Origin of the sequence: Methylobacterium sp. NPDC097929 (genome assembly GCF_049543375.1) — a bacterium.
Classification (GTDB): domain Bacteria; phylum Pseudomonadota; class Alphaproteobacteria; order Rhizobiales; family Beijerinckiaceae; genus Methylobacterium.
In genome coordinates, this window is sequence record NZ_JBMVEP010000009.1 from 1 (window position 1) to 180,474 (window position 180,474).

170 protein-coding genes, 1 tRNA gene, 2 pseudogenes and 1 riboswitch are annotated in these 180,474 nt (G+C 71.7%); of the genes and pseudogenes, 68 read left to right on the forward strand and 105 right to left on the reverse strand.

Going from position 1 to position 180,474, the window contains the following annotated elements; translation table 11 throughout:
• Window positions 1–695 precede the first annotated feature (695 nt).
• A tRNA-Arg gene (locus ACPCJR_RS18915) sits at window positions 696–772 on the reverse strand.
• 447 nt (window positions 773–1,219) lie between these two features.
• Here ACPCJR_RS18915 and ACPCJR_RS18920 point away from each other — a divergent pair.
• Window positions 1,220–1,972 (forward strand): Crp/Fnr family transcriptional regulator, encoded by a 753-nt coding sequence (locus tag ACPCJR_RS18920; RefSeq protein WP_391514345.1) that lies wholly within the window; start codon window positions 1,220–1,222, stop codon window positions 1,970–1,972.
• A 72-nt stretch (window positions 1,973–2,044) separates the two neighbouring features.
• Here ACPCJR_RS18920 and ACPCJR_RS18925 read toward each other — a convergent pair whose 3' ends face one another.
• From ACPCJR_RS18925 to ACPCJR_RS18945, 5 genes are all read right to left on the reverse strand, one after another.
• Window positions 2,045–2,374, reverse strand: a complete 330-nt coding sequence (locus ACPCJR_RS18925) for a c-type cytochrome (RefSeq protein ID WP_391514344.1) — start codon at window positions 2,372–2,374, stop codon at window positions 2,045–2,047.
• Window positions 2,374–3,186, reverse strand: a complete 813-nt coding sequence (locus ACPCJR_RS18930) for a universal stress protein (protein ID WP_391514342.1) — start codon at window positions 3,184–3,186, stop codon at window positions 2,374–2,376. The genes ACPCJR_RS18925 and ACPCJR_RS18930 overlap by 1 nt, the downstream gene beginning before the upstream one ends.
• A gap of 133 nt (window positions 3,187–3,319) precedes the next feature.
• Window positions 3,320–4,660 carry an oxygen-independent coproporphyrinogen III oxidase gene (gene hemN / locus ACPCJR_RS18935; protein ID WP_391514341.1) on the reverse strand — a complete coding sequence of 447 codons (1,341 nt, stop codon included), beginning with the start codon at window positions 4,658–4,660 and terminating at the stop codon, window positions 3,320–3,322.
• A complete protein-coding gene (locus tag ACPCJR_RS18940; RefSeq protein ID WP_391514339.1) occupies window positions 4,657–6,336 on the reverse strand; it encodes an ATP-binding cassette domain-containing protein in 1,680 nt (559 codons plus the stop codon). Before ACPCJR_RS18940 ends, hemN begins: the two co-directional genes overlap by 4 nt.
• Window positions 6,333–7,985 (reverse strand): ATP-binding cassette domain-containing protein, encoded by a 1,653-nt coding sequence (locus ACPCJR_RS18945; RefSeq protein WP_391514337.1) that lies wholly within the window; start codon window positions 7,983–7,985, stop codon window positions 6,333–6,335. Before ACPCJR_RS18945 ends, ACPCJR_RS18940 begins: the two co-directional genes overlap by 4 nt.
• 103 nt (window positions 7,986–8,088) lie before the next feature.
• On the opposite strand from ACPCJR_RS18945, the gene ACPCJR_RS18950 reads away from it, so the two are divergent.
• The 3 genes from ACPCJR_RS18950 (at window position 8,089) to cydX (ending at window position 11,062) form a co-directional block, all read left to right on the forward strand.
• The gene (locus ACPCJR_RS18950; RefSeq protein ID WP_391514335.1) at window positions 8,089–9,678 is read left to right on the forward strand and encodes a cytochrome ubiquinol oxidase subunit I; all 1,590 of its coding nucleotides are present in this window, start codon (window positions 8,089–8,091) and stop codon (window positions 9,676–9,678) included.
• A gap of 66 nt (window positions 9,679–9,744) precedes the next feature.
• A complete protein-coding gene (gene cydB, locus ACPCJR_RS18955) occupies window positions 9,745–10,899 on the forward strand; it encodes a cytochrome d ubiquinol oxidase subunit II (RefSeq protein ID WP_391514333.1) in 1,155 nt (384 codons plus the stop codon).
• A gap of 31 nt (window positions 10,900–10,930) precedes the next feature.
• Window positions 10,931–11,062, forward strand: a complete 132-nt coding sequence (gene cydX / locus ACPCJR_RS18960) for a cytochrome bd-I oxidase subunit CydX (RefSeq protein WP_110350613.1) — start codon at window positions 10,931–10,933, stop codon at window positions 11,060–11,062.
• Between the two features lie 49 nt (window positions 11,063–11,111).
• On the opposite strand, the gene ACPCJR_RS18965 is transcribed toward cydX, so the two are convergent.
• Window positions 11,112–14,750 (reverse strand): glycosyltransferase, encoded by a 3,639-nt coding sequence (locus tag ACPCJR_RS18965; protein ID WP_423451915.1) that lies wholly within the window; start codon window positions 14,748–14,750, stop codon window positions 11,112–11,114.
• A gap of 757 nt (window positions 14,751–15,507) precedes the next feature.
• On the opposite strand from ACPCJR_RS18965, the gene ACPCJR_RS18970 reads away from it, so the two are divergent.
• Window positions 15,508–16,413: a hypothetical protein gene (locus ACPCJR_RS18970; protein WP_391514329.1), complete on the forward strand. Its 906-nt coding sequence runs from the start codon at window positions 15,508–15,510 to the stop codon at window positions 16,411–16,413.
• Between the two features lie 101 nt (window positions 16,414–16,514).
• Here the strand turns inward: ACPCJR_RS18970 and ACPCJR_RS18975 are convergent, their stop codons facing one another.
• From ACPCJR_RS18975 to ACPCJR_RS18985, 3 genes are all read right to left on the reverse strand, one after another.
• Entirely contained in the window at window positions 16,515–17,285 is a 771-nt protein-coding gene (locus ACPCJR_RS18975) for an anti-sigma factor family protein (protein ID WP_391514328.1), read from the reverse strand.
• 80 nt (window positions 17,286–17,365) lie between these two features.
• Window positions 17,366–17,926, reverse strand: coding sequence for a sigma-70 family RNA polymerase sigma factor (locus ACPCJR_RS18980; protein WP_391514326.1), 561 nt, complete (start codon window positions 17,924–17,926; stop codon window positions 17,366–17,368).
• A gap of 267 nt (window positions 17,927–18,193) precedes the next feature.
• On the reverse strand, window positions 18,194–19,504 hold the full coding sequence (locus ACPCJR_RS18985) for a L,D-transpeptidase family protein (protein WP_391514325.1): 1,311 nt from the start codon (window positions 19,502–19,504) through the stop codon (window positions 18,194–18,196).
• A gap of 260 nt (window positions 19,505–19,764) precedes the next feature.
• Between ACPCJR_RS18985 and ACPCJR_RS18990 the strand changes: the two genes are divergently transcribed.
• The 6 genes from ACPCJR_RS18990 (at window position 19,765) to ACPCJR_RS19015 (ending at window position 25,372) form a co-directional block, all read left to right on the forward strand.
• On the forward strand, window positions 19,765–20,178 hold the full coding sequence (locus tag ACPCJR_RS18990) for a hypothetical protein (RefSeq protein ID WP_391514323.1): 414 nt from the start codon (window positions 19,765–19,767) through the stop codon (window positions 20,176–20,178).
• A 50-nt stretch (window positions 20,179–20,228) separates the two neighbouring features.
• Window positions 20,229–21,251, forward strand: coding sequence for a DUF1775 domain-containing protein (locus ACPCJR_RS18995; RefSeq protein WP_391514321.1), 1,023 nt, complete (start codon window positions 20,229–20,231; stop codon window positions 21,249–21,251).
• Window positions 21,252–21,379: 128 nt separating this feature from the next.
• Window positions 21,380–21,898, forward strand: coding sequence for a copper chaperone PCu(A)C (locus ACPCJR_RS19000; protein ID WP_391514319.1), 519 nt, complete (start codon window positions 21,380–21,382; stop codon window positions 21,896–21,898).
• Window positions 21,888–22,523 carry an SCO family protein gene (locus ACPCJR_RS19005; protein WP_391514317.1) on the forward strand — a complete coding sequence of 212 codons (636 nt, stop codon included), beginning with the start codon at window positions 21,888–21,890 and terminating at the stop codon, window positions 22,521–22,523. The genes ACPCJR_RS19000 and ACPCJR_RS19005 overlap by 11 nt, the downstream gene beginning before the upstream one ends.
• Window positions 22,524–22,813: 290 nt before the next feature.
• On the forward strand, window positions 22,814–23,194 hold the full coding sequence (locus ACPCJR_RS19010) for a hypothetical protein (RefSeq protein ID WP_391514316.1): 381 nt from the start codon (window positions 22,814–22,816) through the stop codon (window positions 23,192–23,194).
• Between the two features lie 42 nt (window positions 23,195–23,236).
• Entirely contained in the window at window positions 23,237–25,372 is a 2,136-nt protein-coding gene (locus tag ACPCJR_RS19015; protein ID WP_391514314.1) for a TonB-dependent receptor family protein, read from the forward strand.
• 9 nt (window positions 25,373–25,381) lie between these two features.
• On the opposite strand, the gene ACPCJR_RS19020 is transcribed toward ACPCJR_RS19015, so the two are convergent.
• A complete protein-coding gene (locus ACPCJR_RS19020) occupies window positions 25,382–27,700 on the reverse strand; it encodes a hybrid sensor histidine kinase/response regulator (RefSeq protein WP_391514312.1) in 2,319 nt (772 codons plus the stop codon).
• A gap of 328 nt (window positions 27,701–28,028) precedes the next feature.
• Between ACPCJR_RS19020 and ACPCJR_RS19025 the strand changes: the two genes are divergently transcribed.
• The 4 genes from ACPCJR_RS19025 to ACPCJR_RS19040 all read left to right on the forward strand — a co-directional run bounded on the left by ACPCJR_RS19025 (window position 28,029) and on the right by ACPCJR_RS19040 (window position 30,360).
• Window positions 28,029–28,205: a hypothetical protein gene (locus ACPCJR_RS19025; RefSeq protein ID WP_181425435.1), complete on the forward strand. Its 177-nt coding sequence runs from the start codon at window positions 28,029–28,031 to the stop codon at window positions 28,203–28,205.
• Between the two features lie 536 nt (window positions 28,206–28,741).
• Window positions 28,742–28,975 (forward strand): hypothetical protein, encoded by a 234-nt coding sequence (locus tag ACPCJR_RS19030; RefSeq protein ID WP_391514310.1) that lies wholly within the window; start codon window positions 28,742–28,744, stop codon window positions 28,973–28,975.
• Between the two features lie 69 nt (window positions 28,976–29,044).
• Window positions 29,045–30,091 carry a cysteine synthase A gene (locus ACPCJR_RS19035; RefSeq protein WP_391514309.1) on the forward strand — a complete coding sequence of 349 codons (1,047 nt, stop codon included), beginning with the start codon at window positions 29,045–29,047 and terminating at the stop codon, window positions 30,089–30,091.
• Window positions 30,092–30,204: 113 nt separating this feature from the next.
• A complete protein-coding gene (locus ACPCJR_RS19040) occupies window positions 30,205–30,360 on the forward strand; it encodes a DUF3309 family protein (protein ID WP_110350601.1) in 156 nt (51 codons plus the stop codon).
• A gap of 24 nt (window positions 30,361–30,384) precedes the next feature.
• Here the strand turns inward: ACPCJR_RS19040 and ACPCJR_RS19045 are convergent, their stop codons facing one another.
• Window positions 30,385–31,917 (reverse strand): serine protease, encoded by a 1,533-nt coding sequence (locus tag ACPCJR_RS19045; RefSeq protein WP_391514307.1) that lies wholly within the window; start codon window positions 31,915–31,917, stop codon window positions 30,385–30,387.
• A gap of 188 nt (window positions 31,918–32,105) precedes the next feature.
• Here ACPCJR_RS19045 and ACPCJR_RS19050 point away from each other — a divergent pair, with 188 nt between their 5' ends.
• The 4 genes from ACPCJR_RS19050 (at window position 32,106) to sugE (ending at window position 40,738) form a co-directional block, all read left to right on the forward strand.
• Window positions 32,106–32,552: a DMT family transporter gene (locus tag ACPCJR_RS19050; RefSeq protein ID WP_391514305.1), complete on the forward strand. Its 447-nt coding sequence runs from the start codon at window positions 32,106–32,108 to the stop codon at window positions 32,550–32,552.
• A gap of 112 nt (window positions 32,553–32,664) precedes the next feature.
• A complete protein-coding gene (locus tag ACPCJR_RS19055; RefSeq protein ID WP_391514303.1) occupies window positions 32,665–37,983 on the forward strand; it encodes an alpha-2-macroglobulin family protein in 5,319 nt (1,772 codons plus the stop codon).
• Between the two features lie 4 nt (window positions 37,984–37,987).
• Complete coding sequence (gene pbpC / locus ACPCJR_RS19060) at window positions 37,988–40,270, forward strand: penicillin-binding protein 1C (protein ID WP_391514301.1); 2,283 nt, start codon at window positions 37,988–37,990, stop codon at window positions 40,268–40,270.
• Window positions 40,271–40,417: 147 nt separating this feature from the next.
• Window positions 40,418–40,738, forward strand: coding sequence for a quaternary ammonium compound efflux SMR transporter SugE (gene sugE, locus ACPCJR_RS19065; RefSeq protein ID WP_391514299.1), 321 nt, complete (start codon window positions 40,418–40,420; stop codon window positions 40,736–40,738).
• A gap of 4 nt (window positions 40,739–40,742) precedes the next feature.
• On the opposite strand, the gene ACPCJR_RS19070 is transcribed toward sugE, so the two are convergent.
• Genes ACPCJR_RS19070 through ACPCJR_RS19080 form a run of 3 tightly spaced genes read right to left on the reverse strand, consistent with a single transcriptional unit; the run spans window position 40,743 to window position 44,410 of the window.
• On the reverse strand, window positions 40,743–41,543 hold the full coding sequence (locus ACPCJR_RS19070) for a helix-turn-helix domain-containing protein (protein WP_391514297.1): 801 nt from the start codon (window positions 41,541–41,543) through the stop codon (window positions 40,743–40,745).
• Between the two features lie 51 nt (window positions 41,544–41,594).
• Window positions 41,595–42,242, reverse strand: coding sequence for a class GN sortase (locus ACPCJR_RS19075; RefSeq protein WP_391514295.1), 648 nt, complete (start codon window positions 42,240–42,242; stop codon window positions 41,595–41,597).
• Window positions 42,239–44,410 carry a marine proteobacterial sortase target protein gene (locus tag ACPCJR_RS19080; protein WP_391514293.1) on the reverse strand — a complete coding sequence of 724 codons (2,172 nt, stop codon included), beginning with the start codon at window positions 44,408–44,410 and terminating at the stop codon, window positions 42,239–42,241. Before ACPCJR_RS19080 ends, ACPCJR_RS19075 begins: the two co-directional genes overlap by 4 nt.
• A 286-nt stretch (window positions 44,411–44,696) precedes the next feature.
• Here ACPCJR_RS19080 and ACPCJR_RS19085 point away from each other — a divergent pair, with 286 nt between their 5' ends.
• Window positions 44,697–45,320, forward strand: a complete 624-nt coding sequence (locus tag ACPCJR_RS19085; RefSeq protein ID WP_391514292.1) for a histidine phosphatase family protein — start codon at window positions 44,697–44,699, stop codon at window positions 45,318–45,320.
• Here ACPCJR_RS19085 and ACPCJR_RS19090 read toward each other — a convergent pair.
• The 3 genes from ACPCJR_RS19090 to ACPCJR_RS19100 form a co-directional block, all read right to left on the reverse strand.
• On the reverse strand, window positions 45,311–46,042 hold the full coding sequence (locus ACPCJR_RS19090; protein ID WP_391514290.1) for a hypothetical protein: 732 nt from the start codon (window positions 46,040–46,042) through the stop codon (window positions 45,311–45,313). The two genes, ACPCJR_RS19085 and ACPCJR_RS19090, sit on opposite strands and share 10 nt — an antisense overlap.
• A 102-nt stretch (window positions 46,043–46,144) precedes the next feature.
• Window positions 46,145–47,185, reverse strand: a complete 1,041-nt coding sequence (locus tag ACPCJR_RS19095; RefSeq protein WP_391514289.1) for a nickel/cobalt transporter — start codon at window positions 47,183–47,185, stop codon at window positions 46,145–46,147.
• The gene (locus ACPCJR_RS19100) at window positions 47,176–47,838 is read right to left on the reverse strand and encodes a DUF1007 family protein (protein WP_391514287.1); all 663 of its coding nucleotides are present in this window, start codon (window positions 47,836–47,838) and stop codon (window positions 47,176–47,178) included. The genes ACPCJR_RS19095 and ACPCJR_RS19100 overlap by 10 nt, the downstream gene beginning before the upstream one ends.
• 108 nt (window positions 47,839–47,946) lie before the next feature.
• On the opposite strand from ACPCJR_RS19100, the gene ACPCJR_RS19105 reads away from it, so the two are divergent.
• The gene (locus tag ACPCJR_RS19105) at window positions 47,947–48,633 is read left to right on the forward strand and encodes a DUF7002 family protein (protein WP_391514285.1); all 687 of its coding nucleotides are present in this window, start codon (window positions 47,947–47,949) and stop codon (window positions 48,631–48,633) included.
• On the opposite strand, the gene ACPCJR_RS19110 is transcribed toward ACPCJR_RS19105, so the two are convergent.
• The 5 genes from ACPCJR_RS19110 to ACPCJR_RS19130 all read right to left on the reverse strand — a co-directional run bounded on the left by ACPCJR_RS19110 (window position 48,620) and on the right by ACPCJR_RS19130 (window position 54,953).
• Complete coding sequence (locus ACPCJR_RS19110; RefSeq protein ID WP_391514284.1) at window positions 48,620–49,090, reverse strand: cytochrome c-type biogenesis protein; 471 nt, start codon at window positions 49,088–49,090, stop codon at window positions 48,620–48,622. The two genes, ACPCJR_RS19105 and ACPCJR_RS19110, sit on opposite strands and share 14 nt — an antisense overlap.
• The gene (locus ACPCJR_RS19115) at window positions 49,087–51,087 is read right to left on the reverse strand and encodes a heme lyase CcmF/NrfE family subunit (RefSeq protein WP_391514282.1); all 2,001 of its coding nucleotides are present in this window, start codon (window positions 51,085–51,087) and stop codon (window positions 49,087–49,089) included. The genes ACPCJR_RS19110 and ACPCJR_RS19115 overlap by 4 nt, the downstream gene beginning before the upstream one ends.
• A 46-nt stretch (window positions 51,088–51,133) precedes the next feature.
• Complete coding sequence (ccmE, locus tag ACPCJR_RS19120; RefSeq protein ID WP_391514280.1) at window positions 51,134–51,676, reverse strand: cytochrome c maturation protein CcmE; 543 nt, start codon at window positions 51,674–51,676, stop codon at window positions 51,134–51,136.
• Window positions 51,677–51,839: 163 nt separating this feature from the next.
• On the reverse strand, window positions 51,840–53,390 hold the full coding sequence (gene ccmI / locus ACPCJR_RS19125; RefSeq protein ID WP_391514278.1) for a c-type cytochrome biogenesis protein CcmI: 1,551 nt from the start codon (window positions 53,388–53,390) through the stop codon (window positions 51,840–51,842).
• 147 nt (window positions 53,391–53,537) lie between these two features.
• Window positions 53,538–54,953: an ATP-binding protein gene (locus ACPCJR_RS19130; RefSeq protein WP_110350586.1), complete on the reverse strand. Its 1,416-nt coding sequence runs from the start codon at window positions 54,951–54,953 to the stop codon at window positions 53,538–53,540.
• 92 nt (window positions 54,954–55,045) lie between these two features.
• Here ACPCJR_RS19130 and ACPCJR_RS19135 point away from each other — a divergent pair, with 92 nt between their 5' ends.
• Together ACPCJR_RS19135 and ACPCJR_RS19140 are read left to right on the forward strand one after the other, a co-directional pair.
• Window positions 55,046–55,282 carry a type II toxin-antitoxin system VapB family antitoxin gene (locus tag ACPCJR_RS19135; RefSeq protein ID WP_391514276.1) on the forward strand — a complete coding sequence of 79 codons (237 nt, stop codon included), beginning with the start codon at window positions 55,046–55,048 and terminating at the stop codon, window positions 55,280–55,282.
• Entirely contained in the window at window positions 55,282–55,680 is a 399-nt protein-coding gene (locus ACPCJR_RS19140) for a type II toxin-antitoxin system VapC family toxin (RefSeq protein ID WP_391514274.1), read from the forward strand. Before ACPCJR_RS19135 ends, ACPCJR_RS19140 begins: the two co-directional genes overlap by 1 nt.
• A gap of 4 nt (window positions 55,681–55,684) precedes the next feature.
• Here the strand turns inward: ACPCJR_RS19140 and ACPCJR_RS19145 are convergent, their stop codons facing one another.
• The 18 genes from ACPCJR_RS19145 to ACPCJR_RS19230 all read right to left on the reverse strand — a co-directional run bounded on the left by ACPCJR_RS19145 (window position 55,685) and on the right by ACPCJR_RS19230 (window position 69,208).
• Complete coding sequence (locus tag ACPCJR_RS19145; protein WP_110350584.1) at window positions 55,685–56,362, reverse strand: response regulator transcription factor; 678 nt, start codon at window positions 56,360–56,362, stop codon at window positions 55,685–55,687.
• Between the two features lie 185 nt (window positions 56,363–56,547).
• Complete coding sequence (locus ACPCJR_RS19150) at window positions 56,548–56,919, reverse strand: PepSY domain-containing protein (protein ID WP_181425434.1); 372 nt, start codon at window positions 56,917–56,919, stop codon at window positions 56,548–56,550.
• A gap of 188 nt (window positions 56,920–57,107) precedes the next feature.
• Window positions 57,108–57,344 (reverse strand): hypothetical protein, encoded by a 237-nt coding sequence (locus tag ACPCJR_RS19155; RefSeq protein WP_391514271.1) that lies wholly within the window; start codon window positions 57,342–57,344, stop codon window positions 57,108–57,110.
• Between the two features lie 29 nt (window positions 57,345–57,373).
• Complete coding sequence (locus ACPCJR_RS19160) at window positions 57,374–57,727, reverse strand: hypothetical protein (RefSeq protein WP_391514270.1); 354 nt, start codon at window positions 57,725–57,727, stop codon at window positions 57,374–57,376.
• A gap of 58 nt (window positions 57,728–57,785) precedes the next feature.
• Complete coding sequence (locus tag ACPCJR_RS19165) at window positions 57,786–58,307, reverse strand: hypothetical protein (RefSeq protein ID WP_391514268.1); 522 nt, start codon at window positions 58,305–58,307, stop codon at window positions 57,786–57,788.
• Between the two features lie 38 nt (window positions 58,308–58,345).
• Window positions 58,346–58,927, reverse strand: a complete 582-nt coding sequence (locus tag ACPCJR_RS19170) for a lysozyme (RefSeq protein WP_391514267.1) — start codon at window positions 58,925–58,927, stop codon at window positions 58,346–58,348.
• 178 nt (window positions 58,928–59,105) lie between these two features.
• The gene (locus ACPCJR_RS19175; protein ID WP_391514265.1) at window positions 59,106–60,185 is read right to left on the reverse strand and encodes a DUF2793 domain-containing protein; all 1,080 of its coding nucleotides are present in this window, start codon (window positions 60,183–60,185) and stop codon (window positions 59,106–59,108) included.
• A 48-nt stretch (window positions 60,186–60,233) separates the two neighbouring features.
• Complete coding sequence (locus ACPCJR_RS19180; protein WP_391514263.1) at window positions 60,234–64,142, reverse strand: baseplate multidomain protein megatron; 3,909 nt, start codon at window positions 64,140–64,142, stop codon at window positions 60,234–60,236.
• Between the two features lie 24 nt (window positions 64,143–64,166).
• Window positions 64,167–64,628, reverse strand: coding sequence for an NlpC/P60 family protein (locus ACPCJR_RS19185; protein WP_391514261.1), 462 nt, complete (start codon window positions 64,626–64,628; stop codon window positions 64,167–64,169).
• 7 nt (window positions 64,629–64,635) lie between these two features.
• Entirely contained in the window at window positions 64,636–65,529 is an 894-nt protein-coding gene (locus ACPCJR_RS19190; RefSeq protein ID WP_391514260.1) for a DUF2163 domain-containing protein, read from the reverse strand.
• A 10-nt stretch (window positions 65,530–65,539) separates the two neighbouring features.
• Window positions 65,540–66,181: a phage distal tail protein, Rcc01695 family gene (locus tag ACPCJR_RS19195; RefSeq protein WP_391514258.1), complete on the reverse strand. Its 642-nt coding sequence runs from the start codon at window positions 66,179–66,181 to the stop codon at window positions 65,540–65,542.
• Window positions 66,182–66,193: 12 nt separating this feature from the next.
• Window positions 66,194–66,838, reverse strand: coding sequence for a phage tail tape measure protein (locus ACPCJR_RS19200; RefSeq protein WP_391514256.1), 645 nt, complete (start codon window positions 66,836–66,838; stop codon window positions 66,194–66,196).
• Window positions 66,835–67,068, reverse strand: coding sequence for a phage tail assembly chaperone (locus ACPCJR_RS19205; RefSeq protein WP_391514255.1), 234 nt, complete (start codon window positions 67,066–67,068; stop codon window positions 66,835–66,837). Before ACPCJR_RS19205 ends, ACPCJR_RS19200 begins: the two co-directional genes overlap by 4 nt.
• A complete protein-coding gene (locus ACPCJR_RS19210; RefSeq protein WP_391514254.1) occupies window positions 67,065–67,391 on the reverse strand; it encodes a gene transfer agent family protein in 327 nt (108 codons plus the stop codon). Before ACPCJR_RS19210 ends, ACPCJR_RS19205 begins: the two co-directional genes overlap by 4 nt.
• A 13-nt stretch (window positions 67,392–67,404) precedes the next feature.
• On the reverse strand, window positions 67,405–67,815 hold the full coding sequence (locus tag ACPCJR_RS19215; protein ID WP_391514252.1) for a phage major tail protein, TP901-1 family: 411 nt from the start codon (window positions 67,813–67,815) through the stop codon (window positions 67,405–67,407).
• 33 nt (window positions 67,816–67,848) lie between these two features.
• Window positions 67,849–68,271, reverse strand: a complete 423-nt coding sequence (locus ACPCJR_RS19220) for a DUF3168 domain-containing protein (protein WP_391514250.1) — start codon at window positions 68,269–68,271, stop codon at window positions 67,849–67,851.
• Window positions 68,268–68,609 (reverse strand): head-tail adaptor protein, encoded by a 342-nt coding sequence (locus tag ACPCJR_RS19225; RefSeq protein WP_391514249.1) that lies wholly within the window; start codon window positions 68,607–68,609, stop codon window positions 68,268–68,270. The genes ACPCJR_RS19220 and ACPCJR_RS19225 overlap by 4 nt, the downstream gene beginning before the upstream one ends.
• A 23-nt stretch (window positions 68,610–68,632) precedes the next feature.
• The gene (locus ACPCJR_RS19230) at window positions 68,633–69,208 is read right to left on the reverse strand and encodes a head-tail connector protein (protein ID WP_391514247.1); all 576 of its coding nucleotides are present in this window, start codon (window positions 69,206–69,208) and stop codon (window positions 68,633–68,635) included.
• Window positions 69,209–69,235: 27 nt separating this feature from the next.
• Between ACPCJR_RS19230 and ACPCJR_RS19235 the strand changes: the two genes are divergently transcribed.
• On the forward strand, window positions 69,236–69,988 hold the full coding sequence (locus tag ACPCJR_RS19235; RefSeq protein ID WP_391514245.1) for a trypsin-like serine protease: 753 nt from the start codon (window positions 69,236–69,238) through the stop codon (window positions 69,986–69,988).
• 143 nt (window positions 69,989–70,131) lie between these two features.
• Entirely contained in the window at window positions 70,132–70,980 is an 849-nt protein-coding gene (locus ACPCJR_RS19240) for a S1 family peptidase (protein WP_391514243.1), read from the forward strand.
• Window positions 70,981–70,986: 6 nt separating this feature from the next.
• On the opposite strand, the gene ACPCJR_RS19245 is transcribed toward ACPCJR_RS19240, so the two are convergent.
• The 17 genes from ACPCJR_RS19245 to ACPCJR_RS19325 all read right to left on the reverse strand — a co-directional run bounded on the left by ACPCJR_RS19245 (window position 70,987) and on the right by ACPCJR_RS19325 (window position 87,639).
• Complete coding sequence (locus tag ACPCJR_RS19245) at window positions 70,987–72,255, reverse strand: phage major capsid protein (RefSeq protein ID WP_391514241.1); 1,269 nt, start codon at window positions 72,253–72,255, stop codon at window positions 70,987–70,989.
• A gap of 32 nt (window positions 72,256–72,287) precedes the next feature.
• On the reverse strand, window positions 72,288–72,764 hold the full coding sequence (locus ACPCJR_RS19250; protein ID WP_391514239.1) for an HK97 family phage prohead protease: 477 nt from the start codon (window positions 72,762–72,764) through the stop codon (window positions 72,288–72,290).
• A gap of 55 nt (window positions 72,765–72,819) precedes the next feature.
• The gene (locus tag ACPCJR_RS19255; protein WP_391514237.1) at window positions 72,820–73,980 is read right to left on the reverse strand and encodes a phage portal protein; all 1,161 of its coding nucleotides are present in this window, start codon (window positions 73,978–73,980) and stop codon (window positions 72,820–72,822) included.
• A gap of 50 nt (window positions 73,981–74,030) precedes the next feature.
• Window positions 74,031–75,335: a DNA-packaging protein gene (locus tag ACPCJR_RS19260; protein ID WP_391514235.1), complete on the reverse strand. Its 1,305-nt coding sequence runs from the start codon at window positions 75,333–75,335 to the stop codon at window positions 74,031–74,033.
• On the reverse strand, window positions 75,259–75,681 hold the full coding sequence (locus ACPCJR_RS19265) for a hypothetical protein (protein WP_391514233.1): 423 nt from the start codon (window positions 75,679–75,681) through the stop codon (window positions 75,259–75,261). Before ACPCJR_RS19265 ends, ACPCJR_RS19260 begins: the two co-directional genes overlap by 77 nt.
• 416 nt (window positions 75,682–76,097) lie before the next feature.
• Window positions 76,098–76,853, reverse strand: coding sequence for a precorrin-3B C(17)-methyltransferase (gene cobJ, locus ACPCJR_RS19270; protein WP_391514232.1), 756 nt, complete (start codon window positions 76,851–76,853; stop codon window positions 76,098–76,100).
• The gene (locus ACPCJR_RS19275) at window positions 76,850–77,647 is read right to left on the reverse strand and encodes a precorrin-2 C(20)-methyltransferase (protein WP_391514231.1); all 798 of its coding nucleotides are present in this window, start codon (window positions 77,645–77,647) and stop codon (window positions 76,850–76,852) included. Before ACPCJR_RS19275 ends, cobJ begins: the two co-directional genes overlap by 4 nt.
• Entirely contained in the window at window positions 77,647–78,279 is a 633-nt protein-coding gene (locus tag ACPCJR_RS19280) for a precorrin-8X methylmutase (RefSeq protein ID WP_391514229.1), read from the reverse strand. The genes ACPCJR_RS19275 and ACPCJR_RS19280 overlap by 1 nt, the downstream gene beginning before the upstream one ends.
• Window positions 78,276–79,583 (reverse strand): precorrin-3B synthase, encoded by a 1,308-nt coding sequence (cobG, locus tag ACPCJR_RS19285; protein ID WP_391514227.1) that lies wholly within the window; start codon window positions 79,581–79,583, stop codon window positions 78,276–78,278. The genes ACPCJR_RS19280 and cobG overlap by 4 nt, the downstream gene beginning before the upstream one ends.
• Window positions 79,580–83,098 carry a cobaltochelatase subunit CobN gene (gene cobN / locus ACPCJR_RS19290; protein WP_391514225.1) on the reverse strand — a complete coding sequence of 1,173 codons (3,519 nt, stop codon included), beginning with the start codon at window positions 83,096–83,098 and terminating at the stop codon, window positions 79,580–79,582. Before cobN ends, cobG begins: the two co-directional genes overlap by 4 nt.
• Before the next feature lie 13 nt (window positions 83,099–83,111).
• Entirely contained in the window at window positions 83,112–84,020 is a 909-nt protein-coding gene (locus ACPCJR_RS19295) for a DUF4349 domain-containing protein (RefSeq protein ID WP_391514223.1), read from the reverse strand.
• The gene (gene cobW / locus ACPCJR_RS19300; protein WP_391514222.1) at window positions 84,017–85,051 is read right to left on the reverse strand and encodes a cobalamin biosynthesis protein CobW; all 1,035 of its coding nucleotides are present in this window, start codon (window positions 85,049–85,051) and stop codon (window positions 84,017–84,019) included. The genes ACPCJR_RS19295 and cobW overlap by 4 nt, the downstream gene beginning before the upstream one ends.
• Window positions 85,048–85,467: a DUF1636 family protein gene (locus ACPCJR_RS19305; protein WP_391514220.1), complete on the reverse strand. Its 420-nt coding sequence runs from the start codon at window positions 85,465–85,467 to the stop codon at window positions 85,048–85,050. The genes cobW and ACPCJR_RS19305 overlap by 4 nt, the downstream gene beginning before the upstream one ends.
• On the reverse strand, window positions 85,460–86,233 hold the full coding sequence (locus tag ACPCJR_RS19310) for a CbtA family protein (RefSeq protein WP_391514219.1): 774 nt from the start codon (window positions 86,231–86,233) through the stop codon (window positions 85,460–85,462). Before ACPCJR_RS19310 ends, ACPCJR_RS19305 begins: the two co-directional genes overlap by 8 nt.
• Before the next feature lie 25 nt (window positions 86,234–86,258).
• Window positions 86,259–86,441, reverse strand: a complete 183-nt coding sequence (locus tag ACPCJR_RS19315) for a CbtB domain-containing protein (protein WP_110350539.1) — start codon at window positions 86,439–86,441, stop codon at window positions 86,259–86,261.
• Between the two features lie 42 nt (window positions 86,442–86,483).
• A riboswitch (cobalamin riboswitch) is annotated at window positions 86,484–86,683 on the reverse strand.
• Window positions 86,684–86,738: 55 nt separating this feature from the next.
• Window positions 86,739–87,161 carry a DUF1772 domain-containing protein gene (locus tag ACPCJR_RS19320; RefSeq protein WP_391514217.1) on the reverse strand — a complete coding sequence of 141 codons (423 nt, stop codon included), beginning with the start codon at window positions 87,159–87,161 and terminating at the stop codon, window positions 86,739–86,741.
• Entirely contained in the window at window positions 87,148–87,639 is a 492-nt protein-coding gene (locus ACPCJR_RS19325) for a MarR family winged helix-turn-helix transcriptional regulator (protein ID WP_391514216.1), read from the reverse strand. Before ACPCJR_RS19325 ends, ACPCJR_RS19320 begins: the two co-directional genes overlap by 14 nt.
• An 81-nt stretch (window positions 87,640–87,720) precedes the next feature.
• Here ACPCJR_RS19325 and cobU point away from each other — a divergent pair, with 81 nt between their 5' ends.
• From cobU to fumC, 3 genes are all read left to right on the forward strand, one after another.
• Window positions 87,721–88,251 (forward strand): bifunctional adenosylcobinamide kinase/adenosylcobinamide-phosphate guanylyltransferase, encoded by a 531-nt coding sequence (gene cobU / locus ACPCJR_RS19330; protein WP_391514215.1) that lies wholly within the window; start codon window positions 87,721–87,723, stop codon window positions 88,249–88,251.
• Window positions 88,251–88,853, forward strand: coding sequence for a cob(I)yrinic acid a,c-diamide adenosyltransferase (gene cobO / locus ACPCJR_RS19335; protein WP_391514213.1), 603 nt, complete (start codon window positions 88,251–88,253; stop codon window positions 88,851–88,853). Before cobU ends, cobO begins: the two co-directional genes overlap by 1 nt.
• A gap of 644 nt (window positions 88,854–89,497) precedes the next feature.
• Complete coding sequence (gene fumC, locus ACPCJR_RS19340; protein WP_391514211.1) at window positions 89,498–91,030, forward strand: class II fumarate hydratase; 1,533 nt, start codon at window positions 89,498–89,500, stop codon at window positions 91,028–91,030.
• Window positions 91,031–91,245: 215 nt separating this feature from the next.
• On the opposite strand, the gene fae is transcribed toward fumC, so the two are convergent.
• Complete coding sequence (gene fae / locus ACPCJR_RS19345; RefSeq protein WP_110350532.1) at window positions 91,246–91,785, reverse strand: formaldehyde-activating enzyme; 540 nt, start codon at window positions 91,783–91,785, stop codon at window positions 91,246–91,248.
• A 186-nt stretch (window positions 91,786–91,971) separates the two neighbouring features.
• Here fae and ACPCJR_RS19350 point away from each other — a divergent pair, with 186 nt between their 5' ends.
• Entirely contained in the window at window positions 91,972–92,205 is a 234-nt protein-coding gene (locus tag ACPCJR_RS19350; protein ID WP_391514209.1) for a hypothetical protein, read from the forward strand.
• On the opposite strand, the gene ACPCJR_RS19355 is transcribed toward ACPCJR_RS19350, so the two are convergent.
• Window positions 92,206–92,652: a hypothetical protein gene (locus tag ACPCJR_RS19355; protein ID WP_110350530.1), complete on the reverse strand. Its 447-nt coding sequence runs from the start codon at window positions 92,650–92,652 to the stop codon at window positions 92,206–92,208. It lies immediately after the preceding gene.
• A 206-nt stretch (window positions 92,653–92,858) separates the two neighbouring features.
• On the opposite strand from ACPCJR_RS19355, the pseudogene ACPCJR_RS19360 reads away from it, so the two are divergent.
• From ACPCJR_RS19360 to ACPCJR_RS19375, 4 genes and pseudogenes are all read left to right on the forward strand, one after another.
• Window positions 92,859–93,743: pseudogene (locus ACPCJR_RS19360) on the forward strand (alpha/beta fold hydrolase).
• Window positions 93,744–94,209: 466 nt separating this feature from the next.
• Window positions 94,210–95,190 (forward strand): sulfurtransferase, encoded by a 981-nt coding sequence (locus ACPCJR_RS19365; protein ID WP_391514207.1) that lies wholly within the window; start codon window positions 94,210–94,212, stop codon window positions 95,188–95,190.
• Window positions 95,191–95,251: 61 nt separating this feature from the next.
• The gene (locus ACPCJR_RS19370; RefSeq protein ID WP_391514205.1) at window positions 95,252–96,436 is read left to right on the forward strand and encodes a YeeE/YedE family protein; all 1,185 of its coding nucleotides are present in this window, start codon (window positions 95,252–95,254) and stop codon (window positions 96,434–96,436) included.
• A 154-nt stretch (window positions 96,437–96,590) separates the two neighbouring features.
• A complete protein-coding gene (locus ACPCJR_RS19375) occupies window positions 96,591–98,015 on the forward strand; it encodes a carbohydrate porin (protein WP_391514358.1) in 1,425 nt (474 codons plus the stop codon).
• Between the two features lie 26 nt (window positions 98,016–98,041).
• Here the strand turns inward: ACPCJR_RS19375 and ACPCJR_RS19380 are convergent, their stop codons facing one another.
• From ACPCJR_RS19380 to ACPCJR_RS19405, 6 genes are all read right to left on the reverse strand, one after another.
• Window positions 98,042–100,942 (reverse strand): PAS domain S-box protein, encoded by a 2,901-nt coding sequence (locus ACPCJR_RS19380; RefSeq protein ID WP_391514203.1) that lies wholly within the window; start codon window positions 100,940–100,942, stop codon window positions 98,042–98,044.
• A 91-nt stretch (window positions 100,943–101,033) separates the two neighbouring features.
• A complete protein-coding gene (locus ACPCJR_RS19385; RefSeq protein ID WP_391514201.1) occupies window positions 101,034–102,395 on the reverse strand; it encodes an amidohydrolase in 1,362 nt (453 codons plus the stop codon).
• Window positions 102,396–102,540: 145 nt separating this feature from the next.
• Entirely contained in the window at window positions 102,541–104,631 is a 2,091-nt protein-coding gene (locus tag ACPCJR_RS19390; RefSeq protein WP_391514199.1) for a hypothetical protein, read from the reverse strand.
• 193 nt (window positions 104,632–104,824) lie between these two features.
• The gene (locus ACPCJR_RS19395; RefSeq protein ID WP_391514198.1) at window positions 104,825–107,662 is read right to left on the reverse strand and encodes a DUF4159 domain-containing protein; all 2,838 of its coding nucleotides are present in this window, start codon (window positions 107,660–107,662) and stop codon (window positions 104,825–104,827) included.
• A 13-nt stretch (window positions 107,663–107,675) separates the two neighbouring features.
• On the reverse strand, window positions 107,676–108,590 hold the full coding sequence (locus tag ACPCJR_RS19400) for a DUF58 domain-containing protein (RefSeq protein ID WP_391514196.1): 915 nt from the start codon (window positions 108,588–108,590) through the stop codon (window positions 107,676–107,678).
• A gap of 11 nt (window positions 108,591–108,601) precedes the next feature.
• On the reverse strand, window positions 108,602–109,612 hold the full coding sequence (locus ACPCJR_RS19405) for an AAA family ATPase (protein ID WP_391514194.1): 1,011 nt from the start codon (window positions 109,610–109,612) through the stop codon (window positions 108,602–108,604).
• 200 nt (window positions 109,613–109,812) lie between these two features.
• Here ACPCJR_RS19405 and ACPCJR_RS19410 point away from each other — a divergent pair, with 200 nt between their 5' ends.
• The 5 genes from ACPCJR_RS19410 to ACPCJR_RS19430 are packed head-to-tail and all read left to right on the forward strand — an operon-like array spanning window position 109,813 to window position 113,071.
• Window positions 109,813–110,247: a PaaI family thioesterase gene (locus ACPCJR_RS19410; RefSeq protein ID WP_391514193.1), complete on the forward strand. Its 435-nt coding sequence runs from the start codon at window positions 109,813–109,815 to the stop codon at window positions 110,245–110,247.
• Window positions 110,244–110,840, forward strand: coding sequence for a DUF1285 domain-containing protein (locus tag ACPCJR_RS19415; protein WP_391514191.1), 597 nt, complete (start codon window positions 110,244–110,246; stop codon window positions 110,838–110,840). Before ACPCJR_RS19410 ends, ACPCJR_RS19415 begins: the two co-directional genes overlap by 4 nt.
• Complete coding sequence (locus ACPCJR_RS19420; RefSeq protein ID WP_391514189.1) at window positions 110,837–111,505, forward strand: CoA pyrophosphatase; 669 nt, start codon at window positions 110,837–110,839, stop codon at window positions 111,503–111,505. Before ACPCJR_RS19415 ends, ACPCJR_RS19420 begins: the two co-directional genes overlap by 4 nt.
• 52 nt (window positions 111,506–111,557) lie before the next feature.
• Entirely contained in the window at window positions 111,558–111,815 is a 258-nt protein-coding gene (locus tag ACPCJR_RS19425) for a DUF6111 family protein (protein ID WP_391514187.1), read from the forward strand.
• A gap of 53 nt (window positions 111,816–111,868) precedes the next feature.
• Window positions 111,869–113,071 carry a CCA tRNA nucleotidyltransferase gene (locus tag ACPCJR_RS19430; RefSeq protein ID WP_391514356.1) on the forward strand — a complete coding sequence of 401 codons (1,203 nt, stop codon included), beginning with the start codon at window positions 111,869–111,871 and terminating at the stop codon, window positions 113,069–113,071.
• A gap of 88 nt (window positions 113,072–113,159) precedes the next feature.
• On the opposite strand, the gene ACPCJR_RS19435 is transcribed toward ACPCJR_RS19430, so the two are convergent.
• From ACPCJR_RS19435 to ACPCJR_RS19455, 5 genes are all read right to left on the reverse strand, one after another.
• The gene (locus ACPCJR_RS19435; RefSeq protein ID WP_110350517.1) at window positions 113,160–113,567 is read right to left on the reverse strand and encodes a F0F1 ATP synthase subunit epsilon; all 408 of its coding nucleotides are present in this window, start codon (window positions 113,565–113,567) and stop codon (window positions 113,160–113,162) included.
• Between the two features lie 157 nt (window positions 113,568–113,724).
• Complete coding sequence (gene atpD, locus ACPCJR_RS19440; protein ID WP_391514185.1) at window positions 113,725–115,179, reverse strand: F0F1 ATP synthase subunit beta; 1,455 nt, start codon at window positions 115,177–115,179, stop codon at window positions 113,725–113,727.
• 24 nt (window positions 115,180–115,203) lie between these two features.
• Entirely contained in the window at window positions 115,204–116,091 is an 888-nt protein-coding gene (locus tag ACPCJR_RS19445; protein WP_391514183.1) for a F0F1 ATP synthase subunit gamma, read from the reverse strand.
• A gap of 108 nt (window positions 116,092–116,199) precedes the next feature.
• Complete coding sequence (gene atpA, locus ACPCJR_RS19450; protein WP_391514181.1) at window positions 116,200–117,729, reverse strand: F0F1 ATP synthase subunit alpha; 1,530 nt, start codon at window positions 117,727–117,729, stop codon at window positions 116,200–116,202.
• Window positions 117,730–117,802: 73 nt separating this feature from the next.
• On the reverse strand, window positions 117,803–118,372 hold the full coding sequence (locus ACPCJR_RS19455; protein ID WP_391514179.1) for a F0F1 ATP synthase subunit delta: 570 nt from the start codon (window positions 118,370–118,372) through the stop codon (window positions 117,803–117,805).
• Window positions 118,373–118,658: 286 nt separating this feature from the next.
• Between ACPCJR_RS19455 and ACPCJR_RS19460 the strand changes: the two genes are divergently transcribed.
• The gene (locus tag ACPCJR_RS19460) at window positions 118,659–119,102 is read left to right on the forward strand and encodes a hypothetical protein (protein WP_391514177.1); all 444 of its coding nucleotides are present in this window, start codon (window positions 118,659–118,661) and stop codon (window positions 119,100–119,102) included.
• A gap of 245 nt (window positions 119,103–119,347) precedes the next feature.
• Here ACPCJR_RS19460 and hemH read toward each other — a convergent pair whose 3' ends face one another.
• Window positions 119,348–120,433, reverse strand: a complete 1,086-nt coding sequence (hemH, locus tag ACPCJR_RS19465; RefSeq protein ID WP_391514176.1) for a ferrochelatase — start codon at window positions 120,431–120,433, stop codon at window positions 119,348–119,350.
• Between the two features lie 203 nt (window positions 120,434–120,636).
• On the opposite strand from hemH, the gene ACPCJR_RS19470 reads away from it, so the two are divergent.
• From ACPCJR_RS19470 to ACPCJR_RS19480, 3 genes are read left to right on the forward strand one after another with little or no spacing between them, the layout of a single operon-like run.
• A complete protein-coding gene (locus ACPCJR_RS19470) occupies window positions 120,637–121,593 on the forward strand; it encodes a class I SAM-dependent methyltransferase (protein WP_391514175.1) in 957 nt (318 codons plus the stop codon).
• A 9-nt stretch (window positions 121,594–121,602) separates the two neighbouring features.
• The gene (locus tag ACPCJR_RS19475) at window positions 121,603–123,117 is read left to right on the forward strand and encodes a bifunctional metallophosphatase/5'-nucleotidase (RefSeq protein ID WP_391514173.1); all 1,515 of its coding nucleotides are present in this window, start codon (window positions 121,603–121,605) and stop codon (window positions 123,115–123,117) included.
• A gap of 9 nt (window positions 123,118–123,126) precedes the next feature.
• Window positions 123,127–123,825 (forward strand): uracil-DNA glycosylase, encoded by a 699-nt coding sequence (locus tag ACPCJR_RS19480; protein ID WP_391514171.1) that lies wholly within the window; start codon window positions 123,127–123,129, stop codon window positions 123,823–123,825.
• Window positions 123,826–123,987: 162 nt separating this feature from the next.
• On the opposite strand, the gene ACPCJR_RS19485 is transcribed toward ACPCJR_RS19480, so the two are convergent.
• Both ACPCJR_RS19485 and ACPCJR_RS19490 read right to left on the reverse strand, forming a co-directional pair.
• Window positions 123,988–124,191 (reverse strand): hypothetical protein, encoded by a 204-nt coding sequence (locus ACPCJR_RS19485; protein ID WP_391514169.1) that lies wholly within the window; start codon window positions 124,189–124,191, stop codon window positions 123,988–123,990.
• A 149-nt stretch (window positions 124,192–124,340) separates the two neighbouring features.
• Window positions 124,341–125,264: a peptidylprolyl isomerase gene (locus ACPCJR_RS19490; protein WP_391514167.1), complete on the reverse strand. Its 924-nt coding sequence runs from the start codon at window positions 125,262–125,264 to the stop codon at window positions 124,341–124,343.
• Between the two features lie 350 nt (window positions 125,265–125,614).
• On the opposite strand from ACPCJR_RS19490, the gene secA reads away from it, so the two are divergent.
• Window positions 125,615–128,521: a preprotein translocase subunit SecA gene (secA, locus tag ACPCJR_RS19495; protein ID WP_391514165.1), complete on the forward strand. Its 2,907-nt coding sequence runs from the start codon at window positions 125,615–125,617 to the stop codon at window positions 128,519–128,521.
• Between the two features lie 7 nt (window positions 128,522–128,528).
• On the forward strand, window positions 128,529–128,939 hold the full coding sequence (locus ACPCJR_RS19500; RefSeq protein WP_391514163.1) for a GNAT family N-acetyltransferase: 411 nt from the start codon (window positions 128,529–128,531) through the stop codon (window positions 128,937–128,939).
• A 7-nt stretch (window positions 128,940–128,946) separates the two neighbouring features.
• On the opposite strand, the gene ampC is transcribed toward ACPCJR_RS19500, so the two are convergent.
• Window positions 128,947–130,104 carry a class C beta-lactamase gene (gene ampC / locus ACPCJR_RS19505; RefSeq protein ID WP_391514161.1) on the reverse strand — a complete coding sequence of 386 codons (1,158 nt, stop codon included), beginning with the start codon at window positions 130,102–130,104 and terminating at the stop codon, window positions 128,947–128,949.
• Window positions 130,105–130,168: 64 nt separating this feature from the next.
• Between ampC and ACPCJR_RS19510 the strand changes: the two genes are divergently transcribed.
• On the forward strand, window positions 130,169–130,993 hold the full coding sequence (locus ACPCJR_RS19510; protein WP_391514160.1) for a 4'-phosphopantetheinyl transferase family protein: 825 nt from the start codon (window positions 130,169–130,171) through the stop codon (window positions 130,991–130,993).
• Between the two features lie 59 nt (window positions 130,994–131,052).
• Window positions 131,053–131,503: pseudogene (locus ACPCJR_RS19515) on the forward strand (NUDIX hydrolase).
• Between the two features lie 4 nt (window positions 131,504–131,507).
• Here the strand turns inward: ACPCJR_RS19515 and ACPCJR_RS19520 are convergent.
• From ACPCJR_RS19520 to ACPCJR_RS19565, 10 genes are all read right to left on the reverse strand, one after another.
• The gene (locus ACPCJR_RS19520) at window positions 131,508–132,761 is read right to left on the reverse strand and encodes an alpha/beta hydrolase family esterase (RefSeq protein ID WP_391514159.1); all 1,254 of its coding nucleotides are present in this window, start codon (window positions 132,759–132,761) and stop codon (window positions 131,508–131,510) included.
• An 80-nt stretch (window positions 132,762–132,841) separates the two neighbouring features.
• Window positions 132,842–133,303 (reverse strand): CopG family transcriptional regulator, encoded by a 462-nt coding sequence (locus ACPCJR_RS19525; RefSeq protein WP_391514354.1) that lies wholly within the window; start codon window positions 133,301–133,303, stop codon window positions 132,842–132,844.
• 216 nt (window positions 133,304–133,519) lie between these two features.
• Window positions 133,520–134,230, reverse strand: a complete 711-nt coding sequence (gene dnaQ / locus ACPCJR_RS19530) for a DNA polymerase III subunit epsilon (protein WP_391514157.1) — start codon at window positions 134,228–134,230, stop codon at window positions 133,520–133,522.
• A gap of 270 nt (window positions 134,231–134,500) precedes the next feature.
• A complete protein-coding gene (locus ACPCJR_RS19535; RefSeq protein ID WP_391514155.1) occupies window positions 134,501–134,728 on the reverse strand; it encodes a type II toxin-antitoxin system HicB family antitoxin in 228 nt (75 codons plus the stop codon).
• Window positions 134,729–134,738: 10 nt separating this feature from the next.
• On the reverse strand, window positions 134,739–135,359 hold the full coding sequence (gene coaE / locus ACPCJR_RS19540; RefSeq protein WP_391514153.1) for a dephospho-CoA kinase: 621 nt from the start codon (window positions 135,357–135,359) through the stop codon (window positions 134,739–134,741).
• A complete protein-coding gene (locus ACPCJR_RS19545; protein WP_391514151.1) occupies window positions 135,356–136,192 on the reverse strand; it encodes a shikimate dehydrogenase in 837 nt (278 codons plus the stop codon). The genes coaE and ACPCJR_RS19545 overlap by 4 nt, the downstream gene beginning before the upstream one ends.
• A gap of 40 nt (window positions 136,193–136,232) precedes the next feature.
• Entirely contained in the window at window positions 136,233–137,192 is a 960-nt protein-coding gene (locus tag ACPCJR_RS19550; RefSeq protein WP_391514149.1) for a cation diffusion facilitator family transporter, read from the reverse strand.
• A gap of 14 nt (window positions 137,193–137,206) precedes the next feature.
• The gene (locus tag ACPCJR_RS19555) at window positions 137,207–137,821 is read right to left on the reverse strand and encodes a Maf family nucleotide pyrophosphatase (RefSeq protein ID WP_391514147.1); all 615 of its coding nucleotides are present in this window, start codon (window positions 137,819–137,821) and stop codon (window positions 137,207–137,209) included.
• Window positions 137,822–137,836: 15 nt separating this feature from the next.
• Window positions 137,837–138,961: a glycosyltransferase family 61 protein gene (locus ACPCJR_RS19560; RefSeq protein WP_391514145.1), complete on the reverse strand. Its 1,125-nt coding sequence runs from the start codon at window positions 138,959–138,961 to the stop codon at window positions 137,837–137,839.
• A 9-nt stretch (window positions 138,962–138,970) separates the two neighbouring features.
• Window positions 138,971–139,801 (reverse strand): pyruvate, water dikinase regulatory protein, encoded by an 831-nt coding sequence (locus ACPCJR_RS19565; RefSeq protein ID WP_110350494.1) that lies wholly within the window; start codon window positions 139,799–139,801, stop codon window positions 138,971–138,973.
• A 771-nt stretch (window positions 139,802–140,572) separates the two neighbouring features.
• Between ACPCJR_RS19565 and hemE the strand changes: the two genes are divergently transcribed.
• From hemE to ACPCJR_RS19580, 3 genes are all read left to right on the forward strand, one after another.
• On the forward strand, window positions 140,573–141,643 hold the full coding sequence (gene hemE / locus ACPCJR_RS19570; protein WP_391514143.1) for a uroporphyrinogen decarboxylase: 1,071 nt from the start codon (window positions 140,573–140,575) through the stop codon (window positions 141,641–141,643).
• A gap of 40 nt (window positions 141,644–141,683) precedes the next feature.
• Entirely contained in the window at window positions 141,684–142,124 is a 441-nt protein-coding gene (gene hemJ, locus ACPCJR_RS19575) for a protoporphyrinogen oxidase HemJ (RefSeq protein WP_391514141.1), read from the forward strand.
• Between the two features lie 85 nt (window positions 142,125–142,209).
• Window positions 142,210–142,551 (forward strand): lysozyme inhibitor LprI family protein, encoded by a 342-nt coding sequence (locus tag ACPCJR_RS19580; protein WP_391514139.1) that lies wholly within the window; start codon window positions 142,210–142,212, stop codon window positions 142,549–142,551.
• Between the two features lie 105 nt (window positions 142,552–142,656).
• On the opposite strand, the gene hisG is transcribed toward ACPCJR_RS19580, so the two are convergent.
• The 4 genes from hisG to ACPCJR_RS19600 form a co-directional block, all read right to left on the reverse strand.
• Window positions 142,657–143,634: an ATP phosphoribosyltransferase gene (hisG, locus tag ACPCJR_RS19585; RefSeq protein ID WP_391514137.1), complete on the reverse strand. Its 978-nt coding sequence runs from the start codon at window positions 143,632–143,634 to the stop codon at window positions 142,657–142,659.
• On the reverse strand, window positions 143,631–144,785 hold the full coding sequence (locus ACPCJR_RS19590; protein ID WP_391514135.1) for an ATP phosphoribosyltransferase regulatory subunit: 1,155 nt from the start codon (window positions 144,783–144,785) through the stop codon (window positions 143,631–143,633). The genes hisG and ACPCJR_RS19590 overlap by 4 nt, the downstream gene beginning before the upstream one ends.
• 236 nt (window positions 144,786–145,021) lie before the next feature.
• Window positions 145,022–145,909: a TIGR01459 family HAD-type hydrolase gene (locus tag ACPCJR_RS19595; RefSeq protein WP_391514133.1), complete on the reverse strand. Its 888-nt coding sequence runs from the start codon at window positions 145,907–145,909 to the stop codon at window positions 145,022–145,024.
• 149 nt (window positions 145,910–146,058) lie between these two features.
• Complete coding sequence (locus ACPCJR_RS19600) at window positions 146,059–146,571, reverse strand: TetR/AcrR family transcriptional regulator (RefSeq protein ID WP_391514352.1); 513 nt, start codon at window positions 146,569–146,571, stop codon at window positions 146,059–146,061.
• 268 nt (window positions 146,572–146,839) lie between these two features.
• On the opposite strand from ACPCJR_RS19600, the gene ACPCJR_RS19605 reads away from it, so the two are divergent.
• The gene (locus ACPCJR_RS19605; RefSeq protein ID WP_391514131.1) at window positions 146,840–150,256 is read left to right on the forward strand and encodes an acyl-[ACP]--phospholipid O-acyltransferase; all 3,417 of its coding nucleotides are present in this window, start codon (window positions 146,840–146,842) and stop codon (window positions 150,254–150,256) included.
• A 209-nt stretch (window positions 150,257–150,465) separates the two neighbouring features.
• Entirely contained in the window at window positions 150,466–151,152 is a 687-nt protein-coding gene (locus ACPCJR_RS19610) for a DsbA family protein (RefSeq protein ID WP_391514129.1), read from the forward strand.
• Window positions 151,153–151,156: 4 nt separating this feature from the next.
• Here the strand turns inward: ACPCJR_RS19610 and ACPCJR_RS19615 are convergent, their stop codons facing one another.
• Window positions 151,157–152,176, reverse strand: coding sequence for a gamma carbonic anhydrase family protein (locus tag ACPCJR_RS19615; RefSeq protein ID WP_391514350.1), 1,020 nt, complete (start codon window positions 152,174–152,176; stop codon window positions 151,157–151,159).
• A 198-nt stretch (window positions 152,177–152,374) separates the two neighbouring features.
• On the opposite strand from ACPCJR_RS19615, the gene ACPCJR_RS19620 reads away from it, so the two are divergent.
• From ACPCJR_RS19620 to ACPCJR_RS19630, 3 genes are all read left to right on the forward strand, one after another.
• On the forward strand, window positions 152,375–152,827 hold the full coding sequence (locus tag ACPCJR_RS19620; protein ID WP_391514127.1) for a molybdenum cofactor biosynthesis protein MoaE: 453 nt from the start codon (window positions 152,375–152,377) through the stop codon (window positions 152,825–152,827).
• An 88-nt stretch (window positions 152,828–152,915) separates the two neighbouring features.
• On the forward strand, window positions 152,916–154,094 hold the full coding sequence (locus ACPCJR_RS19625) for an AI-2E family transporter (RefSeq protein WP_391514125.1): 1,179 nt from the start codon (window positions 152,916–152,918) through the stop codon (window positions 154,092–154,094).
• Window positions 154,095–154,257: 163 nt separating this feature from the next.
• Window positions 154,258–154,884, forward strand: a complete 627-nt coding sequence (locus ACPCJR_RS19630) for a TetR/AcrR family transcriptional regulator (protein WP_391514123.1) — start codon at window positions 154,258–154,260, stop codon at window positions 154,882–154,884.
• A 6-nt stretch (window positions 154,885–154,890) separates the two neighbouring features.
• Here ACPCJR_RS19630 and ACPCJR_RS19635 read toward each other — a convergent pair whose 3' ends face one another.
• Window positions 154,891–155,235: a DUF1330 domain-containing protein gene (locus ACPCJR_RS19635; RefSeq protein WP_391514121.1), complete on the reverse strand. Its 345-nt coding sequence runs from the start codon at window positions 155,233–155,235 to the stop codon at window positions 154,891–154,893.
• Between the two features lie 3 nt (window positions 155,236–155,238).
• Window positions 155,239–155,937: an orotidine-5'-phosphate decarboxylase gene (gene pyrF / locus ACPCJR_RS19640; protein ID WP_391514119.1), complete on the reverse strand. Its 699-nt coding sequence runs from the start codon at window positions 155,935–155,937 to the stop codon at window positions 155,239–155,241.
• A 462-nt stretch (window positions 155,938–156,399) separates the two neighbouring features.
• Between pyrF and ACPCJR_RS19645 the strand changes: the two genes are divergently transcribed.
• A complete protein-coding gene (locus ACPCJR_RS19645; protein ID WP_391514348.1) occupies window positions 156,400–157,833 on the forward strand; it encodes an alginate export family protein in 1,434 nt (477 codons plus the stop codon).
• A gap of 31 nt (window positions 157,834–157,864) precedes the next feature.
• Here the strand turns inward: ACPCJR_RS19645 and ACPCJR_RS19650 are convergent, their stop codons facing one another.
• The 3 genes from ACPCJR_RS19650 to ACPCJR_RS19660 are packed head-to-tail and all read right to left on the reverse strand — an operon-like array spanning window position 157,865 to window position 159,475.
• On the reverse strand, window positions 157,865–158,503 hold the full coding sequence (locus ACPCJR_RS19650) for a uracil-DNA glycosylase family protein (protein ID WP_391514118.1): 639 nt from the start codon (window positions 158,501–158,503) through the stop codon (window positions 157,865–157,867).
• Window positions 158,504–158,543: 40 nt separating this feature from the next.
• Window positions 158,544–159,314: a LysR family transcriptional regulator gene (locus ACPCJR_RS19655; RefSeq protein WP_391527226.1), complete on the reverse strand. Its 771-nt coding sequence runs from the start codon at window positions 159,312–159,314 to the stop codon at window positions 158,544–158,546.
• Entirely contained in the window at window positions 159,281–159,475 is a 195-nt protein-coding gene (locus tag ACPCJR_RS19660) for a helix-turn-helix domain-containing protein (RefSeq protein ID WP_391514114.1), read from the reverse strand. Before ACPCJR_RS19660 ends, ACPCJR_RS19655 begins: the two co-directional genes overlap by 34 nt.
• 82 nt (window positions 159,476–159,557) lie before the next feature.
• Here ACPCJR_RS19660 and ACPCJR_RS19665 point away from each other — a divergent pair, with 82 nt between their 5' ends.
• From ACPCJR_RS19665 to mqo, 3 genes are all read left to right on the forward strand, one after another.
• On the forward strand, window positions 159,558–160,205 hold the full coding sequence (locus tag ACPCJR_RS19665) for an SDR family NAD(P)-dependent oxidoreductase (RefSeq protein ID WP_391514112.1): 648 nt from the start codon (window positions 159,558–159,560) through the stop codon (window positions 160,203–160,205).
• A 149-nt stretch (window positions 160,206–160,354) separates the two neighbouring features.
• Window positions 160,355–161,830: a glucose-6-phosphate dehydrogenase gene (gene zwf, locus ACPCJR_RS19670; protein ID WP_391514111.1), complete on the forward strand. Its 1,476-nt coding sequence runs from the start codon at window positions 160,355–160,357 to the stop codon at window positions 161,828–161,830.
• Between the two features lie 211 nt (window positions 161,831–162,041).
• On the forward strand, window positions 162,042–163,748 hold the full coding sequence (gene mqo / locus ACPCJR_RS19675; RefSeq protein ID WP_391514110.1) for a malate dehydrogenase (quinone): 1,707 nt from the start codon (window positions 162,042–162,044) through the stop codon (window positions 163,746–163,748).
• Window positions 163,749–163,806: 58 nt separating this feature from the next.
• On the opposite strand, the gene ACPCJR_RS19680 is transcribed toward mqo, so the two are convergent.
• A complete protein-coding gene (locus tag ACPCJR_RS19680; protein WP_331287621.1) occupies window positions 163,807–164,004 on the reverse strand; it encodes a hypothetical protein in 198 nt (65 codons plus the stop codon).
• Between the two features lie 199 nt (window positions 164,005–164,203).
• Entirely contained in the window at window positions 164,204–164,698 is a 495-nt protein-coding gene (gene dut, locus ACPCJR_RS19685; RefSeq protein WP_391514109.1) for a dUTP diphosphatase, read from the reverse strand.
• Window positions 164,699–164,777: 79 nt separating this feature from the next.
• On the opposite strand from dut, the gene ACPCJR_RS19690 reads away from it, so the two are divergent.
• From ACPCJR_RS19690 to ACPCJR_RS19700, 3 genes are all read left to right on the forward strand, one after another.
• Window positions 164,778–165,515, forward strand: a complete 738-nt coding sequence (locus ACPCJR_RS19690) for a DUF429 domain-containing protein (protein WP_391514107.1) — start codon at window positions 164,778–164,780, stop codon at window positions 165,513–165,515.
• A 28-nt stretch (window positions 165,516–165,543) separates the two neighbouring features.
• On the forward strand, window positions 165,544–166,095 hold the full coding sequence (locus ACPCJR_RS19695; RefSeq protein ID WP_391514347.1) for an NUDIX hydrolase: 552 nt from the start codon (window positions 165,544–165,546) through the stop codon (window positions 166,093–166,095).
• 225 nt (window positions 166,096–166,320) lie between these two features.
• A complete protein-coding gene (locus ACPCJR_RS19700) occupies window positions 166,321–167,007 on the forward strand; it encodes a carbonic anhydrase (RefSeq protein WP_391514105.1) in 687 nt (228 codons plus the stop codon).
• A 315-nt stretch (window positions 167,008–167,322) separates the two neighbouring features.
• Here the strand turns inward: ACPCJR_RS19700 and ACPCJR_RS19705 are convergent, their stop codons facing one another.
• Window positions 167,323–168,033: a DUF4142 domain-containing protein gene (locus tag ACPCJR_RS19705; protein WP_391514103.1), complete on the reverse strand. Its 711-nt coding sequence runs from the start codon at window positions 168,031–168,033 to the stop codon at window positions 167,323–167,325.
• Window positions 168,034–168,212: 179 nt separating this feature from the next.
• Here ACPCJR_RS19705 and ACPCJR_RS19710 point away from each other — a divergent pair, with 179 nt between their 5' ends.
• The 4 genes from ACPCJR_RS19710 (at window position 168,213) to bfr (ending at window position 171,430) form a co-directional block, all read left to right on the forward strand.
• Window positions 168,213–169,289, forward strand: a complete 1,077-nt coding sequence (locus tag ACPCJR_RS19710; RefSeq protein WP_391514101.1) for an acyltransferase family protein — start codon at window positions 168,213–168,215, stop codon at window positions 169,287–169,289.
• 104 nt (window positions 169,290–169,393) lie between these two features.
• Window positions 169,394–170,257 (forward strand): universal stress protein, encoded by an 864-nt coding sequence (locus ACPCJR_RS19715; RefSeq protein WP_391514099.1) that lies wholly within the window; start codon window positions 169,394–169,396, stop codon window positions 170,255–170,257.
• 303 nt (window positions 170,258–170,560) lie between these two features.
• A complete protein-coding gene (locus ACPCJR_RS19720; protein WP_391514097.1) occupies window positions 170,561–170,887 on the forward strand; it encodes a (2Fe-2S)-binding protein in 327 nt (108 codons plus the stop codon).
• A 45-nt stretch (window positions 170,888–170,932) separates the two neighbouring features.
• Complete coding sequence (bfr, locus tag ACPCJR_RS19725) at window positions 170,933–171,430, forward strand: bacterioferritin (protein ID WP_012453445.1); 498 nt, start codon at window positions 170,933–170,935, stop codon at window positions 171,428–171,430.
• A 48-nt stretch (window positions 171,431–171,478) separates the two neighbouring features.
• Here bfr and msrA read toward each other — a convergent pair whose 3' ends face one another.
• The 3 genes from msrA to ACPCJR_RS19740 all read right to left on the reverse strand — a co-directional run bounded on the left by msrA (window position 171,479) and on the right by ACPCJR_RS19740 (window position 173,810).
• Window positions 171,479–172,210 carry a peptide-methionine (S)-S-oxide reductase MsrA gene (gene msrA / locus ACPCJR_RS19730; protein WP_391514095.1) on the reverse strand — a complete coding sequence of 244 codons (732 nt, stop codon included), beginning with the start codon at window positions 172,208–172,210 and terminating at the stop codon, window positions 171,479–171,481.
• Between the two features lie 26 nt (window positions 172,211–172,236).
• Window positions 172,237–172,716: a peptide-methionine (R)-S-oxide reductase MsrB gene (msrB, locus tag ACPCJR_RS19735; RefSeq protein ID WP_391514093.1), complete on the reverse strand. Its 480-nt coding sequence runs from the start codon at window positions 172,714–172,716 to the stop codon at window positions 172,237–172,239.
• 215 nt (window positions 172,717–172,931) lie between these two features.
• Window positions 172,932–173,810, reverse strand: coding sequence for a chorismate mutase (locus tag ACPCJR_RS19740; RefSeq protein ID WP_391514091.1), 879 nt, complete (start codon window positions 173,808–173,810; stop codon window positions 172,932–172,934).
• 283 nt (window positions 173,811–174,093) lie between these two features.
• Here ACPCJR_RS19740 and metX point away from each other — a divergent pair, with 283 nt between their 5' ends.
• The 3 genes from metX to ACPCJR_RS19755 are packed head-to-tail and all read left to right on the forward strand — an operon-like array spanning window position 174,094 to window position 176,519.
• A complete protein-coding gene (gene metX, locus ACPCJR_RS19745) occupies window positions 174,094–175,311 on the forward strand; it encodes a homoserine O-acetyltransferase MetX (RefSeq protein WP_391514089.1) in 1,218 nt (405 codons plus the stop codon).
• 6 nt (window positions 175,312–175,317) lie between these two features.
• A complete protein-coding gene (metW, locus tag ACPCJR_RS19750; protein WP_391514087.1) occupies window positions 175,318–176,007 on the forward strand; it encodes a methionine biosynthesis protein MetW in 690 nt (229 codons plus the stop codon).
• Entirely contained in the window at window positions 176,004–176,519 is a 516-nt protein-coding gene (locus ACPCJR_RS19755; protein WP_391514085.1) for an AAA family ATPase, read from the forward strand. The genes metW and ACPCJR_RS19755 overlap by 4 nt, the downstream gene beginning before the upstream one ends.
• A gap of 4 nt (window positions 176,520–176,523) precedes the next feature.
• Here ACPCJR_RS19755 and ACPCJR_RS19760 read toward each other — a convergent pair whose 3' ends face one another.
• The 4 genes from ACPCJR_RS19760 to ACPCJR_RS19775 form a co-directional block, all read right to left on the reverse strand.
• Entirely contained in the window at window positions 176,524–177,315 is a 792-nt protein-coding gene (locus ACPCJR_RS19760) for a lysophospholipid acyltransferase family protein (protein WP_391514083.1), read from the reverse strand.
• Window positions 177,316–177,412: 97 nt separating this feature from the next.
• Complete coding sequence (gene ggt, locus ACPCJR_RS19765) at window positions 177,413–179,173, reverse strand: gamma-glutamyltransferase (protein WP_391514081.1); 1,761 nt, start codon at window positions 179,171–179,173, stop codon at window positions 177,413–177,415.
• Between the two features lie 99 nt (window positions 179,174–179,272).
• Entirely contained in the window at window positions 179,273–179,545 is a 273-nt protein-coding gene (locus tag ACPCJR_RS19770; RefSeq protein ID WP_391514080.1) for a hypothetical protein, read from the reverse strand.
• Between the two features lie 113 nt (window positions 179,546–179,658).
• Window positions 179,659–179,976 (reverse strand): hypothetical protein, encoded by a 318-nt coding sequence (locus tag ACPCJR_RS19775; protein ID WP_391514078.1) that lies wholly within the window; start codon window positions 179,974–179,976, stop codon window positions 179,659–179,661.
• Window positions 179,977–180,474 lie beyond the last annotated feature (498 nt).

The following is a 180,474-nucleotide window of genomic DNA, read 5'->3' on the forward strand; positions in this document are numbered from 1 at the left end:
CCTCGAACCCGCAAGGACGAAAACAAGCCGCCCACGTTTCTCTTTCTCTCGATTCACTTGTCAAAGAGCGCGAAGTCGACACCCTCGCGGGTATACCCTTCCACCGAAGACGCGCCGACAGCCCGGTTGCCCGGCCCATCCAGCCCACCTTCAGCGAGTAGTCCTCTGCCGGGCCAGCGACCGAAGTCGCCGTCTTGAGCCCCGCTGCAGCGGTCCGCGGCGTCTAGAGCCGGCGAACCGTCCTGTCAACCGCCCCGATCCGACACCGAAGCGTCCGGAAGCGTCGACACCCCGGACCACGAAGGACAGCGATCGCCCGATCCAGTCACCCGGATCAGCTCCGCTCCACCCCATCGTCCGAAGACCCCGAAGCGCCTGCCCACCGAGTGGTGGACCGCGGTGCCCCGTCGGTGAGGCAGCTTCTACGGACCACCTCCGCCGACGTCAACAGCCCCGCCTGAAAAAGTTTGCCAGCAATCGCTTCGGTTCGGAGTGCCCGCCAGTAAGTGGGGAGGGAACGATCGCACAGGGCTTGCTCCATCGGCGTAATGCCGATGCTGGGCGGCCTGCCGTGCAATGCCGCGCAACGGACAGATCTCGGGCGTCGCCGCGTGAGAGCATCCGCACCGCTGTGTTCGGCGAAGTCTGGGGGGCGAAGCGACCGAGCCTCGAAAGGCAATCGAGACGGGTCATGCTGGCGACCCCGGTAGGGCTCGAACCTACGACCTGCCGCTTAGAAGGCGGCTGCTCTATCCAGCTGAGCTACGGGGCCGGTCAGCCGAGGCTGTCGTAACAGGCCCCCCGCGACCTGTCATCCGTCTGGACGAACGAGCCGTTTGCCCTCTGCGCGGACCCCCGGGAGCACGGCGGCCCGTTCGCTTCGGCGGACTCTCGAAAGGGCTTGTGCCGCGGCGACCGACGCCGGTGACGCGAGCGTCCTGAACCGCACCGGCTTCCGTCACGGTCGGAGGCGGGCGTGCGTATTCGGGAGGGAGGTTCGAGATATTTCTGAGAACGCGCAGCACCGTTCATTGGACACAATCGAGCTGCCCGTGGCGGCTGCCATGAATTCGCTCTGCGTATGTCGAGCTTTGATCAAAGTCCTCGACCCGCCCCACGAACCAACCCCACGGCGATGGTCTTGCTCGCGCCTCCTTCACAAGGCCGCTCAACCCGGCGTATCTCTTGAGCTGGATCGATTGCGGCGTGGGAGCCTCCGATGCAGGATTGCGGCGCGCAGGCCGGCGGGGAGCGGGCCGATCACGGTCACGCCTGCGCCCACGAACGGTCCGAGGGGGGCTGCGCCGCCTGCGGCGTGCGCCTCGTCAGTGTCTGCGCCGCCCTCACGACCGAGGAGCTCGACCGCCTGGAGGCGGTCAGCCAGCAGGTTCACCTGGATGCCCGCCAAGCCCTGTTCCACCAGGACAACACGGCCGGCGCCGTCTACAACGTGACGGAGGGCATGCTGCGCCTCTCGCGGCTGCTGCCGGATGGCCGCCGTCAGGTCGTGGGCTTCGCCATGGTCGGCGACTTTCTCGGCCTCGCCCTGCCCGAGCGCTTCACCGTCACCGCCGAGGCGCTGGCGCCGACCAAGCTCTGCCGCTTCGAGAAGCGCGCCTTCGCGGGCCTCGTGGCCGAGGCGCCGCACCTGCTCCAGCGCCTCTATGAGCGGGCGGGCTACGAACTCACCCTGGCGCAGGACCACATGATGCTGCTCGGGCGCCGCACCGCCGAGGAGAAGGTGGCGAGCTTCCTCCTCGGCCTGCGCGCCCGCTACGCCCGCATCGGGCAGAATTCGGTGACCGTCGAGCTGCCGATGGGGCGGCAGGACATCGCCGACCATCTCGGCCTCACGATCGAGACGGTGAGCCGGATGCTGACGCGGCTCGACCGGGACAAGGCGATCCTGATCGTGCCCGGCGGCGTACGCCTGCTCGACATCGCCCCGCTCGAAGCGTTGGCGGCGAGCTGAAGGCGACCGCCAAGCCTTGCCTCGATGCGCCTCTTTGCGGCGAACCGGCCTGCGCTCCGGCACGGGATCGCTCTACCGCTCGAGCGTCTCGAGATAGGCGATCAGGGCCTGTGCCTCGTCGGGGTCGAGGCGGAATTCCGGCATCGTGGGATGCCCCGTGGTGATGCCCTCCGCCAGCGCCTCGCCGAGGTCGGAGACGGGGTAGCGCCGGTGCAGCAGGCGGAAGGGCGGCGCCTCCGCCAGCGGACTGTCGCCGACCCGCCCCACCGCGTGGCAGCGGGCGCAGTGGGTTAGGGCGATGGTCGCGCCGCGCTGCGCGCGGGCATCGAGCGCCTGGGCGGCGACCGGTAGCAGGGCCGGCAGGCTCGACAGCAGGAGGGTTGCGAGGATCGAGGCGCGCATCAGTGACACATCAGGCAGGGAAAGGGGCTGTGCTGCAGCACGTCGCGGGTGACGCCGCCGAACATCCATTCCCGCAGGCGGGCCTGTCCGTAGGCACCCATCACGATGAGGTCGGCATCCTGCTTCCGGGCGAAGCGCAGGAGCTCGTCGCCGTCGCTCACGGCGGTGCGCAGGAGATGGGTGGTGACCGGGGCGCCGTGGCGGGCGAGATGGGCGGCCACCTCCTCGGCGCCCTCGTGATGGGCGCCCGGCCCCGCGCTGGCGACGAAGACCTGATCCGCCTCGCGCATGAAGGGCAGCGCGGCCGAGACGGCCCGGCGCGCCGCGACGCCGTCCTTCCAGGCCACGACGATCCGCGCGGCCCGAAGCCCCTCGACGCGCGGCGGCACCACGAGCACGGGACGGCCGGCCTCCATCAGAACGGCGCCGGGCGCCACGCCGAACGGTCCCGGCGGATCGTCGTCGGCTCCCTGGCGCCGCACGACGACGAGATCGGCCGCCCGCGCCCGGGCCACGAGGTGCCGGGCCGGCTCCGCCAGGGCCGTCTGCCAATCGGTGCGTGCCACCGCCTCGGTGCAGACGGCGAACACGGCTCGGGCCCGTTCGAGCGCGGCGAGCGCCTTCTCCTTGTTCTCGGTCTCCCGCCGCTCGATCTCGCCGATATCCTGGAAGAAGATCGGCATCGGCAGCGCGCAGGCGGCCGCTCCGGTCAGCGTCGCCTCGAAGCGCTGCGCGAGGCCGGCGGCGAGCCGGATGCGGTCGGGTGTCGCCTCGTCGAGATCGACCGAGACCAAGATGTTCGCGTACGCCAAGCGGGCCTCCTGCGGCAGTGACGGTCGGTTCGGCGGCCCCATCCTCGCCATCCGGCGAGGCGGCCTCCTTGATCCAGCGCAAGGCCGAGGCGCGCGGCGCCTCCGCACCGGGTCTGCGCCTGGACGAGCGGTGTCAGAACGCGGGGGCGTGCGTCCCGACCGTGCCGGGCAGGCGCGCGTCGAACACCGAGGCGACGACCCGGACGAGGGCGCGGGCGGCCTCGGGCACCGCGACCTGTCCGCGGACCCGGCGCGCCAGCCCCTCGCCGCAGAGAGCGTCGATGCGCGCGAGTTCGGGCTCGAACACCGCCGTGCTCACCGCGTGCCGGGCGCAGACCTCGTCGAGATCGACCCGCAGGTCGCACATCAGGCGCTCGATCACGTCGCGGCGCAGGCGGTCCTCGGGGGTGAGGGCGAGGCCGCGCACGGTCGGCACCTGGCCCGCCTCGATCATCCGGGCATAGGCCGGCACCGCGGCGGCGTTCTGGGCGTAGCCCTGCGGCAGGGCCGAGATCGCGGAGGCACCAAAGCCGATGAGCGCCGCCGCCGCGTCGGTGGTGTAGCCCTGGAAGTTGCGCCGCAGGGTGCCGGCCGTGACCAGCGGGTCGCCGGGCCTCGCGAAATGGTCGAGCCCGACCCGGCGGTAACCGGCCCCGGTCAGGCGCGCGGCCGCGGCCTCGAACTGCGCGAGGCGGGCGGGTCCGTCGGGCAGCGCCTCTTCCGGCAGCAGGGCCTGATGCCGTTTCATCGCCGGGACGTGGGCGTAGCCGAACAGCGAGACCCGGTCCGGATCGAGGGCGAGCGCCCGCAGCACGGTGTCCGTGACGTTCTCCACGTCCTGATGGGGCAGGCCGTACATCAGGTCGAGGTTGAGCCGCGCGATGCCCGCGGCGCGCAGGCGCTCGGCCGCCCACGCCGTCTCGGCGAAGGATTGGCGCCGGCCGATGACCGCCTGCACCCGCGGCTCGAAGCTCTGCACGCCGAGGCTCGCCCGATTGACGCCGATCTCGGCCAGGGCCTCCACGCGGGCGGGGGTGAGCGTGCGCGGATCGATCTCGACGGCGATCTCCGCGTCCGCGGCGAGGCGGAAGCGGTCCGCGATGACGCCCATGACGCGGCGCAGATCCGCCCCGCTCAGCAGGGTCGGCGTGCCGCCGCCCCAGTGCAGATGCGTGACGGGGCGGCGCGGGCCGCCCTCGGTGCTCAGCGCGATCTCGCGCAGGAGCGCGTCGACATAGCCGGCGACGGGCTCGGCGCGGCGCACGACCGTGGTGTGGCAGCCGCAATAGAGGCAGAGCTGCGCGCAGAACGGGACGTGGAGATAGAGCGAGAGCGGCAGGTTCTCGGGCAGTTCCGCGAGCCAGGAGGCCCGGGTCGCGCCGTCGAGGCCTTGGGTGAAGTGCGGCGCCGTCGGGTAGCTGGTGTAGCGGGGCAGCCGGAGGCGGTCGTAGCGGGCGAGGAGATCGGGGTTCATGGGGCGCAGCCTGACGCCGCCCCCGCGCTCGGGCCTTGATCCAGGGCAAGGGGCGTCCCCAGAGCGAGGCGGCGGCCCGGAAGCGCGAGATCGGGGCGGTGGCTCGTGAGCACGACGACGCGGTCGCGCCAGCGCGCCAGCAGACGCGCGAGGATGCGGGCGGCCTGATCGTCGCCGAGATGCTCGGCGGGCTCGTCGAGCAGGATCACGGGAGCCCGGCTCAGGACGGCGCGGGCGAGGTTGAGGCGCTGCGCCTCCCCGAGCGACAGGCTGCCCTCGCCGATCCAAGCATCGAGACCGCCGCCCGCGCGGATGCGGATGTCGAGTTCGACCGCGGCGAGTGCCTCCCAGAGCTCGGCATCCGATGCATCGGGCGCGAACAGATTCTCCCGCACGGTGTCGGCGAGGATGGCGGCGTCGTGCAGGCCGAGATGCGACCGCGCCTGCCGCTCGGCCGCGCGCAGGCGGGTGCCGCCGAGCCGGATCTCCTCCCCGGGCCGGTCCTCGCTCCAGCCGGCGAGCGCCTTCAGCAGGGTGGTCTTGCCGCTGCCGCTGGCGCCGACGAGGGTCAGGGGCAGGCCGGGCGCGACGGAGAGATCGGGCGCCGGGCCGAGGTCGCGCCCGTCCGGCGCGCGCAGCCGCAGGCCGTGCAGCGTGAGCGCACCGGCGGCGGGCGGCGTCGCCAGCCCCGTGGCCGTGTCCTCCTCCCCGGCCGGAAAGCGCGCTCCGGCGAGGCGGGCGCGGACGGCGCCGAGGAGCGCGCGGGGCAGCGCGAGCAGCGGCTCGGCGAGGCCGAGCCAGGCAAAGGCCAGGAAGGCGGCGGGCAGGAGGCCGGTGCCGCGCGCACCCGCGCTCCAGGCCGCGAGCAGCACGGCCAGGGCCGCGCTCGGACCGACGAGTGCCAGCAGGGCTTCGAGCCGAGCCAGCGCCCGCCGCCCGGAGGCCCCCTCCCGCTCCGCGTCGCGGATCGGGTCGAGGGCATCGCGCAGGGCCGCCGCGCGCCGGCCTTCGGCGTCGAGGGGGATGGCGCCCGCGAGCGCCGCGCCGAGATCGGCGGAGGCGGCCCGCCGCGCCGTGCGCGCCCAGGCCTCGACGACGCCGAGCCGGCGCGCCGTGCGGCGGGCGACGAGACGGCCCGCCAGGGCGAGGCCGGCGAGCGGCGCGAGGGCGAGCGGCGCGACGAAGACGGTCGCGGCGAGCAGCGCGAAGAGCGCGGCGCCCGTGATCGCCAGGGGAAAGCCGACGCGCAGCCGGGCGTAGTCGATGTCGGCCACGTCGTCGATGAAATCGGCCAACCGCTCCGGGCGGCCGAGTTGCCAGCCCGCGCCGCGGCTTTCGGGCGCGCGGGCGAGTGCTGCGAACAGGCCGGCCCGGCGGCGGACCTGATCGGCCAGCGCCGCCCGGTGTCCGGCCATGCGCTCGCCGTAGCGCGCGCCCGTGCGTAGCAGCGCGAACAGGCGCACCAGGGCGGCCGGATGGTGGAAGTTGAAGGCGAAGGCCGCCGGACCCGCGCCGGCGAGCGCCACCGCCGCCAGGAAGGTGACGGCGGTGCCGGCGAGGGCGAGGTTCGCGGCAAGCGCCAGGGCCGCGAGCGCGAGGGCGAGGCGCCAAGACGCGTGCCACGAAGACGCGTGCCACGCCCGGGCCGATCGGGCTTGCGAGGGCGAGCGGATCATGCGGCCTGCCTTTCGGGGAGAGCGGCGCCGAGGCTCACGCGACGGTCGGCAAGCGCTGCAAGCGCGGGGTCGTGGGTCGCGACGACGACGAGGCGGTCTCGGGACGCCGCCCGCAGAGCTTGGCGCACCCGCGCCGCGTTCCCAGGGTCGAGCTTGGCGGTCGGCTCGTCGCAGAAGGCGATGCCCGGCCGCAGCAGCAGCCGCGCCGCCGCGACCCGCACCCGCTGGCCGCCGGAGAGGTTTTCCGCTCCTGCCCGGACCGGGGCGTCGAGACCGCCGGGCCAGTGCGGATCGTCGGCGAGGCCGAGCGCGGCGGCCGCCCGCGCCACCGCCTCGGGCGTCGCCACCGAGCCGTCGGCCAGTGCGTGGCGCACAGTGCCGGCCGGGATGGGCGTGTCGAGGGAGACCCAGGTGCACGGACCGTCGGACGGCAGGCGCACCGCACCGGCGAGCGGCGCCTCGACCCCGGCGAGCACCCGCAGCAGGGTCGACTTGCCGGCCCCGCTCGGGCCGGTCAGCGCGACGAGGCCGGTCCGCGGCAGGTCGAAATCGGGGACCGGCCCGGCATGGGGCAGGACGTGGGGCAGGACGAGCCCGCGCACGCCCGGCGCCGCCAGGGACGGCCCGGTCGCCGATGTCCCGGCGGTCGCCTCTTGCGCAAACGCCCAGGCGAGGGCGTCGGCGGCCGCCTCGCCCTCCGCCTTGGCGTGGTAGAGTTCGGCGTAGCGGCGGAACGGCGCGAAGAACTCGGGCGCGAGCAGCAGGATCAGCAGGCTCTGCCAGAGTGCGAGACCCGCAAACCCCGGGATCTTGGCGAGGCCGAGATGACCCAGCCCGAGGAACACCGCCAGGATCGCGATGGCGAGCGAGGCGAAGAAGTCGAGCACGCCCGCGTTGAGGAAGGCGACCGCCAGCACGCCCATGGTGCCGTCGGCATAGGCCGCGAGCCGCCGGTCGAGCTTTTCCGTCTCGTGCGCGAGCCCGTGCGCGGCCAGGATCGTCGGCAGCGCCCGCACCCGGTCGGCGAACTGGGTGGCGAGCCGGCCGAGCGCCGCCTCCTGCGCCGCGGCCCGCTCCCGGATCATTCCGCCGACGAGGGCGAAGAAGACGATCATCACGGGGGTGGCGAGCAGGAGGGCGAGCGCGGCCTGCCAGGAGACCAGGGCCAGCGTGGCCGCCGTCAGCACGGGGCCGAGCGCCATCATGCGCCGCGCCGCGGCATGACCGACGACGAGGCGGGCGAGCGCGCCCGGATGACGCTGCAGGCCGGCGATCAGCGCGCCCCGCGGGAGCTCGGCGGCAGCGCGAGCCGGCATCGACGCCAGACGCGCCTGCGCGGCATCGATCAGCCGCACGCTGACCTCCGCCTCCAGCCCCGCGCTGCGCCCCTCGATCGCCGCGCCGAGCCCGGCGCCCGCCAGCGCGCAGGTCAGCGCGAGGCCGAGGGCGAGCCCGTCGAGTCCTCCCGTCTCGATCAGCGCGCCGGTCAGCCGCGCCAGCGCCACGGCGCCGGCGAGCACCGTGGCAGTGCGCAAAGCGTGGAGCCCGTGGATGCGGCGCAGACCCGCGCCGGCCGCCTCGCGGGCGAGGCCGAGGGCGGCGCGCGGCGCGCGTTCCGGACGGGCGCGGATCGTTCGTTGGCGGGGCATGCCGCCTTGTGCGCAAGGGCGGCCCAGCGCGGCTTTGATCTGGGTCAAGGCGCCTGCGGGGCCTGCGGAGCGACAGGCTTCGCCGGACGCCGAGGAACCTCCCATGACCGATCCGCTGCTCGTCGATCTGTCGCGACTGCAATTCGCGCTGACGGCGATGTACCACTTCCTGTTCGTGCCCCTGACCTTGGGGCTCTCGATCCTGGTCGCCATGATGGAGACCGTCTACGTCATGACGCGTCGCAAGATCTGGCGCGACATGACGAAGTTCTGGGGCCTCCTGTTCGGGATCAACTTCGCTCTCGGCGTCGCCACCGGCCTGACCATGGAATTCCAGTTCGGGATGAACTGGGCCTACTACTCGCACTACGTCGGCGACGTATTCGGGGCTCCGCTCGCCATCGAGGGCCTGATGGCCTTCTTCCTGGAGGCGACCTTCGTCGGGCTGTTCTTCTTCGGCTGGGACAAGCTCTCGGCGCTGACCCACTGCGTCGTCACGTGGCTGATGGCGCTGGGCACGAACTTCTCGGCGCTCTGGATCCTGATCGCCAACGGCTGGATGCAGAATCCGGTGGGCTCCGCCTTCAACCCGGACACGATGCGCATGGAGGTGACCGACTTCGCCGCCGTGCTGCTCAATCCCGTCGCGCAGGCGAAGTTCGTCCACACGGTCTCGGCCGGCTACGTCTGCGGCGCGGTCTTCGTGCTCGGCGTCTCGGCCTTCTACATCCTGCGGGGCCGGCACCTGGAGCTGGCCAAGCGCTCGTTCGCCATCGCCGCAGCCTTCGGGCTCGCCTCGGCGCTCAGCGTCGTCGTGCTCGGCGACGAGAGCGGCTACGCCATCACCGACCACCAGAAGATGAAACTCGCCGCCATGGAGGCGATGTGGCACACGGAGCCGGCTCCGGCCGCCTTCACGGCGGTCGGCATCCCGGATCTGGAAAGCCGCACCACCCGCTACGCGCTCCACATCCCCTACGCGATGGGCCTGATCGGCACCCGCTCGCTGACCACCGAAATCCCCGGCATCGCCGAACTGGTCGAGATCGCCAAGGGCCGCATCCGCAACGGCCTCGTCGCCTACGACGCCCTGGAGCGAATCAAGGCCGACCGGACGGACCGGGAGGCCCGCGCCACCTTCGACCGGACCCAGGCCGATCTCGGCTACGCGCAGCTCCTGAAGCCGCTCATCGGCGACCCGCGCACGGCGAGCGAGGCGGATATCGAGCGGGCGGCGTGGTCGACCGTGCCGCACGTGCCCTCGATCTTCTTCACCTTCCGGGCGATGGTGGCCTGCGGCTTCCTCCTGATCGCCCTGTTCGGGGCCGCGCTCTGGTACACGGCCCGGGAAGCCGAGGCGCCCCGCTGGCTGTTCCGGGCGGCGCTGTGGGCCCTGCCGCTGCCCTGGATCGCCATTGAGTTCGGCTGGTTCGTGGCCGAATTCGGCCGCCAGCCCTGGATCATCGAGGGCGTGCTGCCGACCGCGCTCGCGACCTCCGAACTCGGCATCCCCTCGCTCGTCATCACCATCGCCGGCTTCACCCTCGTCTACGGCGTGCTCGCGGTGATCGAGGTTCGGCTGATGCTGCGGGCCATCGCCAAGGGGCCGGAGACGCTGGCCGAGGACCCGGCGGCCCTCTTCCCCGGCGCCGGCCCGAACACGAGCGGTCCGCGCCTCGTGCCGGGCGAGTAGCCCTCCCCCTTCCCTCAGGTGCCGGCCGATCCCCTTCGCGCCGGCCATCCTTCCGAGGAGCTTCCCATGCTTGCCCTTCTCTCGGACTACGAAACCCTCCGCCTGATCTGGTGGGTCCTGCTCGGCGTCCTGCTGATCGGCTTTGCCGTCACCGACGGCTTCGATCTCGGCGTCGGCGCGCTCCTGCCCTTCGTCGCCCGTACCGATGTCGAGCGGCGGGTGGCGATCCACACCGTCTCGGCGACCTGGGAAGGCAATCAGGTCTGGCTGGTGCTCGGCGGCGGCGCGATCTTCGCCGCGTGGCCGGCGCTCTACGCGCTCAGCTTCTCCGGCTTCTACCTCGCCATGTTCCTCGTGCTGCTCGCGCTGATCCTGCGGCCGGTGGCCTTCAAGTACCGCTCGAAGAACGAGAGTCCGTCCTGGCGCGCCGGCTGGGACCGGGCGCTCTTCGTCGGCGGGGCGGTGCCGGCCCTGATCTTCGGCGTCGCCGTCGGCAACGTGCTGCAGGGCGTGCCCTTCCACTTCACGGGGGACCTGCGCCCGATCTACGGCGGCACGCTCTTCGGCCTGCTCAACCCGCTCGCCCTCCTCTGCGGCGGCCTCTCGGTGGCGATGCTGGTGGCCCACGGGGCGGCGTGGCTCACCTTCAAGGCGGAAGGGCCGGTCGCCGAGCGCGCCCGCGCCCTCGGGCCGAGGGCGGCGCTCGCCACCGCGGCGCTGTTCGCGCTGGGCGGCCTGCTGGTTTGGGCCGGCGCCTTCGGCGGCTACCGGGTCGTGACCCCGCTTCCCGGCGACGGCCCGTCCAACCCGCTCGCCAAGGAAGTCGTCGCGGAGGCCGGCGCCTGGCTCGCCAACTTCCGGGCGCATCCGGCCCTCGCCCTGGTGCCGCTCCTCGGGATCGTGGCGCCGCTCCTCGCCGCGGCGGGCTTCCGCGCTCGGCGGGAGGGGCTGACGCTGCTGGCCTCCAAGCTCGGCATCGCCTGCATCATCGCCACCGTCGGCCTGTCGATGTTTCCCGTCATCCTGCCGTCGAGCACGCATCCGAGCCACGCGCTCACCGTCTTCGACGCCTCCTCCAGCCGGGCGACCCTGCGCAACATGCTGATCGCGACGGTGGTCTTCCTGCCGATCATCCTCGCCTACACGGCCTGGGTCTACCGGGTGCTGTGGGGCAAGGTCTCCGAGCGCGACATCACCGCCCCCGGCTCGGCGGCCTACTGAAGCCTTCCCCCAATCCCGAAGGAGTTCGACGATGTGGTACTTCGCCTGGGTTCTCGGCCTCGGTCTGGCCGCGGCCGTGGGAGTGCTCAACGCCCTCTGGTACGAGCTGCGCGCCGTCCGCGAGACGCCGCCCGAGGTCATTCAACCCCTGCCGACGCCCTGAGCGTCCGCGCCCGCGCAAAGGCGCGCGCAAGGGAGGGGGCGCGGCGAAGCTACCGCGCGGCGAGCCTGTCGTAGAGGGCGATGAGATCCTCGCCCTGATCCGCGGCGGTCCGCGGCGGCTGCGCCTCCCGGGGCGGGCTCGTGCGGAAGCGAGCGGGATCGGCGTCGATCTGCTCGAACACCGCGCGCAGGGCGTCCGGGGAGCCGACATCGACGCGAAAGCCGTCGACGCCCTCGGTGATGTCCTCACCGATCGCACCGAGGTCGCTGGCCACGACCCACAAACCCGCCGCCCGCGCCTCCCGCGTCACCAGCCCGAAGCTTTCGGGCCAGAGCGAGGGGGCGAGCAGCACGTCCATCTCCGCGTAGAGGTCGCTGACCTGCTCCTGCGGCACCTTGCCGACGATCCGGACCGTCGTGGCACCCCAGGTCTCCTCGCTGAGATAATCCGTGGCGAGGGCATGATCGACGAGGGTGAGCGTCAGGTTCTCGAAGCGGCCCCCGCGCAGGATCGTCTCGATCAGCGTAGCGCCCTTGTGGGCCGTGCGACCGCCGATATGCCCGAGGCGCACGCGCCCCGCGCGGTTCTGGCGGCGCGCGACGGGGACCAGCGGCGGAACGCCGTTCGGGATCGCGATCGTCTCGGGAAAGCCCGCCTTGCGGTAGATCTCGGCGAAGGCTTGCGAGACCGCGGCCACGGCGGCGGCAGCGTCGAGCAGGCGGGCCAGCCCGCGGCGGCGCGCGACCGAGGCGGTCGGGCTGACGGACCGGCTCGTCGCGTCGGCGAGGAGATCGGGCGAAGGCATCTGCACCAGTCCGTCCTCGTCGACGAGGAACTGGAAGTCGGAGATCCACCACGCGTCGTGCACGGTGACGACGTAGGGGATGCCCCGCATCCGCACGGCCTCGACCACGCTGGCGGTCAGCTGCTGCACGCAATGGAAGTGCACGAGGTCGGGCTCGAAGCGGTCGAGCAGCGTCTCGAACTCTTCGCGCACCCTCTTGTTGAACGGGCGCCAATCCATGTTCCGCTCGAGCGGCGTCGCGATGCGGAAGACCGGGATGCCGCGATAAGCGTCGATCCGGGTCTGGTAGGGCGGCTCGACACCGACATCGCTGGCCGCCACCGCCAGTTCGAACCGGTCCGCGGCCTGATCCAGGATGTGGTCGATGTTGTCCCGCACGACCCGGGTGGCGCCGCCGACCGTCTGGGGCGGAAAGAACACGTTCACGACGAGGATGCGCGGCTTGCCCTCTCGCCGCGCCGCCGCACCGGGGCGGGCGGCCTCGACGGATTCCTGCGCAGGCGCCTGCCCCGCCTCCAGGGCGGACCAGGCTTCGAGGGCGCGCGTCCGGGCATCGCGGCGGAGCGGAGCGGCCGGAGACGCGGCCGGATCGAGCGGCGGCGGCAGGATGCCCTCGAGAGTCGCGGCGGCAGCGGCGAGGCCGTAGTCCGCACAGGCCTTGGCGCGTGCCCGCCGGCCGATGCTGCGACGAAGCTCGGGATCGGCGATCAGCGCCGCGAGCGCCCGCTTCCAGTCCTGGACCGTCTCGGCCAGGAGAACATCCTGCCCGTCGACGAGGATCTCCCGGTAGGTGCGCGTCGCGCTGACGATGGAGGGGATGCCGCACATGGCGGCCTCCAGCCACTTGATCTCGCTCTTGGCGTCCGCGAAGGGGCCGGGCGAGAGGACGGCGAGATTGATGTCGGCGCCCGAGAGCGCCTCCCAATAGGCGGCCACGTCGTCGGTGAAGCCGAGTTGCCGCACCCGGTGCGCGAAGCGCCGGAAACCGTCACCGAGTTTCAGGTAGCCTGCGATGACGAGGCGAATCTGCGGGTGGCGCTCCAGCATGTCGAGGAGTGCGGGCGCGGCGAGATCGTTGAAGTCCTTGTTGTGCGCCCGCGTGCCCGATCCGTAGAACACCGTCAGCGCCGTCTCCGAGAAGGGCTGCGGCGCGCGGTCGAGGAAGGGCAGGTTGCGCGCGTCCAGGCCGTTGCGCAGAACGTGGCAGACGCCGGAGCGGACGAGTGGGCGCATCCGCTCGGCGAGCGCCGGGGTGGAGGCGAGCCCCGTCTCGCAGGCCCGCATGGCGTAGCGGAACAGCGGGACGCCGTACTGCAGATCGACGTATTGCCTGGGCGTGATCTGCCCCTCGAAGCTCTCCAGCGGATCGGGGTACATGTCGGGATCGAAGACCATGTCGTCGATCTCGTAGATCGTCGGCAGGCCGAGCGCGCGCGCGTAGAGGATCGCGTGCAGGACGCCGGGAAAGGCCGCCACGCGGTAGAAGATCACCGCCGCCGCCCGGTCGAGGGCCGGCCGGCAATCGCCCGCCTCGTCCTGCCGGAACACCTCCACGGTCCAGCCGCCGTGTTCGAGCTGCTGAATCTTCTGCACGACGCGGTAATGATCGCATTGGGGAAGGTCGCGATTGGCGACGATCACGACATGACCGCTCGCCGGGACTGGGAGCCTGGACGGCAGCGGATCGACCACCGCGATCAGGCCGGCGATCGTATCGAGGCAGGCGGTGAGGCGCTGATCCGCCTCGTGCCGCCGGCCCGCGGCGTACAACGTGCGGGCCTCCTCGCTCGCCAGGGCGAAGCTCGCGGCGATCGCACGGTGGGCAGCGGCGCGCCAAGGGGCGGAGGCGTTCCATTTCCCGGCTGAGCGGCGGACGCGGTCGAGGGCCTCGGCCACGCCGTCCGGCCGGCCGAGCAGGCCGTCGATCGCGTGGATGTGGCTCCACACGATGGCGCCGGGCGCGTCGGCGGCGACGGCGAAGGCGCGCGCCGCATCGTTCGTGCGGTTGAGCAGGCGCAGCGCGTCACCGAGCCGGTGATGGATGCGCCCCGCGGTGAGACCGGCCCGCAACGCCCGGTCATAGGCTTCCTTGGCGGCGACGGCGTGGCCCCGGGTGAGATGGTACTCTCCGATCCGCTCGAGGAGCGGGGCCGAGCAGGCTTGGCGGATGGGTTCGAGTTCCCAGAGATGGAAGCCCGTCTCCATGAAGTGCCGCAGGGCATTCAGCCGCCCGGCCGGTGGCGGAGCGATGCCCTCGGGCAGCAACGGCCGGTAGGCCGCCTCGTCGAAGCAGTCGGGGAAACGCTCGTCGCCGATCAGGCCTTTCAGCGCGGCGGCCTCGGTGCCGGGCTCTCCGCGGCCGATCCCCCGGCCGAGCCAGTGACGATACAGGTCGGCGTCGCCGACGCCGGCCGGCGCATCCGGATTGTTCGAGCGGTAGAAGGCGGGATCGAAGCGCTGGCGCAGGGAGATCGGAGCGAGCCGGTCCACGCCCTCCGTCAGGAAGGCGGTGAGCCCCTCGATGCGCGAGGTGGGCTGGCGCGGCAGCCATGCCGCGTTCAGCAGCGCGAATTCGTTGAGCGCGAAGTGGTCGAGCCAGGGCCCCGGCAGGACCCGCATGGATGCCAGGAGATGCGCGAAGCTCTCGGCATGGTGCTCCCCGACGGCCTCGGCCGAGCGCGCCAGCATGCGCTCGTATTCCTGATCGAAGGCCGCCAGGTCGGCGCGGTGCGCGCGGCCCTCCCAGCGCCCGAAGCGGAGATAGTGCTCCGTGAGCCTCCAGGCCTCGGTGATCCCGGCCAAGTCGTCGTGGATCGCCCGGTAATGCTCGGGGATGAAGTCCCGCGGCAGCGGACCGCCCTCACCCTCCAGCGCGGCGATCATGGCGGCGGCGTTGGGAAAGCGGCCCTCCTGCCGGCCGTGCTTGAGGTAGTGCTGCCGGAGGCTTCTCGCCTCGCCGCCAAGAACGGCGAGGTCGGGATAATACGCCCGGTAGAAGTTCGGATCGAAGTCGGCCGCTGCGCCCGACGGCTTCCCCGTCGGTAGCAGACCCTTCCGGTCCAGGCTCCTCCCGAGGCGGGTCCGCTGCGAGAGCATCTGCAAGCTGCGCTTGAACAACGTCGGAGGCCCCGCCCACGAATTGAGAAAATTCTTAAAACGATTCGACGGCTTTTCCCGTCTCGCTCAAAACGTTCGCTCGGACCGGCAGTGTCGACCCGGAGCCTTGCAAGAGAGAATTCCATCTCTCAACGCAGCGGCGCATTCCGAAGACATTCACACTTTCGGCAACGGATCGCTAGACCTCTCGAAATCCCGGCCGCATCGCAGCAGGCGCAGTACGAGCCCCGTCGCGTGACGTGGGCCGGCGCCCGCAACGCTCGGGCTATGAGAGCGAAGGCCGCCGCGCCCCCTTCGGCACGCTGCGTACAGTTGAGAAGCACCAATCAAATTTCGGCTATCATAACGTTTGGCCGTACGCTTGGACCTGCGAGCAATTTCGCTCCGGCGAAAGAGGCGTGTCTTGCGGGACGCGGCTTGGCCCCCATCGTATCAGCCGCGTACCGGACGATTGCGCGAGGGCCCGCGACGCCGATAACCTCTCTCCTCTCCATACGGGATCGAGGGGTGAGGTATTCGCGACATGCATTCCGGTTCCCTGTCGCTGGACGCCTTCCTGGCGCGTCGGTCGGCCGACCGACGCCTTGCCCGGCTCACCCATGACGTTCCTCTGCCGGAGAGCTGGGGCATCGAGTTCGGGCCGTCGAACAATCCGACCGCCCTGCCCGAGGGTATCCGCGTCGCCTACGTCGATCACGCGCTCGACGCGCAGGCCGGCCGGCCGGACGCCGCGCCGATCGACCATGCTTGGCCGGGCTCGGGCTCTCTGGCGGAGGTGCTGGGCCGGGACGGCTTCGACGACGGCTTCGACTTCGCGATCGCCGCGCAGGTCGCGCAATACGTGCCCAACCTGCTCGGTTGGTTCCGCGGCATCCACGGCGTCCTACGCCCTGGCGGCGTGCTCAACCTCTCGCTGCCGGACCGGCGCTTCATGTTCGATGCGGGACGCACCGACAGCAGCATCGCCGAACTCGTCGAGGCGGATCTGCTCGCCTACACGCGCCCGAGCCCGCGCCAGATGTTCGCCCATACCTATCAGGCCCGGGCCGTCGATCCCGGTCGGGTCTGGGCAGGGGAGGATCCGGCTCGGGCACCGCGCCTGTGCGGTGAGGCGGCCCTGGCCCTGGCACACGCGCAGACAGCCGAAGCCTTCGCCTCGAGCCGCTACACGGAATGCCATTGCTGGGTCTTCACGCCGCTGTCCTTCCTCGCCCTCGTCGAGGAGGCATCGCGGCTGGGCCTGTTCCCGTTCGTCCTGAACCGGATCGCCGGGACGGAGCCGAACGGCTTCGAGTTCTACGTGTCGATGCGGCGGGACGGGGAGGCTGACCCGCAGGCCTTACAGAACCTGCAGCAGGGCGCGGTCGCCCATCTGCGCGAGATCCTGGAGCGGCAGCGCCGGACCGCAACGCTCCTGGCCGCTCCGTAATCAAGCGGACGGGGCGGATGAGTCGTCACGCCGACCGTTCGTGAGACGGATTCCGGCCGCGACGCTCGTCGCGGCGGTCCGGTTCGCCACCCGGAGTGTTTCTACTCCCGGATGGCGGCCAGCCGCTCGGCGGCGGCGTGAAGCGCCGGGTCGTTGCGCGATCCGCTCAGGGCGTAGGCGGTGCTGCCGTTGCGCCAATAGGCCGTGGTGCCGTCGGTGGAGCGCGCCACGGGCTCCGTCCCCTCGGGAAGAGCCGCGCCGCTGCTCCGCTTGGCGAAGAGGGCGAGTTCGCCGATTTCGCCCGACTGGATCGACACCTCGATGCCCGTGCCGTTCCGGCTCGGGAAGATCTGCACGTCCCGGACGGTCCAGCCGTTGGGCAGCGGCGGGAGATCGACCCCGGTGGCCGCCTCCAAGTCGGCAGGATCGTAGGCCGAGGCCGAAGGCAGGCTGGTCGTGCGGGCGCGGATCTGGACGGCCCGGCGGGCCTGCTGCGCCTCCTCGGCCAGGGAGGCGTCGATCGGCGAGGCGATGGAACCGGGAACGCCGAAGGTGCCGATCTCGGTATGCGCGAGCCAGCCCGCGCCCACCAGCACCGCGACCGCCGCCGCCCGGCGCATGCGCGAGTGGACCCGCTGCCACGCGAAGGCGCGATCGATCCGGCGCGCACTCTCGCGAAGCCGCTCGGGGGCGGGTTCCGCCAGGGGGAGCATGGCCTCGCGCAACGCATCGCGGTCGCGCAGGTCGGCCATGACCTGGAGCGCGTCCTCGGGATTGTGCGCGAGGTGCGCCTCGACCTCGACGCGGCGCATCGGGTCGAGCTCGCCATCGACATACGCGATGAGATCGGCTTCCGTGACCGGATCGACCATCAGCCTACTCCGACTGCCCTTCATGCCTACCGCCCCCGTTTCGTAGCGATCTTCTTGTTCTTAACGGCCAGAACCGGTGATCAATTCCCACCGACGACGCGCAGATGCGACCGCTTCCGGTCGGGCATGTCGTCGGAGACGTCGGCAACCTTGCCCTTGTGGTTGCCCTCTTCGAAGGCGCGCAGGGCCGCCCGGCCGCGGCCGAGCCGCGACATGAGGGTGCCGATGGGAATGCCGAGCACGGCCGCCGCGTCGGCATAGGCCATGCCCTCGAGGGTCACGAGATGGAGCGCGGCGCGCTGCTCCTCCGGCAGGCTCTCGAACGCCTTGCGGATCTGCATGAGCCGCACCTGCCCCTCCTGGGCGGGCGGGGCCATCTCGTCGGAGAGCTGCACCAGCACGTCGGCGTGACGCGCCTCGACCCGCTTGCGGCGCTGCTCGTCGATGAAGACGTTGTGCAGCACCGTCATCATCCAGGTGCGCAGGTTGGTGTCGGGTCGCAAGTTCGCACGCGATTCGAGGGCGCGAACCATGGTGTCGTGGACGAGGTCATCCGCCTTGAGCGAATCCCGCGTCAGCGACCGGGCGTAGCGCCGCAAGGGCACCAGCAGGTCGACGATTTCGGAGCGTTTCGAGCGCATTCTGTCGGCCACCATAATCCGTTGACGGCTGACCTGCGCCTTTAATCCGCCGATCCGACCTTTTTTCGAAAAAACCTGCGCACCCGGTCCGGAGTGGGAGGATGCGGCAGGACTTCCTGCGATCGGACGCGGGTGCCGGGCAAAGGCCCGAACCGCGAAAAGTTGGCTCAGACGCGAACAGCCCGGAGCGGATGAGATCCGCTCCGGGCTGCTGGCATGATGGGTCTTGGCCGTATTGGTCTTGGCCGTTCGGTCGGACGAAGGGGATCAGTTCCCCTCGTCGCCCGGCTCGAACACCTCCGGCTGGGTCGAGGCGGCACTGGCGACCGGAGTCGGCGCCTCGATGGTCGAGGGCACGTTCACGCCGTCGCGCTTGTAGATGTCGTCGCGGAACTGCACCGTGCCGTCCGGGGTCGCCCAGGCGGTGATGTAGGTCCAGTAGACCGGCACGGGCTGGGTCATCCGCGCGTCGATGCGCTGGCCGCTCTCCACTGCGCGCTCGACCGCGTTGCGGTCCCAGCCGGGCGTGTCCTTCAGCAGCCACGTGATGTACTCGCGCACGTTCTGCACGCGCACGCAGCCCGAGGAGATGAAGCGGAAATCGTCGCCGAACACGCCGCGGGAATTGGTGTCGTGCATGAACACGCCGTGCGGGTTCGGGATATTGATGCGCACGACGCCCATCGAGTTGAAGTCGGCGCCCGAATCCTGGCGGTAGGTGTAGCGGGTGCCCTCGTCCGAGTTCCAGTTCACGGAGCGCGGCGAGATTTCCTGGCCGCCCGAGAGGATGCGGATCTTGTTGTCGGTGAGGTAGTTCGGATCCTTCTGCATCTTCGGGATCAGGTCCTTCCTCACGATCGAGGCCGGGACCGTCCAAGTCGGGTTGAAATTGATCTCGACCGCCTTGGCATTCATGATCGGCGACTGGCGGTCGATCTTGCCCACGCCCGCGGCGTGCAGGGTCACGACCTGGCCGTTCTCCACCGTCTGCACCAGGGCGGCGGGGATGTTGGTGATGACGAAGCGCCGGCCGAGATCGCCCGAGTAGGAGCGCAGGCGGATCACGTTGGTCTCGAGCTGGCGCAGACGCACGTCGGCGGGCACGTTCATGGCCGCCTGGGTCGCCGGGCTCATCTGGCCGGTCTGGGAGAGGCCGTGGCGGGCCTGGAAGCGCTTCACGCCGGCCGCGACGTAGGAATCGTAGGTGCCCGCGCCGCCGGCATTGGCGTCGAGGTCACCGGTCACGATCAGGCGCTGGCGCACCGCCGCGACCGCGGGACCGCGCGAACCGATGCGCAGACCGGCCGCGCCGGAGACCGGCTGCCAGCCGCCGCGGGAGACGATGGAGCGGTATTTCTCGGCCATCGCATCGGTCGCCGCCGCCGTCTCGGGCGAGAGGATCGGCGTCGAAGAGCGGTGCACCTGCATGGTGGAGGGGGCGGCGTAGTCCTGCGCCCACTCGGCCTGGGCGAAGCCGGCCTCGCGCGCGAGCGCCGGGCCGGCGAGCAGGGTGCCCGCCGTCAGCGCGACGGCGAGGGAGCGGGCGAGGGGACGGGAGGGGCGCGCGGTCTGCAGCATCGATCCGGGGCTCTGGACTGAGGGTGCGGTCGGTCGGATCCGGCGAGACGCCAAGGTTTTACGAAACCAAGTCTCGGCCAAGTCCTCGTGCCGCCGTTGTTGCGGTCTCGTGGTTAAGAAGCCATGCCGTTCCGGGCCATATTGTGGCGTGCGGGTGCGGCGGCGCACGCTCCGGCCGTTCGGGCGGCGGTTCGGGTGCGGTCGCGTGGCGCCGGCCGGGGGCCTACCGCGGCGGCGCAAAGGGTCGTAAGGCTCGCTCCATGCCGACCACACGCCGCGACCGGACCGCGCGAGGGCCGCGCCGCGCGCGGGCGCTCACGGCCGTGGCCGCGCTCTACGCGCTGGTGCTCCAGGCGCTGCTCGGCAGCATCGCGGCCCTGCCGGTCGAGGGCGCGTCCGGCTTCCTCTGCGTCGGCGAGGCGGAGGGAGCCTGGAGCGCGTCCGACCACGTCACCCCGCAGGGCGAGCGGCCGGCGCCCGACACGCACCACCCGGCCGGCTGCTGCACGGCCGCGAGCCACAGCCCCGCGGCCGGGCCCCCTCCGCCCGCTTCGGGCATGGTCGCGCGGCCCGCGCCCGGGACGGCCCCCGTCGGCCGGATCGACCGGCCTCTGACGGCCGCCCGTCCACCGCCCTTCACCCTCGCCCAGCCCCGAGCCCCGCCGGCCGCCTGACTCGTCCGCTCTCCCCGCGACCCCGAAGTCAGACACCGGAACCCGCCACCATGCCCGCCCACCCACTCCGCCTCGCCCTGCCGCTCGCCCTGATCGCGCCCGGCCTCGTCCCGGCCCTCGTCTCCTCCGCCGCGGCCCATGCCGTGCTGGAGCGCAAGGAGGCCTCGCCCAACGCCGCCTATCGCGGGGTCGTGCAGATCATGCACGGCTGCGACGGCCGCCCGACCACCCGCGTCAGCGTCACGATCCCCGAGGGCGTCACCGGCGCCAAGCCCATGCCGAAGCCCGGCTGGGAGATCGCCACGGTGAAGTCGGCCTATGCCCGGCCCTATCCCTCGTTCCACGGCCAGGTCTCGGAGGGCGTGACCCGGATCACCTGGAGCGGCGGCAGCCTGCCCGACGATCAGGTCGACGAGTTCACCTTCTTCGCCCGCGTCTCGGACGCCTTCGCCCCCGGCGCGACGATCCACTTCCCCGTGGAGCAGGACTGCACGGAGGGGAGCTATCGCTGGAGCGAAATTCCGGCGGAAGGACAGGGCGCGCAGGCGCTGAAGTCGCCGGCCCCGGCCGTGCGGATCGTTGCCGCCAAGACGCCCGAGAAGACACCCCCCGTTGCGAAGGCCGGAGCGGTCGCGATCACGGCACCCTGGATCCGGGCGACGCCGGGCGGGGCGAAGGTCGCCGGCGGCTACGTCACCCTGCGCAACACGGGCACCGATCCCGACCGGCTGACCGGTGCCGCGGTTCCCGGGGCGGGCCGGGCCGAGATCCACGCGATGTCGATGGAGGGCGGCGTGATGAAGATGGCCCCCGTCGAGGGCGGCCTCGCCCTTCCCGCGGGGGAGACCGTGGCGCTCAAGCCCGGCGGCTACCACCTGATGTTCCTCGACCTTAAGGACGGACTGAAGGCGGGCGAGACCGTCTCCGGCTCCCTGACCTTCGAGCGGGCGGGCACGGTGCCGGTCACCTTCACGGTCGCGCCGATCGGCGCCCAGGGTCCCGGCAGCGCCCCGGCTCCCGGCAGAGAGGGTGCCGGCGCACCCGAGGCCGGCGGGCACGCGCACCACCATTGACGAGCCCTGCGGCGGAACGCTCGGGCGCTCCGCCGCTCCCCACCGGCGCCCGCCCTGCGGGGCCGGTCTGCCCCGATCCCGGCGCCGCGGGCGCCCTGACCCATCCTCGTTCGTGCGGAGACACGATCATGCGCTCCATCGCTCTTCCCGCCGCCCTCCTGCTGGTCCTCGGCCTCGCCGCGGCCGATCCGGCCCAAGCCCACGATTACAGCGCCGGCCGGCTCAAGCTCGGCCACCCCTGGTCGCGCGCCACGCCCGGCGGGGCGAAGGTCGCCGGGGGCTACGTCACGGTCACGAATACGGGCAGCGATCCCGACCGCCTGACCGGCGGCTCGATCGAGGCGGCCGGCCGGACCGAATTGCACACCATGTCGATGGAGGGCGGGGTGATGAAGATGGCGCCGCTGCCCAACGGCCTCGAGGTCGCGCCCGGCAAAACCGTGACGCTCGCCCCCAGCGGCCACCACCTGATGTTCATGGATCTCAAGCGGCCACTCAAGCAGGGCGAGCGGGTGAAGGGCACGCTGACCTTCGAGCGGGCCGGCGCCGTCCCCGTGGAGTTCGCCGTCGAGAGCCTCGCGGCCAAGGAGCCCGGTCAGGCGAAGGCCTCCGGGCACGACCATTCGGGGCACGACCATGGCCACTGAACCCCGGCCGGCCGGCCCCGCCGCGCAGCGGGGGAGCCTCCTGATCCTCGTCGCCTTCGCGCTGGCGCTGGTCGGCATCGTCGGGGCGACGGTCGCCTTCCTGCCGCGGGGCGAGCGACCGCCGGCGATGTCGGTGGTGGGCGGCCCGTTCCGGCTCGAATCCTCGAAGGGCGGCACGGTCGATTCGCGGGCGCTGAAGGGCAAGCCCTTCCTCGTCTTCTTCGGCTTCACCCAGTGCCCGAACGTCTGCCCGACGACGCTGGCCGACCTCGGCACCCTGCTCGACGAATTCGGGGCGCAGGGGGGCGAGATCCAGGCCTACTACATCACCCTCGATCCCGAGCGGGACACGGCGGCCGTGATGCGCGAGTACATGCCCTCGTTCAGCGAGCGGATCACCGGGCTGACCGGCACGAAAGAGGCGATCGACGGGGTGATCCGCGACTACCGCGCCTTCGTGAAGCGGGTGCCGCTGCCGGGCGGCGACTACACCCTGGAGCACACGCTCATGGTCTACATGATGGACCGCGACGGGGGCTTCGCCGGACCGCTCGACCTGAGCGCGGGCCACCCGCTCGCCCTCAAGCAGCTCCGCAAACTGGTCTCCGACGGCCGCAGCACCTGACGGCCGCCGCGCCCGGTCGGCGCGGGCTCCCTGCCCATCATCGCGAGCCTCAGCGAAGCGATCCACGGGCGCGACCTTTCCGGATGACGCGGAGCGCTGGATGGCTTCGGCTTCGCCCGCCATGACGGGGAGGCGTCGAGCCGTGGGGCGAAGCCGCTCAAGGATCGCGACCGTGCCGGAAGGGGCTTTCGCATCGTCCGAACCCGCGGGCCTCGGTTCCGCAAAAAAAGCGCCGCCCCCGATGTCACGTCTCATTGACGGCCCGCCAAGCTGAGCCGTAGGTGGCGGACATGCGTGGGCGCTTGCCGGGATGGTCCGCTTGCCGCGCGGTCATCGCCGTGGCCGTGCTCTACGCGCTCGCCCTGCAGATGGTGCTCGGCGCCGCCGCGCTCGCCGGAAGCCTCGGCCCCGACCGGGCCCTCGTCCACGTCCTCTGCGCGCCCGACGCGAAGGCCGGCGATCCGTCCGCGCCGCACCCGGCACACGGCCACCTGCCCTGCTGCCAAGCCGCGCACGTCCTTCCGAGCCTCGACGTTCCGAAACCCGCCCACGCCCTCGTCGCGTGGCCGCGGGAGCGGATGGTCCGGGTCGCGTGGCGGCCCGAAATCGTCGCCGCCCCGCGCGCCCCGCCCGGCATCCGCGCCAGCGCACGCGCCCCTCCCGTCGCCTGATCGATCGCCCTTCCCGATCCTTCAGACAACGGACCCTTCGCCATGCCTTCCCCCCAACGGGCCGCGCTGCGCGCCGCCCTGTCGGCGAGCCTGCTCGCCTCCACCCTGACCCTGTCCGTCCCCGCGCTCGCTCAGGCCGAGAGCGCGATCACCCTGTCCGAGATCAGCGTCGCCGGCTCCGGCCGCGCCCCCGCTTCCGGCGAGGCGGTCGGCTCGCTCACCGTTCCGAGCGTGGCCGCGCAGCGGGCGGCGGTGAACGCCACCGTTGGCTCGGTCGCCTTCGTGGACGCCGCGGATTTCCGCGACCGCTACGCCAACACCGTGCGCGACGTGCTGAAAGACGTGCCCGGCGTGTTCGTGCAGGAGCGCTACGGGCAGGAGATGCGCCTGTCGATCCGCGGCTCCGGCATCGCCCGCGGCTTCCACGTGCGGGGCATCGAGCTCTTGCAGGACGGCATCCCGCTCAATCTTGCGGATGGCAGCGGCGACTTCTACCAGATCGATCCGCTCTCGCTCCGATCCGTCGAGGTCTACAAGGGCGGCAACGCGCTGACCTTCGGCGCCACCACGCTCGGCGGCGCGGTCAACTTCGTGACGCCGACCGCCTACACCGCGTTCAGCCCGAACGTCGTGCGGATCGACGGCGGCAGCTTCAACACGATCCGGGAGCACTTCCAGCTCTCGCGGATCGCGGGGCCGGCCGACTTTCTGATCTCGGGCACCGCGACCAATTCCGACGGATTCCGCGATCACGAGACCCAGCGCACGCGCAACGTCAACGCCAATCTCGGCTACCGGCTGGCGCCCGGCGTCGAGACGCGGTTCTTCCTCGGCTTCTACGACACCGACCAGAAGCTGCCGGGCACGCTCTCGCTGCTCGACGCGCTGAACAATCCCCGCATCGCCAATCCGGCAGCGATCACCGGCAACCAGTCCCGAAAGGTGACGACGGAGCGGATCGCCAACCGCACCTCGTTCGCGCTGGAGGTGGGGCGCCTCGACATCGATTCCTGGGCGATTCACAAGAACCTCTACCACCCGATCTTCCAGGTGATCGACCAGGACGGCTGGACCTACGGCGTCGCGCCGCGCTGGGCCGGGACGTTCGATCTCGGCGGATACCGCAACGACCTGATCCTCGGCCTGCGGGCCTTTGCCGGCATCAACGAAGCGCGGCAATTCGTGAACGTGGCGGGGCTTCGCGGCGCGCAGACGCTGAATGCGCGCCAGAGCGCCTCGAACTACGAGGCCTATGCCGAGAACCGGTTCTGGTTCCGGCCCGACATGGCACTGATGACCGGGGCCAAGCTGTTCTCCTCCAACCGCACCTTCAGCAACAGGGGCGGCCTGCCGGCGAGCCCGACCGCGCGCTTTGCCACCCTCACCTACGAGGGCGTCAACCCGAAGCTCGGCCTGCTGTGGCAGCCGCTACCCGAGATCCAGGTCTTCGCCGACGTCACCCGCTCGCGCGACGTGCCCGACTTCTCCGACCTCGCGCAGGCGAACACGCTCGGCACCACCTTCGTGCCGCTGGCCGCCCAGCGCGCCTGGACCTACGAGGCGGGCTCGCGCGGGCGGATCGACCGGCTGGCCTGGGACGTGACGCTCTACCGGGCGGAGGTGCGCGACGCGCTGATCAACTTCACGCCCAATCCGGCCCTCGGCATCCCGGCGGCGACCTTCAACGCCCCGCGCACCCGCCACCAGGGCGTCGAGGCCGCGGTGACGCTCGACCTCGCCGAGGACCTGACCGGCCGCGGCGACCGGCTCGCGCTGACGCAGATCTGGACCCACAACGATTTCCGCTTCGTGGGCGACCCGGTCTTCGGCAACAACCGTATCGCGGGCGTGCCGCGGGACCTGCTGCGCACGGTGCTGAGCTACCGCCATCCGAGCGGCTTCCACATCGCGCCCGCGCTCGACTGGGTGCCGCAGGGCGCCTTCGCCGACCACGCCAACACCTTGAAGGTGCCGGGCTACGCGCTCGTCGGCGTCCAGGCGGGAATCGACTTCGCCAACGGCGTCTCGCTGTTCGTGGATGCGCGCAACCTCACGGACGCGCGCTTCGTCTCCGACATCGCGGTGGTGACCAATGCCGCGACCGTGCCGGGCGGGCCGGTAGCCTTCTTCCCGGGCAACGGCCGCAGCGTGTTCGGAGGCGTGCGGGCCTCGTTCTGACGAGACGGCTCAGCGCTCGTTGGTGAGATCCTTGATCCGCGCCGCGAGCGCTTCCATCGGGAAGGGCTTGGCCAGGACCATCATCCCGGGCTCCAAGTGCCCGTTGCCGATGACGCTGTTCTCGGCATAGCCCGTGACGAACAGCACCTTCAGCCCCGGGCGCCGCTCGCGCCCGGCATCCGCCATCTGACGCCCGTTCATGCCCCCGGGCAGGCCGACATCGGTGACGAGCAGGTCGATGCGCACGTCGGATTGCAGGATCTTCAGGCCCGCCCCGCTGTCGGCGGCCTCGATCGCGGTGTAGCCGAGGTCTTCCAGCACCTCCGTCACCAGCATGCGCACGGAGGGCTCGTCGTCGACGATCAGCACCGTCTCGCCCTGTTCGGCCCGCGCGACCTCCGTGAGCGTCAGGGCGAAGTCGTCGCCGTCGGCCTGGCCGTAATGGCGCGGCATGTAGAGGCACACGGTGGTGCCCTGGCCGACCTCCGAGTAGATCCGCACCTGCCCGCCCGATTGCTGCGCGAATCCGTGGATCATCGACAGGCCCAGCCCCGTGCCCTGACCGATGGGCTTGGTGGTGAAGAAGGGCTCGAACACCCGCGCGATCACCTCGGGCGGCATGCCCGTGCCCGTATCCGTCACGCAGAGCGAGAGGTACTGCCCTTCGGGCACCTCGTGCCGGATCGCGGCGGGCCGATCGAGCCACTTGTTGGCGGTCTCGATGGTGATGCGCCCGCCCCTGGGCATGGCATCGCGGGCGTTGATGCACAGGTTCAGCAGCGCGTTCTCGAGTTGGCCCGGGTCGATCAGCGCGGGCCACAGGCCGGCGGCCCCGACCACCTCCAGGGCGATCTCAGGCCCGATCGTGCGCCGAATCAGTTCCTCCATCCCGCCGATGAGCGCGTTCACGTTGGTGGGCTTGGGCGTGAGGGTCTGGCGGCGGGAGAAGGCGAGCAGGCGGTGGGTCAGCGCGGCGGCGCGCTTGGCCGCCCCCTGCGCCACCGCCATGTAGCGCTCGAGGTCGCCGTGGCGGCCCTGGCTCATCCGCGCCTGCATCAGCTCCAGCGAGCCGGAAATGCCGGCGAGCAGGTTGTTGAAGTCGTGCGCGAGGCCCCCGGTCAGCTGGCCGACCGCCTCCATCTTCTGCGACTGGCGCAGGGCCTCCTCGGCCTGGGCGAGCGCCTCGGCCTGGGCCTTCTCGGCGGTGATGTCACGCCCGATCGCGTAGGTGACGTCGCCCGCCGGGGCGGCCACCCAGGAGATCCAGCGCACGGAGCCGTCCCGGTGGCGGTAGCGGTTGACGATCCGGGGCGAGCCCCCTTCCGCCGCCTCGTGATAGGCATCGACGGTCTCGTCGTGATCGTCGGGCACCACGAACGCGTTGACGTGACGGCCGACCAGCTCCTCCGGCGGGTAGCCGAGCATCTTCGTCCAGGCCGGGTTCACGCGCCGGAACACGCCCGTGAAGTCGATCACCAGGAGGAGATCGGGCGAGGTGTCCCAGAGGGTGTTCAGCTCCAGCGTCCGCTCCTGGACCTGCTGCTCCAGCGTATCATTGAGCCGGCGCAGCTCCTCCTCGGCGCGCTTGCGGGCGGTCACGTCGTTGAAGAAGATGGCGATCTGCCGCTCGCTCGGCTCGCCGACCCGGATGGCGCGCACGTCGAACCAGCGCTCGAAGGCGCTGGCGTAGCTCTCGAAATTGGCCGGCTCCCCGGTCCAGGCGACCCGGCCGTAGGTCTCGAACCAGAAGGCTTCCAGGTCCGGCGCGAACTCGGTCACCCATTTTCCGCGCAGATTGACGCCGGCCTGCCGCTCGAAGGCAGGGTTGGCTTCGAGGAAGCGGTAATCCACCGGCCGGTCCTCGGCGTCGAACTTCACCTCCACGATGGCGAAGGCCGTCTCGACCGTCTCCAGAAGGAACTTGAAGCGGTCCCGGCTCTCGCGCAGGCGGGCGCCGGCCTCCCGCTGGCGCGTGCGGTCGCGGACAATCTTGACGAAGCCCTGATGGCTCCCGGCCTCGCCGCGCAAGGGCATCAACTCGCCCGAGCCCCAGAACCGGCTCCCGTCGCGGCGCAGATGCCAGCGCTCGTCGATCGCCCGGCCCTCGGCCAGCGCCAGACGCATCTCGTCGCGAACGCGGTCGGCCTCCCGGTCCTCGGGCGTGAAGAGACGGTCGCAGGGGGTGCCGAGGATCTCGTCGCGGTGCCAGCCGAAGAGGGTCTGCGCCCCCGCGTTCCAATCGGTGACGGCGCCGTTGCGATCGGTCACGATGACGGCGAAATCGACGGCGCTCTCATGAACATGGCCAAGGTCACGGGGCGCGGGCATGGCTCCGTGTAGCCGCTGATTCGGCAAAAGTGAGGTCTCCGCGGGCAGCCCGGTCGCATGAGCAAACGCCCACGCCGCGCCGGTATCCCACCGCCCCGCGTTCGTCGGCGGCTCTCGAACCCGCCGCGCCCGGATGATGAACGACGGATTTCCGAGCCCGATAAAACTCGCCTTAACCCTCCCGGGCCCAGGATCGTCCCTCGCACGATGTCCGCGTCCCCGCGCGGAGATCGACCTCGCTCAAGCGCCGCGCGGGTCCTGGATGGTTCGTGCCGCTCGGTGGAGCGGAGGCGGATCAGGCCCCTCGGCGCCGGACGGGAGACGCCCCGTGACGAAGCCGGCCACCGAGACCAAACCGACGGCGGAGAAGGCCGCATCGCTGAGCCCCAGCGTGCGGCGCCATCTCGGCAAGAACCTGCGCAGCCACTTCGCCGACTGCCTGACCGAGCCGGTGGGCGAGCGCCTGGAAGCGCTCATCGCCAGCCTGGGCAAGCCCCGGGGATGAACGCCCACCCGAGGTCTCGACAACGAAGGCGCAGACGACGGAAGACCCCGGCCGCCTCGCAGCGGCCGGGGTCTTCGTCTCGATGGCGCGTGAATCGGCGGCGCGGACCGCTCAGTCCAAGGCGACGGCGACCAGGGAGAACAGGCCGGCCAGCAGCAGGTTGCAGGCGATGAGGACGAGGACCGTCATGGGTTCGCTTCGCGACTGAGGGGACGAGGGGAGGCAGGCGGGCAGAGCGGCGCAACCGCCGAATCGGGCAGGTCTAGCCGAGGAAGCTTGACGAAGTGCTCATCCCCCGCGATTGCGGCGCCGGCGCGGCCCGGCAGGCCGAAAACCGATGCGGGGAAGTCACAGCGTCTTCTCTCCACCGCCGCGCTTGAACCGCGGCTGAACCGAAGCATCGGCGCCACGCCCGCTGCGTCGACGCGGCGCCAACGTCAGATTCGGGGTCCCGGCGACCGCAGGGTCGCAATATCGTCAAGATTGCGTTAAGGCATTCAGGCTCGCGACGTCCCGTTTTGAGACAGGACACGGCCATGATCTCCTTGAGCGATACCCTGATGACCGCCGCCAGCCTCCTCGGCCTCGGCGCGGCCACGCCCTCCCTGCGCGACGCGAGCGAGGCCGCGCCCTTCCGCGACCTGACCGACGAGGACGATCCGCCGCTCGATCGGGGAAGATTCGTCTCCCCGGAGCCGGAGGCCGCCGACGATCCCTTCTTTCTTGCGGTCGCCGACGCCCTGCGGGAGGCGGGTTACCTAGATTCCTGAAAAGGCGCTGGGTAAGCCTGCCCGATCCGGCGCCCGTGCGGGCGCGCAGCGACAAGGCCGCCGCCCCCGATGTCCGCCTCTTCCGCCGTCTCCCCCGACGTGCTCGCCGCGGTCGGCGGCACGCCCCTGATCCGGCTGCGCCGCGCCTCGGAAGAGACCGGCTGCACCATCCTCGGCAAGGCCGAGTTCCTGAATCCCGGCCTCTCGGTGAAGGACCGGGCGGCGCTCTCCATCGTGCGGGACGCCGAGCGACGCGGGCTGATCCGGCCGGGCGGCACCATCGTCGAGGGCACGGCGGGCAATACCGGCATCGGGCTCGCCCTGGTGGCCGCGGTGCGCGGCTACCGCACGGTGATCGTGATCCCCGAGACGCAATCGGCGGAGAAGAAGGAGACGCTGCGGCTGGCCGGCGCCCGCCTCGTCGAGGTGCCCGCGGTGCCCTTCGCCAACCCGAACAACTACGTCCACGCCGCCCGCCGGCTCGCCGAGCGCCTGGCGCAGACGGAGGAAGCCGGCGCCTTCTTCGCCGACCAGTTCGACAACACCGCCAACCGGCAGGCGCATGTCGAGGGCACCGGCCCGGAGATCTTCGAGCAGACCGGCGGGGCGGTGGACGGCTTCGTCTGCGCCGCGGGCACCGGCGGCACGCTCGCCGGGGTGGCGGAGGCGCTGCGGGCGCGCAAGGCCGGCATCCGCATCGCCCTGTCCGACCCCGAGGGCTCGGCCCTGCACGCCCACTACACCACCGGCACGCTCAAGGCCGAGGGCTCCTCGATCACGGAGGGCATCGGCCAGGGTCGGGTGACGCGGAACCTCGAAGGGTTCACGCCCGATCACGCGTTCCGGATTCCGGACACGGAGGCCCTGGACATCATCTTCCGCCTGATGCGCGAGGAGGGCCTCTCGCTCGGCGGTTCGTCGGGCATCAACGTGGCGGGCGCGATCCGGCTCGCCCGGGAGCTGGGACCCGGCCACACCGTCGTGACCATCCTCTGCGACGGGGCGGCGCGCTACGCCTCGAAGCTGTTCAACCCCGCCTTCCTGAGCGAGCGCGGCCTGCCGGTGCCCGCATGGCTCGGCGAGAGCGCAGGCGCCCTGCCGGACTGGCGGGCCTGAGGCTCGGCCTCCTTCGGGATCGGGGCTGAGCCGGCTGAACGAAATCGCGGCCGTGGGCGTTGCCGGTGACGCTCAGGCAAAGGGGTCTGGGCGGACCGGAGAGGCTTCCGCCCATGACCGTCACCACCATCCTCCTCATCCTGCTGATCCTGTTGCTGTTCGGCGGCGGCAACTTCTACGGCGGCGGACGCTTTCGCGGCCCCGGTTTCGGCCTGGGCGGCCTCCTGCTCATCATCCTGATCGTGCTGCTCGTCACGCACCGGATCTGACGCACACCCGCCTCATCGGCGCTCTCACCGCTCGCAGGTGATCGCCACGATCGCGCTCAGATGGGGCGCCGCCGCGGCGCCCAAGGTGGTCGCGTCGGCGCCCTTCCCCCCGCTCGTCCCGGCCGGTGGCGCGGCGGCGGGCACGCCGCTCTCCGCCAGGAAGGCGGCGACCGCCCGGGCCGGCACGGTCGTGTAGCGGGTCGGCGGCATCACCCCCGCGATCAGGCGGGGCGCGGTCGGGAACCGGGCGACGAGCCCGACGAGCCGGCCGGCCCGATCGAGCACCGGCGCACCGCCCGCACCGGGCTGAAGGGGCGCGAACACGCCCTGCGCGTCGGCGGTGGCGGGCGCGACGCCGGCGCCGCCCCGGGCCTGGGCGCCCAGCACCAGCAGCGCCTCGCCCGGCGCCGCAGGGTCCGCCCGCAGGGGCGGCGCCGACCCGCCCCGTACCCCGCCCTCGGCCCGCAGCAGCGCGAGGCTCCCCGTGGCGTCGCGGCGCTCGACGCTGGCAGCCGCTGCGGCGATGCGGGGCGCGGCACAGGCTTCGAGGCTCGCGGCCGATGTCAGCACCCGTCCGCCCCCGAGGCTCAGGCCCGTCGCGGCGACCCGGATCTCGGAGATCGCCGCCGGAAGCGAGGGCGGCGCGGCCATGCCGGGCCGTGCGGCCGGGTTCGCGGCGGCCACGGCCGGGGCGGGCGCGGTTCTCGGCGCGTCCGGCTTGGACGTGTCCGGCTTGGGCGCGTCCGGCTTGGTCCCCTCCTGCCCGCCCCCCTCTTCGGGAAAGGGCGTGAAGCTGTTGGCCACCGCGATGACGAGGCGCTCGACGCTGCCCGCCAGCGCCCTGTCGTAGCCGAGGGTGAAGCCGCGGATGCCCTGAGGGCCCTCGGCGTAGCGGATATAGGAGCGCCCGCCCGCGGTCTCGGCGGTGACGACGATGAAGTCCGGCCTCTTCAGCTTGTAGGTGACCTTGCGGGCCGGCATCGCCGCGGTGGCCCGCTCGAACAGGGCGTCGAGGCTGGTCTCCCCGTGGGGGAACGACTTGGTGTCGAGGGTCACGCGGCCATCGGCGCTCTGCCAGCGGGTGCCGCCGGGGAGCGCGCTCTTCCTCGGCAGGAGCGCTTCCGGCACGCCGACCACCGCGCCGCTCGCCGGATCGGGCTGGACCCTGAACCGCGCCGCCCGGCGGGCCTCCTCCGCCTCGCGCTTGAGCGCGATACGCTCGGGCGGCGTGAGCAGGCCGGTCGGGGCGGCGCCGGTGCGGGTCTGGTAGGTCTGGATGCCCTCGAAGCTGCGCTTGCCGAAGGCGCCGGTGGTCACGCCGTTATAGTCGCCGGTCCAGACGAGCGCGTCCTGCAAGCCCCGTCGCTCCGCCTCGGGCAGGGCCTCGAAGGCTCCCCGCGCCGCCTCGAAGCCAGGGTCGGGCGCGGCCGGCGCCGGGGCGGCAGGCTTCGGCCGGGCTTGCGGAACCGTCGCCTGGGGCGATGGCACTTGCGCGAGTGCACCCGTCGCGAGTCCGGCGGCGAGCAGAACCGGCATGCCGCCGCGAAGAGCCTTCATCCGTCCCGTCCCCGCCGTCCGAATCGATGCGCGGGCGATGATGCCAGCCGGAATGCGCCCCCTACAAGTCGCGGCCGACCGCCCGCATGCGCGATCGTGATCGCCGCACGGCGACGGCTCCGGTGGACGGATCGGGCCCAGGGCACAGCTCTGGCGCAAGGTTTCGAGGCAATCGGAAGGGCACGACCTTGTTGCAGATCGGATTGTACGGCGCGGCGGCGCTCGCGGGCGTCGCCTTCGTGGTCCAGCAGTCGGTCAATGCCGGGTTGAGGGGCGCGATCGGCTCCGGTCTCTGGGCCGGATTCGTCAACTTCACCATCGGCGGTCTCGCCATCGGCCTCCTCGCGCTGACCTTGCGCGAACCCCTGCCCTCCCTCGACGCGGCCGCCCGCGCGCCCTGGTACGCCTGGACCGGCGGCCTGCTCGGCGTGCTCTACATCGTCGGGACGATCCTTCTCATCCCGCGCATCGGCGCCGCGGCGGTCGTTGCCCTCCTCATCGTCGGACAGATGCTGATGTCGCTCGCCCTCGACCATTTCGGGGCGCTCGGCGTGCCGGTTCACGAGGTGAACCTCCCGCGGCTCGGCGGCGCGCTGCTTCTCCTCGCCGGCGTTGCCCTGATCTGCCTGTTCTGAGGTCTCGCGTCACCGACGGCTCGGCGCAAGCGTTGCGGCCGGCGCGGCAAGTGATAGCGTGCCGGCCGCGGGCGTCCCTGCTTCGGGCGCACCGGCCGGAGGAGACGCGCGCATGTCCCAAGGCAACCGTCTCGGGCACCTCGGCACAGCCTTGGTCGGCGCGATGCTGCTCGGCGTCCCCGCCCTGGCCCAGGCTCCGCGCCCGGCCGTGCCCCCAACCGCTCCACCGAGATCGGCGACCGCGCCGGTCGCGAAAACCTTCGTGCGCGAGGCGCTGGCGAGCGCAGGCGTTCGGCTCGAGACCGCGCTCAAGAGCGAGGCGCCCCCCGGCACCAAGACCGCGGCGCAGTGGCGCCGCCAAGCGGAGGTGGCGGCCAACAGCGAGGGCGGGGAGCCCGACGCCGAACTCGACGCCTATGCCGCCGCCGTCGCGGCCGACCCGAACGATCTTCGCAACTGGCTCGATTACGCCCGCGCCGCGAACGCGGCGGGCAACGACGAGGAGCGCGCCGACTATTCCGCCCGGTTCAAGCTGAAGGGCCGCGCGAGCGCCGCCGCCTACCAGGGCTATCTGCGCGCCAAAAATCCGGCGGACGAGGCCCGCGCCCTGGCCCGGCTCGGCGAGATCCAGACGGCTCAGTCCGAGTGGCGTCCGGCGCTGGAAGCCTACCGCGCGAGCCTCGCGATCCGGGACGAGGCCCAGACCCGAGCGGCCTACGAGAAGCTGCGCGAGGAGCACGGCTTCCGCATCCTCGACTACAAGGTCGATTCGGATGCCGCCGCGCCGCGGGTCTGCTTCACCTTCTCCGAAAGCCTCGTCCCGAAGACCGATTACGCGCCCTACCTCGCCGTCTCGGGGGCGGCCAACGCCGCCGTCACCGCGGAGGGCTCCCAGGTCTGCGTCGACGGGCTCAAGCATTCCGAGCGCTACGCCTTCGTCGTGCGCCAAGGCCTGCCCTCCTCGGTCGGCGAGAGCCTGCTGAAATCGGCCGATTACGAGGTCTACGTTCGCGACCGCTCACCCCAGGTGCGCTTCACCGGCCGCAACTACGTCCTGCCGCGCACCGGACAGGCGGGCGTGCCGCTGGTTTCGGTCAATGCCGACAAGCTCGACGTGGAAGTGCTGCGCATCGGCGACCGCGGCCTGCTGCCCGCGCTCCGCTCGGAGGACTTTCTGAGCCAGCTCAGCGGCTCGACGGCCAAAGCCATCGCCGACCAGAAGGGCCAGCGCGTCTGGAAGGGCACGCTCGATACGGCCAAGGCCGAGACCAACCGCGAGGCGGTCACCGCCTTCCCCGTGCTCCAGGCGGTCGGCAAGCTGGAGCCGGGCCTCTACCTGATGCTGGCCAAACCCACCGGCACCACGGATTCGTCGGAGGACGAGTACGGCGGCTACGAGACCCAGGCGACGCAGTGGTTCGTCGTCTCCGATCTCGGGCTCACCGCCTTCAAGGGCCGCGACGGCGTGCACGTCTTCGCCCGCTCGCTCGCCAGCGCCAAGACCGTCTCCGGCGCCGAGATCCGGCTCATCGCCCGCAACAACGACGTGCTGGCGACCGCCAAGACCGACGGCCAGGGCCACGCCGCCTTTCCCGCCGGCCTCGCCCGCGGCGAGGGCGGGCTGGCGCCGGGCCTCGTGGTGGCGCAGGTCGGCGACGATTACGGCTTCCTCGATCTGGCGCTCGGCGCCTTCGATCTGTCCGACCGCGGCGTGAAGGGCCGCCCCGCGCCCGGCGGCGCGGAGGCCTACGTCTTCCCCGAGCGCGGCGTCTACCGCTCCGGCGAGACGGTGCAACTCACCGCGCTTCTTCGCGACCCGCAGGGGGCGGCGGTGGCCGGCCTGCCGCTGACGCTGGTGGTGAAGCGGCCCGACGGCGTCGAGTATCGCCGCGCGGCGGTGGCCGACGAGGGCCTCGGCGGGCGCTCGCTCGCCCTGCCGCTGATGGCGGGCGCGATGCACGGGACGTGGCGCGTCTCGGCCTATACCGATCCGAAAGCGCCGCCGGTCGGCGAGGCGAGCTGGCTCGTCGAGGATTACGTGCCCGAGCGGCTGGAGGTGAGCCTCACCCCGAAGACGCCGACCCTCACCCGCGGTGAAGCTGCCACCATCGACGTCGCCGCGCGCTACCTCTACGGCGCGCCGGGCTCGGGGCTCGACGTCTCGGGTTCGGTCGCGGTGCAGGCAGCCGCCAGCCCCGGCATCAAGGGCCTCGACGGCTTCTCGATCGGCCTCGACGACGAGGCGGTGGAGGCGACGACCGCCGAGATCGACGCCAAGGCCACCACCGACGCGCGGGGCCATGCCAGCCTGACCGTGCCGGTGCAGGAGCTGGCCGCCCCCCGCGCGCTGGAGGCCAAGATCACCCTCGCCGTCGGCGAACCGGGCGGCCGGGGCTTGAGCCGCAGCGTGACCCTGCCGATCCTGCCGGCCCGGCCCGTTCTGGCGATCCGCAAGAACTTTTCCGCCGATATCGCCGAGAACGCGACCGCGACCTTCGACGTGGTGATGGCCGCCCCCGACGGGCGGCGTCTGACGCAGGACGGCGTGACCTGGACGCTCTCGAAGGTGGAGCGGACCTACCAATGGTATCGCGCCGACGGGCGCTGGAGCTTCGAGCCGGTCAAGTCGAGCCGCCGCATTGCCGACGGGCGCGTGGCGATCAGCGCCGACGCCCCCGCGCGCATCGCCGCGCCGGTGGGCTTCGGCCAGTACCGCCTGGAAGCGAGCGTGCCGGGCCAGCCGCAGGCGGCGGCGAGCGTGTCCTTCACCGTCGGCTGGGGCGGCTCCGAGAGCGCCGACGTGCCCGACCTCCTCGACCTCACCCTCGACAAGGGCGCCTACGCGGCCGGCGAGCGGCTGCGCGCCCGGCTCGCGCCGAAATTCGCCGGCACCGCGACCCTCGCCATCGTCAGCGACCGCGTCCACGAGATCCGCGACGTGGCGGTTACCGAGAGCGGCACCAGCGTCGACATCCCGGTCAGGGCGGAATGGGGCGCGGGCGCCTACCTCGTCGCCACCGCCTACCGCCCGCTCGACCAAGCGGCCAAGCGGATGCCGGGTCGGGCGCTCGGGGTCGCGTGGTTCTCCGTGGACCGGGAGAAGCGCGGCCTCTCGGTCTCGATCGAGGCACCGGAGAAGGTGCGCCCCCGCGGCACGCTGACCGTGCCCGTGAAGCTCCCGGGCCTCGCTCCCGGCGAGGAGGCGCGGGTGACGCTGGCCGCGGTCGATGTCGGCATCCTCAACCTGACCCGCTACGAGGCGCCGAACCCTTATCAGTACTTCTTCGGCCAGAAGGCGCTCGGCCCCGAAATCCGCGACCTCTGGGGCTACCTGATCGACGGCATGCAGGGCACGCTCGGCGCGATCCGCTCCGGCGGCGACGGCGGCGCGACCGAACTCGCCGACGCGCCCCCGACCCAAGCCCCGCTCGCGCTCTATTCCGGCGTGGTCACGGTGGGCGCCGACGGCACGGCCAGGATCCCGCTGGAGCTGCCCGCCTTCAACGGCACCGCCCGGCTGATGGCGACCGCCTGGACCAAGACCCGGGTGGGGCAGGCGCAAGGAGACGTGATCGTGCGCGATCCGGTGGTGCTCACGGGCACCCTGCCGCGCTTTCTCAATGTCGGCGACCGCTCGCGCTTCTTCGTCGCCCTCGACAACGTCGAGGGGGCGGCGGGCGACTACACCGTCGATCTCGACCTCACCGGCCCCGTCGTGGTGGCGGGCGAGGCGGTGCGCTCCACCCTGCGCCTGGAGGCCGGCGCCAAGGGGCAGCTCGTGATCCCGATCACCGCCGCCGGCCCCGGCACGGCCCGGCTCGACCTGAGCCTGACCGGTCCCGGCATCCAGGGCAGCGCCGGCCAGTCCTTCGCGCTCGGGATCAATCCCGGCACCGGCGCCCTCGTGCGCCGCAATGTGCGCCCGCTGGAGCCCGGTGCCGGTCTCGACCTGACGCCGGATCTGCTGGCCGACATCCTGCCCGGCACCGGGGCGGTCTCGGTCTCGGCCAACCGCCTCGGGGGCATCGACGTCGCCGCCCTGCTGCAATCGCTCGACCGCTACCCCTACGGCTGCTCGGAGCAGATCGTCAGCCGGGCGATGCCGCTGCTCTACGTCAACGCGCTCGCGGCCGGCGAGAAGCTCGGGCTGGACGGGAAACTCGACGAGCGGGTGCGCGGGGCGATCGAGCGGGTGCTGGCGCGCCAGGATTCGAGCGGGGCCTTCGGCGCGTGGTCCACGGAGAATGCGGGCGACACGTGGCTGGCCGCCTACGTCACCGACTTCCTCACCCGCGCCCGCGAGCGGGGATTCGCCGTGCCGCAGACCGCCTTCAACAGCGCGCTCGACCGCCTGCGCAACACGGTGGCCAACACCACCAACGTCGAGAACGGCGGGATGGATCTAGCCTACGCGGCCTACGTGCTCGCCCGCAACGGCCGGCCGGTGATGGGCGATCTGCGCTACCTCGCCGACACCCGGCTCGCCGATTTCGCGACGCCGCTCGGCCGCGGGCAGCTCGCCGCCGCGCTGGCCCTCCTCGGTGATCGCGGCCGGGCGCAAAAGGGCTTCGAGGCGGCGGTGCAGGCGCTCCAGGCCGAGCGCGACCGGGGCACCTACCGCGCCGATTACGGCTCGCGCCTGCGCGACGGCGCCGCCCTGCTGGCGCTCTCGGCCGAGGCCGGGTTCTCCCAAGGAACGCTGCAACCGGTCGCCGCCGTGCTCGGCCAGGAGCGGGCGGAGGGCCGCTCCACCAGCACCCAGGAGAATGCCTGGATGGTGCTGGCCGCGCAGAGCCTCGCCAAGGAATCCGACAGCCTCGCGCTCACCATCGACGGCAAGACCGAGACCGGCCCGCTCTCCCGGCTCTACCGGGCACCCGCCCTGGAGGCGCGGCCGGTGCGGATCGTCAATGCGGGCCGCGAGGCGGTGCCCGTCGCGGTCGGCGTCCAGGGCAATCCGATCGCCCCGGAGCCGGCGGCCTCGCAGGGCTTCACGGTCGAGCGCGCCTTCTACCGGCTCGACGGCAGCCCGGTGGATCTGGCCAAGCCGCTCCGCCAGAACGACCGCCTCGTCGTGGTGCTGAAGGTGACCGAGGCCAAGGCCAGCGCCGGGCGCCTGCTGCTGGTCGATCGCCTGCCCGCGGGCCTCGAGATCGACAACCCGAAGCTGCTCGATGCCGACGCGCTCGCGGGGCTGAGCTTTGCCAAGTCGGACGTGACTCCGGTCCACACCGAGTTCCGCGACGACCGGTTCGTGGCCGCCTACGACCGCACGCCGGAGCAATCCGCCTTCTTCTCGGCGGCCTATACCGTGCGCGTGGTCTCGCCCGGCAGCTACGTGCATCCGGGCGCGAGCGTCGAGGACATGTACCGCCCCGAGCGGTTCGGGCGCACCGCGTTCGGATCGGTCGAGGTGACCTCGGCGAAGTAGGGGTATGAGCGCTGGATGGGATTCCCTCTCCCCGCACGCGGGGAGAGGGCCGAGCCCCCCTCGTCGGGGGCTCGGCGAGGCGGCAGCCGGGGGTGAGGGGGCTCGGCCGGAAGAGACTCATCCTGAACCGCCCCCTCACCGTCGCTCCGGCTGCGCCTCCGCTCCCAGCCTGCACGACAAGGTGCAGGCTGGCCTCTCCCCGCGCGCGGGGAGAGGGGGACGCGTCGGCATTCTTTTCGTCCTCTTCCTCTCCGTCGCATGTCTACTGGCGGGCACCCTCTGGCGCTACGCCGCCACCCTCCCGCCCCTCGACCTGACCCAGGCCTCGCTCCGCTCCACCGTCATCCTCGATCGGAAGGGCCAGTTGCTGCGCCCCTTCGCCACCGCCGACGGGCGCTGGCGCCTGCCCATCACCGCGGACGCGATCGATCCGCGATACCTCGCCATGCTGAAAGCCTACGAGGACCGCCGCTTCGACAGCCATCCCGGCCTCGATCCGGCGGCGACGCTGCGCGCCGCGTGGCAGTGGCTCACCCACGGACGCATCGTGTCGGGCGGCTCAACCCTATCGATGCAGGTCGCCCGCCTCGTCGAGCCGCGCACGGAGCGCTCGCTTCCGGCAAAGCTCCGGCAGATGGTCCGCGCGGTCGAACTGGAGCGTCACCTCGGCAAATCCGGTGTGCTCGACCTCTACCTCGCGCTCGCCCCCTATGGCGGCCCGGTCGAGGGCGTGCGGGCGGCGAGTCTGGCCTATTTCGGCCGCGAGCCGGCCCGCCTGTCGTTTGCCGAAAGCGCGCTTCTCGTCGCCCTGCCGCAATCACCCGAGGCCCGCCGGCCCGACCGCTTCGCCGCCAACGCGCGGCGCGCCCGCGACCGGGTGCTCGACATCGCCGCCGAGCGCGGCGTACTGACCGCCGCCGAAGCGCAGGCGGCCAAGGCCGAGCCGGTGCCGGTTGCGCGAAAACAATTCCCGATGCTCGCGGCCCATGCCGCCGAGCAGGCCCACGCCGCCGACCCGTCAGCGCGGGTGCAGCACCTGACGCTCGACGCGCGCCTTCAGGCGAGCCTCGAGGCGCTGGCAACGGAGCGCGCGGCTGCTGCCGGCCCGGCGCTCTCCGCCGCGATCCTCGCCCTCGACAACCGCACCGGCGCGGTGCTCGCCCATGTCGGCAGCGCCGGCTACCTCGACGCCGGCCGCGCGGGTGCGGTCGATGCCACCCAGGCCGTGCGCTCACCGGGCTCGGCGCTCAAGCCCTTCATCTACGCGCTGGCCTTCGAGGACGGGCTCGCCCATCCCGAAACGCTCCTCGACGACCGCCCGGCGCGCTTTGCCGCGAGCTACGCCCCGGAAAACTTCGACATGGGGTTTCGCGGCACGGTGACGGCGCGGGTCGCGCTCCAGCAATCGCTGAACCTGCCCGCGGTCGAGCTTCTGGATGCGGTCGGCGCCGCCCGCTTCGTCGCGCGGCTGCGGGGGGCCGGCGCGACGATCCTGCTGCCGCGCGACACCGCGCCGGGCCTGCCGGTGGCCCTCGGGGGCCTCGGCATCACCCTCACCGACCTCGCCCGGCTCTACGCGGGTCTCGCCCGATCCGGCAGCGTTCCGGCGCTGGCCCGGCGCCTCGACGGGCCGCCGGCCGCGCCGGAGCCGGAGCGGCGCATCGCCGATCCGGTCGCGGCCTGGTACGTTGCCGACACCTTGCGCGGCGCCCCGCCGCCGGAGAACGCCCTGCCCGGCCGGATCAGCTTCAAGACCGGCACCTCCTACGGCTACCGCGACGCCTGGGCGGTGGGGTTCGATGCCCGCGTGACGATTGCCGTCTGGATCGGCCGCCCCGACGGCGCCTCGGTGCCGGGCCTCGTCGGTCGTGCCCAAGCCGCACCGATCCTGTTCGACGCCTTCGCTCGGTTCGGCGGCGAGCCGGAGGCCCTGCCCCGCCCCCGCGACGCCCTCGTCGTCGCGACCACGGCCCTGCCCCCGCCGCTGCGCCACATCCGCCGGGACGCGCCGAAAACCTTCGCCGCGACGCTCGGCGTGCCCCTCAAGATCGCCTACCCGCCGGACGGCGCCCGGGTCGATCTCGGTCTGAGCGAAGGCGCGCGGGCCCGCCTCGCCCTCAAGGCGCTCGGCGGCCAGCCGCCGCTGACCTGGATGGTCGACGGTCTGCCCGTGGCGGAGGCGATGCGTCGGCAGTCGGAATGGAGCCCGGAGGGCGCGGGCTTTGCGCGCATCTCGGTGATGGATGCGGCGGGCGCGAGCGACAGCGTGGTGGTGCGGCTGGAGTAGCCGAGTCGCTCTTGTGCGGCATCACACGTGACTCCCGCGCCCCAGGCTTTAGCTCACTGCGTGAGGCAACGTCCTCCCCCGTCGTCCTTTCTTCGAGATGGGGTCCAAGTCCGGGACGGCCCGGCTCATGCGCCCCATGAGGTTGCCGTGGCCTGGATCGTTCTCGTCATCGCCGGTTTGCTGGAGGTCGTCTGGGCCTTCTCGATGAAGCAGTCGGAGGGGTTCTCCCGCCTCTGGCCCAGTCTCATCACCCTCGTCACCATGGCGCTGAGCTTCGCCTGCCTCGCCTGGGCAATGCGCAGCCTGCCGCTCGGCACCGCCTACACGATCTGGACCGGCATCGGCGCCGTCGGCGCCTTCATCGTCGGCATCGCCTTCCTCGGCGAGGCGATGAACGCCACCCGCATCCTGGCAGCCCTGCTGATCGTCAGCGGCCTCGTGCTGATGAAGCTCTCGAGCACCGCCTGACGGCTCAGGCCGTCCCCTCCCCGCAGCCGGGAAACACCGCGAACACGTCCTCGCGCACCCGGTCGAGAAGGCGCCGGTAGGCCGGCTCGCAAGCCATGCCGGCGGTGATGCGCCCGTACTGCGCGGTCTCGGCCAGCGCCCCGCGCTCCGGCACCAGGGCGAGCGGGGTCGCCGCCGGGGTGAGTTGCGTGCCGCGGCCCGAGAACAGGGTCGTCAGGATGCCGAACATCTCGCCCTGGATGGTCGGGCGGCCGAGCACGGCGAGCCGGTACTGCCCCTGGAAGTTGGTGACGAGGTAGATCTGGCCCGATTGGTTCGGCACCGAGACGGTGCCGGATTGCGCGAATGGCGCGTCGAGCCGCTCGGCCTCCCGGAAGACGAGCCGGGCGCTCTCGGCATCCCAGGCGATCTCGGTGCGGTAGGCGAAGATCGCCCCCACCTGCCCGAAGGAGGGGCGCAGCGTCAGGTAGCGACCGGTCAGGAAGGCGACCGCCTCGCGGGTGTAGGAGCCGAACTCCTCCGGCGCGTGACGGGCCTTTTCCGGGGCCGCGACCGGCGGTGCCGGAGCCTGCACCCTCAGGGGAAGGCCCAGCGCCTCCTCAAGGCGCAGGGTGGTGGCCAACGTGAAGGGCCGGCGGCCGGACAGCGCCTTTTCGAGGGTCGAGATGCTGATGCGGGCCGCGTCCGCGAGCGCCTGCCGCGACATCCGGCGGCGGGCGAGGGCCTCGCGCACGGCATCCGCGATGGCGCGGCTCTGCCCGGCGGGCAGTTCGGTCTCGGGGTGATCGGCCTCGATCAGCGACATCGCGTGCGGTTCCGGACGGATCCGCACAGAACCGCACAAGCGAGGGAGGCGTCAAGGCTCGGCGGTTTCGTCGAGCACCGCCTCCACCAGCAGCCGCTCCGGTCCCGGCGTCACCGCCTCGAGCGGCCAGCAGGTGGCGAGGACGAGATGGCGGCCCGGCGCCTGCGGGTCGAGGCCGGAGGCGTCCCAGCGCGCGACGCGGCGCCCGGCGACGCGAAAGCGAAGGCTGCGGCCGTCGCGGCGCTCCACCGTGATCGCATCCCCGACCGCGAGCCGGCCGAGGCTGCGGAACTGCGTGTCGCGGTGGGCGGCGTAGACCGCCGTTCCCGGCTCGCCCGCCTCCGGCGTGCCCTCGACATGGCCGGGCCCGAAGGCCAGAGCCTGCCCGCTCGATCCGGCGAGCACCACGTAGCGCTCGCCGAACCGCGGGAAGCCGATGCGGGCGACCGGAACCGTATCGGCCCAGGGCCAGGGGCGCATCGGTGCGCCCTCGGCCAGGGTGCGTCCGAAGGCACGCTCCAGAAGCACCTGCGCCAGGGCGGCCTTGGCCGGAATCCAGGCGGCCTGCGCCAGCAGGACGAAGCCGACCGCGACCAGCAGGAGGGCCGACAGGGGGACCGGCAAGGAAACCCGAAAAGCGGCGAGGCTCCTCCGGCCGGGGCGCCGCGGCGCGGCGCCCCGATTCGCGCTCCCGCTCACGCCGCGACCCGACGGCGGCGGAGGGAGAGGAGCAGGCCGAGGGCCAGCAGCAGCGCCCCGAGCCAGGCGCGGATCTCGAAATCCGTCGCGGTCTGCGGCAAGGCGACGGGGGTGGCGGCGGCCAGTTGGGTCGCCGGGGCCGCGGCGCGGCGCTGGCGCGGCGGCGCGGGAAGCGGCTGAGCCTCACCCTCGCCGAACACGCTGGCAAAGTCCCAGCCGGCCGGCAGGTTGAGCGGAAGATCGGTGCTGACGAGCCGGGCCCCGTCCGGGCGGCGCGGCGTGGCATCGATCGCCACGAGGGAGGTCAGGCGCGTCGTCAACCCGTGGTCGAGGGCGAGCCTCAGGATCGCCGCGTCGGCGGCCTCGGCCGCGAGCCGGCCGGTCAGGCGCGCCGTCTCGGCCTCGGCGATCTTCGCCCGCGCCCAGAGCTTGCCGATGCCGGCCCCGTCCTGCGCCGCGTCGAGGGCGAGCACCGTCCGCCAGGGCTGGTCGCCGATCCGTCCGGTGAGGGTCAGGGTGCCGCGGGCCCGGCCCATCCGGGCCGAGAGGGTGAGCGGCTCGCCGTGGTAGAGGTCGGGCAGGCGGGCGGGCGTCGCGTCGACGCCGGGCTCGGAGAAGGTCGCGGTCAGGTCGGTGACGGCCGGACTTTCCAGCTTCAGCAGCAGCGCGCGCATCCGCTCGGTCACCTGATCGGGCGAGCCGATCTGGGTGAAGCTGCCGCGGCCGAGCTCGGCGGCATGGCTCATCAGGTAGCCGTTCGGGGCCGAGCCGATGCCCACCATGAACAGCCGCGAGCGCCCGCGCTCCGTCGCGATGGCCGAGAAGATCTGCGCCTCGTTGCCGATGGCGCCGTCGGTGAGGAACACGACCTGACGCAGGCGCCCCGTCTCCTCCGGCGCCGCGTCCCGCAGCGCGGCCTTGAGCGGCGCCAGCATCTCCGTGCCGCCGCTCGCTTCCAGCCCCGCCACGAAGCTCTTGGCGCGGGCGAGATGGCGTTCCTCGGCGGGCATCAGATCGGAGAACAGCGTGTCGAAGCTGTGATCGAAGCGGATCACGTTGAAGCGGTCGCCCGCGCCCAATCGGTCGAGGCCGATGAGCAGGCTCGCCTTGGCCTGCCGCATCGAGGCGCCGCCCATGGAGCCGGAATTGTCGATCACGAAGACCACGTCGCGGGGCATCCGCACGGCGGTCGCCGCCTGCGGCGGCGTCACGAGCGCGAGCACCGCCTCCCCTTCGGCGATCCGCTCGCGGAACAGGCCCAATGCGGGCGCGGCGCCGGGCATCGCCGTCCAGGTGAGTTCGAAATCCCGGTCGGCCGCGGTGGCGCCGTCGGCAAGGGTGATGCGGCGCTCGGCCTGCGACGGCTCCTCGACGCAGATGGCGTGGGTGGCACTGCGCACGGTGCCGAGGGGAAAGCCGGCCTTGAGGTCGATGGACAGCGTCAGCGGGTTGATCGGGGCGTGGCGGGCCGGATCGAGCACGGGTGCCGCGATCTTTTCGCGATCCGGCACGGGGTCCGAGCCGGAATCCGCGGTGGGCCGCTCGCTGGCGAGCGTCAGGGCCGGCGGGGCCGGGCTGTAGCGCGGGGCCGCGACGGTCGGCAGGCGTAGGGAATAGGTGCCGGCCGATTGCCGGACCGGCTGCTGATATTCGATCTGCACCAGCACGGTCTCGCCGGGGCCGATATGGGCGACCGCGTTGGTGAACAGGTTGGGGCGCTGCTGCTCGGTCAGCGCCGCGGCCTTGCCCTCGGCCTTGGCCGCTTCGTAGGCGCGGCGGGCGGCCTGCCGCTCGCGGATGTCGGCGACGATGACCCGGTCGCCGACCACGAGCTTCATCGTGTCGACGGCCGCATCCTCCGGCAGCGGAAAGAGGTAGGTGCCCTCGACCCACTCGCTCGTGGTGTTGCGGAAGGCCTGGGTGATGGTCGCCCGCGCGGTCGGGCCACTGACCGTGATCGCCGCGTCCGCCCGCAGGCGGGGCGCCTCGACGGGGGCAGCGCCCTCGGAGCGGAGCAGCAGCGTGCCGCTGCCCTCGGCGCGGGCCGGCTGGAGGCCCGCGAGCAGCGCCAGGATCACGGCGACCACCGGGCCGATCAGGAGGTTGCGCGGCAGGCCCGGGGCTGAGGGCAGAACGGTTCGGTGCGAGGATGGACGGATCGCGAGCATGAGGAGGCTCCTTGGGATCGGGCGCCGGCCGGGGCCGGTCTTCCTCCAAGCTCCACCGGCAGCGCCTCCGCCGCCACGGGACGCTTCGCCCTCCTTCGGCCCCGCTCCGCACCAGCCGGGGCTCCGCGTTGCGGAAAGCGGCGCACTCGGCCGCCCACGGTGACGCTTCGTCCGGATCCGTGCGCAGCTGTCGGTGCGGGCCGCCTCCCGCTCAGGCGCGGCGCGCGGGTCAGGCGCGGCGCCGCGACCCGCTGTTCGGCCGGCGCGAACCGCCTACATCGGGCTCATGTCCCGCTCATCCTCACCCGCTCCGTCCCCGCCCGTCACGCGCATCGTCTGCATCCGCCACGGCGAATCGACCTTCAACGCGCATCACCGGGCGACGGGGCGCGACCCCGGCCATATCGACGCCCGCCTGTCCGAACAGGGCCACGCCCAGGTCGCGCAGGCCCGCGCGGCCCTGCGCGACATCCCGTTCGACCTCGTCGTCACCTCGCCGCTGACCCGGGCCCTTCAGACGACGGCGGGCATCTTCTCCGACCACCCGGCCAAGCCCGCGCTGCTCGTGGAGGTGCTGCACCGGGAGTGCCAGGAGAGCAGCTGCGACATCGGCCGGGCCGCCTCGGAGCTCGCCCGGGAGTTTCCGGATTTCCGCGTCGACCACCTGCCGGAGACATGGTGGTACGCGCAAGGCGAGGCCGGCCCGGAGGGTTGGCATGTCGAGCCGCCGCACCTGTTCGACCGGCGCGTGGCGGGCTTTCGGGAGTGGTTGCGGGCGCGCCCGGAGCGGACCATCGCCGTGGTCGGCCACGGCACGTTCTTCTACCACCTCACCGGCCACTGGCTCGCCAATTGCGAGACGGTCGAGGTCGATCTCGCCGACGAGCCGCGCCCGCGCGCCTACGGCTGAGCGAGGCTGCGCGCCGCCTCCAGGCGGTCGCGGGCGCAGAGCAAATCGATGGCCGGCGCCTGCCGGCCGATCCGGAGGGCCCCGTCGAGGATGGCGAGGGCCTCGCGCCACGTTCCTTCAGCGAACGGCGCCGCCCCCTCCGCGACCTCGGCGGCGCAGCGCGGGTCGCTGAAGGCGCGAAGCGCCGCCGTGGCGGTGCGCGCCACCGCCGAGGCGCGGGCGCCCGCGATCCAGGCATGGCGGCCGGCGGCGGCGTCGGACAGGGTGCCGCCCTGCCTCTCGGCGGCGCACAGGGCGTCCTGCGCGCCGGCTGGATCGGGCGCGGTCTCGCAGCGGGCGGCGAGCGCGGGCAGCCCGGCTGCGTCGAGCAGCGGCGGCAGGATGCGGCGCACGCTCTCGAGGGCGAGAAAGGCGGTGCGGGCCGCCTCGATCTCGGGCGCATCCGCCGAGCCGGACAGCCGCAGCACGAAGGCCATCAGCCCTTGCCGCTCGGATTCCGGCATCGCGTCGTTGAGGCCGAGCGCGTAGGCCGCGAGCGGGCGCGAGAAGCAGGGCGGGCAATCCTCGGTCGCGGTGATGGCCCGGTAGGGCAGCCCCGCCGCGACCATGGCCGCCTCGTTGATGCAGGTGCCGCCGTCCGGCCCCGGAAAGGCGTGCGAGCCCTTCAGCAACCGCCAGTTCAGGATGGGCTCGAAGGCGCCGAGGGCGTCGCGTTCGTTCAAGCAGGGCTCCTCCCGATCCGGGGAGTAGCCTGCCACGTCTTCGCGGTGCTTGGCGAGGGGGTTCGCGAAAGGGGCGCGAAGGGGACGCGCGCGAGAAGCGTCTCAGCCGCCGATGCCGGTCGCCAGCCCCGAGAGCATCGCCAGCCCCAGCACGAGCACGAAGGCCCCGGCCAGGAGTTCGAGGATGCCGAGGGCGAGGACGCCCGCCCGTCCCCGCCCGCCCGCGAGACGCAGGGCCAATGTCTTGGCGAAGACGGCGAGGCTGGCGAGTGCGCCAGTGGTCAGCGCCGTGCCGAGGGCCATGGCGAAGGTCGCGGCGATGCCGGCGGCGAGCATTCCCTGCGCGGCGCAGAAAACGAGGATCAGCACTGCCCCGGCGCAGGGGCGCGAACCGGCGGCGAGGACGACGCCCAGGCGCTCGCGCCAGCCGTCGAGCTGGTCGAGGGCAGTGGCATCGGTGAGACCGGCATGGCCGCAGCCGGGGCCGCAGGCCGCGGCCGGGGCGCCGACGGCCAAGTCGGCGAGCCGGGCGGCCTTGCGCCAGGTGACGGCGGCGCCGAGCCCCGCGACGAGGACGAAGCTCACGGTCTCGATCAGGGTGCCGGCGCGGGTCATTCCCGCGGCGGTCGCCTTGAGGACGAGGACACCGAGGAGGACGATGGCGATCGCCACGCAGGCCTGGAGCAGGGCCGCCGCCGCGCTCAAGGAGAAGCCCCGCCGGAGGGTACGCTCGCCCGCCACGATGTAGCCGGCGATCACCGCCTTGCCGTGGCCGGGACCGGCGGCGTGAAACACGCCGTAGGCAAAGCCCATCAGCACCAGCGGCATCCAGCCGCCTCCGGCCTTCAGCGCCGAGACCGCGCCCTGGAGCGCGCGCGAGAAGTTGGACTGGACGGAGAGCAGCCAGCCGCCGATCCCCGTCGCGGCCGGTGCGGCCTCGCGGAAGCCGATGCCGAAGGGAGAGCGGGGCGGCGGCGCGGCGAGACTGGGGCCGAGCGTCCAGGCGATGAGAGCGAGGAGGGCGGCGGCGGCCAGCACCGCCCCGGCGGCGAGCGCGGCCTTGAGCGGCAGCCGGCGCGAAGGGCTGCCCTCAGAATCGAGGCCGCCGGCCGGGGAGGATGTCGGGGCCGCGCTCAGGGACATGCGACGATGGCCCGGTTGGCGAATTGCTCGCCGTAATTCGAGGCGGCGGTGAGCGCCTCGAACATCGCCTCGGTCATCGACTGGCCGGCCTGCGCCACGGCGGGCTCGGCGTTCTTGGCCCGCGTCACCGTGGTGGTGCAGCCGGCCGCCGCGCCGGGCAGGCGCACCGCGTCGGCGCCCTCGGCGAGGCTGAAGGCGACGAAGTAGGTCGGATCGTAGACTTCCAGCGCCGCCACGCCGCGCCCCTGCGCGGCCGGCGCCTTCAGCGGCAACAGGAAGTTCAAGGTGAGCCGGTCGCCCTCCATGCTCATGCGGGCGTCCCGCGGCTCGGCGAAGGCCTGTTCCTTCCCCGCGACCTTGAGCTTCGTGAAATAGGCGAACTCGGCGAGGTTGCCGGTGTTCTCGTTGGCGAGTCCCTGCAGTTCCTCGGGCGAGAGCTTGCCGTCGCCGTTGGTGTCGAGGCCCTGCGTCACGAAGGATGAGTAGGCGGCATCGAAGCTCCAGGTGTGACGGATGCCGGCGACGCGGCCGGCCTCGTAGGCGACCTCGGCCCTGGCCGTGACCCAGACGTGGGGGTGGGCCGAGGCCGGGCCGGCAGCGGCGAGGCCGAGCGCGGCGGCGAGGGCGAGGCGTCGAGGAAATGCGATCGGCATGGCGCTCGGGTCGGGGGCTCGCTGCGTTCCGTGGCGAAGGACGCGTCGGGCCCACGTCCTGCCCGAACGATCGGGCGAAAGCAGGGCGCGAAGGGAGCGGGAGCGTCGATGACCGGGGCCGAGCTGGACGAGCTGCTGCGCGATTGCCCGCTCCTGTTCCACATGGCGGAGGCCGGCGCTTGGCCGAGCATCGCCCGGCACGGGCTCCTCAGCACGCGGGCGGCGCTCGACCTCTTCGAGGCGCAGGGCGATCTGCGCGCGGAGGCCGAGGGGCGGCGGCCGGAGGGAATCGTGCTGGAGCGGGCGGATCTCGGCCGCGTCGTGCTGCGCGATCAGAAGCCTCTCAGCGACAAGGCTCTCGCGCGCTGCCTGCGCGACGGCCTGACCCCGTCCGATTGGCACGCCCGGCTGAACGGGCGCGTCTTCTTCTGGCTCAGCCGCAAGCGGGTGCTCACGCTGCTGGCCGGCCGCGCCTACCGGGCGCAGGCCCACGAAATCCTGGAGATCGAGGCGGCTCCGCTCGTCGCGGCCTATCGCGACCGGATCGAACTCTCGGCCATCAATTCGGGCGCGACGGGGCGCTTTCCGGTGCCGCGGGGCGCGGACACCTTCCTGCCGATCGATCGCTATCCTTATGCGGCGTGGCGGACGAAGCGGGCCCGCGGCGAGCGGGCGGTGGAGCTGACCGTCCCCGGTGCGGTGCCGGATCTGCACCGCTTCGTGCGCCGCGTCGTCGTGATGCGCGGCGCGAGCGAGATCGAGACGCTCTACCGGCAGCCGGCTACCGCCCCTTGAGCAGCGCCTCGACCTCGGCCTCCTCGGCCGCGGAGAGTCCGGCCGCCTTCGGTGCCCGGCGGCGCGACAGGCGCCAGATGCCGAAGGCACCGAGGCCCACCGCCAGCAGCGGGCTGAGCCAGAGCAGCAGCGTGTGCCAGCCGAAGACCGGGCGCAGCAGCACGAACTCGCCGTAGCGGGCCACCACGTAATCGACGACCTGCCCGTTGCTGTCGCCCTCCTTGAGGCGGTCGCGCACGAGCAGGCGCAGGTCCTTGGCGAGCGGCGCGTCGGAATCGTCGATCGACTGGTTCTGGCAGACGAGGCAGCGCAGCCCCTCCGAGATCTGCCGCGCCCGCGCTTCCAGGGCGGGGTCCTTCAGCACCTCGTGCGGCTGCACGGCGAGCGCCGGCGCGAGGCCGAGAGACAGGCTCAGGGCGAGCGCGGCGAGCGCCGCGGGGAAGCGCGCGCGGATCATTCGGCGGGCACCGCGGAGGGCGGCAGCTTGGCGCGCGCCTTGACCGGAGCGCCGACGCGCATGCGCCGGTCGGTCAGGGAGAGGCCGCCGCCCGCCGCCATGATGACCGAACCGATCCAGATCAGCAGCACGAGCGGCTTGTGGTAGAGCCGCATGCCGATCGAGCCGTCGGGCATGACCTCGCCGAGGCTGGCGTAGATCTGGCTCACGCCCACCGTCTTCAGGCCGGATTCCGTCACCGTCATGCGGCGGGAGGGGTAGAAGCGCTTGCCGGTCTCGACGGTGCCCACGTAGTCGCCCGCCCGGTTGCGTAGGGTGAGGAAGGCGGTGGTCTCGTCGTAGTTCGCGCCCTTGGTCGGGCCGACCCGGTCGAGGGTGGCGACGTAGGGGCCGGAGGCGACCTGACCGCCCGGCCGGATCGTCGCGAGCCCTTCCGTGGCCCAACCCTGCCCGGCGATGCCGAGCACCACGACGCCGACGCCGGCATGGGCCAAGGCGGTGCCCCAGGCCGAGCGCGGCAGGCCGATCGCCCGGCGCCAGGTCGTTCCGAGGTCGTGCGTCCGGTTCTGGCCGTAGCCGCGGGCGCGCGCCCAGATCTCGAGCACCGAGCCGATGATGAGATAGGCGCCGAAACCGAGGCCGACGGGCGCCATGATCGGACCGCCCCAGGCCAGAGCCGCCGCGCCGAGGGCGACGACGAGCGCCACGGCGAAGGCCGCGAACAGGCGCTGCGCGGCGGCCGCGGCGTCACCCCGCTTCCAGGCCAGCGCCTGCCCGAAGGGCACGATCAGGAGGAGCGGGAGCGCCAGCGGGATGAAGGTCCAGTTGAAGAAGGGCGGGCCGACCGAGATCTTCTCGCCCGTCAGCATCTCCAGGAGCAGCGGGTAGAGCGTGCCGACGAACACCGTGGCGCAGGCGGCCACGAGGAACAGGTTGTTCATCACCAGGGCCCCCTCGCGGGAGATCGGCGCGAACAGGCCGCCCTGGCGCAGCATCGGCGCGCGCCACGCGAACAGGCTGAGCGAGCCGCCGATGAACAGGGCGAGGATCGCGAGGATGAAGACGCCGCGGCTCGGATCGGTGGCGAAGCTGTGCACCGAGGTGAGCAGGCCCGAACGCACGATGAAGGTGCCGAGCAGCGAGAGCGAGAAGGTGAGGATGGCGAGCAGGACCGTCCAGACCTTCAGCGCGTCGCGCTTCTCCATCACGACGGTGGAGTGCAGCAGCGCCGTGCCGGCGATCCAGGGCATCAGCGAGGCGTTCTCGACCGGGTCCCAGAACCACCAGCCGCCCCAGCCGAGTTCGTAATAGGCCCAGTACGAGCCCATGGCGATGCCGAGCGTGAGGAAGCTCCAGGCGATCAGCGTCCAGGGTCGCACCGCCCGCGCCCAGACGGCGTCGATGCGCCCCTCGATCAGCGCGGCGACCGCGAAGGCGAAGGTGATCGAGAAGCCGACATAGCCGAGGTAGAGCAGCGGCGGATGGATCGCGAGGCCGAGATCCTGCAGCAGCGGGTTGAGGTCGTTGCCCTCCAGCGGTGCGGGCGCGACCCGGGCGAAAGGGTTCGAGGTCGTGATGATGAACAGCAGGAACACGAAGGTGATGCTCGCCTGCACCATCAGCGTGTTGGTGCGCAGGGTCGGCGGCACGGAGGTCGTGGCGGTGGCGACCCAGGCGCCGAACAGGGCGAGGATCAGCACCCAGAGGAGCATCGAGCCCTCGTGGTTCCCCCAGACGCCGGAGATCTTGTAGATCAAGGGCTTGGCGGTGTGTGAGTTCTCGACGACGTTCTGGACCGAGAAGTCCGAGGTCACGTGCGCGTAGGTCAGCGCGCAGAAGGCGAACAGGATGCAGGCGAAGGTGCCCAGCGCGGCGGGCGCCGCCACCTCGCGCAGGGCGGCGTCGCCCGAGCGGGCAGCCCAGGCCGGCATCACCGCCTGCACCAGGGAGAGTGCCAGCGCGAGCGCCAGCGCGTAATGGCCGACCTCGACGATCACCGGCAAAGCTCCCGCGCGGTTTCAGGGCGGATGGTCATGAAGGGTCTCACCGCTCGCTGCGCTGACCGAGGGTCGCGTCGGCCGCCTCGGCCTTGGGTGTCTCGGACTTGGGTATCTCGGCCTTGGGGGCATCCGTTTTGGGGGCCGCCTTCCCCCCGCCTTCCTGCCAGCGCCCCTGCGCCTTGAGGGCGTCGGCCACCTCGCGGGGCATGTAGTTCTCGTCGTGCTTGGCCAGCACCGTGTCGGCGCGGAACACGCCGCCGGTATCGAGCGTGCCTTCGGCGACGATGCCCTGACCCTCGCGGAACAGGTCGGGCAGCAGACCGCGATACTGGACGGGGACCGTGGCACTGGTGTCGGTCACCGAGAACTCGACGTTCTGGTCGGGCCCGCGCTTGACCGACCCTTCCGTCACGAGGCCGCCGAGGCGGAAGCGCGTGCCGGGGGCGACGCCCTGCGCGGCCACCTCGGCGGGGGAGCGGAAGAACACGATCGAGCCGGTCATGGCCGACAGGATCAGCCCGAGCGCCAGCGCGAGCACGGCTCCGCAGGTGGCGATGAGGATCAGGCGGCGGCTCTTGCGGGTCACTTTTCCGTCCCGGTTCGTCGGCTTGTTGTCGGCCCTCGGCTCGCGCGAGCGATCTGAGGCCGGCCTGACGTCACTTCATTTGATCGAGCATCCGGTTTCGGCCCCCGCGCCCGCGGGGTCAAGGTTGCACGGGCGGGACCGATTGTCAGGGGCGGGGTTGCGGCTACGGCTTGGCCGGTCGGCCGAGGTCGAGTTCGCGGCCCAGGGCGTCGAGGCGCTCCACCGCGGTCGGGTTGGCGGCGAGCGCCATCTTGGCCCGGTCGAGGGCCTGGGTCGCGGCGGCCCGGTCGCCGAGGATGCCGTAGGAGCGTACCAGCCGCATCCATTCGTCGGCGCTGCCGCCCTTGGCGGCGAGCCGCCGGTCGAGGGTCGCCACCATGCCGCGGATCGCCGCCTCGCGCTCGGCCGGCGGCATCGCCTTGATCGCGGCTGCCGCGTCGGGTTCGGGCCGGCTCAACTCGGCCTTGCCCGTCTCGGCGCCCGCCCTGTCCTCCGCCTTCGGCTCGGGGCGCGGCGCCCCGGCCTCCGCGAGGCCGAGTTCGCGCGCCTGCGCGTCGAGGCGGGCCCGCGCCTCCCGGTCCTCCGGAAAGGCCTTGCGGGCGCGCTCCAGGGCGTCGAGCGCCTTGTCGCGCTCGCCGAGCACCGCGTGGGAGCGCACGAGGCGCAGCCATTCCTCGGCGCTGCCGCCCTGTTTGGCCAAGCGCCGCTCCAGCCCTTCGACCATGCCGCGGATCGCGTCGATCCGCTCGGAGGGGGGCAGCGACTGGATGTTGGAGCCTGGCCCGGCCGCCGGAGCCTTCGCCCCGTCCTCGGCCTTCGGCGCCGGCATCGTCTCGCCCTTCAGCCGGGCGAGGCTCTCGCGCACGGTGGGGAGCCAGGGCGCGTCCGCGGGCGCGGCCTCCGCCATCGCCTCCAGACGGCGCACCGCACCGGCCACGTCGCCGGCCTGCTCGTCGCCGCGAGCGAGGTAGAACTGGGGCTTGGCCGCCTTGGGATCGGCGGCGACCGCCCGGCCCAGCACCTTGCGGGCCTCCGGCGAGACCGTGCCGTCGGCCGCCGCGACCAGGGCCTCGCCCCAATCGGCCAGCGCCTGCGCGTCCTCACCCTTGAGGCGCACCAGGGACGCGTAGGCGCGCGCCGCGTCGTCGAAGCGCCCGAGCCGCATGTAGACCGGGCCGAGCACGCTCCAGCCGCGAACGTCGTCGGGGTGATTGGCGAGCCGCGCCTCGATCTGGCCGATGGCCGTCATCAGATCCTGCGCGCCCGCCCGCGTCGCGTTGCGGTCGGCCTCGGTCTGCGAGGGGAGGTTCGGCGAGCCGTAGAGGCCGTAGACGGCGAGCGCCACGAGCGGGATCGTGGAGAGCGCGAAGGCGGAGGCCGCCCGGCGCTGGCGCAGGTGCGGCTCGGCGATCGGCCGGGCGCCCGGCGCGTTCGCGCGTTCCTCGCGGCTCGCCCGCAGGAGCCGGCGCGCGGCCTCGGTGCGGGCCGCCTCGGCCTCGGCCGGGGCGATCAGGCCGCGGCCGAGATCGCGCTCGATCTCGGCGAGCTGGTCCTCGTAGAAGCCGGTCTCGGTCGCGAGCCCGGACGCACCGCTCCCGGCCTCCAGCCCGGCCCCCTGCGCAAGCCCTTGCCGGCGGCGGCGCGACATCGGCCAGAGCAGCGCGAACACGGCTGCGCCGGTCATGGCCGCCAGAATGAACCAGATCGCCGTCATCAGACCCAGGAATGCAAGCTCGGCCCCGTGTAGAGCCCGAGCGGGGCCCGCACGACATCAGCCTCGGGTGACACGTCGTCACGCACGTGGACAGGCCGGCCATAGCACAGGCGGATTGCAGCGTAACCTTCGCCGCACCGGCACCACTCAGCGTTGTCCGGCACCCGCGGGCGCGTCGCCGGGCACCTCGATCACCGCACGAAGGCCGCCGAGCGCGGCGGCTTCCAGGCGGAAGCGCCCGCGATAGAGCGCGGCCAGATCCGCCACGATCGACAGGCCGAGCCCTGAGCCGGGCTTGGTCTCGTCGAGGCGACGGCCGCGCTTGAGCACGGCGGCGCGATCCTCCTCGGGCAGGCCCGGCCCGTCATCCTCGACCGAGACGAGGAGATGGGGATAGTCGTGCTCGCCCGTGGGCGAGGCGGAGATCGAGACGCGCCCGCTCGCCCATTTCGAGGCGTTGTCGACGAGGTTGCCGATCATCTCCTCGAAATCCTGCTTCTCGCCGCGGAAGCGCAGGCCCGGCGCCACGTGGACCTCGTAGGCGATGTCCTTGTCGCGATAGATTTTTCCGAACGTTCGCACCAGTCCGGCGAGCGCCGGCTCGACCTCGGTGGAGGTGCCGAGCGTGCCCGCGAGCGCGGCGGCGCGGGCGCGGTCGAGATGGTAGTTCACCTGATCGCGCATCACCGCCGCCTGCTCGCGGATCTTCTCCGACAGCTCCGGCGGCGCCTCGCTGCTCCCGACCTCGTTGACGATGATCGAGAGCGGGGTCTTCAGGGCGTGGGCGAGGTTGCCGACCTGGGTGCGGGCGCGCTCCAGGATCTCGCGATTGGTCTCGATGAGCAGGTTGATCTCGCCCGCCAGCGGAGCGATGTCGCGCGGATACTCGCCGTCGATCCGGTCGGCCTCGCCGCGGCGGATGGTGCCCAAGGCGGTGCGCAGCTTGCGCAAGGGCGCGAGGCCGAAGCGGATCTGCAGCAGCGCGGTCGCCGCGAGCGAGAAGCCGAGCAGGCCGAAGGTCATGAACAGCGAGAAGCGGAAGCGCTCGACATCGTTGACGATCTCGTCGGCCGGCCCCGCCACGCGCACGGTGTAGCGCCCGTCGGCCCCGACATCGACATCGCGCTCGACGATCCGCAAGCTGCGGTCGTCCTGGCCGCGGCCGTAGCCCTGGCGGATCTGGCCGATCGTGGCGGTGCCGGCCTGATCCGGCCCTTTCAGCGGCACGCCGACGAGCGAGCGCGAGGTGCGCAGGTCCCGCGGCTTCGCATCGGGCCGTCCGACCTGCCAGTACCAGCCCGAGAGGGGCAGATCGAAGCGCGGATCGCCGAGCGAGAAGGAGCGCGCCTCCGGGTCGCTCGGGGAAACGAGATCCGTGGCGAGGTTGTTGGCGAAGACGAGCAGCCGGCTGTCGAAGGCGCGCTCGGTGTTCTCGCGGTAGAGCGTGGTGAGGATGAAGGCCGCGATGACGAGGATCGCGGTGCTCGACAGGAACGAGGAGACCGCGAGCCGGACCGCGATGGAGCGGCGGCGCAGGGGCAGCCAGGCGAGGCGGTCGGTCATGATTCCAGGCTCGAAACGCGGCTCGCTCGCAGGCGCGCAGGCATGTACATCAAGCGCACCAGCTTTCTACACCGAGTCGAACCGAGACACCCATGGCTCTGCACATCCGCGATGTGGAGACGGACCGCCTCGTCCGCCTCCTGGCCGAGCAGCGCGGCATTCCACTCACCGAAGCCATCAAGCTGGCCGTGCGCAATGAGCTGGAGCGGGAGGCGCAGCGGCCGGGCCTCTGGGATCGGTTGAAGCCACTGCACGCCAGCGTGGCCGCCCGGGCCTCGACAGGCCTCGAGGCCGACAAGGCCTTCTTCGACGGGCTGAACGACGAGTGATGTTCGTCGATGCCTCCGCCCTCATCGCCATTGCCACGGGAGAGCCGGAGGGAAAGGCCCTCGCCGAGCGTCTCGAGACGGCAGGAGCCGCGATCACCTCGCCGGTCGCCGTCTACGAGGCGGTCCTCGGCATCGCCCGGAAGAAGCAGGGCGGCCTTGAGGCAGCCCGGGCGGATGTCGCGATGCTGCTCGACCTCGCGCGGATCGGTCTCGTCCCGATCACCCCGGAGGATGCGGATCGGGCGCTCGACGCCTTCGCGCGCTACGGGAAGGGAACCGGGCATCCGGCCCGGCTCAACATGGGCGACTGCCTCGCCTACGCGGTTGCACGAAGCCACGGCATGCCGCTCCTCTACAAGGGCGAGGATTTCGCGCTCACCGATCTTGGCACCCGATGACGGCTCACCCCCGCCCGGGCGGCTGGTTCGGATCGATCAGGTAGCCCAACCCCCGCACCGTCTGGATCAGATCCACGGCGAGCTTCTTGCGCAGGCGCCCGACGAACACCTCGATGGTGTTGGAATCGCGGTCGAAATCCTGGTCGTAGAGGTGCTCGGTCAGCTCGGCGCGGGAAACGACGCGGCCGGTGTGATGCATGAGGTAGGAGAGCAGGCGGTACTCGTGACTCGTCAGCTTGACCGGCGCCCCGTCCACGAAGACGCGGCCCGAGCGGGTGTCGAGGGTGACGGGGCCGCAGGCGATCTGGCTCGAGGCATGGCCCGCCGCGCGGCGAAGGATCGCGCGCACGCGGGCCATCAGCTCCTCCATGTGGAAGGGCTTGGTCACGTAATCGTCGGCGCCGGCATCGAAGCCGTCCACCTTGTCCGACCAGCGGTCGCGGGCGGTGAGGATGATGACGGGGGTCTTCACCCCGGCCCGACGCCAGTTCTGGAGCACGGTGACGCCGTCGGCCTTGGGCAGGCCCATGTCGAGGATGATCGCGTCGTAGGGCTCGTTCTCGCCGAGATAGCCGCCCTCCTCGCCGTCGAAGGCCTTGTCGGCCACGTATCCGGCCTCTTCCAGGGCGGCGACGACCTGACGGTTGATGTCACGGTCGTCCTCGACGACGAGCAAGCGCACGGTCGGTCACTCCTCAAGCAGATCGCCACCGGCGATGACGGCGCATCGCCCGCTTTTCCCGTTCGGGGCAGAATCAATCGGGGCGGCGGGTGCCGGCCGAATGCGCGGACACTGACGATCGGTCAGGTTCCGGGCAACCGGATGTCGCTCATAAACCATAAAACTTCCGCTACGCCGCCCCACCGCTACCATTGCCCGCTGACCTGCCCGGACTGGGCATCGACCATCACGCGCGTGAACTGCCCGTCGCGGCGCAGGGCCGTCAGCAGGTAGACGAGCCCCGCCTCGTGCCGGCACAGGCTGGCGCGCTGGATCTCGGCCCGCGGGACGATCTGGCGGGCCGCGCGGATCGCGGCGATGGGCGGAACGACGCGCTTCTCCGCCACCGCCTCGCGCAGATCCGCGGGCGAGAGGCAGTCGTCGCCCCGGTTCAGCACCTCCCGCGTCGGAGGGGCGGGCGCCAGGGCGCCGGTCTCCTCGGCGAGGGGGCCGACCGCGCCCGTCGCGAGAACCGCGGCGGTCGAGACGACGATCAGCAGGGCGAAAGCTTGGCGCATCGAGGGGAACTCTCGTCTCAGGGCACTGAATGCGCCCTGAATGTTCGCGAGAGCGAGCCGTTTCGGGGAAGCGAATGCTGTTCTCGGGTCGGGGGCCATGTCCGGGTCGGCGATGCTGTCGGGGACAAGGCGGGACCGCCGCCACGGTTCCCGCAGTGCCCGTGCGCAGACGGGCTCAGAGAGTCGTGTCACGGCGCCGTTCGTCCCGCCGCGCTGAGCCCCGGATCGAGGAAGCGTCGCAGCGTCCGGCTCGCCAGATCCTGGCTGTCGATGTGATCGAGCGCGGCCCGGCGCAGGACGGTGAGCGAGCGCTCGAAGCCGCGGCGGGCCTGGTCGAGCCGGCTCGCGGCGGCACGGCTGCGGCGCCTCCGCGAGGGATGGCGACCGAGCCCGGCCGGGCCTGCCGGGAAAAGGGATGCGAACATGGATCGTCCCGTCCGTTGCGGATCGTCGGTCAGGGCCTCGGACGATGCGGGAGGTCGTCCATCCGCCGCAGGATTTCCTCGAACTTCTCGCGGGCGCGCTCGTCGCTGCGTTCCACCTCGCGGGCGGTCTCGGCGGCGAGCCGGGCCAGATCCTCCAGCACGCGGGTGCGGCTCTCCAGCGCGGCGGCGACCGCCGCGTTGGTCTGCGAGGCGCGCTCCAGAGCGGCGGCGGTTGCCCCGGTCTCGACGATGCGCGCCTCCAGCACGCGCAAACCGTCGCGGTAGAGATGGAGGCAGGCGAGCCCCAGCAGCACCGCGACGATCCAGCCGGCACCGCCGTCGGCGAAGAGGAGGCGCGCGGCTTCCGTTGCGATCTTCTCCACGGCGGGATCCTCCGGATCGGCTGTCGCGACGCCCCCCGGTCTCGGCGCGGCCGGAGGATCAGGTGGCCTCGCCGGGTGCAGCCGAGGCGACGCGCCTGAGCGCGGGTTCGAGGGTGTTGCGGGCGGTGGCCGCCTCTTCCAGGCTCAGGGAGCGGAAAACCTTCTCGGCCAGCCCCTCGCCGCCGCCCGCCGCGCGGATCAGCCAGCCCGGCGCCTGATCGAGGGCGCGCTGCACGGCGCGGGCGATCACCGCCGAACCGACGGCGACCGTGAGCGTGCGCCCGCGGACCGCGCCGGAGACGGCGTTGAGGGCGTAGTCGGTGGCGCGGTGCACGAGGCGTTCGACGAGGGCGTCGGTGACGAGGAGCCGCAGCGGGCCGCCGATGCGGGCGAGGACCGCCGCCAGCGCGGCGACCAGAACCGGCGTGAGCAGCGCGGTGAGACCCTGGGCGAGGGCGAGCACCGCGTCGCCCCAGGGCAGGACGAGCGCGGCCGCCTCCGCGGCAGGGTGTGCGGCCGCCGCGCCGGTGCCCGGCGGCAGCGCGAGCAGGAGCAAGGGCAGGATTGCCTTTGCGATCATGGTTGCGATCCTTCTCGAATCGAGGGGATGGGCGAGGTTCAGCGGGGGCGCGGCGCGGCCGGACGGCGCGTCGGCGCTCCAAGATGGCCTGCGGCCAGTGAGGGACGGTCTGCGGCCAGCGAGGGACGGCCTGCGGCGGGCAGCGCCACGGGCTGCGGATCGCCGCGCCGGGCGCGCGGGAGGGCGGCCTCGTAGGCGGTGCGGAACTGGTCGTGCTCGGCCTGCCGGCGCGGGATGATGGCCGCCGGCCGGTTCCACATCAGGATCGCCCCGGCCGCGCCGTCCCGATCGCCCACCCGCAGCCGCCGCAGCACGGTGGAGCGCAGGAAGGCCGCCGGTCCGATGTTGAAAGAGAGCGAGACCAGGGCGTCGAAGGCGTGCTGCGGCAGCGGCTCGGGGATCGCCTCCGCGACGGTGCGCACGAAGCGGGCCACGTCGCGGGCGAAGATCGCGTCGGCCTCCTCCGCGCCGATGCGCAGACCCGCCCGCGGCAGAGGCGGGCCGGCGGCGGCGGTGTGGCCGACACCGATCGTCCAGATGCCGACGCTGTCGCGATAGGCCTCCAGCCGCAGGCCCTCCCGGGCGATCAGGACGGCGCGACCGACGGCGCTGAGATCCATCGTATGTCTCCGGGTCGGGGCGGGGTGGGCAGCGGGGATGCAGGACCGGTCGCGCACCGCGCCGGGGCCGGCGGGGGGCGCTTGTCCGAGGCCCCTCGAAGTGCCCGCCGGGCGAGACGGCCGGGGTGCGTCGTCCGCCCCGGCATCGACCGCGCCACGGGCGTTTCGTGGCGCGGCCTCAATCGAGGTTCTCGAAGAACAGCGAGAACAGGACGTTGACCGTGAAGTGCGCGCCGGCGCTCGACACGACCTTGAGGCACCAGTGCTCGTGGCCTTCGAAGACGACACCGTTGACGAGATCGGACGCTTCCTTGGCGTCGCCGGAAATCGTGCAGGTCAGCGCGGTGTCGCCGAACCGTTTCTGCAGGGTGAAGGTCCAGTGCTGATCCGCGCCCGGAGCCTGCTGCGTCAGGATGCGCAGGTGCTTGAACCGCCCCCTTCGCCCCACGGGAAGACAGACTTCGCTGGGATGCCCGCCGAACAGGGCGTGGGAGAAGTAGCGGGTCGCGCCCGCATGGACGGCGTTGTCACCGATGTTGCCCGCGATCACCTGCCCCGTCGGCAGCGGCACGCCCGCGGCGGTGACGCGGCCGGGAAAGGCGACGTCCCCCGTCGCCCGAGCGATGCGCAGGGCTTCGAACCAGCGGCCTCCGTCGGGCGAGACCTTCACGCGCAGGTCGTCGTCGCCGGTCAGGCCGATCTCGGCCCGGCCCGACCAGCCGGACTGCATCAGCAGGGAGAGGACGTTGCCGGGCGCCTGCTTGTTGAGGGTGTAGCGCAGATCCCCGCTGCCCCCCTCGGCCGTCGTCCGCGCGGTCCAGAGCGCCTTGTTGAGCTTGGCCGCGAAGGGATTGTCCGCATCCGCGCCCGTGCCGATCCCGAGCCGGGAGAGGTCGTTCAAGGCATCCAGGGTGCCGCGGAACGACATCCAGGCCGTGCCCGTGAAGGTGTAGAGGTCGGCCTCGTCGGCGACCCAGGCGAGCCAACCGGCCCGGGGCCGCAGGGCGAGCCACGTCCCGTCCTGGAAGCGAACGACGCGGCCGGCCCAGCCCGTCCAGGCGCCGGACGGATCGGAGGCGGCGATCAGGTAGCGGTCGCCCTCCATCGGATCGGGGGGCGGCGCCGTGCGGTCCTTGTCGAGGACGGCGAGATGCACGAGCGCGTCGAGCAGCGCCAGCGCCTCGTTGTGGGTGACGTGCTTCTGCGCCTGGCCCGCCGCGATCAGCGGCAGGGCGAGGCTCGGGGTGGTGTCGGCCATGGGCGGCCTCCCTCGCGCGGGTTGAAGTCGGGTGTCGGGATCGGCGGTTCAGGCCCGGCGCAGGCTCACCCGTGCCCGCCGCGCCGGCCCGAGGCCGGTCCGTGCGCCGAGCTGCGCCACGGCGAAGTCGATCTCGGTGAGGAGCGCGCCGAAATCGGCGGCCTCGTCCGAAGCGGCGTAGAGGGCACTCGGGGCCGTGCTGGCGAGGCTGCGCAGGATGCGCCCGTCATCGGCGAGGATGTCGACGCGGTAGGCCTCGGCATCCTCGCCGAGCGGCACCTCCGCAGCCTCCCAGCTATCGGCGTCGCGCCGGGCGCGGCGGGTCCAGCTCAGGCGAATGCCGTCCGGCTCGCGGCGGGCGCGCAGGTGGACCGGGCTCAAGGGAACGAAGGGATCGAGCCCGGCGGTCGCCTCGAAGCCGATGAAGGTCGGATCGGCGGGATCGCGCTCCGCCGGGCCGACCCGGTAGAGGAAGCGCCGGCCCGCCTCGTCGAGGCGGTCGACGAGGGGGATGAGGGCGCCGTCGTCGAGGCGCACGATCAGGCTTCCCGCCGGGGCGGGCCGGCCCGCGGCGGCCTCGCTCCCGGCAAGCCCCCGGATCAGGCCGGACAGCCGCCAGGTTCCCGGCCCGTTCAGTTCGGCCCCGGCTGCGGACAGGATCTCGACCACCCCGTCCATCCCGACCAGGGCGAACAGGTTTCCGCCCGCGAGCGCGGCGGCCTCGCCGATCGCGGCGAGTCCTTCCGCGTGGCGCAGATCCACGTCGAGGCGGGCGTTTCGGTCGAAGCGCCAGAGCGGGCCGGGCGGCAGGATGGCTCGCGTGCGGCCGAGGCAGGCCGGATGGTCGAGGGTGCGGTGGGGCAGGAAGGGGGCGCCCTCGCCGTCCGAGCGCCACAGGGCGATCGCGCCGGGCCAGGGGTCGGCGGCCACCGCGAGGTAGGAGAGCGGCACCGGGCTGCCGCGCTCCACCGGCAGGACGAGCGGCAGGGCGAAGACCGGGCCCGGCTGGGCCGGCGGCGTCCGACCCGGGCGCGGCGCGGGCGCGGCAGCCCCGGGATCGCGCCGGCCGGAGGGCGCGGCGCGGGTCTCGATCCGGCGCCCGGCCGGGCTGTCGTCGATACGGGCGATGCGGTGGAGCGCCCCGGAGCGGTCGTCCGGCAGGGTTACGCGGTCGCCGGGCTCCAGGTCGATCCGGCGCGGACTGAGGGTGAAGCTGGCGCTCTCGCGCCCGGCCAGAGCCGCGTCGAGCAGGGATTCCGCCAGCCCCTGCACCGCATCGCGCCGGCTCACGAGGGCGGCGTCGATCCGAACCTCGCGCCGCCGGCCCCCGGCCGGCCGCGCGGCCGCGGCGGTGGCGCGGCGGTAATCCGGACTCTCGCCGTCGCCGAAGCCGATTTCGATGGAGCGGGGCAACTCGCTCTCCTGCGCTCGCATCCGGTGCAGGGCCGCCGTCTCGCCCTCCCCGGGCACGAGGTCGCCCGCCCGCAGCGGGACCGGATCGGCCGCCCCGGCATCGCGGATGCGCAGGGTCCCGGCCGAGACGCAGACATCGAGGTTGAAGAGCCGGGCGAGGGGCTCCAGCGCCTCGCGGGCGGAGAGCGGACGGTCGAGTACGTATCCGTCGAGGAAGCCGGCCGCCTCGATGGCGGAGGGCGCCTCGATGCCGAGATCGGCGAGGATGGCCGCGATCAGGCGGTCGAGTTCCAGCCCCTCGATGCGCCCGGTGATCCAGTGGCCGAGCGCCCAGTTGGCAGCGTCCGACCAGACGGAGGCGAAATCGGGGAAGGCGGGAAAGGGCCGTGCGTCCCAGGCCCAGACGAAGATGTCCTCGGGCGCGATCATCCGCCCTCCGTAGACCGGCGAGACCGGATTATGAGCCGGCTCGAAACCCGCCTGCGCCGGATCGAACCGCGCCAGGATCGCCTCGAGTCCGCGGATCTGAATCAGGTCGTCGCGGGTGGCGCGGGAGAAGGGCGGGCTGGCATTCTCCGACGATTTCGGATCGGGGAAGACGTTGGGCCCGTTGGTGCCGCGATCGACGGCGGGGATGCCGATCTCGGTCAGCCAGATCGGCTTCGAACCAGGCATCCAGGCCGTCGGGCCGGTCTCGACGCCGCCCGCGCGCTCGACATGCGGATTCGACCACCAGCCGACGAGATCCTTGGCCCGATAGATCCAGGGCTTGCCGTGGGCGCCGTCGGTGATCGGCGTGCGGATCTGCGCCGCCCGGTCCTCCGGACCGGCATAGAACCAGTCGAAGGCCTCGCCCGCGCCGAGGCGATGCTTCAGGTAGGCGCGGTCGTAGATGTCGGCGGCCTCCGCCGCGTCCCGGTGGCCGGAGCCGTCGCGCCAATCGGAGATCGGCGGATAGTAGTCGATCCCGATAGCGTCGATGGCAGGGTCCGCGAAAAGCGGATCGAGGGGGAAGCGGATCTCGGCGCCCTCCTCGCGGACATGGGCGCCGTACTCCGTCCAGTCGGCGGCGTAGGCGAGGCGCACCTGCGCGCCGAGCCGCGCGCGGACGTCGACCGCGAGCGCGCGGAGATGGTCGACGGCCGGGTAGGAGCCGCCCGGCCCGCGCACCCGCGTCAGGCTCACGAACTCGCTGCCGAGGATGAATCCGGAGAGCGGGCTGCCCGCCGCGGCCCAGGCCGCGGCGAGGGCGGCGTAGTGCAGGATCATCGCCCGATAGCCCTGCGGCCCGTCGAAGAAGGCCGCGACCTGAGCGGTCGCCGCCGCCGTACCGTCCGGGCTCCCGGGGCGATCGGGCGCGGGGTCGCAGGTGATGCGCCCGCGCCAGGGATAGGGAGCCTGCACGCGGCTCGGATCGCGCGGATCGGGCAAGGTGGTGCCGGCCGGCACGTCCATCATGACGAAGGGATAGAGCACGACCGCGAGGCCGCGTCGGGCGAGTTCGGCCACGAGCCGCCCGAGGCCGGCATCGGAGGGCGTACCGCCATAGGCCGCGCTGTCACCGGACCGGGAGACCGGTGCCGCCGTCGCGCGCGTCCGCCCCGCGACGGCCCAGGGCTCGCCCGTCGTCACCTTCGCGGCCGCATCGACCCGCGGCGTCACGGTGCAGTGCCCGGCGCGCAGGTCGTCCCCGAACCAGCTCGCCACCACCGAGACCCGGGCGAGGCGCGGGCAGAGCGCCTGAAGCGCGTCGAGGGAGGCGATCACATCGCTCGCTCCCTGGAACTGAAACCGATTAGCCGGCTTCGTAGCGCCGAAACCGTTATCCTCGCTCACCGCGAGCGGATCGAGGCCGAACTCGGTGGAGCCGGGAATCAGGCAGACCGCGCGAATCCTCGCTCCCAGCCCCTGGACAGGACGGATGACCTCGAAGGCGAATTGCGGAATGCGGTTGCCGAAGGCCGCGAGCGGCAGCCGCTCGAACACGACGTAGGCCAGACCGCGATAGGCGGGCGCGTCGTCCGCGCCCTCCTTGGCGACGATGAGCGGGTCGGCGGCCTGCGTCGCAGCGCCGGTATGGACACGCAGGTTGAGCGTCGTCAGATCGAGCTCGGTACCGTCGGCCCAGATCCGGCGCACCAGCGCGATCTCGCCCGCGCACAGGCCGACCGCGACGTTGGCGTAGGTGCTGTAGGCGGTGCGGATCGTCTTGCGCCCGCCCGCGCCGCCCTTGGAGCCGGAGGCGGTGCGCTCCACGGTGGTGTTGGCGACTTCGAGCGGCCGCGTCGCCCAGATCAGGGTACCGCCGATGCGCGCCCGGCCGTAGACCCGCGGCACCGGCGCCCCCTCCGTCGAGGCGAGGCCGCCGAGTTCGGTCAGCCGCGGCCCCTCGACGAAGCGCGGGCCCGCACCGCCGCCGAACAGGCCGTCGTCGAGCGCCGCGCCGCCGGCGGCGCCGACGACCCGGCCGATCATCCCGCCGATAGGGCCGCCGAGCGCGCTGCCGACCGCCTCGCCGGCCGTCTGGAGGACGAGCGTCGCCATGCAGGACCTCCGGATCGGCGGGGTTCAGGACGCTTCGGGGAAGCGGAAGGCGTGGGCGAGGTGGCGGCGCCACCAGGGCGTCAGGGCGACTTCCGTCACCGCCGCACCGTCATGGGCGTGGATCATCGCCGCCGGGCCGGTGGCGATGGCACAGTGTTTTGCCGGCAAATGTGCGCGGAAGGCGAAGAGCAACACGTCGCCGGGTCGAGGCCGGTAGGCCGGCAGAGGCCCTTCGACCGGCACGAGGTGGCGTCGGGCGGCGGCGAGCAAGGGAGCGTCGCCGGGGCCGGCGGATTCCGCCCACGAGGCGGCGTAGGGCGGCGTCTCCTCCGGCTCGGGTCCGAGCACGCCGCGCCAGACGCCGCGCAGCAGGCCGAGGCAATCGCAGCCCACGCCCTTCAGCGAGGCTTGGTGCCGGTAGGGTGTGCCGGCCCAGGTTCGGGCCTCCGCCACGATCCGTTCCGCGAGAGGGGAGGACGTCTCCATGGTCGCCTCACCGGAACAGGCTGGAGCCGTCGAGGCGTGCGCTCGCCTGAGGCCCGCTCCGCAGCACGAAATCGTTGCCGGGCATGTGCGGAAAGCCCTGGAAGTTGAGGGTGTTGGCGAACTTGTCGCGGCAGGTGGCGAGGCGCTTGTCGCAGCCGGCGGTGAGGGTGAAGGTGTCCCCCGCCGCAACCGGCCGCGGCGGCGGCTCCCAGAGTTCGAGGATCACGCCCTCCTCCGCCCGCAGATGGGTTCGTAGGTCCCCTGCGTGCCCGGCATTGGCGCCGCCTTCCCAGGCAAGGCGGCCGCTGGCGAACCAGCCCGTCGCGAAATCGCCCGCCAGGGTCACGGCGAGCCGGCCGGATTCGAGGGCGGCGCCGACGGTGCCGGCCGCGCGGTAGCGCGGATCGGCGAGGTTGACGCGGCAGCGGCTGTCGCCGACCTGCGCATCGCAGGCTGCGCGGAAGCTGCGTCCGGTCTGGGCGTCGAGGCGATGCATCAGCCCGCGCAATTCTGCGACGAAGGCGCCGCCCGCTTGCCTGATCTCGCCGAGGCTCGCCACGTCGAGCAGGATGCGGGCCGCAGGCTCACGCCAATCCACCAGCCAAGTCTCGATCCCGGCCCCGTCATAGAGCCCGGCCGCGATGTCCGCCCCGGTGATTCCCGCCGAGGTCAGCGCGCCGGCCACCTCGCCTCCGCTCACCGCGAAGCCGAGTTCGGCGCTGGCCTCGGCGGCCTCAAGGCCGGTGCGCGCGGCGTAGGTCACGCCCGAGAAGGTCAGATCGCGGTCATGGTCGGTGAAGCCGAGGACGAGACCGTCGCGGCGGCGCAGGGCCCAGCAGCGGCACAGGGTGGTCGCGCCGCTGTCCATGCGGGCGGCGAGGGCGGATGGAATCGCGCGCATCGGCGCCTCCTCAGGGCACGATCTCGATCACCGGAATGCGCGGCACCTCGCCGGCGGTGAAGGCGGCCAGATCGATGGCGAGTTCGTCGGTGTCGAAGCGGACCGGCACGTCGAACTCGAAGCCGGCGGTGACCGCCGCGCCGGGCGGCGGCACCGCGTCGGGCGCGAAGGTCACGAGACCCGCAGCGGGATCGCAGGAGACGGCCGCGCCCGTCACCTCGACGCCGCCCACGGCCACGCGCACGCTGCCGGCCACCGGCTTGACGATGGCCCGGCGGTACGGTTCCGGGCCGGCCCCGTAGGTCTTGGCCAGCGCGAAGACGCGGGTGGCACCGTCACCCGTGCCGATGGCTTGATCGGTCGGCGCGACCGGACGCGAGGGCGGCCCGGAGCGGTGATCGACCCGGTCGCGGTAGCGGAAGCCGTAGAGCCGCCCGCGCCGCTCCTCGAAGAAGCTCAGCACCGCATGCAGCGCGTCGAGGGTGCGGATGCCGAGGCCGGCATCGTAGCGGCGGCGCGAATCCGCCCAGCGGCTGTTGCGGTGCTCGCGCCCCGAGGCCAGCGTGACGATCTCCGTGCGCCGCACCGGTCCGCCGCTGCCGCGCAGGGACACGTCGAGGGGAAAGCGCACCTCGTGGAAGTCGGAGGGCATCGCTTCGTATCCTCACAGGGCACGCCGGCCGCGGGCGACGGCGCGGGCGAGGCGGGCGGAGACCTGCGCCTCGGAGCGACGGAAGCCCTCGATGTCGGGCGTCGCGATGTTGACGGTGACGGCCACGGGCCGCTCGGACCCGCCCGCGGCGACGCCGAGGCGCCCGTCGCTGCCGCGCTTCAGCGGCAGGATCGCCTCGGGGCCGGCCTCGCCCATCAGGCCGAGGCCGCCGTCAGTACCGTTCAGCGGGAAGTAGGTTGGCGCGGCCACGACCCCGCCGCCCGCGAACGGCCGTACCCGGCTTCCCGAAGGGTCGGAAGCGAGAACGCCACCGAGGCGGAACGGCACGATCCGGCCGCCCGAGACGATCCCGCCCCGGGCGAGCGCCGTCACGCCGCCGGCATCGTCGCCCGTGCTCAGCAGACTGTTGACGAGGCTCTTCACCCCCGTCTTCAGGGGGGCGAGCACCGCCTTCACCGCGACGTTCGAGAACTTGCTCGCCAGCGAGGCCAGCAGGCCGTCGAGTTGGCGCCCGGCATTGAGGTTGCGATCGAAGGCCGAGGACAGGCTCTGGCCGAAGCGCTGGGCCAGCCGGTCGAGGGTTTCGAGCTGCCGGACGCGCTCGCCCGCACGTCGGTCGATCTCGCGGTCGGTCATCGCGGTTCCTCCGGATCGGGATGGGCGGCAAGCAGGCGGTCGAGGTCGGCCCGGCCGAGCACCAGGGTCCGCGGGCGGATCAGGCCGGCAGCGGCAGCGAGTTCGCGGGGCGTGGCGGCCCAGAGGTCGCGCGGGCGCCAGCGCAGGGTCGAGAGACCGAGCGTCAGCACCGCGTCCCACGGGAAGGCGGAGACGGCGGTCTCCGGCGCGGGGCCTCCCGGGGCGTTCAAGGGTCCGCGGGTGAGCCCTCGCCGAAGGTCGCGGCCAGCGCCTCGCCGAGGGCGACCGCCACCTCCGCGAGCCCTCCCGCCAGCGGCAGGCGGGCCACCGCCGCGTCGTCGAGGGCGTGGCCGCCGCCGCGCAGCGCCGCGCCGAGCAGCGCGATCACGTCGCGGGCGGCGAGCCGCCCGCCCGCGAAGCGCTCGGCGAGGCCGTTGAGATCGTTCGCGCCCAGCGCGTCCTCCAGCTCGGCCAGTGCCCCGAGGGTGAGGCAGAGGGTGTAGCGCTCCTGTCCGAGCGTGAGCGGCACCTCGCCGCGCCGACGGTTGGCCATGGCCTCGCCCTCCTCAGGCCGCGGTGAAGCTGAGCGCACCGGCCGAGTCGAGGGCCATGTCGAAGGTGACCTCGCCGGCATGGTCGCCGCGATATTCCAGGCTCGTGATCTGGAAGAGCCCCTCGATGGTGCCGAAGGCCGGCACCACGATCTGGAAGCTGTCGATGGCGCCGTCGAAGAACATCTGGCGCAGGCGCGCATCGGAGGCCTCGTCGCGGAAAACGCCGGCCCCGGCCACCGACGCCCGGCGCACGCCCGCCCCGGCCAGCAATTCGCGCCAGCGGCCGGCGGAATCGGCGTTGGTGACGTCCACGGTCTCGGCGTTGAAAGCGAGCTGCCGGGCGCGCAACCCCGCCACGGCGACGAAGCCGCCGGCCCCGTTGCTGACGCGGACCAGCAGGTCCCTCCCCTTCTGTGCACTCATGCTGCGGCTCCAGTGTTCGTGCGTTGCGAGGGATCAGGCGGCGACCTCGGTCACGGCCTCGAAGGTCAGGGTCGCGCGGGCCTCGCCGGTGCGCTCGTCGCGGCTGCCGGCCAGCGCCTTCAGGCGCAGGAGGACGAGATGGTGGCCGGTCAGGTCGAGATCGGCCTCGTCGAGGAGGGTGCCGATGCGCTCCGCGGCATCGAGCGCCGAGCGGGTCGAGCCGGGCTTGGCGAAGACGCTGAGCGCGAGGGCGTGGCGGTGGCGCCGGGCGCCCTCGACGGAATCGTCGCGGACCTCGCCGTCGCCGAACAGGGCGTAGACCGGCACGGCGCCGGGCGGCGGCTCGTCGTAGAGCTGCACGCGTCCGCCCATCAGGCCGGCGAGAGCCGCGTCCGCAGTGAGATGCACCAGGATGCCGGCGCGCAGCGCCAGCAGCGGGTTGAGGGCAAGGCTCACGGGCGCGTCTCCTCGATCACTTCCTCGACCTCGCAGACGAGGTCGCGGCAGCGCCCGTCGGGGTCGCCCACGGTGCGGATCGCGAAACGGCGCGTCCCGTCGGCAAGCCGCATGGCGGCGGTTACGCCGGGGCGGTAGCGCAGACCCACCCGGTAGAGGCCGGCCCGTTCGGTCCGTCCGTTGCGGCCCGGTTGGGCGGTGCCCAAAGCCTCCAGTGAACCCCACAGCACGGGGCCGGCGACGTAGCGGCGGGTACGGCCGCCGAACCCGTCCGGCGTCTCCATCGGCAATTCGAGCACGAGGCGGCGCCGCCGCGCGCCCATGGAGGGATGGGGCATCGCTCGGTCTCCGCTCGATCGGTCTACAGCCGCATCCGGCGGCAGGCGGCGGCGAGCCCGGCTGCCGCGGCCGGCAAGGCCCCGGACCCGACCTCCCCGCCCTCGTCGCCGCGGTTCTCGAACCACGCGGCGAGCGTGAGGTGCAGGGCCTGGATCAACGGCTCCGGGACCGGCGGCCCCTCACCGCCGCAGCCGGCGCTCACCTCGATCAGCGCGGATCGCCCGCTCAAGGGGGGAAGGTCCGGCCCGAACAGCAGACAGGGGGCGTCCCAGGGATCGGGGCCGATCCGCATCGGGCCCGGCTCGATCTCCGTCACTGCGCCGCCCCGATCGACGAGGCCGGTGCGCAGAACGGCGACCAGCGGACTCAGGGGCAGCGGCAGCAGGCCGAGCCGGGGCCACTCCGTCAGCACCACCCGGAAGCGGGCCGGCCGCAGCAGACGCCGCGCCGCGGCCTCGACCGCCGCCCGCGCCGCCGGGATGAGCCGCGCGATCAGCGCATCCTCGGCGGTCTCGTCGGAGGACAGCCGCAGATAGGCCCGCATCTCGGGGAGGCCGACCGGCTCGACGCCGGTTTCCTCGACGCGTATCGGGGTCATGCCGTCCTCTCCTGAAGCGATGTCTCGATGCGCGCGCCGAACCCGTCCGCCGCCCCTGCGACGCGCTCCGCCCTCGGGGCGGCCGCACTCACGCTCCTGACCGCCCTCCCGGCCGCGGCCATCGTCGGCGGCCGGGAGGGCGCGCAGGTGCCGGGCGCGGGCTCGGCGGTGATGGTGCTGACTTCGGGCGGCGGGGTGTGCTCGGGTGTCGTGCTCGCCCCGGACGCGGTGCTGACCGCCGGCCACTGCGTGGCGGGCGTGGGCGAGAACCGGATCCATTACCGCGACGAAGCGGACCGCCCGGTGCTGGCCGAAGTCGCCGTCCGCAGCCTGCATCCGGCCTATGACGGCGACGCGATCCGCGGACGCACCCGCTCCATCGACCTCGCCCTGCTGCGCACCCGCGCCCCCCTGCCCGCACGCTTCGCGCCGGCCCCCCTCAGCGAAGCGATGCCGCGGGCGGGCCAGGGCCTCGTGCTGGCCGGCTACGGTGCGGCGCGCGGCAACGACCGGCGCTCGATCGGGCGCTACCGCGGCGCGGCGCTTTCCGTGGTCGAGCCCTACGGCCCGAGCCGCATCCTGGTCTGGCTGAAGGCGGCCGGCGCGGGCGGCTGCAACGGCGATTCCGGCGGCCCGATCCTCGATGGCGAGGCGGTCGTGGCGGTGGCCGCCTGGGTGAAGGACGCCTGCGGCGGGCTGACCCAGGGCATCCTGCTCGGGCCGCAGCGGGGCTGGATCGATCGGACGCTCGCCGGCTGGAACGCCGCGGCGCGCTGGTGACGCGCCGTCCGAAACGTGAACGGCACGCTCTCGTTGTGGCGGAACCGGAGCTTGGCCGCCGAATTGCCTTCGGATAGGCTCCGTTCGGTCCGGGATTCTTCAAGCGAATCCGCCGGAAGGCCCGGGCCCTGGGAGACATAAGAATGGTTGCGAGCCCCCTTCGCGCGTGCCTGCTCGGTGCCCTGCTGGGGCTCGTCCCGCTCTCCGCCCAGGCCGTGGTGCAGGGGCAGACCTCCCGCGATCCGGGCGGGCTTCGCGCCTCGGTGGTGCGCATCGAGAGCACCGCGGGCGAGATCTGCTCGGGCACCCTGATCGCGCAGGACATCGTGCTGACCGCCGCGCATTGCGTGATGCGGCAGGCTGGCTACAGCGTCATCGTGGTCGATCCGAACTTCCGGCAGCGCCGCTTGCGGGTGGCAGCCGCTTCGATGCATCCCGATTTCGTGCCCGGCACGACGCCGGAAGAGCAGCCGGGTACCGACCTCGCCATGCTCAAGCTGGAGCAACCGGTCGGCCCCGGCTTTCGCCCGCTCGATCCGCGCGGCGGGTCCATCTCCACGGGCGACGCCGTCGACATCGCCGGCTTCGGCGTGGTCGCGGAGAACCGCCGTAACACCGCGCGCACCCTGCGCACGGCGCATCTGGTCTCCATCGGCTCCCTGCAGGTCGCCAACCGCGTCACCGTCGTGACCGACGCCCGCCGCCTCGCCGAAACGGCCGGCGCCGGCGCGTGCCTGGGCGATTCCGGCGGGCCGATCCTGCGCGGCGGCCAGATGGTCGGCGTGGTGAGCTGGTCGAGCGGCGCCATGCGCCAGGACCGCCGCGCCCGCACCGCCTGCGGCGGCTTCACCGCCGTCACCCCGACAGGCGAGCACGCGAGCTGGATCTCCTCTCGCGCGGCCGAGATGGCAGCCATGCCCGCCGGTGTTGCGGCGGGACAGGCCGGGCGCTCCGAGTGGATGGCCCGGCCCGCCCGGCGGCGCGCCTACTGAGTCCGATCAGGCGGCGAAGCGGAGCAGCTTGATCGCGTCGAAGTCCTGCACGCCGCCGCCGACGCGCTTCGTGGTATAGAACAGCACGTAGGGCTTGGCGGAGTAGGGATCGCGCAGGGTGCGCAAGCCGGCGCGGTCCACCACGAGGTAGCCGCGCCGGAAATCGCCGAAGGCGATGGAGTGGCTGCCGGCGGCAAGATCCGGCATCGCCTCGGCCTCGACCACGGGGAAACCCATCAGGGTCGCGGCCCGGTCGGCGGCGAGCGGCGGCTGCCAGGGGTAATTGCCGTCCGCGTCCTTGAACTTGCGGATCGCGCTCTGCACCCGCCGGTTCATCACGAAATTCGCCCCCTGGCGGTAGCCGGCGCGAAGGGCGTAAATCAGGTCGAACAGCACATCGGTCGGGTTGCTCGCCGGAAAGGCGCCGGCTGCGCCCGTCGCCACGAAGCCGAGCTTGCCCGGCACCCAGTTGGCGTTGGCGACGGTGTCGTAGGTCAAAAAGCCCTTCGGCCGGGCGATGCCGTTGCCGGTGACGAAGGCGACGCTCTCCTGCTCGGCAAACGCCGTCTCGACCTCCTCGGCGAGCCACGCATCGATGTCGAGCACGGCGTCGTCGAGCAAAGTCTGCGTCGCCGCCGGCATGGCGTAGAGTTCCATCGCCGGGAAGCTCAGCTCCGACAGGTTGGGCGCATCGGTCTGCGGACGGGGAGCGGTCTCGGCGACCCAGCCGGCGGCGGGGCCGTTGACCGAGACGGCCCGCTTGTACTGCCCGCCGGAGACGACGCGAACGGTCGCGATGGCGCGGATGGGCGAGATCTCGGCCAGCCGCCGCAGCACCTCCCGCTCGATGGTCGGCGGCACGAGGTAGCCGCCATCCGGCCCCGACCCGGCCGAGAGGGCCTTCTCCTCCAGCCGCTTCAGGCCGGCGCTCTCGCCCGCCCGGACGTAGAGGTCGAAGGCCGCCTTGTGCTCGGTGGCGGAAGCGTCGCGCGGCGCCTCCCCGCCCCCCAGCGGCGGCCGGGCGCGGTCGAGACTGATCCGGTCGAGGCGGGTCCGGGCCTGATCCAGCGCCGCATCGATGCGGGCGAGCTTCTCCTCGGTGACGACATCGGGCGCGAACCGGCTCTCGATCTCGGTGAGGCGCAGGTCGTTGGCCTCCTTGAAGGCCTCGAAAGTGCGGGCGAACTCGTCGAGCACCGCCTCGGTGCCGAGCATCGCGGACTTGTTCTCGGGCAGGCCGGACGGGGCCTTGGTCTCGAAGCGCATCTCGGTCATGGCATCCTCATCGGGTGGTGAAGGGAATCGGTTCAGGCGCGGGCCGTCAGCAGCGGCGGGGCGGAGGGTCGCAGTCGGGGCTGCGTGGCGGGAGGCCGGCGGGCCGCCGCGCGGATCACCCGGGCGTCGGGCTGGAGCGGGAAGGTCACGAGCGAGACCTCCCAGAGATCGACGGCGACGAGCCGGCGCCCGCCGCGTTCGGGCGAGGCCCGCACCACGCGAAAGCCGATGGAGAGTCCGTCGAGCGCCCCCTCGCGCATCAGCGCGTCGATCTCGCGGGCGCGCTGGACGGCGAGGTTGAGCCGCCCCGCGACGCGCAGGCCGCGCGCATCCTCCCGCAGGGAAAGCCAGGAGCCGATCGGCTCGGCCGGATCGTGCTGCCAGAGCATCCGCACGCCGCCCGCTCCCCGCCGGGCAAGGCTCGCGGCGAAGGCACCGGGCGCGACGATGTCGCGGCCGAGATCGGGCACGCCGAACAGGCTGGCGTAGCCGGTGAAATGGCCATCCATGAAGGACCTCGGCAAAAGGGAGAAGAACGGGCTCCGCCCGGATCCCGCCGGGGCCTCAGGCCCCGGACCCCGGAATTTCAGCGGGGTAGCCGACCGCCTCACGCTTCTCGGCGTCTGACAAGAAGTCGGCGCCCTGGACCCGACGCCAAAGCGACTCGCGCTCGGTAGCCAAAGCTTCGACGGCATCGAGGTCCGGCTCCAGCCGTACGGGACCGAAGGCGGGCTCGAGCCAGCGGGCGATCGAGTCGGCTGTGCGGCGCACCAGCGGAATCACCGTCTGTCGGTAGAAGGCGCGGTTGGCCTCGGCGTAATTCGCGTGCGTGTTGTCGCCCGGCAGGCCCAGGAGCAGCGGCGGCACGCCGAAGGCCAGAGCGATCTCGCGTGCGGCCGCCGCCTTGGCCTCGACGAAATCCATCTCCTTCGGCGAGAGCGAGAGCGGGCGCCAGTCGAGGCCGCCGTCGAGAAGCAGGGGCCGGCCGGCATTGGCGCTGCCCTGGTAGCTCGCTTCCAATTCGGCCTTGAGCCGGGTGAACTGCGTGTCGCTCAGCGCCGCGCCGGTGGTCGGAGCGAAGACGAGCGCACCGGAGGGGCGCGCGGCGTTGTCGAGCAGAGCCTTGTTCCAGGCGCCGGCGGCGTTGTGGATGTCGAGCGGCACGGCCGCCGCCTCCATCGGCGAGAGGCCGTAATGGTCGTCCAACGGGTTGAACAGCGTGAGGTGCAGGATCGGCGGAACCGCGCCGGCCTGTTCGTAGCGGATGCGTCGTCCGCCAACGGTGTATTCGTAGGCCACCGGCCAGCCGTCGGCCCCGGCCACCACCCGCATCCGGTCGGGACGCAACGCGAACAACGCGCGGGGCCTGCCGTCGATCTCCACGGCTTCGAGGTAGGCGTTGCCCGAAACCAGGAGCTGTCCGTAGACGCCGTCGAGGAAGCCCATTCCGCCCTCGCGCGGATTCGGCCGGGCGAGCAGCGCCATCAGGGGATGCGCGTCGTCGGCACCGGCCAGCGTCAACGGCAGGGAAGCCGCCGCTTCCGCGACCAAGCGTACCGAGCGATGCACGACGGCGTTGCGCTGAAAGCCCTCGCGCGACAGGGCGCTGTAATCCCGCGCCGTCCACACCGCGCGGCCCTCGCCGTAGAGCGCGACGGCCGCGCTCGCCTTCGTGGCGGGAACGAAGCCTGCAGCCTGGGCGAGCCGGGCGATGAATCCAGCCATGGCACGGTCTCCACCGAGAATGTTTCACGTGAAATTAACTGCACCGACCATCACAGCCGGCGGATGCGTGGCTCGGTCGTCGGCGACAGCAGTAGGTGCGTGAGCGCCCAGACCAGGGCATCGAGCCGATCCGGTGAACCGCCGCCCGGCAAACCCCCGGGGCCGAAGGCGCACATCTCGTCTTCCAACGCCGGAAACGCTCCGGCATGGCGGACGCGGCCTCGCGCGTAGAGCAGGGAGACCGGCTCGGCCCGCAGCATCTTCCCCCGCGTCGCCCGCACGGACACGACCGGCACGCTCGGATCGGCCTCCGCGAGCACGGCGACGACCATCTCACCGCCCTGATTCACCTCCGCCACCAGCGCATCGGCAGCGAGGCGGTGGTAGAGGGCGAGCGCCGCCTGCGCCCAGGCGGCGGGCGCCGCTCGTTCCAGGGTCGCGTCGGCCAGGACGTAAGCCGTCCCGTCCGCCGCCAGACCCGCCGCGACGATCCCGCAAGCATCCGCTCCGGCCCGCGACGAGGCCGGCGGATCGACCGCCACGGCGATACGCTGCAGCGCCGGAGCCGCGGAGACGCGAACGTGCTCGATGATGTCGCGGGTCCAGAGTGCGTCGGCCCGATCCTCGATCAGTTCCCCGTCCAGTTCCTGCCGCCCCAGCCGGGTGCCGGCGTAGCGGCCGACCACCTCCTCGAGAAAGCGGGGCGCGAGGTTGTCGGCATTGTCGGCGGTGCGCGAGCGCGTGACGACCGCATGCGGGTCGGCGAGCAGGCGCCGGATGAGCGGCACCGGCCGCGGCGTCGTGGTGACGAGCCCGCGCGGTCGGGCGCCGAGCCGCAGCCCGAACTGGATCATGTCGTAGGCAATCTCCGCCTCACGCCACTTGGCCACCTCATCGGACCACGCCGCGCCGAACTGAGGGCCGCGCAGGGAATCCGGTTCCTCGGCCGAGAAGGCCAAAGCCACGGCACCGTTCTCGAACACGACCCGTCGCCGCGACGGCTGCCAGACCGGCCGAGTGCCCCCGAGGAGCGGCAGGGAGAGCAGGCCCGAAGGCCCGTCGATCATCACGTCGCGCACGTCGGCGAAGGTTTCGCCGATCAACGCGATGCGGCCGACCGGCTCGCTCGAAAAGACCGGATCGCCGATAGCGAGGCCGCGCACCCACTCGGCCCCCGTGCGGGTCTTGCCGGAACCGCGCCCACCGATCACCGCCCAGGTCGTCCATGGCCCGGGCGGCGGAAGCTGATCCTCCCGTGCCCGGTGCAACCAGTCGGTTTCAAGCAGGCGGAGATGCTCCGGGCAGAGCCGGATCAGGAAGGCCGTCGTCCGGCGCTGCCGCCGCGAATGCAGCATAGCGGCGCGCGATATCCGCGCGCATCGCCACGAGGTCGGCGACGGACCAGGAGCGGCTTCCGGCATCCTCCGCCCCTCCCCCGCGCGCGGCTCGATCCGTTGCCGTCATGTCGTCGAGCAAATTCTTCAGGCCGCCGAGATCGCGCAGCACCTTTCCGGAGTCGAACCCCGGAGGAGGATCGCTGTCGAGCGCCGCATCGAAGCGCTCGATCTGTCGCTCGATATGCGTCAGCAACCGCGCCCGTACTCTCTTGGGGTCGGCCGCACGCTTGCGGGCTCTTTTCGGAAGAGGCTCGGCCGGTGCGCCCGCCACCGGATCGAGGGGTGGTTCGGAGCTGCGCGCCATCGCGGTGTCTCCATCCACACTTCTTGAGCGTGCCCTTTCTCTACCCGAGGAGCGTCGCGCTGTCAACCATATATTCCTATAATGCGCGGTCATTGAAGGAATTTGGTCTTATGTCTTGCGCGGAGCGCCGACGCGCGACGCTCCGCTGCGGACGAGCGCGACCATAATTTTTATAGAAATGAGGAACGCAAAACGGGCGTCGCAGGTATTAAAACGAAGGAGCGCGCCTCACCGCCTCCACCCCGCAGGAGACAGTACGATGCTCAAAGGTGGCCTTCTCTGGCTGATCGGCATTCCTCTACCGATCATTCTTTTGCTCTGGTTCTTCGGGGTCTTCTAGAGGCCTACCATCCCGTGAAACTCTCCCCGAGCGAATACCGAACCTTGAGGAGATGCGCGGGGCTGCGGCGACGCGCTTACGGCGACACGCTACGCGGCGTGTAGACGAAGGGCAGCCGGCCCTCGCGGGGAATCAGACGGGTCGCCGCCGCGCCGATGATGACCATGGTCGCCATGTCGGCCGGCGCGGTGCGGGCCTCGTCCAGCGTCAGCACCCGCAACGTCTCGTCGGGCCGGGTGACGGCCCGGGCGAAGATGACGGGCGTGGCGAGGGGAAGAATTCCGGCGGCCAGTTCGAGCGCGCGGCCGAGTTGCCAGGGCCGCGCCGAGGAGATGGGGTTGTAGAGCGCGACGCTGAGGCCGGCACGCAGCACGGCGTCGAGCCGAGCGGTCACGACCTCCCAGGGTTTGAGGTTGTCCGAGAGCGAAATCGCGCAGAAATCTCCCCCGAGCGGCGCGCCAAGGCGGGCGGCCGCCGCGAGCATGGCGGTGATGCCGGGCTCGACCCAGATGTCGAGTTCGCGCCAAGGCGCCGGACCGTGCTCGACCGCCTCGAACAGGGCCGCGGCCATGGCGAACACGCCGGGATCGCCGCCCGAGACCACGGCAACATGGCGGCCCGCGGTCGCGAGTTCCAGCGCGTGGCGGGCGCGGTCCATCTCGACGCGGTTGTCGCTGGCGTGCCGGGTCAAGCCTTCGCGTTCGGGCACGCGGGCGACGTAGGGAATGTAGCCGATCAGATCCTGTGCCCGGTCGAGCGCCGCGCGGGCTGATTCGGTGAGCAGGCGCGGGTCGCCCGGCCCGAGACCGATGACCGTGACGCTCCCGCTCACGGGCGACGCCCCTCGCCGGGCACCAGCACCATGGAGAAGTAGGGCGCCTCGTCGTCCGCCTTGTCGGCCAGCGCCACGACCCGCTCGCCCGCCATGGTGCCGCGCTCCACGTAGACGGCGCGGGCGAGGAAGCCGGTCTCGGCGAGCACGCCGCGCACCTTCGGCAGGTGCCGGCCGAGCTTCATGATGACGGCCGCGTCCGTTCCCCTCAGTCGCTCCACGAGTGCGGCGCGCGGCAGCGTCGCCGGCAGGATCGTGAGCACGTCGTCCCCCCAGGTGATCGGCGTGCCCGCCCGGGTCCAGCAGCCCGACATGCCGGTGACGCCGGGGATCACCTCGACGGGGAAGCGGTCCTTCAGCCGCCGCCACAGGTGCATGAAGGAACCGTAGAAGAAGGGGTCGCCCTCCGAGAGGATCGCCACGTCGCGCCCTGCCCCGAGATGGTCGGCGAGCCGGCCCGCCGCCTCGTCGTAGAAGCCGGCCAAAGCCGCCACGTAATCCGGGTGATCGGGGTGAAGCTCGGTGGTGTAGGGATAGGCGAGCGGGAATTCGCGGGTCGGATCGCACATCACGGCATCGGCGATGGTGCGGGCGTTGCCGCGCTTGCCCCGCTTGCAGAAGTGGACGAGCACGGGGGCGTGCTCCAGCACCCGCATCGCTTTCACGGTGAGGAAATCGGGATCGCCCGGCCCCATGCCGACGCCGTAGAGCGTGCCGGTCTTCGCGGTCGCGGGGATCTCGCCCGCGCCGTCCGTCGTCTCGACCGGGGCGTCGATGCGCACGCTCCCCTCCATCACTCGATCTCGTTCGCAAGCGCGTTGACGGCGGCCGCCGTCATGGCGCTGCCGCCGCGGCGGCCATGGACCACCACGAAGGGCACCCGCCCGTCGCGCGCCAGCGCATCCTTGGATTCGGCCGCGCCCACGAAGCCGACGGGGATGCCGATCACCGCCGCCGGAGGCGCCACGCCCTCGTCGAGCAGTTCGAGCAGGCGGAACAGGGCGGTGGGCGCGTTGCCGACCGCGACCACGCTGCCGGGCAGGCGCTCGCGCCACAATTCCATCGCGGCCGCCGAGCGGGTGGTGCCCAGCTCGGCGGCGAGGCCGGGGACGCGCGGATCGCCCAGGGTGCAGACCACCTCGTTCTTCGCGGGAAGGCGCGCGCGGGTGACGCCGTCGGCGACCATGCGGACATCGCACAGGATCGGCGCGCCGGCCTTCAGGGCCGCCTCGCCGGCCGCGGCGAAATCCTCGGACATTTCGACATCGCGCGGCAGGTCGGTCATGCCGCAGGCGTGGATCATCCGCACCACCACCCGCTCGGCCGCACCGGACCAGCGGGCGAGGTCGGATTCGGCGCGGATCATCGCGAAGGAGCGCGCGTAGATGGCGCCGCCGTCGCGGATGTAGTCGTGGCGCGCACTCATCTCACGTCGTCCTGAAACACTTGCGAGAACATCGGGTCCGGCGGGGAAAGCCCCGCCGCCGCGGCCTTCCTTATCCGGTCCAGCGCCGCCTCGAAAGCGAGACGCGTTGCCGGCTTGGCCGAAGCCGGGCCGGCGAGGACCACGTCGTAGGCCCCGTCGCGGCCGACCAGCGTCAGGTCGGCGGGGCCGGGATGGGCGCAGCCCTTGGCGCAGCCGGAGACGTGCACGCTGGCCGAGGTGCCGAGTCCGGCGAGCGGCGCCAGCGCCCGGGCCAGCCGGGCGGCGTGGTCGGGCACCGGGGTGGTGCCGGAGCGGCAGGCCGGCGCGCCGGGGCAGGCGGCGACCGCCCGGCGCGGATCGTCCGGCGCCACGATGAAGCCGGCCTGCGCCAGCTCGGCCGAGAGCGCCGCCAGGCTCTCGCGGGGGGCGAGGAGGGCGAAACCGCGCTCCGGACTCAGCCGCGCGCCGTCCGGTCCGGCGAGCGCGGCGAGGCGGTCCAGCCGGTCGGCGGTGCAGCGGCCGAACGGCGCTTGCACGAGGAGCGCGGACATCGTGCCCGACAGGGCGACGAGTCCCGGCGGAGCCGGGTCGGCGGCTGCGGTGAGCGGCGTCGGCGCGAAGGGATAGAACCCGGCCGCGGCGGCGACCATGGCCCGCTCCCGCGCGTCGAGGTCGCGCATCCGGCGCCGCCCGGTCCCGACGAAGGCGATCAGCGCGAGGCCGAGCGCGCCCGCCGCCCGCCGCTCCGGCAGCACGCCGCAGCGCAGGGGGCCGGCTTCGCCCGCGAGCCCGAAGACGACCTCGCCCGGCCCCTCGGCGAAGAGGAAGACATCGGCCTCGACCGCGCCGAGGCCGAAGGCGCCGCCGCCGTCGATGGCCACCAGCGTCTTGGCCGGCAGGCCCATGACGGCGCAAGCGGCGGCCTCCACCGCGCGGGCGAGCGCGGGCACGTCGATGCGCTCGCCCGGGTCCAGACCGGCGAGCGGCGCGGTCAGCGTCAGGCGCTGCGGGCCGCCGTCGTCGCGGGTGTCGCCGAGGCCGGCTTGCGCCAGCGCGCAGGCGAGCCGGGGTGCGCTGGCCTCGCTCACGCCGCGGATCTGGAGGTTGCCGCGGGCGGTCACGTCGATATGGCCGTTGCCGTGAGCCCGCGCCCCGGCGGCGACGGCCCGCATCTGCGCCGCGCTCAAGGCGCCGAGCGGCGGGTGGACCCGGGCCAGCAGCCCGTCACCCGTCGGCATCGGCCGGGCGAGCGAGGGGCACCAGCCTCGGCGGGCGCCCTCGGGCAGGGTGCGGCGGGCGCTCATTCGGCGGCCAGCAGAGCGTCGGCAGGGGCAGCGTTGCGGCGGCTCTGCCAGAGGCCGCGGGCCCGCAGTTCGTCGAAGCGTTCGAGGATGGCGCGGGTCGCCCGAGGGTTGGCCGCGCGCAGGGCCTCGAAGGTCTCCGGGTCGGCGATCCAGGCGCCGTAGAGCCGGTCGAGATCGGCGCTGGCGACGGCATCGGTCGCGGCGGCGAGCACGAACACCGCGTCGATGCCTTGAGCGAATTCCTGGGCGCCGCGATAGCCGTGGCGGAGCTGGGCCGCGATCCAGCGCGGATGGCCGAGCCGACCCCGGATCAACCGGGCGACATCCTCGCGGGCCGTGCGGGTGCGGGGCGCCTCCGGGTTCGACACGTCGAGGCTGTAGAGGGCGGGCGCCCTCCCCTCGGACGAGGCCGCTGAAAAGAATCCGCCCATGGCGTCGGCGGCCGCCTCGCCGTCGAGCAGGTCGCGCTCGGCCACGTCGAAGGCGTGGACGTAGGCGTCCGCCGCCGCGACGCGGGCGGCAAAGCCCGTATCCGCACCCTCCGCGTCGCCGTAGGCGTGGGTGGTGGCGGACAGATAGGCTCGGCCCAGATCGGAGCGGGCCTCCCAGGCGCCGTCGAGCGCCGTCTCGGCCGCGCCCGCGCCGTAGCGGCCCGGCGCCGCGCCGTAGATGCGGGCGGCGGATTCGCCCCGGCGCCGGGCGGCGGCGAGCGGGTTCTCCGCGTCCTCCTCCTCGCGGGCGGCGACCGCCCGGGCGGCGCGGTCGAGCAGCGCCAGCGTGTCCGGAAACGTATCGCGAAAGGCGCCGGAGACGCGGCAGGTCACGTCGATGCGCGGCCGGTCGAGCAGGGCCAGCGGCAGCACCTCGAAGCCGGTGACGCGGGTCGAGGCGTGGTCCCAGACCGGGCGCACGCCCATCAGCGCCAGCGCATGCGCCACGTCCTCGCCGCCGGTGCGCAGCGTCGGCGAGGCCCACAGGTCCATGACGATGCGGGCAGGGTACTCGCCCTCGTCCTGCAGGTAGCGGCGCACCACCGCCTCCGCCGCCCTGGCTCCGAGCAGGGTCGCGGCGCGGGTCGGCAGGGCGCGGGGATCGAGCGTCGTCAGGTTGCGGCCGGTGGGCATCACGTCGGCCCGCCCGCGCGAGGGCGAGCCGGCGGGGCCCGGCGCGACGAAGCGGCCGTCGAGGGCGGCGACCAGCGCGGCGCGCTCGGCCTGCGCACTCGCCTGAACCGCCTCGGCGGCGTCTGCCGCCGCGCGGCCGAACACGTGCAGACCGTCGCGGATCGGGGTCTCGCCGAGGTCGCACAGATGCGCGTCGAGGGCGGTGAGGGCGTCCGCCATGGGCGTGTCGGCGCCGATCCCCGCCCCTTCCAGCAGCCCGGCCGAGGCCGCCTCGTCGAGGATCGCCTCGGCGATCAGCCCGGCCCGGCGCGGATCGAGCACGCTCGCCGCGGAATATTCCTCCACGAGTTCGCGCAAGGCGGCGGCCTCGGGCGTCAGCCCGGCGGCCTCGACGGTCGGCGTGAGATGGCCGAGCGCCACCCCGCCCAGCCGGCGCTTCAGGGGCGCCGCCTCGCCCGGATCGTCGACGATGAAGGGATAGATCACCGGCAACACCCCGACCGCCCGCACCGGCCAGCAATCCGGTGACAGCGCCACCGCCTTGCCGGGCAGCCACTCGGTGGTGCCGTGAGTGCCGAGATGGATCAGCGCGTCGAAGTTTTTGCGCAGGCCCAAATAGAAGGCGAGATAGGCGTGGGTCGGGGGCTCGTCGGGGTCGTGGTAGCCGGCCTTGCGGTCCGCCGACCGGCCCCGGTCGGGCTGGAGGAAGAGGGTGAGGCTGCCGCCGAGTTCGCGCGAGAAATCGAATACATCCCCTCTCCCCGCACGCGGGGAGAGGGCTTCGGCGACCCCGTCGTCGCCGAAGCGAGGCGGCAGCCGGGGGTGAGGGGGCGTTTCCGACGCAGGCTCAGCCCGAAGCGCCCCCTCACCCACGCTGCCGCTCGTCGCGCCGACGACAGGGTCGTCGCGACCCTCTCCCCGCGTGCGGGGAGAGGGGATGTCCGGGGCGCCGGCCTGCACCATCCGGAAGCGGAACGCGCCGTCCCGGCAGAGCGGGTCGGCCTCCGGGGCGCCCCAGCGTTCGCTCAGTTCCTCCTGCCGCGCCTCCGGCAGCCCCTGGAACCACGCCGCGTACTCGGCGAGCGACACCGAGAAACCCGCCTCGCCCTCCGTCAGCGCCGCCATCAGCGCGCCCGCCTCCGGCAACCCGCCCGCGGCAAAGCCCGCCGCCGCGAGGTCGGTCGCGATGGCGCGGGCGCTCTCGGGCGTGTCGAGGCCGACGGCGTAGCCGGCCCGGCCGCCGCGGGCGGGATAATCGGAGAGCACCAGCGCGAGCCGGCGCTGTTCGCGCGGCACCCGGCGCAGACGAACCCAGGCGGCCGCCCGATCCGCAAGGGCGGCGATGCCGGCGGGGTCGGGCACGGCGCGGCGCTCGGAAAAGCCCTCGACCGCCTCGGCCTCCTCCTTGAAGGAGACCGGGAAGCCCGAGAGCCGCCCGTCGAACTCGGGAAGGGCCACCTGCATGGCGAGATCGGCCGCGTTCATGCCACGCCCCGAAGCCGCCCAGGCGTCGCGCGGGGCGCCGATCGTGTAGGCCTGGAGCACCGGGCAATCGGCGGCGTCGAGCACGAAGCCGGCATCGTCGCGGGCGGAGAAGGCGGTGGCGGCGAGCACGATGTCGGGCCGGCGCAAGGCCAGCGCCGCGCGCAGGGTCGCCACGGCCTCCGGGTCCTTCAGGCTCGACACGGCGAGCGTCAGGCTCGCGACGCCGCGCGCGGCAAGCGCCGCGGCGAGATGCACGGCGGGGCCGGTCTCGCCCGAGAGCACCGCCGAGCGGTAGACGAGCAGCAGCGCCAGCGGCCCCGGCCCGGCGGCCTGCATCGCCGTCTCAAGCGGAACGGGTCCGCAGCCGGGGCACCAAGCGAAGGCGCGCGGAAGTGCCCTGGGCGGCTCGGCCTCGCAGGCGCCGCCGGCCTCCGCCGTGAGGCGGCGCAGCAGGTTCCTGAGGTTGTCCGGCCCGCCCGCGCGGAAATAGGCGTCGAGATCCGCGCAGGTCTCCGGCGGCAGGGTGGAGAAGGCGTCGAGGCGCGCGTCCGGCCGGTCGTCGCCGGGCAGCACCGCCAGCCGCACGCCGTGCGCCCGGGCGGCCGCCGCAGCGCGCTCGATGCCGTAGCGCCAGTAGTCGAGCCCGCCCAGGCAGCGGATCACGCAGACCTTGGCCCGGGCGATCACCGCATCGACGTAGAGATCGACCGACATCGGGTGGCGCAGCTGCGCCATCTTGGCGAGCCGCAGCGAGGGCAGGCCCGGCTCGGCCGCATGCGCCTGGGCGACGGCCGCGAGGTCGGTATCGGTGAACGACAGGAAAACGATCTCGCCGGGGCTCTGGCCGAGATCGACCGCCGCCTCGCCCTCGTCGAGGGAGACCGTATCGAGGCGGATCAGGTGCATGGCGCGTGCCCCCTCACGGCTCCGAGCGGGTGCGGGCCGGTTCGGCCCGCCTGCGCCGGATGCGCCAGACCAGCCGCAGGAGCAAGGCGGCAAAAAGAACGAGAGGCAGCCAGGGCAGGCTGGCGACGGTGAAGCGCAGGGCGGAGGCGGCGCTCTCGCCGAGGATCGGGCCGCTGCGCGCCCAGACCTCCTGCACCGGGGCGAAGGCCCCGGCCCGGGCCCGGCTCGTGCGGAAGTTCACGGTGACGATCTCGGTGTCCACCCGCTCGTCGAGGCCGCGGCGCCGGCCCTCCGCCTCCTCGATCTGGCTCTGGACCTGCGCCAGCTCGCCCGCGATCTTGATCAGATCCTCGGCCCGGTTGTCCGGCTTCTGCGCGAGGGCGGTGAGGCGGTCGCGGTAATCGGTGAGCTGGGTCAGCCGCCGGCCGGTATCGGCAATGGCAGCGGTGAGATCCTCGGCCCGGGTCGCCTGCTCGATCAGGGTGACCTCGCCCGCCGCCTCGCCCGGCAACGGGGCGGTGACGAAGGCGACGTAGCCGGCCACCGCCGCGTGCGGCAGGCGCACCTGCACCTGGGCCTGCGGCTGGCTCGTGCCGCCGCCGTCCCGGATCGAGGATAGCATCAGCCGACAATCCGCCTCGCCGAGGCAGCGGTCGCGGGCGGCGGCGAAATGGGGCGCCACGCGCTCGGGCGCGAGGCCGACGGAGAGGTCGTGGCGGTAGGCGAGCTTCGCCGCGTTCCGTTCCGCGCTCCTGGCCGCCTCCCCCTGGCGCGCCGCGGAGACGAAGGGCGCGGGCGCGGCCGCGTCGGCCGGCTCGCGCTCCCGGTCGGAACAGCCCGCGAGAAGAGCGCAGGCGGGCAGGAGAGCGAGCGCGACTTTTCTCGCGCCTGCCCCCGGGCGCCGATGCCCGGCCGGGCTCATCCGCGCAGGGCGGCGGCGACCGCGTCCTGGTCGAAGCCCTTCAGGCCGATGACGACGAGGCGGCCGTCGCGGGGCTCCGAGCCCTTCCAGGGACGGTCGTAATGGGAGGCGACGCGCCGGCCCACGCCCTGCACCACGAGGCGCATCGGCTTGCCCTTCACCTCGACGAAGCCCTTGATGCGCAGCACGCCCTCGGTCTCGGCGGCCTTCTCCACGCGCGCGGCGAGGTCTTCCGGGCTGCCAGCGACGCCGACGGGGATCGCCACGGATTCGAAGTCGTCGTGGTCGTGATCCTCGCCCTCGCCGTGATGCGAGGGGCGGGCATCGAGGTCGTCCTCGGCCGCCGCCGCGATCCCGAGCAGCACCCGCGGGTCGAGCCGGCCGTGCTCGGTCTCGACGATCTCGACGGCGCGGGGCAGGTGGGCCTGGATGTCGGCCCGGACCCTGTCGCGGCCCGCCGCGTCGAGGAGGTCGGACTTGTTGAGCACCACGAGGTCGGCGCAGAGGATCTGGTCCTCGAATACCTCTTCGAGCGGGTTGTCGTGATCGACGGAACTGTCGGCGGCGCGCTGGTTGGCGAGCGCATCCGGGTCGTCGGCGAACAGGCCGGAGGCCACCGCCGGGCCGTCCACCACCGCGACCACGCCGTCCACGGTGACCCGTGAGCGGATCGCCGGCCACTGGAAGGCCTGGACCAGGGGCTTGGGCAGGGCGAGGCCGGAGGTCTCGATCAGGATGTGCTCCGGCGGCTCGGGCCGGTCGAGCAGCTTGGTCAGCGCCGGCACGAAGTCGTCGGCCACGGTGCAGCAGATGCAGCCGTTGGGCAGCTCCACCACCGAATCCTCGTTGCAGCCCTCGATGCCGCAGGCGGCGAGGAACGAGCCGTCGAAACCGAGATCGCCGAACTCGTTGACGATGATCGCCAGCCGCCGCCCGCGGGCGTTCTCGACGGTGTGGCGCACCAGCGTCGTCTTGCCGGCTCCGAGGAAGCCGGTGACGATGGTGCAGGGGATTTTTTCGACCAAGCTCATGATGAAATCTCCCCTCGTGCCGCCGTCAGCGGCGGGATGCGGGCGACGACGCCCTTGCGGAAGGCTTCGGGGCGCTCGCGCCAGGGCACGAGGCCGTCGGGGGTCTCGAGATAGCGCCGCAGGCCCGCCAGGATGGTGCGGGCGGAATTGTCCGGGTCTTCCAGGGCGTCGAAATCGCCCCAGACGTAGGTCCAGCGGTGGGCCGAGGCGACCGCCACGGTGCAGGGCCGCTTGCAGACCGAGAGGCACTCGGCGCCCTCGATCCGCAGCCCCGGCACGGGCGCCCGTTCGGCCTCGGCGCGCAGGGCCGCCAGGAGCCTCGCCCCGGCCCGCGGCTCGGCGGGGTCTCCGGCCGCGCGGCAGGTGAGGCAGACCGACAGGGTCGCGGTGTCGGGCTCGGATGCTGCGTCAGGCATGGCGGCGGGCGCCCGCCGCGCGGCCGAACAGCCCCCAGGCCCAGCCATAGGCGAGCCCGATCACCGCCCAGAACACGAAGCCGATGGCGAGCGAGCGCGCGGCGAACTGCGCGGCGGTTGCCGGCGGCACCTGCGACGAGACCGTGTCGAGCGATTGCGGCGCTCCGACGAGATGCGGCACGACGATCAGGACGAGGCCGCCCAGGATCGTCAGCGGCACCCGGCGCACGGCGATCAGGTAGAGGCCGAGGCCGGTGGCGACCACCGTCATCAGCCACCAGAACTGGCGCAGCACCAGCGGCGCGGCGCCCATGCCGGGCAGTTCCGGCGGCAGGCCGATGGCGGGCGCGAGCGCCACCGCGAGGAAGCCGGCGACGCCGACGACGAGCCCGGTGCGCGGGTTCGGTTCACGGCGCAGGGCCAGCATCACCGCGGCGAGCAGCAGGGCGTAGCCGACCCCGCCGACCAGCGTGGCGAGGCCGGTAAAGGCCATGCGCTGGAGGCCCGGGGCGGGCTGCCATTCGTCGGCCCGGCCGTGGTTGTGGCCGCCCTCGCCGTGGCTGTGCTGCGACGGGGCGTGGGCCGGCACGATCAGGGAGGCGAAAGTGACGGCGGCGGAGGGGGCGACGGCAGCGTGCGCACCCCCGCCCTCGTAGGTCTCCGCCTGGAGGATCAGCGGAGAGGTCAGGGCGAGTTGCAGGCCCGTCGCGACGACGGACGCGAGAAAGCCGGCGACGAGCGCCGCCGACAACAACCGTGCGATCATGATGCGAGCCTTGCGGGCGCCGCGATCAGTGGCAGGGGAAGTTCTGCGCGTGGCGGAAGTCGTGCGCCGCGTTGTGCAGCACCGAGGCCGGGGCGAAGCCGGCCACGAAGACGAGACCGAGGCCGAGGAAGGCAGCCACGAGGAGCGCACGGGCGCCCTCGGCGGAACGGGTGGCGGTGGCCGAGGTCTGAAGGGTCGCAGTCGTCATCGGGTCACGGGCTCCGGCCGCCCCACCGGCGGCATTCGAGAACAAATTCGCACCGGACGGCAGGTCTCCTGGCTCGCGGCTGCGATCGCGCCTGCCGCCTTCCCGGATCGCCCGGTGGCTCGTGGCAGGAACTCGCCGCTTACAGTTGCGGGGGCAGCCGCGGAATCGAGGCTTTCGAGAAACCCTCTCACCGCATTCCCTTTTCACCCCGTTGCCGGGGCACCGTCACCGAGCGGTCATAGCCTGATGCGGACGGACGCACAACGTGTCCGGCGCCGGTCGACCGAGCGGACGCGATCACCGCAGCGCCCAGAGGAAGGCCGCGACTGCCGCAAGACCGAGCCCGCTGCGGACCGCGTGCAGGCGGATCCAGCGTTGCATCAGCGGCGCCACGCTTGGATCGGTCCCCGAGGCGGCCAGCAGGGTGCGGTTGGTCGGCATGATCGCCAGCATCGTGTAGGGCCAGTTGGCGAGCGCGAGCCCCGCCCCGAGCCCCCATCGCGGATCGCCCGTACGCGCCCAGGCGAGCAGGCCGAGCGCGGTGGCGGCCAGCGCCAAGCCGCCCTGCATCCGGGTCGCGCGCCGGTAGCTCGGGCGCCATTGCTGCAATTGGGAAGCCGGGTCGAGAACCAGCCGGGCCGGATGCTCCACGAAGCCGACATAGAGCGCGGCGCCGGCGAAGGCCGCCGCCGCGACGAGGGCGAGTTCACCGATCAGCATCGTGGTCTCCCGGTCGTTCGCCGCTCCGGCGTTCGCTGGCCCGCTCGCCGATGGTCCGCACGAGGGTGCGGGCCGCATCGAGCGCCGCAGGGTCGAGACCGCGGGCGAGCGCGGCCGCCCAGGGAGCCTGCCGCGCCGCCGCCGCTGCGTAGGCGTCCCGGCCCGCGGGCGTGAGAAGAACGAGGCGGGCGCGCAGGTGGTGAGGATTGTCGGCAAAGCTCACGAGGCCGGCAGTCGCCAGATCGTTGACCGTCCGCTGCACGCCCTGGCGCGTCATACCCATGTCCCGGGCGATGCGGGCAACCGGCAGCGGCTCGGCGGCGAGCGCGACGGCGCCCAGAACCTGCCAGCGGGCGCTGGTGAGGCCAAGATCGCCCACCAGCCGGTCACCGGCGGCCAGCAGCGCGCCGCTGGACCGGAAGATCTCCAGCACCAGGGCCGTCGCGGCTTCCGCAGCCTCGTGATCCGATCGCGTCATGACAACATGCTGACGATTTGACACAATGTTGTCAATAGACTGACTTTGACGCGCCGGCGGCGTCTGGGGCAAAGGGTGCGGATGCTTCAGGCCGCTCCCCGGATGACCCTGGTGCTCGGCGGGGCGCGCTCGGGCAAGAGCGCCTATGCCGAGCGGCTGATCGAGGCCTGCCCTGCCCCTTGGCTCTACATCGCGACCGCCCAGGCCTGGGACGACGAGATGCGCGCCCGCATCGGCGAGCACCGGGCGCGGCGCTCCGGCTCCTGGCACACCCTCGACGTGCCGACGGCGCTGCCCGAGGCGGTGGCCGCCGCGACCGGGCCGGTCCTGGTCGATTGCCTGACGCTCTGGCTCACCAACCTGCTCTTGGCGGAAGCCGACCTCTCGGCGGCCACGGAGGCGCTGGCGCAAGCCTGCGCCGGGGCGCCGGGCCCGCTCGTGCTGGTCGCCAACGAGGTCGGCCTCGGCATCGTGCCGGACAATGCGCTCGCCCGCCGTTTCCGCGACGCGGCCGGGCGGCTGCACCAGCGCCTCGCCCGGGACGCCGACCGGGTCGTGCTCACCGTCGCCGGCCTGCCGCTGACGGTCAAACCCTCACGCGAGAATCCTTGATGACCGAAGACGATACGCGCCACCGCGAAAAGATGGCCAAGCGCAAGGCGGTGCAGGACGCCGAGGTTGCCTCGAAGAAAATCGAGAAGGGCCTGCTCATCGTCCATACCGGCCCCGGCAAGGGCAAGACCACGGCCGCGCTCGGCCTCGTGCTGCGCATGCTCGGGCGCGGACACCGGGTCGGCGTGGTGCAGTTTATCAAGGGCGCCTGGGACACGGGCGAGGCCCGCGCCCTGAAGAGCTTCGGCGATCAGATCGTCTGGAAGGCGCTCGGAGAGGGCTTCACCTGGGAGACGCAGGACAAGGCCCGCGACATCGCCGCCTGCGCCAACGCCTGGGAGACCGCGCGCGCGCTGATGGCGGATGAGAGCATCCGTCTCCTCGTCCTCGACGAACTCAACATCGCCCTGCGCTACGATTATCTCGACCTCGACGCGGTATTGGCCGACCTCGCCGCGCGGCGCCCCGATCTCCACGTCGTGGTGACCGGCCGCAACGCCAAGCCGGCGCTGATCGAGGCCGCCGACCTCGTCACCGAGATGGGCAGCGTGAAGCACCACTTCTCGGCCGGCGTGAAGGCGCAGGAGGGGATCGAGTTCTGATCCGACCTTCGCTCGATCCTCATCGCGAGGCGAAGCCGAAGTGATCCAGGGCGCCGCCATCTCCGGGAGCGTCGCACCGTTCCGTCGCCTCGATGCCGCTCGCGACGATGGGGGGAGACGAGCCCGGATCGATCGGCCGGAAACGGGATGAGGCCAAGCCCCGTCTTCGATGACGTGGAACACCGTCCCGGTCCGAGGCCGCCGCAGCCCTGACCCCGGCGGGGGACGACCTCCGTCGCGATCGAAACGGGGCTCACCGCGCAGAACGCCCGCGTACCGACCGTGCACGCATCGAAATGACGGCGCGATCGGTATCGATGCGAGCTATTTGAATTATATCGATACGCGGTTGGCCCAACGCTCGGAAATTAAGCACTATTTTGCATATTTTCACCGAGAGAGCGCGCTGGAAGCCTACACGGCAAGGCGGGTGTCAGGCCGCGCTTTTCATAACAATTGATTGCCCGGGTCGCGGCGCGCATGGAACCGTAGCCGTCGCCCCGCCGGGCTCCTCCCGTCCGCGGACGATGGTCCACCGATCGCGCGCCCCGCCGGAGGATCGCGTGCGGGCAGCGGCCGGACATGCTGCGGTCGCGCCTCCTCCTCGGCCCGTCGATTTCAAGAGCAAGAAAGGACACGGCTCCATGGAGCGCAGGGACATCCTCAAGACCGGGCTACTCACATCGATCGGCCTGGCGGCCGGCGCGGCCCTCCCGAGGGCGACCGCCGCGGAGGCCGGCGTGCAGCCCGCGGCAACCCCGTCGACGGCGGAGAGCGAGTGCTTCCGCGTCGAGAAGGACAGCATGGGCGAGGTGAAGATCCCCTGCGACAAGCTGTGGGGCGCCCAGACCCAGAGGGCGATCGAGAATTTCGATATCGGCATCGAGCGGATGCCGCGCGAACTCGTGTCGAGCTACGCGATCCTGAAAAAAGCCGCCGCCACCGTCAATTTCGCCGATGGCCGCCTCGGCGAGACGCAGCACGGGCTCATCGTGCAGGCCTGCGACGAGATCCTGGCGGGCAAGCACGCGGAGATGTTCCCGCTCAACGTCTGGATGACGGGCAGCGGCACGCAGTTCAACATGAACGTCAACGAGGTGATCGCCAACCGGTCCAGCCAGATCGCCGGCCAGCCGCTCGGGAGCAAGAATCCCGTGCATCCCAACGACCACGTCAATATGGCCCAGTCGTCGAACGACACCTTCCCGACGGCGATGTACATGGCCGCCGCGATCGCGGTCCGGCAGCGGCTCGTGCCCTCCATCACCGAGCTGCGGGACAGCATCGCCGGCAAGGCGGAGGAGTGGAAGGACATCATCAAGATCGGGCGCACCCATATGCAGGACGCCGTGCCGATCACGCTCGGGCAGGAATGGTCGGGCTATTCGGGGATGCTGAGCGACAACCTGGAGCGCTTCGACGACGCGCTGAAGGGTGTCTACCGCCTGGCGCTGGGCGGCACCGCGGTCGGAACCGGCATCAACGCGCAGCCGGGCTTTGCCGAGGCGAGCGCCAAGGAGATCGCGCGTCTGACCGGCCTGCCCTTCGTCACGGCGCCCAACAAGTTCGTGGTGCAGGGCGCGCACGACGCACTCGTCCACCTGTCCGGCACCCTGCGCACGCTGGCCGGCTCGCTCTACAAGATCGCCAACGACATCCGGCTCTTGTCCTGCGGCCCGCGGGCGGGTCTGGCCGAGCTGATCATTCCGGAGAACGAGCCGGGCTCCTCGATCATGCCCGGAAAGACCAACCCGACCCAGGTCGAGGCGCTGACGATGGTCACCCTCCAAGTGATGGGCAACGACGTCAGCACCGGGTTCGGCGGCGCCAGCGGAACGCTCGAGATGAACGTCTACAAGCCGGTGATGATCTACGACATCCTGCAGTCGATCCGCCTGTTGGGCGACGGCAGCCGGAACTTCCGCAAGCACCTCATCGAGGGGACGCAGCCCAACCTCAAGCGGATCAAGGAGTACGTCGATCGCTCGCTGATGCTGGTGACGGCGCTGACGCCGACGATCGGCTACGACAAGGCCTCGAAGATCGCCCACCTCGCGCACGAGCAGGATCTCAGCCTGCGCGAGGCGGCGCTCAAGCTCGGCTACGTTTCCGAGGCCGACTACGACCGGATCGTCGATCCGCGCAAGATGGTCAGCCCCTACGTCGCCAAGAAGTAGGTTTTTCTCGCGCGAGGCGGTCCGATCGTTCCGGCACGGCGGAACGGTTGGACCGACGCCGTGGTACGGTTTCCTTGAGCGGAATTTGGAAGCCGAGGATCAACCCTCTCCCCGCACGTGGGGAGAGGGGGCAAGTCGCACGTCCCGAAGCGATCGACCGGCGACCGTCCGAACGCCGTCGAGCGGAACGCGGCCCGAGCCGCGTTGGGAAAAACTCAGTACTCGATGATGTCCTCGAGCGCGTAGTGCTTCACCGTCTTGCGGTTGGCGATCAGCTCGTCGATCGTCGGCTCGCCGCGCATCGCCCGGCCGATGGCGAGCTTCGTCGCCTCGTAGTTGGTGCGGTAGAGATCCTTGCGGTCGAGGTTCTCGTCCTTGCCGCAGCGCTCGTCGAGCCAGATCGTGATGATCATGCAGAGCTCGTCGAGGCCGTCCTTGGGCAGGATGCCCTCGATCACGCAATCGACGATGGCGTCGCCCGTGGCCGCCTGAACCACGCCGCCGAGCAGCTCGGCGTATTCGGCCGTGTGGATCGTGACCTTGGTGGTCATGATCGTGGAGGGGCGCACGAGCTGGTTGAGGTCGCGCACCACGAACATGCGGGTGTGGCCCTGCACTTGGCCGAGCATGCCGGCGAAGGCGTGGCCCACGGGGCCGCGGGTGGAGCCGATCAGCACCTCCGGCATCGCGTCGGTGAATTGCCCCTCGGCGGCGAGCACCGTCGCCTCCCCGGTGCGGAACCAGATCTCGGACATGTTCCTCGTCCCCGTTCGGTGTGTTGGAAGAGATTTTCCGCCCCGCGGGCGGCTGGCGCGCAGACATCATCCCTGGTCGCGCCCGTCAATCGCCCGTCCCCGCACGCCCGTCCGGGCCGCGCCCCTGGTCTGCGGCGGCGAAACCGTTCATGTCAGGGGCGAACGGGACCAGCGAGGATCGAGGCGATGAGCGAGCCCGGCACAGGCGGGGCAACGGGGCCTGAGCGGAGCTGGAGCCTGTCCGCCCGGGCGGAGGGCGAGGGCGTGCGCCTGGAACTGGGCCTGCCCGACCTCGACGGCCGCCCGGTCACCGCGATCCTCAGCCTCGACCGAGGCGAGGCCCGCGCCTTCGCCCGGGCGCTGCTGGCCGCGGCGGGCGATGCCACGGAGCGGACCTTCGTAGGCCCCGCGGAGCCTTGATCAGCGCTGCAGGCGTCGTCCCGGCAGGCGCGGCACCTGCGTGCCGCGGGGCTCGACCGGCGCATCGCAGGCATAGGCGAACTCGGTCTGCAGGTCGCTGAACACGGTCTCGCCGGTGATCTTGCAATCCTCGCGCACGGTCTCGTCGAGATAGGTGCGCGCCGCCGTGCGGAAGCGCGCGGCCCGGGTCTCGGCGGGCGGACGTCCCGCGCCGACCTTGCCGACGTCGCAGCCCGTCACCTCGCGCAGGGCGTTCGAGACCACGAGAACTCGGCGGCGCTGGCGGTTGTCGTAGATCTCGTAGGGCTCGTTGCAGCCGATCGTGACGACCTGCGGCACTTGGCTGACGTAGGTCTGGGAGATGTAGCCGAAGCCGGTGCAGCCCGAGACGGAGAGGCCGGCACCCAGCGCGAGCGGGAGCGCGAGTCGCCGAACTGTCGTCGCCATCTGCCGCCTCATGCGCGCCTTCCCCCGCGAACGGCAGGATCGGGCGCATTGAAACAGCTGAGCTTGCCCGGTCAAGCCGCGCGCCCGAACTTGTCGCCGCCGTGGTTTCGCGGTGGCGGCCCCGCACGACCTCGTCGTCGCCGCCCCGGAACGGCCCACCGGGGCCGCCCCGTTGCCCCGGCGGCGCAGCGACGGGGGCGAGGGCGATGGCGGAGATCCGGCACGAGAGCGTGAGCGCGAACGGCGTGCAGCTGCACTTCGCCCGGGCCGGGAGCGGCCGGCCCCTGGTGCTGCTGCACGGCTGGCCGGAATTCTAGCTGACCTGGGAGCCGGTGATGCAGCGGCTGGCCGACCGCTTCAGCCTGATCGCCCCGGACCTGCGCGGCTTCGGCGCCAGCGAGAAACCCGATCCCGGCCCGTCCGACCAGGCCGGCCCCGAGGTGCACGCCGCCGACATCCTGGGCCTTCTCGACGCCCTCGGGATCGAGCGGGCGGGCCTCGTCGGTCACGATGTCGGCGCCTCCGTCGGGCAAGCGCTCGGGCGCTCGGCCCCGGATCGGCTCACCGGCCTGTTCTTCTTCGATTGCCCCTATCCCGGCATCGGCCCGCGGCTCGCCCGGCCGGAGATGCTGGCCGAGATCTGGTACCAGTCCTTCCACCTCAAGCCCTTCGCGGCGGACGTGGTCGGCGCCAGCCGCGCGAGCTGCCGCGCCTATATCGGCCACTTCCTGCGCCACTGGGCCGGCGGCAACCCGGCCGCCTTCGACGACGTGCTGGAGGCCTTCACCGACAACTTCCTGGCACCCGGAAACCTGCAGGGCGGCTTCAACTGGTACCTGAGCCAGCGGGAGAGCCGGCTCGCCATGCTGCGGGGCGAAGCGCCGGCTCTGCCGCCGATCGCGGTGCCGACGGGCATCCGCTGGGGCACGCAGGACCCGCTGTTTCCCTACGCCTGGACCGACCACCTCGGCGAAACCTTCTCCGATCTCGACCTCGCCCCGTTCGAAGGTGCCGGACACTTTCCCCACCGGGAACGGCCGGACGCCGCAGCGGGGATGATCGCGGATTTCTTCGCGCGGATCGGAGGCTGACACGGCTCTCGTTCGATCCGGGTCGGCGCGCCCTCGTCATCGCGAGCGTCAGCGAAGCGATCCCATGGCGCGACCGTGCCGGGCAGCGCCCTGGATTGCTTCGGCTCTGCCTCGCGATCACGGGCCAGGTCCGCACCACCCGAGCGCATCGGCCGGATTTCGCTCGAAATCGACCGCACGTTCGAAGGCACAAGATAATCCTTCATGTTCGAGCGGCAGTGGCGGGAGCGATCCCACCGCCAGCACGAAATAAACGGATCATTATTCCGTTGACCCGACGCGTTCGGCACGGCGACATTGAGGTGCGGTCCGGCCTCGACGGCGCCGATCCGGAACGGTCCCCCGAACGGGACCGGTTTCCGGCGAGCGAAAGCGACGGCGGACCTGCCCCAACCCTCCTGAATACGTCTCCCCGGAGCTTTCGCGGCTCCGGACGACCTCGGCCGCCCAATCCGGAGCCTGTCCCGTGCTGTGCAAATCCGCTCTCCTGCTCGCCGTCGCCGCAGGCCTCCTCGCACCGACGGGGCTGTCCGCCGCGCCGGACCCGGCCTCCAAGCCGCCCAAGGACGGCGCGACCAAGCCGGACGCGACCCAGGAAAGCCCCCTCGTCTCGACCGAGTGGCTGGAGAAGAACCTCGATGCCAAGAACCTTCGGATCGTCGAGGTCAGCGTCGAGCCGGGCGTGTTCGAGCGCGGCCACATCCCGGGCGCCCAGAACGTCGCGTGGCACACCGATCTCGTCGAGACCGTGAGCCGCGACATCGCCGGACCGGAGAAGTTCACCGCACTCGCCCGCCGCCTCGGCCTCGACCGGGACACCACCGTGGTGCTCTACGGCGACAACAACAACTGGTTCGCCGCCTGGGGCGTCTGGGTGCTCGCCCAGTACGGTCTCGTCGACAACGTCAAGCTGCTCGACGGTGGCCGCAAGAAGTGGGAGGCCGAGAAGCGCCCCCTCGACACCCGCATCGCCGAGGTCGCGCGGTCGAGCTTCACCGCGCAGGCGCCCTCGCCGAAGCTGCGCGCTCGCTTCGCGGACGTGCTGGCGGTGGCCAAGAAGGAGCGCGACGAGCAGATCCTCGACATCCGCTCCCCCGACGAGTTCAGCGGCAAGGTCATCGCCCCGGCCGGCATCCAGGAACTCGCGATCCGCGCCGGCCACATCCCGGGCTCGGTCAACATCCCCTGGGCCAAGGCGGTGAACCCGGACGGCACCCTCAAGTCGAAGGAGGAGCTGAAGGCCCTCTACGCGGCGGCCGGAATCGACGGCTCGAAGCCGATCATCACCTCCTGCCGCATCGGCGAGCGCTCCAGCCATTCCTGGTTCGTCCTGAGCCGCATCCTCGGCTACGACGCGCGCAACTACGACGGCTCCTGGACCGAGTACGGCAACGCGGTGGGCGTGCCGGTGGTCAACCTCGCCGGCACCGTCTGGGGCGGCAAATGACCGGGAGCCAAAAGTGACCGGGAGCCATCCGGGGGAGGCGCTGCCTCTCCCACCGCGAAGCGTGAGCGCGCCCGGAGCCGGGCGCGCTCTTCCCGTCCGGGCAGCGCTGTCCGGCCTGATCGCCGCGGGACTCGCGGCGGCGGCCTGGCGCCTTTCGGGCGAGCCCGGCGGGGCGCGTCTCGCCCTGTCGCTCGTCTTCGGGGCGCTGTTCGGCTTCGTGCTCCAGCGCAGTCGGTTCTGCTTCTACTGCCAGTGGCGCGATCTCTTGGTCGAGGGCGACCCGCGGGGGATGCTCGGCATCCTGGCGGCCTTGGCGGCGGGCGTCGCGGGCTACGCCGTGGTGCTCGGCGCCTGGATGCCGGACCCGTCCGGCACGCGCCTGCCGCCGGACGCGCATATCGGACCGGTCGGACCGGTTCTGATCCTGGCCGGCCTCGCCTTCGGAGCCGGCATGGCGCTCTCGGGCTCCTGCATCAGCGCCCATCTCTACCGCCTCGGCGAGGGCTCGCCGACGGCGCCCTTCGCGCTTCTCGGCACCGGGCTCGGCTTCGTCCTCGGGTTCCTGAGCTGGAACCCGCTCTACCTCGCCAGCGTCTCCGAGGCCCCCGTGCTCTGGCTGCCGCGCCATCTCGGCTACGGGCTGAGCCTCGCGCTCTCGCTGGCGCTCCTCGCCGCCCTGGCCTGGCCGCTGCTGCGCCGCTTGCCGGCACCGCAACCGCGGGCCTCGCACGCTCCGCTCCACGCCGTGTTCGTGGCGCGCTGGCCGGTCTGGCTCGGGGGGCTGTCGGTCGGGGCGCTGGGAACGCTGGCCTATCTGCGGGTCGGCCCGCTCGGCGTCACCGCGGAGATCGGCGGACGCTCCCGGCAGGCGGCGGGCGCGCTCGGCTTGCTGCCGGATCGGCTGGAGGGACTCGACAGCTTCCGCGGCTGCGCCACCGCCCTGCGCGACGCGATCCTCACGCCCAACGGCCTCTTCATCGGCGGCCTCGTGCTGGCCGCTCTGGCCGCCGCGCTTCTCGCCGGCCAGTTCCGTCCCGCCCTGCCGACGCGCGGGCAGGTCGTGCGCGGCCTTGCCGGCGGCGTGCTGCTCGGCTGGGGCGCGATGACGGGGCTCGGCTGCAGCGTCGGCACGCTCCTCTCCGGCATCATGGCCGGCGCCGTCTCGGGCTGGGTGTTCGGCCTCGCGATGTTCGCAGGCGCCGCAGGGACGCTGTGGGCCGGGCGCAGGGCGGGCGTGCTGGCTTAGTGCAGGAGGGTTTCGAAGCCTCTGGCCGAGCTTGCGCGGACACCGTAATCTCCGGTCGAACAGGCTTGGCCCTACGGGAACACCCTTCTTGTCCCGCCGCACCGTCCCAGGCGTCTCGCGAGGTTCAGGCGTCCTGCCCGGCGCGCTCGCCCTGATGCTCCTCGGCTCCGTGCCGGCCGGCGCCGAGCCGACCGGGCGGCCGGTCTTCGAGGGTGCGGGCGGCGATCCGCGGATCTCGGTGTCACAGCCGGAATCGACGAGCCAAGCCTCGGGCGGCTACGTGCGCTCGATCGAACCTTCGCTCGGGCCCCTCGGCGACCCGTTCGGCCTCAGGCCCGTGCTGAAGGCGCAGGGCATCGAGTACAGCCTGACCTACATCGCCGAGACGCTCGGCAACGCCTTCGGCGGCATCCGCCGGGGGGCGATCGTCGAGGACCGCCTGAACCTGCGGCTCAACCTCGATCTGCGGCGGCTCGCGGGCTGGGACGGCGCGACGGTCCACGCCAACGCCTACTTCATCCACGGCACCGGCCTGTCGCGCTCCTACGTCGGCAACCTGCTCACGGCGAGCGTGATCGAGGCTCTGCCCGCCTCGCGCCTCTACGTGCTCTGGCTCGACCAGCAGCTCTTCGACGGCACGCTGGGCTTGAGGATCGGCCAGCAGGCGGCCGATACCGAGTTCTTCGTCAGCCAGACCGCGACCCTGTTCGTGAACGCGACCTTCGGCTGGCCGGCGATCACCGGACTCGATCTGCCGAGCGGCGGCCCGGCCTATCCGCTCGCCTCCCCCGCGATCCGCGCCAAATACGTGCCGGGCAACGGCTTCTCGCTCCAGGTCGGCCTCTACGACGGCGACCCGGCGGGCGCCAACCGCCCGGGCGAGGACCCGGAGGCGCAGCGTACGAACCGCACCGGCACCAACTTCCGCACGCGCGATCCGGCCCTCGTCGTGGCCGAGGCGACCTACGCCTTCAACACGCAGGAGGGCGCGAAGGCGCTGCCCGGCGACATCACGCTGGGCGGCTGGCAGCATTTCGGCCGCTTCGAATCCCTGCGCATCGACGACACCGGCCTGCCGCTGGCCGACCCGAATTCGACGGGCATCGGCCGACGCCTGCGCGGCAATGCCGGGATCTACGCGGTCTACGACCAGACGCTCTACCGGGAATCCGGCAAGGACGACGAGGGCCTCGGCTTCTTCCTGCGGGCGGCGTGGTCGCCGACCCGCTCCAGCCTCGTCTCCGCCTATCTCGACACGGGCCTCGCCTATAAGGGCCTGTTCGAGGGCCGCGACGACGACACGGTCGGGATCAGCCTCGCCCATGCCCGCCTCTCCGACGACGCGCGCCGGGCCGATACAGACACCATCGCCTATACCGGCATGCCGATGCCGCGGCGGCGGGCGGAAACGGTGATCGAGGCCACCTATCAGGCGGTGGTGGTGCCGGGCTTCACCGTGCAGCCGGACGTGCAGCTGATCCTGCATCCGGGCGGCGGGATCGCCAATCCGCGCGACCCGCAGGGCCGCCGCGTGCGCAATGCCGGCGTGCTGGGCCTGCGCGCGACGGTCCAGTACTGACGCGAGGCCCCTGCCGGGACGGCATCTTACCCCCGCGAAATGATCTCGCGGATGCGCAGGCCCAGCGTCTCCACCACGAAAGGCTTGGTCAGCACCGCCATGCCGGGCTCGAGATGGCCGTTGCCGACCGCCGCGTTCTCGGCATAGCCCGTGATGAACAGCACCTTGAGTTCGGGGCGCGAGACCCGGGCCGCGTCGGCCATCTGGCGCCCGTTCATGCCGCCGGGCAGGCCGACATCGCTGATGAGCAGGTCGATGCGCACGTCCGATTGCAGCACCTGGAGACCGGAGGCGCTGTCGGCGGCCTCGATCGCGGTGTAGCCGAGGTCTTCCAGCACCTCCGTCACCAGCATCCGCACGGTCGGCTCGTCGTCGACCACGAGCACCGTCTCGCCCTGCCGGGCACGGGGGGCGTCGACCAGCGGGCCGAGGAGATCGGGCTCCACGGCCTCGCCGTGGTAGCGGGGCAGGTAGAGGCAGACCGTCGTACCCTGGCCGATCTCGGAATAGATCCGCACCTGCCCGCCCGACTGCTTGGCGAAACCGTAGATCATCGAGAGGCCGAGCCCCGTGCCCTGGCCGGTGGGCTTGGTGGTAAAGAACGGGTCGAAGGCCTTGGCGATCACGTCCGGGCTCATGCCGGTGCCGGTGTCGGTCACGCAGAGCGAAAGGTACTGGCCCGGCGGCATGTCGTGCAGGCGGGCGGCGGGGGCGTCGAGGCGCTTGTTGGCGGTCTCGATGGTGATGCGCCCCCCGTCCGGCATGGCGTCGCGGGCGTTGATGCAGAGGTTCAGCAAGGCGTTCTCGAGCTGCGGCGGGTCCACCAGCGAGGGCCAGAGCCCGGCCGCGCCCACCACTTCCAGGGTGATCGCCGGGCCGACCGTGCGGCGGATCAGCTCCTCCATGCCGGTCACCAGCCGGTTCACGTCGGTGGGCTTGGGGTCCAGCGTCTGGCGGCGGGAGAAGGCCAGCAGCCGGTGGGTGAGCGCCGCGGCGCGCTTGGCCGCCCCCTGCGCGGCGCTCATGTAGCGGTCGACATCCTTGAGCCGGCCCTGGGCGATGCGGGTCTGCATCAGTTCCAGGCTGCCCGAGATGCCGGCGAGCAGGTTGTTGAAGTCGTGGGCGAGCCCGCCGGTGAGCTGGCCCACCGCCTCCATCTTCTGCGCCTGGCGCAGGGCCTCCTCGGCCTCGACCAACGCCCGTGCCTGCTCCTTGACCGCGGTCACGTCGCGCACCGAGGCGTAGATCAGGCCCCCGCGCGGCACGGTGTTCCACGAGAACCAGCGGTAGCCGCCGTCGCGGGTGCGGTAGCGGTTCTCGAAACCGAGCTGCATCTCCCCGCGGGCGAGCCCGTCGGCGGCGGCGAGCGTCAGCGCCCGGTCCTCGGGGTGGACGAAGGCGAGGAAGGGCTCGGCCGTCAATTCGGCCTCGCTCCAGCCGAGCGTGGCGCTCCAGGCGGGATTGAGGCTGACGAAACGTCCCTCGAGATTGGCCACGGCCAGGAGGTCGCTGGAGGCCTGCCAGATCTGGTCGCGCTCGGCCGTGCGCGCGGCGACCTGCTCCTCCAGCGTCTCGGTGAGCCGGCGCAGGAGCACGATCGCCCGGTCGCGCTCCGCCTCGACGGCGCGGCGCTCCTCCACGTCGATGAGCACGCCGGGAAAGCTGAGCGGCGTGCCGTCGGGGCCGTGATCGACCCGGCCGTTGGCCTCGATCCAGTAATACTGCCCGTCCGCCCGCCGGACCCGGTAGGGGTGGGCGTAGGCGCCGCCGCGGGCGATGGCCGCATCGATCGCCTCCGCCAGCCCCGCCTTGTCGTCGGGATGGACCGTCTCGACCACCTGGGCGAGGCTCAAACCCTCGCGGCCGAGCGCCGGATCGAGGCCGAAGGCGCGGGCGAAGGCCTCGTCGACGGTGAAGCGGTCGGTGGGCAGGTCCCAGAACCACGTGCCGATGATCGCACCGGCCGAGAGGGCGAGCTGGACCCGCTCGGCATTGACGCGGGCCAGCGCCTCGCTCTCCCGCAGCCGCCGCTCGACCTCGACCCGCTCGGTCACGTCGAGTTCGGCCACCACGCCGCCGACGATGTTCCCGGCGCGGTCGCGGATCGGCGCGGCGTTGTTGAGGAACAGACGGCGCCCGCCGCCGTCGAAGCGCTCGATCTCCACGAGTTCGCCGCGCACGGTCTCGCCGTTGAGGAGGGCGCGGGCCATGCCCCATTCCTCGGCGCGCAGGCGCGCGCCGGTCTCGGGCCAGTAGCCGACCCAATCGCCGTAGCCCTCCCAGCTCCCGGTTTCCGGCGGGATGCCCCAGATCTCGCGGTTGGCGGCGTTGTCGCGCACGATCCGCCCGTCCGCGTCGGCGATGATCACGCCGACCGGCAGCCCTTCCAGGGTCGCGGCCAGGAGCGACTCGCTGCGGCGCAGGGCCGCCTCGCCCTCCCGCTGAAGCGCCTCGGTGCGGACGCGCTTGGTCGTCTCGTTGGTGAAGATGAACAGGCCGGCGATGCGGCCCTCGCCGTCGAGCACCCGCGAGTAGGAGAAGCTCCACCACGTCTGCGCCTCGCCCCGGTCGGTGGCCAGCGTCCAGGGCAGATCCTCGAAGCGGCGGCTCCTTCCGGCGAAGGCGTCGTCGATGATGGGCTTGGCCTGATCCCAGGCGTCGGCCCAGACCCGGTCGAAGCGCTCGCCCATGGCCCAGGACAGGCGCGGCCCCAGCAGCGGGAAGTAGGTGTCGTTGAAGAAGAAGGTCAGATCCGGCCCCCAGGCCAGGATCATGCTCTCGGGGGAGTTCAGCACGAGGCTGAGCGCCGTGCGCAGGGATTCGGGCCAGGTCTCGGGCTGCCCGAGCGGATGATCCGTCCAGTCGCGCTCGGCGATCATGCGGGCGGCCTCGCCGCCGCCGGCCAGGAACGGGAGGGATTCGGTCATCGGGCCGGGATTGCACAGCTCGCGCCCGGCCACCAGGGTTTGGGGTCACATCCGGGTTCGGAACGCAGACCGATCCGGCCGGCGCTCGCTTTCAGCGCGCGCGCGACCCTGCCCCGGCGGGGGCCAGCCAAGCGCCGGCCGCCGCGAGCATCGTCTCGACGCCGGCGCGCAGGGTCGGGTTCAGGACCGGGGCGTATTGGGGCGAGTGGTTCGACGGAATCTCGTTCAGGGTCCCGGCCCGCTCCGCCTCGGCGTAGAGCTTCGGGTCGGTCCCGCCGACGAACCAGAACACGGACGGCACGCTCCAGGCGCGCGCCAGCACCGTGAAGTCCTCGCTCGCGGCCGCGTTGCCGGCAGGTTGCACCCGCTCCGCCCCGAGGCGCTGCCGCAAGGCCTCCGTCACCCGCTCGGTGGCGTCCTCGTCGTTCACCGTCAGGGGGAACTGCCCCAGCATGGTGATGACGGGCGGTTTCGGGGCGCCCGAGATCGTCGCCTCGCCCTCGACCACCCGCTTCACCGAGGAGAGCACCTGATCGCGCACGCGATCGTCGAAGGTGCGGATGTTGAGCTGGAGCTCGGCCTGATCCGGGATGATGTTGGCACTCGTGCCGGCCTGCATCGACCCGACCGTGACCACCGCGCCGTCGGTCATGGCGACCTCGCGCGAGACGATGGTCTGGAGCCGCATCACCGTGGCGGCGGCCATCACGACGGGATCCACGGTCGATTCCGGCCCGGAGCCGTGCCCGCCGCGCCCGTACAGCGTCACCTTGAGGCTGTCGCTGCGGGAGAGGACGGGACCGCTCTTCAGGCGGACCTGCCCGGCGGGGAACGGCAGCACGTGCTGCCCCAGCACCACGTCGGGCTTCGGGAAGCGCTGCGCGAGGCCGTCATCGACCATCGCCTGGGCGCCCTCGCCGATCTCCTCGCCCGGCTGGAACACAGCCATCACCGTCCCGCGCCAGCCGTCACGGTGGGCGGCCAGGATCTGCGTCGCGCCCATCAGCCAGGTCACGTGAAGGTCGTGCCCGCAGGAATGGGCGACCGCCGTCTCCCGGCCGGATGCGGGATCGGTCCCCTTGCGCGTGCTGGCGTAGGGAAGGCCGGTCTCCTCCTTCATCGGCAGGGCGTCCAAGTCCGCGCGCAGCAGCACGGTCGGCCCCTCGCCGTTGCGCAGCAGGCCGACGACGCCCGTGCCGCCGACGCCCTCCGTCACCTCGAACCCCTGGTCCTTGAGCCATTTCGCGGCGATGCCGGCCGTCCGCCGCTCCTGCATCGATAGCTCCGGATTGGCGTGCAGATCCTCGTAGATGCGCGTCAGCGTCGCGAGCTGCTCTTCCGTCGGCCCGGGCAGCGCCTTGGGTCCGGGCTCGGCCCACGCCGGGCCGACGAGAGCCGACAGGGACACGAGGACGGCCAGGGCCGGTCCGGGTCGGGATCTGCGGGATGCCATCGTGTCGTTCCCGTGCCCGCCGCGGGCCGCCATTGGGGTCGATCGGCCCTGCGGGCCTGGAACGCATCCCGCCAGCGGCCGCCTATCGACAAGCGAACGTCCACCTGGGACGGAGGTTGCGGCCCCCTTCGAACGGGCGGCAGCGCTACGCCGCGCGCCCGCGCCGCCCCTCCACCAGCCACATCGCCAGCACCGCCGCGGCGAGCGCGGCGAGCGCCCACAGGCCGATGCCGAGCGGATAGACCTCGACGCCGCGCACCGTGGCGCTGTCGCTCGGGCGGAAGCCGATCCAGTCGGCGCCGCCCAAGCGACCGCCGCGGGTGATCTGGAGGCGCGGCACCTCGATGCCGCCGCCCGAGGCCGCGACCCGGCGGATCGTGCCGCCGGAGCCCTCGGCCACGCCCTTCAACCGCTCGGTGTCGCTGAACACGTCGGCGAGTTCGCGCGGGTTGGCCGGGCCGACGCTGACGAAGGCCACGAGATTGCCCGAGCGGATGGTGTGGAGCCCGAGCTGCTCGGCCTCGAAGGTCGCGCTGAACAGGCCGGTCTCCGCCTTCGTCAGGCCGAGCTCACGCTCCTTGCCCGTCGGGCCGGTGACCGTGACGGGTCCGGCCTCCTCGGCCATGGTCTGGCGCTCGACCCGCACCTCGCGGCCTCGCCCCGTGGTCTGGGCGCGAAGAGCCTCCTCTTCGAGGGCCGGCTCCTTCATCAGCCAGTGGGCGAGGCGCCGCAGCAGGTCGAGATAGGGGCCGCCCTGCCCGTAGCCGCGGGCCCAGAGCCAGGCCTGATCGGACAGCATCAGGGCCACCCGGCCCTTCTCCTCGCGGGAAAGGGCCAAGAGCGGCAGGCCGTTGGCGCCGGACAAGATGGGTTGAACGCCGGCCCGGGTCTGGGCCGAGACGATGCGCAGCCAGTCGCCCCAGGCCGGCGGGTTCGTCTCGGAGCCCGGCAGCGCCCGGGTGACGGGGTGGCGATGTCCGGTCTCGGTGAGCGTCGCCTTAAAGGGCTGCTCGACCACCTTCATCGAGGGATCGCCCGGCAGGATCGAGGCGAGCCGGGTGCGGGCAAGGCTCGCGGGGCCGGCGAATTCCGGCCCGGCGGCGATGAGCAGCGCCCCGCCCTCGCGGACGTAGCGGGCGATGTTGTCGAAATAGGCCGACGGCAGCACGCTCTGGTTGGCGTAGCGGTCGAAGATGATGAGGTCGAAATCCTTGATCTTCTGGACGAACAGCTCGCGGGTCGGGAAGGCGATCAGCGAGAGTTCGGAGATCGGCGTGCCGTCCTGCTTCTCCGGCGGCCGCAGGATCGTGAAGTGGACGAGATCGACGGAGGCGTCCGACTTCAGAAGGTTGCGCCAGGTGCGCTCGCCCTGATGCGGCTCGCCGGAGACGAGCAGCACGCGCAGCTTCTCGCGGATGCCCTCGATGGGGAGCACCGCGCGGTTGTTCACCGTGGTCAGCTCGCCCGGCAGCGGCTCGACCTCGATCTCGACCACGTTCGGGCCGCCATGCTCGATATGCGTGGTGAGCGAGAACGGCACGCCGGTGGCGATGCTCTGCCGGTCGATCTCCTCGCCGTCGCGGCGCACGGTGACGACGGCCGTGCCGGTGCCGCCGCGCTCCATCACCTCGCCGCGCAAGGTCACGTCCCGGCCGACGATGCCGAAGCGGGGGGCTTCCAGCATCTTGATCTGGCGGTCGCGCTCATCGGGGCGGCCGGTGACGAGGACGTGGAGCGGCGCCTTCAGCCCCAGCGTCGCCAGGGCGGCGGGGATGTCGTGCACCACGCCGTCGGTCAGCATCACCACGCCGGCGATCCGCTCCGGCGGCACGTCGGCCAGCGCCTGGGTCAGCGCGGTGAACAGCTTGGTGCCGTCGTCGCCCTCCGCCCCTTGCGCGTCGCCCGCCTCGATGAAGCGGGGCTCGATGTTGGCCAGCGTGCCGAAGCGGCGTTCCAGCTCGGCCTTGACCGCGTCGGTCATGGCCGGACGCTCGCCTAAGCTTTGCGAGCCGGAGCGGTCGACGACGATGGCGGCGACGTCCTTCACCGGGTCGCGATCCTCGCGCACGAGCGAGGGGTTGGCGAGCGCCAGGACGACGAGGCCGAGCGCGACCGCCCGCAGCAGCGCCGTGCGCCCGCGGGCGAGCACCGCGACGACGGCGAGGATGGCGGCGAGCACGCCGAACCCGGCGAGCACCGGCCAGGGGACGAGGGGGGTGAAGCTGAGGCTCAGCATGGGCTAGGGCCTCCTTTATTGCGCGAGAATTCCCTCTCCCCTCCGCGGGAGACGGTGGCCCCCGAAGGGGGTCGGGTGAGGGGTGCGCCGTTTCCGGAAAGACCTGAGCCGACCCCTCTCCCGCCCTGCATCCGCAGGGCACCCTCCCCCGCGGAGGGGGGAGGGATTTTGGAGGCGCGTGTCTTCGAAAACATCACTGCCCCAACCGCTCCAGCAGCGCCGGCACGTGCACCTGATCGGCCTTGTAGTTTCCGGTCAGCGTGTAGATCACGATGTTGATGCCGCCGCGGAAGGCCATCTCGCGCTGGCGCTGGTCGCCGCCGGAGACGGGGTAGAGCGGCTCGCCGTTGCGGCCGAGCGCCCAGGCGGCGGCGAGGTCGTTGCCGGTGATGATGATCGGGGTGACGCCGTCCCCGGCCCGGGCCGGGCGGCGCTCGCCGCCCTCGCCCGCGGGCGGAAGCGTCTCGACCCAGGTCTGGCCCGTGCTGGTGCGGCCGGGGAAGGCGTCGACGAGGTAGAAGGCCTTGGTCAGCACGTGGTCGGGCGGCACGGGCTCGAGTTCGGGCACTTCGAGGGTGCCGAGCATCTTGCGCAGATAGGCCGTCTCCGGGGTCGGCGGGCCGCCGGCGCGGGCGGTCTGCCCGTCGCGGGTGTCGAAGATCACCGTTCCGCCGTTGCGCATGAAGGCGTCGATCTTGCGGATCGACGCCTCGCTCGGCTGCGGGCGCCCGGCCACGATCGGCCAGTAGATCAGCGGGTAGAAGGCAAGCTCGTCCTTCTCCAGATTGAGCCCCGCGGGCTCGCCGGGCTCCAGGGCGGTGCGGGCGGCGAGCATCTGGCTCAGGCCGGACAGGCCGGCCCGGCTCGCGGCATCGACCGCCGCATCCCCCGTGACGACGAAGGCGAGCCGGGTGGCGAGCGCCGATTCGATGCCGTTCGGCCGGTTGGCGGGCGGCTCCTGCGCCTGCGCCGGAACCGGAGCAATCAGGAGGGCGAGGCCGAGCAGCGCCGGGAGAAGGAGCGCGGCCGGCGCCGCGCGACCGCGCAAGGCTTTTCCGGGCCCGCGAAGGAAGCCGCCGAGCCAGAGCCCGGCCAGGGTGTCGAGCGCGAGCAGGGCGAGAGCGAGGCTGAACAGCAGCGCGCGCAGATCCAGGGTCTCGGCGCCCGCGAGCGAGCCCATCCGGGCCCCCTGGAGTGCGGTGAGGTCGAGGGCTTCGAGCCGGTCGCCGGGCACCAGCGCGTTGACGGCGATGCCGCCCTCCGCCGTGCCGTAGAAGCCCGGCGGGTGCTCGGGGCCGGCGCGGTCGGTAAAGTCGGCGGGCACCGCCGTGGCGCTGGCCGGCGGCGAGCCGAGCGCGCCGAAACCGTCGAGGGTCAGGCGCGGCGCCAGCAGCGCGGCCTTGGCCTGCCGCCCGTCGCCCTCGCCGAGCTTGGCCGAGGGGCCGGCGAGCCCGACCACCCGGCGCAGCATGTCCACGAACAGGCCCGACAGGGGCAGGTTCGACCACGTGGTGTCGGCGGTCACGTGAAACAGCACCACGAGCCCCTGCCCCCGCTTCTCGGCCGTGACGATCGGCGTTCCGTCCTGCAGCGACGCCCAGGTCTTGCCCGGCAGGTCGCCGTCGGGCTCGGCCAGGATCTGGCGACGCACGCCGATATCGGCGGGCGGGTTCAGCCCGGCGAACGGGCTCTCGGGGGCGAAGGCCGCGAGCGTCTTCGGCCGGTCCCAGGAGAGCGTGCCGCCGAGCGAGCGCCCGCCCCGGCGCAGGCGCACCGGCACGAGCGGGTCGTTGCCGGCGGCCAGCCGCGGCCCAGCGAAGCGCAGGAGCAGGCCGCCCTCGTCCACGAACGTCTGGACCCGCGCGAGGGTGCGCTCGTCCAGCGCGCCGACATCGGCGAGCGCCAGCACGGAGACCTGATTGTCGAGCATCTGGCCGATGGATTCGGCCGTGCCCTGGCCGCCGCGGGGCTGCTGCACGTCGGCAAAGGGGTTGAGCGCCTTGGCGAGGTAGTAGGTCGGCGCGAGCAGCGGCTGGGCCTGATCCAGCGTGCCGCCGAAGACGAGGCCGACCCGGCGGCGCTTGCCGCGCTCGTCCATCAGCACCACGGCGCCGGCGGAGCGCTCGCCCTCGATCTCGAGCCGGGCGATGGCGTTACGCAGCTCCACCGGCAGATCGAAGCCGACACTCGTCTCGCGCGCCTCCGGCTCCAGGGTGAAGCGGCTCTCGGCCAGCGGCAGGCCCTTCTGGTCGAGCGCCCGCACCAGCCCGGTATCGCGGCCGTTTCCTTGCGCCCGCAGCACCTGCGCCGAGAGCTTCTCGCCCGGCTGCATCGGCGAGCCTTCGAGCGCGAGCGCCGGGGAGCGCTCGGCCTTCAGCACGGTCACGGCGCTGCCGTTGCGGCCGGCCATTTCGCCGAGGGTCTTGGCGAAATCCGCCTCGCCCGCGCCGCGCACGCCGTCGCTGATCCAGACGATCGAGGCACCGGACGCCCGCTCGAGGAACGTGCCGATCGAGGCCAGATGCGCGCCCCGGTCACCGAGATGCGGGCGCGGCTGGATCGCCCGCAGGCGCTCCAGGGCGGTGGCCGGGGCCTTCGCCTCGAAGGGAGCAGGTGCCTCCGCACTCGCGACCAGGGCCACCGGGCGCCCGTCGCGGGCGGCGGCCTCGATCTCGTCGGTCGCCGCACGCAGGCGGTCGCGCCAATCGTGGGCCGCGACGAAGCCGTTGTCGAGAATGAGGAGCAGGGGCTCTCGTCCCGCGGCGGCGCCGATGCCGCCGGGATTCCAGACCGGCCCCGCCACGGCGAGGATCAGGCAGGCGGCGGCGAGGATGCGCAGGATCAGGAGCCAGGGCGGCGTGCGGGCCGGCGTCTCGCGCTTGGGCAGCAGGTCGGCGACGAGCGCCAGCGGCGGGAAGGGGATGCGGCGCGGGCGCGGCGGCGTGACCCGCAGCAGGATCCACAGGGCCGGCAGCGCGACCAGGGCGGCGAGCGCGAGCGGCGCGGCGAAGGTGAGCGGAACTCCGAACAATGCGGTTCGCCTTTCAGCCGAGCCCGCGCGCGGCGGCGACGAGAGTGAGCAGCCGCAGGGCCGCCTCGCTCGCCGGCCGGTCGGTGCGGTGGATCGTCAGCGTCCAGCCCCGCTGACGGGCGATCTCCGAGAGGCCGTCGCGGTGCGCCGCGATGCGGCCGCGATAGGCCTCGCCCCAGGCGCCCGCCTCGCCGATATCGAGGCTCAAGCCGCCTTCGGGATCGTGCAGCACGGTCTGGCCCGTGAAGGGGAAGGTTTCCTCCACCGGATCGGCCACGAGCACGAGATGGCCGCGATTGCCGTGGACGGAATTGGCCTGCACCGCCTCCCGCACCCGGTCGAGCGGCGTGAGGAAATCGCTGATTAGCACGACCTCGTCGAAGCGGCCCGGCCGGGCCGCCGGCGGCAGATCCTGGGTGAGCCCGGCCCGGTCGTTGACCAAAGCCTGGGCCAGCGTCTCGACGATGCCCCGGGTGGCGCTGGCGCGGGTGAGCCCGAGCAGGCCGACGCGCTCGCCGCCCTCCACGAAGGTGTCGGCCAGCGCCAGCCCCAGCACCAGCGCCCGCTCGACCTTGGAGGTCTGGGCCAATTCGGAAGCGAAGCCCATGGAGGCCGAGCGGTCGATCCAGATCCAGATATTGTGGGCGGCCTCCCACTCGCGCTCGCGCACGTAGAGCCGGTCGTCGCGGGCCGAGCGGCGCCAGTCGATGCGCGCGGCGGCCTCGCCGGTGACGAAGGGGCGGAACTGCCAGAAGCTCTCGCCCGGCCCCGCGCGGCGGCGCCCGTGCAGGCCGTGCGCCAGGGTGCCGGAGACCCGCCGCGATTCGAGCACGAGCCGCGGCATCACCTCGGCGAGTGCGAGCGCCCCGCCGGTCTCGGGGCCGCCGGGGCGGCGGTGGTCGGCCTCGACGAGCCGGGCGGAGGCCATGCGCGCCGGTCTCAGAGCTTGGCGACGAGCTGGCCGATCAGGCCGGTCACCGTCTCGCCGTCGGCTCGTGCGGCGAAGGTCACCGCCATGCGGTGCTTCAGCACCGGCTCGGCCAGCGCCTTCACGTCGGCGACGGAGGGGGCGACGCGGCCCTCGATCAGGGCGCGGGCACGCACGGCCAGCGTCAGCGCCTGGCTGGCGCGGGGGCCGGGCCCCCAGAGCAGCTTCTTGCCGACCGCCGGATCGCCGCCCTCGGGGCGGGCCGAACGCACGAGGTCGAGGATGGCATCGACCACCGCGTCGCCCACCGGCAGGCGCCGCACCAGGCGCTGGGCCGTGAGCAGCTGTTCGGTGTTCATCACGGTCTGCGCCCGCGCATCCTCGACGCCGGTCGTCTCGATCAGGATGCGGCGCTCGGCGGCGCGGTCGGGGTAGCCGACATCGATCTCCAAGAGGAAGCGGTCGAGCTGCGCCTCGGGCAGCGGATAGGTGCCCTCCTGCTCGATCGGGTTCTGCGTCGCCAGCACGTGGAAGGGGCGCGGCAGGTCGTGGCGCTCGCCCGCCACCGAGACGAAATGCTCCTGCATCGCCTGGAGCAGGGCCGATTGCGTGCGCGGGCTCGCCCGGTTGATCTCGTCGGCCATCAGGAGCTGGGTGAAGACCGGCCCCTTCACGAAGCGGAAGGAGCGGCGGCGCTCGGCATCCTCGTCGAGGATCTCGGTGCCGAGGATGTCGGAGGGCATCAGATCCGGTGTGAACTGCACGCGGCGGGCATCGAGCCCCAGCACGGTGCCCAGCGTCTCCACCAGCTTGGTCTTGGCCAGACCCGGCAGGCCGACGAGCAGGCCGTGGCCGCCGGCCAGGATCGTGACCAGCGCCAGATCGACGATCTTCTCCTGGCCGAAGATGACCCCGTGGATCGCCTCTCGCGCCTCACCAATCGCGGCAAGGCAGCTCTCGGCGGTGGCGACGATCCCGTCGTCGAGGCTCGTCGTGCTGGCCGGTCCGGCGCCCTGTGCCATGAAGTGAACCTTGCGATGACCGGGCTCGAATGCCCGGGAAAGCGGCGAGTCTGGCGCCGAACGCGCTTCGAACGCAAGCGCGGCGCTGCCGCGCGGCAGATCGGCACTATATGGCCCGCCTGCTGGCGCAGGGCAGGATGCCCGCGACATCGTGCATCGCGGCGGGGCCTCTGCCCCGCGGGGGCGGGAGGCGAGACCGGATGACGGACGAGGAGAGCGCGGCGTTTCCCGAGGGCTGGGAGGCCTTCACCGATCCCGGCTTCATCGCCCATGTCGGCCCGGTCTATCACCGCACCGTCGGGGGCCGGAAGGAATTCGCCGTCCGCACCGACGAGCGGCACGGCAACCTCGTCGGCATCGTCCACGGCGGCATGCTGCTGACCTTCGCCGACCGGGCGCTCAGCATCGTGGTGCGCGACGCCTGCGACGGGGCACGCGCCGTGACCATCGAGATGTCGAGTCAGTTCGTCGGCGCGGCCCAGATCGGCGACCTGATCGAGACCGTGCCGGAGATCGTGCGGAAAACCTCGTCCCTCGTCTTCGTGCGCGGCACGCTCACGAGCGGCGGCCGGCCGCTTGCGGCGGTGACGGGCATCTGGAAGGTTCTGCGGGACAAGCCCGGCGACCCGTCATGACCCAGCCCGCCTCCGACGATCCGGCCCTCGCCCGCCTCAGCGCCGCCCTCGGCGAGATCGGCCGGGATTCGGCCAAGCGCGGCCTGCCGCCGGTGGAGCAATGGCATCCGCAGCATTGCGGGGACATCGACATCCGCATCGGTGCCGACGGCACGTGGTTCCACAACGGCTCGGCCATCCGCCGGCCCAAGCTCGTCCGGCTGTTCGCCTCGATCCTGCGAAAGGAGCCGGACGGCTCGACCGTGCTCGTGACCCCCGCCGAGCGCGTGCGCATCCAAGTGGACGACGCGCCCTTTTCCGCCGTCGAGATGGCGGTGGAGGGCGAGGGCGAAGGCCGCCGCATCGCCTTCCGCACCAACGTGGACGACCTCGTGCCGGCCGATGCCGAGCATCCCTTGCGCTTCGAGCACGGGCCGGAGGGCCTCAAGCCCTATCTCCACGTGCGCCGCGACCTGTGGGCCCTGGTGAGCCGCCCCCTCACCTACGATCTCGTGGAGCTGGGCGAGGAGGGGGTGATCGACGGGGCGGCGTGGTTCGGGCTCTGGGCCGGCGGCCACTTCCACCGCATCGCCCCCGTCGGGGACGCCACTTGAGATTGCCCGACGGCGTGGCCGGCCCGTCCGCGGAGGATTTCGGTCTCGACGCCTTCCTCGCGCGGGCGGAGACCCGCCTGAGCCACGTGCCGCCGGGACCGAACGCGCCGCTGGCCAACCCGCGCGGCGACCACGATCTGGACCCCGAAGGATTCGCGGTGGCCCCGGCCGCCCCGCACCGCCACGCCGCGGTGCTGGTGCCGGTGATCGAGCGGGAGGACGGCGCGACGCTGCTGTTCACGAAGCGGGCGGCACACTTGCGCGACCATTCGGGGCAGGTGGCCTTTCCCGGCGGCAAGGTCGATCCCGAGGATACCTCGCCGGTCGACACGGCGCTGCGGGAGGCGCGCGAGGAGATCGGCCTGGAGCGCGGGGTGCGTCCGCTCGGCTATCTCGATCCCTATCTCTCGGCGACCGGCTTCCTCGTGGTGCCCGTGGTCGGCCTCGTGGCCCGCGACGCCGCCCTGCGCCCGAACCCGGCGGAGGTGGCCTCCTGCTTCGAGGTGCCGCTGGCCTTCCTGATGGATCCGGCGCGGCATCTCGTCCGCTCGGGAGAATGGCGGGGCCGGACGCGCTATTACTATGCCATCCCCTTCGCCGAGCACCTGATCTGGGGTGTCACGGCGGGGATCGTGCATAATCTCTACGAACGCCTCTACGCCTGAGCGCCCGAAGACCGGGCGGCCCGCCGGATTCTTCGCGAGACACGCGCCCTCGATGCTCCGCCTCGTCCTTCAGGAAATCCTCCTGTTCTCCCTGCCCTTCCTGGCCTTCGCGGGCTGGCTGCTGTTCGCGCGGCGCTCGCCGCTCGACCATGCGGAGTGGCGCCCGCACTGGACCCGGCTCGTTCTGGCCGGCCTGTTCATCGTCGTCGCCTCCCTCCTGATGATCGGGCTGACGGCGAAGCGCCACGAGGACGGCTACGTGCCGCCGCGCTTCGAGAACGGGCGGCTGGTGCCGGGCCATTTCCGGTGATCCCCGGCGCGCTTCCCCCGCCGCTGGACCCGGGCGGCCCGGCCCGGCTCCTCATGCAGGAGGGCGTGCAGGCCTGCCTCGCGGCCCTGGAGGCGGAGGGCGAGGAGACGCGCCTCGTCGGCGGCTGCGTGCGCGACGCCCTTCTCGGCGTGATCGCCAGCGACATCGACCTGACGACGACGCTGGGGCCCGAGGCGGTGATGGCGCGCGCCCGCACCGCCGGCCTCAAGGCGGTGCCGACGGGAATCGAGCACGGCACGGTCACCCTGGTGGTCGCGGGCCGGCCGCACGAGGTGACGACCCTGCGCGAGGATGTGGAGACCGACGGGCGCCACGCGGTGGTGCGCTTCGGCCGCGACTTCGTCCGCGATGCCGAGCGGCGCGATTTCACCATCAATGCCCTCTCGCTGGACGCGGAGGGCCGCCTGCACGACAGGACGGACGGCGTGGCCGACCTCGCCGCGGGTCGGGTGCGCTTCATCGGCGATGCCGCGACCCGCATCCGCGAGGACGCCCTGCGGCTCCTGCGCTTCTTCCGCTTCCACGCCCGCTACGGACGCGGCGCACCGGATGCGGAGGGACTCGCCGCCGCGATCGCCGCGCGCGACAGCCTCGACCGGCTCTCGCGGGAGCGGGTGCGCGCGGAAGTCCTGAAGCTGCTCACGGCGCCCCGCGCGGTCGATGCGGTCGCCAGCTTGAGCGAGACCGGCCTGCTCCCCCGCATCCTCGGCGGCGTCGGCGAACTCGGCCGGCTCGCCCGCTGCGCCGCGGCCGAACCGCCCCTCGACGCGACCGCCCGCCTCGCGGCTCTGGCCGTGCGCACCGGCGAGGATGCCGACCGCCTGCAGGCCGACCTGCGCCTGTCGCGCAGCGAACATGCGCGGCTCTCCGGCTACGCCGCGGCGCTGGCCGCCCTGCACGACCGGCCGGAGATCGAGGGGGGCGACGTGCCCGCGCTCGTGGCGACCTACGGGGCCGAGCCACTGCAGGAGGTGCTGGTCGCGCTCGCCGGCGAACCGCGCCCGCGCGTGAGGCCGGAGGCCCGCGCCGCACTCGACCGCGCGGCGGCCTCCGGCACGCGGCCGGTCCTGCCCGTCACGGGCGCCGACCTCGTCGCGCGGGGCGTGCCGCCGGGGCGCGCCGTCGGGGCGGGATTGAGGGCCGCCCGGGACCTCTGGCTCGCCAGCGGCTGCCCCGAGGACGCGGCGGCCCGGGAACGGCTGATCGCCCGGGCGCTGGAGGCGGCCGGGCCGTGACGCCGGCGCCGATCGACGAGATGGCCCCGGAAATGGAAAAAGGCGCCGGTTTCCCGGCGCCTCCCGTCCTTTCCGAGACCGATCCCGATCAGGAGCGGAGGTTCAGCGTGTGCTTGGCCTCTTCCATCTGAACGATCTGGGCGTTCAGGGCCTCGCGCTTGGCGTAGTCCGTGGTGGCGTCGTGGAGCAACTGGACCGCCTCGATCTCCTTGTCGATCATGGCGGGCGTGACTTCCTCGATCGGCGCGGCGCGCTCGGCCAGGACCGTCACGGAGGTCGGGCCGATATCGGCGAAGCCGCCCTGCACGTAGATGCGCTTGCCGCTGCCGGAGCGCTCCTGAACCGTGATGACGCCCACCTTGAGGGTGGTCAGCACCGGGGCATGACCCGGCAGAACGGTCATCTCGCCCTCGGAGCCGGGAAGCTGCACCGCCTCGACCTCGCCGGAATACAGCGTCCGCTCGGGGCCGACGAAATCGAAGTGGAAGGTGGACATTCTGAAGGTCCCGAGTTGGTGTCCGCGAACTCCGGCGGTCCCGGCAGGAACCGCGGCGCCCGGCTTCGCTCAAGTGCCGTGCGTGGGCCCGATCCGTGATCGGGCTCCGCGAGGAGGGGAACGGCCCGCAATCGCGGCCGCCCCTCGCCCGCTTGCCTTAGGCGGCGAGCTTCTTGGCCTTCTCCTGGGCCTCCTCGATGGAGCCGACCATGTAGAAGGCGGCCTCCGGCAGGTCGTCGTACTTGCCCTCGACCAGACCCTTGAAGCCCTTGATCGTGTCCTCGAGCGCGACGAGCTTGCCCGGCGAGCCGGTGAACACCTCGGCGACGTGGAACGGCTGGGAGAGGAAGCGCTCGATCTTACGGGCGCGGGCCACCGTCAGCTTGTCCTCTTCCGAGAGCTCGTCCATGCCCAGGATCGCAATGATGTCCTGGAGCGACTTGTAGCGCTGCAGGGTCTGCTGGACGCGGCGGGCCACGTCGTAGTGCTCCTCACCGAGGATCGCCGGCGAGAGCATGCGCGAGGTGGAGTCGAGCGGGTCCACGGCCGGGTAGATGCCCTTCTCGGCGATCGAGCGCGAGAGCACGGTCGTGGCGTCGAGGTGGGCGAACGAGGCGGCGGGCGCCGGGTCGGTCAGGTCGTCGGCCGGCACGTAGATCGCCTGCACCGAGGTGATCGAGCCCTTGGTCGTGGTGGTGATGCGCTCCTGCAGGGCGCCCATGTCGGTGGCCAGCGTCGGCTGGTAGCCCACCGCGGAGGGGATGCGGCCCAGAAGCGCCGACACCTCGGAGCCCGCCTGCGTGAAGCGGAAGATGTTGTCGACGAAGAACAGCACGTCCTGGCCCTCGTCGCGGAACTGCTCGGCGATGGTCAGGCCGGTCAGGGCCACGCGGGAGCGGGCGCCGGGCGACTCGTTCATCTGGCCGTAGACCAGCGCGCACTTGGAGCCCTCGGCCGAGCCGTTGTTCTCCTTGGGGTTCTTGTTGACGTTGGACTCGATCATCTCGTGGTAGAGATCGTTGCCCTCACGCGTCCGCTCGCCGACGCCGGCGAAGACCGAGTAGCCCGAGTGCGCCTTGGCGATGTTGTTGATCAGCTCCATGATCAGCACGGTCTTGCCGACGCCGGCGCCGCCGAACAGGCCGATCTTGCCGCCCTTGGCGTAGGGGGCGAGCAGGTCCACCACCTTGATGCCGGTGACGAGGATCTGCGCCTCGGTCGACTGCTCGTCGTAGGAGGGCGCCGGCTGGTGGATGGCGCGGAAGGTGTCGGCCTCGATCGGGCCGGCCTCGTCGATCGGCTCGCCGATGACGTTCATGATGCGGCCCAGCGTGTTGTGGCCGACCGGCACCCGGATCGGCGCGCCGGTGTCGGAGACCTCCTGGCCGCGCACGAGGCCTTCCGAGGTGTCCATGGCGATGCAGCGCACCGTGTTCTCGCCGAGCTGCTGCGCCACTTCGAGCACGAGGCGGTTGCCCTGGTTCTTGGTCTCCAGCGCGTTCAGGATCTCCGGCAGGTAGCCGTCGAACTGCACGTCGACCACGGGGCCGATGACCTGGGTGATGCGGCCCTTGGCGTTGGAAGCCGTGGCGGGGGAAGCGGTGTTCGCCATTGCGATGAGTCCTCTATGCGGCGGTCAGAGCGCTTCCGCGCCCGAAATGATCTCGATGAGTTCCTTGGTGATCATGGCCTGACGCGTGCGGTTGTAGATCAGCGTCTGCTTCTTGATCATCTCGCCCGCGTTGCGGGTCGCGGAGTCCATGGCGCTCATGCGCGCGCCCTGCTCGGAGGCGGCGTTCTCCAGGAGCGCCCGGTAGACCTGCACCGTGAGGTTCTTCGGCAGCAGGGTTTCGAGGATGGTTTCCTCGTTCGGCTCGAACTCGAGCGCCGCATCGGCGCCCTGAGCGGTGCCCGTCTCTCCGGCGGGCGGCAGCTCGGCCGGGATGATCTTCTGCGCCGTCGGGATCTGCGAGATCACCGAGCGGAACTCGGAGTAGAACAGGGTCGCCACGTCGAACTCGCCGGCCTCGAAGCGGGCGAGGATGTCGTCGGCGATCTCGGCGGCGAAGGGGTAGTCGACCGGCTTGTTGCCGCGGATGTCGCGCGAGGCGATGATCTGGTCACGGAACTGGCGGCGCAGGACGTCGAGGCCCTTCTTGCCGACCGTCATGATCTTGACGGTCTTGCCCTCGGCCATGAGCCGGTTGGCGTGCTCGCGGGCCAGACGCGCGATCGAGGAGTTGAAGGCGCCGGCCAGACCGCGGTCGCCGGTGCAGACCACGAGCAGGTGGACGCGGTCCTGGCCCGTGCCGGAGAGCAGGCGCGGGGCGCCGACGCCGCCGATCAGGTTGCCCGCGAGGTTGCCGAGCACCTGCGCCATCTTCTCGGCGTAGGGACGCCCGTTCTCGGCGGCATTCTGGGCGCGCCGCAGCTTGGCGGCGGCGACCATCTGCATCGCCTTGGTGATCTTCTGCGTCGCCTTCACCGAGGTGATGCGGTTGCGCAGATCCTTCAAACTCGGCATCGGCGGATTTCCAGATCGCTCGCGGACGTCTCGGCGACGGCCGCTCTCCGGGGAGAGCGGCCGCCTGGCACTACTTCTTCGCTTCGCCGCTTGTCGGCAGCGCGGGCGTCAGGCGACGGACTTGGCGACGGCCTCGACCACGCCCTTGAGGGTGTTGGCGTTGGCGTCCGAGAGGTCCTTGGAGTCGCGCACCGAGTCGAGCCAATCCTGGTGCTTCGAGCGCAGGGTGCCGAGCAGCTGGTCCTCGAAGGCGCGGACCTTGTTGACCGGCAGCTTGTCGAGGTAGCCGTTCACGCCGGCGTAGATCACCGCGACCTGCTCTTCCATCTTCAGCGGCGAGAATTGCGGCTGCTTCAGGAGCTCGGTCAGGCGCGCGCCGCGGTTGAGCAGGCGCTGGGTCGAGGCGTCGAGGTCGGAGCCGAACTGGGCGAAGGCCGCCATCTCGCGGTACTGCGCCAGCTCGCCCTTGATCTTGCCGGCGACCTTCTTCATCGCCTTGGTCTGGGCCGAGGAGCCCACCCGCGAGACCGAGAGGCCGACGTTCACCGCCGGGCGGACGCCCTGGTAGAACAGGTCGGTCTCGAGGAAGATCTGGCCGTCGGTGATCGAGATCACGTTGGTCGGGATGTAGGCCGAGACGTCGTTGGCCTGGGTCTCGATGACCGGCAGCGCGGTGAGCGAGCCCTTGCCGGCGGCATCGCCCATCTTGGCGGCGCGCTCGAGCAGGCGCGAGTGGAGGTAGAACACGTCGCCCGGATACGCCTCGCGGCCCGGCGGGCGGCGCAGCAGCAGCGACATCTGGCGGTAGGCCACGGCCTGCTTGGAGAGGTCGTCATAGACGATCACGGCGTGCATGCCGTTGTCGCGGAAATACTCGCCCATGGCGCAGCCGGCGAACGGCGCGATGAACTGCATCGGCGCGGCGTCGGAGGCGGTGGCGGCGATGACGATGGAGTATTCCATCGCGCCCTGGTCCTCCAGCACCTTCACGAACTGGGCGACGGTGGAGCGCTTCTGGCCGATGGCGACGTAGACGCAGTAGAGCTTGGCGTTCTCGTCGGTGCCCGAATGGGCCGGCTTCTGGTTGAGGATCGTGTCGAGCGCGATCGCGGTCTTGCCGGTCTGGCGGTCGCCGATGATCAGCTCGCGCTGGCCGCGGCCGACGGGGATCAGGGCGTCGATCGCCTTGAGGCCGGTCGCCATCGGCTCGTGCACGGACTTGCGCGGGATGATGCCCGGGGCCTTCACGTCGACGCGGCGACGCTCGGTCGACTGGATCGGGCCCTTGCCGTCGATCGGGTTGCCGAGGCCGTCGACCACGCGGCCGAGCAGACCCTTGCCGACCGGCACGTCCACGATGGCGCCGGTGCGCTTGACGGTCTGGCCTTCCTTGATCTCGCGGTCGGAGCCGAAGATCACGACGCCGACATTGTCCTGCTCGAGGTTGAGGGCCATGCCGCGCACGCCCGACTCGAACTCGACCATCTCACCGGCCTGGACGTTGTCGAGGCCGTAGACGCGGGCGATGCCGTCGCCGACCGCGAGCACCTGTCCTACTTCCGTGACCTCGGCCTCCTGGCCGAAGTTCTTGATCTGCTCTTTCAGGATCGCGGAGATCTCGGCGGCGCGGATGTCCATCGTCGGGCCTCTTTAAAGGTCGGGTGCGTGTCTGTTCGTCTGTCGGGGTTTACGCGAGGGTCGTGACGACCGCTCAGCGCGCTTCCCGCATGGCGAGGCGGATGCTGTTCAGCTTGGTCCGAAGCGAGGCGTCGACCATGCGCGAGCCCATCTTCACGACGATGCCGCCGATCAGGCTCGGATCGACGTGCAGGTCGATGTCCACGTCGCTCTTGGCGACGTCGCGCAGCGAGGCCTTGATCTCCTCGATCACCGCGTCGGAGGGCTTCTCGGCGACGCGGACCTCGGCGCGGACGATGCCCTTGGCCTCGCGCACCTTCTCGCGATAGGCCCGGATCATCTCCGGCAGGGAGAAGAGGCGGCGGTTGGCGGCCGAGAGCTTGATGAAGTTGGCGGCCAGACCCGTGATGCCGGCGCGGTCGAGCACGGCGCCCACGGCGGCCGTCTGCTCGGCGGCCGAGAAGGCCGGGCTCTTCACGAGCCGGCGCAGGTCGGCGCTCTCGCGGTAGAGCGCGTCGAACGCCTCAAGGTTCTTGGCAACGTCGTCGACCTGCCGCTCTTCGCGGGCCAGCTCGTACAGGGCCAACGCGTAGCGGCCCGCCACACCGGCCAACAGGGGACCCTCGGAACCGTTCTGCGCCACCCGTCGCTCTCTCTTATCCTTGCCCGCCGGCCCCTTGCGCCCGCCCGATCCGGCGGTGCCTCAAAGTCCGTGGGGATTGGAATTGCACCGGGCTCGGAAGGCCTTGAACGGTCTCCCCGCGGCGCGGCTGTCGCCTAGCATGCGATCCGGGGGGGCGCAAGGCAACGTTAGGGCCATGGTTGAGCGGATCGAAGGCATGGCGAACCGGAGCGTGAAGACCCCATGAACGCGTATGCATCAGAGAACTTCCCGCAAAAGTTGATCTCTGGCGCTGGACGGTGCAGCGATGCTTCGCCGGCTGGAGACGATTTGGGCCCGAATGAGCAAGCGCCGTGGGACCCGCCTCGTCGATCTGGCGCTCGGTCCGATCCCGGCCGAGGTGATCAACCTCACGCTCGGCCTTGAACTCGATCCGGGTCCGGTGATCCTGAGCCGGGGCGCGCAGAAGCATGCCCTTTCGTCTCACCCGAGCGAGTATCCGCTCTGCCTGCCTCATGTGGCGGCTGTGGTGGCGAACCCACTTTATCTCGGCGATGATTTCAAGAACGGTGGGAAGATCGAGATGATCGGCCGTGTTCCTGCGATCGGCTCGTTCCTGCTCGTCGCCGTCACGATCGAGCGGGATTCCGCGGGCCGCTACAACGTGTGCAGCTTCTATCCGATCAGCGAGAAGAAGATTCAGCCGCGGCGGGAGCGCGGCTACTTGCGCGTCGCGGTTTTGAGGCGCTGAAAACGACAGAGGCTCCGGTTTCCCGGAGCCTCTGCGAGGTCGTGCAGATCACGAAACGTTGCCGGGATGCCCAACTCCGGATCTCTTCACACCGCCTGCGTGGCATGCCGTGCAGCCGATGCTACTTTGCCCCCGCTTGAGCGTGGGCGCGTGAGGAGGCCGTTCTCACCTCAAATCTCGTGCTCTGCGCACGTTGAGATATGCATACCACCCCTGGTTCCGCAAGGGCATCCGCTGCAGCCCTCTCAGATCCAGCCCTGCAACTCCCGCCGCACCACGTGCTCGATCACGCGCATGCCGAGATCGGAATCGTTGAGGCAGGGAATGAAGGCGTATTTCTCGCCGCCGTTCTCCTCGAAATAGTGGCGGTTCTCGCCGTCGAGTTCCTCCAGCGTCTCCAGGCAGTCGGCGGTGAAGCCCGGCGCCACGATCGCCATGCGCTTCACGCCGGATTTGGCCAGCGCCTGCACGGTCTCGTCGGTGTAGGGCTTGAGCCATTCCTCGTTGCCGAAGCGCGACTGGAAGGTCACGCGCATCTGCTCGGGCGTGTAGCCCATCGCCTCGCGGATCAGCCGGCCGGTCTTGAGGCACTGGCAGTGGTAGGGATCGCCCTTGAGCAGGTAGCTTTTGGGCACGCCGTGGAAGGAGGTGAGGATCACCTCCGGCTCGAAGTCGAGCTTGGCCAGCCCCTCGCGGATCGAATCCGCCATGGCTTGGATGTAGACCGGATCGTCGTGGTAGGGCGGCGAGACCCGCACGGTCGGCTGCCAGCGCATCTGCATCAGAGCCTTGAAGGCCTGGTCGCAGGCGGTGGCCGAGGTGGCCGCCGCGTATTGGGGATAGAGCGGCACGAGCAGGATGCGGTCGCAGCCCTGGTCGAGCAGGGCCTGGATGCGCAGGCTCACCTCCGGCTTGCCGTAGCGCATCGCCCAGTCGACCACGACCGAATCGCCCATCGCCGCCTGCAGCTTCTCGCACTGGCCGCGGGTGATGGTCTTGAGCGGGCCCTCGTCGCGCTCGTTGTTCCAGATGCTGGCGTAGTCGCGGCCCTTCGGCCCCGGGCGCTTGGTCAGGATGATGAGGTTCAGGAGCGGCCACCAGATCAAGCGCGGCACCTCGATCACCCGGCGGTCGGAGAGGAATTCCTTGAGATAGCGGCGCATCGGCCAGTAGCTCGTGCCCTCGGGGGTGCCGAGGTTCATCAAGAGCACGCCGACGCGGCCCGTCCGCACCGCCGGGTGGTCCGGCGGCAGGCTGGTGGGCGCGACCCGCACGGGATCGCGCAGGAGAGTCTCGGGCAAAAGAGCCTCGGGTTGGACGCGTTCGTTCATCGGGTTTCCGGTCACGGGCATCCCGCCTTCCTCAACGCGGCCTCAACGCGGCAAGCGATCCGGTTGTGCGGGCCGGCCGTTCGATCTAGAGCAGGCGGCTTTCCAAGGCCAAGGCTCTCCCGAAAGAGGAAACTCTCGTGGGAGGGTCCGGCCTGTATCTCGGCAAACCCTTTGCCCGAAATCGCTCCGGAGGCCAGCGCGACATGCCGTCCCCCCGCTACTTCCTGAAGCACTTCGTGCCGTTCACCGGCTATCCGTACGAGGGGGCGCCGGCCGCCTGCAACCTGTGCGGATGCCGCGACGCCGTCACCGTGGCCGAGACCGACCGGCGGCTCAAGACCCTGCGCTCGATCGCCTGCATGCAGTGCGGCCTGATCCGCACCGATCCGATGCCGACGCCGGACGAACTGGCCGAATATTATGCGACCGCCTACCGGGCCGACTACCAGCTCGCCTTCTCGGGCGGCCCGCCGCGCCACCATCTCAACCGCTCCGCCCGCGAGGCGACCTTCCGCGCCGACCTGCTGGGACCGAAGCTGAAGCCCGGCGCCCATCTGCTCGATTTCGGCTCGGGCTCCGGCGAGTTCCTGGCGGAGGCCAAGCGGCGCGGCTGCGAGGTGATCGGCGTCGAGCCGGGCCGGGACTACGCGGCCTATGCCCGTGCCCATCACGGCGTCGAGGTGCTCGACGAGGCGGAAGCGCCCGACCGCTTCCCCGCCGGCCATTTCGACGTGATCTCCACGCACCACGTGCTGGAGCACCTGCGCAACCCCGCCGAGACGATGGAGCGGCTGGCCCGCTGGCTGAAGCCCGACGGCGTCCTCTACGCCGCGGTTCCCAACATGGCCGCCACCGGCAAGCCGCCCCACGAGCGCTTCCACTTTGCCCATGTCCACGGCTACGTGCGCGAGACCTTCGATCTGCTCGCCCGCCGCGCCGGCCTCGTGCCGCACACCGAGTACCGGCGGGAGGACACCACGGTGGTCTACCGCAAGACCGACGCGAGCCCCGTCCCGCTCGCCAATCCCGGCCTCGCCGACCGGCTCGCGGTCGATCTGAAACCGGTCTCGGCCGGCCTCTACCTCGCCTCGGGCGCCTGGATCTGGCCGGCGCTCAGGCGCAACGCCAAGGCGGTGCGGGACGGACTCGCCAAACGCTGAGCCCCGGGGATGCGCCCCACCCGCCGCGAGACCGTCGTCGGGCTCGGTGCAGGGCTCGGCGCCGGCTTTCTCGCGGCCGGCAGCGGGACAGCGCTGGCCGGAACGCCGACCTTCACCCTGCTCCTCGTCAACGACATCTACGCGATGGACGCGGTGGAGGGGCGCGGCGGCTTTGCCCGCCTCAACGCCGTGGTGAAGGCCGAGCGCGCCCGCGGCGTGCCGCTGCTCTACGCGCATGCGGGCGACAGCTTCTCGCCCTCGCTGATGTCGGGCTTCGACCGCGGCGCGCACATCGTCGAACTCCTGAACCTGGCCCCGCCCGACTTGTTCGTGCCGGGCAACCATGAATTCGACTTCGGCCCCGAGGTCTTCGCCGAGCGCGTCGCGCAGGCCCGCTTTCCCTTCTACGCCGCCAATCTGCGCGGCGCCGACGGCCAGCCCCTGCCCGGCCTGACGGATTCGGCCCTGATCACGCTGGGCGGCATCCGCCTCGGCCTCGTCGGCATCGCGCTCGAGGCCACGCCGGAGAAGTCGCAATCGGGGAGCTTGCGCTTCGGCCCCGAGATCGCGACCCTGGCCCGCGAGGCGGAACGCCTGCGCGCGGAGGGCGCGCAGATGATCGTCGGCATCGCCCACACGGCGCGGGTGACCGACGAGGCGATCGTGCGGGCGCGCCTCGTCGACATCCTGCTCTCGGGCCACGACCACGACCTGTTCCTGAGCGACGACGGCCAGAGCGTGCTGGCCGAGTCGAGCCACGACGCGCATTACGTCACGGCGATCGACGTGTTCGTCACCGCCAAGCCCGACGGGTCGGTGCGCTGGCGCGCCGCTTTCCGCATCCACGACACCGCGGAGGTGGCGCCCGATCCCGAGACGCTGGCCCTGGTGCGCCGGCTCGAGGGCGACCTGTCCCGGGAACTCGATGTCGTGCTCGGCACGACGGAGGCACCGTTGGACAGCCGGATCGCCTCGGTGCGGGCGCGGGAGGCGAGCTTCGGCAGCCTCGTGGCCGACGCGGTGCGGGCCGGCACCGGCGCCGAGATCGGCCTGATGAACGGCGGCGGCATCCGCGGCGACCGGCTCTATCCGGCGGGGGCGCAGCTCACCCGGCGCGACATCCTCTCCGAACTGCCCTTCGGCAACACCACGGTGCTGGTCGCGATCGACGGGGCGACCCTGCGCGAGGCCCTGGAGAACGGGTATCGCGATCTCGGCCGCAACTCGGGCCGCTTCCTGCAGATCTCGGGCCTGACGGTCACCCTCGACCCGAAGGCCCCGCCGGGCGCACGCGTCGTCTCGGCGACGGTGGGCGACGCAGCCCTCGAGGCGGGCCGCACCTACCGCGTCGCGGCCAACGACTTCATGCTGCGCGGCGGCAACGATTACGGGATGCTGGCCCGGGGCCGCATCCTGATCGGCGGCACCGACGGAACCCTCCTGGCCAACACGGTGATGGCCTATATCCGCGCCCACGCGCCGCTGCCCGCCGAGACCGGAGGGCGCATCAGGGTACTTGCGTAGGAAATCCGCATGACCGGACCCGTCGAAACCGCGCTCGCGACCTTCCGCGCCGGCGGCTCGCCCTGGCTCGATCTGCCCTTCTTCCGCGAGGGTGCGGCCGACACGGTCGCACGGACGGTGGATGCCCGCGTCGCGGCCGGAGCCAAGGTTCTGCCGGACCCCTCCGCGATCTTTCGCGCGCTGACGCTCACGCCCCTGCCGGCGGTGAAGGCGGTGATCCTCGGCCAGGACCCCTACCCGACCCCGGGCGACGCCAACGGTCTCGCCTTCTCCTACGTGGGCGGGCGGCGCCTGCCGGCCTCGCTCAAGGTGATCCTGGCCGAACTCGCGCCCGACGGGGTTAGGCCCGATCTCTCGACGGGCGACCTCACGCCCTGGGCCGAGCGCGGCGTGCTCCTCCTCAATTCGGCGCTCACGGTCGAGGCGGGCAAGGCCGGCGCGCATCTGCGCCTCGGCTGGTCGCAGCTCACCGACGAGGCGGTCTCCGCGGTCTCGGACCGCGCCGAGCCGGCGGTGTTCCTGCTCTGGGGCGCCCAGGCCCGCGCCCGCGAGGCGCTGATCGACGCCACGCGCCACGGCATCGTCGCGTCGGGCCATCCCTCGCCGCTCAACCGGGCCCGGGACTTTCCCGGATCGCAACCTTTCGCACGTGCGAACGAGTGGCTCGAAGCGCACGGGCGGGCGCCGATCGACTGGCGGCTGTCGTAGGGGCGGTCCGGCGCATCCGGCCTGTCAGCGGCCCCGGCCCGTCCGACGCGGGCGGGTGCAGGACGGCAGATGCCCGAACGAAAAAGCCCTCGACCGTGCTGCGGTCGAGGGCGGTTCCGGACTTTCCGGCGATCCGACGAGGTGGCCTCGTCGGACCTGGTGTTAGGCGGCGCGCTCGGCCCGCGCGGCGAAGGCGTTCTCGTTGGCGATGGAGGCGATCGAGGCGGACGGACGGCTCGGAGCCTGAAGGCTGGTCAGCTCACCGGCGGAGGTGTGGACGCCGCCCTCGCTGCCGAAGCGCTCGGCCAGGAACGCGACGAGCGTAAAGTTGGCGATGGCGGCGGTGGCGACGAGAAGGGCGATCATCGGGGCGGCATCCGTTTGTGCAGTGCGATAGAGTCTATATCGCACTGCACTCACGCGTTTGGTATACCAGATACTGCCGCGCCGATATGCAACCGCTGCATGCCGTCGCGACGGCCGAACGCACGCGGCGATCGGTCGTCGGTGCGGGCTTACGGTTTCTTGGTCTCGCCCGCGGCCGGGGCGCTGCTGCCGGCGCGCTCGACCTTGGCCGCCTCGCGCAGCTTGACGATGGTGTCCTGCTGCGCCTTGCGGGTCAGGTACTGGTCGATCTGCTCCTTCATCTCGTCGAAGGTCGGCACGGGCTTCGTCCGCTTCTCCTCGACGCGCAGGACGTGCCAGCCGAACTGGGTCTTGACCGGATCGGAGACCTGACCCGGCGTCATCTTGAAGGCGGCGTCGGCGAAGGGCTTGACCATCCGCTCCTGGGTGAACCAGCCGAGATCCCCGCCCTCGGTCTTGGAGCCCGGATCCTTCGAGACCTCGCCCGCGATCTTGGCGAAGTCCTCGCCGCCCTTGATGCGGGCGGCGATCTTCTTGGCCTCGTCCTCGCTCTCCACGAGGATGTGGCGCGCCCGCACCTCCTCCTCGGGCTTCATCGACTTCACGGTCTGGTCGTAGAGCGCCTTGCCGGCCTCGGGGGTGACCGCCTTCTTGGCCTCGCGCTCCAAGTAGTCGTCGAGCAGGAGCTTGTCGCGGAAGTAGGCGAGCTTGCGCTTGAACTCGGGCGTGTCACCGACCTTGGCGGCCTCGGCCGCCTGCGCGCCGACCTTGAGGTCGATCATGTAGTCCACGAGCAGGTTCTGCTTGGCCGCCTCGTCCACGCCGGGCAGCGACAGGGCCGGATCCTCGGCGGCGAGCGCGAGGTCGGCCGCGGTCACCGGCTGGCCGTTGATCCGGGCCACCACGGTCTCGGGGGGAACCGCCGCCGAGACGGGAGCGGGGGCGCTCGGGCTCTTCTGGCCGGCGGGCGCCTGCGCGAGGGCGGCACCCGGCAGGGTCCCCAAGGCGGTGCCCGAGGCGGCGAGGATCAGCGCGAGGGCGCTCGCGCGCCGGAGGGAGAACAGGATCGGCATGGAAGCGTCGTTCCTTGGGCAGCGTCCCCGCCGGACCGGTCTTGAGGGGTCCGGATTCGTCCGCACGGGGCCCGTCGGGATCGCGGCGGGTGCCGCGACGAAAGCGCGACACAGGTGGCCCGCCGCCCCGGCAAAGGCAAGCGTGGCCGGAATCAACGGAGAGTCATCGTGCCCGCGATCCGCGCCGGGCGGTGCCTGCCGATTCCCGGTCGAGAGGGTCCGCGCGCGTTCGTGAGCCGGCACCGGCACTACCGGATGCGCCTGCGGATATTTACCTCTATAAGCCCGCCCAACGCAGGCCGGCGGCGTTCGAATGCCGCCCGCGACGACCTCACGACCGCAGGTTCACGATGCTCGGTGCCCTCGCCAAGAAGATTTTCGGCTCGTCCAACGACCGTCGCGTGAAGGGCTTTCGCCCCCGCGTCGCCGCGATCAACGCGCTGGAGCCCGAAATCGCCGCGCTCTCCGACGAGCAGCTGCGCGCCCGCACGCAAGCGTTCCGCGATCAGCTCGCCGCCGGCACCCGCCTCGACGACCTGCTGGTTCCCGCCTTCGCCACCGTGCGCGAGGCGGCCAAGCGCGTTCTGGGCCAGCGGCACTTCGACGTGCAGCTGATCGGCGGCATGGTGCTGCACGAATCCGGCATCGCGGAGATGAAGACGGGCGAGGGCAAGACCCTGGTGGCGACGCTGCCGGTCTACCTCAACGCCCTGGAGGGCAAGGGCGTCCACGTCGTCACGGTCAACGACTACCTCGCCTCCCGCGACGCGGAGTGGATGGGCCGGGTCTACCGCTTCCTCGGGCTCACCGTCGGCACCATCGTGCACGGACTCGACGACGGGCAGCGCAAGGACGCCTATGCCTGCGACATCACCTACGGCACCAACAACGAGTTCGGCTTCGATTACCTGCGCGACAACATGAAGTACGAGCTCTCGCAGATGGCGCAGCGGGGGCACCACTACGCCATCGTCGACGAGGTCGACTCGATCCTCATCGACGAGGCGCGCACGCCGCTCATCATTTCCGGCCCCGTGGACGACCGCTCGGAACTCTACGTCGCCGTGGACGGCGTGATGCCGCTGCTCGCGCGGGAGCATTACGACCTCGACGAGAAGCAGCGCACCGTCTCGCTGACCGAATCCGGCAACGAGTTCATTGAGGAGGCCCTGCGCGACGCCGGCATCCTCAAGGAGGGCGACCTCTACGACGCCCACAACGTCACCATCGTCCACCACGTGAACCAGGCGCTGCGCGCCCACACCCTGTTCACGCTGGACAAGGACTACATCGTCAAGAACGACGAGGTCGTCATCATCGACGAGTTCACCGGCCGCATGATGCAGGGCCGACGCTACTCGGAAGGCCTGCACCAGGCGCTGGAGGCCAAGGAGCGGGTGACGATCCAGCCCGAGAACCAGACGCTCGCCTCGATCACCTTCCAGAACTACTTCCGCCTCTACAAGAAGCTCGCCGGCATGACCGGCACCGCCTCGACGGAAGCGGACGAGTTCGCCGAGATCTACAAGCTCGACGTGGTCGACATCCCGACCAACAAGGAGGTCGAGCGCGTCGACGAGGACGACGAGGTCTACCGCACCGTCGAGGAGAAGTACGAGGCGATCATCAAGGAGATCGACAAGGCGCATGCCCGCCACCAGCCGATCCTGGTCGGCACCGGCTCGATCGAGAAGTCCGAGCTGATCGGCGAACTGCTCAAAAAAGCCGGCTACACCCTGCTCGACTACTCGGACCCGAACGCGCTCACCGACGTCTACAAGGCCGCCCGCGAGAACCGGGTGACCAAGCGCTTCGCGGTGCTCAACGCCCGCTTCCACGAGCAGGAAGCCTACATCGTGGCCGAGGCCGGCGTGCCCGGCGCCATCACCATCGCCACCAACATGGCCGGCCGCGGCACCGACATCAAACTCGGCGGCAACCTCGAGATGCGCATCGAGAAGGAACTCGGGCAGATGCCCGAGGGCCCGGAGCGCGACGCCGCCATCGAGGCGCTGAAGGCCGAGATCGCCGAGAACCGCGCCAAGGTGCTGGCCTCGGGCGAGCCCGCCGACCCGGAGGCGGGCCGGAAGAAGGATCTGCCGGGCGGCCTCTACATCATCGGCACCGAGCGCCACGAGTCGCGGCGCATCGACAACCAGCTGCGCGGCCGCTCCGGCCGCCAGGGCGATCCCGGCCGCTCGAAATTCTACCTGTCCCTCAAGGACGACCTGATGCGGATCTTCGGGTCCGACCGCATGGACGGGATGCTGCAGCGGCTCGGCCTGGAGCAGGGCGAGGCGATCATCCATCCCTGGATCAACAAGGCGATCGAGAAGGCGCAGCAGAAGGTCGAAGCGCGCAACTTCGACATGCGCAAGAACGTGCTCAAGTACGACAACGTCATGAACGACCAGCGCAAGGTCGTGTTCGAGCAGCGCCGCGACCTGATGGGCCAGGACAGCGTGCGCGAGACCGTGGACGAGATGCGCCACGGGGTGATCGACGACTTCGTCGCCGTGCACATCCCCGAGAACGCCTATGCCGAGCAGTGGGACGCGGACGGGCTGAAGCACCGCGCCCTCGACGTGCTCAACCTCGACCTTCCGATCGAGGAATGGGTCAAGGAAGAGGGCATCGCCGACGAGGAAATCCGCGAGCGCCTGCGCAAGGCCTCCGACGAATCCTACGCCGCCCGCGTCGAGCGCAACGGCGCGGAGGTGATGACCTATGTCGAGAAGCAGGTGGTGCTGCAGGTGCTCGATCACCTCTGGCGCGAGCACCTCGTCACCCTCGACCACCTGCGGCAGGTGATCGGCTGGCGCGGCTTCGCCCAGCGCGACCCGCTCAACGAGTACAAGTCCGAGGCCTTCGAGCTGTTCAACGGCCTCGTCGCGGCCCTGCGCGAGCAGGTCACCGCCCAGCTCGCCCATGTCGAGATCATGCAGCAGCAGCCGGACGACTTCGCCGGCAACGGTTTCGAGCAGGCGGGCTTCGGCGAACCCCAGCTTCCGCCGATGTTCCCCGAGCATCGAAACCCGGCCACCGGCGAGAACGAGTTCGCCACCGCCGGCAGCGACGGCGGAGCGGGCGGCGCCTACGGCTTTGCCGCGCGCGAACTCTCGGCGGACGCGGCCGTGCTGGAGCGCAAGCCCGACGACGCCTCGACCTGGGGCCGGGTCGGCCGCAACGAGCCCTGCCCCTGCGGTTCGGGCAAGAAGTACAAGCACTGCCACGGCCGCTTCGCCGCCGAGGCGTGACTCTGCCGTGGAGGGCACGGTCGTCTACGCGCTCGAACCGGATCTCGACGCGGAATCCTTTCAGGATCTCCTCGTCGCCTCCGGCCTCGCGCCGCGGCGGCCGGCCGCGTTCCTCGAACGGCTCGGACGGATGCTGGCGGGCTCCGACCTGATCGTCACCGCCCGGCGCGACGGACGCCTCGTCGGCGTCGCGCGCACGCTCACCGACTTCGCCTTCTGCGCCTACCTCTGCGATCTCGCGGTGGCCCGCGACTGCCAGGGCCGGGGCATCGGCCGCCGCCTCATCGCCGAGACGCGGGCGGCGGCGGGCCCCGAGGCGAGCCTGCTGCTCACCGCGGCGCCCGGCATCGAGGGCTATTACGAGGCGATCGGCATGCCGCGCGTGCCCCACGCCTTCCGGCACGACCGGGAGCGCTGACGCGGGTTCAGGGCGCCTCGGCGGCCAGCGCCTCCAGCACCGCGTGCGCCGCCACGATGCGGGCGGGAATCGGAAAATTCCGGTTGGCCAGCATGACGAGGCCGATGCGCTTCTCCGGCACGAAGACGACGTAGGCACCGAACCCGTTGGTGGAGCCGGTCTTGTTGAACAGTCGCGCGCCGCTCGGCGGCGCTTCGAGTCGCGCGGCGGGTTGCGCCTCGAACGTCATCGGCGCGGCGTTGCCGGCGAGAAGGCGCTCCAGCGGCACCGGATAGGGATATTGCTCCCAGCCCAGTCCCTGCACCATCGGTCCGACCCGGAGGAGGCCGCGATGGGTATCCTCGACCGCCCGCCGCAGCGCCGGATCGAGCCGGGACGGATCGAGGTTCGCCTCGACGAAGCGGAGCATGTCGGCGGCGCCGGCTTTGACGCCGTAGGCCTCAGCATCCAGCATGCCCGGATTGACCCGGATCGGCCGGTCGTCCTTTCCGTAGCCCCAGGCGTAACGGCCCATCTCGGCCGCGGGCACGCGGACGAAGCTGCGGTTCAGGCCCAGCCCCGGAAACAGTTGCGTCTCGACGAGATTCGCAAAGTCGCCGCTCATCGCCGCGGCGGTGGCCGCCCCGAGCAGGCCGATGCTGGGATTGGAGTAGAGCCGCCGCGTGCCGGGAGGTGCGGAGGGCCGCCACTGCCGGAAGTAAGCGAGCATCGTCGCTGCGTCGGTCACGTCCTCGGGAAATTGCAGCGGCAACCCGCCCGCCGTGTAAGTGCAAAGATCGATCAGCCGCGCCGCGGCGATGGGGCTGCCCCGCAGTTGCGGCAGGAAGCGCCCGGCGGAATCCTCCAGCGACAGGCGGCCGAGCGCCTGCGCGTAGGCCGCGAGCGTCGCGGTGAAGGTCTTGCTGACCGAGCCGATCTCGAACAGCGTGTCCCGCGTCACCGGGCGCCCCTCCTCCCGGGCGGCGAGCCCGAACGGGAAGAAGGCGGATTGCCCGCCCCAGGTGACGGCCACCGCGATCCCAGGCACGTCGTGCGCCTTCAGGAGCGGGCGGTAGGCCCGCTCCACGGCCGCCGCGATCCGTTCCGCCGGAGCGTCGGCCGCCCGAACCCTCGCCGGCAGGAGGGACAGGGCGAGGAGGAGAGCGAGCATCCCGAGGCGACGCATTGCGGAAATGATCCGTTTCCTTCTTGCTGGGCGGGCTTGCTGGGACGGGGAAGTCGGACGCGCGATGACGGGTGAGGATAGCGCGCAACGCGCCGGGATGCCGAGCGCGCCCCTCGTGCGCACCCTGCAACTCGGTCTCACATCCCCGCGAACCGGAGCGATGCGCGCGAGCCTCGCGCTCGCCGCCGCGCCGCTGGACTGGCTCGACGCCCATCGCGGCGGCTTCCTCCACCCGCAGGAGGAGGCGCTGCTCACCGACCGTCTGCATGCCCGCCGCCGCCACGGCCTTCTGATCGGGCGCTACGCGGCCAAGTGCGCCCTGGCCACGCTCGACCCGGATCTCGACCCGCGGGCGCTGGCGATCCGGCCCGGCGTGCTGGAGCAGCCGGTTCTCTCGGGCGAGGGCGTCGGCACGCTCGGGCTCAGCCTGTCCCATGCCGGGCCGGTCGCCGTGGCGGTGGTCTATCCCGAGGCGTGTCCGATGGGGATCGATCTGGAGCGGATCCGGGCGAGCCAAGTGCCGCTGCTGACGAGTCAGACCAATGCCGCCGAGCGCCAGCGCCTCGCCGCCCGGCTCGTCGTGCCGAAGGCCGAGCGGCTGACGCGGCTCTGGTGCCTGAAGGAGGCGCTCTCCAAGACCCTGCGCTGCGGCCTGACCGTGCCGCTCGAACTCCTGGCCGTCGGCGGGGTCGAGCGGGAGGGGCCGGGCCTGTCCGTCACCTTCGCGAATTTCGCGCAGTACCGGGGCCTCAGCTTCGCGGCGGGCGACCTTGCCGCCGCGCTCGTGCTGCCGCGCCCGCCGGCCGTGGATCTCGTCGTCGAGACCGCGGCGTGGGAGGCATGGCGGACCGCCCTGGGCGATGCCGCGGCGGCGTTCGCGGAAGCGTAGCGCGCGTTGCCCGCCGGCCGTATTCAGGAATCGGAAGCCGCGAACGGAGGCGAGAAGCGATGACGACGTGGCGCCCGCCCCAGACGATCCGCACCAAGGTGATCGGGCTCGTTTGGCGCCGGGATCGCCTGCTGGCGGTGGAGGTTCTGGACGATCGCGGCCGGATCAAGGGCGTGCGCCCGCCGGGCGGCAGCATCGCCTTCGGCGAAACCCGGGAGCAGGCCCTGGACCGGGAGTTCCGGGAGGAACTGGGCTGCGGCGTGACGATCACCGGAGCCTGGACGGCGTTCGAGAACATCTACCGCCACGAGGGCGCGCTCGGCCACGAGATCGTGTTTGCCGCCGAGATCCGCCTGCACGACGCGACCCTCTACGAGCGCGACGCGATTCCCTTCAAGGAGGATGACGGCACGCCCTGCACGGCGCGCTGGGTCCGGCCGGACGCCACCCGAGGGGGCCGCCCTGTTTCCCGACGGCCTCGCGGCCGCGCTTGGGCAGCGCGGCCGCTGAAGGTTCAGCCCCGCCGGCCGGGCAGGCTGTGGCTGAGGAAGAAATCGAGCATCGCCCGCGAGGCGTTCGGGCCGCCCGGATCGGTGTAGCTGCCCTCCGGGCTGCCCCCGGCCCAGGCGTGGCCGGCGCCGCGCACCGACCAAGCCTCGACCTGCACCCGGCCCGCCTCGTCGGCGTAGCGGGTGCGGGTGTAGGTGTGGCCGGTGCTGCTGCCGTCCTCCCGGCTCGGCGTCAGGTCGGCGATGCCGGCCTGGGCGAGCACCGCCTCGGCGTTGCGGGGACTGACGGTGCCGTCGCCCTCGCCGTGGAAGACGATGGTCGGCATGCGGATGCCCTGCACGACGGAGCCGGCGCCGAAGCCTGCGGCCCCGCCGGGCGCCTCACCGCCGGGCGCGCCGACCCGCATCGCCGAGAGCGCCGAGGGCAGATCCCGCGCGCAGCCCGCGGCAAGGCCCGAATGGACGCCGACCGCCGCGAACAGGTCCGGATAGGCCCGGGCGATGTTGGCCGCCGCCGCACCACCCGCCGAGAGGCCGGCGATGTAGACGCGGCTCGTGTCGATCGGGTGCTCGGTCGAGACCGCGCGGACGATCCCCGCGATGATGCCGGCCTCGCCCATCTCCCGGCCCTGGTCGCCCGGCTCGAACCAGTTCCAGCATTTCTGCGCGTTGGCCCGGCCCGACTGGCGCGGATAGACGACGTAGACGCCCTCCTCCTCGGCGAACGCGTTCATGCGCGTGCCCGCCGCGAAGTCGTCCGGCGACTGGCTGCAGCCGTGCAGCATCACGAGGAGCGGACGGCGCCCGCCCCGGGGGCTCGGGATGAACAGCTTGTAGTCGCGGGCGCCCGCGGCGTTGGAGAAGCTGCGCTCGACGAACTGGCCGTCCTCGGTTCCCGCCTCGCCGGGAATCGGCCCCTTCGGGCCGTCGCCGAGGAGACCCTTCAGCGAGGGCGCCAGGGTACGCAGGTTCTGCATCATGTGGTCGATGTTCTCGCGCAGCCGCTCGGGAATCAGGGTCGCGTCATGCGTCGCGCCCGCCCCGGCCTCGCGCGTCTCGGGCCGGCCGGCGGGCCCTTCGAGCCGCGGCAGCACCTGCGCCCCGGCCGCCGTCTCGGCCCGGAGCGGTCCTCCGGCGGTCATTCCCGGCGCGCCGAGGCTGCGCTGGATCAGGGCAGTCGCCTCGCTCAGCCGTCCAGCCCGGGTCAGGCGCGTCGCCTCGGCCATGTCGTCGAGGAGGGTGGTGGCGTAATCGGTCATGCAAGTCTCGCTTTCCGGGATCGGCGACGGGCGCGCGCGAGCGCAGCGGGTCACGAGGAATGAAGGGTTTCGAGGGGTGGTCAGCGCAGGCGGTCGGCCAGGGCCCGCTTCACGGCGGGGCTGGCCTGGAGGCTGCCGAGCACTTCGATCGAGGCGATCGCGACGCCGGCAAGGTCGGGCGGCACGTCGTCGGCGATCACGGCGAGGCCGAGGACGCGGATTTCGAGCCGCTCGCCCGCTGCCAGAGCGGCTTCCAACTCCGCCCGGCCGTAGCGGCGCAGCCCGACCTCAATGGGTTTGCGGGCGACCGATTGGCGGGTGATGTCGGCATGCCGTTCGATCTGGTTGCGCACCGCCGTGCGGATGAAGTCGCTGCGGTTGGCGTAGACGCCCTCCGACACGAGCAGATCGACATGCCCGAGATCGACGAAGCCGAGATTGACCGTGATCTTCTCGCTGTCGCCGAGCCGGGGCCCGATCCGGGTATCGAGCTTCACCGTGATCGGAGCGTCCCGGCGTCCTTCCTGCATCACATCCATCATTGCGCCCATCCCTGCGCCATCCATAGGGATGGTATGGGGAGGCTCATGCTGCACTGCAAGATGAAACTTTTTGCGTCGCAGCAAGAACGGGCGGAACGGAAGGGACGATCGTCGGACCACTCTTCGCCGCCGGCCTTTTCGCCGGCCGGCAGGCCCGGCGCCGAAGATCGCGCCGGAACAACGACTTGGGTCGTCAGCCTGCGAGCGGCCGTCGTCCTACGGCTCCATGTATTCCCGCCAGACGGCGTTTGTTCCGAGACTCTCGACAAAGCTGACATGCCGCACGCGCTCGTCCTCGCTGAGCCGGCTGCGCAGGGGCCGCGGCCCGGCCGGGCCCGAATCAGCGACATCCGCCCGCGCCACAGTCCCGGCCGGTTCGGCGATGCTGAGGCCCAGGCTGGTCTGCTTGCCGCCCAGGAGTTCGACGTAGACCTCCGCGAGGATCTGCGCGTCGAGGAGCGCGCCGTGCTTGACCCGGCGGGCGGTGTCCACGCCGTAGCGGTTGCACAGGGCGTCGAGGTTGTTGGCCGCGCCCGGATGCTTGCGGCGGGCCAGCAGCAGGGTGTCGACCACGTCCTCCAGCACGATCGGCTTCGGCGCGGCCGGTCCGAGCCGGGCGAACTCCATGTTGAGGAAGCCGACATCGAAGGGCGCGTTGTGGATCACGAGGCGCGCGTCGCCGCAGAAGGCGACGAAGGCGTCCACCACGTCGGCGAAGATCGGCTTGTCGGCGAGCATCGCATCCGAGATGCCGTGGACCGCGAAGGCGCCCTCGGAGACGGCGCGCTGCGGGTTGACGAGCTGGTGATAGACGTTCCCGGTCTGGACGTGGTTGATCAGCTCGACGCAGCCGATCTCGATCAGCCGGTCGCCGTTGCGGGCATCCGTGCCGGTGGTCTCGGTGTCGAGGACGATCTCGCGCAGCATTTTTTCAGGTTCCATGCCCGGCGGGAGGGAGGTGGGGCCATTCTTGCCGGAAAGGGTTACGGAGGCGGCACCATCACGCGAAGCAGTTTCGCGGCTTCAGGCGCCCTCGGGCGGACTCGCGGAGCGGGTCTGAGCCGGCAGGGCCCCTCAAACCGCATCGTCGCGGTGTCTGGATCGCTTCGCTCACGCTCGCGATGACGGGGAGGCGCGACCCACACCGTCATTGCGAGGCGGAGCCGATGCAATCCAGACACCGCGACCGATCCGGATTTATCCCGGCGCGTGCCGTGTCCCACGCGAGGGACTGGGAATTGTGTGGCCGAGTTCGAGCGCCGTCGCGACCCAGGCGTCGATCGCTTCGCCGACGTTCCGAAGCGCTTCCTCCGGTGTCTCTCCATCGGACATGCATCCGGGAAGATCGGGCACCGAGGCGGCAAATCCACCGCCGTCGTCGGCAGTCAGCGGTGTGATGACAACCGGGTAGGTGCGTTCGTCCACGCTACGTTCCTCATGCCTGCCGGTGTGCCAGCCACTCCACAATGCGCCCCACCTCGGCTTCCGCGTGCTCAAAGCCGCGGCTGGTATCGATCAAAAAATCCGCCCGCGCCCGCTTCTCGGCATCCGGCATCTGCTTGGCGCGGATCGCCTCGAAGGCGGCCTCGGTCATGCCGGGGCGGGCGAGCACCCGGGCGCGCTGCACCTCGGGCGGGGCCGTGACGACGAGGACGGCGTCGCAGCGCGCCTCGGCGCCGGTCTCGAACAGGAGCGGGATGTCGAGGACGGCCAGGGGCGCTTCGGCGTTCCGAGCGAGGAAAGCGCGGCTCTCGGCCCCGACCAGCGGGTGCACGATGGCCTCCAGCCGGGCGAGCTTTTCCCCGTTGCCGAGCACCGCCGCGCGCAGCGCCGGACGGTCGACCCCGCCCTCCGGCGTGAGCGTGCCCGGAAAGGCCGCGCCGATCGCCTGCGCCGCCGCGCCGCCGGGTCCGTAGAGCGCGTGGACCGCCGCGTCCGAATCGTGGACCGGAACGCCGCGAGCGGCGAACATCGCGGCGGTGGCCGACTTGCCCATGCCGATCGAGCCGGTGAGGCCGAGCACCACGGGGCGGCGAGGTCTTTCGGCGGCCGTCATTTCGCGACCAGATCCGCGATGATCCGATCACGCAGGGCCGGCGTGACCTCCGGGCGCAGGCCGAACCAAGCCGCGAAGCCCGGCACCGCCTGATGCAGCAGCATGCCGAGGCCATCGACCGCCGCGAGACCGCGTGCCCGCGCCGCGGCGAGCAGCGGCGTCTCCAGGGGAACGTAGACGATATCGGCCACCGCCGCGCGGTCCGGGAGGGCGCCGAGGTCGAGGACGAGCGGCGGTTGCCCGGCCATGCCGAGCGACGTGGTGTTGACGAGGAGCCCGGTCGCGCGAAGCGCTTCCGGCAGGGCCTCCCAGGCGATGGCCTCGACGTTGTCGGGGTCGAGTTCGGCGAGTGCGCGCGCCCGCTCGGGGCTGCGGTTGGCGATGCGGACCTTCAGACCCCGCTCGATCAGCCCGACGACGATGGCGCGCGCCGCCCCGCCCGCGCCGAGCACGAGCGCAACCCGGCCGGTGCGCTCCGGCCAGTTCTCGCCGAGGCTCCGGTCGAGATGGGCGATGAAGCCCGGCGCGTCGGTGTTGTCGCCCAGAACCCGGTCGCCCTCGACGATCAGCGTGTTCACCGCCCCGATCTTTTCCGCCCGCGGCGTGAGGGCATCGACGCGGCGGAAGGCCGCCTCCTTGTGCGGGATGGTGACGTTGCCGCCGGCAAAGCCCGAACGGGCAAGGCCGCGCAGGAAGGCCTCGAAGCCCTCGGGCGCCACGTCGAGGCGCTCGTACGTGCCGTCGATCCCGTGCTCGGCGAGCCAGTGGCCGTGGATCAGCGGCGAGCGGGAATGGGCGATCGGATGGCCGACGACGAAGGCCTTGATGGTCATGGGATCCTGCCGGCGGGTCGCGCCTGAAACTTGAAGAACGTCACGCCTCGCAGCCTGCGGGGAGCGTGCAGGCGGTCTGGCCCTCGATCTCGACCTGGAGGGTGGCGTGGGCGATGCCGAAGCGCGCCCGCAGCTCCTCGGCCGTCTGCTTGAGGAAGTCCCGGCCCGGGTTCTCCCGCGCCAGGACGAGATGGGCGGTGAGCGCGACCTCGGTGGTGCTCATCGACCAGATGTGCAGGTCGTGCAGCCCGCGCACCCCGGGACGCGCGGCGAGGCAGGCGCGCACCGCCTCTGGGTCGATGCCGGGGGGCACGGCGGCGAGCGACATCGCCACGCTGTCGCGCAGGAGGCCCCAGGTCGCGACGATGATGAGCGCGGCGATGGCCAGACTCACCAGCGGGTCGAGCCAGTCGAACCCGGTGGCGAGGATGACGAGGCCCGCCAGCACCACGCCGGCCGAGACCGCGGCATCGGCCACCATGTGCAGGTAGGCCCCGCGGATGTTGATGTCGCCCTTCGAGCCCGAGGCGAACAGCCAGGCTGTGAAGCCGTTGATGAGGATGCCGATGCCGGCCACCACCATCACGGTCGTGCCGGCGACCGGCGCCGGTTCGAGGAAGCGCTGCACCGCCTCGACGATGATGCCGCCGGTGGCGACGAGCAGCACCACGGCGTTGAACAGGGCGGCCAGGATCGAGGAGCCGCGCAGGCCGTAGGTGAAGCGCGCCGAGGGCGCCCGCTTCACCAGCACCGAGGCGATCCAGGCGGCGATGAGCCCCAGCACGTCGGAGAGGTTGTGGCCGGCATCGGCCACCAGGGCCATGGAGTTGGCGAGCCAGCCGTAGAGCGCCTCGACGCCGACGAAGCCGAGATTCAGCGCGATGCCGACGGCGAAGGCGGTCCCGAAATCCTTCGGGGCGTGGACATGCCCGTGGCCGTGGGAATGCCCGTGCCCGGCATGATCGTGATGATGCGCGTGCTCGTCCCCGTGATCCTGCATCGGTCCTCGCGGTCTCAGAACGCCAGCAGGCCCATGCCCCGCAGCCGGGCCAGCAGCGGCGTGAGCGGCAGGCCGAGAATCGTCGAATGGTCGCCCTCGATCCGCTCGAACAGGTGGATGCCGAGCCCTTCGAGCTGATAGGCGCCCACCGAAGCCGTCACCGCGGCGCCCGCGAGCCGCAGATAGGCGTCGATCGCCTCCGCCGCGAGGGGCCGCATGGTCAGAAGCGCGGTCTCGACGAAGGCTTCCGACTCGCCCTCGCGCAGGATCGCGACCGCCGCATGCAGCGCGTGGGCCCGACCCTGGAGCCGGGTGAGATGAGCGTGCGCGGCCTCGCCGTCGGCGGGCTTGTGGAAGACGCGGCCCTCACATTCGAGCACTTGGTCGGCGCCGATCACGACGCGGCCGGGATGGCGCGCGGCCACCTCCTCCGCCTTGGCGCGGGCGAGACGCAGGGCCAAAGCCGCGGGAGCGAGCCCCCCGCTCTCGGCCTCGAGGGCGCGCTCGTCGATCCGCGCGGGCGCCGTCTCCACCGGCAGACCGGCGCTCGCCAGGAGGTCGCGCCGGGTGGCGCTCGCCGAGGCGAGGAGCAGTGGGGCGGGCGCGAGCCAGAGGGCGGAAGCGGTCACGGGAAAAGCGTTTCCTCAGCGCAGGCCGCGCCAGTCGAGCCAGTCGAACAGGAAGTCGATATCCCGGGCTGCCACGGAGAAGAACCCCTCCGGGGTGCGGTCCGAGCCGATCACGTAGCCGCCGGTATGGCCGAGCGCGTGGTCGAGGCAGCTCTGCAGGAAGCCGAGTTCGAGCCCGTTGTCGCGCAGGGACACCACGTTCGTGCCCGCGGGCGCGAAGAGCGAGCCGTGCAGCCCCGAACCGTATTCCCCGAGGATCGTGCCGGCCGAGCGGAACAGGGCGATCTGCTCGGGGACGCTCAGCCGCTCGGGCCGGACGCGCTCGAAGCCGCGGGCCACCGCCCCCTCCTCGAACGCCGCCCGCTCGGCGAGGGTGCGGCGGTTCCGGGTGTCGGCATTGTCCGAGCGGGAGATCAGGATTTTTCGCGTGCCGCGCGGCTCGCTCCGGCGGCCGAGGCGCCAGCGGGGCCGGGGTAGCGCGCGCTCCAGCAGAAAGCGGCGGGCCGCGCGCATCAGCGGCGAGGGGCGGCTGACGAAGCGCAGGGCCGTCGGCACGAGCAGCCGGCGGCAGACGACGCAATCCCGGGTCCGGTCGTAGACGACGAGGCGATCCTCGCCGATGCCGAGGAGACCGAGCCAGACCCGCGCGAAATCCGGCGTGTCGGCGGGCAGGAGGTAGCGCAGGCGGGTGATGTCGTGCCCGGCCCGATCGAGCAGGAAGAGTTTTGGCAGGAAATCGACCAGCCAGTGGCCGTACATCTGGTGGCCCATGCCGGTCAGCAGCACCACCGGCTCCTCGACCGCGACCCGACGCAGGCCCGGAAGCCGCGCGGCGATGGCGCGGAAATGCCCCTCGAAATTGACGGGGAAGACGTTGAGCTGGGCTCCGTACTGGAACACGCCGTCGAGGAGGAGGACGCCCTCCTCCGTCACCTCCGCGTCGGGCAGCTCGTAGAGGCTCGTCCCGAGCACGATGGTCTGCTCGTGGTACGAGCGCAGCAATTCCGGCGTGACCTGCCCGATCAGGAGGTCGAGCGGCGGCATCCAGTCCCGGTAGGAGAGGCTGAGATCGGTGCAGCGCCCGCGCCCGGCCTGGACCGTCTCGCGCAGATCGGCCGTGGCGCAGGCGTCCTCCGTCACGCGTCGGCCTCAGGTCGCGATGAATTTCAGGCGATGCTCGCGGTAGAGATCGAGGATGGCGGCGGCCGTCTCCTCGATCGAGCGGCGGGTCACGTCGATGGTCGGCCAGCGGTACTTGGCGCAGAGCCGGCGCGAGGCGGCGACCTCGTCGGCCACGGATTCCCGATCGACGTAGGACGAGTTGTCGTCGGCCTTGAGGCTGAGCAGGCGGTTCTGGCGGATCTGCACGATGCGCTCGGGGCTCGCGATCAGCCCGACGATCAGAACCTTCCTCGCCCGGTCGAAGCTCGGCGGCAGCGGCATCGACGGCACCAGCGGCAGGTTGGCGGTCTTGAGGCCGCGATTGGCCAGATAGATCGAGGTCGGCGTCTTCGAGGTGCGGCTGACGCCCACCAGCACCACGTCGGCCTCGTCGAGGTCGTCGGGCAGCGCGCCGTCGTCGTGGGCGAGCGTGAAGTTCATCGCGTCGATGCGCTTGAAGTACTCGGCGTTGAGCATGTGCTGGGCGCCGGGCCGCTCGGTCGAGGTGGCGCCGAGATAGGAGCGCAGCAGCGCGTGGACCGGCTGGAGCACGTTGAGCGTCGGCGAGCCGGTCTCGCGGCAGGCCTCCTCCAGGCGCTCGATCAGCTCGTGGCCGACCAGCGTGTAGAGCACGAGTCCCGGCGCCGCCTTGATCTCCGAGATCACCCGCTCGAGCTGCGCGCCCGAGCGCACCAGCGGGTAGACGTGCTCGATGGCCGAGATGCCCTCGTACTGCACCGCCGCCGCGCGCCCGACATTGATCAGGGTCTCGCCGGTGGAATCCGAGACGAGATGGAGATGGAAGTAGCTGCGGCTCATCGTCGGCCCGTCTCTGCCGTGACGCATCGGTCCTCGGGGCAGCGGGACCGCCCCACCGCGATGCTTAGAGCATGTTTTTGCGCGAAGGCGATGCCGAAATGCCGGCTGCCGCGGGGCTGGTGGCGAGGACAGGGAACCCGCGAGGCCGTTTCGAACGCCGTCGCGGAGCCTGGATCGCTTCGCTGACGCGCGCGATGACGGGGAGGAAGGCCCACACCGTCATCGCGAGGCGGAGCCGAAGCGATCCAGCACGCGGCCTCGGACGAGAAAGCCGTCCTCGGCGCGAGCGGCATTCAAGCGAAATTTCAATGACTTGCTTCGTGCGGCGGGCCGCTTCGTCGACGCCTTGTCCCCAATCCGCGCCCGAGGAGTCGACAAGTGGGGAAAAATCGGGCCGATCGGTGCGCGGCGGCGGGTTGCCCCGAAAACCGTCGACTCCGCCCTCAACATGCCGACCGTGGGCACACGGCGGAGTCGCCGGATTGGGAGAATCCGGGACCGCAGGGGTCGTCAGGGCACACGGGCCCACGCAAGCCGCTGGTGAGCTTGGCCTATCGTGGAGATTAGATCCAATCCGTTAAGAGGCGATTAACGCCGCGGCTGTGGGGAGGGCCTGTGGACGCGCTTGCGGCATCACGATCCAACGTCCAGAAGAAAAAACAGAGATTCTAGAATCTCTCTTTCTTTGAGTAGGGCCGGGTTGGGGATGGCGCGGTCGCGACCTCGCCGGCCTCCCCCGAACGGCAATCAGGCAGGATGCGGGCTTCAGGCATGGCGGAGGCAAGGACGGCGGACAGGCCGGTGCTGCGGGTGCTGTCGGGCGAGGCGATCTCCCCGCCCCCGGCCTGGATGATGCGCCAAGCCGGCCGCTACCTGCCGGAATACCGGGCGACCCGGGCGGAAGCCGGCTCCTTCCTCGACCTCTGCTACAATCCGGCCTTCGCCACCGAGGTGACGCTCCAGCCGATCCGCCGCTTCGGCTTCGAGGCCTCGATCCTGTTCTCCGACATCCTCGTGGTGCCCCACGCGCTCGGCCAGGACGTGCGCTTCGTCGAGGGCGAGGGCCCGCGCCTCGACGCGCTCGAAGGACGCGCCCAGTTCGACCGCCTGCGCGAGGCCGGCGACCCCGCGATCTTCTCGCACCTCGCACCGGTTTTCGAGGCGGTGGAGCGCATCCGGGGGGCCCTGCCGCACGAGACCACGCTGCTCGGCTTCTGCGGGGCGCCCTGGACCGTGGCGAGCTACATGATCGGCGGGCGCGGCACGGTGGATCTCGCCCCGGCCCGGGCGCTGGCCGCTGCCGACCCGGCGCTGCTCGACGCGCTGCTCGACCGGCTCGTCACGGTGCAGACCGAATATCTCGTGCGCCAGCTCCGCGCCGGCGCCGACGCGGTGCAGATCTTCGAGTCCCATGCCGGGGTGCTGCCGGACTCCCCCGACGGCGACGCGCTGAAGCGCTTCTCGCTCGGGCCCATCGCCCGGATGGTGGCGGGCATCCGGGCCGAGCTGCCGGAGGCCAAGATCATCGTCTTCGCCAAGGGCTCCGGGCTGGAGGGCCACGCCCGGGTCGTGCCCGAGACCGGCGCGAGCGCGGTCGGCGTCGATTGGGGGGTCGATCTCGCGGCCCTGCGAGCCCATGTGCCGGCGACGACGGTCACCCAGGGCAACCTCCACCCCGAGACGCTGATCGAGGGCGGGCGGGCCCTGGACGCGGCCGTGGATGGCATCCTGACGGCGACCGAGGGGCTGCCGCACATCTTCAATCTCGGCCACGGCATCACCCCGCAGACGCCGATCGCCCATGTCGAGCGGATGCTGGCCCGGCTCCGGGCCGGCCGCTGAACCGTCTTCCCGCGTTGCGTTTCGAGGAGTCCGTCCGCCGGTGCTCGACAGCTTGTACCCCTGGATCAAGGCGTTCCACGTCATCGCGGTGATCGCCTGGATGGCGGCGATGCTCTACCTGCCGCGCCTGTTCGTCTATCACGCGGCCCTGCCGGCGGGCTCGCGGGTGCAGTCCGAGACCTTCAAGGTCATGGAGCGGCGCCTGCTCAAGGCGATCATGACGCCGGCCATGATCGTCACCTGGATCCTCGGGCTCTGGCTCGCGTGGCAGAGCGGCTACTACGCCTCGCCCTGGCTCCAGGCGAAGTTCGCCCTGGTCCTGGCGATGAGCGGCGTGCACGGCTTCCTCGCCCGCGCGGTCAAGGACTTCGCCGCCGACCGCAACACGCGGAGCCAGCGCTTCTACCGGGTGATCAACGAGGTGCCGACGCTGCTGATGATCGGCATCGTCATCCTGGCGATCGTGAAGCCCTGGGGCTGATTCTTTTCGCCACCGGGGCACCGCCGGGCCAGGCCGCGTGTTGGATGGGCAAAGCGTGGCCGTTCGCCGCGATGGAGCCTGTCCGATGCGTGTCCCGTTCCTCGCCCTCGCCCTGAGCCTCGCCGCGGCCTCTCCCGCAGCCGCCGCGAGCTTCGCCTGCGCCAAAGCCGAGACGCCGGACGAGAAGACCGTCTGCGACACCCGCGCCCTCAACGACCTCGATGTCGAGATGGGGGTGCGCTTCGAGATCCTCAAAGACCTGCTGCCGATGGGCAACCGCACCAAGATGCAGGAGGATCAGGAGGCCTGGCTCAAGGACCGCCGCGCCTGCGGCGCCGAGGTCGCCTGCCTCACCGCGGCCTACGAGGGCCGGCTCAAGGTGCTGCGGGGCGTCCTGTCGGAATTCGCCAAGCAGGGCGGGCAGTAGCGTCCCCGTCATCGCGCGGCGGAGCCGAAGCGATCCAGGGCGCCGTGCGATCCGGAGCGGTCGCGCGGCTGGATCGCTTCGCCGGACGGCTCGCGATGACGCCGGCTACAACCGCGCCAGCAGCCGCTCCGCCAGCGGGTTCTCTGCCGCGAAGGCGTAGTCGATCCGGCGCACGCTGACCGCCCGCGCCCCGGCCCGCACCAGGGCGTCGGAGAGGTCGAACACCGCGTCCACGGGGCAGCGCATCACGATCTCGCCGTCGGCGCCGCGCGGGGCGCCGTAGGGCAATTCCGCCTCGTGCAGGCCGGCGAGGGTGGCCAGATCGATGGCGCCGGATTCGGGCAGCGCCGCGCGCACCTCGCGGCTGGTGCGGGCCCGCTCCTCCGCGGCGATCCGGCCGAGCACCGTGCGCAGGGCCGAACGCGCCGTCTCGCCCCACTGCGCTTTGAGCGAGGCGACGAGGTTGGCCTCCGAGCGCAGCATCACCCCGTCGTCCAGCACCTTCAGCGCGTTGGCCGCCAGCGTCGTGCCGGTGGTGGTGATGTCGACGATGATCTCCGCCGAGCCCGCCGCGGGCGCGCCCTCTGTGGCACCCAGGCTCTCGACGATGCGGTAGTCGGCGATGCCGGCCTCCGCGAAGAAGCGGCGGGTCAGGTTCACGTACTTGGTGGCGATGCGTAAGCGACGGCCCTGGCGCAGGCGCATCTCGCTGGCCACCTCGTCGAGGTCGCTCATGGCGCGCACGTCGATCCAGGCCTGGGGCACGGCGACCACCACGCTGGCATGGCCGAAGCCCAGCGGCGTCAGCAGTTCGACGCTGCCGGCCGGATCGGGCAGCATCTCGCGGATCAGATCCTCGCCGGTCACGCCGAGATGGGCCGCGCCGCTCGCGAGCTGTCCGGCGATCTCGGAGGCCGAGAGGTAGCGCACCTCGACGCCGGGCAGGCCGGCGAGCGTGCCGCGGTATTCCCGCGCGCCCGCCTTCTGCACCAGCTTGAGCCCCGCCCGGGAGAAGAAGGCGCTGGCATTCTCCTGAAGCCGGCCCTTCGAGGGGACGGCCAGAACCAGGGGCAGATCGCTCACGCCACACCTCCTTGCGCGCTGCCTTCCGCGCAGCGCGACAGCCAGAACGCGCAGCCCACCGCCGGCAGCGGTACCGGGCTGCCGAGCTGTTGCAGCAGGCCGTCGTAGCGCCCGCCGCCGACGAGGGTCGGGCCCCCCTGCGGGCCGGTCACCTCGAAGATGAAGCCGGTGTAGTAGTCGAGGTTGCGCGCGAAGCCCCCGCTGAAGCCGAAGCGCTCGATCGGCAGTCCCCGCGCGGCCATGAAGCCGGTGCGCTCCTCGAACAGGGCCAGCGCCGCCTTCAGGCCGGGATGGTCGAGCCCCGCCTCGTCGGCGAGCGCCCGCACCGCGGCCGCCGCCGCGTCGGGATCGCCGGAGATGGCGCAGTAGCGCTCGATCAGCGCGCGGTTGCCGGGGTTGAGGCCGGCGCCCCCTTGCGCCTGCGCCGCGGCCTTGGCGAGGAAGCGCTCGGCGATGGCGCCCGCGCTGCGCCCGCCCACCTGCGAGATGCCGGCGATGGAGAGCACGTCCTCCACGAAGGCCCGCACCGCGCCGGCATCCTGGCCCTGGATCGCGGCGAGCAGGCCGGCATGCGGCTCCTCGATCTGCGCGCCGTTGGCGACCTCGGTGAGCGGGCGCCCGGCGGCGATGGCCCGCAGGGTCCGGCGCTTGGCGACCGGCGGCACGGCGAGCGCGTCGAGGAAGGCGTGGGTCAGGCCCATGTCGCCGAGCCGCACCGCGACGTCGGAGCGCCCGAGCAGGTCGAGCCCCTCGAAGGCGAGCCCGAGCACCTCCGCGTCGGCAGCCGGGATGTCGGTGCGCCCGATCGATTCGATGCCGCCCTGCACGAACTCGTCGGGCTCGCCCGCCACCAGGCGGAAGACGGGACCGAGATAGCTGTAATCGGCGCTCTCGCCGGGCCGCGTGGCCTGATGCAGGCGGCAGACGGGAATGGTGAATTCCGGCCGCAGGCACAGCTCAGCCCCGGCCGCGTCCTGCGTCACGAAGATGCGCCGCCGGATGTCCTCGCCCGAGAGTTCGAGGAAGGGTTCGACGGGCTGCAGAACGGGGGGCGCCGCCGGCACGTAGCCGCAGGCGGAAAAATGCGCCGACAGCCGCACATGGCGCAAAGCTTCCGCCCCGCTCGGGCCGCCTGCCTCCGGTCTCGTCATGGGTTTCGGATCCCGCTTGAATCCGGCCCCCATAGCAATCGCATCCCCGGTTGGCGACCGTTCAGAGGAATTTCCGAGCGGATCGAACTGCGTAAGACCCTCGGCATGGCCGCGGCCCGGCGCATGCGCCGCGCGCCACCCCTCCGAAGGCGCTCGGGATCGACCGCCGCCCGATCATTGCCACCCCATCGGATGTCGCCTTGCAACGATGGGCGGCCCGCCGGACGGTTTCGGCGCTACCAGACCAGCCGCTCGATCACCGCGTCGGGCCGGACCGGCTGGCGGCTGAGCCAGTCGGCGATGTCGCCGAGGCTGTGGTGCTCGGCCGTGACGCCCAGTTCCTCCGCGTGGATGCCGCGGGCCACGAGGATCGAGGGGATGCCGTAGGCGGAGGCCCCCGCGATGTCGGTGCGGATCGCGTCGCCCACCGCCACCGTGCGGCGCACCTCCGGCGCGGGCAGACCATCGAGTTCGCCCGCCATGGCGAGCGCCGTCTCGTAGACCGGCCGGTAGGGCTTGCCCGCGTAGACGACCGATCCGCCGATGGCCGCGTAGGCCTGGGCGATCAGGCCGGCACAGGGAATCAGCTTCTTGTCGCGCTCGACCACGAGGTCGGGATTGGCGCAGATCATCGGCACGTCGCGGGCGCGGAAATCGGCCAGCGCCGCGCGGTAATCCTCGGCCGTCTCGGTGTCGTCGTCGAACAGGCCGGTGCAGACGATGCGCTGGGCTTGCGTCCCCGGCACTAGGGTGAGGTCCAGGCCGTCGAAGACCGGCGCGTCGCGCTCCGGGCCGAGGTGATAGATCCGCTCACCCGGATGCTCGGCGATCAGGCGCCGGGTCAGGTCGCCGGAGGTGAGGATCGCGTCGTAGGCCTCCCGCGGCACCCCGTAGCCGTCGAGGATCTTCTGCACCCCCTGCCAGGGCCGGGGCGCGTTCGAGACCAGGATCACCCGGCGCGGCCGGGGACCGGGAAGTCCGCGGAAGCGGATCAGTGCCTCGCCGGCCGCCGCGTGGCCGCGCGTCCCGTCATGCAGCACGCCCCAGACGTCGCACAGGATCAGGTCGTAGCGCTCGGCGACGTCCGCGAAGTGGCGCAAAGTCGGGACGGGGGGATGGGTCATCGAAGGGTCCGGTCGGCGGTGAGGGTTGCGGGCTCTATAGCGGGCTTTGCGCGCTCCTGAAGGTCGGCACGCGCATGCCGTGCCCTCGTCCCTCTCCCGCCCGCACCGCGAGCACCCTCCCCCGCAGAGGGAGGGTTCGTGACAAGGGATCACCCCAGGAACCGTCCCACCAGCAGCCGCGCGAGATCCTGTGGCGGGTCGGGGGTGAGGACGCCGAGCTTGCGCGAGGTCGAGAGCGAGGCGAGCCCGTGCAGGGCGGCCCAAAGGGCGGCGACCGCCCGGCGGCGCTCGTCGGCTTGCGCGATCAGAGGCGCCAGCACGGTGTCCACGAGGCCGACCGGCTGCGCCAGCGCCGCCGCGTACCACTCGGGAAACGGCTGGTCCGGGGCGGCGACATGCTCGAACAGCAGGCTCCAGACCCGCGGGTCGGCGGCCACGAAGCCGAGATAGGCATCCGCCAGCGCCAGCGCGTTGTCCCGCGGCATCCGGTCGGGCGCGATCGCCCCGCTCAGGGTGCCGTGCAGCCGGGCCAGCGTGCGGGCGTTGACCCGCAGCACCACCTGATCGAGGTCGCCGACCGCGTTGTAGATCGAGTTCGGCGCGTAGCCGATCGCGGCCGCGAGCCGGCGCATGCCGAGCGCGCGAAAACCCTCGTTGCGCACGAGGCTCTCCGCCGCCGCGGCGACGAGGGCGATGAAGCCCTCCCGATCGTGCTCGCCCCGTGGGCCGCTGCCGCGCGCCTTCCTCGTCAAACCTGTCGATTCCCTTGGTGAGCGTGCGTCGTCGCACGCCCTGCCGCGATAGATTGCACGTCGTGCAAAATCAAGCTTGCGGACGCTGCGCCCCAGGATAATTTGAACAATGTGCAAAGCCCTGATTTGACGCCTCGCCGATGGGCAGGCAGTCATGGCTCAGCCGGGAGAGACCACGATGTTCCGCACACTGATGACGACGCGACGCTTCGCGCCGCTGTTCTGGTGCCAGTTTTTCTCCGCCTTCAACGACAACTTCCTCAAGAACGCGCTCGCCCTGCTGATCCTGTTCCAGGTGAGCGCGCGGGGGGAGAGTTCGGGCGGGGTGCTCGTGACGCTGGCGAGCGCCGTCTTCATCGGCCCGTTCTTCATCCTGTCGGGGCTCGGCGGGCAATTGGCCGACCGCTACGACAAGGCGGTGCTGGCCAAGCGGCTCAAGTTCGTCGAGATCTTCGCCGCCCTGCTCTCGGTCCTGGGCTTCTGGCTGCACTCGGTGCCGCTGCTCTTCGCCTCGCTCGGCCTGTTCGGGATCATCGCGGCCCTGTTCGGACCGATCAAGTACGGCATCCTGCCCGACCACCTGAAGCGCGAGGAGCTGACCGCCGGCAACGCGCTGGTCGAGGCCGCGACCTTCCTGGCGATCCTGCTCGGCACCATCACCGCCGGACTCGCCATGGCGATGGGCGGCCACGCGCTGGGCTTGGGCGCCGGCCTGATGGGCATGGCGGTCCTGTGCTGGCTCTCCGCCCGGATGATCCCGGCCACCGGCGAGGGCGCGCCCGATCTGCATGTCGACCGCAACGTCGCCCGCTCCACCGTCGAGCTGCTGCGCGACCTCTGGTCCGACACGCGGCTGTGGCGCGGCTCGGTGATCGTGAGCTGGTTCTGGCTCGTGGGCGTCGTGATCCTCTCGCTGCTGCCCGTGCTGGTGCGCCAGACCCTCAACGGCACCGAGATCGTCGCCACCACCCTGCTCGCGATCTTCTCCGTCGGCATCGCGGTGGGCTCGGGGCTGGCCTCCTGGCTCGCCAGCGGGCGCATCGTGCTCCTGCCCACCCCCGTCGGCGCGGTGCTGATGGGCCTGTTCGGCCTCGATCTCGCCTGGACCGTCTCGCACCTGCCCCCGCCCGCGGGCGAGCCGGTCGGCGCCTGGGACTTCATCACGAGCGGCCACGGCCTGCGCATCGCCGCCGACTTCTTCGGGCTCGCCGTCGCGGGCGGTCTCTACGTGGTACCCTCCTTCGCCGCGGTACAGGCCTGGACCGAGAAGGCCAAGCGCGCCCGGGTCATCGGCGCGGTCAACGTGCTCACCGCCGCCTTCATGGTCGGCGGGACGCTCGCGCTCGCCGTGCTGCAGGGGCTCGGCCTCTCCATGGCCCAGCTTCTGGCGCTCGTGGCGGTGCTCAACCTCGTCGTCGGCGCGGTGATCCTCGTCACCCTGCCGACCAACCCCCTGCGCGACGCCCTCTCGATCCTGTTCCGCGCCTTCTACCGCCTGGAGGTGAAGGGCCTGGAGAACGTGGAGAAGGCGGGACCCAACGCGATCATCGCCCTCAACCACGTCTCCTTCCTCGACGCGCCGCTCGCCCTCTCGCTCCTCGAGTGCGAGCCCGTCTTCGCCATCGACCACGGCATCGCACAGCGCTGGTGGGTGAAGCCGTTCCTGCGGGTCACCAAGGCGATGCCGCTCGATCCGACCCGGCCGCTGGCCACCCGCACGCTGATCAACGCGGTCAAGAGCGGCGAGACGCTGATCATCTTCCCCGAGGGCCGGCTGACCGTCACGGGCAGCCTGATGAAGGTCTATGACGGGGCCGGGCTGATCGCCGACAAGTCCGGCGCCATGGTCGTGCCGGTGAAGATCGACGGGCCGGAGCGCACGATCTTCTCGCGCCTGAAGCGCGATCAGGTGCGTCGCGCCTGGTGGCCGAAGGTGACCGTGACGATCCTGCCCCCGGTGCGGCTCCACGTCGATCCCGAGCTGAAGGGCAAGCATCGCCGCCGCGCCGCGGGCGCGGCCCTCTACGACATCATGTCGGACCTCGTCTTCGAGACCGCCGACATCGAGCGCGGCGTCTTCTCCGCGCTGGTCGAGGCGGGCGAGCGCCACGGCTGGCGGCGCACGGCGCTCGAAGACCCGGTGACGGGCACGATGAGCTATGCGCGACTGGTGATGGGTGCCAACATCCTCGGCCGCAAGCTTCAGGCGCTGCTGCCCGACCCGAAGAAACCCGTCGGGCTGATGCTGCCCAACGCCAACGGCGCGGCGGTGACCTTCTTCGCGCTCGCCAGCGCCGGCCGGGTGCCGGCGATGATCAACTTCTCCGCCGGCCCCGCCGCGGTGCTCTCGGCCTGCAAGGCGGCGCAGGTCGACACGATCCTGACCTCCCGCGCCTTCATCGAGAAGGGGCGGCTCGGCGCCCTCATCGAGGGCATCGAGACGACGGTGCGCCTGATCTACCTGGAGGACGTGCGCGCGGGCGTGACCACGGGCGACAAGATCCGCGGAGCCTTGAGCCCCCGCCGCCCGCTCGTGGCCCGCTCCGGCGGGGACCCGGCCGCGATCCTGTTCACCTCGGGGAGTGAGGGCACGCCCAAGGGCGTGGTGATCGCCAACCGGGCGATGCTCGCCAACACCGCGCAGGTCGCCGCGCGCATCGATTTCGGGCCGCGGGACAAGGTGTTCAACGTCCTGCCCGTCTTCCACGCCTTCGGGCTGACGGCGGGGCTCGTGCTGCCGCTGGTCTCGGGCGTGCCGGTCTACCTCTATCCGTCGCCGCTGCACTACCGGATCGTGCCCGAACTCATCTACGGCTCGAACGCCACGGTCCTGTTCGGCACCGACACCTTCCTCACCGGCTACGCGAAGATGGCCCATTCCTACGACCTGCGCTCCCTGCGCTACGTCGTGGCCGGCGCCGAGGCCGTGAAGCAGACGACGCGCAAGACCTGGGCGGAGAAGTTCGGCCTGCGCATCCTCGAAGGCTACGGCGTCACCGAGTGCGGGCCGGTGCTCGCGCTCAACACCCCGATGTTCAACCGCTTCGGCACGGTCGGCCGGCTTTTGCCGGGCATCGAGTCGCGGCTCGAGACCGTGCCCGGCATCGAGGAGGGCGGACGCCTCATGGTCCGCGGCCCCAACATCATGCTGGGCTACCTGCGCGCCGAGAAGCCCGGCGTGCTGGAGGCGCCGGTGGACGGCTGGCACGACACCGGCGACATCGTCGCCATCGACGCGGACGGCTTCGTGACGATCAAGGGCCGGGCCAAGCGCTTCGCCAAGATCGCGGGCGAGATGGTGTCGCTGGCCAGCGTCGAGGCGCTCGCGGGCCAGCTCTGGCCCGACGTTCCGAGCGCGGTGGCGGCCGTGCCCGACGCCCGCAAGGGCGAGCGCCTGATCCTGTTCACCGAAGCCAAGGGCGCGACGCGGGCCGCCTACCAGACCTTCGCCAAGGACCGGGGTGCGGCCGACGTCGCCCTGCCGGCCGAGGTGGTGGTGCTGGAGCATCTGCCGATGCTCGGCACCGGCAAGGTCGATCAGGTGAGCGTGACGAAGCTCGCGCGCGAGCGGGCCGCGACCGCGGAAGCCGCGTGAGGGTTTCGACCCTCTCCCGTCACGGCGAGCCGAAGGCGGACCCGTCCGGGCAAAGCGCGAGGCGATCGGATGACTTCGCCTCGCAGGCCATAACGGGACATGTGGCACTCCCGGACCGACGGCGCTTAAGCCGAATTTCAACCATGCTCGGTCGATATGGCGCGAAGCGCGCGACCCCCTCAGGTCGCGCCCTGACAGGGGATCCGCCCATGAGCCTCGACCGCCGCCGCTTCCTCGCCTCCTCGCTCGGCCTCGCGATCGCCGGTCCCGCCGCCGCGCAGAGCTACGGCCAGACCTTCAAGGTCGAGAACGACGAGGGCCGGCCGGTCGCCAACATGCGGCTGCCGGGCGAGATCACCGGTCAGATCCAGGAATTGCGCGGCGTCACCTATGTCGGTCCCCGCGAGGCCGAGGTGACCCTCTACGAGTTCTTCGACTACAACTGCCCCTGGTGCCGCAGGGCCGCCGCCGACGTGACCGCGCTCGCCGCCAGCGATCCGGCCCTGCGGATCGGCCTCGTGCACAACCCGATCCTCTCGCCGATGTCGGCCCAGGCCGCCAAGGTGTCGCTCGCGGTGCAGCGCAAGCTCGGCTCGGCCGCGGCCTTCGCCTTCTACGGACAGTTGCTGGCCACCAAGGGCCAGATCGACGGGATCAAGGCATTGGAGATCGGCGCGAAGACCGGCGTGAAGCGGGCCGAACTCGAGGAAATCGCCGACAGCGAGGAGGTGCGCGAGGCGATGCGCGCCCACATGAACGTCGCGGCCAATCTCGGGCTGTCCGCGACGCCGTCCTACGTGCTCGGCAACACCGGCGTGCTCGGCCATCCGGGGGTGAAGTCGCTGGCCCGGATGATCGCGGCGATGCGGCGCTGCGATCAGATCGCCTGCGGGTAGAAGGTCACCCTTCCTGCGCCTGCAACACCCGGTACTCGCGCCCGAGCCGGCAATAGCCCTCGACGATATGCGCCATCAATGCGCGCTTCTTCGGGTCGAGCGTGCCCAGGATGCGCGCGGGCCGGCCGCCCCAGAGATGGCCGCCCTCCAGCAACTGGCCCGGATCGGTGGTCGAGCCGCCGGCCAGCATCACGTCGTCGGCCACCACCGTGCCCGGCGCCAGCACCGAGCCGATGCCGATCAGGGAGCGGGCGCCGATCCGGCAATCGGCCATGCGCACGTTGTGACCGATCGTGGTGTCGCGCCCGATCACCACGCCCTCGCCGCGGGCCCGGATCACGGTGTTGTCCTGGATGTTGGTGTCGGCCCCGACCACGATGGGGCCGACCTCCGCCGCCAGCTCGCAGGAGAACAGCACCGTGGCGCCGGCACCGAGCGCGATGCGCCCGGAGAGCCGGGCCGTGCGGGCGACGAACACGCCCTCCTCCGTCTCCCGCGGCTCGGCCTCGGGCGGGCTCGCGCCCTCGCCCGCCGCCTCGCGCAGGCGCTCGGCCCGCTCGGCGAGTTCCTCCGGCGTGATCGGGCGCAGGCGCTTGGCCGGGTTGCCGCCGTAGGCGTAGCCGCTCTCGAGGGTGGAGCGGGGGAAGATCGTGGCACCCGCCTCGATCAGCACGGTGTCGCCCACGGTCGCGCCGTCGAGGATGATCGCGTCGTCCTCGATCACCACGTCCGAGCCCACGGTGCAGGCATGCACCACCGCGTTGCGGCCCACCGTGACGCGGTCGCCGATCCGCGTCGGCAGCGATTCTGTGGCGATGTGGACGGTGGAGCGCGACCCGAGCCAGAAGCGCTCGCCCGCGCTCACCGGCTGCCCGTCGCTGCGGATCACGCTGTCGTCGCCGAGCCAGGCCTGGGCGCCCAGCGTCGCCGTGCCGATCACGGTGCTGGCGCGCCCGCACCAGACGGGACGGCTCGCGAAGACGGGCAGCACGCCCTCGTAGGGGAGGATCAGATCGGGCGTCACGTCGCGGCTCACTCTGGAATCGGGCGCCGGTGGCGCGGTCTTGTCCTTGAGCCATATAGGCGCACGGGCAGATGGAGTAACGGGGCTTGTGGCGCAACGGGGCTTGGCCGAAACCCGCGCGACGATGGTGGCGCGAAGGGCGCAAGGCTCTCGCCCGAGAGGCAAGGGTCTCCCCCCGCGAGGTCTGAAGGGACGGTCATGACGGTCAGTATCCAGTCCGAGCCCTTCGACACCGCCGCGGAGATCGCTCGGATCGAGGCCGAGCTTGCCGGCCGTGCCGGGGCGGTCGTGACCTTCTCCGGCTTGTGCCGGGACGAGGCGGGCCGCCTCGCCGCGCTCGAACTGGAGCATTATCCCGGCATGGCCGAGGCCGAGATCGGCCGGGTCGTGGAGGAGGCCCGTGCCCGCTGGCCGGTCCAGGCCCTGCGCGTGATCCACCGGCACGGGCTGGTGCGGCCGGGCGAGGGCATCGTGCTCGTCGTCACCGCCTCGCCCCACCGCAAGGCCGCCTTCGCCGCGGCCGACTTCCTGATGGACTACCTCAAGACCCGGGCGCCCTTCTGGAAGCGCGAGCACCTCGCCGACGGCAGCGTCGGCGGCTGGGTGGAGGCGACCCAGGCCGATGCCGAGGCCGCCGGGGCCTGGGCCTGACGACGTGAACCCCTCCACGGCCCGCGACTCGGGCCACCGACCGGGCCATGATTTCGAGTCCGCCCGGACAGCGCGAACGGATCCCTTCATGACGGCATCGCCCTCCCTCCCGGCCGGGACGCGCAGCCTCGCGGCCGCGGGCATCGCGGTCGTGGCCTTCGCGGCCGGGCTCTGGCTCGCCTGGACGGCGGCGGCCACGCTCCTCCTGATCTTCTCCGGCGTGCTGTTCGCCGTCTTCCTCGACGGGGTGACCCGGGGCCTCGGCCACGTGCTGCCGATCGCGCGGGGCTTTCGCCTCGCCCTGGCCTGCCTCGTTCTGGCCGGGCTCGCGCTCGGACTGACCGCCTTCGGGGGCGCCACCGTGGCGAGCCAAGCCCGCGACCTCGGCACCACCGTGCGCCAGCAATCGGAGACGGTGCGCAACTGGCTCAAGGAGCGCGGCATCGAGATCGACCTGTCCCAGGCCGCCCCGGCCGGCGATGCGGGTCAGGGCGGGGGCACCGAGGCCCAGGGCGGCCAAAGCGGCAAGGACGGCAAGAGCGACGCGGGGAAGGGCCAGAAGGAGGGCGGCCTTGCCGGCCTCGCCTCGGGCGCCCTGAAGAGCCCCGGCTCGCTCCTGTCGGATGCCGGCAGCGTGCTCGGGCCGGCGGCGAGCGTGGTGTTCGCCCTCTTCAACGCCCTCGGCAACGTCCTCGTCATCATCTTCCTCGGCGTCGCCATCGCCGCGAGCCCCGGCAGCTACCGCGACGGCGCCCTGCGGCTCGTGCCCCGGCGCCATCGCGAGACCGGCGCGCGCGTCCTCGATGGGGCGGGCGAGACCCTGCGGCACTGGCTGTTCGGCCAGCTTCTGACCATGGCGGCGATCTTCCTCTTGACCTGGGCGGGCCTCTCCTTCCTCGGCATCGGCGGCGCGCTGATCCTCGGGCTCCAGGCGGGGCTGCTCGCCTTCGTGCCGACCATCGGGCCGCTGATCGCGGGCGTGGTGATCGTGCTGAGCAGCCTCGCCTCGGGCCTGCACGGCCTGCTCGGAGCGCTCGGCGTCTACCTCGCGGTGCAGGCGGCGGAGAGCTACGGGCTCACGCCCTTCATCCAGCGCCGCGCCCTCGACCTGCCGGCGGCGACGATCTTCGCCGGCCAGCTCCTGCTCGGCGTGCTGTTCGGCCTGTGGGGCGTGGCGCTGGCCCTGCCGCTCGTGGCCGTGATCAAGGTGCTTCTGGAAGAGCTCTATATCGAGGACGAGCCCGGGGAGGATGCGGGGGCGGCGTGAGGCCGGAGCGCCGGTTTTCCCGCTTCCCCGCAGGGTTTGGCCGGGTTCTGCCCTTCGGCGTGCCTGCGGTGGAACGGCCCGGCCCTCTCCCGGTTTGAGCACGACACGCACGGCATCGAACGCTTTTGACGGGGCCGGAGCCGAAATCTAGGTATTGTCGACGATGCCCGCCGCCACGGCCCACCTTCCTCCCCCCTCCGACGAGATCGCGCCGACGACCCGCGACCGGATCGTCGAGACGGCGGCGCGCTTCTTCCAGGAGATCGGCTACCAGAAGACCACGGTGGCCGACATCGCCCGCACCCTCAAGATGAGCCCGGCCAACGTCTATCGCTTCTTCGAGTCGAAGAAGGCGATCAACGAGGCGGTGGTGGAGCGCTTGACCGGCGAGATCGAGGCGATGATCGCGGCCATCGCCGACACGCCGAAACTCGACGCCCCCGAGCGGCTGACCCGCATCGTCACGGCCCTGCACGAGGATTGCCGCCGCCGCTTCGAGGCGCATCCGCGCGTCCACGAGATGGTCGAGGCGGCGATGAGCGAGAGCTGGGCGGTCTGCCAGGCGCATGTCGACCGCATTGGCGCCGTGTTCGCACGCGTCGTGGCCGATGGCGTGCGCGAGGGCGCCTTCGCCGTCGCCGACCCGCAGAGCGCGGCGGCCTGCCTCCAGGCCGGGATCACCCGCTACTGCCATCCCATGCTGGTGGGCCGGCAGCCCGACACGATCGAGCCGCCGCTGCCGGTGATGATCGCCTTTCTGCTCTCCGCCCTGCGCTCGGGAGGGTGCTGAGGCGCCCTATTCCGACGCCGCGCCTGGCGTCGGCGCCGGCTCGGAGACGATGGGCTGCGGGCCGTCGTAGCCTTCGATCACCAGGATGTCGGCCTCGGCACCGCCCTTCTGCAGAGCGCGGGCGGATTGGTAGAGGTCGGAGTTCCAGCAGGCGAGCGCGTCGTCGTAGCTCGGGAACTCGACGATCACGTTGCGCGCCCGCGCCTGCCCCGCCACCGCCTCGAAGGCGCCGCCGCGCACGAGGAAGCGTCCGCCGAAACGAGCGAAGGCGGCGCCGTTGGCCGCCGCGTAGGCCTTGTAGGCCTCCGCGTCGCTCACATCGACCCGCACGATCCAGTAGCCCTTGGCCATGACTTAAGCGTCCTCCATCTCGGCAACGATTCTCTGTGCGACCGCGCGGGGGTCGTCGGCGCCGGTGATCGGGCGCCCGACCACGACATGGTCGATGCCCGCCGCCCGCGCCTGCCCCGGGGTCATCACCCGCTTCTGGTCGCCGGCCGCCGCGCCCGCGGGGCGGATGCCGGGCGTCACGATCAGCCCCGACGGACCGATCCGCTCGCGCACCGCCCCCGCCTCGGCCGCCGCGCAGACGATCCCGTCGATGCCGATCTGCGCGGCCTGTTCCGCGCGGCGCGCGACGAGCTCGGCCACCGACAGGGCGTAGCCGGCCTCGGCCGCGTCCGCGTCGTCGTAGGAGGTCAGCACGGTGACCGCGAGGATCTTCAGGCTCGGCCCCCGCCCGCGAACCGCCGCCCGCATGGTCTGCGGATAGGCATGCACCGTCAGGAAGGTCGCCCCCAGCGCGGAGGCCGAGCGCACGCCCTCCTCGACGGTGTTGCCGATGTCGTGGAGCTTGAGGTCGAGAAAGGTCTTCTTGCCCTGGCTCACGAGACGCGCGGCGAAGTCGAGCCCGCCCGCATAGGCCAGCCGGTAGCCGATCTTGTAGAAGGTCGCCGCGTCGCCGAGGCGCGCGACGAGCCGCTCCGCCGCCGCCACGTCGGGCAGGTCGAGGGCGACGATCAGGCGGTCGCGGGGGTCGGCACTCTCCGGCATCGGGCTCTCGTTCGCGGGCAGGTGCGGGCAGCGATCCTCCCGCGGGCGCCGCCTGTCAACGCCGGACCGCGCTCGGGACGACGCGCGTCCGAGGCGGGCCGACGCGTCGGGGCGACCGTCGCGCGATGCTTCCATGGTCAAATCCCACGGATGTTGCGGATTAAAGATCTTTCTCTCCCGTACCCCGGCGATGAGAGATTGCTCCCGCCCATGCCGCTTTTCCGCGCGAAGGATTGCTCCCGGCCATCGGAAAATTGGCATACTTTTCTGTTTGATTGCCAAGCTCTTACGAACATAATCCGGAACAATTCGACGTAAATTCAGTGTCGAGAGGTTCTTGTGTCCAGTGCGTTCGAGACTAATCTCAGGCGAGCTTGCAGATCCGATGTCTTGGCAAGACGTGGGCGCTTGGCAAGATGTGGGCGCTTGGTCCGTCCGGGGCGCCTGTCGCCCTCCCGGCCCGTGAGGCGGCGGGCAGGTCTCGCTTCCTACCTCGCGCTTGCTCTTGCCGCCTTCGTTCCGGCGGCGGCCTCCGCCCAGGTCGCGCCGGGCCAAGCGCTGCAGCAGAAGCCGGCCCTCGCTCTCTACGAGGCGCTGGGCAAACCGGAGAACTGGAAGATCCACGGCAGCTTCCGGCCGCGGGCCGAGGGGCTCGGCGGGCAGTTCCGCCCCGCCCCCGCGCCGGGGACGAACGAACTGTTCTCGATGCAGACCACGCTGTTTGCCGAGTACGACACCGGCCCGGTGCGGTTCGGCGGCGAGATCTTCGACAGCCGGGCCTATTTCCAGCGCCGGAACTCGAACTCCATCGCCACCACCGAGGTGAACGCGTTCGAACTCGGTCAAGCCTATCTCGGCTTCGACATGGCGGATGTCGCGGGCAGCGGGACCGTCAGCACGCTCACCGCCGGGCGCTTCACCCAGAACGTCGGCTCGCGCCGCCTGATCGCCCGCAACCAGTTCCGCAACACCATCAACGCCTTCACCGGCATCGCCTACGATTGGGAGAATGCGGGCAAGGACCGGCTGCGCCTGTTCTACACCCTGCCGCATTACCGCCTGCCCGACGACCGCGCCGGCATTCTGAGCAACAGCGTCGCCTGGGATCACGAGGGCTTCGACACCCAGTTCTTCGGCGGCATCTTCACCAAGGCCGGCGTGCTCGGCGGCATCCTGGAGGCCTACGGCTACGGCCTGCTCGAACGCGATTCCGGCTCGCAGCTCGAAGGCATCCGGACCCGGAACCGGCGCCTGTTCACCCCGGGCTTCCGCCTCTACCGCGTGCCCCGGCCGGGGCAGTTCGATCACGAACTCGAAGTCGTCGGCCAAGTCGGCGTCGCGCGCAACACCGCCGCCGTCACCGACGTGACCGACCTGCCCGTGACTGCCTACTTCGTGCACGCGGAGGCCGGCTACACCTTCGAGGCGGCGTGGACGCCCCGGATCTCGCTCCACTACGACCATGCCAGCGGCGACAGCGCCAACCCGAACAGCTACACGCGCTTCGACACGCTCTACGGCGCGCGGCGCTTCGATTACGGCCCGACGAGCCTCTACGGCGCCGTGCAGCGGGCGAACCTGATCTCGCCGGGCATCCGCTTCGAGGTCGCGCCGGACCCCGAATGGGACGCGTTCATCGATTATCGCAGCCTCTGGCTCGAGAACCCGAGCGACAGCTTCGCCGCGACCGGCGTGCGCGACCGGACCGGCCGCGCCGGCACCTTCGCGGGCCACCAGATCGAGGGACGGGTGCGCACTTGGCTCGTGCCGCGCTCGGTCCTGCTCGACGGCGGCGTCGCCTACCTCTTCAAGGGGGATGTCCTGCGCAACGCGCCGAATGCGCCGGACAGCGGCGACACGATCTACGGCTACCTGACGACGACGTTCTTCTTCTGATCGTGGTTCCGATTCTGGGCGGCCCGGCGCCTCACCGGGCGCCCGCCGCCATCGCCGCCGCGACCTCGGCCCGCAGCACCGGCAGAAGCTCCGCCTCGAACCACGGATTCGTCCTGAGCCAGCCGTTGTTGCGCCAGGACGGGTGCGGCAGGGGCAGCACCCGGGGCCGGACCGACGCCGCGAGGATCGCGCGCCAGCCCGCGACCGTCCCGGTCAGTCCGCCCGGCCGGGGACCGAGATGCCAGGCTTGCGCGTACTGGCCGATCACCAGGATCAGGTCGAGGCGCGGCAGCCCGGCCAGCAGGTCGGCCCGCCAGGCCGGCGCGCATTCCCGGCGCGGGGGCCGGTCGCCGCCCTTGGCGTCGAGACCGGGAAAGCAGGCGCCCATCGGCAGGATGGCGACCCGCGATGCGTCGTAGAAATCCGCCTCCGTCAGCCCGAGCCATGCCCGCAGGCGCCGGCCGGACGGATCGCTGAAAGGCACGCCGCTCTGATGCGCCCGGTTGCCCGGCGCTTGGCTCGCGATCAGCAGGCGCGCGCTGGCGCTGCCCTGGACCACCGGGCGCGGCTCGTGCGGCAGGGGCGCGCCGTGGAGCGGCGCGTCGCGGCAGATCCGGCAGGCGCGCAGGCGGGCGGCGGTGGTTTCGAAGGCTTCGGAGACGGCGGGCATCGCTCCGAAGATGGAATCGATCCGCCCCTCCCGCGATGCGTCATCGCGCCCAGCCCGCGCGGATGCCGTGGGAGACGGCGTCCACGAACAGGCGCGTCTTGGCCGGCACGAGGCGGCCCGGCGGCAGGACCGCGTAGACGCCGCCGCTCTCGCGACCGCCCCAGCCCGGCAGCACCTCGACCAGACGCCCCTCGCGCAGGGCCGGCCCCGCGAGCCAGTCGGCGGTGAAGGTGATCCCGGCCCCCGCGACCGCCGCCGCGAGCGGCACCTCCGAGTGGTCGGCGACCAGGGCGCAGGTCGGGCGCAGGGTGCGGCGCTCCCCCTCCCGCGTCAGCGGCCAGTCGGGCCACGCGGCGTAGCCGGAGAAGCCGAGGCAGGCGTGACCCGCGAGGTCGTCGGGCGTCTCCGGCGTGCCGTGGGCCGCGAGATAGGCGGGTGCGGCCACGAGCAGATTGCGGTAGCCGGCGATGCGGCGGGTGACGAGCGAGCTGTCCCGCGGGGCCCCGGCCGCGACGCGGATCGCCACGTCGAAGCCCTCCGCCACGACGTCGATGAAACGGTCGCTGAGCCGGAGGTCGAGGCGGATCTGCGGATGCTGCGCCAGGAAGGCGGGCAGGAGCGGCGCGATCCAGAGCCGCCCGAAGGTGACGGGCAGCGAGACCCGCACGATCCCGCGGGGTGCGGCCGCGAAGTCGCTCGCTTCACGGTTCGCGTTCGCGAGTTCGTCGAGCAGCGCCTGCACCCGCCGGCAATAGAGCGCGCCCGCCTCGGTCAACGTCACCCGCCGCGTCGTGCGCGACAGCAGCCGCACGCCAAGGCGCCGCTCCAGCCGCTCACCCGGCGCGAGAGAACGGAGGCGTCGCGCCCGAGCGCCCGCGCGGCGGCCGCGAAACTGCCGCTCTCCGCCACCGTCACGAAGGCCGAGAGCGCCTCCAGGCCGCCGGCTTCCGAGAATTCCTGCAGATCCTGCACGAGTCAAATGCCGCTTGGCCGGATTCATCGCGATCGATGCACGGCTTAACTCGGGCTCATCGCAACGTCGAGGAGACACATCGTGAAGACCTTTCTCAGCATCGGCGCCGGCCCCGGCATGGGTCTGGCGACCGCCGAGCGCTTCGCCCGCGAGGGCTTCCGCATCGTCCTGAGCGCCCGGAACGCCGGCAAGACGGATGCGCTGGCCGACGAATTGCGGGCCAAGGGCCACACAGTCGAGACCCGCACCGTCGATGCGGGCGATCCCGGCAGCGTCGCCGCCCTGGTCGCCGAGGTCGAGGGCGCCTTCGGTCTCGACGTGCTGCACTACAACGCCGCCGCCATGCGGCAGGCGCGTCTCGCCGACCAGCCGCGCGACACGTTCAACGGCGATCTCACGGTCAATGTCGGCGGCGCGCTCGCGGCAGCGCAGGCGGCCGTCCCGGGAATGACCGGGCGCGGCGGCACGATCCTCCTCACCGGAGGCGGCTTCGCGCTGCAGCCCCATCCGGATTACCTGTCGCTCAGCATCGGCAAGGCCGGCATCCGCGCGCTGGCGCAAGGATTGTTCGACAGCCTGAAGGAACGGAACATCCACGTCGCCACCGTGACCGTCGCGGGCTTCGTCTCGCCCGGCTCAAAGGATGCCGAGGCCGTGGCCGAGCGCTTCTGGCAGCTGCACGACGAGCCGCGGGAGACCTGGAGCCTGGAGACGGTCTACACGCCCTGACGCCAAGCCCCGGGCGCCGGAGGGTGCCGCGACGCGGCTCTCCGGCGCTTTGCACCCGCCACGGGATCGCTCGCCCCAAGCTTGGCACGTGTCGCGCGGGCCCTACCTCACCGTCCGCGTGCATTCGGCGCGCCCAGGGGAGGCCCCGCTTGGCAGGCACGCGCTCGGCACGATTGGCGGCGGAGGTCGGCCCGAAGACGCCCCAGGTCGTGGTTCTGGTCGGGGCCACCGGCGACCTCGCGCAACGCAAGCTGCTGCCCGGCCTGTTCCATCTCTCCAAGGCCGGCTTCATCCCGGATCTCAGGATCGTCGGCGTGTCGCTGGACGATATCGGCGTCGAGGCGTTCCGCACCCTCGCCCGCAAGGCCATCGACCAGTTCTTCACCCGTCAGGCCGACGAGGCGGAATGGACGGCTTTCGCGGAACGGCTCGATTACGTGCCGCTCGCGGCCGGTGCGCCCGCGCTCGCCGCGGCGGTGGCCCGCGCCGAGGAGGCTCTCGGCCAGGAGAGCCGCTGCCTGCACTATCTCAGCGTGCCGCCGGCCGCCGCCCTCACCGTGGTGCGCCTGCTCGCCGAGGCGGGGCTGGCGGCGGGCTCGCGCATCGTCATGGAGAAGCCGTTCGGCACGGATCTCGAGAGCGCCGTCTCGCTCAACGCCCGCCTGCACGAGGTCTTCTCCGAGGATCAGATCTTCCGCATCGACCACTTCCTCGGCAAGGAGCCGGCCCAGAACATCCTGGCCTTCCGCTTCGCCAACGGCCTGTTCGAGCCGATCTGGAACCGCACCTTCATCGACCACGTGCAGATCGACGTGCCCGAGACGCTGGGCCTGGGCACCCGCGCCGCCTTCTACGAGGCGACCGGCGCCTTCCGGGACATGGTGGTGACCCACCTGTTCCAGATCCTCGGCTTCATGGCGATGGAGCCGCCGACCGCGTTGGAGCCGGGGCCGATCTCGGAAGAGAAGAACAAGGTTTTTCGCTCGATGCTCCCGCTCGACCCGCGCGAGGTCGTGCGCGGGCAATATGCCGGCTACCGCGCCGAGCCCGGCGTCGATCCGCAATCGGACACCGAGACCTTCATCGCCCTCAAGTGCCGCATCGACAACTGGCGCTGGGCCGGGGTGCCGTTCTTCCTGCGCACGGGCAAGCGGCTGGCGGAGGGGCAGCGCATCATCTCGATCGCCTTCCGCGAGCCGCCCAAAAGCATGTTCCCGTTCAATTCGGGCGTCGGGGCGCAGGGGCCCGACCATCTCACCTTCGACCTCGCCGACGCCTCGAAGATGTCGCTCTCCTTCTACGGCAAGCGGCCCGGGCCGGGCATGCGGCTCGACAAGCTCTCGCTCCAGTTCAACATGAAGGACACCGGCCTGATGGGCGAGGTGCTGGAGGCCTACGAGCGGCTGATCCTCGACGCCATGCGCGGCGACCACACGCTCTTCACCACGGCCGAGGGCATCGAGCGCCTGTGGGAGGTCTCGACGCCGCTCCTGGAGGCGCCGCCGCCGGTGCGCCTCTACGCGCCGGGCTCCTGGGGGCCGAAATCGATCCACCAGCTCGTCGCGCCCCAAGCCTGGCGCCTGCCCTTCGAGCGCGAGTGGCGCAACACCGAGGAACAGGACTGATTCGGCCCATGGGCGGACCGGCGAGCGTGACGGAATCATTCCGACGCAACCCTCCACTCGGCCCCCGACCCCCCGCCGGGACCTGATAACGGTCTGAGATCATTCAAGTTTTCATAGCATGGCAGCCATGTAATCGAAGTATTGTCTCTCCCCCTCGCTTGCTGTAGCGGGGGCGTGGACCAAAATAAAATTTGCGCGGCACGAAAATAAAATGAAAATAGACGATAAAGTGCAAGTCCGAGGTGGGGATATGCAGAATAGAGCGTTTCCGCTGAACCGTCGGCAGCTCATCGGAGGCGCGCTGGCGGGCGCCGCGGCCTCGGCCCTGCCGGGCTCGCCGCTGCTCGCGGCGGGCGAGCCCCGCAAGGTCGATGTCCTGCTGGTCGGCGGCGGCATCATGAGCGCGACGCTCGGCGTCTGGCTGCGCGAGCTGGAGCCCGACTGGTCGCTGGAGATGATCGAGCGGCTCGACGGCGTGGCGCTGGAAAGCTCCAACGGCTGGAACAACGCCGGCACCGGCCACTCGGCGCTGGCCGAGCTGAACTACACGCCCGAAGATTCCAAGGGCAACATCCGCATCGAGCAGGCGATCAAGATCAACGAGGCCTTCCAGGTCACCCGGCAGTTCATGGCCTGGCAGGTCCAAAAGGGCGTGCTGAAGAACCCGCGCACCTTCATCAACTCGACCCCGCACATGAGCTTCGTCTGGGGTGACGAGAACATCGCCTACCTGCGCAAGCGCTACGAGGCGCTCAAGGCCAGCCCCCTCTTCGCGGGCATGGAGTTCTCGACCGATCCCGAGCAACTGAAGAAGTGGGTTCCCCTCATGATGGAGGGGCGCGATCCGAAGCAGACGATCGCCGCCACCTGGTCGCCGCTCGGCACCGATTGCGAGTGGGGTGAGGTCACCCGCCAGTACATCGCCTCGCTGAAGAGCCAGCCGAAATTCGATCTGCGCCTCTCCACCGAGGTCGAGACCTTCGAGCGCAACAAGGACGGCAACTGGCGCGTCACCTCGAAGAACCTCAAGGACGGCACCCGGCAGTCGGTCGACGCGAAGTTCGTGTTCATCGGCGCGGGCGGCGGCGCGCTGCACCTGCTGCAGGCCACCGGCATCCCCGAGGCCGACGATTACGCCGGCTTCCCCGTCGGCGGCTCCTTCCTCGTCACCGAGAACCGGGAGGTGGCGATGCGCCACCTCGCCAAGGCCTACGGCAAGGCCTCGGTCGGCTCGCCGCCGATGTCGGTCCCGCATCTCGACACGCGGGTGCTCGACGGCAAGCGCGTGATCCTGTTCGGGCCGTTCGCGACCTTCTCGACCAAGTTCCTGAAGGAGGGCTCGTATTTCGACCTTCTGACCTCGACCACCACCAGCAACGTCTGGCCGATGGTGCGGGTGGGCGTCGATCAGTATCCGCTGATCGAGTACCTCGCCGGTCAGGTGATGCTCTCCGACGAGGATCGCTACCAGGCCCTGCGCGAGTATTTCCCCGGCGCGAAGAAGGACGAGTGGCGGCTGGTCCAGGCCGGTCAGCGCGTCCAGATCATCAAGCGCGACCCGGAGAAGGGCGGCGTGCTCAAGCTCGGGACCGAGGTGGTGAGCGCCAAGGACGGCAGCGTCGCCGCCCTGCTCGGCGCCTCGCCCGGCGCCTCGACGGCGGCGCCGATCATGCTCACCGTGCTGGAGAAGGTGTTCGCCCAGAAGGTGGCAAGCCCTGAGTGGCAGGCGAAGATCCGTCAGATCGTGCCGAGCTACGGCACGAAGCTGAACGACGATCCGCAGCGGGTTCAGCAGACGCTGGCCTATACCAGCGAACACCTGCAGTTGACGCCGCCGCCGCAGATCACCGCCGCGGCGCAGCCCGCCGCCCCGGCCGAGGCCGGCACCATCAAGGCGGTGCCCGACATGGCGCCGTAAGGCGAACGGTGCAGACGACCGCGGGCCCGGTTCGATCGGGCCCGCGGGCTTTCTCCGATCAGGAGCCGAATTGCGAGCCGAGCTGCTCGAGATATTCGGCGAGGTCCAGGCCGCCGACGCGGCGCCCGTACTCGAAGCGCATGCCGCGCCGGATATCGACCCGGCTCGACCGGGTGTTGAGCGTGAAGGGTCTCACGCAAATCCAGGCGCCGTCGGTGCGGTGCTCGAAATAGCCGAGGATCTCGTGGGCAGCCATGGCTCGTCTCGCGGGGATTGCGAGAACTCAACGGGAGCGGCGACGAACGGTTCAATCGTTCGAGCCGGGTTTTTATAGCCAAGTTTGTCGTGGCGATGGCCGAAACCTTGAAACGGGTCTTGGGGCCGCGGCCTGATAATGGCCAAGCTTGTTCCGGCGACGGGCGATGAAGTGCCGTCCTCGCCCGAGAGCTTGAGCGTCAGCGCCGGCCGGTGGAGCCGAAGCCGCCCTGTCCGCGTCCCGGCGGCCTTCCGTCCGGCTCCGGTGCGCCCGCCTCGCTCTGCGCATCCCGGATCTCGAAATCGGGCCGCATCACGCGGGTGAAGACGAGTTGCGCGATGCGCTCGCCCGGCTCGATCCGGATCGGCGTGCCGCCCGCGGCGGGATTGCGGTTCCAGGCGGAGATGAGGAGCGGCCCCTCGTAATCGGCATCGATCACTCCCGTGCCGTTGCCGAGCACCAAGCCCTCCCGGTGGCCCAAGCCTGAGCGGGCGAAGACCAGCCCGCACCAGTCGGGATCGCCGATCCGCACCGAGACGCCGGCCGGGATCAGCGCGGGCGGCGCCTGCGGTTCGAGCAGGAGAGGCGCGTCGAGGCAGGCATGCAGGTCGAGCCCGGCGGCGGCCGCGCTGCCCCAGCGGGGAAAGCCCCAGTCGCGCAGGCGCGGGTCGAGGATGTGGAGGCCGACCTTCACCGGGGTCCTCTTGGCTGAACTCTGCTACGCCCGAAAGACCTTTCTCCGATGCGGCGGCGCGGAGCAACCGGAGGACGCGATGGCGCGCTGGGTGGCGGGGCTGGACGGGTGCCGGGGGGCCTGGGCGGGGGCGCTGATCGATCTCGACGATCCCGGCCGCTGGCGCTGCGCCCTCTTCCCGCGCATCGCCGACCTGCTCGACGGCGAGGAGGCGCCCGGCACCGTCGGCATCGACGTGCCGATCGGCCTGCCGGACCGGGTAAGCGGCGGCGGGCGCTCGGCCGACCGGGCGGCGCGGGCCTTCCTCGGGACGGGGCGCGCCAGCGTCTTCCCCGTGCCGCCGCGCGCCGCGGTCTATGCGGAGGGCTACGCGTCGGCCAAGGCATTGTCGCGGGCCCATTCCGATCCGCCCTTCGCGCCCTCGATCCAGTGCTGGAACATCCTGCGCTACGTGCGCGAGGCGGACGCCCTGCTGCGGGCGCGGCCGGACCTGCGCGATCGCCTGCACGAGGTGCATCCGGAGGTCGCCTTCTTCCGCTTCAACGGCGAGCGCCGCCTCGCCGCCGGCAAGAAAGGGCCGGCCCGCGCCGCCGGGCTTGCCGAGCGCCGGGCGCTGCTCGCCGCCGCCGGCCTGCCCGAGGCCATGATCGCCGCGCGGCCGCCGGGTGTCGCGGCCGACGACCATCTCGACGCGCTCGCCGCCCTCCTCGTCGCCCGCGACATCGCCGGGGCCTGTGCCGAGCCGCTTCCCCAAACGATCGAGCGCGACAGCTATGACCTGCCCATCGTGATCTGGGCGCCCGCACCCCTGACCTGAGGATCGAACCGTGACCGATCACCCCGAGGTGGAGCTTCCCCAAACGGACTTTCCCAGCGCGGACTCTCCCAAAGAGGAATTGCCGACCCGCGACATCGCCCGCGCCCTGGTCTTCGACCCCGACAACCGCCTGCTGCTGATCGAGTACGAGGCCGTGCGCCCGATCGATCACGCTCAACCCGAGGCACGGGGCTTCTGGTTCATGCCCGGCGGCGGGCTCGAGCCGGGCGAGAGCCACGAGGTGGCCTGCCGGCGCGAATTGTCGGAGGAGATCGGCGTCGCCGAGGTCGAACTCGGCCCCTGCGTCGCGGTCTGCGACGGGCCGTTCCACCTGTTCCGCAAGCCGCGCTTCGCCCGCGAGCACTACTTCGTGGTGCGGCTGTCCAGCGACGCGATCGACACGAGCCGTCTGGCCGAGACCGAGGACAACCCGGTGCGCGGCACCCGCTGGTGGCCGCTCGATGAACTCGCCGCCTCGGCCGAGCGCGTCGAACCGGCGGGTCTGGCCGCGCTGGCGCAACGAATCGTCTCCGGCGACGTTCCGCCCGAGCCCGTTCGCCTCACGTGGCAAAACGCGTGAACCCCACTCGGTAACCCGCGCCGGCCCGCTCCGTATCCGGCGGCGGTTGCCGTAGCGGTGGGTCGGGCGGCATTTTTTTCGGCGGGCGAGCGGTTCGAAGCGTTCAGGCCGGCTTTCCTCGACGCGCGCCATGTGCGCAAGCGCATGCCCGGGGAGGATGGAATCGGCCGCCACGTGCGTTCAGTGATGGCAACCCTTCATCAACGAAAGTTAGGAAAGGCGACGATGTTTCCTCAGGTTCTGACCGAAGGCTACCGCAGCTTCCTCGGCGAGCGGCTGCCGAACGAGCGGCGCAAGTACGAGGCGCTGGGCAACGAGGGCCAGGATCCGGACGTGCTGCTGATCGGCTGCTGCGACAGCCGCGTCGCGCCGGAGGTGATCTTCGATACGGGCCCTGGCCAGATCTTCACCATCCGCAACGTGGCCAACATCGTGCCGCCGGCCGAGCACGATAGCGGCTATCACGGCACCTCCTCGGCGATCGAGTTCGCGGTGCAGGCGCTCAAGGTGAAGCACATCGTCGTGCTGGGCCACGCCACCTGCGGCGGCATCAAGGCTGCCGGGCTCGGCGCCGATCCGCTCTCCTCGGGCAACTTCATCGGCCGCTGGGTCTCGCTGGTCGAGCCGGCGGTGAAGACGCTCGACGCCTCCGGCGACAGCAAGGAGAAGGAGGGCTACCTCACCCGCCTCGAATACGCGATGATCGCCCAGAGCCTGCAGAACCTCATGACCTTCGACTTCGTGCGCGAGGCCGTCGAGGCGGGCCGCCTGCACCTGCACGGGGCGCATTTCGGCATCGTCACCGGCGAATTGCGCATTCGCGATCCCGAGACCGGCGAGTTCCATTCGGTGGTTGCCCGCGACGGCCAGACCCTCGCTTCCTCGGCCCTGATCGGCTGCACGGAGGCCTGAGCGCCGCCTTTCCGCCCTGCTCCGACCTGAACCATCGCGGCGCCTCCGAAGCCTTTCGGGGGCGCCGTTTTACGTCCGACAGGTCGCGTCGTCAGGCGCCGTGGTCGATCGCTGCTTCCAGGCCCCGATCGTCGCGTTGTCCGGGTCGCTTCGCCGAGGCTCGCGATGATGAGGGAGGGTGGACCCACCCCCGGCAGTCCGCCAAGCGAAGCCACTCGACACCGCGACGAGGGCCGTGCGCCGCACAGCGCGCAACGAGAAAGCGGCGGACCTCTCGGCCCGCCGCTTCCCTCGATTCCGTCGCGTGCGACGCGCTTAGCGGGCGCCCGGCAGGCGCTGCGCCTCGGAATAGTGCTGCTGCAGGACCGGCAGGGCCTGCTGGGCGTAGTTGCGCAGGGCCGGGTTCGGGCCGGACTGGGCGTAGGACTGGTGCATGCTGATCGACATCTGGTGCGCCATCACCTGCTGGCGGCCGTAGAGGCGGTCGAAGCGGGCGCCGGGCGGGGTGGCGTTCAGCTCGGCCAGCATCTGCTGCTGCTGCGGGTTCGGCTGCACGATCGTGGTGCCCGCGGTGGTGTCGACGTCGAACGCACGGCTGCCGGCCGCCGCGCCGCGGCTCAGGCCCGCGCCGGCGCCCTCGATGCCACCGATCGGTCCGCCCTGCAGGGTGCCGCCGACCACGCCGGCCGCAGCGCCCGTGGCCGCGCCGACCGCGCCGCCGGCGATGGCGAGCGGGGCTTCCACGAGACCGCCGACGAGGCCGCCGGGACCGGCGTTGCGGGCAGCGGCATAGTTGCGCTCGCCGCCGGCCAGGGCGACGTTGGCGGACTGGTGATCACGCAGCGCCTCACGAGCATAGGCACGAACCGTGGGGTTGCGGCTCTTCTGCAGCGCGATCTGGCTGGCCTGGATCTCGAAGGCATTCGCCTGCATGGCGTCCAGACGGAAATCGCCCCCGACCTGGGCGAGAGCGGGAGTGGCCATGACGGCGACGAGGGCGGACGCAGCAGCGTATTTCTTCAACATACGGTACCTCAGATATGGGATTGCCGACATAAGGAAGGGCCTCGAACCCCGGTTGAACCGGTCAAGGCCGTGAAGATCACTTCGACGCGACAACGACGACCTTCCAGCCTGGTTCCCGAAATTTGACTAAGCTTTTTCACTCCGGCCGCGCTCAGGGAAAACTGGTCCTCGTCCAGGGCTTGCGCGCCTTTGCCGCACTTCTGGTTGTGATCCACCACGCGCAGCACGAGGCGGCGACCCTGGCCGGGCGCATCGGGGCGGCGTTCGTGCCGGGCGCGTGGCTGCCCTGGCCGGCCGGCGTCGACGTCTTCTTCGTCATCTCCGGCTTCATCATCGTCCACGCCGCCGGTCCGCTCTACGGGCGCCCAGGCGCCCGGGCGCGCTTTGCCGCCCACCGCATCGCCCGCCTCGTCCCGCTCTACTGGCTGGTGACCGGGCTCTACCTCGCCCTCGGCCTCGCGGCCCCGGCTCTGCTCAGCGGCGAGGGCGGCCCGCCGGACGGAGCGCGCGTGCTCGCCTCCTTCCTGTTCTGGCCGATGGCGCGGCCCGACGGGGCGGTGCTGCCGATCTACGGTCTCGGCTGGACCCTGAACTACGAGATGGCGTTCTACGCACTCTTCGCCCTCGGGCTCGGCCTGTCGCGGCGCGGCGCGGTGGCGTGGCTCGTCGCGGCTCTGGCGCTCCTCGTCCTCGTCGGGCGGCTGGTGCCGGCCCTGCCCGTCCCCCTCGCCTTCTGGTCCGATCCCATCATCCTGGAATTCGCCCTCGGGGCCGGCCTCGCCCTCGCCCGGGCCGAGGGCGCGCGCCTCGGCGACCTCCCGCGGCTCGCGCTGGCCGGAGCGGGTCTGCTGGCGCTCGCCGCCGCACCCCCTGAGCCGGCGCTGCGGCTCCTCGCCTGGGGCCTGCCCGCCGCGCTCCTCGTGGCGGCGGCGGTGCTCGGCCGCGACCGGCCGGAGCCCGTGCGCGGTCGCCTCGCCGCCGGCCTGCTCGCCGGGGCCGAGCGGCTGGGCGACGCCTCCTACGCCCTCTACCTGCTGCACCCCTTCGTGCTGCGGGCGACCCGCGAGGCTCTGTTGCGGAGCGGTCTGGCGCCGAGCCTTGGGCCCTGGCCGAGCCTGATCCTGATGGTCGTGCTGACCCTTCCCGCGGCGCTCCTCGTCCACCGCGTCGTGGAGCGGCCCCTGACCCGCCTCGTGCGGGCACGGCTCGATCCTCCGGCCGGGTCCGTGAAAGGCGCCGCGGCGCCCGAGGGATGAGGCGCGAAGCGACGGGGATGGATCGGGCGGGGGCGGTTTTCCGCGGGATCGTTTCGATCTAGCCTTCCCGCACCGCTTCCCTAACGCATCCGCCGAGGCCGGCCATGAAGACCCTGCTCGTCCCGGTCACCCTCCACGACGCGCTGCCCTCCGTGTTCGACACGGCGGTGCTCGTGGCGCGCCGCTTCGGCAGCCTGATCGAGGGCGTGGCCCTGCGCCCGGCATTGGCCGAATACGTGCCCGTCGACATGGTCGGCGGCATGACCTGGCTGCGCGACGAGGAGGCGGATCAGGCCGAGGCGCAGGATGCGGGCGCCCGCTTCGTGGCGGCGATGGAGGCGGCGGGGCTGCCTCGGCGCGAGGCCGGCGCCTCCTGCGCTCCACACGTCGCGGCAGAGGCCGGACCCCGCTACCGCTGGCGGCCCGATGCGCCGCCCGGCGACGCCTTCCTCGGCCAGTACGCGCGTCTGTTTTCGGCCACGATCGTCGGCCGCCCGGGCTCCGACGACGGCGCGCCGCGCATGACGACCTTCGAGACCGCCCTGTTCGAGAGCGGGCGCCCCATCATCCTGGCCCCGCCCGCGAGCCCCGCCTGCGTCGGCGAGGCGATCCTGATCGCCTGGAACGGCTCGACCGAGACGGCGCGGGCCATCGCCTTCGCCATGCCGTTCCTGCGCCGCGCCCGGCGCATCCTCGTCGTCAGCGCCGAGGGCGGCATGGTGCCGGGCCCGAGCGCCGAGGAGGTCGCCCGCGCGCTCGCCTGCGAGGGCGTCGAGGCCGCTCACAAGGCCCTGCCCGCCGGCCGCCGCACCCCGGGCGAACTCTACCTCGACACCGCCGAATCCTTCGGCTGCGACCTGCTCATCAAGGGCGCCTACACCCAGAGCCGGCTGCGGCAGATGATCTTCGGAGGGCCCACCAGCCATATCCTGTCGCATGCGAGCGTGCCGGTGCTGATGGCCCACTGAGCCGCCGCGCAGTCGAAGACCGAACCCGTCCCCCGGCTCCTGTTCGTCCCGGACGAGGGACGGCAACCGCGATCCTGCGACGGATTGTGCCGAGATGAATCGTGCCGTCCGTTCTTGACCGGCAGCGCGTCCTGCCGCTAAAGTCCTGAAAAGCTTGGACTTTTCAATCATTCTAATCTGCGACCGCCCCAAATCGGCCGGTTTCCCAGGCCAGGGACGGTGGGAATGATCGGAGAGCGCCAGGCTCCGCCGGCCCTGACGGGGCCGCGATCCGACAGGCACGACAGGTTTGCGATAGCCCGCATGATCGTCTGCTCTTGCAACGTCCTCTCCGACGGACAGGTACGCGCGTGCCTGCAACCGGGGCCGGGCTGTCCCCGCACCCCCGCTCAGGTCTATGGCTGCCTGGGCTGCAGCGCGAAGTGTGGACGCTGCGCCCGCACCATCCGCTCGATCCTGCGCAAGGCTCTCGACGAGGCGCAGGCCCATGGGTCGGCTCACCGCGCAGCCCATCCCTCCGTGCATGGCTCCGCGCCGACACCCGCACATGCCTGCACGACGGGCTGCGAGGCGGCTTGCAGTTTGGGATCATTCCAAACTACAAGGGAGCCAGAGGGCGTCGCAGCCTGAGACGGATCGCTTGTTCGTCCCGACGCCTCACGAGGAGAGTGACGGATGAAGGGCGATGCCAAGGTCATCGATTATCTCAACCGGGGCCTGCGCAGCGAGCTGACGGCCGTCAATCAGTACTGGCTGCACTTCCGCCTGCTGAACGATTGGGGCTACGTCGATCTCGCCAAGTTCTGGCGCAAGGAATCGATCGAGGAGATGAACCACGCCGACCGGTTCATCGACCGGATCCTGTTCCTCGACGGCTTCCCGAACCTGCAGGAGCTCGACCCGCTGCGGATCGGCCAGAACGTACAGGAGATCATCGAGTGCGATCTCGCTGCCGAGAACGAGGCGCGCGCGCTCTACCTCGAAGCCGCCAAGTACTGCGATTCGATCAACGACCGCGTCTCCAAGCGGCTGTTCGAGGATCTGGCCGAGGACGAGGAGGGTCACATCGACTTCCTCGAGACGCAGCTCGACCTCATCGGCCAGATCGGCCTGCCGCTCTACGCCCAGCGCCATGTCGGCGGCCTCGAGCAGATCGCGCCCGAGAAGGAGTGATCCCGAGGCCCTCTCCTCCCCTTCATCGGGGGAGGAGAGCCCGTCCGCTCAGGCCGGCGGACGGTTGACCAGCACCGGCTGCGCGCTCGCCCGCTCGGGAAAGAGCGCCTTGAGGTCCCGCAGCTTGGGCGCGTCGTTGACGACGATGTAGCTGTTGGTCGGGTGCAGGGTCATGTAGTCCTGGTGGTAAGCCTCCGCCGGGTAGAAGGCGCCGGACTCGATCCGGGTGGCGATGGGCTTTGTGAACGCCTTCGCCCCGTCGAGCTGGGCGATGTAGGCCTTCGCGACCCTCGCTTGGCTCTCGTCCGCGGGGAAGATCGCCGAGCGGTATTGCGGTCCCGCATCCGGGCCCTGCCGGTTCACCTGCGTCGGGTCGAGCGCCACCGAGAAGAAGATCTGCAGAAGCTCGTCGTAGCGGATCACCGAGGGGTCGTAGCTGATCTGCACGGCCTCCGTATGTCCGGTGCGGCCGGTGCCGACCTGCTCGTAGCGGGCGCTCGCCTGACTGCCGCCGGCATAGCCCGAGACCGCGTTCGTCACGCCCTTCACGTGCTGGAACACGCCCTGCACGCCCCAGAAGCAGCCCCCCGCGAAGGTGGCCGTGCGCAAGGTTCCGTTCTCCTTCGCGGTCATCGCCGCTTCCGGCAGGCGCCGCCCGGCTTCTTCCGCCCCGGCGGGCGCTAGGGGCCAGGCGACGCAGGCGAGGAGGGCAAGGCCGGCCAGGCCGCCGAGCAGAATCGGCGAGCGCGGGTTGGTGATGCGATGGACGGTGAGCGTCATGATGCGTCCTCCTGTCGAAGCGGGTCTCAGGCGGCGGGCTCGAAGCGCAGGGACACGCCGTTCATGCAGTAGCGCAGGCCGGTGGGGCGCGGCCCGTCCTCGAAGACGTGGCCGAGATGGCCGCCGCAGCGGCGGCAATGCACCTCCGTGCGCCGCATGCCGTAGGCGGTGTCGACCTGCGTGCCGACCGCGTCCGGCAGGGGCTCGAAGAAGCTCGGCCAGCCGGTGCCGCTCTCGAACTTGGTCTGCGAGGAGAACAGCGGCAGGTCGCAGCCGGCGCAGACGAAGCGGCCGGCCCGCTTTTCGCCGTTGAGCGGGCTCGTATGCGCCCGCTCGGTGCCGTGCTCGCGCAGCACCTTGTAGGCGGCGGGCGAGAGCAGCGCGCGCCACTCGGCCTCGGACCGCTCGACCGGGAATCCGGCGGCGAAGACGGGGCCGGCAAGGCGGGTGGCTGCGAGCAGGCCCAGCAACGAGGCGCCGGCGCGCAGGGTCTGACGGCGGTTCATGCGGGATCTCCCTGACGCGGCCCCACGGACGGGAACGGGCCACCGGGCGGACCGGAGGCGGGCTCCCGCCGATGCGGGGACGTTCGATCGTGCGCAATGAATAGCACGGACGGACCTCGGCTGCCGCGAAGACGTTCCGCCGCAGAGGAAGCCCCGCCGCGCCGCGACCTCTTCGGCTCGCAGCGACGAATCGAACGGATCAACGGGACGCGCGATCAGACCCGGAAGCGGGCGGCGTGGCTGCCGACCTCGTCGAGGATCGCCGCGCCCGGCTCGACCCGCTCCAGGGCCTCGCCGAGCTGGCGCGGTCCCACCCCGCCGGGCACGGCGAGCAGCAGGCTCACGCCGTCCGGCGTGTCGCAGCGGGCGACCACCTCGCCGTAGAGATCGTGCAGCGCCCGCTCGGAATCCGGCGCGAGGCGGGGCGCGCGCACCGCGTAGAGCACCCAGTCGCGCTGGGCCGCCGCCGGATCGTCCAGCGGGTTGGCGACCACGAAGACCGGCGTGCCCGCCGGATGCGCCGGGCGCTCGATGAAGGGCAGCCGGGCGATCACCTTCGGCCGGCCCTCGCCGACGAGGCTCTCCCACCAGGGCCGGGCCGGACCGTCCTTGCCGGACAGATCCTTGCCCGAAAAGTTCTTGCCGAGCCGGAAGATGCCGAGGTCGCCCCGGGAGCCCGCCACCGCCTCGATCACCGCCGCGCAATCGGGATGCGGCCGGTAGGGCACCGTGAAGCCGAAATGGAAGCGGGCGGAATCACGCATCCCGGCATCGCCCGCCGAGACGTCGGCGTGGACCGAGAACGGCGCCTGCACCCAGGTGAAGGTGGCGATGATGACCCGCCAGATGCCCTCCACCGTGTCCAGCGGCAGGAGCCCCCGGTGGCGCTCGGCGAGGCGGCGCATCATCGAGGCCTCGCGGCCGGGCCGGAAGGCGGAGCCCGTCCCTTGCGTGCGCTTGATCGCGATCAGGCGGTCGATGATGGCGCCGCGCTGGATCAGCAGCGCGTGCATCTCCGCGTCGATCCGGTCGATCTCGGCACGCAGTTCGGCGAGGTTGTCGAGGGAGGGCGCGGGTCGCGTGGTGAAGCGCATGGGGCCAAACGTCCGGGCGGGAGCCGAGCCCGTGTTTACGGTTCGCGGCGGCCGAGGGCCAGCGCGAACCGTGTGCGCCCGCGAACATGGCGGCCCGTGTGGAACCGGGCGTACCCGTCCAGCGCGTTGACGCTCGGGGATGCGCACATTACCTCCACCTGTCAGCCGGCCAAGACATGCGCTGCCGCAGCGCATCGTTCCACGAGCCCGCCCGCGACGCCGGTGGGAATGTCGGCGGCGGGCCACTCAGGGACCGGTCCAGGGCCGGCACCCGGGACGCACGATGGATTCCAGCCTCACCCAGAACGCCGAGCGAGGCGCCGAGTCCGCCTCTCGGGACGATGCGCGCCGGGCGGGCTACGAGGCGTCCCCGTCCTCCGACCCGCGCAGCCCCGTCATGCTGTTCTCGGCGGACGAACCGCTCGCCATGGACTCCGGCGCCCGGCTCGGCCCCTTCCAGATCGCCTACCAGACCGCCGGGACGCTCAACGCCGAGCGCTCCAACGCGGTGCTGATCTGCCACGCGCTCACCGGCGACCAGCACTTCGCCCATCGCCACCCGGTGACGGGCAAGCCCGGCTGGTGGGAGACGCTGGTGGGACCGGGCAAGCCGGTCGATACGGACCGCTACTTCGTGGTCTGCTCGAACGTGATCGGCTCCTGCATGGGCTCGACCGGCCCGGCCTCGCTCAACCCGGAGACCGGCCGTCCCTACGGGCTCGACTTCCCCCTGGTGACGATCCGCGACATGGTCCGCGCGCAGGCGATGCTCCTCGACCGGCTCGGCATCCCCGACCTCTTCCTCTGCATCGGCGGCTCGATGGGCGGGATGCAGGTGCTGCAATGGGCCTCGCTCTTCCCCGAGCGGGTGTTTTCCGCGATGCCCATCGCGACCGGGGCGCGGCATTCGGCCCAGAACATCGCCTTCCACGAGGTCGGCCGGCAGGCGATCATGGCCGATCCGGCCTGGGCCGAGGGCCGCTATCTCGAGGCCGGCACCCGGCCCTCGAAGGGCCTCGGCGTGGCCCGGATGGGCGCGCACATCACCTACCTCTCCGAGCCGGCCCTGCACCGCAAGTTCGGCCGCCGCCTGCAGAACCGGGCGGCGCCGACCTTCTCCTTCAACGCCGACTTCCAGATCGAGAGCTACCTGCGCCACCAGGGCCTCAGCTTTGTCGAGCGCTTCGACGCCAACGCCTACCTCTACCTCACCCGGGCGATGGATTACTTCGACCTCGCCGAGGACCATGGCGGCGTGCTGGCCAATGCCTTCCGCGGCTCCAAGACCCGCTTCTGCGTGATCGCCTTCACCTCGGACTGGCTCTTCCCGACGGCCGATTCCCGCGCCATCGTCCACGCCCTCAACGCGGTCGCCGCCCCGGTCGCCTTCGTCGAGGTGGAGAGCGACAAGGGCCACGACGCCTTCCTGCTCGACGAGCCGGCGATGTTCTCCGCCGCGAAAGGCTTCATCGAGGCGGCCGCCCGGGCGCGAGGACTCTAGGGACCGATGAGCGAGAGCTTCACCGACGCCGCCTCCGGCGTGCCGTGGCAGGATGCCGAGGCCCTGCCCCGCGGCGAGAGCGGCGCGCGCGTCGACCACATCGTCGTGCTCGGCCTCGTGCCGCCGGGTGCGCGGGTGCTCGACATCGGCTGCGGCGACGGCTCCCTGCTGGCGCTGCTGCGCGACCGGCGCGGGGTCGACGGGCGGGGCATCGAACTGTCCCGCGAGGGCGTCAACGCCTGCCTCGCCCAGGGCCTGCCCGTGATCCAGGGCGACGCCGACACCGATCTGGCCAACTACCCCGACGACGCCTTCGACGTGGTGGTCCTGTCCCAGACCATCCAGGCGACCCGCAACCCGCGCGTCGTGCTGGAGCACCTGCTGCGGATCGGCCGGCAGGTCATCATCTCGTTCCCGAATTTCGGTCATTGGCGGGTGCGGGCCGAACTCGCCTTCCGCGGCCGGATGCCGGTCACCGAGATCATGCCGGAGACGTGGTACGAGACCCCCAACATCCATCACTGCACGATCCGCGACTTCGTCGGCCTGTGCCGCGACGTCGGCGCCCGCATCGAGAAGGCGACCGCCCTCGACGCGCGCGGGCGCCCGATGCGCTTCTCGATGCCGTGGTGGTTCTGGAACCTGATCGGCGCGCAGGGCGTGTTCCTGTTGAGGCGCGGGGCCGGGCGGGGGTGAGCCCCTCGGCCGGGACGCCGCGGCGGATCGTGCTGCTGGGACCTCCGGGCAGCGGGAAGACGACCCTGGCCCGGCGCCTCGGCGCGGGGCACGGCCTGCCGGTGTTCCATCTCGACCGCGCCTACTGGCGCCCCGGCTGGGTCGAGAGCGATCCGGAAAGCTTCCGCGCCGAGGTCGCGCGGATCGCCGCGCTGCCCGCCTGGGTGATGGACGGCAACTACACCGGCACGATCGCGCCCCGGTTCGCGAGGGCCGATACCGTGATCTATCTCGACATGCCGGGCTGGCTCTGCACGGCGCGCATGCTGCGGCGAACCCTGTCGAGCCTCGGCAGGGTCCGGCCGGAGGGGCCCGAAGGCTGCCCCGAGCAGCTCACGCTCGAATTCCTGCGCTACACGGCCGGCTGGAACCGCATCCGCCGCGCCCGCACACTCGCCCTGGTCGAGAGCTTTTCCGGCCGCAGGATCGTCCTGCGCGGGCCCTCGGCGGTCCGCGCCTTCGCAGCCGCCTGACCCGTCAGAGCGTCCCGGACGTATCCGCCGCCGGCTCCGAGCCGCCCATCGCCACGGGGACGGGGTGGCCGTGGCGGGCGAGGTCGGCGCGGCCCTCCGCCAGCAGCGCCTCGGTGGCGGTCTCGATGCGGTTCTGCATCTCGGTCAGGAAGGCCCCGCGCGACAGGCCCGGCGGGATCACCGGCAGGAACTCGATCACGGTCGTGCCCGGCATCCGGCGAAAACCCCGGCGGCGCCAGTACAGGCCGGTGTTCAGCGCCACCGGCAGGCAGGGCACGTTCAGCGCCGCGTAGAGATGGGAGGCGCCTTGCTTGTAGGCGGGCGGCGCCCCGGCCGGGCGGCGGGTGCCCTCGGGGAAGATGATGAGCTGGCGCCCGTCCCGGATGGCCTGCGCGGCCGCCTTGTTCATCGCCGCCATGGCCCGGGTGCCCTTGGAGCGGTCGATCGGCACCATGCCGCCCCGGCCGAAATACCAGCCGACCACCGGCACCCACATCAGCTCGCGCTTGAGCACGTAGGCGAAGTCGTCGAACGGGGTCGTGAGCGCCAGCGTCTCCAGCGCGGACTGGTGCTTGGCGGCCACCAGCAGCGGCCCCGGCGTGATGTTCTCCAACCCGCGGAACTCGACGCGGGTGCCGCCGACGACCCGCAGCAGCCAGAGCACCGTGCGCCCCCAGAACTGCGCGACCCGGATCACCCCCTTGCGGGTGACGAAGGCGGGCAGCCCCCCGATCGCGATGAGCGCGGTCGCGACGTAGAACGACAGGTTGAAGGCGAGCGAACGGAGGAGGAGCATCGGTAGTCCGCGTGAGGGGCGCGGGCTCCTTTATCGCGCGTAGGCTGCCTTGCCCACTGCCCCCTTGCCCACCGCCGCCTTGCCGACTCTTCGCCCGTCAACGCCCCTCGGCCAGCGTCCCGCGCTGGCGCGGATCGGAGGCGCCCGCGAGCAGGCCGTCCTCGGCCATCACCGAATTGGCCGAGCCCGAGGTCGCGCCGACCTTCACGTTGTGGCCCTTGGCGCGCAGCGCCGCCAGCGTGTCGGGCGAGACGCCCTCCTCCACCATCAGCACGTCCGGCTGCCACTGGTGGTGGATGCGCGGGGCCGTCACGGCCTGGGCGAGGTTCATGCGGAAATCGAGCACGTTGACGATGACCTGGAGCGTGGTCGTGATGATGCGGCTGCCGCCGGGGCTCCCTGTGACGAGGAAGAGCCGGCCGTCCCGGAACACGAAGGTCGGCGTCATGGAGGAGAGCGGGCGGGCGCCCGGCGCCACGGCGTTGGCCTCGCCGCCCACGAGGCCGTAGGCGTTGCGCGCACCCGTCTTGGCGGAGAAGTCGTCCATCTCGTTGTTGAGCAGCACGCCGGTGCCCTCGGCCACGAGGCCGATCCCGTAGGAGAAGTTCAGGGTGTAGGTGTTGGAGACGGCGTTGCCCTCGCCGTCCACCACCGAGAAATGCGTGGTCTGGTCCGGCTCGTAGGGCAGCGGGTTGCCCGCGCTCACCTCGGCGGCGGACTTCGCCCGCTCCGGGTCGATCTTTTCGCGCAGGGTCGCGGCGTAGGCCTTGGCCGTCAGTCCGGCGACCGGAACCCGCGTGCGCGAGGGGTCGCCGAGCCAGGCGGCGCGGTCGGCATAGGCCGGTTTCATCGCCTCGGCCAGGGTGTGGAGCGCCTGCGCGCTGCCCGCACCCAGCCCCGCGAGGTCGTAGCCCTCCAGCACGTTGAGGATCTCGATGAGGTGCACGCCGCCGGAACTCGGCGGGGGCATCGAGACGATCTCGTAGCCGCGATAGGTGCCGCGCACCGGCGTGCGGATCTCCGGCCGGTAGGCGGAGAGGTCCGCCGTCGTCATGATCCCGCCCGCGCCCTGCACGGCGGCCGCGATTCTTTGGGCGATCGGCCCCTCGTAGAAGGCGTCGGGACCGCGCTCGGCGATCGCCTTCAGGGTGTCGGCGAGATCGCGCTGGCGCAGAATGGCGCCGCGGGGCAGCACGTGGTCGCCGGCGAAGAACACCGCCCGGCTCGACGGCCACTGCCCGAGGAGGCCGGAGGCCCGCGGCAGGGAATCGGCCAGCCCCGACTCGACCGGGATGCCCTCGCGGGCGAGCTGTTCCGCCGGGGCGATCAGGTCGGCCAGCGTGAGCCGGCCCGAGCCGTAGCGCCGATGCGCCTCGGCCAGCCCCCGCACGGTGCCCGGCACGCCCACCGCTTTGCCGCTCCGCGTGGAGGCGACGCGATCCGGCTCCCCTTGCGCGTTCAGGAACATGTCCGGGGTGGCCGCGGCGGGCGCGGTCTCGCGGTAATCGAGCGCCACGGTCTCGTTCGCGCCGGCGCGGTGGACCATCATGAAGCCGCCGCCGCCGAGATTGCCCGCCCGCGGCAGGGTGACGGCGAGCGCGAAGCCCACCGCCACCGCCGCGTCGACCGCGTTGCCGCCCTTGTCGAGGATCGCCACGCCGACGCGGGTGGCGAGCGCGTCCTGCGAGGAGACCATGCCGCGCTGGGCCAGCACCGGCAGGAGGCGGGCCTCGTCCGACTGGATCGGCGGCGGCTCGGGCGCGGGCGGTGTCGCCTGCGCCCGAACCGACCCGGGTGCGAGGAGCGGCAGCGCGAGAAGAAGCGCGAGGGCGGGGCGGGCGGGAGAGGTCCGGCTCATGGCCCGACCATAGCCCAGAAGCGGTGTGCGGCCAGGGGACCGGATGTCTCTGCCGGGTGTCGGATGCGCCGGGCGTTGGACCCGGTCCGAGAGCCGGCCCTACCGTCCGCTGAGGCCGGGGCCGCCCGCGGTGCCGCCGGTTCCGGGCGGACCGCTCGTCGGCGTGCCGCCGATCACGGCACCCGGCGTACCGCCGACGACCGCCGGCGCATTCGGGGTGCCGGCGGTGCCGGGGCCCGGCACGGGCCGCGATCCCGTGGCCGAGGCCTTCGGGCTCGGGGGCGACGGCACTTGCCCGCCGCTCTCCTGAGCCGTGGCGCCCGCGGCCGGAAGGATCAGCGCCAGGACGAGCGCCGGTGTCATGAACCGCATGGACGATCCTTTCGGAGCGGAATGGTGTCCCTCAACCGTCCCGGCCCGGAAAGGTTCGGGCCGGCGGCCTCGTCGCATCGACGGGACGGCACGTCCGATCCGAACGGGGCAGCTCAGTAGCGGTAGGCGCCGCCCGTCCTGTCGCCGAGGCGGTAACGCGGTCCGAGCGACCGCTGACCGCGCGCCAGGGGATCGCTGCCGCGCATCGTCCGATGGAGCCTGCGCTCCGTCTCGGTCGGCTGGTGATAGCGCAGCGATTCCTGATGCGCGTGGAAATGGTGGTCCCAGTGACGGGTGCTCGGGTGCCAGTCGACCGCCTCGGCGGCGCTGCCCGCGAACGGGGCCGGCTGCACGGGAACGGGGGCGGCGGAGGCCGGCAATCCTGCGGCGCCGAGCAGAAGGGCCACGGCAAGGGTGCGAGCGAAATGCATCTTCCTGTCTCTCCTCCGCGTACGGTGATCGCACGCGTTGCAATATGTCATAAAACGTTCACAAAGCGACTTTTCGTTCCTGTCGCATCGGCAAAAAATTTCATGAAATAACTGCAGGGATTGGGATTTTTCGCGATCCTGCGCCGTGACGCGGTGCGCGTCCGATCCATCCTGAGCGGGCGGGCCTGCGGTCTCGCCGCGTGTCTCCCGGCACGTCCGATACGCTTCGTCCCCGCGGACGATCGTCTGTTGCCCGGGACCGGGCGTCACCGTTCAGACGCTGTGCGGCAGGTCCGACGCCGGAGCCGCGCGAGAGCATCGTCCCGAAAGCCGGCCGCCGGCTTTCGGAAAAAGACGATGCGAAACAAGAACCTAGAACATCGTGCCGGATACGATATCCGGCACGATGCTCTAGTGCTCTGTCACGCCTCCGTTGTGGGGTAGAGTTTGCGGAGCTTGATGCGGGCGTCCTTTGTGGTGAAGCGCCAGTCTGCGCCA

What these genes read in the sequence shown, in the direction of transcription:
- ACPCJR_RS19095 (WP_391514289.1), bottom strand. Translation starts at nt 47,185, where the DNA reads ATGTCCCTGAGCGCGGCCCCGACATCCTCCCCGGCCGGCGGCCTCGAT.
- ACPCJR_RS19620 (WP_391514127.1), top strand. Translation starts at nt 152,375, where the DNA reads ATGACGGTCAGTATCCAGTCCGAGCCCTTCGACACCGCCGCGGAGATC.
- bfr (WP_012453445.1), top strand. Translation starts at nt 170,933, where the DNA reads ATGAAGGGCGATGCCAAGGTCATCGATTATCTCAACCGGGGCCTGCGC.
- ACPCJR_RS19580 (WP_391514139.1), top strand. Translation starts at nt 142,210, where the DNA reads ATGCGTGTCCCGTTCCTCGCCCTCGCCCTGAGCCTCGCCGCGGCCTCT.
- ACPCJR_RS18940 (WP_391514339.1), bottom strand. Translation starts at nt 6,336, where the DNA reads ATGATCCGCTCGCCCTCGCAAGCCCGATCGGCCCGGGCGTGGCACGCG.
- ACPCJR_RS19610 (WP_391514129.1), top strand. Translation starts at nt 150,466, where the DNA reads ATGAGCCTCGACCGCCGCCGCTTCCTCGCCTCCTCGCTCGGCCTCGCG.
- ACPCJR_RS19700 (WP_391514105.1), top strand. Translation starts at nt 166,321, where the DNA reads ATGTTTCCTCAGGTTCTGACCGAAGGCTACCGCAGCTTCCTCGGCGAG.
- ACPCJR_RS19215 (WP_391514252.1), bottom strand. Translation starts at nt 67,815, where the DNA reads ATGAGTGCACAGAAGGGGAGGGACCTGCTGGTCCGCGTCAGCAACGGG.
- ACPCJR_RS19320 (WP_391514217.1), bottom strand. Translation starts at nt 87,161, where the DNA reads ATGCTGATCGGTGAACTCGCCCTCGTCGCGGCGGCGGCCTTCGCCGGC.
- ACPCJR_RS19200 (WP_391514256.1), bottom strand. Translation starts at nt 66,838, where the DNA reads ATGACCGACCGCGAGATCGACCGACGTGCGGGCGAGCGCGTCCGGCAG.
- ACPCJR_RS19175 (WP_391514265.1), bottom strand. Translation starts at nt 60,185, where the DNA reads ATGGCCGACACCACCCCGAGCCTCGCCCTGCCGCTGATCGCGGCGGGC.
- fae (WP_110350532.1), bottom strand. Translation starts at nt 91,785, where the DNA reads ATGTCCGAGATCTGGTTCCGCACCGGGGAGGCGACGGTGCTCGCCGCC.
- ACPCJR_RS19195 (WP_391514258.1), bottom strand. Translation starts at nt 66,181, where the DNA reads ATGCCCTCCGACTTCCACGAGGTGCGCTTTCCCCTCGACGTGTCCCTG.
- ACPCJR_RS19045 (WP_391514307.1), bottom strand. Translation starts at nt 31,917, where the DNA reads ATGAAGGCTCTTCGCGGCGGCATGCCGGTTCTGCTCGCCGCCGGACTC.
- ACPCJR_RS19690 (WP_391514107.1), top strand. Translation starts at nt 164,778, where the DNA reads ATGGCGCGCTGGGTGGCGGGGCTGGACGGGTGCCGGGGGGCCTGGGCG.
- hemH (WP_391514176.1), bottom strand. Translation starts at nt 120,433, where the DNA reads ATGAACGAACGCGTCCAACCCGAGGCTCTTTTGCCCGAGACTCTCCTG.
- hemE (WP_391514143.1), top strand. Translation starts at nt 140,573, where the DNA reads ATGGCGGAGGCAAGGACGGCGGACAGGCCGGTGCTGCGGGTGCTGTCG.
- msrA (WP_391514095.1), bottom strand. Translation starts at nt 172,210, where the DNA reads ATGACGCTCACCGTCCATCGCATCACCAACCCGCGCTCGCCGATTCTG.
- hemN (WP_391514341.1), bottom strand. Translation starts at nt 4,660, where the DNA reads ATGAACCCCGATCTCCTCGCCCGCTACGACCGCCTCCGGCTGCCCCGC.
- ACPCJR_RS19155 (WP_391514271.1), bottom strand. Translation starts at nt 57,344, where the DNA reads ATGTTCGCATCCCTTTTCCCGGCAGGCCCGGCCGGGCTCGGTCGCCAT.
- ACPCJR_RS19460 (WP_391514177.1), top strand. Translation starts at nt 118,659, where the DNA reads ATGCTTCGCCGGCTGGAGACGATTTGGGCCCGAATGAGCAAGCGCCGT.
- ACPCJR_RS19240 (WP_391514243.1), top strand. Translation starts at nt 70,132, where the DNA reads ATGGTTGCGAGCCCCCTTCGCGCGTGCCTGCTCGGTGCCCTGCTGGGG.
- ACPCJR_RS19275 (WP_391514231.1), bottom strand. Translation starts at nt 77,647, where the DNA reads ATGGAGGGGAGCGTGCGCATCGACGCCCCGGTCGAGACGACGGACGGC.
- ACPCJR_RS19490 (WP_391514167.1), bottom strand. Translation starts at nt 125,264, where the DNA reads ATGCCGATCCTGTTCTCCCTCCGGCGCGCGAGCGCCCTCGCGCTGATC.
- ACPCJR_RS19230 (WP_391514247.1), bottom strand. Translation starts at nt 69,208, where the DNA reads ATGACCCCGATACGCGTCGAGGAAACCGGCGTCGAGCCGGTCGGCCTC.
- ACPCJR_RS19180 (WP_391514263.1), bottom strand. Translation starts at nt 64,142, where the DNA reads ATGGCGACGCTCGTCCTCCAGACGGCCGGCGAGGCGGTCGGCAGCGCG.
- ampC (WP_391514161.1), bottom strand. Translation starts at nt 130,104, where the DNA reads ATGCGTCGCCTCGGGATGCTCGCTCTCCTCCTCGCCCTGTCCCTCCTG.
- ACPCJR_RS19380 (WP_391514203.1), bottom strand. Translation starts at nt 100,942, where the DNA reads ATGACCGAATCCCTCCCGTTCCTGGCCGGCGGCGGCGAGGCCGCCCGC.
- ACPCJR_RS19265 (WP_391514233.1), bottom strand. Translation starts at nt 75,681, where the DNA reads ATGGCGCGCAGCTCCGAACCACCCCTCGATCCGGTGGCGGGCGCACCG.
- ACPCJR_RS18965 (WP_423451915.1), bottom strand. Translation starts at nt 14,750, where the DNA reads ATGATCGCCGCGCTGGAGGGTGAGGGCGGTCCGCTGCCGCGGGACTTC.
- ACPCJR_RS19770 (WP_391514080.1), bottom strand. Translation starts at nt 179,545, where the DNA reads ATGCGGTTCATGACACCGGCGCTCGTCCTGGCGCTGATCCTTCCGGCC.
- ACPCJR_RS19705 (WP_391514103.1), bottom strand. Translation starts at nt 168,033, where the DNA reads ATGTTGAAGAAATACGCTGCTGCGTCCGCCCTCGTCGCCGTCATGGCC.
- ACPCJR_RS19760 (WP_391514083.1), bottom strand. Translation starts at nt 177,315, where the DNA reads ATGCTCCTCCTCCGTTCGCTCGCCTTCAACCTGTCGTTCTACGTCGCG.
- ACPCJR_RS19405 (WP_391514194.1), bottom strand. Translation starts at nt 109,612, where the DNA reads ATGGCACAGGGCGCCGGACCGGCCAGCACGACGAGCCTCGACGACGGG.
- ACPCJR_RS19475 (WP_391514173.1), top strand. Translation starts at nt 121,603, where the DNA reads ATGCGCCCCACCCGCCGCGAGACCGTCGTCGGGCTCGGTGCAGGGCTC.
- ACPCJR_RS19085 (WP_391514292.1), top strand. Translation starts at nt 44,697, where the DNA reads ATGTCCCGCTCATCCTCACCCGCTCCGTCCCCGCCCGTCACGCGCATC.
- ACPCJR_RS19720 (WP_391514097.1), top strand. Translation starts at nt 170,561, where the DNA reads ATGATCGTCTGCTCTTGCAACGTCCTCTCCGACGGACAGGTACGCGCG.
- ACPCJR_RS18945 (WP_391514337.1), bottom strand. Translation starts at nt 7,985, where the DNA reads ATGCCCCGCCAACGAACGATCCGCGCCCGTCCGGAACGCGCGCCGCGC.
- cobN (WP_391514225.1), bottom strand. Translation starts at nt 83,098, where the DNA reads ATGCACCTGATCCGCCTCGATACGGTCTCCCTCGACGAGGGCGAGGCG.
- ACPCJR_RS18990 (WP_391514323.1), top strand. Translation starts at nt 19,765, where the DNA reads ATGCCGACCACACGCCGCGACCGGACCGCGCGAGGGCCGCGCCGCGCG.
- ACPCJR_RS18925 (WP_391514344.1), bottom strand. Translation starts at nt 2,374, where the DNA reads ATGCGCGCCTCGATCCTCGCAACCCTCCTGCTGTCGAGCCTGCCGGCC.
- ACPCJR_RS19550 (WP_391514149.1), bottom strand. Translation starts at nt 137,192, where the DNA reads ATGCAGGATCACGGGGACGAGCACGCGCATCATCACGATCATGCCGGG.
- ACPCJR_RS19315 (WP_110350539.1), bottom strand. Translation starts at nt 86,441, where the DNA reads ATGACGACTGCGACCCTTCAGACCTCGGCCACCGCCACCCGTTCCGCC.
- ACPCJR_RS19485 (WP_391514169.1), bottom strand. Translation starts at nt 124,191, where the DNA reads ATGATCGCCCTTCTCGTCGCCACCGCCGCCATCGCCAACTTTACGCTC.
- coaE (WP_391514153.1), bottom strand. Translation starts at nt 135,359, where the DNA reads ATGACGGCCGCCGAAAGACCTCGCCGCCCCGTGGTGCTCGGCCTCACC.
- ACPCJR_RS19225 (WP_391514249.1), bottom strand. Translation starts at nt 68,609, where the DNA reads ATGCCCCATCCCTCCATGGGCGCGCGGCGGCGCCGCCTCGTGCTCGAA.
- ACPCJR_RS19235 (WP_391514245.1), top strand. Translation starts at nt 69,236, where the DNA reads ATGCGCGCGCCGAACCCGTCCGCCGCCCCTGCGACGCGCTCCGCCCTC.
- ACPCJR_RS19390 (WP_391514199.1), bottom strand. Translation starts at nt 104,631, where the DNA reads ATGCTGAGCCTCAGCTTCACCCCCCTCGTCCCCTGGCCGGTGCTCGCC.
- ACPCJR_RS19400 (WP_391514196.1), bottom strand. Translation starts at nt 108,590, where the DNA reads ATGGCCTCCGCCCGGCTCGTCGAGGCCGACCACCGCCGCCCCGGCGGC.
- metX (WP_391514089.1), top strand. Translation starts at nt 174,094, where the DNA reads ATGGATTCCAGCCTCACCCAGAACGCCGAGCGAGGCGCCGAGTCCGCC.
- ACPCJR_RS19680 (WP_331287621.1), bottom strand. Translation starts at nt 164,004, where the DNA reads ATGGCTGCCCACGAGATCCTCGGCTATTTCGAGCACCGCACCGACGGC.
- ACPCJR_RS19355 (WP_110350530.1), bottom strand. Translation starts at nt 92,652, where the DNA reads ATGGCGACGACAGTTCGGCGACTCGCGCTCCCGCTCGCGCTGGGTGCC.
- ACPCJR_RS19470 (WP_391514175.1), top strand. Translation starts at nt 120,637, where the DNA reads ATGCCGTCCCCCCGCTACTTCCTGAAGCACTTCGTGCCGTTCACCGGC.
- ACPCJR_RS19250 (WP_391514239.1), bottom strand. Translation starts at nt 72,764, where the DNA reads ATGGATGGCCATTTCACCGGCTACGCCAGCCTGTTCGGCGTGCCCGAT.
- ACPCJR_RS19165 (WP_391514268.1), bottom strand. Translation starts at nt 58,307, where the DNA reads ATGATCGCAAAGGCAATCCTGCCCTTGCTCCTGCTCGCGCTGCCGCCG.
- ACPCJR_RS19375 (WP_391514358.1), top strand. Translation starts at nt 96,591, where the DNA reads ATGCTCCTCGGCTCCGTGCCGGCCGGCGCCGAGCCGACCGGGCGGCCG.
- ACPCJR_RS19425 (WP_391514187.1), top strand. Translation starts at nt 111,558, where the DNA reads ATGCTCCGCCTCGTCCTTCAGGAAATCCTCCTGTTCTCCCTGCCCTTC.
- ACPCJR_RS19545 (WP_391514151.1), bottom strand. Translation starts at nt 136,192, where the DNA reads ATGACCATCAAGGCCTTCGTCGTCGGCCATCCGATCGCCCATTCCCGC.
- ACPCJR_RS19245 (WP_391514241.1), bottom strand. Translation starts at nt 72,255, where the DNA reads ATGACCGAGATGCGCTTCGAGACCAAGGCCCCGTCCGGCCTGCCCGAG.
- ACPCJR_RS19255 (WP_391514237.1), bottom strand. Translation starts at nt 73,980, where the DNA reads ATGGCTGGATTCATCGCCCGGCTCGCCCAGGCTGCAGGCTTCGTTCCC.
- ACPCJR_RS19445 (WP_391514183.1), bottom strand. Translation starts at nt 116,091, where the DNA reads ATGCCGAGTTTGAAGGATCTGCGCAACCGCATCACCTCGGTGAAGGCG.
- ACPCJR_RS19520 (WP_391514159.1), bottom strand. Translation starts at nt 132,761, where the DNA reads ATGACCGATTACGCCACCACCCTCCTCGACGACATGGCCGAGGCGACG.
- ACPCJR_RS19525 (WP_391514354.1), bottom strand. Translation starts at nt 133,303, where the DNA reads ATGATGGATGTGATGCAGGAAGGACGCCGGGACGCTCCGATCACGGTG.
- ACPCJR_RS19305 (WP_391514220.1), bottom strand. Translation starts at nt 85,467, where the DNA reads ATGCCTGACGCAGCATCCGAGCCCGACACCGCGACCCTGTCGGTCTGC.
- ACPCJR_RS18920 (WP_391514345.1), top strand. Translation starts at nt 1,220, where the DNA reads ATGCAGGATTGCGGCGCGCAGGCCGGCGGGGAGCGGGCCGATCACGGT.
- ACPCJR_RS19185 (WP_391514261.1), bottom strand. Translation starts at nt 64,628, where the DNA reads ATGGAGACGTCCTCCCCTCTCGCGGAACGGATCGTGGCGGAGGCCCGA.
- ACPCJR_RS19325 (WP_391514216.1), bottom strand. Translation starts at nt 87,639, where the DNA reads ATGACGCGATCGGATCACGAGGCTGCGGAAGCCGCGACGGCCCTGGTG.
- ACPCJR_RS19070 (WP_391514297.1), bottom strand. Translation starts at nt 41,543, where the DNA reads ATGTCGCTGATCGAGGCCGATCACCCCGAGACCGAACTGCCCGCCGGG.
- ACPCJR_RS19135 (WP_391514276.1), top strand. Translation starts at nt 55,046, where the DNA reads ATGGCTCTGCACATCCGCGATGTGGAGACGGACCGCCTCGTCCGCCTC.
- atpA (WP_391514181.1), bottom strand. Translation starts at nt 117,729, where the DNA reads ATGGACATCCGCGCCGCCGAGATCTCCGCGATCCTGAAAGAGCAGATC.
- ACPCJR_RS19715 (WP_391514099.1), top strand. Translation starts at nt 169,394, where the DNA reads ATGAAGACCCTGCTCGTCCCGGTCACCCTCCACGACGCGCTGCCCTCC.
- ACPCJR_RS19040 (WP_110350601.1), top strand. Translation starts at nt 30,205, where the DNA reads ATGACCGTCACCACCATCCTCCTCATCCTGCTGATCCTGTTGCTGTTC.
- ACPCJR_RS19150 (WP_181425434.1), bottom strand. Translation starts at nt 56,919, where the DNA reads ATGCGCCAAGCTTTCGCCCTGCTGATCGTCGTCTCGACCGCCGCGGTT.
- ACPCJR_RS19480 (WP_391514171.1), top strand. Translation starts at nt 123,127, where the DNA reads ATGACCGGACCCGTCGAAACCGCGCTCGCGACCTTCCGCGCCGGCGGC.
- dnaQ (WP_391514157.1), bottom strand. Translation starts at nt 134,230, where the DNA reads ATGCTGCGCGAGATCGTCCTCGACACCGAGACCACCGGCACGGATGCC.
- ACPCJR_RS19435 (WP_110350517.1), bottom strand. Translation starts at nt 113,567, where the DNA reads ATGTCCACCTTCCACTTCGATTTCGTCGGCCCCGAGCGGACGCTGTAT.
- ACPCJR_RS18970 (WP_391514329.1), top strand. Translation starts at nt 15,508, where the DNA reads ATGCATTCCGGTTCCCTGTCGCTGGACGCCTTCCTGGCGCGTCGGTCG.
- atpD (WP_391514185.1), bottom strand. Translation starts at nt 115,179, where the DNA reads ATGGCGAACACCGCTTCCCCCGCCACGGCTTCCAACGCCAAGGGCCGC.
- ACPCJR_RS18975 (WP_391514328.1), bottom strand. Translation starts at nt 17,285, where the DNA reads ATGGTCGATCCGGTCACGGAAGCCGATCTCATCGCGTATGTCGATGGC.
- ACPCJR_RS19170 (WP_391514267.1), bottom strand. Translation starts at nt 58,927, where the DNA reads ATGGATCTCAGCGCCGTCGGTCGCGCCGTCCTGATCGCCCGGGAGGGC.
- ccmI (WP_391514278.1), bottom strand. Translation starts at nt 53,390, where the DNA reads ATGACGGCGATCTGGTTCATTCTGGCGGCCATGACCGGCGCAGCCGTG.
- pbpC (WP_391514301.1), top strand. Translation starts at nt 37,988, where the DNA reads ATGAGCGCTGGATGGGATTCCCTCTCCCCGCACGCGGGGAGAGGGCCG.
- mqo (WP_391514110.1), top strand. Translation starts at nt 162,042, where the DNA reads ATGAAAATAGACGATAAAGTGCAAGTCCGAGGTGGGGATATGCAGAAT.
- ACPCJR_RS18980 (WP_391514326.1), bottom strand. Translation starts at nt 17,926, where the DNA reads ATGCGCTCGAAACGCTCCGAAATCGTCGACCTGCTGGTGCCCTTGCGG.
- ACPCJR_RS19015 (WP_391514314.1), top strand. Translation starts at nt 23,237, where the DNA reads ATGCCTTCCCCCCAACGGGCCGCGCTGCGCGCCGCCCTGTCGGCGAGC.
- ACPCJR_RS19605 (WP_391514131.1), top strand. Translation starts at nt 146,840, where the DNA reads ATGTTCCGCACACTGATGACGACGCGACGCTTCGCGCCGCTGTTCTGG.
- ACPCJR_RS19510 (WP_391514160.1), top strand. Translation starts at nt 130,169, where the DNA reads ATGACGGGTGAGGATAGCGCGCAACGCGCCGGGATGCCGAGCGCGCCC.
- ACPCJR_RS19055 (WP_391514303.1), top strand. Translation starts at nt 32,665, where the DNA reads ATGTCCCAAGGCAACCGTCTCGGGCACCTCGGCACAGCCTTGGTCGGC.
- ACPCJR_RS19430 (WP_391514356.1), top strand. Translation starts at nt 111,869, where the DNA reads ATGCAGGAGGGCGTGCAGGCCTGCCTCGCGGCCCTGGAGGCGGAGGGC.
- ACPCJR_RS19590 (WP_391514135.1), bottom strand. Translation starts at nt 144,785, where the DNA reads ATGACGAGACCGGAGGCAGGCGGCCCGAGCGGGGCGGAAGCTTTGCGC.
- ACPCJR_RS19415 (WP_391514191.1), top strand. Translation starts at nt 110,244, where the DNA reads ATGACCCAGCCCGCCTCCGACGATCCGGCCCTCGCCCGCCTCAGCGCC.
- ACPCJR_RS19000 (WP_391514319.1), top strand. Translation starts at nt 21,380, where the DNA reads ATGCGCTCCATCGCTCTTCCCGCCGCCCTCCTGCTGGTCCTCGGCCTC.
- ACPCJR_RS18995 (WP_391514321.1), top strand. Translation starts at nt 20,229, where the DNA reads ATGCCCGCCCACCCACTCCGCCTCGCCCTGCCGCTCGCCCTGATCGCG.
- ACPCJR_RS19635 (WP_391514121.1), bottom strand. Translation starts at nt 155,235, where the DNA reads ATGGCCAAGGGCTACTGGATCGTGCGGGTCGATGTGAGCGACGCGGAG.
- cobO (WP_391514213.1), top strand. Translation starts at nt 88,251, where the DNA reads ATGACCGAAGACGATACGCGCCACCGCGAAAAGATGGCCAAGCGCAAG.
- fumC (WP_391514211.1), top strand. Translation starts at nt 89,498, where the DNA reads ATGGAGCGCAGGGACATCCTCAAGACCGGGCTACTCACATCGATCGGC.
- cydX (WP_110350613.1), top strand. Translation starts at nt 10,931, where the DNA reads ATGTGGTACTTCGCCTGGGTTCTCGGCCTCGGTCTGGCCGCGGCCGTG.
- ACPCJR_RS19080 (WP_391514293.1), bottom strand. Translation starts at nt 44,410, where the DNA reads ATGCTCGCGATCCGTCCATCCTCGCACCGAACCGTTCTGCCCTCAGCC.
- ACPCJR_RS19110 (WP_391514284.1), bottom strand. Translation starts at nt 49,090, where the DNA reads ATGATCCGCGCGCGCTTCCCCGCGGCGCTCGCCGCGCTCGCCCTGAGC.
- ACPCJR_RS19650 (WP_391514118.1), bottom strand. Translation starts at nt 158,503, where the DNA reads ATGCCCGCCGTCTCCGAAGCCTTCGAAACCACCGCCGCCCGCCTGCGC.
- ACPCJR_RS19350 (WP_391514209.1), top strand. Translation starts at nt 91,972, where the DNA reads ATGAGCGAGCCCGGCACAGGCGGGGCAACGGGGCCTGAGCGGAGCTGG.
- ACPCJR_RS19295 (WP_391514223.1), bottom strand. Translation starts at nt 84,020, where the DNA reads ATGAGCCCGGCCGGGCATCGGCGCCCGGGGGCAGGCGCGAGAAAAGTC.
- ACPCJR_RS19035 (WP_391514309.1), top strand. Translation starts at nt 29,045, where the DNA reads ATGTCCGCCTCTTCCGCCGTCTCCCCCGACGTGCTCGCCGCGGTCGGC.
- ACPCJR_RS19140 (WP_391514274.1), top strand. Translation starts at nt 55,282, where the DNA reads ATGTTCGTCGATGCCTCCGCCCTCATCGCCATTGCCACGGGAGAGCCG.
- ACPCJR_RS19310 (WP_391514219.1), bottom strand. Translation starts at nt 86,233, where the DNA reads ATGATCGCACGGTTGTTGTCGGCGGCGCTCGTCGCCGGCTTTCTCGCG.
- ACPCJR_RS19280 (WP_391514229.1), bottom strand. Translation starts at nt 78,279, where the DNA reads ATGAGTGCGCGCCACGACTACATCCGCGACGGCGGCGCCATCTACGCG.
- ACPCJR_RS19625 (WP_391514125.1), top strand. Translation starts at nt 152,916, where the DNA reads ATGACGGCATCGCCCTCCCTCCCGGCCGGGACGCGCAGCCTCGCGGCC.
- ACPCJR_RS19775 (WP_391514078.1), bottom strand. Translation starts at nt 179,976, where the DNA reads ATGCATTTCGCTCGCACCCTTGCCGTGGCCCTTCTGCTCGGCGCCGCA.
- ACPCJR_RS18985 (WP_391514325.1), bottom strand. Translation starts at nt 19,504, where the DNA reads ATGCTGCAGACCGCGCGCCCCTCCCGTCCCCTCGCCCGCTCCCTCGCC.
- pyrF (WP_391514119.1), bottom strand. Translation starts at nt 155,937, where the DNA reads ATGCCGGAGAGTGCCGACCCCCGCGACCGCCTGATCGTCGCCCTCGAC.
- ACPCJR_RS19565 (WP_110350494.1), bottom strand. Translation starts at nt 139,801, where the DNA reads ATGAGCCGCAGCTACTTCCATCTCCATCTCGTCTCGGATTCCACCGGC.
- cobW (WP_391514222.1), bottom strand. Translation starts at nt 85,051, where the DNA reads ATGAGCTTGGTCGAAAAAATCCCCTGCACCATCGTCACCGGCTTCCTC.
- ACPCJR_RS19740 (WP_391514091.1), bottom strand. Translation starts at nt 173,810, where the DNA reads ATGCGCTTCACCACGCGACCCGCGCCCTCCCTCGACAACCTCGCCGAA.
- ACPCJR_RS19030 (WP_391514310.1), top strand. Translation starts at nt 28,742, where the DNA reads ATGATCTCCTTGAGCGATACCCTGATGACCGCCGCCAGCCTCCTCGGC.
- ACPCJR_RS19130 (WP_110350586.1), bottom strand. Translation starts at nt 54,953, where the DNA reads ATGACCGACCGCCTCGCCTGGCTGCCCCTGCGCCGCCGCTCCATCGCG.
- ACPCJR_RS19190 (WP_391514260.1), bottom strand. Translation starts at nt 65,529, where the DNA reads ATGCGCGCGATTCCATCCGCCCTCGCCGCCCGCATGGACAGCGGCGCG.
- ACPCJR_RS19410 (WP_391514193.1), top strand. Translation starts at nt 109,813, where the DNA reads ATGACGGACGAGGAGAGCGCGGCGTTTCCCGAGGGCTGGGAGGCCTTC.
- cobU (WP_391514215.1), top strand. Translation starts at nt 87,721, where the DNA reads ATGCTTCAGGCCGCTCCCCGGATGACCCTGGTGCTCGGCGGGGCGCGC.
- msrB (WP_391514093.1), bottom strand. Translation starts at nt 172,716, where the DNA reads ATGAACCGCCGTCAGACCCTGCGCGCCGGCGCCTCGTTGCTGGGCCTG.
- ACPCJR_RS19595 (WP_391514133.1), bottom strand. Translation starts at nt 145,909, where the DNA reads ATGACCCATCCCCCCGTCCCGACTTTGCGCCACTTCGCGGACGTCGCC.
- ACPCJR_RS19260 (WP_391514235.1), bottom strand. Translation starts at nt 75,335, where the DNA reads ATGCTGCATTCGCGGCGGCAGCGCCGGACGACGGCCTTCCTGATCCGG.
- cobG (WP_391514227.1), bottom strand. Translation starts at nt 79,583, where the DNA reads ATGAGCGCCCGCCGCACCCTGCCCGAGGGCGCCCGCCGAGGCTGGTGC.
- ggt (WP_391514081.1), bottom strand. Translation starts at nt 179,173, where the DNA reads ATGAGCCGGACCTCTCCCGCCCGCCCCGCCCTCGCGCTTCTTCTCGCG.
- ACPCJR_RS19630 (WP_391514123.1), top strand. Translation starts at nt 154,258, where the DNA reads ATGCCCGCCGCCACGGCCCACCTTCCTCCCCCCTCCGACGAGATCGCG.
- ACPCJR_RS18950 (WP_391514335.1), top strand. Translation starts at nt 8,089, where the DNA reads ATGACCGATCCGCTGCTCGTCGATCTGTCGCGACTGCAATTCGCGCTG.
- metW (WP_391514087.1), top strand. Translation starts at nt 175,318, where the DNA reads ATGAGCGAGAGCTTCACCGACGCCGCCTCCGGCGTGCCGTGGCAGGAT.
- secA (WP_391514165.1), top strand. Translation starts at nt 125,615, where the DNA reads ATGCTCGGTGCCCTCGCCAAGAAGATTTTCGGCTCGTCCAACGACCGT.
- ACPCJR_RS19005 (WP_391514317.1), top strand. Translation starts at nt 21,888, where the DNA reads ATGGCCACTGAACCCCGGCCGGCCGGCCCCGCCGCGCAGCGGGGGAGC.
- ACPCJR_RS19105 (WP_391514285.1), top strand. Translation starts at nt 47,947, where the DNA reads ATGACCGGGGCCGAGCTGGACGAGCTGCTGCGCGATTGCCCGCTCCTG.
- cydB (WP_391514333.1), top strand. Translation starts at nt 9,745, where the DNA reads ATGCTTGCCCTTCTCTCGGACTACGAAACCCTCCGCCTGATCTGGTGG.
- ACPCJR_RS19100 (WP_391514287.1), bottom strand. Translation starts at nt 47,838, where the DNA reads ATGCCGATCGCATTTCCTCGACGCCTCGCCCTCGCCGCCGCGCTCGGC.
- ACPCJR_RS19385 (WP_391514201.1), bottom strand. Translation starts at nt 102,395, where the DNA reads ATGGCATCCCGCAGATCCCGACCCGGACCGGCCCTGGCCGTCCTCGTG.
- ACPCJR_RS19010 (WP_391514316.1), top strand. Translation starts at nt 22,814, where the DNA reads ATGCGTGGGCGCTTGCCGGGATGGTCCGCTTGCCGCGCGGTCATCGCC.
- ACPCJR_RS19210 (WP_391514254.1), bottom strand. Translation starts at nt 67,391, where the DNA reads ATGGCCAACCGTCGGCGCGGCGAGGTGCCGCTCACGCTCGGACAGGAG.
- ACPCJR_RS19020 (WP_391514312.1), bottom strand. Translation starts at nt 27,700, where the DNA reads ATGCCCGCGCCCCGTGACCTTGGCCATGTTCATGAGAGCGCCGTCGAT.